This is a genomic window from Streptomyces sp. NPDC052301 (genome assembly GCF_044593395.1).
Classification (GTDB): Bacteria; Actinomycetota; Actinomycetes; order Streptomycetales; family Streptomycetaceae; genus Streptomyces.
In genome coordinates this window covers 526,434-751,226 of sequence record NZ_JBIUBE010000002.1, presented here as the reverse complement: position 1 = coordinate 751,226, position 224,793 = coordinate 526,434, and the positions used below count along the sequence as shown (strand labels likewise).

At 72.5% G+C, this 224,793-nt stretch carries 206 protein-coding genes, 7 pseudogenes and 1 riboswitch (2 of these 214 running past the window's edge); of the genes and pseudogenes, 82 read left to right on the top strand and 131 right to left on the bottom strand.

The window, feature by feature from the left end:
* The 5 genes in view from ACIHEJ_RS07130 to ACIHEJ_RS07110 are tightly spaced (at most 3 nt apart) and all read left to right on the top strand, a layout consistent with a single transcriptional unit that may run on beyond the window.
* Positions 1–3,421 carry the 3' portion of a beta-ketoacyl synthase N-terminal-like domain-containing protein gene (locus ACIHEJ_RS07130; protein ID WP_400132697.1) on the top strand. The gene continues 1,454 nt to the left of window position 1, outside the view, so 3,421 of the gene's 4,875 nt are visible here — the last part of the coding sequence; the start codon falls outside the window, past its left edge; the stop codon is at positions 3,419–3,421.
* Entirely contained in the window at positions 3,418–3,738 is a 321-nt protein-coding gene (locus ACIHEJ_RS07125; RefSeq protein WP_400132696.1) for an acyl carrier protein, read from the top strand. Before ACIHEJ_RS07130 ends, ACIHEJ_RS07125 begins: the two co-directional genes overlap by 4 nt.
* A gap of 3 nt (positions 3,739–3,741) precedes the next feature.
* A complete protein-coding gene (locus tag ACIHEJ_RS07120) occupies positions 3,742–4,542 on the top strand; it encodes an alpha/beta fold hydrolase (protein ID WP_400132695.1) in 801 nt (266 codons plus the stop codon).
* Positions 4,539–5,720, top strand: a complete 1,182-nt coding sequence (locus ACIHEJ_RS07115) for a glycosyltransferase (RefSeq protein WP_400132694.1) — start codon at positions 4,539–4,541, stop codon at positions 5,718–5,720. The genes ACIHEJ_RS07120 and ACIHEJ_RS07115 overlap by 4 nt, the downstream gene beginning before the upstream one ends.
* Positions 5,717–6,784 carry a class I SAM-dependent methyltransferase gene (locus ACIHEJ_RS07110; protein ID WP_400132692.1) on the top strand — a complete coding sequence of 356 codons (1,068 nt, stop codon included), beginning with the start codon at positions 5,717–5,719 and terminating at the stop codon, positions 6,782–6,784. Before ACIHEJ_RS07115 ends, ACIHEJ_RS07110 begins: the two co-directional genes overlap by 4 nt.
* Positions 6,785–6,898: 114 nt before the next feature.
* Here the strand turns inward: ACIHEJ_RS07110 and ACIHEJ_RS07105 are convergent, their stop codons facing one another.
* A complete protein-coding gene (locus tag ACIHEJ_RS07105) occupies positions 6,899–7,975 on the bottom strand; it encodes a YbhN family protein (protein WP_400132690.1) in 1,077 nt (358 codons plus the stop codon).
* A gap of 251 nt (positions 7,976–8,226) precedes the next feature.
* Here ACIHEJ_RS07105 and ACIHEJ_RS07100 point away from each other — a divergent pair, with 251 nt between their 5' ends.
* Positions 8,227–8,871 carry a DedA family protein gene (locus ACIHEJ_RS07100; protein ID WP_400132688.1) on the top strand — a complete coding sequence of 215 codons (645 nt, stop codon included), beginning with the start codon at positions 8,227–8,229 and terminating at the stop codon, positions 8,869–8,871.
* Positions 8,872–8,885: 14 nt separating this feature from the next.
* Here the strand turns inward: ACIHEJ_RS07100 and ACIHEJ_RS07095 are convergent, their stop codons facing one another.
* On the bottom strand, positions 8,886–9,413 hold the full coding sequence (locus tag ACIHEJ_RS07095; protein WP_400132686.1) for a gamma carbonic anhydrase family protein: 528 nt from the start codon (positions 9,411–9,413) through the stop codon (positions 8,886–8,888).
* 108 nt (positions 9,414–9,521) lie between these two features.
* On the opposite strand from ACIHEJ_RS07095, the gene ACIHEJ_RS07090 reads away from it, so the two are divergent.
* Complete coding sequence (locus ACIHEJ_RS07090; protein WP_400132685.1) at positions 9,522–10,286, top strand: acyltransferase; 765 nt, start codon at positions 9,522–9,524, stop codon at positions 10,284–10,286.
* Position 10,287: 1 nt separating this feature from the next.
* On the opposite strand, the gene ACIHEJ_RS07085 is transcribed toward ACIHEJ_RS07090, so the two are convergent.
* Entirely contained in the window at positions 10,288–11,145 is an 858-nt protein-coding gene (locus tag ACIHEJ_RS07085; protein ID WP_400132683.1) for an EamA family transporter, read from the bottom strand.
* Between the two features lie 107 nt (positions 11,146–11,252).
* Between ACIHEJ_RS07085 and ACIHEJ_RS07080 the strand changes: the two genes are divergently transcribed.
* Together ACIHEJ_RS07080 and ACIHEJ_RS07075 are read left to right on the top strand one after the other, a co-directional pair.
* Complete coding sequence (locus ACIHEJ_RS07080; RefSeq protein WP_400132681.1) at positions 11,253–11,825, top strand: XRE family transcriptional regulator; 573 nt, start codon at positions 11,253–11,255, stop codon at positions 11,823–11,825.
* A gap of 43 nt (positions 11,826–11,868) precedes the next feature.
* A pseudogene (locus tag ACIHEJ_RS07075) lies at positions 11,869–12,418 on the top strand (YbaK/EbsC family protein); the annotation flags it as partial.
* A gap of 101 nt (positions 12,419–12,519) precedes the next feature.
* Here the strand turns inward: ACIHEJ_RS07075 and ACIHEJ_RS07070 are convergent.
* Complete coding sequence (locus ACIHEJ_RS07070) at positions 12,520–13,674, bottom strand: cation diffusion facilitator family transporter (protein WP_400132679.1); 1,155 nt, start codon at positions 13,672–13,674, stop codon at positions 12,520–12,522.
* 61 nt (positions 13,675–13,735) lie between these two features.
* Here ACIHEJ_RS07070 and ACIHEJ_RS07065 point away from each other — a divergent pair, with 61 nt between their 5' ends.
* Positions 13,736–14,089, top strand: coding sequence for an ArsR/SmtB family transcription factor (locus ACIHEJ_RS07065; protein WP_400132677.1), 354 nt, complete (start codon positions 13,736–13,738; stop codon positions 14,087–14,089).
* Here the strand turns inward: ACIHEJ_RS07065 and ACIHEJ_RS07060 are convergent, their stop codons facing one another.
* From ACIHEJ_RS07060 to ACIHEJ_RS07050, 3 genes are all read right to left on the bottom strand, one after another.
* Entirely contained in the window at positions 14,090–15,313 is a 1,224-nt protein-coding gene (locus tag ACIHEJ_RS07060; protein WP_400132675.1) for a 4-hydroxybenzoate 3-monooxygenase, read from the bottom strand.
* 68 nt (positions 15,314–15,381) lie between these two features.
* Positions 15,382–17,022, bottom strand: a complete 1,641-nt coding sequence (locus ACIHEJ_RS07055; RefSeq protein WP_400132673.1) for an APC family permease — start codon at positions 17,020–17,022, stop codon at positions 15,382–15,384.
* 213 nt (positions 17,023–17,235) lie between these two features.
* Positions 17,236–17,643, bottom strand: a complete 408-nt coding sequence (locus ACIHEJ_RS07050; RefSeq protein ID WP_400132671.1) for a CoA-binding protein — start codon at positions 17,641–17,643, stop codon at positions 17,236–17,238.
* A gap of 143 nt (positions 17,644–17,786) precedes the next feature.
* Here ACIHEJ_RS07050 and ACIHEJ_RS07045 point away from each other — a divergent pair, with 143 nt between their 5' ends.
* From ACIHEJ_RS07045 to ACIHEJ_RS07025, 5 genes are all read left to right on the top strand, one after another.
* The gene (locus ACIHEJ_RS07045) at positions 17,787–18,602 is read left to right on the top strand and encodes a hypothetical protein (RefSeq protein WP_400132669.1); all 816 of its coding nucleotides are present in this window, start codon (positions 17,787–17,789) and stop codon (positions 18,600–18,602) included.
* Entirely contained in the window at positions 18,599–19,141 is a 543-nt protein-coding gene (locus ACIHEJ_RS07040; protein WP_400132667.1) for a SixA phosphatase family protein, read from the top strand. Before ACIHEJ_RS07045 ends, ACIHEJ_RS07040 begins: the two co-directional genes overlap by 4 nt.
* 49 nt (positions 19,142–19,190) lie before the next feature.
* Positions 19,191–19,817, top strand: a complete 627-nt coding sequence (locus tag ACIHEJ_RS07035; protein ID WP_400132665.1) for a YigZ family protein — start codon at positions 19,191–19,193, stop codon at positions 19,815–19,817.
* A 107-nt stretch (positions 19,818–19,924) separates the two neighbouring features.
* A complete protein-coding gene (locus tag ACIHEJ_RS07030) occupies positions 19,925–21,088 on the top strand; it encodes an exonuclease SbcCD subunit D (protein ID WP_400132663.1) in 1,164 nt (387 codons plus the stop codon).
* Positions 21,085–24,075 (top strand): AAA family ATPase, encoded by a 2,991-nt coding sequence (locus ACIHEJ_RS07025; protein ID WP_400132662.1) that lies wholly within the window; start codon positions 21,085–21,087, stop codon positions 24,073–24,075. The genes ACIHEJ_RS07030 and ACIHEJ_RS07025 overlap by 4 nt, the downstream gene beginning before the upstream one ends.
* Before the next feature lie 40 nt (positions 24,076–24,115).
* On the opposite strand, the gene ACIHEJ_RS07020 is transcribed toward ACIHEJ_RS07025, so the two are convergent.
* Positions 24,116–25,072, bottom strand: a complete 957-nt coding sequence (locus ACIHEJ_RS07020; protein ID WP_400132661.1) for a GNAT family N-acetyltransferase — start codon at positions 25,070–25,072, stop codon at positions 24,116–24,118.
* A gap of 59 nt (positions 25,073–25,131) precedes the next feature.
* Positions 25,132–25,578, bottom strand: coding sequence for an Lrp/AsnC family transcriptional regulator (locus ACIHEJ_RS07015; RefSeq protein ID WP_400132659.1), 447 nt, complete (start codon positions 25,576–25,578; stop codon positions 25,132–25,134).
* A 94-nt stretch (positions 25,579–25,672) separates the two neighbouring features.
* Here ACIHEJ_RS07015 and ACIHEJ_RS07010 point away from each other — a divergent pair, with 94 nt between their 5' ends.
* Together ACIHEJ_RS07010 and ACIHEJ_RS07005 are read left to right on the top strand one after the other, a co-directional pair.
* Positions 25,673–26,149 carry a rhodanese-like domain-containing protein gene (locus tag ACIHEJ_RS07010; protein WP_400132657.1) on the top strand — a complete coding sequence of 159 codons (477 nt, stop codon included), beginning with the start codon at positions 25,673–25,675 and terminating at the stop codon, positions 26,147–26,149.
* Between the two features lie 26 nt (positions 26,150–26,175).
* Positions 26,176–26,691 (top strand): immunity 21 family protein, encoded by a 516-nt coding sequence (locus ACIHEJ_RS07005; RefSeq protein WP_400132656.1) that lies wholly within the window; start codon positions 26,176–26,178, stop codon positions 26,689–26,691.
* Between the two features lie 7 nt (positions 26,692–26,698).
* Here the strand turns inward: ACIHEJ_RS07005 and ACIHEJ_RS07000 are convergent, their stop codons facing one another.
* From ACIHEJ_RS07000 to ACIHEJ_RS06975, 6 genes are all read right to left on the bottom strand, one after another.
* Positions 26,699–27,928: a cytochrome P450 gene (locus ACIHEJ_RS07000; RefSeq protein WP_400132654.1), complete on the bottom strand. Its 1,230-nt coding sequence runs from the start codon at positions 27,926–27,928 to the stop codon at positions 26,699–26,701.
* A gap of 31 nt (positions 27,929–27,959) precedes the next feature.
* Positions 27,960–29,351, bottom strand: coding sequence for an NAD(P)/FAD-dependent oxidoreductase (locus ACIHEJ_RS06995; protein ID WP_400132652.1), 1,392 nt, complete (start codon positions 29,349–29,351; stop codon positions 27,960–27,962).
* Positions 29,341–29,589, bottom strand: coding sequence for a ferredoxin (locus ACIHEJ_RS06990; RefSeq protein WP_400132650.1), 249 nt, complete (start codon positions 29,587–29,589; stop codon positions 29,341–29,343). The genes ACIHEJ_RS06995 and ACIHEJ_RS06990 overlap by 11 nt, the downstream gene beginning before the upstream one ends.
* Before the next feature lie 149 nt (positions 29,590–29,738).
* Complete coding sequence (locus tag ACIHEJ_RS06985; RefSeq protein ID WP_400132648.1) at positions 29,739–30,398, bottom strand: hypothetical protein; 660 nt, start codon at positions 30,396–30,398, stop codon at positions 29,739–29,741.
* Between the two features lie 462 nt (positions 30,399–30,860).
* Positions 30,861–32,549: a DUF885 domain-containing protein gene (locus ACIHEJ_RS06980; RefSeq protein WP_400132646.1), complete on the bottom strand. Its 1,689-nt coding sequence runs from the start codon at positions 32,547–32,549 to the stop codon at positions 30,861–30,863.
* A gap of 53 nt (positions 32,550–32,602) precedes the next feature.
* On the bottom strand, positions 32,603–33,088 hold the full coding sequence (locus tag ACIHEJ_RS06975) for an Lrp/AsnC family transcriptional regulator (protein WP_400132644.1): 486 nt from the start codon (positions 33,086–33,088) through the stop codon (positions 32,603–32,605).
* A gap of 60 nt (positions 33,089–33,148) precedes the next feature.
* Here ACIHEJ_RS06975 and ACIHEJ_RS06970 point away from each other — a divergent pair, with 60 nt between their 5' ends.
* Positions 33,149–34,348: a trans-sulfuration enzyme family protein gene (locus ACIHEJ_RS06970; protein WP_400132642.1), complete on the top strand. Its 1,200-nt coding sequence runs from the start codon at positions 33,149–33,151 to the stop codon at positions 34,346–34,348.
* Positions 34,349–34,411: 63 nt separating this feature from the next.
* Here the strand turns inward: ACIHEJ_RS06970 and ACIHEJ_RS06965 are convergent, their stop codons facing one another.
* From ACIHEJ_RS06965 to ACIHEJ_RS06950, 4 genes and pseudogenes are all read right to left on the bottom strand, one after another.
* Positions 34,412–35,860, bottom strand: coding sequence for a GNAT family N-acetyltransferase (locus ACIHEJ_RS06965; RefSeq protein ID WP_400132640.1), 1,449 nt, complete (start codon positions 35,858–35,860; stop codon positions 34,412–34,414).
* A gap of 221 nt (positions 35,861–36,081) precedes the next feature.
* A pseudogene (locus tag ACIHEJ_RS06960) lies at positions 36,082–37,651 on the bottom strand (alkaline phosphatase D family protein).
* A gap of 214 nt (positions 37,652–37,865) precedes the next feature.
* Positions 37,866–38,696, bottom strand: a complete 831-nt coding sequence (locus ACIHEJ_RS06955; RefSeq protein WP_400132638.1) for an alpha/beta fold hydrolase — start codon at positions 38,694–38,696, stop codon at positions 37,866–37,868.
* Between the two features lie 100 nt (positions 38,697–38,796).
* Positions 38,797–39,450, bottom strand: a complete 654-nt coding sequence (locus ACIHEJ_RS06950; protein WP_400132887.1) for an NADPH-dependent F420 reductase — start codon at positions 39,448–39,450, stop codon at positions 38,797–38,799.
* A 122-nt stretch (positions 39,451–39,572) separates the two neighbouring features.
* Here ACIHEJ_RS06950 and ACIHEJ_RS06945 point away from each other — a divergent pair, with 122 nt between their 5' ends.
* Together ACIHEJ_RS06945 and ACIHEJ_RS06940 are read left to right on the top strand one after the other, a co-directional pair.
* Complete coding sequence (locus tag ACIHEJ_RS06945; RefSeq protein WP_400132885.1) at positions 39,573–40,457, top strand: RNA polymerase sigma-70 factor; 885 nt, start codon at positions 39,573–39,575, stop codon at positions 40,455–40,457.
* Between the two features lie 249 nt (positions 40,458–40,706).
* Entirely contained in the window at positions 40,707–41,468 is a 762-nt protein-coding gene (locus ACIHEJ_RS06940; protein ID WP_400132636.1) for a GntR family transcriptional regulator, read from the top strand.
* A 199-nt stretch (positions 41,469–41,667) separates the two neighbouring features.
* Here the strand turns inward: ACIHEJ_RS06940 and ACIHEJ_RS06935 are convergent, their stop codons facing one another.
* The 3 genes from ACIHEJ_RS06935 to ACIHEJ_RS06925 form a co-directional block, all read right to left on the bottom strand.
* Positions 41,668–42,822: an ROK family transcriptional regulator gene (locus ACIHEJ_RS06935; RefSeq protein ID WP_400132634.1), complete on the bottom strand. Its 1,155-nt coding sequence runs from the start codon at positions 42,820–42,822 to the stop codon at positions 41,668–41,670.
* 100 nt (positions 42,823–42,922) lie between these two features.
* Positions 42,923–43,579 carry a response regulator gene (locus tag ACIHEJ_RS06930; protein WP_400132632.1) on the bottom strand — a complete coding sequence of 219 codons (657 nt, stop codon included), beginning with the start codon at positions 43,577–43,579 and terminating at the stop codon, positions 42,923–42,925.
* Positions 43,580–43,593: 14 nt separating this feature from the next.
* The gene (locus ACIHEJ_RS06925) at positions 43,594–44,748 is read right to left on the bottom strand and encodes a sensor histidine kinase (protein ID WP_400132631.1); all 1,155 of its coding nucleotides are present in this window, start codon (positions 44,746–44,748) and stop codon (positions 43,594–43,596) included.
* A gap of 108 nt (positions 44,749–44,856) precedes the next feature.
* Between ACIHEJ_RS06925 and ACIHEJ_RS06920 the strand changes: the two genes are divergently transcribed.
* Genes ACIHEJ_RS06920 through ACIHEJ_RS06910 form a run of 3 tightly spaced genes read left to right on the top strand, consistent with a single transcriptional unit; the run spans position 44,857 to position 46,975 of the window.
* Positions 44,857–45,777, top strand: coding sequence for an ATP-binding cassette domain-containing protein (locus ACIHEJ_RS06920; protein WP_400132630.1), 921 nt, complete (start codon positions 44,857–44,859; stop codon positions 45,775–45,777).
* Positions 45,778–45,779: 2 nt separating this feature from the next.
* Entirely contained in the window at positions 45,780–46,490 is a 711-nt protein-coding gene (locus tag ACIHEJ_RS06915; RefSeq protein ID WP_400132628.1) for an ABC transporter permease, read from the top strand.
* A 41-nt stretch (positions 46,491–46,531) separates the two neighbouring features.
* Positions 46,532–46,975, top strand: a complete 444-nt coding sequence (locus ACIHEJ_RS06910) for a hypothetical protein (RefSeq protein WP_400132626.1) — start codon at positions 46,532–46,534, stop codon at positions 46,973–46,975.
* 26 nt (positions 46,976–47,001) lie between these two features.
* Here the strand turns inward: ACIHEJ_RS06910 and ACIHEJ_RS06905 are convergent, their stop codons facing one another.
* The 3 genes from ACIHEJ_RS06905 to ACIHEJ_RS06895 all read right to left on the bottom strand — a co-directional run bounded on the left by ACIHEJ_RS06905 (position 47,002) and on the right by ACIHEJ_RS06895 (position 50,533).
* A complete protein-coding gene (locus tag ACIHEJ_RS06905) occupies positions 47,002–48,255 on the bottom strand; it encodes an MFS transporter (RefSeq protein ID WP_400132624.1) in 1,254 nt (417 codons plus the stop codon).
* A 213-nt stretch (positions 48,256–48,468) separates the two neighbouring features.
* Positions 48,469–49,647 carry a hypothetical protein gene (locus tag ACIHEJ_RS06900; RefSeq protein ID WP_400132622.1) on the bottom strand — a complete coding sequence of 393 codons (1,179 nt, stop codon included), beginning with the start codon at positions 49,645–49,647 and terminating at the stop codon, positions 48,469–48,471.
* A gap of 295 nt (positions 49,648–49,942) precedes the next feature.
* Positions 49,943–50,533, bottom strand: coding sequence for an isochorismatase family protein (locus ACIHEJ_RS06895; RefSeq protein WP_400132620.1), 591 nt, complete (start codon positions 50,531–50,533; stop codon positions 49,943–49,945).
* Positions 50,534–50,722: 189 nt separating this feature from the next.
* Here ACIHEJ_RS06895 and ACIHEJ_RS06890 point away from each other — a divergent pair, with 189 nt between their 5' ends.
* Positions 50,723–51,700, top strand: coding sequence for a GlxA family transcriptional regulator (locus ACIHEJ_RS06890; RefSeq protein WP_400132618.1), 978 nt, complete (start codon positions 50,723–50,725; stop codon positions 51,698–51,700).
* A 19-nt stretch (positions 51,701–51,719) separates the two neighbouring features.
* Here the strand turns inward: ACIHEJ_RS06890 and mug are convergent, their stop codons facing one another.
* The 9 genes and pseudogenes from mug to ACIHEJ_RS06845 all read right to left on the bottom strand — a co-directional run bounded on the left by mug (position 51,720) and on the right by ACIHEJ_RS06845 (position 61,446).
* Complete coding sequence (mug, locus tag ACIHEJ_RS06885) at positions 51,720–52,208, bottom strand: G/U mismatch-specific DNA glycosylase (RefSeq protein ID WP_400132616.1); 489 nt, start codon at positions 52,206–52,208, stop codon at positions 51,720–51,722.
* A gap of 53 nt (positions 52,209–52,261) precedes the next feature.
* A complete protein-coding gene (gene purB, locus ACIHEJ_RS06880; RefSeq protein WP_400132614.1) occupies positions 52,262–53,704 on the bottom strand; it encodes an adenylosuccinate lyase in 1,443 nt (480 codons plus the stop codon).
* A 73-nt stretch (positions 53,705–53,777) separates the two neighbouring features.
* Positions 53,778–54,163: pseudogene (locus ACIHEJ_RS06875) on the bottom strand (DUF4326 domain-containing protein).
* Positions 54,164–54,173: 10 nt separating this feature from the next.
* The gene (locus ACIHEJ_RS06870; protein ID WP_400132612.1) at positions 54,174–54,962 is read right to left on the bottom strand and encodes an SGNH/GDSL hydrolase family protein; all 789 of its coding nucleotides are present in this window, start codon (positions 54,960–54,962) and stop codon (positions 54,174–54,176) included.
* Positions 54,963–55,024: 62 nt separating this feature from the next.
* Positions 55,025–56,044, bottom strand: a complete 1,020-nt coding sequence (locus ACIHEJ_RS06865; protein ID WP_400132610.1) for a hemolysin family protein — start codon at positions 56,042–56,044, stop codon at positions 55,025–55,027.
* Entirely contained in the window at positions 56,041–57,384 is a 1,344-nt protein-coding gene (locus tag ACIHEJ_RS06860) for a hemolysin family protein (protein WP_400132609.1), read from the bottom strand. Before ACIHEJ_RS06860 ends, ACIHEJ_RS06865 begins: the two co-directional genes overlap by 4 nt.
* Before the next feature lie 155 nt (positions 57,385–57,539).
* Positions 57,540–57,965: a GNAT family N-acetyltransferase gene (locus ACIHEJ_RS06855; RefSeq protein ID WP_400132607.1), complete on the bottom strand. Its 426-nt coding sequence runs from the start codon at positions 57,963–57,965 to the stop codon at positions 57,540–57,542.
* A gap of 78 nt (positions 57,966–58,043) precedes the next feature.
* A complete protein-coding gene (locus tag ACIHEJ_RS06850; protein ID WP_400132605.1) occupies positions 58,044–60,611 on the bottom strand; it encodes an ABC transporter permease in 2,568 nt (855 codons plus the stop codon).
* A 4-nt stretch (positions 60,612–60,615) separates the two neighbouring features.
* The gene (locus ACIHEJ_RS06845; protein WP_400132603.1) at positions 60,616–61,446 is read right to left on the bottom strand and encodes an ABC transporter ATP-binding protein; all 831 of its coding nucleotides are present in this window, start codon (positions 61,444–61,446) and stop codon (positions 60,616–60,618) included.
* Between the two features lie 117 nt (positions 61,447–61,563).
* On the opposite strand from ACIHEJ_RS06845, the gene ACIHEJ_RS06840 reads away from it, so the two are divergent.
* Positions 61,564–61,821, top strand: a complete 258-nt coding sequence (locus ACIHEJ_RS06840) for a toxin-antitoxin system HicB family antitoxin (protein ID WP_400132601.1) — start codon at positions 61,564–61,566, stop codon at positions 61,819–61,821.
* Positions 61,822–61,825: 4 nt separating this feature from the next.
* Positions 61,826–62,200 (top strand): fic family toxin-antitoxin system, toxin component, encoded by a 375-nt coding sequence (locus ACIHEJ_RS06835; protein ID WP_400132600.1) that lies wholly within the window; start codon positions 61,826–61,828, stop codon positions 62,198–62,200.
* Positions 62,201–62,239: 39 nt separating this feature from the next.
* Here the strand turns inward: ACIHEJ_RS06835 and ACIHEJ_RS06830 are convergent, their stop codons facing one another.
* The 4 genes from ACIHEJ_RS06830 to bioB form a co-directional block, all read right to left on the bottom strand.
* On the bottom strand, positions 62,240–62,932 hold the full coding sequence (locus ACIHEJ_RS06830; RefSeq protein WP_400132598.1) for a class I SAM-dependent methyltransferase: 693 nt from the start codon (positions 62,930–62,932) through the stop codon (positions 62,240–62,242).
* A 141-nt stretch (positions 62,933–63,073) separates the two neighbouring features.
* Positions 63,074–63,790 carry a dethiobiotin synthase gene (gene bioD / locus ACIHEJ_RS06825; protein WP_400132596.1) on the bottom strand — a complete coding sequence of 239 codons (717 nt, stop codon included), beginning with the start codon at positions 63,788–63,790 and terminating at the stop codon, positions 63,074–63,076.
* A gap of 1 nt (position 63,791) precedes the next feature.
* On the bottom strand, positions 63,792–65,081 hold the full coding sequence (locus ACIHEJ_RS06820) for an adenosylmethionine--8-amino-7-oxononanoate transaminase (RefSeq protein WP_400132594.1): 1,290 nt from the start codon (positions 65,079–65,081) through the stop codon (positions 63,792–63,794).
* Positions 65,074–66,279 (bottom strand): biotin synthase BioB, encoded by a 1,206-nt coding sequence (gene bioB / locus ACIHEJ_RS06815; protein ID WP_400132593.1) that lies wholly within the window; start codon positions 66,277–66,279, stop codon positions 65,074–65,076. Before bioB ends, ACIHEJ_RS06820 begins: the two co-directional genes overlap by 8 nt.
* A 147-nt stretch (positions 66,280–66,426) precedes the next feature.
* On the opposite strand from bioB, the gene ACIHEJ_RS06810 reads away from it, so the two are divergent.
* Positions 66,427–67,554, top strand: a complete 1,128-nt coding sequence (locus ACIHEJ_RS06810) for an 8-amino-7-oxononanoate synthase (RefSeq protein WP_400132591.1) — start codon at positions 66,427–66,429, stop codon at positions 67,552–67,554.
* A gap of 36 nt (positions 67,555–67,590) precedes the next feature.
* Here ACIHEJ_RS06810 and ACIHEJ_RS06805 read toward each other — a convergent pair whose 3' ends face one another.
* Positions 67,591–67,815, bottom strand: a complete 225-nt coding sequence (locus tag ACIHEJ_RS06805; protein ID WP_400132589.1) for a DUF397 domain-containing protein — start codon at positions 67,813–67,815, stop codon at positions 67,591–67,593.
* A gap of 9 nt (positions 67,816–67,824) precedes the next feature.
* Positions 67,825–68,685 carry a helix-turn-helix domain-containing protein gene (locus tag ACIHEJ_RS06800; protein WP_400132587.1) on the bottom strand — a complete coding sequence of 287 codons (861 nt, stop codon included), beginning with the start codon at positions 68,683–68,685 and terminating at the stop codon, positions 67,825–67,827.
* A 211-nt stretch (positions 68,686–68,896) separates the two neighbouring features.
* Here ACIHEJ_RS06800 and ACIHEJ_RS06795 point away from each other — a divergent pair, with 211 nt between their 5' ends.
* Positions 68,897–69,376, top strand: coding sequence for an ATP-binding protein (locus ACIHEJ_RS06795; protein WP_400132585.1), 480 nt, complete (start codon positions 68,897–68,899; stop codon positions 69,374–69,376).
* A 46-nt stretch (positions 69,377–69,422) separates the two neighbouring features.
* Here the strand turns inward: ACIHEJ_RS06795 and ACIHEJ_RS06790 are convergent, their stop codons facing one another.
* Positions 69,423–70,340, bottom strand: a complete 918-nt coding sequence (locus ACIHEJ_RS06790) for a LysR family transcriptional regulator (protein WP_400132583.1) — start codon at positions 70,338–70,340, stop codon at positions 69,423–69,425.
* Positions 70,341–70,423: 83 nt separating this feature from the next.
* On the opposite strand from ACIHEJ_RS06790, the gene ACIHEJ_RS06785 reads away from it, so the two are divergent.
* Positions 70,424–71,041, top strand: a complete 618-nt coding sequence (locus ACIHEJ_RS06785; RefSeq protein WP_400132581.1) for a LysE family translocator — start codon at positions 70,424–70,426, stop codon at positions 71,039–71,041.
* A gap of 7 nt (positions 71,042–71,048) precedes the next feature.
* On the opposite strand, the gene ACIHEJ_RS06780 is transcribed toward ACIHEJ_RS06785, so the two are convergent.
* The 3 genes from ACIHEJ_RS06780 to ACIHEJ_RS06770 all read right to left on the bottom strand — a co-directional run bounded on the left by ACIHEJ_RS06780 (position 71,049) and on the right by ACIHEJ_RS06770 (position 73,050).
* Complete coding sequence (locus ACIHEJ_RS06780) at positions 71,049–71,522, bottom strand: C40 family peptidase (RefSeq protein WP_366009395.1); 474 nt, start codon at positions 71,520–71,522, stop codon at positions 71,049–71,051.
* Between the two features lie 2 nt (positions 71,523–71,524).
* Positions 71,525–71,663, bottom strand: a riboswitch (cyclic di-AMP (ydaO/yuaA leader).
* A gap of 435 nt (positions 71,664–72,098) precedes the next feature.
* Complete coding sequence (locus ACIHEJ_RS06775) at positions 72,099–72,407, bottom strand: hypothetical protein (RefSeq protein WP_400132579.1); 309 nt, start codon at positions 72,405–72,407, stop codon at positions 72,099–72,101.
* Between the two features lie 7 nt (positions 72,408–72,414).
* Positions 72,415–73,050 carry an ATP-dependent Clp protease proteolytic subunit gene (locus tag ACIHEJ_RS06770; RefSeq protein ID WP_400132577.1) on the bottom strand — a complete coding sequence of 212 codons (636 nt, stop codon included), beginning with the start codon at positions 73,048–73,050 and terminating at the stop codon, positions 72,415–72,417.
* 88 nt (positions 73,051–73,138) lie between these two features.
* Between ACIHEJ_RS06770 and ACIHEJ_RS06765 the strand changes: the two genes are divergently transcribed.
* The 8 genes from ACIHEJ_RS06765 to ACIHEJ_RS06730 all read left to right on the top strand — a co-directional run bounded on the left by ACIHEJ_RS06765 (position 73,139) and on the right by ACIHEJ_RS06730 (position 79,936).
* On the top strand, positions 73,139–73,417 hold the full coding sequence (locus ACIHEJ_RS06765; protein ID WP_366009270.1) for a type II toxin-antitoxin system Phd/YefM family antitoxin: 279 nt from the start codon (positions 73,139–73,141) through the stop codon (positions 73,415–73,417).
* Between the two features lie 228 nt (positions 73,418–73,645).
* Positions 73,646–73,948: an urease subunit gamma gene (locus tag ACIHEJ_RS06760; RefSeq protein WP_400132574.1), complete on the top strand. Its 303-nt coding sequence runs from the start codon at positions 73,646–73,648 to the stop codon at positions 73,946–73,948.
* Positions 73,949–73,958: 10 nt separating this feature from the next.
* Positions 73,959–74,270, top strand: a complete 312-nt coding sequence (locus tag ACIHEJ_RS06755; RefSeq protein WP_400132572.1) for an urease subunit beta — start codon at positions 73,959–73,961, stop codon at positions 74,268–74,270.
* Positions 74,263–75,984 carry an urease subunit alpha gene (locus ACIHEJ_RS06750; RefSeq protein ID WP_400132570.1) on the top strand — a complete coding sequence of 574 codons (1,722 nt, stop codon included), beginning with the start codon at positions 74,263–74,265 and terminating at the stop codon, positions 75,982–75,984. The genes ACIHEJ_RS06755 and ACIHEJ_RS06750 overlap by 8 nt, the downstream gene beginning before the upstream one ends.
* A 10-nt stretch (positions 75,985–75,994) precedes the next feature.
* On the top strand, positions 75,995–76,669 hold the full coding sequence (locus ACIHEJ_RS06745; protein ID WP_400132884.1) for an urease accessory protein UreF: 675 nt from the start codon (positions 75,995–75,997) through the stop codon (positions 76,667–76,669).
* 83 nt (positions 76,670–76,752) lie between these two features.
* Positions 76,753–77,430, top strand: a complete 678-nt coding sequence (gene ureG, locus ACIHEJ_RS06740; RefSeq protein ID WP_400132569.1) for an urease accessory protein UreG — start codon at positions 76,753–76,755, stop codon at positions 77,428–77,430.
* A complete protein-coding gene (locus ACIHEJ_RS06735) occupies positions 77,427–78,185 on the top strand; it encodes an urease accessory protein UreD (protein WP_400132882.1) in 759 nt (252 codons plus the stop codon). Before ureG ends, ACIHEJ_RS06735 begins: the two co-directional genes overlap by 4 nt.
* A gap of 152 nt (positions 78,186–78,337) precedes the next feature.
* Positions 78,338–79,936, top strand: coding sequence for an alpha/beta hydrolase (locus tag ACIHEJ_RS06730; protein ID WP_400132567.1), 1,599 nt, complete (start codon positions 78,338–78,340; stop codon positions 79,934–79,936).
* Between the two features lie 51 nt (positions 79,937–79,987).
* Here ACIHEJ_RS06730 and ACIHEJ_RS06725 read toward each other — a convergent pair whose 3' ends face one another.
* Together ACIHEJ_RS06725 and ACIHEJ_RS06720 are read right to left on the bottom strand one after the other, a co-directional pair.
* On the bottom strand, positions 79,988–81,010 hold the full coding sequence (locus ACIHEJ_RS06725; protein ID WP_400132565.1) for an NAD-dependent epimerase/dehydratase family protein: 1,023 nt from the start codon (positions 81,008–81,010) through the stop codon (positions 79,988–79,990).
* A gap of 59 nt (positions 81,011–81,069) precedes the next feature.
* Positions 81,070–81,789, bottom strand: coding sequence for a lysophospholipid acyltransferase family protein (locus ACIHEJ_RS06720; protein WP_400132563.1), 720 nt, complete (start codon positions 81,787–81,789; stop codon positions 81,070–81,072).
* Positions 81,790–82,002: 213 nt separating this feature from the next.
* Between ACIHEJ_RS06720 and ACIHEJ_RS06715 the strand changes: the two genes are divergently transcribed.
* Positions 82,003–83,505 (top strand): MFS transporter, encoded by a 1,503-nt coding sequence (locus ACIHEJ_RS06715; RefSeq protein WP_400132561.1) that lies wholly within the window; start codon positions 82,003–82,005, stop codon positions 83,503–83,505.
* Between the two features lie 35 nt (positions 83,506–83,540).
* On the opposite strand, the gene ACIHEJ_RS06710 is transcribed toward ACIHEJ_RS06715, so the two are convergent.
* Positions 83,541–83,798: a hypothetical protein gene (locus ACIHEJ_RS06710; protein WP_400132560.1), complete on the bottom strand. Its 258-nt coding sequence runs from the start codon at positions 83,796–83,798 to the stop codon at positions 83,541–83,543.
* A 181-nt stretch (positions 83,799–83,979) separates the two neighbouring features.
* Here ACIHEJ_RS06710 and ACIHEJ_RS06705 point away from each other — a divergent pair, with 181 nt between their 5' ends.
* Positions 83,980–85,080, top strand: a complete 1,101-nt coding sequence (locus tag ACIHEJ_RS06705; protein ID WP_400132558.1) for a nitrous oxide reductase family maturation protein NosD — start codon at positions 83,980–83,982, stop codon at positions 85,078–85,080.
* Positions 85,081–85,155: 75 nt separating this feature from the next.
* On the opposite strand, the gene ACIHEJ_RS06700 is transcribed toward ACIHEJ_RS06705, so the two are convergent.
* Both ACIHEJ_RS06700 and ACIHEJ_RS06695 read right to left on the bottom strand, forming a co-directional pair.
* Complete coding sequence (locus tag ACIHEJ_RS06700) at positions 85,156–86,184, bottom strand: amidohydrolase family protein (protein ID WP_400132556.1); 1,029 nt, start codon at positions 86,182–86,184, stop codon at positions 85,156–85,158.
* A gap of 48 nt (positions 86,185–86,232) precedes the next feature.
* Entirely contained in the window at positions 86,233–87,858 is a 1,626-nt protein-coding gene (locus ACIHEJ_RS06695; RefSeq protein ID WP_400132880.1) for an FAD-dependent oxidoreductase, read from the bottom strand.
* Between the two features lie 292 nt (positions 87,859–88,150).
* Between ACIHEJ_RS06695 and ACIHEJ_RS06690 the strand changes: the two genes are divergently transcribed.
* The 4 genes from ACIHEJ_RS06690 to ACIHEJ_RS06675 all read left to right on the top strand — a co-directional run bounded on the left by ACIHEJ_RS06690 (position 88,151) and on the right by ACIHEJ_RS06675 (position 91,302).
* Positions 88,151–89,455, top strand: a complete 1,305-nt coding sequence (locus ACIHEJ_RS06690) for a cytochrome P450 (RefSeq protein ID WP_400132555.1) — start codon at positions 88,151–88,153, stop codon at positions 89,453–89,455.
* Positions 89,456–89,611: 156 nt separating this feature from the next.
* On the top strand, positions 89,612–90,112 hold the full coding sequence (locus ACIHEJ_RS06685; RefSeq protein ID WP_400132878.1) for a DUF4396 domain-containing protein: 501 nt from the start codon (positions 89,612–89,614) through the stop codon (positions 90,110–90,112).
* Between the two features lie 67 nt (positions 90,113–90,179).
* Complete coding sequence (locus ACIHEJ_RS06680) at positions 90,180–90,581, top strand: DUF6153 family protein (RefSeq protein WP_400132553.1); 402 nt, start codon at positions 90,180–90,182, stop codon at positions 90,579–90,581.
* Between the two features lie 91 nt (positions 90,582–90,672).
* Positions 90,673–91,302 carry a DUF305 domain-containing protein gene (locus ACIHEJ_RS06675; RefSeq protein ID WP_400132551.1) on the top strand — a complete coding sequence of 210 codons (630 nt, stop codon included), beginning with the start codon at positions 90,673–90,675 and terminating at the stop codon, positions 91,300–91,302.
* Positions 91,303–91,355: 53 nt separating this feature from the next.
* On the opposite strand, the gene rocD is transcribed toward ACIHEJ_RS06675, so the two are convergent.
* The 8 genes from rocD to ACIHEJ_RS06635 form a co-directional block, all read right to left on the bottom strand.
* Positions 91,356–92,573, bottom strand: a complete 1,218-nt coding sequence (gene rocD, locus ACIHEJ_RS06670; RefSeq protein ID WP_400132549.1) for an ornithine--oxo-acid transaminase — start codon at positions 92,571–92,573, stop codon at positions 91,356–91,358.
* A complete protein-coding gene (gene ddaH, locus ACIHEJ_RS06665) occupies positions 92,573–93,382 on the bottom strand; it encodes a dimethylargininase (RefSeq protein ID WP_400132547.1) in 810 nt (269 codons plus the stop codon). The genes rocD and ddaH overlap by 1 nt, the downstream gene beginning before the upstream one ends.
* 152 nt (positions 93,383–93,534) lie before the next feature.
* Complete coding sequence (locus ACIHEJ_RS06660) at positions 93,535–94,020, bottom strand: Lrp/AsnC family transcriptional regulator (protein WP_400132545.1); 486 nt, start codon at positions 94,018–94,020, stop codon at positions 93,535–93,537.
* Between the two features lie 39 nt (positions 94,021–94,059).
* Entirely contained in the window at positions 94,060–94,227 is a 168-nt protein-coding gene (locus ACIHEJ_RS06655) for a hypothetical protein (protein ID WP_400132543.1), read from the bottom strand.
* A gap of 126 nt (positions 94,228–94,353) precedes the next feature.
* The gene (locus ACIHEJ_RS06650) at positions 94,354–95,304 is read right to left on the bottom strand and encodes a cytochrome c oxidase assembly protein (protein ID WP_400132541.1); all 951 of its coding nucleotides are present in this window, start codon (positions 95,302–95,304) and stop codon (positions 94,354–94,356) included.
* A 102-nt stretch (positions 95,305–95,406) separates the two neighbouring features.
* Positions 95,407–96,432: a 6-phosphofructokinase gene (locus ACIHEJ_RS06645; protein ID WP_400132539.1), complete on the bottom strand. Its 1,026-nt coding sequence runs from the start codon at positions 96,430–96,432 to the stop codon at positions 95,407–95,409.
* A gap of 200 nt (positions 96,433–96,632) precedes the next feature.
* Positions 96,633–97,361 carry a glutamine amidotransferase gene (locus ACIHEJ_RS06640; RefSeq protein WP_366009249.1) on the bottom strand — a complete coding sequence of 243 codons (729 nt, stop codon included), beginning with the start codon at positions 97,359–97,361 and terminating at the stop codon, positions 96,633–96,635.
* Between the two features lie 21 nt (positions 97,362–97,382).
* Positions 97,383–98,621: a MurT ligase domain-containing protein gene (locus tag ACIHEJ_RS06635; protein WP_400132537.1), complete on the bottom strand. Its 1,239-nt coding sequence runs from the start codon at positions 98,619–98,621 to the stop codon at positions 97,383–97,385.
* Between the two features lie 152 nt (positions 98,622–98,773).
* Here ACIHEJ_RS06635 and def point away from each other — a divergent pair, with 152 nt between their 5' ends.
* Positions 98,774–99,313 carry a peptide deformylase gene (def, locus tag ACIHEJ_RS06630; protein WP_400132535.1) on the top strand — a complete coding sequence of 180 codons (540 nt, stop codon included), beginning with the start codon at positions 98,774–98,776 and terminating at the stop codon, positions 99,311–99,313.
* A gap of 26 nt (positions 99,314–99,339) precedes the next feature.
* Here the strand turns inward: def and ACIHEJ_RS06625 are convergent, their stop codons facing one another.
* Positions 99,340–99,984, bottom strand: a complete 645-nt coding sequence (locus ACIHEJ_RS06625) for a TetR family transcriptional regulator (protein WP_400132533.1) — start codon at positions 99,982–99,984, stop codon at positions 99,340–99,342.
* Between the two features lie 169 nt (positions 99,985–100,153).
* On the opposite strand from ACIHEJ_RS06625, the gene ACIHEJ_RS06620 reads away from it, so the two are divergent.
* Positions 100,154–101,380: an acyl-CoA dehydrogenase family protein gene (locus tag ACIHEJ_RS06620; protein ID WP_400132531.1), complete on the top strand. Its 1,227-nt coding sequence runs from the start codon at positions 100,154–100,156 to the stop codon at positions 101,378–101,380.
* 60 nt (positions 101,381–101,440) lie between these two features.
* Here ACIHEJ_RS06620 and ACIHEJ_RS06615 read toward each other — a convergent pair whose 3' ends face one another.
* From ACIHEJ_RS06615 to ACIHEJ_RS06605, 3 genes are read right to left on the bottom strand one after another with little or no spacing between them, the layout of a single operon-like run.
* A complete protein-coding gene (locus ACIHEJ_RS06615) occupies positions 101,441–102,049 on the bottom strand; it encodes a cupin domain-containing protein (protein WP_400132529.1) in 609 nt (202 codons plus the stop codon).
* Between the two features lie 7 nt (positions 102,050–102,056).
* Positions 102,057–103,292 (bottom strand): cytochrome P450, encoded by a 1,236-nt coding sequence (locus ACIHEJ_RS06610; protein WP_400132527.1) that lies wholly within the window; start codon positions 103,290–103,292, stop codon positions 102,057–102,059.
* Positions 103,289–104,347 carry a type III polyketide synthase gene (locus tag ACIHEJ_RS06605; RefSeq protein ID WP_400132525.1) on the bottom strand — a complete coding sequence of 353 codons (1,059 nt, stop codon included), beginning with the start codon at positions 104,345–104,347 and terminating at the stop codon, positions 103,289–103,291. The genes ACIHEJ_RS06610 and ACIHEJ_RS06605 overlap by 4 nt, the downstream gene beginning before the upstream one ends.
* Before the next feature lie 184 nt (positions 104,348–104,531).
* Between ACIHEJ_RS06605 and ACIHEJ_RS06600 the strand changes: the two genes are divergently transcribed.
* Complete coding sequence (locus ACIHEJ_RS06600) at positions 104,532–104,693, top strand: hypothetical protein (RefSeq protein ID WP_400132523.1); 162 nt, start codon at positions 104,532–104,534, stop codon at positions 104,691–104,693.
* 170 nt (positions 104,694–104,863) lie between these two features.
* Here the strand turns inward: ACIHEJ_RS06600 and ACIHEJ_RS06595 are convergent, their stop codons facing one another.
* The 6 genes from ACIHEJ_RS06595 to ACIHEJ_RS06570 form a co-directional block, all read right to left on the bottom strand.
* A complete protein-coding gene (locus ACIHEJ_RS06595; protein WP_400132521.1) occupies positions 104,864–105,022 on the bottom strand; it encodes a hypothetical protein in 159 nt (52 codons plus the stop codon).
* A 100-nt stretch (positions 105,023–105,122) separates the two neighbouring features.
* Positions 105,123–105,356 (bottom strand): DUF6213 family protein, encoded by a 234-nt coding sequence (locus ACIHEJ_RS06590; protein ID WP_400132519.1) that lies wholly within the window; start codon positions 105,354–105,356, stop codon positions 105,123–105,125.
* 26 nt (positions 105,357–105,382) lie between these two features.
* Positions 105,383–106,768: an NADP-dependent succinic semialdehyde dehydrogenase gene (locus ACIHEJ_RS06585; RefSeq protein WP_400132517.1), complete on the bottom strand. Its 1,386-nt coding sequence runs from the start codon at positions 106,766–106,768 to the stop codon at positions 105,383–105,385.
* A gap of 76 nt (positions 106,769–106,844) precedes the next feature.
* On the bottom strand, positions 106,845–107,318 hold the full coding sequence (locus tag ACIHEJ_RS06580) for an NUDIX domain-containing protein (protein WP_400132515.1): 474 nt from the start codon (positions 107,316–107,318) through the stop codon (positions 106,845–106,847).
* Positions 107,315–108,853, bottom strand: coding sequence for an ATP-dependent DNA ligase (locus tag ACIHEJ_RS06575; RefSeq protein WP_400132513.1), 1,539 nt, complete (start codon positions 108,851–108,853; stop codon positions 107,315–107,317). The genes ACIHEJ_RS06580 and ACIHEJ_RS06575 overlap by 4 nt, the downstream gene beginning before the upstream one ends.
* Before the next feature lie 29 nt (positions 108,854–108,882).
* Positions 108,883–109,821 carry an NAD(P)/FAD-dependent oxidoreductase gene (locus ACIHEJ_RS06570; protein ID WP_400132511.1) on the bottom strand — a complete coding sequence of 313 codons (939 nt, stop codon included), beginning with the start codon at positions 109,819–109,821 and terminating at the stop codon, positions 108,883–108,885.
* Positions 109,822–109,887: 66 nt separating this feature from the next.
* Here ACIHEJ_RS06570 and ACIHEJ_RS06565 point away from each other — a divergent pair, with 66 nt between their 5' ends.
* The 6 genes from ACIHEJ_RS06565 to ACIHEJ_RS06540 all read left to right on the top strand — a co-directional run bounded on the left by ACIHEJ_RS06565 (position 109,888) and on the right by ACIHEJ_RS06540 (position 115,109).
* Positions 109,888–110,460: a helix-turn-helix domain-containing protein gene (locus ACIHEJ_RS06565; RefSeq protein ID WP_400132510.1), complete on the top strand. Its 573-nt coding sequence runs from the start codon at positions 109,888–109,890 to the stop codon at positions 110,458–110,460.
* An 86-nt stretch (positions 110,461–110,546) separates the two neighbouring features.
* Positions 110,547–111,512 (top strand): NADPH:quinone oxidoreductase family protein, encoded by a 966-nt coding sequence (locus ACIHEJ_RS06560; RefSeq protein ID WP_400132509.1) that lies wholly within the window; start codon positions 110,547–110,549, stop codon positions 111,510–111,512.
* The gene (locus ACIHEJ_RS06555; RefSeq protein WP_400132508.1) at positions 111,509–112,690 is read left to right on the top strand and encodes an acyl-CoA dehydrogenase family protein; all 1,182 of its coding nucleotides are present in this window, start codon (positions 111,509–111,511) and stop codon (positions 112,688–112,690) included. Before ACIHEJ_RS06560 ends, ACIHEJ_RS06555 begins: the two co-directional genes overlap by 4 nt.
* Positions 112,687–113,769 (top strand): acyl-CoA dehydrogenase family protein, encoded by a 1,083-nt coding sequence (locus ACIHEJ_RS06550; protein WP_400132507.1) that lies wholly within the window; start codon positions 112,687–112,689, stop codon positions 113,767–113,769. Before ACIHEJ_RS06555 ends, ACIHEJ_RS06550 begins: the two co-directional genes overlap by 4 nt.
* Positions 113,770–113,947: 178 nt before the next feature.
* Positions 113,948–114,811: a phosphatidylinositol-specific phospholipase C/glycerophosphodiester phosphodiesterase family protein gene (locus tag ACIHEJ_RS06545; protein ID WP_400132506.1), complete on the top strand. Its 864-nt coding sequence runs from the start codon at positions 113,948–113,950 to the stop codon at positions 114,809–114,811.
* A 103-nt stretch (positions 114,812–114,914) separates the two neighbouring features.
* Positions 114,915–115,109, top strand: coding sequence for a hypothetical protein (locus ACIHEJ_RS06540; protein ID WP_366009231.1), 195 nt, complete (start codon positions 114,915–114,917; stop codon positions 115,107–115,109).
* A gap of 15 nt (positions 115,110–115,124) precedes the next feature.
* On the opposite strand, the gene ACIHEJ_RS06535 is transcribed toward ACIHEJ_RS06540, so the two are convergent.
* The 3 genes from ACIHEJ_RS06535 to ACIHEJ_RS06525 all read right to left on the bottom strand — a co-directional run bounded on the left by ACIHEJ_RS06535 (position 115,125) and on the right by ACIHEJ_RS06525 (position 117,240).
* Positions 115,125–116,363, bottom strand: a complete 1,239-nt coding sequence (locus tag ACIHEJ_RS06535) for a phosphodiester glycosidase family protein (RefSeq protein WP_400132505.1) — start codon at positions 116,361–116,363, stop codon at positions 115,125–115,127.
* 75 nt (positions 116,364–116,438) lie between these two features.
* Positions 116,439–116,798, bottom strand: a complete 360-nt coding sequence (locus ACIHEJ_RS06530; protein ID WP_400132504.1) for a DUF779 domain-containing protein — start codon at positions 116,796–116,798, stop codon at positions 116,439–116,441.
* A 94-nt stretch (positions 116,799–116,892) separates the two neighbouring features.
* Positions 116,893–117,240 (bottom strand): VOC family protein, encoded by a 348-nt coding sequence (locus tag ACIHEJ_RS06525; RefSeq protein ID WP_400132877.1) that lies wholly within the window; start codon positions 117,238–117,240, stop codon positions 116,893–116,895.
* A 76-nt stretch (positions 117,241–117,316) separates the two neighbouring features.
* Between ACIHEJ_RS06525 and ACIHEJ_RS06520 the strand changes: the two genes are divergently transcribed.
* Together ACIHEJ_RS06520 and ACIHEJ_RS06515 are read left to right on the top strand one after the other, a co-directional pair.
* Complete coding sequence (locus ACIHEJ_RS06520; RefSeq protein ID WP_400132503.1) at positions 117,317–117,802, top strand: hypothetical protein; 486 nt, start codon at positions 117,317–117,319, stop codon at positions 117,800–117,802.
* Between the two features lie 42 nt (positions 117,803–117,844).
* Complete coding sequence (locus ACIHEJ_RS06515; RefSeq protein ID WP_400132502.1) at positions 117,845–118,567, top strand: DUF2625 domain-containing protein; 723 nt, start codon at positions 117,845–117,847, stop codon at positions 118,565–118,567.
* Positions 118,568–118,582: 15 nt separating this feature from the next.
* On the opposite strand, the pseudogene ACIHEJ_RS06510 reads toward ACIHEJ_RS06515, so the two are convergent.
* A pseudogene (locus ACIHEJ_RS06510) lies at positions 118,583–119,590 on the bottom strand (cytosine permease); the annotation flags it as partial.
* On the opposite strand from ACIHEJ_RS06510, the pseudogene ACIHEJ_RS06505 reads away from it, so the two are divergent.
* Positions 119,575–120,621: pseudogene (locus tag ACIHEJ_RS06505) on the top strand (amidohydrolase); the annotation flags it as partial. The pseudogenes ACIHEJ_RS06510 and ACIHEJ_RS06505 overlap by 16 nt on opposite strands.
* Here the strand turns inward: ACIHEJ_RS06505 and ACIHEJ_RS06500 are convergent.
* The 3 genes from ACIHEJ_RS06500 to ACIHEJ_RS06490 all read right to left on the bottom strand — a co-directional run bounded on the left by ACIHEJ_RS06500 (position 120,596) and on the right by ACIHEJ_RS06490 (position 125,048).
* Positions 120,596–121,342 (bottom strand): DedA family protein, encoded by a 747-nt coding sequence (locus ACIHEJ_RS06500; protein ID WP_400132501.1) that lies wholly within the window; start codon positions 121,340–121,342, stop codon positions 120,596–120,598. The pseudogene ACIHEJ_RS06505 and the gene ACIHEJ_RS06500 sit on opposite strands and share 26 nt — an antisense overlap.
* Before the next feature lie 155 nt (positions 121,343–121,497).
* Positions 121,498–122,844 carry a chloride channel protein gene (locus tag ACIHEJ_RS06495; RefSeq protein ID WP_400132500.1) on the bottom strand — a complete coding sequence of 449 codons (1,347 nt, stop codon included), beginning with the start codon at positions 122,842–122,844 and terminating at the stop codon, positions 121,498–121,500.
* 173 nt (positions 122,845–123,017) lie between these two features.
* Positions 123,018–125,048 (bottom strand): SpoIIE family protein phosphatase, encoded by a 2,031-nt coding sequence (locus ACIHEJ_RS06490; RefSeq protein WP_400132499.1) that lies wholly within the window; start codon positions 125,046–125,048, stop codon positions 123,018–123,020.
* Positions 125,049–125,492: 444 nt separating this feature from the next.
* On the opposite strand from ACIHEJ_RS06490, the gene ACIHEJ_RS06485 reads away from it, so the two are divergent.
* Complete coding sequence (locus tag ACIHEJ_RS06485; RefSeq protein ID WP_400132498.1) at positions 125,493–126,380, top strand: aquaporin; 888 nt, start codon at positions 125,493–125,495, stop codon at positions 126,378–126,380.
* Positions 126,381–126,529: 149 nt separating this feature from the next.
* On the opposite strand, the gene ACIHEJ_RS06480 is transcribed toward ACIHEJ_RS06485, so the two are convergent.
* From ACIHEJ_RS06480 to ACIHEJ_RS06455, 6 genes are all read right to left on the bottom strand, one after another.
* Positions 126,530–127,750 carry a metallophosphoesterase gene (locus tag ACIHEJ_RS06480; protein WP_400132497.1) on the bottom strand — a complete coding sequence of 407 codons (1,221 nt, stop codon included), beginning with the start codon at positions 127,748–127,750 and terminating at the stop codon, positions 126,530–126,532.
* A gap of 495 nt (positions 127,751–128,245) precedes the next feature.
* Entirely contained in the window at positions 128,246–130,096 is a 1,851-nt protein-coding gene (locus ACIHEJ_RS06475) for an ABC transporter ATP-binding protein (protein WP_400132496.1), read from the bottom strand.
* Complete coding sequence (locus tag ACIHEJ_RS06470; RefSeq protein ID WP_362686284.1) at positions 130,093–130,530, bottom strand: lasso peptide biosynthesis B2 protein; 438 nt, start codon at positions 130,528–130,530, stop codon at positions 130,093–130,095. Before ACIHEJ_RS06470 ends, ACIHEJ_RS06475 begins: the two co-directional genes overlap by 4 nt.
* Positions 130,527–130,781, bottom strand: a complete 255-nt coding sequence (locus tag ACIHEJ_RS06465; RefSeq protein ID WP_400132495.1) for a lasso peptide biosynthesis PqqD family chaperone — start codon at positions 130,779–130,781, stop codon at positions 130,527–130,529. Before ACIHEJ_RS06465 ends, ACIHEJ_RS06470 begins: the two co-directional genes overlap by 4 nt.
* A 30-nt stretch (positions 130,782–130,811) precedes the next feature.
* Positions 130,812–132,662 (bottom strand): lasso peptide isopeptide bond-forming cyclase, encoded by a 1,851-nt coding sequence (locus ACIHEJ_RS06460; protein WP_400132494.1) that lies wholly within the window; start codon positions 132,660–132,662, stop codon positions 130,812–130,814.
* A gap of 26 nt (positions 132,663–132,688) precedes the next feature.
* Positions 132,689–132,799 (bottom strand): keywimysin-related RiPP, encoded by a 111-nt coding sequence (locus ACIHEJ_RS06455; RefSeq protein ID WP_107047813.1) that lies wholly within the window; start codon positions 132,797–132,799, stop codon positions 132,689–132,691.
* Positions 132,800–132,974: 175 nt separating this feature from the next.
* Here ACIHEJ_RS06455 and ACIHEJ_RS06450 point away from each other — a divergent pair, with 175 nt between their 5' ends.
* Entirely contained in the window at positions 132,975–133,772 is a 798-nt protein-coding gene (locus ACIHEJ_RS06450; protein ID WP_400132493.1) for a winged helix-turn-helix domain-containing protein, read from the top strand.
* Here ACIHEJ_RS06450 and ACIHEJ_RS06445 read toward each other — a convergent pair.
* From ACIHEJ_RS06445 to xylB, 8 genes are all read right to left on the bottom strand, one after another.
* A complete protein-coding gene (locus tag ACIHEJ_RS06445; protein WP_400132492.1) occupies positions 133,753–133,896 on the bottom strand; it encodes a LuxR C-terminal-related transcriptional regulator in 144 nt (47 codons plus the stop codon). The two genes, ACIHEJ_RS06450 and ACIHEJ_RS06445, sit on opposite strands and share 20 nt — an antisense overlap.
* A 361-nt stretch (positions 133,897–134,257) precedes the next feature.
* Positions 134,258–135,781: an aldehyde dehydrogenase family protein gene (locus ACIHEJ_RS06440; RefSeq protein WP_400132491.1), complete on the bottom strand. Its 1,524-nt coding sequence runs from the start codon at positions 135,779–135,781 to the stop codon at positions 134,258–134,260.
* Positions 135,782–135,838: 57 nt separating this feature from the next.
* Positions 135,839–137,146, bottom strand: coding sequence for a GAF domain-containing protein (locus ACIHEJ_RS06435; protein ID WP_400132490.1), 1,308 nt, complete (start codon positions 137,144–137,146; stop codon positions 135,839–135,841).
* A gap of 113 nt (positions 137,147–137,259) precedes the next feature.
* Positions 137,260–137,895, bottom strand: a complete 636-nt coding sequence (locus ACIHEJ_RS06430; protein WP_400132875.1) for an N-acetylmuramoyl-L-alanine amidase — start codon at positions 137,893–137,895, stop codon at positions 137,260–137,262.
* A gap of 114 nt (positions 137,896–138,009) precedes the next feature.
* Positions 138,010–139,023, bottom strand: coding sequence for an acetamidase/formamidase family protein (locus tag ACIHEJ_RS06425; RefSeq protein WP_400132489.1), 1,014 nt, complete (start codon positions 139,021–139,023; stop codon positions 138,010–138,012).
* 204 nt (positions 139,024–139,227) lie between these two features.
* The gene (locus tag ACIHEJ_RS06420) at positions 139,228–140,715 is read right to left on the bottom strand and encodes an APC family permease (RefSeq protein ID WP_400132488.1); all 1,488 of its coding nucleotides are present in this window, start codon (positions 140,713–140,715) and stop codon (positions 139,228–139,230) included.
* Positions 140,716–141,187: 472 nt separating this feature from the next.
* Positions 141,188–142,396: an ROK family protein gene (locus ACIHEJ_RS06415; protein WP_400132487.1), complete on the bottom strand. Its 1,209-nt coding sequence runs from the start codon at positions 142,394–142,396 to the stop codon at positions 141,188–141,190.
* Positions 142,397–142,424: 28 nt separating this feature from the next.
* Complete coding sequence (xylB, locus tag ACIHEJ_RS06410) at positions 142,425–143,885, bottom strand: xylulokinase (RefSeq protein ID WP_400132486.1); 1,461 nt, start codon at positions 143,883–143,885, stop codon at positions 142,425–142,427.
* Positions 143,886–144,085: 200 nt separating this feature from the next.
* Between xylB and xylA the strand changes: the two genes are divergently transcribed.
* Entirely contained in the window at positions 144,086–145,252 is a 1,167-nt protein-coding gene (gene xylA, locus ACIHEJ_RS06405; RefSeq protein WP_400132485.1) for a xylose isomerase, read from the top strand.
* Between the two features lie 171 nt (positions 145,253–145,423).
* Here the strand turns inward: xylA and ACIHEJ_RS06400 are convergent, their stop codons facing one another.
* The 16 genes from ACIHEJ_RS06400 to ACIHEJ_RS06325 form a co-directional block, all read right to left on the bottom strand.
* Positions 145,424–146,764: an esterase-like activity of phytase family protein gene (locus ACIHEJ_RS06400; protein WP_400132484.1), complete on the bottom strand. Its 1,341-nt coding sequence runs from the start codon at positions 146,762–146,764 to the stop codon at positions 145,424–145,426.
* Positions 146,765–146,992: 228 nt separating this feature from the next.
* Entirely contained in the window at positions 146,993–148,405 is a 1,413-nt protein-coding gene (locus ACIHEJ_RS06395) for an ABC1 kinase family protein (RefSeq protein WP_400132483.1), read from the bottom strand.
* Positions 148,402–150,642, bottom strand: a complete 2,241-nt coding sequence (locus tag ACIHEJ_RS06390) for an anthranilate synthase component I (protein WP_400132482.1) — start codon at positions 150,640–150,642, stop codon at positions 148,402–148,404. The genes ACIHEJ_RS06395 and ACIHEJ_RS06390 overlap by 4 nt, the downstream gene beginning before the upstream one ends.
* A 50-nt stretch (positions 150,643–150,692) precedes the next feature.
* Positions 150,693–152,156 (bottom strand): 3-carboxy-cis,cis-muconate cycloisomerase, encoded by a 1,464-nt coding sequence (gene pcaB, locus ACIHEJ_RS06385; protein WP_400132481.1) that lies wholly within the window; start codon positions 152,154–152,156, stop codon positions 150,693–150,695.
* Positions 152,153–154,168: an FAD/NAD(P)-binding protein gene (locus ACIHEJ_RS06380; protein WP_400132480.1), complete on the bottom strand. Its 2,016-nt coding sequence runs from the start codon at positions 154,166–154,168 to the stop codon at positions 152,153–152,155. The genes pcaB and ACIHEJ_RS06380 overlap by 4 nt, the downstream gene beginning before the upstream one ends.
* Before the next feature lie 145 nt (positions 154,169–154,313).
* Entirely contained in the window at positions 154,314–155,456 is a 1,143-nt protein-coding gene (locus ACIHEJ_RS06375) for an acyl-CoA dehydrogenase family protein (protein ID WP_400132479.1), read from the bottom strand.
* 5 nt (positions 155,457–155,461) lie between these two features.
* Positions 155,462–155,977, bottom strand: a complete 516-nt coding sequence (locus ACIHEJ_RS06370; RefSeq protein WP_400132478.1) for a PaaI family thioesterase — start codon at positions 155,975–155,977, stop codon at positions 155,462–155,464.
* Between the two features lie 527 nt (positions 155,978–156,504).
* Positions 156,505–157,635 (bottom strand): ferritin-like domain-containing protein, encoded by a 1,131-nt coding sequence (locus tag ACIHEJ_RS06365; protein ID WP_400132477.1) that lies wholly within the window; start codon positions 157,633–157,635, stop codon positions 156,505–156,507.
* Positions 157,632–159,149, bottom strand: coding sequence for a class I adenylate-forming enzyme family protein (locus tag ACIHEJ_RS06360; RefSeq protein WP_400132476.1), 1,518 nt, complete (start codon positions 159,147–159,149; stop codon positions 157,632–157,634). Before ACIHEJ_RS06360 ends, ACIHEJ_RS06365 begins: the two co-directional genes overlap by 4 nt.
* A gap of 1 nt (position 159,150) precedes the next feature.
* Positions 159,151–159,399 carry a phosphopantetheine-binding protein gene (locus ACIHEJ_RS06355; RefSeq protein ID WP_400132475.1) on the bottom strand — a complete coding sequence of 83 codons (249 nt, stop codon included), beginning with the start codon at positions 159,397–159,399 and terminating at the stop codon, positions 159,151–159,153.
* Positions 159,396–160,415: a hypothetical protein gene (locus ACIHEJ_RS06350; protein WP_400132474.1), complete on the bottom strand. Its 1,020-nt coding sequence runs from the start codon at positions 160,413–160,415 to the stop codon at positions 159,396–159,398. The genes ACIHEJ_RS06355 and ACIHEJ_RS06350 overlap by 4 nt, the downstream gene beginning before the upstream one ends.
* Positions 160,412–160,669, bottom strand: a complete 258-nt coding sequence (locus tag ACIHEJ_RS06345; RefSeq protein WP_400132473.1) for an acyl carrier protein — start codon at positions 160,667–160,669, stop codon at positions 160,412–160,414. The genes ACIHEJ_RS06350 and ACIHEJ_RS06345 overlap by 4 nt, the downstream gene beginning before the upstream one ends.
* Positions 160,666–162,336, bottom strand: coding sequence for an AMP-binding protein (locus ACIHEJ_RS06340; RefSeq protein ID WP_400132472.1), 1,671 nt, complete (start codon positions 162,334–162,336; stop codon positions 160,666–160,668). Before ACIHEJ_RS06340 ends, ACIHEJ_RS06345 begins: the two co-directional genes overlap by 4 nt.
* Positions 162,337–162,341: 5 nt before the next feature.
* On the bottom strand, positions 162,342–163,940 hold the full coding sequence (locus ACIHEJ_RS06335) for a class I adenylate-forming enzyme family protein (protein ID WP_400132471.1): 1,599 nt from the start codon (positions 163,938–163,940) through the stop codon (positions 162,342–162,344).
* A 425-nt stretch (positions 163,941–164,365) separates the two neighbouring features.
* Positions 164,366–164,854: a hypothetical protein gene (locus ACIHEJ_RS06330; protein ID WP_400132470.1), complete on the bottom strand. Its 489-nt coding sequence runs from the start codon at positions 164,852–164,854 to the stop codon at positions 164,366–164,368.
* A complete protein-coding gene (locus ACIHEJ_RS06325; RefSeq protein ID WP_400132469.1) occupies positions 164,851–165,417 on the bottom strand; it encodes an RNA polymerase sigma factor in 567 nt (188 codons plus the stop codon). The genes ACIHEJ_RS06330 and ACIHEJ_RS06325 overlap by 4 nt, the downstream gene beginning before the upstream one ends.
* 306 nt (positions 165,418–165,723) lie before the next feature.
* On the opposite strand from ACIHEJ_RS06325, the pseudogene ACIHEJ_RS06320 reads away from it, so the two are divergent.
* The 3 genes and pseudogenes from ACIHEJ_RS06320 to ACIHEJ_RS06310 form a co-directional block, all read left to right on the top strand.
* Positions 165,724–165,978: pseudogene (locus tag ACIHEJ_RS06320) on the top strand (carboxylesterase family protein); the annotation flags it as partial.
* Between the two features lie 119 nt (positions 165,979–166,097).
* Complete coding sequence (locus tag ACIHEJ_RS06315) at positions 166,098–166,514, top strand: hypothetical protein (protein ID WP_400132891.1); 417 nt, start codon at positions 166,098–166,100, stop codon at positions 166,512–166,514.
* 327 nt (positions 166,515–166,841) lie between these two features.
* A complete protein-coding gene (locus ACIHEJ_RS06310; RefSeq protein ID WP_400132468.1) occupies positions 166,842–167,375 on the top strand; it encodes an RNA polymerase sigma factor in 534 nt (177 codons plus the stop codon).
* On the opposite strand, the gene ACIHEJ_RS06305 is transcribed toward ACIHEJ_RS06310, so the two are convergent.
* Positions 167,352–167,855: a hypothetical protein gene (locus tag ACIHEJ_RS06305; protein ID WP_400132467.1), complete on the bottom strand. Its 504-nt coding sequence runs from the start codon at positions 167,853–167,855 to the stop codon at positions 167,352–167,354. The two genes, ACIHEJ_RS06310 and ACIHEJ_RS06305, sit on opposite strands and share 24 nt — an antisense overlap.
* Positions 167,856–168,225: 370 nt before the next feature.
* Between ACIHEJ_RS06305 and ACIHEJ_RS06300 the strand changes: the two genes are divergently transcribed.
* Together ACIHEJ_RS06300 and ACIHEJ_RS06295 are read left to right on the top strand one after the other, a co-directional pair.
* On the top strand, positions 168,226–168,822 hold the full coding sequence (locus ACIHEJ_RS06300; RefSeq protein WP_400132466.1) for a 4'-phosphopantetheinyl transferase: 597 nt from the start codon (positions 168,226–168,228) through the stop codon (positions 168,820–168,822).
* A 161-nt stretch (positions 168,823–168,983) separates the two neighbouring features.
* A complete protein-coding gene (locus ACIHEJ_RS06295) occupies positions 168,984–170,234 on the top strand; it encodes a 3-deoxy-7-phosphoheptulonate synthase (RefSeq protein WP_400132465.1) in 1,251 nt (416 codons plus the stop codon).
* Between the two features lie 68 nt (positions 170,235–170,302).
* Here the strand turns inward: ACIHEJ_RS06295 and ACIHEJ_RS06290 are convergent, their stop codons facing one another.
* Positions 170,303–172,585, bottom strand: a complete 2,283-nt coding sequence (locus ACIHEJ_RS06290; RefSeq protein ID WP_400132464.1) for an MMPL family transporter — start codon at positions 172,583–172,585, stop codon at positions 170,303–170,305.
* 232 nt (positions 172,586–172,817) lie between these two features.
* Between ACIHEJ_RS06290 and ACIHEJ_RS06285 the strand changes: the two genes are divergently transcribed.
* The 3 genes from ACIHEJ_RS06285 to ACIHEJ_RS06275 all read left to right on the top strand — a co-directional run bounded on the left by ACIHEJ_RS06285 (position 172,818) and on the right by ACIHEJ_RS06275 (position 175,537).
* A complete protein-coding gene (locus ACIHEJ_RS06285) occupies positions 172,818–173,714 on the top strand; it encodes an alpha/beta fold hydrolase (RefSeq protein ID WP_400132463.1) in 897 nt (298 codons plus the stop codon).
* 653 nt (positions 173,715–174,367) lie between these two features.
* Positions 174,368–175,213, top strand: a complete 846-nt coding sequence (locus ACIHEJ_RS06280; RefSeq protein ID WP_400132462.1) for a hypothetical protein — start codon at positions 174,368–174,370, stop codon at positions 175,211–175,213.
* 141 nt (positions 175,214–175,354) lie between these two features.
* Positions 175,355–175,537, top strand: coding sequence for a hypothetical protein (locus tag ACIHEJ_RS06275; protein ID WP_366015482.1), 183 nt, complete (start codon positions 175,355–175,357; stop codon positions 175,535–175,537).
* 96 nt (positions 175,538–175,633) lie between these two features.
* Here the strand turns inward: ACIHEJ_RS06275 and ACIHEJ_RS06270 are convergent, their stop codons facing one another.
* Positions 175,634–176,488 carry a hypothetical protein gene (locus ACIHEJ_RS06270; RefSeq protein ID WP_400132461.1) on the bottom strand — a complete coding sequence of 285 codons (855 nt, stop codon included), beginning with the start codon at positions 176,486–176,488 and terminating at the stop codon, positions 175,634–175,636.
* A 141-nt stretch (positions 176,489–176,629) separates the two neighbouring features.
* A complete protein-coding gene (locus tag ACIHEJ_RS06265; protein ID WP_400132460.1) occupies positions 176,630–176,926 on the bottom strand; it encodes a hypothetical protein in 297 nt (98 codons plus the stop codon).
* A 97-nt stretch (positions 176,927–177,023) separates the two neighbouring features.
* Here ACIHEJ_RS06265 and ACIHEJ_RS06260 point away from each other — a divergent pair, with 97 nt between their 5' ends.
* Positions 177,024–177,929 carry an oxygenase MpaB family protein gene (locus ACIHEJ_RS06260; RefSeq protein ID WP_400132873.1) on the top strand — a complete coding sequence of 302 codons (906 nt, stop codon included), beginning with the start codon at positions 177,024–177,026 and terminating at the stop codon, positions 177,927–177,929.
* Here ACIHEJ_RS06260 and ACIHEJ_RS06255 read toward each other — a convergent pair.
* The gene (locus ACIHEJ_RS06255; RefSeq protein WP_400132871.1) at positions 177,906–178,439 is read right to left on the bottom strand and encodes a PadR family transcriptional regulator; all 534 of its coding nucleotides are present in this window, start codon (positions 178,437–178,439) and stop codon (positions 177,906–177,908) included. The two genes, ACIHEJ_RS06260 and ACIHEJ_RS06255, sit on opposite strands and share 24 nt — an antisense overlap.
* A gap of 117 nt (positions 178,440–178,556) precedes the next feature.
* On the opposite strand from ACIHEJ_RS06255, the gene ACIHEJ_RS06250 reads away from it, so the two are divergent.
* Positions 178,557–179,309 (top strand): alpha/beta fold hydrolase, encoded by a 753-nt coding sequence (locus ACIHEJ_RS06250; RefSeq protein ID WP_400132459.1) that lies wholly within the window; start codon positions 178,557–178,559, stop codon positions 179,307–179,309.
* Positions 179,310–179,321: 12 nt separating this feature from the next.
* Here ACIHEJ_RS06250 and ACIHEJ_RS06245 read toward each other — a convergent pair whose 3' ends face one another.
* The gene (locus ACIHEJ_RS06245; protein ID WP_400132458.1) at positions 179,322–179,921 is read right to left on the bottom strand and encodes a class I SAM-dependent methyltransferase; all 600 of its coding nucleotides are present in this window, start codon (positions 179,919–179,921) and stop codon (positions 179,322–179,324) included.
* 150 nt (positions 179,922–180,071) lie between these two features.
* Between ACIHEJ_RS06245 and ACIHEJ_RS06240 the strand changes: the two genes are divergently transcribed.
* The 5 genes from ACIHEJ_RS06240 (at position 180,072) to ACIHEJ_RS06220 (ending at position 185,129) form a co-directional block, all read left to right on the top strand.
* A complete protein-coding gene (locus tag ACIHEJ_RS06240) occupies positions 180,072–180,845 on the top strand; it encodes an MHYT domain-containing protein (protein WP_400132457.1) in 774 nt (257 codons plus the stop codon).
* Between the two features lie 48 nt (positions 180,846–180,893).
* On the top strand, positions 180,894–183,473 hold the full coding sequence (locus ACIHEJ_RS06235; RefSeq protein WP_400132456.1) for a nitrate- and nitrite sensing domain-containing protein: 2,580 nt from the start codon (positions 180,894–180,896) through the stop codon (positions 183,471–183,473).
* Entirely contained in the window at positions 183,470–183,907 is a 438-nt protein-coding gene (locus tag ACIHEJ_RS06230) for a roadblock/LC7 domain-containing protein (protein ID WP_400132455.1), read from the top strand. The genes ACIHEJ_RS06235 and ACIHEJ_RS06230 overlap by 4 nt, the downstream gene beginning before the upstream one ends.
* A 10-nt stretch (positions 183,908–183,917) precedes the next feature.
* Complete coding sequence (locus tag ACIHEJ_RS06225; RefSeq protein WP_400132454.1) at positions 183,918–184,328, top strand: DUF742 domain-containing protein; 411 nt, start codon at positions 183,918–183,920, stop codon at positions 184,326–184,328.
* A gap of 198 nt (positions 184,329–184,526) precedes the next feature.
* A complete protein-coding gene (locus ACIHEJ_RS06220) occupies positions 184,527–185,129 on the top strand; it encodes a GTP-binding protein (RefSeq protein ID WP_400132453.1) in 603 nt (200 codons plus the stop codon).
* 6 nt (positions 185,130–185,135) lie between these two features.
* Here the strand turns inward: ACIHEJ_RS06220 and ACIHEJ_RS06215 are convergent, their stop codons facing one another.
* Positions 185,136–185,564, bottom strand: a complete 429-nt coding sequence (locus ACIHEJ_RS06215) for a PPOX class F420-dependent oxidoreductase (RefSeq protein WP_400132452.1) — start codon at positions 185,562–185,564, stop codon at positions 185,136–185,138.
* 94 nt (positions 185,565–185,658) lie between these two features.
* On the opposite strand from ACIHEJ_RS06215, the gene ACIHEJ_RS06210 reads away from it, so the two are divergent.
* Both ACIHEJ_RS06210 and ACIHEJ_RS06205 read left to right on the top strand, forming a co-directional pair.
* Positions 185,659–186,072, top strand: a complete 414-nt coding sequence (locus ACIHEJ_RS06210) for a roadblock/LC7 domain-containing protein (protein WP_400132451.1) — start codon at positions 185,659–185,661, stop codon at positions 186,070–186,072.
* A gap of 125 nt (positions 186,073–186,197) precedes the next feature.
* Positions 186,198–187,043: pseudogene (locus ACIHEJ_RS06205) on the top strand (DUF6397 family protein); the annotation flags it as partial.
* A gap of 522 nt (positions 187,044–187,565) precedes the next feature.
* On the opposite strand, the gene ACIHEJ_RS06200 reads toward ACIHEJ_RS06205, so the two are convergent.
* Both ACIHEJ_RS06200 and ACIHEJ_RS06195 read right to left on the bottom strand, forming a co-directional pair.
* Entirely contained in the window at positions 187,566–188,435 is an 870-nt protein-coding gene (locus ACIHEJ_RS06200) for an acyl-CoA thioesterase (protein WP_400132450.1), read from the bottom strand.
* Between the two features lie 19 nt (positions 188,436–188,454).
* Complete coding sequence (locus ACIHEJ_RS06195; RefSeq protein ID WP_400132449.1) at positions 188,455–190,968, bottom strand: DEAD/DEAH box helicase; 2,514 nt, start codon at positions 190,966–190,968, stop codon at positions 188,455–188,457.
* Between the two features lie 145 nt (positions 190,969–191,113).
* Here ACIHEJ_RS06195 and ACIHEJ_RS06190 point away from each other — a divergent pair, with 145 nt between their 5' ends.
* Positions 191,114–191,908 (top strand): metal-dependent hydrolase, encoded by a 795-nt coding sequence (locus ACIHEJ_RS06190; RefSeq protein WP_400132448.1) that lies wholly within the window; start codon positions 191,114–191,116, stop codon positions 191,906–191,908.
* Between the two features lie 14 nt (positions 191,909–191,922).
* Here ACIHEJ_RS06190 and ACIHEJ_RS06185 read toward each other — a convergent pair whose 3' ends face one another.
* The 6 genes from ACIHEJ_RS06185 to ACIHEJ_RS06160 all read right to left on the bottom strand — a co-directional run bounded on the left by ACIHEJ_RS06185 (position 191,923) and on the right by ACIHEJ_RS06160 (position 202,075).
* On the bottom strand, positions 191,923–192,177 hold the full coding sequence (locus tag ACIHEJ_RS06185; protein ID WP_400132447.1) for a type B 50S ribosomal protein L31: 255 nt from the start codon (positions 192,175–192,177) through the stop codon (positions 191,923–191,925).
* Between the two features lie 60 nt (positions 192,178–192,237).
* Complete coding sequence (locus tag ACIHEJ_RS06180) at positions 192,238–192,708, bottom strand: DUF5709 domain-containing protein (protein WP_400132446.1); 471 nt, start codon at positions 192,706–192,708, stop codon at positions 192,238–192,240.
* Positions 192,709–193,731: 1,023 nt separating this feature from the next.
* Positions 193,732–195,513 (bottom strand): ABC transporter ATP-binding protein, encoded by a 1,782-nt coding sequence (locus ACIHEJ_RS06175; RefSeq protein ID WP_400132445.1) that lies wholly within the window; start codon positions 195,511–195,513, stop codon positions 193,732–193,734.
* On the bottom strand, positions 195,510–197,315 hold the full coding sequence (locus ACIHEJ_RS06170; protein WP_400132444.1) for an ABC transporter transmembrane domain-containing protein: 1,806 nt from the start codon (positions 197,313–197,315) through the stop codon (positions 195,510–195,512). Before ACIHEJ_RS06170 ends, ACIHEJ_RS06175 begins: the two co-directional genes overlap by 4 nt.
* A gap of 1,019 nt (positions 197,316–198,334) precedes the next feature.
* Positions 198,335–200,323: an N-acetylmuramoyl-L-alanine amidase gene (locus ACIHEJ_RS06165; protein ID WP_400132443.1), complete on the bottom strand. Its 1,989-nt coding sequence runs from the start codon at positions 200,321–200,323 to the stop codon at positions 198,335–198,337.
* Positions 200,324–200,494: 171 nt separating this feature from the next.
* Positions 200,495–202,075 carry a M1 family metallopeptidase gene (locus ACIHEJ_RS06160; protein WP_400132442.1) on the bottom strand — a complete coding sequence of 527 codons (1,581 nt, stop codon included), beginning with the start codon at positions 202,073–202,075 and terminating at the stop codon, positions 200,495–200,497.
* 151 nt (positions 202,076–202,226) lie between these two features.
* Between ACIHEJ_RS06160 and ACIHEJ_RS06155 the strand changes: the two genes are divergently transcribed.
* Positions 202,227–203,837 (top strand): peptide-N4-asparagine amidase, encoded by a 1,611-nt coding sequence (locus ACIHEJ_RS06155; protein WP_400132441.1) that lies wholly within the window; start codon positions 202,227–202,229, stop codon positions 203,835–203,837.
* 371 nt (positions 203,838–204,208) lie between these two features.
* Here ACIHEJ_RS06155 and ACIHEJ_RS06150 read toward each other — a convergent pair whose 3' ends face one another.
* Complete coding sequence (locus ACIHEJ_RS06150; protein ID WP_400132440.1) at positions 204,209–204,658, bottom strand: MarR family winged helix-turn-helix transcriptional regulator; 450 nt, start codon at positions 204,656–204,658, stop codon at positions 204,209–204,211.
* A gap of 114 nt (positions 204,659–204,772) precedes the next feature.
* Here ACIHEJ_RS06150 and ACIHEJ_RS06145 point away from each other — a divergent pair, with 114 nt between their 5' ends.
* Together ACIHEJ_RS06145 and mltG are read left to right on the top strand one after the other, a co-directional pair.
* A complete protein-coding gene (locus ACIHEJ_RS06145; protein ID WP_400132439.1) occupies positions 204,773–206,575 on the top strand; it encodes an ABC transporter ATP-binding protein in 1,803 nt (600 codons plus the stop codon).
* A 54-nt stretch (positions 206,576–206,629) separates the two neighbouring features.
* Positions 206,630–207,550, top strand: coding sequence for an endolytic transglycosylase MltG (gene mltG, locus ACIHEJ_RS06140; protein ID WP_400132438.1), 921 nt, complete (start codon positions 206,630–206,632; stop codon positions 207,548–207,550).
* A 12-nt stretch (positions 207,551–207,562) separates the two neighbouring features.
* Here mltG and ACIHEJ_RS06135 read toward each other — a convergent pair whose 3' ends face one another.
* Both ACIHEJ_RS06135 and ACIHEJ_RS06130 read right to left on the bottom strand, forming a co-directional pair.
* On the bottom strand, positions 207,563–208,639 hold the full coding sequence (locus tag ACIHEJ_RS06135; protein WP_400132437.1) for an NAD(P)-binding domain-containing protein: 1,077 nt from the start codon (positions 208,637–208,639) through the stop codon (positions 207,563–207,565).
* Positions 208,640–208,778: 139 nt separating this feature from the next.
* Positions 208,779–209,888: an FAD-dependent oxidoreductase gene (locus tag ACIHEJ_RS06130; RefSeq protein ID WP_400132869.1), complete on the bottom strand. Its 1,110-nt coding sequence runs from the start codon at positions 209,886–209,888 to the stop codon at positions 208,779–208,781.
* A gap of 70 nt (positions 209,889–209,958) precedes the next feature.
* On the opposite strand from ACIHEJ_RS06130, the gene ACIHEJ_RS06125 reads away from it, so the two are divergent.
* The 3 genes from ACIHEJ_RS06125 to ACIHEJ_RS06115 all read left to right on the top strand — a co-directional run bounded on the left by ACIHEJ_RS06125 (position 209,959) and on the right by ACIHEJ_RS06115 (position 212,215).
* A complete protein-coding gene (locus tag ACIHEJ_RS06125) occupies positions 209,959–210,639 on the top strand; it encodes a TetR/AcrR family transcriptional regulator (RefSeq protein WP_400132436.1) in 681 nt (226 codons plus the stop codon).
* 222 nt (positions 210,640–210,861) lie between these two features.
* On the top strand, positions 210,862–211,284 hold the full coding sequence (locus ACIHEJ_RS06120) for a YjbQ family protein (RefSeq protein ID WP_400132435.1): 423 nt from the start codon (positions 210,862–210,864) through the stop codon (positions 211,282–211,284).
* A gap of 145 nt (positions 211,285–211,429) precedes the next feature.
* Positions 211,430–212,215, top strand: coding sequence for a thioesterase II family protein (locus ACIHEJ_RS06115; protein ID WP_400132434.1), 786 nt, complete (start codon positions 211,430–211,432; stop codon positions 212,213–212,215).
* A gap of 17 nt (positions 212,216–212,232) precedes the next feature.
* Here ACIHEJ_RS06115 and ACIHEJ_RS06110 read toward each other — a convergent pair whose 3' ends face one another.
* The 9 genes from ACIHEJ_RS06110 to ACIHEJ_RS06070 all read right to left on the bottom strand — a co-directional run.
* Positions 212,233–214,074, bottom strand: a complete 1,842-nt coding sequence (locus ACIHEJ_RS06110) for an acyl-CoA dehydrogenase (RefSeq protein WP_400132433.1) — start codon at positions 214,072–214,074, stop codon at positions 212,233–212,235.
* A gap of 95 nt (positions 214,075–214,169) precedes the next feature.
* Positions 214,170–215,795 carry an AMP-binding protein gene (locus ACIHEJ_RS06105; protein WP_400132432.1) on the bottom strand — a complete coding sequence of 542 codons (1,626 nt, stop codon included), beginning with the start codon at positions 215,793–215,795 and terminating at the stop codon, positions 214,170–214,172.
* 44 nt (positions 215,796–215,839) lie between these two features.
* On the bottom strand, positions 215,840–216,856 hold the full coding sequence (locus tag ACIHEJ_RS06100; RefSeq protein WP_400132431.1) for an acyl-CoA desaturase: 1,017 nt from the start codon (positions 216,854–216,856) through the stop codon (positions 215,840–215,842).
* A gap of 17 nt (positions 216,857–216,873) precedes the next feature.
* Complete coding sequence (locus ACIHEJ_RS06095; RefSeq protein ID WP_400132430.1) at positions 216,874–217,716, bottom strand: SDR family NAD(P)-dependent oxidoreductase; 843 nt, start codon at positions 217,714–217,716, stop codon at positions 216,874–216,876.
* Positions 217,713–219,029 (bottom strand): FAD-dependent oxidoreductase, encoded by a 1,317-nt coding sequence (locus ACIHEJ_RS06090; RefSeq protein ID WP_400132429.1) that lies wholly within the window; start codon positions 219,027–219,029, stop codon positions 217,713–217,715. The genes ACIHEJ_RS06095 and ACIHEJ_RS06090 overlap by 4 nt, the downstream gene beginning before the upstream one ends.
* A gap of 48 nt (positions 219,030–219,077) precedes the next feature.
* Complete coding sequence (locus ACIHEJ_RS06085) at positions 219,078–220,136, bottom strand: AfsA-related hotdog domain-containing protein (protein WP_400132428.1); 1,059 nt, start codon at positions 220,134–220,136, stop codon at positions 219,078–219,080.
* Positions 220,133–221,608 carry an FAD-dependent oxidoreductase gene (locus ACIHEJ_RS06080; RefSeq protein ID WP_400132427.1) on the bottom strand — a complete coding sequence of 492 codons (1,476 nt, stop codon included), beginning with the start codon at positions 221,606–221,608 and terminating at the stop codon, positions 220,133–220,135. Before ACIHEJ_RS06080 ends, ACIHEJ_RS06085 begins: the two co-directional genes overlap by 4 nt.
* Positions 221,605–222,621, bottom strand: a complete 1,017-nt coding sequence (locus ACIHEJ_RS06075) for a 3-oxoacyl-ACP synthase III family protein (protein ID WP_400132426.1) — start codon at positions 222,619–222,621, stop codon at positions 221,605–221,607. The genes ACIHEJ_RS06080 and ACIHEJ_RS06075 overlap by 4 nt, the downstream gene beginning before the upstream one ends.
* A protein-coding gene (locus tag ACIHEJ_RS06070; protein WP_400132425.1) for a type I polyketide synthase crosses the window boundary here: on the bottom strand, positions 222,603–224,793 show its 3' portion. Its footprint extends 1,763 nt past the window's final position; the window shows 2,191 of its 3,954 coding nt (coding positions 1,764–3,954); its start codon lies beyond the right edge, outside the window; the stop codon is at positions 222,603–222,605. Before ACIHEJ_RS06070 ends, ACIHEJ_RS06075 begins: the two co-directional genes overlap by 19 nt.

Below are 224,793 nucleotides of genomic sequence, written 5' to 3'. Positions count from 1 at the left end.
GGTGTCAGCGAGCACCCGCGCACCGGACCGGCACCTTCCGGAGGACACCCCCCGCCCCCGCATCACCGAACCCGAGCGCATCCTGCTGCTGGCGGCCGACCGCCCGGACGACCTCACCGCACTCCTCGGCGCCGCCGATCCGGCCGTCCTCGCCGCCGGACTCGACCCCACCAGGCCGCACCCCGGCGCCGGGCCCGTCCGGCTCGGGGTCGTGGACCCGACGGCCAAGCGGCTCGCGCTGGCCCGGCGTGCGGTCGGCAAGGGCCGCGCCTGGCACGGACGCAACGACGTGTGGTTCCGGACCGCCCCGCTGCTCGGCCCGGACGGCGGCGGCAGGCTGGCGTTCGTCTTCCCCGGCCTCGAGGGCGACTTCGCCCCGCGCACGGACGACATCGCCGCCCACTTCGGCCTGTCCCCGGTCGCCGGAACCGGTGCGGCCGCCCCGGTCGGGGACGTCGGCCGGCACGGCTTCGGCGTCGTCGGCGTGGGCCGGCTGCTGGACCGGGCGCTGCGCCGGATGGGCGTCGTACCGGACGCGGTCGCCGGGCACAGCGTCGGCGAGTGGACCGCCATGGTCGCGGCCGGGCTGTACGCGGCCGACCAAGTGGACGCGTTCATGGCCGGGTTCGACCCGGACGCGGTGACCGTACCCGGTCTCGTCTTCGCCGCCGTCGGCACCTGCGCCGCCCGCGTCCGCACCGCGCTCGCGGCCGACTGGTCCGGCTCGGGGATCGTGCTCTCGCACGACAACGCGCCCCACCAGTCCATGGTGTGCGGACCCGGCACGGCGGTCGAGGAGCTCGTCCGGTCCCTCCGCGCCCAGGGCGTGCTCTGCCAGGTGCTGCCGTTCCGCTCCGGCTTCCACACCCCGATGCTCCGGCCCTACCTCGCCCCCATCGAGGACGCCGCCGGCACCTTCCGGCTCCACCCGCCGACCGTGCCGGTCTGGTCCGGGACGACCGCCGCCCCCTTCCCGCAGGCCGAGGCCGCGGTGCGCGAGCTGTTCGTACGGCACCTGCTGGAACCCGTCCGCTTCCGCGAACTGACCGAGGCGCTGTACGCCGCCGGGCACCGCGTCTTCGTCCAGACCGGCCCCGGCCGGCTCACCTCCCTGATCGACGACACCCTCGGCGACCGCGACCATCTGGCGGTCGCCGCCAACGCGTCCCGGCACAGCGGTATGGCCCAACTCCGCCGCGCGGCGACGGCGTTGTGGGTCGCCGGGGCGTCCGTGGCACCGGCACCGCCACCCGTACCGGCTCGCGAGGGAACCGGGCGGCCACCGGTCCGCCTCGACCTCGACGGCGCCCTGGTCTCCCTGGACGGCCCGGTCCTCGAGGCGCTGCGCGCCGAACTGCGCCCCCGGCAGCGGACGGGGGCGCCCGCGTCACCCGCGTTCGGTTCCGCCCCGCTCGACGACCTCACCACCCGTTTCCCGGCCGCCGCCGAGCTGACCGCGCTCCTGCGGGACACCGCGGACACGGCGGCGCGGCTGATCGCGGCGAGCGGCGGACACCACCCCCCGACAGCCGCCCCCTCCACCGCCTCAGCCGCCCCCGCCGTCGCCTCAGCCACCCCCGCCGGCACCTCGGCCGCGCCCGTTGTCCCCCCGACCGTCCCCGCCGGCACCTCGGCCGCGCCCGTTGTCCCTCCGACCGTCCCCGCCGGCACCTCGGCCGCCCCCGTTGTCCCCCCGACCGTCCCCGCCGGCACCTCGGCCGCGCCCGTTGTCCCCCCGACCGTCCCCGCCGGCACCTCGGCCGCGCCCGTTGTCCCCCCGACCGCCCCCGCCGTCACGGAGACGGGCACGACGACCGGGACCCCCCGCACCACCGCGACCGTTCGGGTGTCCGCCGCGACCATGCCCCATCTCCTGGACCACTGCTTCTTCCCGCAGCGCTCCGACTGGCCGGACCTGGAGGACCGTTGGCCGGTGGTCCCCGCCACTACGATCGTCCGGCACATGATGGACGCGGCCGAGGCGGCGGCCCCCGGGCTACGGGCGGTCGCCGTCCACGGGGCCCGGTTCGACCGCTGGCTCACCGCCACACCCCCGGTCGACGTACCGGTCACCGTCACCCCGGCCCCCGGCCACCCCCACCGCGTCACCGTCACCTTCGGCCCCACGGCCCGCGCCGTCGTCGAACTGGCCCCGCATCACCCGGCCCCGCCCCCGCCCAGCGCCCTCCCGGGCCACCCGCACCCCGCCGAGCGGCTCCCCGAGCACACCGCGGCCCAGCTCTACCGCGACCGCTGGATGTTCCACGGACCCGCGTACCAGGGGCTCACGGAACTCACCGCGATCGGCGAGCGGCACATCCGCGCAGTGATCACCGCACCCGCCGCCCCCGGTGCCCTGCTGGACAACGTGGGCCAGCTGCTCGGTTACTGGATCATGGCGACCCGCACCGAGCGGACCGTCGTCTTCCCCGTGCAGATGCGGCACCTGCGCTTCCACGGGCCGGATCCGGCCCCCGGCGCCGAGGTCGGCTGCCTGGTGCGGATCACCTCGCTCACGGACACCGTCCTGGAGGCGGACGCGGAGCTCGCCGTCGGCGGCCGGGTGTGGGCCGTGCTCGGCGGCTGGCAGGACCGCCGCTTCGACAACGACCCGACGACCCGCCCCGCCGAACGCTTCCCCGAGCGTCACACCCTCTCCCGGGCCATGCCCGGTGAATGGACGCTGCTGCACGAGCGCTGGCCGGACCTCGCCTCCCGCGAGCTGATCATGCGCAACTCGCTGGGCCGCGCCGAGCGCGCCGAGTACGCCGGACGCCCGCCACGCGGCCGGCGGCAGTGGCTGCTCGGCCGGATCGCGGTCAAGGACGCCGTACGCCAGTGGCTGTGGCGGCACGGCGAAGGACCCGTCTTCCCGGCGGAACTCCAGGTCCACAACGACGGGTTGGGCCGCCCGTACGTCACCGGCGTGCACGGCCGCGCCCTGCCCCCGCTGGACGTCTCGCTCGCCCACCGGGCCGAGGCGGGCGTGGCGATCGTACGGCCGCACAGCCCGCGACCCGGCCCCGGCATCGACATCGAGGAGGTCACCGACCGCGCGCCGGCGACCCTCGCCACCACGCTCGGCCCGGCCGAACTGCGGCTCCTGCACGCCCGCACGGCGGACGGGACCGACTCCGAGGCGGTGTGGTTCACCCGCTTCTGGGCCGCCAAGGAGGCCGTCGCCAAGGCGGAGGGCGTCGGATTCGACGGCCGGCCGCGGGACTTCGCGGTGCTGGAGGCCGCCCCCGACGGCGGCCGGCTGCTGGTCTCCGGCCGTCTGGAACGCGCCTACACCGTGCACTGCGCCCCGGTGACCAACCCGCCCGCGCTGCCGGAGCGCGCCTACGTGGTGGCCCGGACGACCGGGCCCGGCACCGACGACGAACCACACAGGACACCAGCCGAGGAGTTCCCACGATGAACCCCACCCAGCCGGCCCCGGCGCAGCCCAGCGCCGACACCGTGCTCGCCGACGTCACCGGCATGCTCCGTACGGTGCTGGCGGAGTACGGCGACGACGACGTGCCGATCGGCATGTCCACCACCTTCAACCGTGACCTGGAACTGGAGAGCATCGACCTCGTCACCCTGGCCGGACTGCTGGAGGAGCGGTACGGGCAACGGGTCAACCTCGCCGAGTTCCTCGCCGGCATGGAGTTCGACGAGATCATCGAGCTGACCGTCGGCCGACTCGTGGAGCACGTGACGGGGAGCCTCACGACCGCGCAGGCGGACTGAGCGATGGCGATGGTCGACGCCGGCGGCATCCGGCTGCACGTCCAGCGCACCGGGCCCACCGGCGGCCGCGTCCCGCACGCCACCGTGGTCCTGGTGCACGGGCTGCTCACGGACAGCCTGGCCAGCTACTACTTCACCGTCGCCCCCGCCTTCGCCGCGGCCGGACTCGACGTGGTCATGTACGACCTGCGCGGACACGGCCGCAGCGAACGCCCGCCGCGCGGCTACACCCTGGACCACAACATCGACGACCTCACGGCGCTCCTCGCCCGCCTGGACATCACCGGCCCCGTCCACCTCGTCGGCAACTCCTACGGCGGCACCATCGCCTTCGGCTACGCGGCCCGCCACCCCGACCGCACGGCCGGCCTGACGCTGATCGAGTCCGAGCCCGCGACCCCCGCCTGGGCGGCGAAACTGGGCCGCATCCTGCGCCGGGTGACGACCGAACTCGCGCACAACGAACCCGACGCGATTCGCTGGATCACCGCGCACCGCGGCCACAACACCGCCCGCCTCGCCAAGGGCGCGGCCCGGCTCGCCCGCGAGACCAGCCTCGCCCGGGACATCCCGGCGAGCCGGGTGCTGACCGAGGACGAGATCAGGGCCGTACGCTGCCCGGTCCTCGGCGTGTACGGCGGCGACTCGGACCTGGCCGGCCTGGTACCGCTGCAGCGGGCGCTGCTGCCGGACTTCCGCGCGGTCGTCCTGCCGGGGCACGAGCACTCGGTCCTGGTCGAGGCGCCCGCCGCCGTCGGCCGGCACATCCTGGAGCTGATCCGTGCGCGGGCGACCGTCCGGTGAGCGCCTTCCTCTTCGTCGTCCCGCCGCTGACCGGGCACATCAACCCCGCCGTCGGCATCGCCGCCCGGCTGGCCGCGCGCGGGCACCGGGTGGCCTGGGCGTGCGCCGACCCGGCGCTGGTGCGGCGGCTCGCCGGCCCGGACGCGGTGGTGTTCCGGTGCGCGGGACCGGTACCGGGCGCCGAAGGCGCCGTACGACCGCCGGACCTGCGGGGCGTCGAGGCGCTGAAGTTCCTGTGGGAGGGATATCTGCTCCCGCTCGCCGACGCGATGGCACCCGGCGTCCGCGCGGCCGTCGCGGGGTTCCGCCCCGATGTGGTGGTCGCCGACCAGCAGGCGTTCGCCGGCGCGCTGGTGGCCGAGCACCTCGGACTGCCCTGGGCCACCTCCGCCACCACCTCGGCGGAGTTCACCGGCGCCTACGACGGCCTGCCCAAGGTCGCCGACTGGCTGCACCGGCGCCTGGCCGGGCTGCGCACCCGCATCGGCGACCCGTCCGGCACCACCGACCCGCGCTCCTCACCGCACCTGCTGCTGATCTTCAGCACACCCGAACTGATCGGCCCCCAGGCGCCGTCGGCCCCGCACATCCACTACGTCGGCCCCTCGCTCGCCGGCCGCCCGGCAGGGCCCGGCTTCCCCTGGGAACGGCTGGACCCGGGGCGGGCCAAGGTCCTGGTGACCCTCGGCACGGCGAACGCCGACGCCGGCGGCCGCTTCCTCACCGTGTGTCTGGCCGCGCTGCGCGCCCGCGCCGACCGGGTCCAGGCGGTGATCGCCGACCCGGCCCGCACCCTCCCGGTGACCCCGGGCGACAAGGACGCCCTGATCCTGCCGTCCGTGCCCCAACTCCCCCTCCTGGAACGGATGGACGCCGTCGTCTGCCACGCCGGGCACAACACCGTCTGCGAGGCCCTGTGGCACGGCGTCCCGCTCGTCGTCGCCCCCATCAGGGACGACCAGCCGGTGGTGGCGGGGCAGGTCGTGGACTCCGGAGCGGGCCTGCGGGTCAGGTTCGGCCGGGTCACCGCCGCACGGCTGGGCGAGGCCCTCGACACCGTCCTGCACGACCCCGCCCACCGGGCCGCCGCCGCCCGGATCCGCGCCGCGTTCCGCACGGCGGGCGGCGCCCGGGCCGCGGCGGCCCACCTCGAACGAATGGGAGCGGAGAGCCGATGAGCGACGCCCGAGAGAAGACAGCCCGCATCGCCTCCCTGCGCCCCACCTACCGAACCGACCTGGACGCGGGCACCGACCGCTTCTTCCACCCCCGGGACACCTCCTGCCCCTGGTGCTCCTCCCCCCGGCTCACCCCCCGGCTGAGCACCACCGACCTGCTCCAGCACAAGCCCGGCCGCTTCACCCTCGACCACTGCGCCGACTGCGGCCACACCTTCCAGAACCCCCGACTGAACGACGAAGGCCTGGAGTTCTACTACCGGGACTTCTACGACGGCCTCGGCGAGCAGCGGATGAGCGGCACCCTCGGCGGCCGCACCGCGATGTACCGGAGCCGGGCCGAGGCGATGCTGCCGCACGACCCGGCCCCGAAGACCTGGCTGGACGTCGGCACCGGCCACGGACACTTCTGCGAGGCCGCCCGCGCCGTCCTGCCCGACACCGCCTTCGACGGGCTCGACTTCACCGACGGCGTCGAACTCGCCGCCCGCGAGGGCCGCGTGGACCACGCCCACCGGGGCGCGTTCCCCGCCCTCGCCCCGGAACTGGCCGCCCGCTACGACGTGGTCAGCATGTTCCACTACCTGGAGCACAGCACCGACCCCGACCGTGAACTCCGCGCCGCTCACGAGACCGTACGCCCCGGCGGCCACCTGCTCGTCGAGGTACCAGACCCGGAGAGCCGCTACGCCCGTCTCCTCGGCCGCTGGTGGCTGCCCTGGCTCCAGCCGCAGCACCTGCACTTCATGCCGGTCGCCAACCTGCGGCGGCGGCTCACCGAGCGGGGCTTCACGGTGGTCGCCGAGCAGCACGCCGAACCGCACGATCCGGTCGACCTGCTCGCCGCCGTCTGGCTGGCCCTCGACCACACCGCCCCGCGCGAGGACGCACCCTGGCTGCCCGGGCGACCCGGCCCCCTCACACGCGCCGCACGCACCGCACTCCTCCTCACCGGAGTGCCCGCGCTGCTCGCGGCGACGGCACTGGACCGATGGGCGCTGCGACCGGTGTCCCACCGGCTGGGCCTCTGCAACGCGTACCGCCTGGTGGCCCGCCGGGAATGACCGCGCGCACGGCACCCGGGTCGCTCGCTGCACCCGGGCTGCCCGCCGCGTCGACGCCTCTCACCGCAACCTTGCCCCTCACCGCACCTCGACCCGGCAGGGCACTTCGGCCCGTCACAGCACTTTGGTGCGGATCAGTGCCGACAGCACCAGCGCGCCCGGCAGCAGCGGCAGCCAGTCGGTCAGCACCCGGTAGCCGATCACCGTGGCGGTGGCCACCGCCGGCGTGGCCCCGAACGTGACCAGCGTCCACACCAGCGCGGCGTCCACCGCCAGGCCGCCCGGCGCCGGGACCGCCCCGACGGCCGTGCCCGCCGCGAGGTGGGCGAGCACCACCTGCTCCCACGGCACCCCCAGCCCGAGCGAGTCCCCGACGCACACGAGGGTGCCCGCCTGCACCAGCGGCATCGCGACCGCCCCGCCCCACAGGGCGCACACCCGGCAGGGCCGCGTGTGCACCTCCCGCACGTCGGCCAGGGCCGCGCGGACCAGTCCGGTCACCGGCCGCCTGAGCGGCCGTACGACCGCCAGCACTGCCCCCGCCACCGCGGCGACCCCGCCGGCGACGGCGGCGAACGGCAGCAGCAGCCGCCCGTCCGGGACCAGCTCGCCCAGCCGCCGCCAGGCCGGTGACACCGCGAGGAACACCAGCAGTACGAGTGTCTTCGCGCCGGACTTCGCCAGCGAGTACAGCCCGATCGACGCGGCGGCCCGGGCCGGCGGCACCCCCTGCGCCCGCAGGAAGCGCAAGGTCACGGCGTGCGCGCCGAGCCCACCGGGCAACGCGTGGTTGGCGGCGCCCGCGGCGAACTGCGAGGCCAGCAGCAACCGTGCCGGCAGCCGGTCCGGCACGGCGCCCTGCCGGACACAGGAGGCCGCCACCCAGCTCAGACAGGTGAAGCCGATGCCGGCCGGCAACCAGGCCGGATCGGCCGCGGCCAGCCGCCGGGCCCCCTCGTACACGACGGGCCGGTTGGCCGTCGCCCAGCCGCCGGCGAGCAGCAGCGGAGCCAGACAGAGGGCCAGCCGTACGCTCCGGGCCCCTGTGAGCGACGCCGGGCGGGCCGGGACCACGGGCCCGGGGCAGGGGGTGAGCGCGGGCGAGGCGGAGAGCGGGGAGGGGAGCGCCGGGGCCGGAGACGGCGACGCGGAGGGGGACGGGGACGGGGGCGGTGGGGAGAGTGGGGACACGGGGACGTCGTCCTTCCGCAGCGGGCCCCGCGGTGGGGACCTGGGGGAAGCGAGCCGGGCGGAACCGCGGAGAGCCTTCCCCTCCCGCGTGACGCCGGGATGTCCGAAAACCCAAGGAGCGAGGGCGGGACGGTGCCGCCGGGCGGGTGCGCGCAGGCCGCCGTTCACCGCCGACCAGGTAGCCTTCCCTTGGGACGCGCTTTACATGCGGCGACCCGCACGACAGGGACGGCTACAGGGGAGGACCGGCGGTGCACGTCCAGGAATGGCTCGACACGGTGCCCGCGGCCGCCGTCTACGCCGTGGTGGCCCTGGTGATCGGTCTGGAGAGCCTGGGCATCCCGCTTCCCGGCGAGATCATCCTGGTCTCGGCGGCACTGATGTCCTCCCAGCACTCCGGCGTCAACCCGATCGTCCTCGGCGCGTGCGCGACCGCCGGCGCCGTGATCGGCGACTCCATCGGCTACGCGATCGGACGCAAGGGCGGCCGCCCGTTGCTGGCCTGGCTCGGCAGAAAGTTCCCGAAGCACTTCAGCGCGGGGCATGTGGCCACCGCGGAGGGGTCCTTCGAGAAGTGGGGCATGTGGGCCGTCTTCTTCGGCCGCTTCGTCGCCCTCCTGCGCATCTTCGCCGGCCCCCTCGCGGGTGTCCTGCACATGCCGTACTGGAAGTTCCTGATCGCCAACGTCCTCGGCGGCATCTGCTGGGCGGGCGGCACGACGGCCGTCATCTACTACGTGGGCGTGGTCGCCGAGGGCTGGCTGAAGAAGTTCTCGTACCTGGGCCTGGGGGTGGCGGTACTGATCGGCCTGGCCTCCCTGCTGCTCGTCAAGCGCAAGGCGAAGAAGGCCCAGCAGCAGGAGCGAGACGCAGAACCCGTGACCGCCGGGGAGTAGGGCGCGCCCCGCGCCTACTCGTGCACCTGCCGATGCGCCGCGGCCAGCTCCGCGTACAGGGTGCCGTTGAGGGTCACACCCTGCCTCTCCTCCTCACTCAGCTCCCGCCGCACCTTCGCCGGCACCCCCGCCACCAGCGACCCCGGCGGCACCACCATCCCCTGCGGCACCAGCGCCTGCGCGGCGACCAGCGACCCGGCCCCGATCACGGCGCCGTTCAGCACGGTGGCCCCCATCCCGATCAGACAGTCGTCCTCCACCGTCGCCCCGTGCACGACGGCGTTGTGCCCGATGGACACCCGCTCACCCACGCTGACGGGGAACCCGGGGTCCGCGTGCAGCGTCACGTTGTCCTGCACGTTCGCCCGTGCGCCCACGGTGATCTTCTCGACGTCCCCGCGGACCACAGCGCCGTACCAGACGCTCGTCCCCGCCGCCAGCGTGACATCGCCGATCACGGAGGCCGTGGGCGCCACGAACGCCTCCGGGTCGATCTGCGGCTCCCGTCCCCCGATACCCACGATCAGCGCCTGCTGCGTCATCACCGTCTCCTCGCATCCGTACGTACCCGCACGGTACGACACGGCGTGGGGCAAAGATCACAGCAGCCCGGCCTCTCGTCGAGGACAACCGCTGAGTAACGTGAGCCCGTGCCGAAGCGCAAGAACACGTTCTCATCCTGGCGACGCAGCCTCGCCCAGCGTGCCGTCCACAAGGCCTGGTCGTGGGCGCAGCGCACCGGCTCCGTGACGGCCGAGCATCCGGCAGGGCTCCGCTTCGGCTCGATCGGCGAAGCCACCCGCCTCGCCTTCCCGCTCGGCACGGTCTTCGGTGAACCCTGGATCCACCTCGGTTCCTACTGCATCGTCGGCGAGCAGGTCACCCTCACCGCGGGCCTGATGCCGGACCTGGACCTCGGCCCGGACCCGATCCTGCGCATCGGCGACGGCGTGGTCCTCGGCCGGGGCAGCCATGTCATCGCCGACACGACGGTCACCATCGGCAGCGACTGCTACTTCGGGCCGTACGTCTACGTCACCTCCACCAACCACTCCTACGACGACCCGCACCAGCCCATCGGCAAGCAGTGGCCGCGGATGGAGCCGGTCGAGATCGGCCCGGGCTGCTGGATAGGAACCGGCGCCGTGATCCTGCCGGGCGCGCGGATCGGCCGGAACGTGGTCGTGGCGGCCGGTGCGGTGGTCCGCGGCACGGTGCCCGACCACGCGGTGGTGGCCGGGGCGCCGGCCCGGGTCGTCCGGCGCTGGACAACCGACGACGGCTGGCAGCCGCCGCTGCGGACCCCGGCCCCGGTCCCGATCCCGGAGGGGATGACCCCGGGGCAGCTGCGGGCGCTGGCCGCGCTGGACGACGACGGGATCGCCCGGCTCGCGGAACTCGAGACCGAGGGCTGACTCAGCCGGTCGCCAGCAGCAGCGTGCCCACCAGGGCCAGCCCCGCTCCCGCCGCCTGGATCGCGCGCAGCCGCTCGCTGAGGAAGCCGCGTGCGGCCAGGGCGGTCACCACCGGGTACAGCGAGGCGAGGACGGCGGCCACGGTGACCGGGCCGAGCCGGGCGGCGACCGCGTAGGTGCCGTTGGCCGCCACGTCGGCGAGCCCGACGAAGGCCAGCGCGGGCAGCGAGGCCCACGGGAAGCCGCCCTCCGGTACGGCGGTCCCGCCCCGCCGGAGCGAGGCGGCGAGCGCGGCCCCGCCCACCGCGACGTTGGTCAGCCGCTGCACGAACAGGGCGAGGAACAGGCCGGTGACGTCGGTGGAGGCCTCGGTGATCAGGGCGAACACCGTGCCGAAGCCCAGCGCGGCGACCAGCGTGAGCAGGATCGTCCGGCGCTGCACGGGCGCGCCCCGCAGTTGCGGACCGCCCGCGAGCACGATTCCGCTGACGGCGACCGCGATGCCCGCGACCTGGAGCAGCCCCGGGCGTTCGCCGAGGACCAGGCCGACCCCGACGGGCACGGCCACGCTGAGCGTGGCGAGCGGCGAGACGACGCCCATGGGGCCCAGCGCGAGGGCCTTGTAGAAGGAGAGCAGCGCCACCGGTCCGACCAGGCCCGCGGCGAACGCGAACCACAGCCGCGGCCCGGCCTCGCTCCAGCCGCCCGTGCCCACCACGATCGCACCCAGCACGACCGCCGCGATGCCCTGGGAGACCACCACGACCGTCAGCGCGGGCGTCCGCCGTGTCAGCAGCCCGCCGCCGAAGTCGGCCAGTCCCCAGAGCAGACTGGTGGTGAGGGCGAAGAAGGCGGTCACGAGGCCTCGCAGTACAGTTCGTTGGACAAGCGGGTGTACTCACCGTAGTTCATCGCATTGAACTGCGTCAGCCATAATATTGAACCATCCCGAATATTGGACGGCACGTGTCGGATCTCGAACTCCTGACCCAGTCCCTGGCGCGCAACGTCAAGCACTGGCGCTCCGTGCGGGGCTTCACCCTGGACGTGCTCGCCGCCCGGGCCGGTGTCAGCCGCGGGATGCTCATCCAGATCGAGCAGGCCCGCACCAACCCGAGCATCGGCACGGTCGTCAAGATCGGCGACGCGCTCGGGATCAGCGTCACCACCCTGCTGGACTACGAGCGGGGCCCGAAGGTGCGGATCGTCCCCGCCGAACGGGCCGTACGGCTGTGGCACACCGAAGCGGGCAGCTACAACCGGCTGCTCGCCGGCACGGAGGCGCCCGGCCCGCTGGAGATCTGGGACTGGCGTCTGATGCCGGGCGAGAGCAGCCCCTCCGAGCCCCACCCCGTCGGCACCGTCGAGCTGGTCCACGTCACCGCGGGCGAGCTGACCCTCACCGTGGACGGCGAGGAGCACCGCGTGCCGACCGGCGCGAGCGCCTCCTTCGAGGCCCACCTCCCGCACGTCTACGGCAACCGGGGCGACGTCCCGATGGAGATGATGATGGCCGTGTCGGTGCCGCCCGTGCAGTGAGACGCGGGTACGGCGGCGGGGCGCCCCTTGTCAGCGTGCGGCCCTGCACGCACCCCTCGCAGACTTCGACTTCGCGACGCCCGCGCCCGACTGCCTGCGCGAACCGACCGCCCCGGTCGCCGATGCCGTACGCACCTGGCAGGGCGCGGTCCCCGCCGACCGCGTCCTGTACGTCGACACCGACCCGCGGTGGGCCGACACGGCGGTCTTCGTGGAGCACCACGGCCGCGACCTGCTGGAGCAGTCGGCAAAGCTGTGTGGTGGTCGCGGGCCGGCGCGGCGGGGAGGCCACGCCTGCCGCATGCCTGGTGCTCTCCACCACCCGGGTCGACGTCAACGGTGTCGTGCGCCGCCGACTCGGCTCCCGGAAAGCGTCCTTCGCCTCGATGGAGACGGCGACCGGCGAGACCGGCATGGTGTACGGCGGCATCACCCCGATCGGACTCCCCGCCGGCTGGCCCGTGCTGGTGGACTCGGCCGTCGTCGACCTGCCGTACGTCCTGATCGGCAGCGGCCGCCGGCGCGGCAAGCTCCTGGTACCGGGCGAGGCACTCGCGGAACTGCCGGGCGCCGAGGTGCTGGAGGGCCTCGGGGCCTGCTGGGACCGGCGATCGGCTGGTCTGTTCCACGGACGCCGGCGAACTCCGCGGATCAGGTGGGGTGGGATCCGCCCGAGCCGGAACGGATCCGCCCCTCACACCGGCAGATGATGGGCCAGCACCACGTGCGGGTCGGTCTCGCCCGGGACCGGCGCCGGGTCGGCGTGGACCAGGGCCGCCGTCAGCCTCGGTACGGCGTGCAGCAGGGCGTGTTCGGCCTCGACGGCGATCGCGTGCGCCTGTCGCACCGTGGCGTCCCCGTCCACCACCAGCGCCAGTTCGGCCCGCAGCCGGTGCCCGATCCAGCGCAGCCGCAGCTCACCCACCGCCCGCACCCCGGGAACCGTCCGCACCGTGCGCTCGGCCAGGTCCACCAGCGCCGGGTCGACGGCGTCCAGCATCCGCCGGAAGACCTCCCGCGCCGCGTCGCGCAGCACCAGGACGATCGCGGCCGTGATCGCCAACCCGACGACCGGGTCGGCCAGTTGCCGGCCCAGCGCCGATCCGCCGGCGCCCACCAGGACGGCCAGCGAGGTGAACCCGTCGGTGCGGGCGTGCAGCCCGTCGGCGACCAGCGCCGCCGAGCCGATCTCCCGGCCCACCCGGATCCGGTACCGCGCCACCCACTCGTTCCCCACGAAACCCACCAGTGCCGCCGCCGCGACCGCCGGGAGGTGGGCGACCGGGCGCGGGTCGAGCAGCCGCCCGACGGCCGCCCACGCCGCGAAGGCCGCCGACGCGGCGATGGTCAGCACGATCACCAGACCCGCGAGATCCTCGGCGCGGCCGTACCCGTAGGTGAACCGGCGCGTCGCCGCCCGCCGTCCCAGCGCGAAGGCGATGCCGAGCGGTACGGCGGTCAGCGCGTCCGCGGCGTTGTGCACCGTGTCCCCGAGCAGCGCCACCGACCCGGAGACGGCCACCACGGCACCCTGGATCAGCGCGGTCGTCCCGAGCGCGGCCAGTGACACCCACAGCGCCCGCATCCCGCGCGCCGACGACTCCAGCGCGGGGTCCAGCTTGTCGGCGGTCTCGTGGGAGTGCGGGGTGAGGAGATGGGCGAGACGGTGGCGCAGGCCGGGGGAGGCGTGCGGGTGGCCGTGGCCGTGGCCGTGGTCGTGGCCGTGGGGCCCGTGCTCGTGGTCGTGGGACCCGTGCTCGTGAGATCCGTGGTGGTGCTCGTGAGGTCCGTGGCCGTGGCCGTGGGGCTCGTGGCCGTGGGGTGCCTGCTCGTGGTGAGGGGTGCTCACGTCGATCCCCTTCCGGTGTGCGGGAGTGGACGCGCGGCGCCCACGGAGCCATTATGTGCGTATGAGCGCACGCATGCACCTATCACCTGCGCATCATGCGCACCCGCGCAGCCCCGGCGAGGAACAGTTCGCGCTCGCCGCCGATCTGCTGTCTCTGCTCGGCGACCGCACCCGCCTCACCCTGCTGCACGCCCTGACCGCGGGGGAGGCCGACGTCACGACGCTCACCGAGGCGTGCGGCGCGGCCCGGCCCGCGGTGAGCCAGCACCTGGCCCGGCTGCGGCTCGCGGGCCTGGTGCGGACCCGCAAGGAGGGCCGCCGGGTGATCTACTCGCTCCCGCACGGGCATGTGCTCCGACTGGTCGAGGAGGCGCTGAAGACGGCCGACCACCGGCTCACCGAGGACGACCGCTGATCAGAACGCGGGGGCCGTCCCCAGATACTGCTCGGCGAAGGCCGCCGCGGCGGCGGGCGAGGTGAACAGCCGGCGCACCCGGGCCAGCGTGGTGCCCGCGCGGAACGGGTCGCCCGAGGCGAGGCCGTGGTAGATGTCCGACAGCCACTGCGAGAACTCCTGGTAGTCCCACACCCGGCGCAGACACGCCTGCGAATAGCCCTCCAGACCGCTGCCGTCGCCCCGCGTCACGTACGCCGCGAGCGCGTCGCCGAGGAGAAAGGCGTCGTGCAGGGCGAGGTTCATGCCCTTCGCGGCGATGGGCGCGACCAGGTGACCGGCGTCCCCGGCCAGGAACAGCCGCCCGTGGGCCAGCGGTTCGACGACGTAGTGGTGCATGTCCAGGACGCGCTTCTCCAGCAGCCGTCCCTCGGTGAGCGGGGGCGCTCCGGCCGCGCCGAGCCGCTCGCGCAGCTCGGTCCAGACCCGGTCGTGCGACCAGTTCTCCGGGTCGTCGCCGGGCGGACACTGGAGGTAGAACCGGGTCACCTCGGGACTGCGGGGCATCTCCCCGGCGAAACCGCGCGGGTGGACACCGAACAGGACGCAGTCCGTCGACGGCGGGACCTCCGCGAGCAGCGCCAGCCAGCCGATGCCGTCGTCCCGCCGGGCGATCCGTGTCCGCTCCGCGGGGATCGCGTCCCGCGTCACCCCGCGCGCGCCGTCGCAGCCCGCGACGAAGTCGCAGCGCAACAGCCTCCGTTCACCCGTGTCGGGGCACCGGTACGACACCGCAGGGCGGTCCGAGTCCAGGTCGTGCAGCCGTACGTCGCGCACGCCGAAGCGGATGTCCCCGCCGCGCACGTCGGCGTACTCCCGCACCAGGTCCGTCACCAGCAGCGGCTGCGGATAGACGTAGTGGTGACTGCCGGTCAGGTCGGCGTAGGGAAAGCGGTACCGCTCGCCTTCGAAGCGGAACTCGCAGGCACTGTGCGCCTCGGCGCGCTCCGGGAGCCGTTCGGACAGTCCGCGCCGGTCGAGTTCACGCACCGCCCGTTCCTCGATGACACCGGCCCTGGGCCGGGTCTCTATGAACCGCCTGCTCTCGGTCTCCAGGACCACGCAGTCGACGGAGGCGGCCCGCAGGATGTTGCCGACGGTGAGCCCGGCGGGCCCGGCGCCCACGATGACGACCGTACGGCGTTCCCCGGGCGCGGAGCCGGGGTGGGGGGAAGGGAAGATCATCCCCGCATTATGACGGTGTCCCGTCAGCCGGGTTCGGCCGACGGGACACCGTCACGGGAGCGGGGTGATCAGTGCGCCGGAGCGTCGGTGACCACGACCTCCTCGATGTCGCGCTCGATCTGCTCGGGCGTGGAGGCGGTCGCCTTGGCCCAGTAGTAGATACCGAGCGAGAACGCCGCGACGACCAGGATGTCCCACCACAGCGGCAGGTCACCGGTACCGCCGAAGGTGCTCAGGTAGGACATCACGCCGATGCCCGCCAGGTAGGGCAGCAGCCACTGAGCGGCCTTGAAGTCCAGCCGCGGCGCGTTGGGCAGGTTCTTGCGGATCGCGTACCAGGCGTAGGAGCCGAGCAGCACGTAGCCGATCAGGATCGCGAAGCCCAGGCGCCACAGGGTGTCCCAGCCGGACCAGAAGATGATCAGGTTGGCGACCACGAAGGACAGCGGCGAGACGAACTTGCCGAAGGGCAGCCGGTACGGACGCTCGTGGTTCGGCAGGCGGTCGGCGAAGACGCCGTAGGCCAGCGGGGCGCCCGCGTACATCAGCACGCTCGCCGAGGTGATGAAGCTGACCAGCGTCTGCCAGCTCGGGAACGGCAGGAAGCAGATCACGCCGGTCACGAACGAGATGGCGAGACCGAACCACGGCACACCGCGCGAGTCCGTCTTGGCGAAGACCTTCGGCGCGTAGCCGTTCTTGGCCAGGCCGTAGGAGATGCGGGAGGTGGCGGTGGTGTAGATCAGGCCGGTGCCGCCGGGGGAGATGATCGCGTCGGCGTACAGGACCCAGGCCAGCCAGCCCAGGCCGAGCAGCGAGGCGAGACCCGCCCAGGGGCCGCTGATGCCGGCGTAGGCCAGGTGCGCCCAGCCCTTCGCGAAGGAGGCGTGCGGCAGGGCGCCGATGAACACGATCTGCAGCAGGAGGTAGATCACGGCGCCGATGGCGACGGAGCCGAGCGTGGCGCGCGGCAGGTCACGCTTCGGGTTGCGGCTCTCGCCGGCCAGCTGGATCGCCTGCTCGAAGCCGAGCAGCGCGAAGATGATGCCGCTGGAGCTGATCGCGGTGAGGACGCCCTTGGCGCCGAACGGCGCGAAGCCCTCGGAGGTGAAGTTGCCCGGGTGGAAGTTGCCGATCGCGATGATGAAGATCGCCGCGAGCGGGACGGCGATCTTCCACCAGGTGGCGGCGCTGTTGGTGTGCGCCAGGATGCGGACACCGAGGAAGTTGACCGCGACGAACACGGCCATGAGGAGCACCGCGACGATGATGCCGCTGGTGGTGAGGGTGCCGTTGGTGTTCTGCAGGCCGTCGGCGAAGTGCCAGTGCTTGGCGTAGCCGATCATGGCCTCGACCTCGATCGGGGCCACCGTCGCCGCCTGCAGCCAGGAGAACCAGCCGAAGCTCATGCCGGCCAGGCCGCCGAAGGCGTAGTGCGGGTAGCGAGCGGTACCGCCCGCCACCGGGAACATGCCGCCGAGTTCGGCGTGCACCAGGGCGAGCAGCACGATCGCCACCGCACCGATCACCCACGAGATGATCGCTGCAGGGCCGGCCGCCACGACCGCCTTCTCGGCGCCGAAGAGCCATCCGGAGCCGATGATGGAGCCCACGGAGGCCCACATCAGACCGATCAGTCCGACGTCTCGGCGCAGACCGCCGCCGGTGTCGCTTGTGGCTACCGGCGCAGCCTGGTCGACTTTCGCCATGTGAAGTGGCCTCTCAGATCTATACGCAGTCTTAACGAGCAAGGAGGCCACAGGCTAGGGAGGATTTCCGACTGAGCAAAAGAGTGTTAACCAAATTTTGACCCGGGATCTTAGTTGTCTTGGGCGCACACTCAGTCACCGTCTTGTCACAGGTCAGACGCTCATCCGAATGTCAATATTCAGCGACCAATTGTGAGTAGAAGGAGAGATTCGCTAGTCCAGGAGGGGAATTTCGATGGCCGGGCAGCGATCCATGACCATGTCCAGGCCTGCCCCCCGGGTGCGTGCGTAGGCGGCCTCGTCCACGACACCGAGCTGGAACCACACGGCCCGTGCGCCCTTCGCCACCGCCTCGTCGGCCACGGCGCCGGCCAGCTCGCTGTTGACGAAGACGTCGACCACGTCCACGCCGAAGGGGATGTCCGCGAGGGAGGCGTAGCCCTGCTCGCCGTGGACCGTCTCCGCCTTCGGGTGCACCGGCACGATCCGCTTGCCGAACCGCTGCAGTACCCGCGCCACGCCGTACGCGGCCCGTCCCTGGTTGGCGGAGAGGCCGACCACGGCCCAGGTGTCACCCGTCCCGGTCAGGATCCTGCGGATCGTCGCTTCGTCGCCGTACACGGCTGCCTCCTGAGGCGTCGGGAGCTGTTCGACGGGGCAACACCACCCCGATGGGTGCGGATTCCCGCCCCGTGACGCGCCATCCTGCCCGGAATCGGCGCAAGGTGCCTGCGTACGGCCGCCCGCCCGCCTACGCTCGCCCCGTGCTGCGCATCCTCGACGCCCGAACCGGTGAGCCCACCGCCGCCGCGCCCGCCCGCCGCGGCCTGACCCGCATCGAGGCGTACGCCTCCGGCCTCGACCCGACGGCCCTGCGGGTGCTGCTCACCGCGGATCTCCTGGTCCGCGCCCTGGAGCTGGTCGGCACCCCGGTCTGGACGACCCTGTCCGCCCCCTGCGACCGGCCCGAGCTGCACACGGCCGCCACCACCCTGTCGATCCGCCCCTTCGAGGACGCCCGGGGCCTCGCATCGGGGCTGGGGGAGGCCCAGGCGCTCCGTGTGCAGGCGCAGACGCACGGGCACGGGGCCGATGCCGGACGGGGCCCGGTGGTGAACGTGGCGCCGGTGGTGTGGGAGGGAACGCACTCGCAGGGCGGCGGAACGTCCGGCGAGGTTCCGGCGGCCCAGGCGCGCGAAGGCGCGCCGAGCGCCCGCCCGCCGCTCTCCGCCCTCCTGTCCGACCCCGCCGCGCTCCGGCTGGCCCTTCTCTCGGTGCCCCGGAACGAAGCCGTGCGCCTGGACGGCGCGGTGCTGGACGAAGCCGCCCGGCGGCTCGCCCACTGGCGGCGGGCCGTGGCCGGATGGGCGTGGCAGCCCTCGCGGCCGGTGCCCGAGGAGGTGCGGGGGCGGTTGCGGGCCGCCTGGGAGGACGATCTCGACCTGCCCGCGGTGCTGGAGGTGCTGCGCGCCGTGGAGAGCGCCCCCGACCTGCCCGACGGCGCCCGCTTCGAGACGTACGCCTACGCCGACCGGCTGCTCGCCCTGGACCTCACCCGCGACCTCGGGACCTTCGGGTGATCGCGCGGGCGGGTGCCGGCCCGCTGCGCCGTCTGGTGGTGCTGCGGCACGCCAAATCCGCCTGGCCGGAAGGAGTGGAGGACCACCGTCGACCGCTCGCACCGCGCGGCCTCAAGGACGCCCCCGCGGCCGGACGCGCCCTCGCCGAGGCCGACTCCCTGCCCGACCTCGCCCTGTGCTCCACCGCCGTACGCGCCCGCCAGACCTGGCAGCTGGCCTCCGCCGAGTGGGGCACCCCGCCCTCGGTGCGCTACGACCACCGCCTGTACGCGGCCGGTGTGCCGGCCCTGCTGGAGGTCGTACGCGAGACGCCGCCCGAGGTGGAGACGCTGCTGCTCGTCGGGCACAATCCGGGGCTGCAGGAACTGGTCCTCGAGCTGGCCGGGGACGGCCTGGACGACACGCTGGACCGGGTGCGCGCCAAGTTCCCGACGTCCGCCGTCGCCGTCCTGACCTGGCGCGGCACCGGCTGGCCGGCCCTCGCCCCGGGCACGGCCCTGCTGACGTCGTTCACGGTGCCGCGCGGGAGGAAGAAGTAGCGCCACGCGCGCGTGAAGGGCGTTCCCGCCCAGCGCATAGGGTGGCGGGATGCAGGACGAGTACCGCACAGTCGCCCGCGCGGGCGTGCACGAGACCGAGATCAACCGCTCCCGCTTCCTGTGCGCCCTCGCCCCGGCGGCCACCGAGCAGGAGGCGCAGGACTTCATCGCCTCCGTCCGCAAGGAGCACGCCGACGCCACCCACAACTGCTGGGCGTACGTCGTCGGCGCCGACGCCTCCGTGCAGAAGGCCAGCGACGACGGCGAACCGGGCGGCACCGCCGGAGTCCCGATGCTCCAGATGCTGCTGCGCCGTGACATGCGTTACGTCGTCGCCGTCGTCACGCGGTACTACGGCGGGGTCAAGCTCGGCGCCGGAGGGCTCATCCGCGCCTACGGCGGTGCCGTCGGCGAGGCCCTGGACACGCTCGGCACGCTCACCCGGCGCCGGTTCCGGCTGGCCACGGTGACCGTCGACCACCAGCGCGCGGGCAAGGTCCAGAACGACCTGCGGTCCACCGGGCGCGAGGTGCGGGACGTGCGCTACGGCGAGTCCGTCACCCTCGAGATCGGCCTGCCGGACGCGGACGTGGACGCCTTCCGCGCCTGGCTCGCCGATGCGACGGCGGGTACGGCGGGCTTCGAACTGGGCGGCGAAGCCTACGGAGATGCGTGATGTACGTAGCTAATCAGACATAACGGGCACTTGGTCGACCGGTCATGACGGGCTGATACGGGAGTAACCGCCCGTGATGTCAGACCCGGCCGTTAGTCTCGGGGATCATGAGACTCCTGCACACGTCCGACTGGCACCTCGGCCGGGCCTTCCACCGGGTGAACATGCTCGGGGCCCAGGCCGGGTTCATCGGTCACCTCGTCACCGCCGTGCGCGAGCACGCGGTGGACGCGGTGGTCGTGTCCGGTGACGTGTACGACCGCGCGGTGCCCCCGCTCGCCGCGGTGGAGCTCTTCGACGACGCCCTGCACCGCCTCGCGGATCTCGGCGTGCCCACGGTCATGATCTCCGGCAACCACGACTCGGCCCGCCGCCTCGGTGTCGGCGCCGGGCTCATCGACCGCGCGGGCATCCACCTGCGCACCGAGCCCTCCGCCGTCGGCACGCCGGTCGTGCTGACCGACGCCCACGGCGATGTCGCCTTCTACGGCCTGCCCTACCTCGAACCGGCCCTGGTGAAGGACGAGTTCGCGGTGGACAAGGCCGGTCACGAGGCCGTGCTGGGTGCCGCGATGGACCGCGTCCGCGCCGACCTCGCCACGCGCGCGCCCGGCACCCGTTCCGTCGTCCTCGCCCACGCCTTCGTCACCGGCGGCCGGGCCAGCGACAGCGAGCGGGACATCACCGTCGGCGGGGTCGCCGCCGTACCGGCAGGGATCTTCGACGGCGTCGACTATGTGGCGCTCGGGCATCTGCACGGCTGCCAGACCCTCACCGAGCGCGTGCGCTACTCGGGCTCCCCGCTCGCCTACTCGTTCTCCGAGACCGACCACCGCAAGAGCATGTGGCTGATCGACCTCGGCGCCGACGGCACGGTCACCGCCGAGCGCCTCGACTGCCCGGTGCCGCGCCCGCTGGCCCGGCTGCGCGGCACTCTGGACGACCTCCTCGCCGACCCGGAGCTGGCGCGCCACGAGGACGCCTGGGTCGAGGCCACCCTCACCGACGCGGTCCGCCCCGCCGACCCGATGGCCCGGCTCACCGAGCGCTTCCCGCACACCCTCAGCCTGGTCTTCGCGCCCGAGCGGGCCCCCGGCGACCCCGAGGCGTCCTACGCCCGGCGCCTCGCGGGCCGCAGCGACCAGCAGATCGCCCAGGACTTCGTCGCCCACGTGCGCGGCGCCGGCCCCGACGAGCAGGAGGCGGCCGTGCTCCGCGAGGCCTTCGACGCCGTCCGCGCCGACGACGCCGTGCGGGAGGTGGCGCGGTGAGGCTCCACCGGCTCGACATCACCGCCTTCGGGCCCTTCGGCGGCTCCCAGAGCGTCGACTTCGACGCCCTGTCCACCGCCGGACTCTTCCTGCTGCACGGCCCCACCGGCGCCGGCAAGACCTCCGTCCTGGACGCCGTCTGCTACGCCCTCTACGGCGCCGTCCCCGGCGCCCGGCAGAGCGGCCAGGGCATGTCCCTGCGCAGCGACCACGCCGAGCCCCGCACCCGCACCGAGGTCCGCCTCGACCTCACCGTCGCCGGACGGCGGCTGGAGATCACCCGTCAGCCGCCGTGGGAGCGGCCCAAGCTGCGCGGCAAGGGCACGACGGTCGACAAGGCCCAGACCTGGCTGCGCGAGTACGACAGCGTGGCCGGCGCCTGGAAGGACCGCAGCCGCTCCCACCAGGAGGTCGGCGAGGAGATCACCCAGCTGCTCGGCATGAGCCGCGAGCAGTTCTGCCAGGTCGTGCTGCTGCCCCAGGGAGACTTCGCCCGCTTCCTGCGCGCCGACGCCGAGGCCCGGGGCCGGCTGCTGGGGCGCCTCTTCGACACCCAGCGCTTCGCCGACGTCGAGAAACGGCTCGCCGAGCGCAGGCGCGGCACCGAGGCACGCGTGCGCGAGGGGGACACGGCGCTGCTCGCCGACGCCCACCGCATGCAGCAGGAGGCCGGCGACGCCATGGAGCTGCCCGAGCTGGCGCCCGGTGACCCGGGCCTGGCCGAGGCCGTCCTCGCCGCCGCCGCCGTCGCCCGCAGCACCGCCCGCGAACGCCTCACCGTCGCCGACTGCCGCCTGACCGCCGCCGAGTCCGCCCACGCGGCCGCCCGCCGTGCCCTGGACGACGTACGCGAACTGGCCCGGCTGCAGAGCCGGTTCACTCAGGCGCGGCAGCGCGCCGAACGCCTCCAGGAACGGGCCGGCGCCCACCGCGAGGCCCAGGAGCGCATGGAGCGGTCCAGGAAGGCGGAAGCCGTCGCGCCCGCGCTGGAGCTGCGCGAGCACGCCGAGGAGGAGCACGGCAGGGCCGCCCGCGCCGAGGCACGTGCACGCGGCATGCTCCCCGCCGCCCAGGCCGACGCCGACGCGACCGGACTCGCCACCGCCGCCCGTCGGGCCGCCGAGGAGCTGGGCGGCCTGGACTCCGCCCGGCGCGCCGAGCAGCGGCTCGCCGCACTCGGCGAGGAGCGGGCCGGGCTGGACCGACAGGAACGCGCCGACGAGGACGTGCTGCGCGAGGCCGACGCCTGGCTCGACGGCTGGGACACCACCCGCGCGGCCCTGCAGACCCGCGTCGACTCCGCCCAGGAGGCCGCGACCCGCGCCGAGCAGCTCGCCGTCCAGCGGGACCCGATGCGCAGGCGGCTCACCGCGGCCCGTACCCGGGACGCGCTCGCCGCCGACCTGGAACAGGCACAGCAGCGCGCGCTCGCCTCCGAACAGCGCGCCCTCGACGCCCGCGCCCACTGGCTCGACCTCAAGGAACAGCGGCTGAACGGCATCGCCGCCGAGCTGGCCGCCCACCTCACCGACGGCGAGCCCTGCGCGGTCTGCGGCGCCACCGAACACCCCGCACCCGCCCGCAAGATCGCCGGGCACGTCGGCCGCGAGGCCGAGGAGCAGGCCCACCGCACCTCCCAGCAGGCCGACCGGCAGCACGCCGAGGACGAGCGGCGTCTCGGCACCGTCCGCGAGGCCCTGGCCGCCGCCACCGCCGAAGCGGGCGACGCCCCCACCGCCCGCCTCGCCGCCGAGGCCGACCGGCTGGAGCAGGAGTACACGCGCGCCCGCCGCGAGGCCTCCGCGCTGCACGCCGCCCACGAGGAGCTGCGGCGCGCCGAGCAGGAGCGTGAGCAGCGGCTCGCCGACCGTCAGCAGACCGCGGTACGGGCCGCCTCCCGGCTCACCCGCCGCGAGACCCTGGAGCGCGAACAGGGCCAACTGGAAGCGGAGTTGACGCAGGCGCGCGGGGAGGCCGACAGTGTGGCCGCGCGGGCCGCCCAGCTGGAGCGGCAGGTGGCGCTGTGCACCGACGCCGCCGACGCCGCGCGCGCCGCCGACGACGCCGCCCAGCGTCTGAAGGACGCCGACGCCCGGCTCGCGGACGCCGCATACCGGGCCGGCTTCGACACTCCGCAGGCAGCGGCCGCCGCCCTCCTGGACGCCACCGCCCACCGCGAGCTGCAACTCCGCCTGGACGCCTGGCAGTCGGAGGAGTCCGCCGTACGCGCCATGCTGGCCGAGGCCGACACCGCGGCCGCCGCCCAGCAGCCGCCCGCCGACCTGGCCACCGCAGAGCGCACGGCGGCCACGGCGGACCGCCGGTTGCGCGAGGCGGCCTCCGCGCGCGATGCCGCCGACCGCTGCCGCGCCGAGCTGGACCGCCTCTCCGCGCGGGCCACCGAGGCCGTACGACGACTCGCCCCGCTGCGCGAGGAGTACGACCGCGTCGCCCGGCTCGCCGCCCTCACCGCGGGCACCTCCGCCGACAACGAGCGCAAGATGCGCCTGGAGTCCTACGTGCTCGCCGCCCGCCTGGAGCAGGTCGCCGCCGCCGCGACCGTACGGCTGCGGCGCATGTCGTCGGGGCGCTACACCCTCGTCCACTCGGACGACCGCTCCGGACGCGGACGCAGCGGGCTCGGGCTGCACGTGGTCGACGCCTGGACCGGCCGCGAACGCGACACCGCCACCCTGTCCGGCGGCGAGACCTTCTTCGCCTCCCTCGCCCTCGCCCTGGGCCTCGCCGACGTCGTCACCGACGAGGCCGGCGGGGTCCGGCTCGACACCCTCTTCATCGACGAGGGCTTCGGCAGCCTCGACGACCAGACCCTCGACGAGGTCCTGGACGTCCTCGACTCCCTGCGTGAACGCGACCGCAGCGTCGGCATCGTCAGTCACGTCGCCGACCTGCGCCGCCGCATCCATGCCCAACTGGAGGTGGTGAAGGGCAGATCGGGGTCGGCGCTGCGGCAGCGGGGGGTGTGACCGCGATCAGGCGCCGTCTCGCCTCATGCGTCCCGGCCCCTCATGTGTCCCGGCCTCCGGACTTGATCAGCGGTGCGTCCCGGCTGAGCTCCCGGAATCCGACGCTGTAGTACAGTCCCCGCGCCTCGGGATGTCCCGGTGCGCCCAGACAGGCGACCGTCATGTGACGGGCCCCGGCCTCGCGCGCCAGGTGCATCCCGTGCAGCAGCATCGCTCTGCCCAGCCCGCGCCGCCGGTGGTCCGGATGCGTTCCGACCGGCTCGAACTCGGCGGTCCTGTTCGCCTCGTCGAGCCACATGATGGTCGACGCGGCCATCGTCCCGTCCGGCGCCTCCACCAGGACGTGCAGGTCACCGCGGTACGGCGGTGTCCGTCGGACGCCCTCGTAGGCCTCGGCCGTGTAGGTCGACGGAGCCCAGGCGTCCACGTGGGCCCGGACCGCCGCCCGCGGGCCGGCCTCGTCGGCGGTGCGGAACCGGAATCCGTCCGGCAGCACCGGCTGTTCCAGGTCGGTGAGGTCCCGCTCGTTGAGCTGCGTCCAGGAGCCGGTGTCGCCCAGCGCGGCCGGATCGCTCTCGTAGCCGTGCGCCGCCCATCGCCGCAGGGCGAACTCGTCGGCGGCGCTCGGCATCACGGTGCGCTCGACGCCGACCGTCACACCGTCGTACCACTCGATCACCTCGTCGACCAGCTCGCTGTGGCCGGGATGGACCTGATATCCCAGGTAGGCGCTGGTGACGTCCTTCACCGACCCGTCGCTGAGCCGCACCCGGTGCGGCAGCCGGGCCCAGCCCCACGCGACGAGGTCGGTGCCGGAGAACCACAGCCGACGCAGCCAGCTCTCACCCTCGCACCCGTGCCCCTTGCCCCAGTTCCAGGCCAGCTCTCCGTACGACGCGTCACTGTTGACCAGGTCGGGACGGACGGCGGTGACCCGCTGCGCCAGGGCCTGCATGAGCCGCACGTCCGCCGCGGTGACGAGCTCGGAGTCGTCCATGGTCCGCCACTGTGCCAGGGCTCCGGGAAGCCATCGAACCATTTTCCCGGAGGCGGGATTCAGTGTCCGAGCGGGCGCCGGCGGAGCGGTGAGGAGTACACGACGCTGGTCGTCACCGAGCCCAGCGCGCCGATCTTCCCGGAGATCTCCTCCAGGTGGGACATGGACCGCGCGGCGACCTTGATGACGAAGCAGTCGTCGCCCGTCACGTGGTGCGCCTCCAGGACCTCGGGGGTCGCGGCCACCAGATCGTGGAACGGCTTGTAGTTGCCGTTCGGGTAGCGCAGCCGCACGAACGCGAGGATCGGCAGGCCGAGCCGCTCGGGGTCCACGACCGCCGCGTACCCCTGGATCACACCGGCCTCCTCCAGCCGCCGGACCCGTTCGGTCACGGCACTGGGCGACATGGAGACGGCACGCGCCAGCTCGGCGTAGCTGGCCCGTCCGTCCCGCTGGAGGACCTCGAGAATGCGCCAGTCGGTGGCGTCCGGGGAATACACGGTCATCCCGGAGAAATAGCAGGGGATTCGCCGCCTGGGCAAGGGAAGGCCCGTGGATTCGCACTTCAGACCCGGAGTCCGAGGTCATAGATTTCCCGTCATGATCACGCAGACCTCCGAGAACCCCGTCCTGCGCGTCGCCCCCGCCGCGCCCGCCGAAGCCGCCGCCCACTTCCGGGCGAGCCTGGCCTTCCACGCCGACGTCTCCGACGTCGCCGCCGCACTCGCGGCCGGCGGCGATCCCGGCTTCGTCGTCGTGGACACCCGCTCGACCGAGTCCTGGGACCAGGGCCACGTCCCCGGCGCCGTCCACCTGCCGACCGCCCTCGTCCCCGAGCAGGCCGAGCACCTCCTCGACCGGTCCGTACCGGTGGTGACGTACTGCTGGGGCCCCGGCTGCAACGGCGCCACCCGCGCCGCCCTCGCCCTCGCCGAACTCGGCTACCAGGTCAAGGAGATGCTCGGCGGCTTCGAGTACTGGGCGCGCGAGGGATTCGCCTACGACACCTGGGAGGGTCCTCGGGAGCGTGCCGCCGATCCGCTGACCGCACCCGTGGCAGGCGAGTGCGGCTGCTGACGTCCGCCCGTGTAGGTTCTTCGCCCATGGCTCGGTATGCGGATCCAGGTGCGCTGGAGTGGGTGGAGTCGGGCGGCGGCCCCCTGATCGCCGTCCCGGAGGCGGTTCTGCCCTTCTGGGCGGGCGCCGACAGCGAGGAACTCGACACGGACTACGACCGGGCGTGCGAGGTCCCCGGGTACGCGGGTCTGCTCCCGGTCGGCGACAGCGCGGCCCTCGTCCTCGGGGACGAGCCGGCCGCCACCTCCTACCTGCCCGAGCACGGCACCTTCGTACGGTGGTCCGCCGCGAACTCGGAGAGCGAGCTGCTGGCCCGGATACCCGCGGCCCTCGACACGGCCGCGTGGGACCACGAGCTGCGCTGGGACGTGCCCGGCCCCGTGCTGCTGTTCGACTCGGCCTGGCCGGGCGGCGCCGCGGACCGCGAGGAGCACCTGCGCATCCCCCTCGCGGCGGGTTCGTACGCGGTGCGCGCCGCCTACACCCAGCCCGGCCCGGAGACCTGGGTCGGCCTGGTGCAGCTCAGGCGGCTCGCACCCTGACCGCGCGTCACCTCAGGTCGTCGAAAGCGATCTCGAGGTGCCGGGGGCCGCGCAGCACCGCGTTCTGCCGGTACGGCGGCGGGTCCTCGACCAGGCGGGGATTCTCCAGTCGCCGGGCCAGTTCGGACAGGGCGATCTGGGCCTCCAGCCGGGCCAGCGGAGCGCCGAAGCAGCTGTGGATGCCGCTGCCGAAGCCGAGGTGCTGGATGTCCCCGCGATCGGGGTCGAACCGGTCGGGGTCCTTGAACCGCTCGGGGTCACGGTTTCCCGCGCCCAGCACGAGCCAGATGCGCGAGCCCTTCGGGATGGTGATCCCGTGCACCTCGATGTCGGTGATGCAGGTGCGCTGCGGGAGGAGCTGCACCGGGGGCTCGTAGCGCAGGAGTTCCTCGACGATCTTGACGGACAGGCCGGGGTCCTCGCGCAGCCGCCGGAGGTACTCGGGGTGGCGCAGCAGGGTGAGCATGCCGTTCGTGATCAGGTTGACCGTCGTCTCGTGGCCCGCGATGAGCAGCAGCACCGATGTGCTGAGCACTTCCATCGTCGTCATGGCGCCGTCCGGACCGTGACTGTTCACCAGGTCGGAGAGCATGTCCTCGCGGGGTTCCCGCACGCGCTGCTCCACCAACCCGTTCAGGTACATGCCGAGTTGCAGCCGTGCCTCCTGCGCGGTCCGCTCGGAGTCGGCGCTGGTGCGGCTGTCGGGGTCCAGGCCGGCGACGATCGGGTCGACCCAGGCGCGGAAGCGGGGCTCGTCCTCCCGCGGCACGCCGAGCAGCCGGCAGATCACGGTGACCGGGAAGGGGTAGGCGAACTGGTCGACCACGTCGACCTGCCGGGCGTCGCCGAACCCGTCGATCAGACCGGTGACGATCTCGGCCAGTTCGCCCCGCATGTTCTCGATCCGGTGCGGCCGGTGCGGCGGCCCGAAGGAGCTGTTGGCGATCCTCCGCAGCCGGTCGTGCTCCGGCGGGTCGAGCCGGATGAAACTCGGCGGCAGGCCCGTCGACTCGGGCCCGGACACCTCGTCGTCCCCCGGGGCGGTCAGGTTCGCGGCGTCGGAGCTGATCCGGGGATCGTGGAGCAGTGCCTCGATGTCGTAGTACGAGCTGATGAGGTAGGGGCCGCCCTCCTCCTCGTGGAGCACCGGTGTCCTGCGGAGTTCCTCGTACACCGGATAGGGGTTGGCGCGGTTGGCGAAGTCGGTGATCTGGCGCAACAGGGAGGTTTGCGTCATGGCAGGTCCTTGGTGCATCGGAGGGCCGGGCTCAGTGGCGGGCGGGGTGGAAGACCATCTGCTGGTCGGCCGGTGAGTAACCGCTGAGGGTCACCATGGGTCCGTGCGTCGGCAGTGACGGGTCGGGGAAGTCGGCATCCACCGGCTGCCGGCCCTCGGGACGCCGGTCCACCGTCGGGTACTCCACCGGGAACGGCGCGCCCCGCTCGATCTGCCGCGCGTAGAACTCCAGCCACCGGGTGTTGTCGAAGCTCACGGCGGCCACGATCCGGCCCTGGTGGCCGTAGACCCCGACGAACCGGCGCTCGGCCAGCGAACCCTGGGTGATCATGAGCTGGTCGCCCATCGGCGGGACCCCGACCGACTTGATGTTCACCCCGAACATCGAGGACCAGAACGCCGGCATCCACAGGTGCGGGCGCCGATCGACACCGTGGCAGAGCATGTTGTGCGCGGCGGTCTCCGCCTGCGCCACGGCGTTGCCCCAGTGCTCCAGCGAGAGGAACTGGTAGCCGAACAGCGCGTGCGGGGAACGCGCGACGTCACCCGCGACGAAGACGTCGTCGGTGACGATGCCCCGGAAGTCGAAGGCCCGGCAGCCCGCGTCACAGGCGATGCCCCGCGGTCCCGCGCCCAGCCCCGACCCGTTCAGCCACTCGGTGTTGCGCAGCGAGCCCAGCGAGACGACCACGACATCCGTCTCGACGATGCTCTCGTCGGAGAGATGGACGGCCCGCACCCGGCCGACCGAGTCCCCCTCCAGCGAAGTCACCGTGACCCGCGTCCGCAGGTCCACCCCGTTCTCGATCTGCAGGTCGGCCGCCACCGCGCCGACCACCCCGCCGAGGGCGCCGACCAGGGGGGCGCCGGCGCGCTCCGCCACGGTGACGGGAATGCCCTGTTCCCGGCAGGCCGAGGCGACCTCGGAGCCGGCGAATCCGGCGCCGATGACGAACACCCGGCGGGGGCCTGCCTTCAGCCGCTGGTACAACCCGACCGCGTCGTCCCGGGTGCGCAGCAGGCAGACACCGTCCAGCCGGGCCTCGTCCTCCTTCAGCCAGGGCCGGGCCCGCACGCCGGTCGCGATGAGCAGCCGGTCGTACTCCACCTCGTCGCCGTCGGCGAGCCGTACCCGCTTGGCCGTCAGGTCGAGACCGGACGCGGGGACGCCGAGCCGCCACTTCGCGTCGATCTCCCGGCGGTGGGGCAGCTCCGTGTGATGCGGCGACGCCTTGTCCAGCAGGACCGCCTTGGACAGCGGCGGCCGGTCGTACGGCTCGTACGGCTCGTCACCGATCATGGTGAGCGAACCGGTGAAGCCTTCCGCGCGCAGGGTCTCGGCGGCCCGCAGGCCCGCCAGCGAGGCGCCCACGATCACGATCCGGCCCTCACGCCTCAGCCAGTCCACGTAGTCAGCGACCATCGGACGCCCCCCGGACGGATCCGCCACCCGGCGCACCCGCGGCGCCGTCCAGCCCGTCCGCCGAGATCGCCTGCACCGGACAGGCGGCGACGGCCCGGGCCAGCCGCTCCCGCTGCTCCTCGGGTGCGTGCGGGTTGTAGATCAGTGACTCCTCGCCGTGCATGGTGAAGACGTCGGGAGCGAGGAACGCGCACTGGGCGTACCCCTGGCATTTGTTGAGATCGACGACGAGCCTCATCGACGCTCCGCCCTTCCGCTGGCCAGGTCCGGTCCCGTCACCCCGTGGTGCGCGGCTTCTCCGGACGGCGGTCATGTCCCGCTCGCCAGCATGGGAGCCCCGGCGGGATCTCGCCCGTCGGCAGCCACGATCGGGTCAACGGCTGCCGGTCAACGGCCGGTTTGGCCGGCCGCCAGCAGGATGTGCACACTGAGCACCAGGGACCAGGCGGGGAACACCAGTTCCATCCAGGGCACGTATGGTGCGACGAACAGCAGAATCAGGGCGGCGAGGAAGCCCAGGCCCGTCAGCGGGCGGGGCAGGACGCCCAGGCGCCGGCCCATCACAGACATGGAGCACACGAAGACGGCCGCCATCCGCATCGCGTACTCCTTCAGCAGTGTGTGCGCGAAGTGGCGGCCGAAGTCCCAGGCGGCCGGTGACGGGACAGCGCCGTCGCTGTGCGTGATCGCGAGGACGGCGCTCGCCGCCGCGGCGGCGCCGAACATCATGGCGGTGAAGACCAGCCCGCTGCCGAGGAAGACGGTGGCGAGGAACCTGTCCTCGACGTCACCGACATGGGCCCGTACGGCGCCGACGAACCACAGGAAGAAGATGCCGGCGAACGGCACCAGGGCGAGGGCCGTGAGGATCGCGCTGCGCTGCCCGGAGTTGGTGAACGCCTGTGCCGTGGTGGCGCCGGCCGCTTCGGGAATGCCCAGCCGCACCAGGACGATCGCCGCCGCCAGCAGCAGCGCGAAGACGACTCCCGCCAGCCCGGCGGCTCGCGGTGTCTCCAGCACCTCCCGCCCCCGACTCTCCTCCCGCATGCAGGTCCGCCTCCTCCGCGCCGGCCCCCGCCACCAGCTAGCCGCCTCCCGACCGCCCGCGCCACCGCTGACGGCCGGACGGCCGAGCCGAAGTGCGTGCGACGCCGCGCCCTGCCTCAGCCCCTCCCGCACGGTCGCCCTTCGCTCCGCACACCCCTGCCGTGGCCGGGCCGACGGGCGGGGATCGGGCATGCGGCGGCCCGGCAGCCGGCCGCGTACGGCGCGCGTGAGTACGTGCACCACCACGTGCCGCACGACACCGCGATGCCCGCCCGGCTGTTCGACACCGCCGTCCGGGAGCCCGGATGTCCGGACATCCTCGTCGCCATCGGCCCGGGACCGTGGTGAACGCCGCCGATCCCGGCCCGGTCGACACCGGTCACACCATCGGCGAGGCCCACGCGGCCGTCGCCGCGCGGTTTCCCGCCGGGCACGGGGACGCCCCTGACCCGCTGGAGGCGGTCAGAGCTGTGACAGCTCGTCCACCAGGTCGTCCAGGCCCAGCGACCCCTGCGACAGCGCCGCCATGTGCCACGCCTTCAGGTCGAAGGCGTCGCCGTGCCGCTCGCGCGCCTTCTCCCGTCCCAGCAGCCAGGCCCGCTCACCGAGCTTGTAGCCGATCGCCTGGCCCGGAATCGTCAGGTACCGGGTCAGCTCGCTCTCCACGAAGTCCGCCGGCCGGCTGCTGTGCGCGCCGAAGAACTCCTGCGCCAGCTCCGGCGTCCAGCGCTCACCGGGGTGGAACGGCGAGTCCGCGGGGATCTCCAGCTCCAGGTGCATGCCGATGTCCACGATCACCCGGGCCGCCCGCATCATCTGTGCGTCCAGGTAGCCGAGCCGCTGCTCCGGGTCGGTGAGATAACCCAGCTCGTCCATCAGCCGCTCCGCGTACAGCGCCCATCCTTCCGCGTTGGCGCTGACCCCGCCGATCGTCGCCTGGTAGCGGGACAGGTTCTCCGCCACGTGCGCCCACTGCGCGAGCTGCAGGTGGTGGCCGGGCACACCCTCGTGGTACCAGGTGGAGACGAGGTCGTAGACCGGGAAGCGGGTCTGTCCCATCGTGGGCAGCCAGGTGCGGCCGGGCCGCGAGAAGTCCTCCGACGGCGCCGTGTAGTAGGGGGCCGCCGCGCCACCGGGCGGGGCGATGCACGACTCGACCCTCCGCACCCGCTCGGCGAGTTCGAAGTGCGTGCCGTCCAGGTCCTCGACGGCCTTGTCCATCAGGCCCTGCAGCCAGTCGCGGACCTCGTCCACGCCCTCGATGTGCCGGCCGTGCTCGTCGAGGTGGGCCAGCGCCACCCACGGCGTCCCGGCACCGGGCAGGATCTTCTCCGCCTCCTGCTGCATCTCGCCGAGGATCCGGTGGAACTCCGCCCAGCCGTACGCGTAGGCCTCGTCCAGGTCCAGCTCGGTGCCGTTGTAGTAGCGGGACCAGCGCGCGTACCGCTCGCGGCCGACCACGTCCGGCGCGCCCTCGATCGCCGGCGCGTACACGTCCCGCAGCCAGTCCCGCAGCTCCACCAGCGCCCCGGTCGCCGCCCGGGCCGCCGCGTCCAGTTCCGTGCGCAGCGCCTCCGGTCCGGCGGCGGCGAAGTCCTCGAACCAGCCGCGGCCCTCGCCGGTGTCGATCCACTCGGTGAGCTGTTCGACGAAGGTCGCGGTCGGCCGCGGGGCCGCGAACAGCTTGCGTTCCAGGCCGAGTTCGAGCGACTCGCGGTAGCCCGCGAGCGCGCCCGGCACCGCGCGCAGCCGCCCCGCGATCGCCGCCCAGTCCTCCTCGGTCTCCGCCGGGGTGACCGTGAAGATGTCCCGCACCGAGTGGCCGGGCGTGTCCATGTTGCCGACCCGGCGCAGGTGCTCCTCGGCGTCGTGGACGGCGAGTTCGGCCGTCAGCCGCTCCCGCAGCAGCCGCGCGCAGCGCCGCTCCACAGCACTCTCCGCACCGGGCTGCCGCTCCGCCTCGTCCAGCTTCACGAGGGTGGTCCGGGCCAGTTCGGCGAGGGCCTCCTGACCCGCGGGCGAGTAGTCGGGGAGCCGGCTCGAGCTCTCCTTCACGCCGAGGTAGGTGCCGGTGACCGGGTCGAGGGCGATGAGGTCGTCCACGTACGCGTCGGCGACCTGACGGGGCAGCGGGCTCTGGGTCTCAGACATGGCGCCCATCCTCGTACGAGGAGGATCGCCGCGTCACCCACGTATGCGGGGATTCAGCTCTGGGCGTGGCCGGGCGGCAGCAGCGGACCGCACCCCCACTGCTGGAAGATCAACCGGGTCTCCACCCGGGCCACCTCCCGCCGCGCCGTGAACTCGTCGAGCACCAGCCGCTGCAGATCGGCCATGTCCGCCACGGCCACATGCACCAGATAGTCGTCGGGGCCGGTCAGATGGAACACCGTCCGCGCCTCCGGCAGCGCGCGGATCCGCTCCACGAACGGCCCCACCAGCTCCCGCCGGTGCGGTCTGACCTGCACCGACAGCAGTGCCTGGAGGCCGCGTCCGAGCTTGGCCGGGTCCAGCCGCAGCTCATGGCCGAGGATCACCCCGGAGCGGCGCAGCCGGGTCACCCGGTCCAGACAGGTCGACGGCGCCACGCCCACCTGCGCGGCGAGGTCGCGGTAGGTGGTCCGGGCGTCGTTCTGCAGCAGCCGCAGCAGCTGGAGGTCCACCGGATCCAGTACGACAGATTCGGCCATTGGCCGAACGTAGCACGGTGTTCGATTCCAGTGAACCGTTCGATGTTCACCCTTCCGCCCATGGACACAGCCAGCAACGGTGCCTACGACGACGTACGCACCGCACCCCGAGCCCTGGCCACGGAGGCCGTGCACGCCGGCCGCGACGATCTCGCCCGCCAGGGCCTGCACGCCCCGCCGATCGACCTGTCCACCACCTACCCCTCCTACGACAGCCGCGCCGAGGCCGCCCGCATCGACGCCTTCGCCACCGACGGCGCCGACCCGGCCGGGCCGCCGATCTACGGCCGCCTCGGCAACCCGACCGTCGCCCGCTTCGAGACCGCCCTGGCCCGCCTGGAAGGCACCGAGTCCGCGGTCGCCTTCGCCAGCGGCATGGCCGCGCTCAGCGCGGTCCTGCTCGCCCGGTCCGCCATGGGGCTGCGGCACGTGGTGGCGGTACGGCCCCTGTACGGCTGCAGCGACCACCTGCTGACCGCCGGGCTGCTCGGTACGGAGGTCACCTGGACCGACCCGGCCGGCATCACGGACGCGCTCCGGGCGGACACGGGTCTGGTGATGGTGGAGTCACCGGCCAACCCGACCCTGGCCGAACTCGACCTGCGGGCCATCGCCCACGCCTGCGGTTCGGTCCCGCTGCTCGCCGACAACACCTTCGCCACGCCCGTGCTGCAACGCCCGGCCGAGCACGGCGCACGGCTGGTGCTGCACAGCGCCACGAAGTACCTCGGCGGTCACGGCGACGTGCTGGCCGGTGTGGTCGCCTGTGACGAGGAGTTCGCGGGCCGGCTGCGGCAGATACGCTTCGCCACCGGTGGTGTGCTGCACCCGCTGGCCGGCTATCTCTTGCTGCGGGGCCTGTCCACGCTCCCCGTCCGGGTCCGGGCCGCCTCCGCGAACGCCGCCGAGCTGGCCCGCCGGCTCGCCGCCGATCCGCGCGTGGCCCGCGTCCGCTATCCGCGGCTCGGCGGCGCGATGGTCGCCTTCGAGGTGCACGGCGATCCGCACGAGGTCATCTCCCGGGTCCGGCTCGTCACCCCGGCCGTCAGCCTGGGCAGCGTGGACACCCTCATCCAGCACCCCGCGTCCATCAGCCACCGGATCGTCGACGCGGACGACCGGCGCGGGGCCGGGGTGAGCGACCGGCTGCTGCGGATGTCCGTGGGGCTGGAGGACGTGGACGACCTGTGGGGGGATCTGGACCAGGCCCTGGGAGAGCGGACCCGGACACCGGTGCCGCTGCGGGAAGCCGTGCGCTGACGGGGGTGCGCACGACGACGGCCCGGCGGGTGACCGCCGGGCCGTCCGTCCCGTCGAGCCGGCTCAGTCGCGGCGCGCCGCACCGCCGAGCCGCTGCCCGCCCGTGTCGTACGTCGGCCGTGAGGCGGCCGGCGCGGCGTCCAGCCGGGCCGTGATGACCAGCGTCCCCTCCTCGATCTGGTAGTCGAGGGGCAGCCCGAGGCCGCGCATCGCGGCGACCATGCCGGTGTTGGAGGCCTGGGTCACCGCGTACACGCTCTCGCAGCCGGCCTCCACCGCCATCGCCACCAGCCGGCCGAGCAGCTCGGCGCCGATGCCGCGCCGCTGCCAGTCGTCCTCGACCAGCAGCGCGACCTCCGTCTCGTCGCCGTCCCACAGCAGATGGCCGAGGCCGACGATGCGGCCGGAGGTGGTCTGGACGGCCAGGGTGCGTCCGAAGCGGGGGCTGAGCAGGTGCCTCAGATAGCGGTCCGCGTCGCCGACCGGGCCGTGGTAGCGCATGCCGAGGGTGCGCGGCGAGCACCGCTCGTGCATCTCCTTCGCCGCCGCCAGATCACCGGTGTCGACCCGGCGCACGGTGATGTCACTGCCCTCGGGCAGCGTCAGTACGTCCCGGCCGTGCGGGATCCGCGGGCCCAGCCGGCTGTCCAGCTCCACCAGTGCCCGGGCCCGGGCGAACTCGGTCGGGGTGAACGGCAGGTACGGCCGCTCCACGGTGAGCACACCGCCCTCCGGCGTCGGCAGCCGCATGACGGTGTCCTCGAGCACGCCCTCGACCGGCACGGGCTTCGGTCCGGGGCCCCCGCCGACCGGCGTGCCGGGCAGCGAGCGGATCGTGCAGCGGCCCAGCAACTGGCGCAGGGCCAGCGGGAGTTCGGCGGCGTCCAGCGCGGTGCGCGCCGCCAGGCCGAGCACCCGGGTGGGGGCGTCGACCAGGTCGTGCGCGTCGGCCCGCTCGATCCAGGTGGACGCGCCCCCGGCCCGCGAGACCGCCCGGGTGATGTCGGCCGCGGGCAGCGCGGCCGGTGCCCGCAGCAGGAACTCGTCCACGGTGCCGTCGGCCAGCGGGTGCGCCTGGAGGCTGAGGATGTCGACCTGCCGTGCGGCCAGCGCCGAGCACAGCGCGGCCAGGGAGCCGGGCTCGTCCTTCACCGTGGTCCGCATCCGCCACAGCGTGCAGGTGCCGGCCACCTCGTCGGCGCCGGCGCCGGGCTCCTCGACGGGCCCGGCCGACCGCGTCCCGGCGGCCGGCCGGGCACCGGTATGGTCGGCCGGCGGTGCGTGCCCGTGGCGCCGTGCCCACCAGGTGTGGAAGCCGGCCGTCGCGGCGAGCGCGATCGCCGAGATCACGAGCAGGGCGGGGCCGTCCGGCCCGTGCCCGATCAGGTTCGCCACACCGTCCGCCACGGCGACGGCGGTGAAGACGGCGGCGAGCTCGACGACGTCCCGCCGCCAGTGGTGCACGGGGCGTCCGTGCCGGGCTCGGGTCACATCACACATGTCTGGAGTCATGCAGCCACTGTGAAGGAAAGGTGTTGCGTGATCACGAACGCTTTGTGACCGATGGGTAAAGCATGCTCCGTCCGATTTATTGCATTTTCTATTGCCGGGTGGGGCGGAGCGCCGGCAGCGCCGCTCCGGTGGGGCCGGGCGGCTCGGAGCCGCGCGTCGGGGGATGACGCCGACGCGCGGCAGGGCTCCGAGGGTACGGGAGTCGGTGCTCCTGGCGACGACTACTGGCCGACGCGGCCCGGCTGGAGCGTCCGGGTGAACAGCACCGTGCCGTCGTACTCCCGCAGCCGGACCGTCAGTTCGCCGCTGTCTCCGTCGATGTCGACCTCGCCGAAGAACTGGTAGCCCTCGGCCGGCGACATGTTGGCGGTGGTCGGCGCCTTGACGAACACCCGGTCGGGGCCGAACGTGCCGTCCAGTGCGCTGGCCGGGAAGGCACCGGCGTTGAGCGGCCCGGAGACGAACTCCCAGAACGGCTCGAAGTCCTTGAACGCGGCCCGCGACGGGTCGTAGTGCTGGGCGGAGGTGTGGTGCACGTCGGCCGTCAGCCACACCGTGCCGGTGATCCGCCGGTGCTTGATGAAGCGCAGCAGTTCGGCGATCTGCAGCTCACGCCCGAGCGGGGCACCGGGATCGCCCTGGGCGACCGCCTCGAAGTTCGCCTTGCCCTCGACCGGGTCGGGCACGACGAGGCCGAGCGGCATGTCGTTGGCGATGACCTTCCACACCGCTCGGGACCTCGCCAGCTCCCGCTTGAGCCACTCGAGCTGCTCGCGGCCGAGGATGCCCTGCGGGTCCACGGCCTGGTCGTCGGGGGAGTTCGCGTTGCGGTACGTGCGCATGTCGAGCACGAACACGTCCAGCAGCGGACCGTGGTGGACGGTGCGGTAGATCCGGCCGTCCGGGCGGCCGCTGACGGTGGAGACCGGGAAGTACTCGGAGAAGGCCTGCCGCGAACGCAGCGCCAGGTCGTCGAGCCTGGTGCCGGCCGGGTAGGGGGTACCGGTGCCGATGACCTCGCCCGGGTACCAGTTGTTGCGGACCTCGTGGTCGTCCCACTGGATGATGTTCGGCACCTGGGCGTTGAACCGGCGCAGCGCCGAGTCCAGCAGGTTGTAGCGGAAGTTGCCCCGGTAGTCGTCCAGGGTGACCGCGACGTGGGACTTCTCCTCGGTGGTGACGTTCCGGTAGACGCCGCCGCCGGGCAGCGCGGCGGTGGCCGCGATCGGGCCGTCGGCGTAGACGTTGTCGCCGCTGCACAGGAAGAAGTCCGGGTCGGTCTTCGCCATCGCGTCGAAGATGCGGTAACCGCCGATGGATTCGTTGATGCCCCAGCCTTGTCCGGCCAGGTCGCCCGACCACACGAACCGCACGCCCTGGCGCGGTGCGGAAGGTGCCGGTCACCGGCTCGCCGGTGCGGCGCGGGTCGTCCGGGTCGGCGAGCAGCACGCGGTAGTGGATCTGCTCGCCGGACGGCAGGCCGTGCAGCCGGGTGGTGCCGGTGAAGTCCGTGCCGGACCCCAGCAGCGGCCCGTGCCATCTGCGCGGGTTGCGGAACGACTCGGTGGCCGCGGTCTCCACGATCATCCGGGCGGGCCGGTCCGAACGCACCCACACCAGGCCGGAGTCTGCGGTCACGTCGCCCGCCTGCACGCCCCAACCCGCCTGGGGCCTCCCGGAGCGGGCGAACGCCGGGGCCGCGCCGAGCCCCACGGGCAGGGTCAGGGCCGCCGACGCGACGAGGGAGCCGCGCAGAACGCTGCGGCGACCGGGAAACGGACGGTGTGACATGGCTGCGCCTCCAGGAACGGGATCCCGCCAGTGTGCAGAGCCACACCTACTGGGACGCTGCGGCGCGCACGGAAACCCGAAGTGAACAACCGGGCTTGGGAGGCGAGCGGGACACCGGCCGCCCTCCGGCACGCGCGTGCGTGCGCGGCCCGCCGAGGGGTGGGCCGCGGCGGACGGCGGGAGCGGCGCACGGGTGTCGAGACGAGGCGCCGGCTCAGCGGCTGCCGTCCAGGATGACCCGGGCGACCAGGGCCGGGTCGTCGTTCATCGGGCAGTGGCCGCAGCCGGGGAGGCGGACCAGCCGGGCGTGCGGGATCAACTGCTTGGCGCGGATGCCCTGGCGGCGGAGGAGCAGCCGGTCCCGGGAGCCCCAGGCCACGGTGACCGGCAGGCCCGGCAGGGCGTCGGTGAACTGCACCGCGGCGCCCGTCCGCAGGGTCGCGTCGAACCCGGTCGCGCCCACCAGCGCCAGCGTCTCGGCGACCACGGCCTCGGGAGCGCGGCGGGCGGGACGGGCGTAGATCGTGCTCGTCAGCGCCGTACGGCCGGCCGCGGACCGCGACAGCTGCTCGACCAGCGGCAGCGGCAGCCGCTGCGCTATGCCCCGCATCGCGAGCAGCACCGCGAAGGCGTACCGCCGCTCCGCCTGCGTCCAGAAACCGGCCGGGGAGAGGGCGGTGACGGACCGTACGCGCTTCTCCCGGCCCAGTTCCAGGGCGAGCAGACCGCCCAGCGAGTTGCCGGCCACGTGCGGGCGGTCCAGGTCCAGCGCCTCGAACAGGGCGCCCAGCACGGCGTCGGTGGAGGACAGGTCGTAGGCGAGGCCGTCCGGCAGGCCCGGGGAGGCGCCGAAGCCCGGCAGGTCCACGGCGATCACGTCGCGCTCGGTGGCGAGGATGTCCACGACCGGGTCCCAGGCCTGCCGGTGATGGCCGATGCCGTGCAGCAGCACCAGCGGTTCACCGCGCCCCACGCGCGCGTAGGACACGGTCACGTCCTGCGGGCCGTGCGGGGCGGGGACGGTGAAGGAGACGGTGGCGGACATGGGTGCTCCTCGTGGGCTGCTGACGGACGTCGTAGACAGTTTGTCAGCAGTTGCTACCCGCCGGTAGCCCCCGGAGCGGGACGTTCGCGCCCGACGACGGCTACTGCGCCCGTCGCACCTGGATGTTGAAGTCCGGGCTGCCGAACTTCCGGAACAGGGTGAGCCACAGCGGCAGATACATCTCCACCGTGCGTGCCGACCGGATGCCGCCCAGGTCCAGCACCCGATCGGCCGGCCACCCCAGCTCCCCGAGCAGCGTCGTCACCCGCTCCTTGGCCGCTGCGTCGTCGCCGCACACGAACAGGTGGTGCTCGCCCGGCACCCGTCCGGGATCGACCATCACCCGGCAGTCGACGGTGTTCAGCGTCTTCACCACCCGTGCGCGCGGGAAGGCCCGCTGAATCTGCTCGCCCACGCTGTCCGACTCCGCCGGATCCAGCCGCGGCAGGCCGTCCTCGAACGCCAGGGGATTGCAGACGTCCACCAGGATCTTGCCGTCGATGTGCTCCGTGCCGGCCGCGCGCAGCGCGTCGAGCGCCACGCGTCCGCCCACCGCGTTGACGACCACCTCACCCGCCTCGGCCGCCTCCGCGAACGTCCCCGCGCGGGCCCGGCCCGCCGCCGCGGTGGCCCACTCCTGCGCCACCGGGTTGTCCTTGGTGCGCGACCCCAGGGTCACCTCGTGCCCCAGCTCCACCAGCCTGCCACCCAGCGAGCGGCCCACCTCGCCCGTGCCCAGCACCCCGTACCGCATCGGTTCCTCCAGGTCACCGGCCGCCGCCCGCCGACGGTCCGGGGTCATTGTGATCCGGACGGGCCGTGGACGCGCTCATTGCGGGTGGACACCCGGCAGGCGTGTCGGGTGGGATGGAACGCGTGACCGCCGACCTCGCCACCGACGTCTTCGAAGAGCACCGGCCCCTGCTCATGGGGGTCGCCTACCGCATGCTCGGCCGCGTCGCCGACGCCGAGGACGTCGTCCAGGACGCCTGGCTGCGCTGGTCCGGCGCCGACCGCGCGGAGGTCCGCGAACCGCGCGCCTACCTGGTGCGCGTCACCACCCGGCTGGCCATCGACCGGCTCCGCCAGGTACAGGGGCGCGGCGAGGCGTACATCGGGCCGTGGCTGCCGGAGCCGTACCTCACCGAGTTCGGCGAGACGGCCCCGGACACCGCCGACCGCGCCGTGCTCGCCGACACGGTCTCCCTCGCCGTCCTGGTCGTCCTGGAGTCGCTGTCGCCGCTGGAGCGGGCCGTGTTCGTGCTCAGGGAGGCGTTCGGCTACCCGTTCGCCGAGATCGCCGCGCTGCTCGACCGCGGTGAGCCGGCGGTACGGCAACTCGCCGGGCGGGCACGGCGGCACGTGGCGGAGCGGCGGCCGCGCTACGACGTCGACCCCGCGCGGCGGCGGGAACTGACCGAACGTTTCCTCGCAGCCGCGACGGACGGCGACCTGGACGGCCTCATGTCGCTGCTCGCCCCGGACGTCCGCCTGGTCGGCGACAGCGGCGGCAAGGCCAAGGCGCCGGTGCGGATCCTGCACACCGCCGACAAGATCGCCCGCTTCCTGGCCGGTGTCGGGCCTGCCGCGCTTCCGGTCATGTCCTTCCGCCCTCTGGAGGCCAACGGCGGTCCGGCGGTCCTCGGCCTCGTCGGCGACAAGCCCGACACCCTGCTCCAGCTCGACATCGCCGACGGCCGGATCGTGGCCGTGTACCTCGTCCGCAACCCGGACAAGCTGCGCCACCTCGCCGAACGCTGATCCGCGCGCCCTCGCGGGCCCCCGTCGTACGACGCCGTACGACGGTGGCTTTGCCGTGACGTCATCCGCGCCGCCGCGTACGAACGCCTCGTGAACGCTCCGCGGCAGGGCGCCCGTGCGCTGCCCAGGGGAACGAGGATTGGTCTTGACCAAGGGTGACGGCCGCCCTATGGTCGCAGAGAAGTGCAACAACCTTTAATAAACAAGGGCGCGAAAAACCGCCGGACCACGGCTCTTGCGGAGGACAGGGTGGGGACCACGCAGCTGGAATCGGTGCCGGAACCGAAGTACTGGCATCTCAAGACCGTGCTCAGTGAGGCACTCGACTCCGAGTTCTCCGTCGGCGAGATCCTGCCCAACGAGCGCGACCTCGCCGCTCGCTTCGGCGTGGCCCGCGCCACGCTCCGCCAGGCCCTCGAACAGCTCGAGCTGGAGGGCCGGCTGCAGCGCCGCCGCGGTGTGGGTACGACGGTGGCGCCCCCGCGCGTGGGCGTGGCGGTCGGCACCGCACAGCACGTCTGGCCGGGGGCCGCCGACGACGCCTGGCAGCCCGTCGACTGCGCGCGTGCCGTGCCGCCCGCGGCCGTCGCCGCCGCGCTGGAGACCGGCGCCGACGAGACCGTGCACACCGTGCGCCGCTCCCGTACCTCCCACGGTCAGCTCGTCGCCACCGAGTTGCTCCACATCCCCGCGGCCTCGGTGCCCGACCTCAGCGCGATCGACGCCCCCTCCGGTCCGGCACGCGCGCGTGCGGTCCTGCGCGAGCTGCAGCGCCTGGAGCTGGAGGGCCAGGACCGCGCCGTGGAACTGGGCTCGGCCCGCGCGGACGACGCGCGGGAACTCGACCGGCTCCCGGGCGCACCGGTGCTGGTGGTCACCACCCGCTTCTTCGCCCAGGGCCGCACCGCCGCCCTCTCGGTGGCGACCTACCGGGCCGACACCTGCCGGCTGACCTTCGGCGACACGGCAGGGGTGGAGATACACCACGACCCGGAACGCCAGGCCTCCTGACGACGAAAGGCCGCGTGCGCGCGATCAGCCACACGCGGCGGCGATCGCACAGCTCCGGTCCCTGGGAACGCCGGGCGCGCCGGCCGACCCAGGGGCGCGGAGCTGCGCCTCGTGTGCGGCTCCGCCGCGTGGGCGCGACAAGCCACCACGCGCCCGCACCCGCACGACGTCCCGCGCCCCGGCACAGCACCGCCGAAGCTCAGCGCCGCGTCACCGTGCCGTCGACCGCGAACAGTTGCTCCTCGACATGGTCCAGAGCCAGGCGCAGCGCCCCCGTGGCCACGGCCGCCTCACCCAGCATCGACAGGGTGACCTGCGGCGGGCGCAGACAGTACCGGGCCAGTTCACGGCGCAGCGGCTCCAGCACGCCGTCGAGACCGGCCGCCCAGCCGCCGATCACGACCAGCTCCGGATCGAGCGCCAGCACCAGCGCGGCCACGTCGTGCACGAGCCGCTGGATGAACCGCTCGACGGCTGCCCGCGCCCGCTGGTCGCCCTCCCGGGCCAGCGCGAACACCTCGGCCACCGCCTGCTCGTCCAGCGGGTGCAGCGGCTGGTCGGTGGTGGACAGCAGCGTTTCCGGCGTCACCTCCCGGCCCAGCAGATGCAGCGCACCGATCTCCCCGGCCGCCCCGCCGTAGCCGCGGTGCAGCCGCCCGCCGATCAGCGAGCCCGCCCCCGGACTCAGCCCGGCCAGCACGAACACCACGTCGTCGGTCTCGGTCGCCGCGCCCTTCCAGTGCTCGGCGACGGCCGCCGCGTTGGCGTCGTTCTCCACCAGCACCGGGCACTTGAAGGACCGCCTCAGCCGCTCGCCGAGGCTCAGGCCCGTCCACTGCGGCAGCGCCGTGCCCAGCCGCACCGTGCCGTCGGCCTCCACGATCCCCGGCGTGCCCACGCCCACCGCCCGCAGCGAGCCGCGCGCGACCCCGGCCCGCCGCAGCAACTCGGCGACCGCGCCGCGCAGCCGCTCCAGCCGCTCGTCCGCCGGGGCCGTCTCGTCGACCTCCTTGGCCTGCGCGCCCAGCACCCGCCCGTCCAGGTCCGACAGCAGCGCGGCGACCCGGTGCGCCCCGATCTCCAGGCCCAGCAGATGCCCGGCCTCGGCCCGGAACCGGAACCGGCGCGCGGGCCGCCCCTGGCGGCGTGCGGTGCCCTCCTCGGCCGCCTTCTCGACCACGAGCCCGGCCTCGATGAGCCCCTCCACGACCCCCTCGACGGTGGGCCGGGACAGTCCGGTGACCCGGGTGATCTCGGTGAGCGTCGCGCAGTCCGTGGCGCGCAGCGCGTGCAGCACCACCGCGGAATTGATCCTCCGCAGCAGCGAGGGATCGCCGCCGGTCAGCTGCCCCACCGTCCGTCCTCCCAGCTCGCGGGCGTGTTGGCCGGATCGTACTCGGCCCGGCGCAGCCCGGCGAGTGCCGGGCCCCGCCCGCGCCCGCAGCCCGCGTGCGTCAGCCCGGAGCGACGAAGCCCGACTCGTAGGCGGCGATCACCGCCTGCGTGCGGTCGCGTGCGCCGAGCTTGGCCAGCACGCCGCTCACGTGCGACTTCACCGTCTCCGTACCGACCACCAGCCGCTCGGCGATCTCCGCGTTCGACAAACCCCGCGCCATCAGCCGCAGCACCTCCGCCTCCCGCTCGGTCAGCCGCGCCCGCTCCAGCACGGCCCGCGCCGGGCGGTCACCGTCGCCGTACCGGGCGGCCAGCCTGCGCACGGAGGCCGGGAACAGCAGCGACTCGCCCTCGGCCACCAGCCGCACCGCGTGCACGATCTCGGCAGGCCGGGCCCGCTTCAGCAGGAAGCCGTCGGCGCCCGCGCGCAGTGCCTCGTACACGAACTCGTCGTCCTCGAACGTCGTCACCACGAGGATCTTCGGCGGCTCGGCCACCGTGCGCAGCACCGCACGCGTGGCCTCGATCCCGTCCAGCAGCGGCATCCGCACGTCCATGGCGACCACGTCCGGCCGCAGCTGACGCACCATCGGGACGACCGCGGCCCCGTCGGCCGCCTCCCCCACCACCTCGATGTCGGGCTGCGCCTCCAGCACGGCCCGCAGACCCGCGCGGACCAGGGGTTCGTCGTCTACGAGCAGTACGGTGACCGGCATCCGGCCAGCGTAGATCAGCCGAGCGGCAGCTCCGCGCGCACCCGCCAGTCGCCCTCGTCCGGACCGGTCAGGGCACTGCCCCCGAGCAGCGCGGCCCGCTCCCGTATGCCCCGCAGACCGCTGCCCCGCCCGGGGCCCGGTATCGCGCCCGGCAGGGGATTGCGCACCTCCAGGGCGAGCCTGCCGTCGCCGACCGCGACCCGGACGCGCACCGGGACCGCGCCCGCGTGCCGCAGCACATTGGTGAGCGCCTCCTGCAGGATCCGGTACCCCTCGCGGGACACCGGCCCCGGCACGGCCTCGACCGGCCCCGTCACCTCGGCGTCGACCTTCGCGCCGGAGGCCCGCGCCGACTCCAGCAGCCGGCCGGCGTCGGCCAGCGTGGGCCGGGCGCTCACCGGCCGCTCGGTCTCCCGCAGCACACCCAGCACCCGCTCCAGGTCCTCCAGGGCGGCCCGCCCGGTCTCCTCGATGGCGCCCAGTGCCCGGTCGGTGAACTCCGGGTCGTCCGCCGCCCGCGCCGCACCGGCCTGCACCACCGCCACCGTCAGGGCATGCCCGATCGAGTCGTGCAACTCCCGTGCGATACGCGTGCGTTCCAGCAGTTGTTCGGTGCGCTCCTCCAGCGCGGCCAGCCGCTCGGCCGCCGAGGGGCCCAGAAGACGCCGCGCGCCGGAGGTGACCAGCTCGCCCAGCCCGACGACCACGCCGTACAGGACGAGCAGCGGGAGCGGCGCCAGCAGGGCCCAGGCCGGGTTCGGGGGCAGCCGGTCCAGCAGCGGCACGCCGGACGGCGCGCGTCCCCCGGCACACCGGGCCAGTTCGAAGGAGGTGACGGGCAGCCACACCATGCCGAAGACGGTCGCCCCGCCGAGGAGCATCCTCAGCTCGAGCCACAGCACCGTGCGCAGCCGGTCCCGCCAGGTCGCCGACGGCGTCTCGGAGATGCCCGGCGCCGCCTCGCCCGGTGTGAGCAGCAGCCGCGCCTGCACACCCTCGCCCCTGCGGACCGCGGGAACGAACCCGAGCGGTATCAGGAACAGCGCCGGCACCCAGGGAGCCCCCGGGAGGATGTAGAGCCAGACGCTGACCACCAGCATCGGCACCCACAGATGCAGCAGGCGCGTGTACGTGGTCCCGCTCAACAGCGGGCGCAGAAAGCGGGCCATGAACACATCGTCGCAGGCAGCACCGACAACGGGCCTCCCCCGCACGGGGGAGACGATCTCCACCGGCGGGGGAGGCCCCGACGCCCGGAAAGGACCAGGGTGTTGGCCATGACCAGCATCGACGTAACCGACCTCAGCAAGGAGTACGGCGGCCGGCGGGCCGTGGACCGGCTCACCTTCCGGATCCTCCCCGGCCGCGTCACCGGCTTCCTCGGCCCCAACGGCGCCGGCAAGTCCACCACCATGCGCCTCGTCCTCGGCCTCGACCGGCCCACCTCCGGCACCGCCACGATCGGCGGCCGGCCCTACGCCGAACTCCGCACGCCGCTGTGCCGGGTGGGCGCTCTGCTCGACGCCGACGCCGCGCACGGCTCCCGCACCGCCCGCGACCACCTGCGCGCCCTCGCCGCCAGCAACCGCATCCCCCAGCGCCGGGTCGACACCGTCCTCGCGGAGGCCGGACTCGCCGCGGTGGCACGGCGCCGGGTGCGGACGTACTCCCTCGGCATGCGCCAGCGCCTCGGCATCGCGGCCGCCCTGCTCGGCGACCCCGAGGTGGTCCTGCTCGACGAACCCGCCAACGGCCTCGACCCCGAAGGCATCGTGTGGATCCGCACCCTGATGCGCCGGCTCGCGGCGGAAGGCCGTACGGTCCTCGTCTCCAGCCATCTGATGAGCGAGACCGCGGCCTGCGCCGATCACCTCGTGATCCTGGGCCGGGGCCGCCTGCTGGCCGACACCCCGGTCCAGGAGTTCATCCACGCGCGCGTGCGACCGCACGTCAGGATCCGCACCACCGAGCCCGCCGCGCTGGACGACCTGCTCGCCCGCCATGGCCTCGACAGCGTCCCGGAGCCGGACGGAGCCCGGACCGTGCGGCACGCGCGCGTGGACGACATCGGCCGGCTCATGTCCGAGGCGGCCCTGCCCGTACTGGAACTCGCCTCGAGGGAGCCCACCCTGGAAGAGGCCTATTTCGATCTGACCGCGGCCGAGGCCGAGTTCACCGCACCGCTCCAGGAGGCCTGACCATGGAATTCGCACCCGTTCTGCACGCCGAGTGGATCAAGATCCGTACCCTGCGCTCCCAACTGGGCGCCCTCGCCGCGGTCCTCGTGGCCACCACCGCGTTCTCGGCGCTCGCGGCCACCGACGCCGACGGTTCCGACCCGCTGTTCTCCGTGTTCTTCGGCATCAGCTTCGGGCAGGTCGCCGCGGTCGCCTTCGGTACGACGGCCATGTCGTCCGAGTTCCGCGGCGGCGCACTGCGGCTGACGCTGTCGGCGGTGCCCGACCGGCGGCGCTGGTTCGCGGCCAAGGCGACGGCGATCGCCCTGCCGATGCTGGCCGTCGGGTTGCTCACCGGGCTGTCCACCCTGGTGGTCGGCAAGTCGGTTCTCGGCACCGACGGTCCGGCCTGGAGCGAGGGACTGCGCGGCGCCGTCGGCTGCGCGCTGCACCTGACCCTGATGGCGCTGTTCGCGGCCGGGCTCGCGGCCGTGCTGCGCAGCGGGGTCGCCACCCTTTCCGTGCTGATCCCGTTCCTGCTGATCGTGTCCTTCGTCATCGGCGATCTCTCGGGCGGCGTCGCCGACCTCCTGCCCGACCGGGCCGGCCAAGTCGCCCTGCACAGCACCTGGGACGGCGCGCTCGGCCCGTGGAGCGGGCTCGCGGTGACCGGGCTGTGGTCGGCGGCGGCCGTCCTGGCCGGGGGGTGGCGCCTGCGACGCAGGGACGCCTGACGACCGGCCAAGTGTCAGTGCCGCCCGCTTTACTGGATCACATGGACATCGCGAAGTGTCTGACGGTCGTCGACCTGCTGTGCGCCCGGGAGTTCCCCACGGCCCACGGCTGGACGGACCACGGCGAGAGCGGGCCCGGCTATCACATGGCCGCCTTACAGACGAGTGGTGACTTCTGGGAGGGCGACGGCACGGAGTGGGAGGAGACGGCGGCGCAGTACGAGGCCGACCGGGACGGTCTCACGGAGCGGCTCACCGAACGGTGGGGGCCACCGCAGCGCTTCAGCCTGCGCAGCGTCCTCGCGCGGACGATGGAGGGCGAGGAGACAGCGGAACCCTGGGCCGGGCTGAGCGAGCACGTGCCGGACGTCCACCTGTGGCAGGCCCCCGCATCGGACCGGTGGGTCGCCCTCGGTGTGTCCCACGGGTACAAGGAGCTTCCCTTCCGGCTCCTCGGCATAGTGACCGAGATCGACCCGCCCTGACCGCCACTCCCTCCGCAGGGCAGCCCTCAGCCGACCGCGGCCTTCTCGTGGACCGGTTGCGGCGCGGCCGGCGCGGGGGCCGGGACGAAACCGGGCCGGGACGAGATCAGTCCGGCTGCTGTCTCCGGTACCACGAGGGCGAGGAGCAGCAGGAGCGGGATCTGCCATGTGCCGGTGAGGGCGTGGAGGAGGCCGAGCAGACCGGGGCCGACTCCGGCGAGGAGGTAGCCGACGGTCTGTGCCATGCCCGAAAGGCGTGCCGCCACGGCCGGGTCGGGTGAGCGCAGGGCGAGAACGGTCATGGCGAGAGGAAAGGCGCTGCCCGTGGCCAGGCCGAGGATGCACACCCACAGCCAGCCGGCGGAGGGCGCCGTGAGGATGCCGACCAGTCCGATGACCTTGACGACGGTGACGGCGAGGATCAGCGGCTGCTGGTTCGGCAGACGCGCGGCGACGACCGGGACCGCGAAACCCAGCGGGATTCCGATGGTCAGCAGCACGGACACCATGGCCCCCGCGGTGGCCTGCGAGACGCCGTGGGACCGCATGATCCCGGGCAGCCACGCCACCAGGGCGTAGAACATGAGCGAGACGGCACCGAGGAACACGGCGACGGACCACGCCAGCGGGGAGCGCAGCAGAGACTCGGGCGGGGCACCGGACCCGCCGTGTGCGGTGTGACGGCCTGCCGGGGGCCCGCCGGAGCGCGTGCGCTGCCGTACGGCCAGGGTCGCCCACAGCGCCGCGCCGGCCGCCGCGGGGAGCGACCACACGGCCAGTGCGACACGCCATCCCGCCGCATGGTCGAGCGGCACGGCGAGCCCGGCCGCCACGGCTCCGCTGCACGCCGTCAGCGTCATCGCGAGACCGGTGAACGCACCCACACGGTGGGCGAAGTGCTGCTTGATCACGGCGGGCAGGAGCACGTTGCCGATGGCGATTCCCGCCCCGGCGAGCGCGGTCCCGGTGAACAGGCAGGCGGGGGAGGGGAACAGGCGCAGGGCGACGCCTGCGGTGATGAGCAGCAGGGCACCGGTGATCGCGGACTCCGTGCCGACCCTCCGGGCGATCACCGGGGCCAGGGCGGCGAAGGCGCCGAGGCACAGCACCGGCAGCGTGGTGAGGACCGAGACGGCGGTGTCGGTGAGGTGGACCGCGTGCTGGAGGTCGTCGAGCACGGGGCTGATCCCGGTGATGGCCGCGCGGAGGTTCACGGTCAGGATGACGAGCCCGGAGAGCGCCCATGTGCGGGCGGTCCGGGGTGCGGTGGTCGAAGGCATGGGTGAGGTCCCCCCGTTGAAGCAGTGACGCCCCGGCTGAGCCGAGGTGGGTGGGGTCGCCCGGCGATGGGGGAGACGGCGCCTTCCCGGGACGTCCGGCCTGGGGCGGGGCGGACAGGGGGAGGACGCCGTCTCGAGGCCGGTACGCCCCGGCCTCCCCAGGGCGTACGGGGGTTCACCGCCGATGCGGGTGTGGTCGTCTGTTCGCGGGGGTCAGGCGCGGACGGCCGGGGTCTTGGACGAGCGGTTGTGGAACGGGCACACCAGCTGGTTGACCTGGCCCTTGGTGACCGACGACGCGGTGTTCGCACCCGTGCCGGCCTCGCCGAGGAGCTTGAGGATCTCGGTGGACAGCAGGTCGGGGCGGCCCTTCAGCGCGTCGGCGGTGGACTGGTCGGTGGAGAACACCATCTCGGCGGCGATGTTGTCCATGACGATGCGGGCCAGGTTGTCCAGGCCGACCGCGACCGGGTCGCCGACCGTCTGCGCGGTCATCAGGTCGATCAGATGGCTGTCGACCTTCGACTGGTCCATGAAGTTCTTCAGGATGATCGAGTTCTGGTTCAGTTCGAACGTCGTCCAGAGGCTGAACACCAGCACGTACAGGTTGGACCAGGCGGGATCTCCGACCTGCTTGCGCCAGCGGATCATCAGCGCGCTGACGCCGTCGATCTGGTAGCGGCTGCTGTAGTACATGTTGGTGCGGATGCTCGGGTAGACGTCGGCGGAGAACGCCTCGAACGCGTCCATGGAGAACTCGCCGCGCTTGAGGGTGTCGGCGATGAACGCCTGGCCACGGTCGATGAGGTAGGCGCAGGAGGTGGTCAGGTCCGCCGGCAGCTTGGCGTCGGCGAGGGTCTTCCGGGCGGTGTCCAGGGTCTTGGAGAAGTCCTGGAGCGGGGTGACCCAGCTCGTGTTCTTCGGCCCGTTGTAGGCGACCATCTCCAGGTCGTGCGGGTCCGTGTACGGGGCCTGCGCCGGGACGATGTACTTCGGGTCCAGCGACGGGGCGCAGATGCTGTAGATGCCGAGCGGCGTGTGGGCGATGGACTTGGCCATCTCGAACACCTCGTCGACCGGCTTCACGGTCTCGACGACCGCGCCGTTCTGCACCAGGTAGTAGGTGCCGCCGACCATGTCGTTGTTCACGATGATGATCGGGTCGAGGTGCTTGGTCAGATTGCCACGCATGGCGTCGTAGTTGGTGCGCATGGCGGTGTCGACGGCGCGGATGTTGTCCCGGGCCAGCTTCTTCCTGGCGGCCTGGGCGGTGCTGGTGTCCGGTACCGGCGTGGTGTCGGCCGCGAAGGAGGCCGGGACGGTGGTGCCGGTGAGGACGGCGCCGGCGCCGACTGCGGTGGCGGTGCCGATGAAAGTGCGTCGCGTGGTCATTTCCCCTGTGCTTCCTGGGTCCTGTGATGGTGAGGGACGGGTGCACGCCGGGCTGCCTGGCTGGTGGGGGCCGGGCGGGGCAGGGGACGCGTGCGGCGTGGGGGGAAGTCGGGGGTGGGTGGCCGCCGGGGCGGCCGGCTGTCTGCCGTGGGGTGGCGGACACGGTGGTGCGGACCGTTGCCGGGCGGGGGCACGTCGGGGTGACGCACCCCTCGGGGTGGGAGCGCCCGGGCAGCGGCGTGGCGGGGGTGGTGCCGGGGTGCCGGCGGGGGTGGTGCCGGTGGTGCCGGGACGGTCAGCCGAGGTCGGAGGCCGTCGCGACGACGACGCCGTAGAGGTCGTCGATCGTGGCGAGCGCACTGTGGTGCAGCTGCTCGGCCGGCACTTCGGCGACGGCGGTCTTCAGGGTACGGGTCGCGGAGGCGTCGGCCACGACGGTGGGGCGGTTGCCGCGCAGGAAGGCGCCCTGCGCCGTGAACGCCACGCACATGTGCGTCATGAACCCGGCCAGGACCAGGTCCGTGCTCCCGGCGGCGTCGACCAGAGCACCGAGGTCGGTGCCGTGGAAGGCGTTCGGGACACTCTTCACCACGGTGGCCTCGCCCTCGATCGGGGCGACGGCGGGGTGGATCCGGCCGATCTCGGCGCGGATGTCGTAGGGGGTGCCCTCGCCTCCGTCGTTGATGACGTGGATGACGGTGGCGCCGGCCGCGCGCGCCCTGGCGAGAAGGGTGGCTCCGGCCTCGAGCGCGGCCTGCCAGCCCTCCAGCTCCATCACACCCTGCGTGTAGGTGTTCTGGTAGTCGATCAGGACCACCGTGGAGTCGGCGAGGGTGGCGGGGGTGTTGTCGAACTCGTTCAGCTCACGGAGCGTGGTGGACGGCATGGCTGTGCTCTCTCCCCTGGGAAGGTGACGAAATAGGAGGTTCAAGTCGCCGACGTGTGCGCGGCGAGTTACCTGCCTCACCGTAGGGGCTGGCTGATTCTCAGCTGGGTCGGATAGTTTGCAGATTCCGACATCATCCGGACCGGAGGGGGGAATTCCGGCATGCTTGGGCCCAGGCTTGTCGTGATCATGTTGTTCGACGGGGTGGATCTCCTGGACGTCACCGGACCTCCGGAAGTCTTTGCGCTCCTGGGGCGTGACCTGCGACGGGACCCCGGATACCGGGTGCTGCTGGCGGCCGAGACCATCGACCCCGTCACCACGGGGGCGGGCGTCAAGGTGATTCCCGACGTGTCGTTCTCCGACATCGCCGACCGGCGCATCGACACCCTGATCGTGCCCGGAAGCGTCACCATCGACCGGGACCACCGCGTACACCCCGTGATCGACCCCGCCGTGGTCGCCTGGGTGCGGAAGTTGGCCTACCGTTCACGCCGCGTCACATCCGTGTGTGTGGGGGCGCATCTGCTGGCCGAGGCCGGACTCCTCGACGGCAAGCGCGCGACGACGCACTGGTCGACCGCCCGGCAGCTGGCCGCCCGCTATCCGGCCGTGGACGTCGACCCCGACCCGATCTTCATCCGTGAAGGCAACGTGTGGACCGGCGCCGGCATCACCGCCTGCCTCGACCTCGCCCTGGCCCTGGTCGCCGAGGACTTCGGTGAGGCCGCGGCCATGGGGGTCGCCCGCCAGCTCGTGATGTACCTCAAGAGACCCAGCGGGCAGAGCCAGTTCAGCGTGCCGGTCGAACCCGCCTACACCACGCGCCGCATGGACGATCTGCGGCACTACGTCACCGCCAACCTGCGCCGGAAGATCACCGTCGCCGAACTCGCCGCGTACGCCCACATCAGCGACCGCCAGCTCACCCGGATCTTCCAGGAGGAGACCGGCATGACCCCGGCGGTGTACATCGACCACGCCCGCGTCGAGCGGGCCCGCAACGGCCTGGAGGAGACCGAGGAAACCCTGGACCGGATCGCCGACGCCTGCGGATTCGGCAGCGTGGCCACCCTGATCCGGGCCTTCCGCCGGCGACTGGGGATCACTCCCAGCGAGTACCGGCGCCGCTTCCGCCCCACGCTCCAGGAGAGCCCGGCCGGTTGACGACCCCCGTCGCCAAGACCTAGGCCGACGCGGCGTCCCGCAGCCGGGCGAACTCCTCCGCCATGGTCGCCGCCGTCCAGTGCGCGTTCAGCCCGCTGGGGTTGGGCAGCACCCACACCCGGCTGTCCCCGACGGTCCGCTGCTGCGGCCCCACCTTCGCGGTGCGGTCACCGAAGGCGGCCCGGTAGGCGGTCACGCCGACCACGGCCAGCCACCCGGGCCGCAGCCGTGTCACCTTCTCGGTCAGCAACCGCCCGCCCTCGACGTACTCCGCGGCGGTCAGTTCGTCCGCCCGCGCGGTCGCCCGCGCCACGACGTTGGTGATGCCCAGCCCGTACGACAGCAGCTCGTGCTGCTCGGCCGGCTTCAGCAGCCGGGGGGTGAAGCCGGACAGGTGCAGCACCGGCCAGAAGCGGTTCCCCGGGCGGGCGAAGTGATGGCCCGTCGCCGCCGTCATCAGCCCCGGGTTGATGCCGCAGAACAGCACCTGGAGGCCGTCCGCGACCACGTCCGGGACGAGACGGTCGCGGGCGGCCTCCAGGTCCGCCTTCGTCAGACGGGTCAGAGGATCGCTCCGGGGGTGTAGCCGGCGGCCTCCGGGTGCTGCTTGGCGATCTCCTCGATCCGGCCGACGACCACACCGACCTGGTCGGCGGCGGCACCGGTGAACGACAGCTTGTCGGCCATCAGGGCGGCCAGCTCGTCACGGTCGAGGGGCAGGCGCTCGTCGGCGGCGAGCTTGTCGAGCAGATCGTTGCGCTCGGCGCCCTGCTCACGCATCGCGAGCGCGGTGGCGACGGCGTTCTCCTTGATCGCCTCGTGCGCCACCTCACGGCCGACCCCGGCGCGGACGGCGCCCATGAGCACCTTGGTGGTGGCCAGGAACGGCAGGTAGCGGTCCAGCTCGCGGGCGACGACGGCCGGGAAGGCGCCGAACTCGTCGAGGACCGTGAGGAAGGTCTCCAGCAGGCCGTCCAGGGCGAAGAACGCGTCCGGCAGCGCGACCCGGCGCACCACCGAGCAGGACACGTCGCCCTCGTTCCACTGGTCGCCCGCCAGCTCGCCGGTCATCGAGGCGTAGCCGCGCAGGATGACCATGAGGCCGTTGACGCGCTCGCAGGAGCGGGTGTTCATCTTGTGCGGCATCGCCGAGGAGCCGACCTGGCCCGGCTTGAAGCCCTCGGTGACCAGCTCGTGCCCGGCCATCAGCCGGATCGTCTTGGCCAGCGAGGACGGGGCCGCCGCCAGCTGCACCAGCGCGGTGACGACCTCGTAGTCCAGGGAGCGCGGGTAGACCTGGCCGACCGAGGTGAAGGCCTGCGAGAAGCCGAGGTGCCGCGCGATGCGGTTCTCCAGGTCGGCCAGCTTGGCCGCGTCACCGCCGAGCAGGTCCAGCATGTCCTGCGCGGTGCCGACCGGGCCCTTGATGCCGCGCAGCGGGTAGCGGCCCAGCAGCTCCTCGATGCGGCCGTACGCCACGAGCAGCTCGTCGGCGGCCGTCGCGAACCGCTTGCCGAGGGTCGTGGCCTGCGCGGCCACGTTGTGCGAGCGGCCGGCCATGACCAGCTCGGCGTACTCGCCGGACAGCTTGCCGAGACGCGCCAGCACGGCCACCGTACGGTCGCGCATCAGCTCCAGCGACAGCCGGATCTGCAGCTGCTCCACGTTCTCGGTGAGGTCGCGGGAGGTCATGCCCTTGTGCACGTGCTCGTGCCCGGCGAGGTCGTTGAACTCCTCGATCCGCGCCTTCACGTCGTGCCGGGTGACCTTCTCGCGCTCGGCGATCGAGGCCAGGTCGACGGTGTCCAGGACACGCTCGTAGTCGGCGATCGCCTCGTCCGGCACGTCGATGCCGAGGTCCTTCTGGGCCCGCAGCACGGCGAGCCAGAGCTGCCGCTCCAGCTTCACCTTCTGCTCGGGGGACCAGAGCGTGGCGAGCTCGGCGGAGGCGTAGCGTCCGGCGAGGACGTTCGGGATGCGGGGCTTGGCGGGCGCAGAAGTCACGTGTCCAGATTCTACTGGCGATTCGTGCAGGCCAGCGCCATGGGGTGGTTCGGCGGAAACTACGAGACGTCCGTCACCCCGGCCTGGCCGGAGGGGCGTCCGCGGCTTCCCCCTCCGCGATCGTCCCGGTCTCGGCCGGCTCCGCCAGCACGTCCGCGTGGCACGGCTGCGGCCCGCACCAGCAGGCGAGCGTCCGCCCGCGCAGCTCGGCGACCAGCTCGAGCAGATCCGGCGCTCCAGCAGGTACGCCCGGTACATCGCCATGACCTCGGCCCGCGTGCCGTCCCGCTTCTTCGCCGGGGTGTCGTACGCGAAGGGGTTGTACAGCGGGTGCCGGGGCAGGTCCCAGCCTCCCATCGTCCAGCGGCGGCCGACGTAGACCACGTCGGCGGGCGCGTCCTCGAGCCGGGGACCGAACTCGTGGATCCGGCCCCGGACGCTGATCACGCGGGTGGCCATGACGGCGAGGCTACGCCTGCCCCTCGTACGGCAGCAGCTCCGGCCGCTTCGGCGGGCGGCCGTCGCCCGAGGAGCGGCCGGTCAGGCGGCGGCCTATCCACGGCAGGAGGTGCTGCCGGGCGAAGCGGGCGTCCGCGACCCGGCGGGCGAGCCAGCCCGGCGGCAGCGTGGCCGGCATCGGCACGTGCCACTCGGCGTCCTCCGCCTCGTACCCGAGCGTCTGCCACACCGCCTCGGCGACCCGGCGGTGCCCATCCGCCGTCAGATGCAGCCGGTCCACGTCCCACAGCCGCGGGTCGCTCAGCGAGGGCGCGCCGTACAGGTCGACCACCAGCGCGCCGTGCTTCCCGGCCAGCTCGTCGATGCAGGCGTACAGCTCCTCCATGCGCGGCCGGAACCGCTCCAGCACCGGGCCCTGCCGGCCGGGGCTGCGCATGAGCACCAGCTGCTCGCAGGACGGGGCGAGGCGCTCCACCGCCTCGGTCAGCAGCCCGCGCACCCGGCCCATGTCGCACTTGGGGCGCAGGGTGTCGTTCAGACCGCCGACCAGTGTGATCACGTCGGCGTTCATGGCCGCCGCCACGTCCACCTGCTCGTCGACGATCTGCCCGATCAGCTTGCCGCGCACGGCGAGGTTGGCGTACCGGAAGTCCGGGGCCCGGGTGGCCATCCGCGCGGCGAGCAGGTCGGCCCAGCCCCGGTAGGAGCCGTCGGGCAGCAGGTCCGACATGCCCTCGGTGAAGGAGTCGCCGACCGCGACCAGGCTGGTGTACGGAGGAGGTGTGGGATTCGTCTGCATGGCGTGAGCGATGGTATCCCGGCTCCATACCCGTCGGTCGGTCGCCCCTGGATCGCCCGGCGTCACCCCGGGGCGGGCTGTCCGAACAGCTGCCGCAGCACGTCCTCCATCGTCACCAGCCCGGCCAGCCGGCCGTCGTCGCCGAGCACGGCCGCGAGGTGCGTACGGCTGCCGCGCATCGCGGTGAGGACGTCGTCCAGCGGGGTCTTCTCGCGCACGCGCGCGATGGGCCGCATGTCACGCAGCCGGAACGGCATCTCCCGCGGCGAGGCGTCCAGCGCGTCCTTGACGTGCAGATAGCCCACGATCCGGCGGCCCTCGTCGACCACCGGGAACCGGGAGAAGCCCGATTCGGCCGACAGCCGTTCCAGCTGTTCCGGGGTGACGCCCACGCGCGCGTACACGACCCGTTGCAGCGGCACCACCACGTCCCGCACCGGCCGGCTGCCCAGCTCCAGCGCGTCGTGCAGCCGCTCCTGGGCCCGGTCGTCGATCAGGCCGGCCTGGCTGGCGTCCTTCACGATCTCGGCGAGCTCGGTGTCGGTGAAGGTCGCCGAGACCTCGTCCTTGGCCTCCACCCGGAGCAGCTTCAGCAGGCCGTTCGCGAACGCGTTGACGGTGAAGATCACCGGGCGCAGCGCCCGGGAGAGCGTGACCAGCGGCGGGCCGAGGAGCAGTGCGCTGCGCACCGGCTCGGCGAGCGCGATGTTCTTCGGGACCATCTCGCCCAGCAGCATGTGCAGATACGTCGCCAGGGTCAGCGCGATCACGAACGACACTGCGTGCCCCGCGCCCATAGGCACCCCGAGCGCGTGGAACACCGGCTCCAGCAGATGCGCGATCGCCGGCTCGGCGACCACACCGAGGACCAGGGTGCACAGCGTGATGCCGAGCTGGGCGGCGGCCAGCAGCGCGGACACGTGCTCCAGGCCCCACAGCACGCTCCTGGCGCGCCGGTCGCCCTCCTGGGCGAGCGGCTCCACCTGCGAGCGGCGCACGGAGATCAGCGCGAACTCGGCGCCGACGAAGAAGGCGTTGACGACGAGGGTCGCGAGACCGATCAGCAGCTGTACGGCGGTCATCGGGCACTCTCCGGCGTCTCGTCGGCCTTCTCGTCGTCCAGCGGCGCGTGCAGCAGCACCCGGGCCGCCCGGCGGCCCGAGGCGTCCACCACCTCCAGCCGCCAGCCGGCGACCTCGACGCTGTCACCGATCGCGGGTATCCGGCCCAGCTCGGTGGCGACCAGGCCGGCCAGCGTCTCGTACGGCCCCTCGGGCACCCGCAGGCCCACCCGGGCGAGCTGGTCGGTGCGGGCGGCGCCGTCCGCGGAGTACAGGGCCCGGCCCTCGGTGTCCGCGCCGGCGGGGGCGAGGTCGGGCGTCTCGTGCGGGTCGTGCTCGTCCCGCACCTCGCCGACGACCTCCTCGACGATGTCCTCCAGGGTCGCCACGCCCGCCGTGCCGCCGTACTCGTCGATGACGACGGCCATGGTGCGCCGGCCGCCGAGGCGGTCCAGCAGCCGGTCGACGGTCAGGGACTCGGGCACCAGCAGCGGCTGGCGCATGATCTGGGCGACCGTGCGGTGCCGGCGCTGGTCGGCGGCGACGGCGAGGACGTCCTTGATGTGGGCGGTGCCGACGACCGAGTCCAGGCTGCCCCGGAAGACCGGGAACCGGGACAGGCCGGTGGCCCGGGTCGCGTTCGCCACGTCCTCGCAGGTCGCCTGGGCGTCCAGGGCGATGACCTGGACGCGGGGGGTCATCACGTTCTCCGCGGTCAGGTCGGCCAGGTTCAGCGTGCGCACGAACAGCTCGGCGGTGTCCGGCTCCAGCGCGCCCTTCTTGGCGGAGTGCCGGGCGAGGGCGGCCAGTTCCTGCGGGCCGCGCGCGGAGGCCAGCTCCTCGGCGGGCTCGATGCCGAACCGGCGTACGACATGGTTGGCCGTGTTGTTCAGGTGGGTGATGAAGGGCCCGAAGGCCGCGCTGAACAAGCGCTGCGGATTGCCCACCCGCCGGGCCACGGCCAGCGGCGAGGAGATCGCCCAGTTCTTCGGCACCAGCTCGCCGACGACCATCAGGAACACCGTCGACAGGGCCGTACCGAGCACCAGCGCGGCCGAGCTCGCCGCGCCGGCCGACAGACCCATCGCCCGGAACGGACCGGCGAGCAGCTTGGCGATCGACGGTTCGGCGAGCATGCCGACCACCAGGTTGGTCACGGTGATGCCGAGCTGGGCACCGGAGAGCTGGAAGGTCAGATTCCGTACGGCCTTCAGGGCGCCGGCGGCACCGCGCTCACCGCGCTCGGCGGCCCGCTCCAGCTCGCCGCGCTCCACCGTGGTCAGCGAGAACTCGGCCGCCACGAAGGCGCCGCAGGCGATCGACAGCAGGATCGCCACCAGAAGGAGCAGCACTTCGGTCATCGGGTCACCCCCGTCCTCCCATGATCGGACAGGGCCGGACGGAACGCGCGGTGTCGCGGACGGGGAGGCTCGCCCATCGGCGGACGCTCACAACCTTTCATAGAGGGCCGAGTGCTCCCTTAATGGTAAAGGATGAGCAAAGTAAGGCGCGAAGGTCAGTCGGTGAGCGGCTTCACCCAGCGCCGCCAGTGCTCCTGCGAGCCGTATCCGGCCGCACTCCAGGCGTGCTGCGCGGTCTCGTTGCGGACCAGCACCATCGCGTCCGCGCGCCGCCCGCCGAGCCGTACGAACCGTTCCTCGGCGGCGGCCAGCAGCGCCGAGGCGACGCCCTGCCGCCGCCGCTCCGGATGCACCGCGAGCCGGTACAGATGGCACCGCCAGCCGTCGAAGCCCGCGATCACCGTGCCGAGCAGGTCGCCCGCCGACTCGGCGAGCAGGAGAGCCCCGGGGTCGCGGTCGACCAGCCGCTCGACCCCGGCGCGGTCGTCGCTGATGCTGGTTCCCTCGGCGGCCGTCTTCCAGAAGGCGAGGACGGCGTCGAGGTCGTCGTGGACGGCGGGACGTACAGACAGGTCGGTCATGTGATCATCGGATCACGAAGGGCGGCTCCGGTCCCGGGATTCCGGCATGCGGACGTCCCTCACGTCGGGCCGGTCCCGTCACTCGTGCGCGATCGCCGCCAGCACGTTCATCCGTGACGCCCGCAGCGCCGGCAGCAGGGCCGCGACGACACCCACCACCGCCGAGCCGACCACGACCGCGGCGATCGTGCCCCAGGGGATCGCGAGCGCCGTCAGCCCACGCAGGGCCAGCACCCGCTGCATGCACACGCCCCACACCAGACCCAGTCCCAGCCCCAGGACCGCGCCGAACACGGCGATCACCACCGACTCCAGGCGGATCATCCGGCGCAACTGCCGCCGCCCCAGCCCGATCGCGCGCAGCAGCCCGATCTCCCGGGTGCGCTCCACCACCGAGAGCGCGAGCGTGTTGACCACGCCGAGCACCGCGATGACGATCGCCAGCCCCAGCAGCGCGTACACCAGGTAGAGCAGGACGGCGATCTGGCCGTGGACCAGCTCCTTGTAGTCGGTCTGGTTGCGCACCTGGACCTGCGGATAGGGCTCCAGGGCCCGCTCCAGGCGGGGCCGCAGGTCCGCAGGTCTCGTGCCGGGGGCCGCGTCGACGTAGAGCACGGAGTCCTGGGCGTCCGGCACGTACCGGCCGAGCGTGGCGAGGCCGAAGTACAGGCCGCCCGGGGCGCCGTAGCCCTGCGTCGTGTCCTGGTCGGTGAGCGCTCCGACGGTCAGCTCGGTGCGCCGTCCGCCCGGGAACTCGACCGGCAGGACGCTGCCGACCCGCACGCCGTGGTCGCGGGCGAAACCGGCGTCCATGGCGAGATGGCCGTCCGCCAGCGCGTCCGCCGAACCGCCCTGCGCGTAGGCGAGGTGCACGACGTCGTCGAGCCCCGGGCCGTACGCGACGGCGGACGTCTCGGTCCGGTCGCCGTCCGGCAGCCGTACGGCGACCGGGGTGAGCCGCTGGCGTACGACGAGCCCGACACCGCGCGTCGCGGCCACGGCGTCCCGCACCTGCCGGGTGAACGGGGTGAAGTTGGCGTTCTGGACGATGAAGTCGGCGCCGAGGGTCTCGTCGATCTGCCGGTCGAACGACGCGGACATCGAGGCGCTCGCCACCGACATCCCGCCGACCAGCGCCAGGCCCACCATGAGCGCGGCGGCCGTGGCGCCCGTACGGCGCGGGTTGCGCAGGGCGTTGCGCCGGCTCATTTGGCCGACCGGGCCGAACAGCGCGGGGAAGGCCGCGCCCAGGACCCGGATCACCGGCCGCACCAGTAGCGGGCCGGCGACCACGGTGGCGACCAGCGTCAGCACCACGCCGAGCCCCAGCAGCGAGGCGGCCTGCGCGGTCCTCGTCGCCGTCGCGCACCCGGTGAGCGCCGCCGCGCCGGCCACGCCGAGCACCGCACCGGCGATCGCCCGCGCCTTCAACGGCTTGCCCACACCGGCGACCTCGGCGTCGGCGAGCGCCGCCATCGGCGAGACGGCCGCAGCGCGCCGCGCGGGCAGGTAGGCGGCCACGAAGGTGACGCCGAGACCGACGGCGTACGCCGCGACGGGCGTGCCCCAGCCGAGGACCATCTCCGTGGCCCTCAGGTGCATTCCGAACGCGCTCATCAGCCGGATCAGGCCCAGCGCCAGCCCGATCCCGGCGGCCAGCCCGAGCGTGGAACCGACCAGCCCGAGCAGCAGCGCCTCCGTGAGCACCGAGCGCCGTACCTGCCGCCGGTCCGCGCCGAGGGCGCGCAGCAGACCCAGCTCGCGGGTGCGCTGGGCGATCAGCATGGAGAACGTGTTGACGATGAGGAACACGCCGACGAGCAGCGCGACGCCGGCGAAGCCCAGCATCACGTACTTGATCACGTCCAGGAACGTGCCGAGGCTCGCCGCCGCCGACTCGGCCTGCTCGTCGGCGGTCCTCAGGTCGTAGGTGCCGGTGCCGATCGTCCGGCCGACGTGCTGTTTGAGCTGCTCGTCGGAGACCCCCTCGGCCGCGTCCACCGTGATGCCGGTGGCCTTCGCGGCCGACCCGAGCAGTTCTCGGCCGGCCACCGCAGGGTCCAGGAAGACCAGGGCGGCGCCGGGGTTGGTGGTGGTGAACGTGGCGATGCCGACGACCCGGACCCGGAACGAGCCCGGCTGCGCCTGCACGGTCAGCGAGTCGCCGATCCGAACGTGCCTCTTGCCGGCCGTGTCGGCGTCCAGCAGCGCCTCGCCCGCACCGTGCGGCGCATGACCGGAGGTCAGCTTCACCGCGCTGCGGGGGGTGACGTACCAGGCCGTCGCGACGGTCGGGGCGCCCGTGGTCGGGCCGACGGGCTTGTTGCGTGCATCGACCACGACGACGTTCCGCACCGACACCTCGGCGCGGGCCGCCGCGACCCCGTCGGCCTTCGCCACCCGGTCCCGCAGCGCGGCCGGCAGGGTCGCCACCGACCCGCTCAGCCGGGCCGACCTCAGATCCTGCTTCGGCTGGACCGTCACATCGGCGGCGGTGGAGGCGAACAGCCGGTCGAAGGTACGGGTGACGGTGTCGGAGAAGATCAGGCTGCCCGCGACGAACGCCACGGACAGGATCACGGCCAGCGCGGACAGGGCCAGCCGCCCCTTGTGCGCGAGGAAACTCCTCAGGGTCGCCTTGAGCACCGGGTCAGTCCTCCCGCGCGGTGGAGTCGTCGCCGGGCCGGCCGGGACCGGGGGACGGGGGCGCCGCGCCGGTGAAGAGGCGCATGCGTTCCAGTACCGCCTCCGCCGTCGGCTCTGCCATCTCGTCCACGATCCGCCCGTCGGCGAGGAAGACGACGAGGTCGGAGTGGGCAGCGGCGCCCGGGTCGTGCGTGACCATGACGACGGTCTGCCCGAGCTCGTCCACCGCCCCGCGCAGGAAGCCCAGCACCTCCAGCCCGGACCGCGAGTCCAGGTTGCCGGTCGGCTCGTCCGCGAAGATCAGCTCCGGCCGGGACGCCAGCGCCCGCGCGCACGCCACCCGTTGCTGCTGGCCGCCGGACAGCTGCGCCGGCCGGTGCGTCAGACGCCCGCGCAGCCCCAGCCGGTCGACGACCTGGTCCAGCCACCGCTGGTCGGGCCTGCGGCCCGCGATGTCCATGGGCAGGGTGATGTTCTCGGCGGCCGTCAGCGTCGGGATCAGGTTGAACGACTGGAACATGAACCCGACCCGGTCCCGCCGCAGCCGGGTCAGCTCCCGGTCCTTCAACCCGGTGATCTCGGTGTCGCCCAGCCACACCTGACCTGCCGACACGGTGTCGAGCCCCGCCAGACAGTGCATGAGCGTGGACTTCCCGGAGCCCGAGGGGCCCATCACGGCGGTGAAGCGGCCGGACGCGATGTCCACGTCCACCGAGTCGAGGGCGACGACGGCCGTCTCACCCGAGCCGTAGGCCTTGGTCAGTCCACGGGCACGGGCCGCGATTCCGCTGTCCGGCGCGCGGTTCGGGGCGTGCTGCGCAGCTGGTGTGGACAAGACCGCCTCCCGGTCGCTCGAACCGTTCGTCCCGGGCGAGCGTAGGGGACAGCCGGACCCGGCGCACCGCTTCCGTGCGCCCTTGCCTTGATAGCACCCCGGCGCTAGCGTCGAAGCATGGCGAAGACCCAGCTGAACGTGCGCGTGGACGAGGGCACCGCCCGCGCGGCCCGCGAACGCGCCCTGGCCCGCGGCATCAGCGTCAACCGCTACATCGAGGAGCTGGTCAGACAGGACACCGGGGAGGCCGGCCGTACGTTCGTCGAGGCCGCGGCCGACTTCATGAAGCAGTACGAGTCGGTGTTCGCCGAGGAGTTCACCGAGACCCGCGGCACCGGCAAGGGAGCCGGCACCGGCGCCGAGGACGGCCGCTGATCCCTTGAACGAGATCAGCATCGACCTCGCCTGGCTCCTCATGCTCGCCGAACAGAAGACGCCCGGGGACCCGCAGGTCATCGACTGGGGCGCGCTGGTCGCCGCCGTCGCCCGGCACCGCGCGGAGATATTCGGCGTGCCCGTCTACGACACCCCGCACGCCCGTGCCGCATCGCTGCTCCAGCTGCTCATCCACCTGCCGGCGCTCGAACGCGCCAACGCGCTGTTCGCGTCGGCCGTCGCGTACGCCTACCTCGTCGCCAGCGGCGTGAAGGTCGTCACCACGCCGGAACGGGTGCGGGACCTCGCCCGGATGGTCAAGGACGGCGAGGCGAGCGTCGACGACATCGCGCGCGAGCTGCGCCGCTGGAGCGACTGACCGACGCGCATCGGATCGGCGGGACCGGTGTGCGTCCGGTCAGCGCGCGTCCGGTTCCTCCGGCCGCCAGGCGGTGCCCAGCACACAGTACGAGGTCGGCAGCGCCGGACCGGTCTCCGGCAGCAGAAGCCGTCGGTGCGGGCCCAGCCCGAACCCGGCCTGGCGCAGCGCGGCCACCGGGTCCCGGGACAGATGGCAGCCGCCGAACAGGGCCGGCCACACGGTGCGGTCCAGCGCCTGCTGGGTCAGCGTCATCACCCGGCCGCCGCCCCGCCCGTGCTCGAAGAACCGCACCTCGCCACCCGGCCGCAGCACCCGCCGTACCTCGCTCAGCGCCCGCGCGAGGTCGCGGACGCTGCACAGCACCAGCGACAGCACGGCCGCGTCGAAGGCCTCGCTCTTGACCGGCAGCGCCTCCGCCGCGCCCGGCACCACGTCGACCGGCACCTGGGCGCGCACCGCGGACTCCAGCGCCAACTGCCTGAGCAGCGCCTCCGGTTCGATCGCCACGACCTCCGCCACGGCACCCGGATAGTGCGCGAAGTTCAGCCCGTTTCCCGCGCCGATCTCGATCACCCGCCCGGACAGCCCGGCGAGCAGCCGCTGCCGCACCCCGGCCATGCCCAGCCGGGTCTCGGCGCCGACGCTGAGCCGGGCGTAGCAGCGGGCGAACAGCGGATGGTGGACGGGACTCCGCGCCACCTTGCCGGAGCCGGTGGACAGCAACCGCATGGCAACCTCCCGGAACAGGGGGACGGGCCTAGGGAGAGTGTCCCCCGCGAAACGCCGAGGCACCCGTGCCGGGTGACGTGCGTGCGAGAGGCGCTCCGCCCGGGTGGCCGACGGCCCGTCGCTTTCGGTCCCAGCAGCCCGTCAGGGCGCCTCCCGCACCTGGAACGCCTCCGCGTCCCAGGTGCCGTCCAGCCGCGGGGCGAGCCAACCCGGGGCCGCGGTACGGAAGTCGGCCGGCGCCAGGCTCCCTGCCCCGGCGGGCAGTGCGCCGAGCAGCGGGGCGTCGGCGACCTCCGGCAGGTCGGCCACGTTGCAGCGGGCGGCCAGGTCGGGGGAGTCGGGCCAGCTGCCGATCACCACGCCCGCCGGCTCCAGCCCACGCCGCCGCAGTTCGAGCGCCGTCAGTTCGGTGGTGTTGAGCGTGCCCAGCCCGGCCTGCGCGACGACCAGCACCGGCGCGCCCAGCAGGACGGCCGCGTCCGCCAGCGTGCCGCCCGCCGCGTCGAACCGCACCAGCAGCCCGCCCGCGCCCTCGACCAGCACCAGATCGTGCTCGGTGGCCAGCTTGGCGGCCCGGTCGGCCACCTCCTGCGGGTGCACCGGAGCCATCCGGGCCCGCCGGGCCGCCGTACCCGGCGCCAACGGCTCGGGATAGCGGGCCAGTTCCTCGGCCGTCACCGGACCCGCGAGCCGAGCGACCTCGTCGGCGTCCCCGCGCTCGTCCGGCCGGACCCCGGTCTGCGCGGCCTTCAGCACGGCCACCGAACGCCCGGCCGCGAGCGCCGCGGCGGCGACGGCGGCGGTGGTGACGGTCTTGCCGACCTCCGTGCCCGTCCCCGTGATCACCAGTACCGGCATGTCATCCCTCCCGCGCCGCGGCGCACACCGCGCGCGTGATCCGGGCCACGTCCTCGTCGGAGGTGACGTAGGGCGGCATCGTGTAGAGCAGATCGCGGAACGGGCGCAGCCACACGCCTTCCCGCACGGCGGCGTCCGTGGCGGCCTTCATGTCGACGGCGTGGTCGAGCTGTACCACACCGATGGCTCCGAGGACCCGGACGTCCTGCACCCCGGGCAGCCCGGCGGCCGCCGACAGCCCCTCGCGCAGACCCGCCTCGATGCGCTTGACCTCGGCCTGCCAGTCCTGCCCGAGCAGCAGCCCGAGCGAGGCACAGGCCACGGCCGCCGCGAGCGGGTTGCCCATGAAGGTGGGGCCGTGCGCGAGCACCGGCACCTCGCCGCGCGAGATGCCGTCGGCCACCCGTGCGGTGCACAGCGTCGCCGCCAGCGTCAGATAACCACCGGTCAGCGCCTTGCCCACGCACATCACATCGGGGGTGACGGCCGCGTGGTCCGCCGCGAACAGCGCGCCCGTGCGGCCGAAGCCGGTGGCGATCTCGTCGAACACCAGCAGCACGTCGTGCGCGTCGCACGCCTCGCGCAGCACCCGCAGGTAGGCGGGGGAGTGGAAGCGCATCCCGCCCGCGCCCTGCACCACCGGCTCCACGATGACCGCGGCCAGCTCGTCCGCGTGCCGCGCGATCAGCTCACGCAGATGGTCCGCGTACGACTCCTCGTACTCCGTCGGCGGGGCGTCCGCGAAGACCTGGCGCGGCAGCACGCCCGACCACAGCTCGTGCATCCCGCCCTCGGGATCGCACACCGACATCGGGTTCCACGTGTCGCCGTGGTAGCCGCCCCGCCAGGTCAGCAGCCGCCGCTTGCCGCTCCGGCCGAGCGAGCGCCAGTACTGCAGGCACATCTTCACCGCGACCTCGACCGACACCGAGCCGGAGTCCGCCAGGAAGACGTGCTCCAGGCCATCGGGCGAGATGTCGACAAGGAGCTTCGCGAGCCGTACGGCGGGCTCGTGCGTGAGCCCGCCGAACATGACATGGCTCATCCGGCCCACCTGCTCGCGCACCGCCTCGTCGAGGACCGGGTGGCGGTAGCCGTGGATGGCCGACCACCACGACGACATCCCGTCGACCAGCTCGCCGGAGCCGTCCGCGAGCCGCAGCCGGACCCCGCTCGCCGACTCCACGACGAGCGGGTCCACGCGTCCGGGCATCGGGCCGTACGGATGCCACACGTGCCGCCGGTCCAGGTCCAGCAGCTCGGGCACGCTCAGGAAGGACCGGTCAGGCATTGGGCGCGAGGTCCGTTCCGGCGCCCCGGCGGCGGACCGCGACGAGATCGGTGCGCGGTTCCTGCGTCGCCGCGACGGTCGCCGTGCCGCAGACACCGGCGCCCTCGTGCGAGCCGCAGCCCGCCTCGGCGTGCGACCCGCAGCCCGCGTCCTCGTGCGAGCCGCAGACCGATCCGCAGCCGCCCGCGGCCGCGACCCGGTGCTCCGGCAGCGTCACCTCGCCGGCGCCCTCCACCTCGAAACCGGCGTCCGCGATCATCTCCAGGTCGGCCTTGCCGGCCTGGCCCTCGCTGGTCAGGTAGTCGCCGAGGAAGATGGAGTTGGCCAGGTGCAGCGCGAGCGGCTGCATCGTGCGCAGATGGACCTCACGGCCGCCTGCGATGCGCACCTCCACGTCCGGGCAGACGAACCGGGTCATCGCGAGGATCCGCAGACAGCGCTGCGGGGTGAGGTTCCACTCCTTGGCCAGCGGGGTGCCCTCGAACGGGATCAGGAAGTTCACCGGAACGGAGTCCGGGTCCAGCTCGCGCAGCGAGAAGACCACGTCCACCAGGTCCTCGTCGCTCTCGCCCATGCCCGCGATCAGCCCGGAGCAGGCCGACAGACCGGCCGCGTGCGCCTTGTGCACCGTGTCCACCCGGTCGGCGTACGTGTGGGTGGTGGTGATGTCCGCGTACGTCCCCTCGGACGTGTTCAGGTTGTGGTTGTAGGCGTCCGCGCCCGCCTCGCGCAGCCGCTCGGCCTGGCCGTCGGAGAGCAGGCCCAGGCAGGCGCACACCTCGACGCCCTCGTTCTGCTCCTTGATGGTCTTGATGGTGTCCGAGACCCGGTCCACGTCCCGGTCCGTCGGGCCGCGCCCGCTGGCCACCAGGCAGACCCGCTTGGCGCCGCCCGCCAGGCCGGCGGCGGCCGCCCGGGAGGCCTCGTCCGGCTTGAGCCAGGTGTACTTCAGGATGTCGGCCTTGGAGCCGAGCCGCTGGGAGCAGTAGGAGCAGTCCTCCGGGCACAGGCCCGACTTGAGGTTCACCAGGTAGTTGAGTTTCACCCGTCGCCCGAACCAGTGACGGCGCACCTTCCCGGCCGCGGCCACCATATCGAGCAGGTCGTCGTCGGAGGTGGCCAGTACGGCGAGCGCTTCCTCGCGGGTCGGCAGCTCGCGCCGAAGCCCCTTGTCCACCAGCGTGTTCAGCAGGTCCATGAAGCCTGATCCTGTCCTACGGGACCGCCCCGGGCCAAGGAGAGTTTGCACAACGGAGACGGTTCACCGTGTGGGTATTGCCACACCTCGGGTGGCCGGTCGTCCCGCTAGTGTCTGTCCGCTACCTACAAAAGCCCCGGAGGACACATGGCGTTCGGCTGGATCGACGAGCAGGCCGAGGCGCGCCGCCGCGCCGGACTCGTGCGGACCCTGCGCCCACGCCCCGCCGACTCCGCCCTGCTGGACCTGGCGAGCAACGACTACCTCGGGCTGGCCCATCACCCCGAGGTCACCGAGGGCGCGGCCCGGGCCGCCCGGACCTGGGGCGGCGGTTCCACCGGCTCCCGGCTGGTCACCGGCACCACCGAGCTGCACACCGAGCTGGAGCGCGAGCTGGCCGCCTTCTGCGGCTTCGAGGCGGCCCTGGTCTTCTCCTCCGGGTACGCCGCCAACCTGGCCGCGGTCACCGCGCTCGCCCCCCACGGCTCGCTGATCGTCTCCGACGCGGGCAACCACGCCTCGCTGATCGACGGCTGCCGGCTCGCCCGGGCCGAGCGGCAGGTCGTCGGGCACACCGACCCGGAGGCCGTGCGCAAGGCCCTCGCCACGCACGACGGGGAGGCGATCGTCGTCTCCGACACGGTGTTCTCGGTGGACGGGGACCGGGCGCCGCTCGCCGCGCTGGCCGAGGTGTGCCGGGAGCACGGCGCGGGCCTGGTCGTGGACGACGCCCACGGTCTCGGCGTGCTCGGCGACGGCGGCCGGGGCGCGCCGCAGGCGGCCGGGCTCGCGGGCGCGGCGGACGTGGTCGTCACGGCCACCCTGTCCAAGTCGCTGGGCAGCCAGGGTGGGGTGGTGCTCGGGCCGGCGCGGGTCGTCGACCACCTGGTCAACGCGGCCCGGACGTTCATCTTCGACACGGGCCTGGCCCCGGCGGCGGCCGGTGCCGCGCTGGCGGCGCTGCGGCTGCTGGCGAGGGAGCCGCAGCGGGCGGCACGGGCCCGCGAGGTGGCCGCGGACCTGCACGCACGGCTGACCGCCGCGGGTCTGGAGGCGGTACGTCCGGACGCCGCGGTGGTCTCCGTGCGGGCTCCGTCCCCGGAGCAGGCGGTGCGCTGGGCGGCGGACTGCCGTACGGCAGGCCTGGCCGTGGGCTGCTTCCGTCCTCCTTCCGTGCCCGATGGCATCTCACGGCTGCGACTGACCGCCCGGGCGGACCTGACCGGGGCCGAGATCGAACGCGCTGTACGGGTGATCGGCGAAACACGACCATGAGTCGGCGTGACACGGCCGGATTTCGCGCGTGAACGGCTACTGGACGGTGGTCACGAACTCAGCCCAGCTCCGGGCGGAGAAGAGCAGTGCGGGTCCGGCCGGGTTCTTCGAGTCGCGCACGGCGAGCAGTCCGGCCCACGGGCCGGAGCGCGGCCGGGCCGTCTCCACGCAGTTGTTGGCTCCCGTGCTGTAACTGCTGCGCAGCCAGCGCACGTCGTGCAGGTCGGTACTGGCAAGGACGTTCCGAGGCAGTGCTGACATGGTGCCTCCTTACGCGCCGTCACCTATTCCGGCGATGTAGTCCAACGAGTCCTCGGGGGAAAGGGCGTGGAACTGAAGGATGTCGAAGGCCTCCGAGTAGGCCATGAGGTCTTCTTTCCGTTCCAGATAGAGGCTACTCGTCAACTGGTCGAGAACAACAACATCCAGATCAGAAGTGCTCGGAAATGAGAAGATAACGAAAGGCCCGGTGAGGCCGACATGCGCTCCCGCCGCGAACGGCAGCACCTGCAGCCGCACCTGGGGCAGCAGGGCCGCCTCCCGTAGCCGCGCCAGCTGACGGGCCATCACCTCCGGGCCGCCGACCTCCCGCCGCAGCACCGCCTCGTCCAGCACGGCGCTCAGCCGCAACGGCGGGCTGACGCGCAGCACGTCCTGCCGGGCCAGACGCACCTCCACCAGCGCGTCCAGGCGCTCCTCGTCCAGGTCCTTCACGGCCGCCCGGGTCACGGCGCGGGCGTACTCGGCCGTCTGCAGCAGGCCGGGAACCACCGTGGTCTCCAGGGTGCGCATCGCGCTCGCCTGCGACTCCAGGCTGATGAAGTCCCGGTACGTCGGCGGCAGCACCCCGCGGTAGGCGTGCCACCAGCCGCGCCGGCCGTCCCCGTCCTCGGAGCCCGCCAGCATCAGCAGCAACTCGCGCAGATGTCCGTCCCGCACCTGGTACGCGTCCAGCAGTAACCTCAGGTCGGCCGGTTTCACCCCGCTGGCGCCGGTCTCGATGCGGCTCACCTTCGACTGGTGCCAGCCGACCAGCCGGGCCGCCTCACCGCTCGTGAAGCCCGCTCCGGTGCGCAGCGTGCGCAGTTCGGCGCCCAGTTTCCGACGGCGCACCGCCGGCCCGTTCTGCATGGGCTCCTCCTTACTCCTCCCGGGCCGCCCAAACAGGGTCTCGCGTCGCAGAGTTCACCGCTTCGAGCGACAGATATATGCACATCTTGGTGGATCGCTCCCCGTGACCGCCCGGTGATGGCAGTCTGGCGACGAAGCACCAGTCCGGGACCGTACTCGAACCATCCGCTCCATGTCGGACTGCGGTCCCGCGGGAAAGGGACGACCTCGCATGGCAGACCATTTGGAAGCATCCGTCACTCTGCCGAGCGATCCCGCCTCGGTCTCCGCCGCCCGCTCCTACGTCGTCGGCACCCTCGCGGAGTGGGGCCTGCCGTCCGACACCGACGTGGCCGACACTGTACGGCTCATCGTCTCCGAACTCGCCACGAACGCCGTACAGCACACCTTCGGTCAGTCCCCCACCTTCACGGTCGACCTCGCGCTGGAGCGCGACGAACAGCTGCGCATCGGCGTGACGGACAGCCACCCCCGCTTTCCCAAGCGGCTGCCCGCCGCGGTCCAGCAGGACAACGGCCGCGGGATGGTCATCATCCGCTGGCTGACCGCGGAGTGCGGTGGCAGACTCCGCGTCCGTCCTACCCGCGAGGGCGGCAAGACGGTCTCCATCGAACTGCCCTGGACGCCGGCCCAGGACCCGGAAGCCGGGCGCCCGGCCACGAAGGCGCCGCAGCCGACCGACACCCTCTGAAATTCGTCCGACATCTCGCGTCCGCCCGCGTCACCAGCCTGTCCGGTCAGCACCCCTGGCGCCCCGCCCGCCCGAAGGCCCCCCGCAGCAGAGCCCGGAACGCATCCGCCGCCGGGGCCGCCTCGTCCGCGCGGTGGGCCACCGAGATCGTCCGGCGCAGGTCCGCGTCCAACGGCCGCACAGCGACCGGGGTGGCCGCCGTCCGCGCCACCATCTCCGGTACGACCGCCACCCCGAGGCCCGCGCTGACGAGCGCGCACACCACCGCGTACCCGGGAGTCGGCACCAGCAGCGCCGGTGTGGCGCCCGACGCGGCGAGCAGCGCCTCGATCTCCCGCCGGGCCGGATGCCGCGGCGCCATGCTGATCAGCGGCTGCCCGGCCAGCTCCGCCGGCGGCAGCCGGGACGACGACGTGCTCAGCGCGTGCCCGGGAGCGGTCACCAGCACCAGCTCCTCCACCAGCACCGGCTCCAGACGCACGGAGGACGGCACCGGGACGGGCTCGGCCGGGTGGTAGGTGTGCGTCAGCGCCAGGTCCACCTCGCCTGCCGCCACCGCGGTGACCCCGGACGGCGGGTCGTAGTCCGCCACCGACAGCGTCACGTCCGGATGTGCCCGGCGGAACGCGCTCAGCGCCGGCGGCAGCAGATGCACCCCCGCCGTCGGAAAGGTCCCGAGCCGCAGCGCGCCGCCGCTGAGTCCGGTGAGCCGGGACAGCTCGTGCCGGGCCTGCGCCAGTTCGTCGAGCACCCGGCGGGCCCGCGCCACCAGCACCTCGCCCGCCTCGGTCAGCCGGGCCCCGCGGTGGTGGCGGACGAGCAGCGCGGTGCCCGCCTCCCGCTCCAGCTTCGCCAACTGCTGGGAGAGCGCGGGCGGGGTGTAGCCGAGCCGGTCGGCGGCCCGGGTGATGGAGCCGGCCTCCGCGACGGCCACCAGTGCGGCCAGCCGGGTGGGGTCGTACATGGCATCAGCCTAAAGCAATGCTTAAGGCTCACGTAGATGATTCGAAATACCTGGTGAAGGCTCCCTCGCGGCAGGCTGGTCGCATGGACGGACAGCTCATCGCCTTCACCGGGATCGCCGCAGGACTCGTCGCCATGCCGGGCGCCGACTTCACCGTCGTGGTCCGCAACGCGCTGGTCTCCCGGCGGGCCGGCGCGGTCTGCGGGCTCGGGATCGCGGGCGGCCTCCTGGTGCACACCACCCTGGCGGTGGCCGGGGTCGCGGCCGTGCTGGTGGCCGTGCCCGCGCTGTTCCGGGCGCTGCAGCTGCTGGGCGGCGCCTATGTGCTGCAGCTCGGGGTGCGCACCCTGTGGGCGCTGCGGCGGCCCGCCCGGACGCCCGAGGAGAGCGCGGCCGCGACCGCGCACCCGCTGCGGCAGGGCTTCGTCACCAACGTACTCAACCCCAAGGCCTCGCTGACCTTCCTCAGCCTGCTGCCGCAGTTCGTGCCCGCGGGGAGCCATGCGCTGCCCCGGACGCTGCTGCTCGCGCTGATCGTGTGCGCGCTGGCCCTGGCGTGGTTCCAGGCGGTCGCCCTGCTGGTGGACCGGCTCGGCGGATGGCTGCGCCGGCCCCGGGCCGCCCGTGGGCTCCAGGCGGGCACCGGGGTGGCGCTGACGGCGCTGGGCGCGGCCCTGCTGCTGGAGCCGCTCCTGGCCTGACGCCGGGTCAGCTGACCCGGCCGTACCAGACGCTCTTGGTCCAGATCTTCTCGAGCCTGACCACGGAACCGGTCCTCGGGGCGTGCCAGATCTTGTTGTGGCCGGCGTAGATGCCGACGTGGTAGACGCTGGAACCCGAGTGGAAGAAGACCAGGTCACCGGCCTTGCGGTGGCCGGAGGAGATGTGGTGCGTCTTGTTGTACTGCTGGGCTGCGGTACGCGGCAGGGTCTTGCCCGCCTTCTTGAACGAGTAGAGCGTCAGTCCCGAGCAGTCGAACCGGCGCGGTCCGGTGGCTCCGTACTGGTACGGCGACCCCTTCTTGGAGGCCGCGACCTGGAGTGCTTTCGTCGCGAGCGTCGCGGCCGAGGCGTCGGTGGCGAGGCCCGGGACCGCGATGGAGCCGCCCACGGCGGCCAGGGTGAGGGCCGAGGCCGTACCGGCCCGGGCCATGAGCGACGGGACACGATTGAGCGCAGTCATGCGCAACCCTTCGTCAGCCGCCTGTGAAGGATGACCTGTCGGATTCGGGCTGGCGAAGTTGCCCGGCCGCGTTGCCGCGGCTTCACCCCAAGGATCGCTCGGAACCTCCGCCCGTCTGCCACGAGCAGACGAACATCCGTGCCGGCGACCCGTCTTGCCTGGGTCCTCCACTCCTGCCGATCCACTCCTGTCGACCGGTTATCCGAGCGGCGGCAGGACTCGGCGTCCGCCCGGATCGCCCCGCCGTTGTGGCGGGGGCTTGTCGTCAGACAGGGATCTTCACCTACAGCTGTCCGAAAATCCCAACGGAACCGGGGATTTGTGGCGTTACTCACCACTCACCCGTTCGGGTGGACAGGGCTGTGTTCGAGTCGCCGTCAGATGCCGGTCGTAGCCCCGGACCTGGGGCGGAACCACGATTCGCGGATCTCGGAACGGCGCGGAGCGCAACTCGGGAGGCCCGGAAAACGATCTGGAAGTACACCGGTCGGCGGTACGCCGTTCGGGCCGTTTCGTGTCCGGCCCGAACGGTTCGTGTCGACGCGGCGGACCCCCCGGGCCGGAGCGGCGTCCGGATCAGCCGACGCAGTCCGGCGGGAGCGCGACGCGCGCGGTCCGGCGTTCCCCGTCCAGCACCCGCAACGCCCGTGCCAGCGTGTCGCCGTGCAGCTCCGTCTCGCCCCGACGGTGCATCAGCGCGAGCGCGTCACGCAGCTCTGCCGCCTTGCGCACCAGGGCCTGGGCCGCGCGCAGGCCGGCATAGGTGTCCCCGTGCCGGGCCGGATTGATGCGGCCCAGCAGGTCGGCGGCCTCCAGGTAACGGTCGATCAGTTCCCCCTCGGCACGGGTCAGAGCGGGCAGCGGGGGCAGCTCGGGTGGCAGCATCGGCGGCTCACCTCGCGTCCCGCGCGCCGGGCACGCTCCGGCGGCTGGGCACGACGCCGTCCACCAGGCCGTAGGACAGCGCGCCGGACGCGTCCAGGACCAGGTCACGCTCCAGATCGCCGTGCACCTGGTCCGCCGTGCGCCCGGTGTGCCGCACCAGCATCTCCTCGGTCAGGGTGCGGGTGCGGACCAACTCCGCGGCCTGGATGACCAGGTCGCTGGGCTGGCCCTCCACCGGCTCCGGCAGCTGGGGCTGTTCGATCACCATGCGTGCGCCGGGCAGGGCGAACCGCTTGCCCGGTGTGCCGGCCGCGAGCAGCACCGCGGCCTGGGAGACGGCCTGGCCCAGGCAGTAGGTCTGCACGTCGCAGGTGACGTAGCGCATCGTGTCGTAGACGGCGGTGAGCGCGCTGAACGAGCCGCCCGGGCAGTTGATGTACAGCGTGATGTCCCGGTCCGGGGCCGCGTGTTCGAGATACATGAACTGGGCCGCGACGTCGTTCGCCGCCGCTTCGTCGAGCGGGGTGCCGAGGAAGACGATCCGGTCCTCGAAGAGCTTGCCGTACGGATCGAGCGTGCGGGTGACGCCACCGGTGCGCTCGGTGAACTCGGGCAGGACGTGGCGGGCGAACGATCGGGTCATGGACACACCCCTCCTCGGTGCACGGGCCTCCGACGGGCCCGTGTTCTGTACAGAATGTACAGGACGTACGTGACGTTAGAATGGGGTCATGGCCTACGAGATTCCGGTGACGCAAGCCAGGGCTGAGCTCGCCGACCTGATCAACCGCGTGGTGTACGGCGGTGAGCGCGTCGTCGTGACCCGGCACGGCAAGCCGCTGGTCGCGCTCGTCTCGGCCGCCGACCTGGAGCGCCTCGACGCGCTCGACGAGCCGGCCGAGGAGCAGGTCATCAGCTCCGTTTCAGGCGTCCACGAGGTCGGTTCCGCCGTGCGGGAACAGCAGCGCTTCGGCATCGCGGCCGAGCACCGGAGGCCGGGCATGCGGTGAGCCGCCACCCGTAAGAGTGAGACCATCGCGCGGTCATGTGCTGATCAAGGTCTGGTTAACGTCGTTGAAACTCCGGCGAACTAGCCTGCCAATCCACGCCACCAGGGCTTTTTCTGCCCGGATTGACGGCGATCCCGGGGATATGTCTGTGTGTTACACCTGTCCCCGTCGCGGTGGCTGCGGCAGCCGGACCCCGCACGGTCCGGAGCGAGGACTGTGAGGTGGGACGTGCAACTGACCCCGCACGAACAAGAGAGGCTGCTCCTTCACGTGGCGGCCGACGTCGCCGAGAAGCGCAGGGCCCGCGGCCTCAAGCTCAACCACCCCGAAGCGGTCGCCCTCATCACGTCGCACGTCCTGGAAGGCGCGCGTGACGGACGTACGGTCGCCGAACTGATGTCCTCCGGCCGCAAGTTGCTCAGCCGGGACGACGTCATGGACGGCGTCGCGGAGATGATCCACGACGTCCAGGTGGAAGCCACCTTCCCGGACGGCACCAAGCTCGTCACCGTGCACGAGCCGATCATCTGAGGGGGCCGCGATGATTCCCGGAGAGATCCTGTTCGCGGACGGCCCCGTCCCCTTCAACGCCGACCGCGCGGTCACCCGGCTGACCGTGCTCAACGCCGCCGACCGGCCCGTCCAGGTCGGCTCCCACTACCACTTCGCCGAGGCCAACCCCGGCCTGGAGTTCGACCGCGGGGCCGCCCGCGGCAAGCGGCTGAACGTCGCCGCGGGCACCGCCGTGCGCTTCGAGCCCGGCATCCCCGTCGAGGTCGAACTCGTGCCCCTCGCCGGCGCCCGGATCGTGCCGGGGCTGCGCGGGGAGACCGGAGGCGCCCTCGATGCCTGAGATCTCCCGCGGCGCCTACGCCGACCTGTTCGGGCCCACCACCGGTGACCGCATCCGCCTCGCCGACACCGACCTGCTGATCGAGATCGAGGAGGACCGCTCCGGCGGCCCCGGCGCGTCCGGCGACGAGGCGGTCTTCGGCGGCGGCAAGGTCATCCGCGAGTCCATGGGGCAGTCCCGCGCCACCCGGGCCGAGGGCACTCCCGACACCGTGATCACCGGCGTCGTGGTCGTCGACCACTGGGGCGTCGTCAAGGCCGACGTCGGCATCCGGGACGGCCGGATCACCGCGCTCGGCAAGGCCGGCAACCCCGACACCATGGACGGCGTCCACCCCGGCCTGGTCATCGGCCCCGAGACCGAGATCATCGCGGGCAACGGGCGGATCCTCACGGCCGGCGCCATCGACGCGCACGTCCACTTCATCTGCCCGCAGATCGCCGACGAGGCGCTGGCCTCCGGCATCACCACGCTGGTCGGCGGCGGTACCGGCCCCGCCGAGGGCTCCAAGGCCACCACCGTGACACCCGGTCCCTGGCACCTCGCGCGGATGTTCGAGGCGATGGAGGCCTACCCCGTCAACGTCGGCTTCCTCGGCAAGGGCAACACCGTCTCGCACGAGGCGATGCTCTCGCAGATCCGCGGCGGCGCCGTCGGCCTGAAGCTGCACGAGGACTGGGGTTCCACCCCGGCCGTCATCGACGCCGCGCTGAGCGTGGCGGACCGGACGGGCATTCAGGTCGCCATCCACACCGACACGCTGAACGAGGCCGGCTTCGTCGGCGACACCCTCGCCGCGATCGCGGGCCGGGGCATCCACTCGTACCACACCGAGGGTGCCGGCGGCGGGCACGCGCCGGACATCATGAGCGTGGTCTCGCAGCCGAACGTGCTGCCCAGCTCCACCAACCCGACCCGGCCCTTCACCGTCAACACGACCGAGGAACACCTCGACATGCTGATGGTGTGCCACCACCTCAACCCGGCGGTACCCGAGGACCTCGCCTTCGCCGAGTCCCGGATCCGGCCGTCCACCATCGGCGCGGAGGACATCCTCCACGACCTCGGCGCGATCTCGATCATCTCCTCCGACTCCCAGGCCATGGGGCGCGTCGGCGAGGTGATCCTGCGCACCTGGCAGACCGCGCACGTCATGAAGCGCCGGCGGGGCGCGCTGCCGGGCGACGGCCGCGCGGACAACCACCGGGTCCGGCGCTATGTCGCCAAGTACACGATCAACCCGGCACTCGCCCAGGGCCTCGCCGCCGAGATCGGCTCGGTCGAGACCGGCAAGCTCGCCGACCTGGTGCTGTGGGAGCCCGCGTTCTTCGGGGTCAAGCCGCTGCTCGTGCTCAAGGGCGGCCAGATCGCCTACGCACAGATGGGCGACGCCAACGCCTCCATCCCCACCCCGCAGCCGATCCTGCCCCGCCCGATGTACGGCGCGATCGGCCGCGCCCCGGCCGCCAACTCGGTCAATTTCGTGGCCGGGTCGGCGATCGAGGACGGGCTGCCGGAGCGGCTGGGGATCGGCAAGCGGTTCGTGGCGATCGAGTCGACCCGCGGTGTCACCAAGGCCGACCTGCGCGAGAACGACGCCCTGCCGGACGTACGGATCGACCCGGACAGCTTCGCCGTGCACATCGACGGCGAGCTGGTCGAGGCGACACCGGCCGCCGAACTGCCCATGGCCCAGCGCTACTTCCTCTTCTGATGGCGGCGTGATGTCACGAGCGGCACTTCTCGTCCTGGCCGACGGCCGCTTCCCGGCCGGAGGGCACGCGCACTCCGGCGGGGCGGAGGCCGCCGTCACGGCGGGCCGGATCACCTCCGCCGCGAGCCTGGAGGACTTCTGCCGGGGCCGGCTGCACACCGCCGGACTGGTCGCGGGCGCGCTCGCGGCAGCCGCCGTACTCGGCGTGGACCCCGCGGAGCTGGACGCGGCGGCGGACGCCCGCACCCCCTCCGTGGCCCTGCGGACGTCCGCGCGCCGGCTCGGGCGGCAGATGCTGCGCGCCGCGCGCGCGACCTGGCCGTCGGCCGAACTCGAGGCCCTGGCGCGGGCGTTCCCCAAGGGGGCGCACCAGCCGGTGGTGCTCGGGATCGCGGCGCGGGCGGCCGGTCTCGCGCCCGAGGACGCGGCGCACTGCGCGGCGTACGAGAGCGTGAGCGGGCCTGCGACGGCGACGGTACGCCTGCTGAGCCTCGACCCGTTCGACGCGACCGGCGTACTGGCCCGGCTGGCGCCGGAGCTGGACCGGGTCGCGGACGCGGCGGTGGAGGCGGCGCGGAGGGCGCTCGACGACGGTGTCGACGCGCTGCCGGTGTCGTCCGGGCCCTTGCTGGAGATCGGCGCGGAGTGGCACGCGGCCTGGCCCGTGCGGCTGTTCGCGTCATAGACACCGTCCCCCATGTCCTGACCGGCCCCGCCCTCGAGCCCGTACGGGCCGAGCGGGCCGGGCCGGCCACCTAGGAGCCGTACATGCACCTCGACCACCCCCACCACGGTCCCGCCGCCCTCAGCGCGGACGCCCACCGGCCGGACGGCAGCCGCCGTGCCCTGCGCATCGGGCTCGGCGGGCCCGTCGGATCCGGCAAGACCGCCACCGTCGCCGCGCTCTGCCGGGCCCTGCGCGAGGAGCTGTCCCTGGCGGTCGTCACCAACGACATCTACACCCGCGAGGACGCCGAGTTCCTGCTCCGGGAGGCCGTGCTGCCGCCCGAGCGGATCACGGCCGTCGAGACGGGCGCCTGCCCGCACACCGCGATCCGCGACGACATCTCCGCCAACCTCGAAGCCGTCGAGGACCTGGAGGACGCGGTCGGGCCACTGGACCTGATCCTCGTCGAGTCCGGCGGCGACAACCTCACCGCCACCTTCTCCAAGGGGCTCGTGGACGCGCAGATCTTCGTCATCGACGTGGCCGGCGGTGACGACATCCCACGCAAGGGCGGCCCCGGCGTCACCACCGCCGACCTGCTCGTCGTCAACAAGACCGACCTCGCCCCGTACGTCGGCTCCGACCTCGCCCGGATGGCCGCCGACGCCAAGGCCCGGCGGGCCGAACTCCCGGTGGTGCTCCAGTCGTTGCGCAGCGAGACCGGTGTCGCCGATGTGGCCGCCTGGGTGCGCGGGCGGCTCGCCGCGTGGACGGCGTGACGGCCACCGGGGTCCGGGCGGACGCGCGGATCGTCGCCCGCACCGACGGCCGGGGCGGTACGGCGCTGCCCGTGCTGGACGGCGAGGGCCCGCTGGCCCTGCGCCGCACCCGGTCGGCCGGTGCCGAGGCGAAGGTCATGGTGGTCGGCGCGATGAGCGGCCCGCTCGGCGGCGACCGCTTCACCCTCACCGCCCGCGTGGAGGAGGGCGCCCGGCTGCACGTCGGGTCGGCCGCCGCCACCCTCGCGCTGCCCGGCCAGGCCAAGGGCGAGGCCCGCTACGACGTACGGCTCGACGTGGCCGACGGCGCCGAACTGCGCTGGCTGCCCGAACAGTTGATCTCGGCCAGGGGCAGCGACCTGTACGTCACCACGCGGGCCGAACTCGGCGCCGGGGCCCGGCTCGTGCTGCGCGAGGAGCAGGTGCTCGGGCGGGCCGGGGAGGAACCCGGGCGGCTGACGAGCCGGTTGACCGTCCGGGTCGCGGGCCGGACCGTGCTGGACCAGGAGCTGGCCTGCGGGCCCGGCGCGCCGGGTGGCTGGGACGGCCCCGCAGTGCTGTCCGGGCATCGGGCGGTGGGACAACTCGTGGTCGTACGCCCCGAGTTCGCGATGCATCCGGTCGAGCCCGAGGTGGTGGGCGAGAGCGCCAGCCTGACACCGCTGGCCGGGCCGGCAATCCTGGTCAGCGCCGTGGCACCGGACGCACTGCGCCTGCGCCGAGTCCTGGACCAGGTCTCGGCCCGGTGGAGCTGAAGCGCGGAGCAACGCCTCGCGGCACGAACATGATCGTCCGGTTATCGGATTGGTAAAGATGGGCGGCGCCCCCTGTTCCCAGGCGACTCACAGCCGAGAGGATCCCCGGACTGACCACTCGCAGCGATCCTGATGTAGGGGGAGGGGCCCACGTGAGGGAGAACAGACCGAAGAGCCGCCTTGTGGCGCTCGGTTCGGCCGGAGCGCTCGTCACCGCCACGCTGATCGCCGGCGCCGTCTCGGCGCCCGCGGCCAGTGCCGCCGGCCGGCCGAGCCAGGACCGGGAGGCCAAGGGCGCCGAGATTGCCGCCGCCCGCGCCGCCGAGGCCGGCATCGACTGGCAGGACTGCCCGGCCGACTGGGGGCTGGCCAAGCCCATCCAGTGCGGCTGGGTCACCGTGCCGGTCGACTACGCCCACCCGTACGGCAAGCAGATCAAGCTCGCCGTCGACCGTATCGGCAACACCGGCACCAAGAGCGAGCGCCAGGGCTCGCTCGTCTACAACCCGGGCGGCCCCGGCGGTTCGGGGCTGCGCTTCCCCGCCCGGGTCACCAGCAAGAACCCCGTCTGGGCGAACGTCGCCAAGGCCTACGACTTCATCGGCTTCGACCCGCGCGGCGTCGGCCACTCGGCGCCCATCTCCTGCGAGGACCCGCAGGAGTTCGTGAAGGCGCCGAAGATGGACCCGGTGCCGGACACCGAGGCCGACAAGACCGCGCAGCGCAAGCTGGCCCGCCAGTACGCGGACGGCTGCCTGGACCGCACCGGCCGGACGATGCTCCAGCAGATGACCACGCCGAACACCGCACGCGACCTGGACGTCATCCGCGCCGCGCTCGGCGAGAAGAAGCTGAACTACCTGGGCGTCTCCTACGGCACCTACCTCGGCGCCGTCTACGGCACCCTCTTCCCGGGCCACCTGCGCCGCATGATCGTGGACAGCGTGGTCAACCCCGCCCGCGACAACATCTGGTACCAGGCCAACCTGGGCCAGGACATCGCGTTCGAGGGCCGCTGGAAGGACTGGGAGGACTGGGTCGCCGCCAACGACGCCTCCTTCCACCTCGGTACCACCCGCGCGGCCGTCCAGGCCAAGTGGCTGGAGCTGCGCGCCAAGGCCAAGAAGAGCCCCCTCGGTGGGGTCGTCGGCCCGGCCGAGCTGATCTCCTTCTTCCAGAGCGCGCCGTACTACGACTCCTCGTGGGTGCCGGTCGCCACGGTGTTCAGCAAGTACGTCGCGGGTGACACCCAGGCGCTGGTCGACGCCGCCGCCCCGGACCTGTCGGACACCGCGGGCAACATCTCCTCGGAGAACGGCAACGCCGTCTACACGGCCGTCGAGTGCACCGACGCCAAGTGGCCCACCAGCTGGCACAAGTGGGACCGGGACAACACCCGGCTCAACAAGGACTACCCGTTCATGACCTGGGCCAACGCCTGGATGAACCTGCCCTGCGCCACCTGGCCGGTCAAGCAGCAGAACCCGGTCGACGTCACGACCCACAAGGGCCTGCCCCAGGTGCTGATCGTGCAGTCCACCCGGGACGCCGCCACCCCGTACGAGGGCGCCGTCGAGCTGCACAAGCGCTTCCACGGCTCCCGTCTGATCACCGAGAAGGACGCGGGCTCGCACGGTGTGACCGGCCTGGTCAACCCGTGCATCAACCAGCGCGTCGACGCCTACCTGATCGACGGGAAGCTGGACGGTTCGGACGTGACCTGCACCCCGCACGCCACGCCCAAGCCGTAACCGTCCCGGTGCGGTGACGAGGGGCGGCCGGAGCCTTCGGCCGCCCCTCGTTCATGCCGTGCGCCAGGCGTCCTCCGCCGGGTAGTCGAAGAGATCGGGATACACCTGGGCGAGGAGCGGGAAGCGCTCCCGCCACTCCCGCCCGCCGAGCACACCGGTCAGCCACTCGACCGTCGCCGGCAGGCTCTCGGCGTAGGACACCACCGGGTGGTAGCCCAACTCCCGCTCGGCGGCGGCCATGTCGAAGACGACAGGCAGCGGCACCGACCACGGAGTCCGGCCGACGGAGCCGGCGGGCGGACCGTCGAGGAGGGTCGTCCGCGTGCTCACCCCCATGACCGCGTCGACCGCCGCGCCGATCTCCGCGACCGTCGGCGCCTCGCCGTCACAGGCGTTCAGCACCCGGGATCCGGGCCGGGCCGCAGCCAGCCGCACCAGCTCGGCGATGTTCCGGGCGCTCGACGGATGGAACCGGCTCTCGCCCCGGTACGCCAGCACCCGCTCGCGCCGCCCGTCGAGATTCCGCTTCACGAAGTACAGCTCGCGGGGCAGCGGGCTGTACGGCCCGTGCACCGCGCCCGCCCGTAGCACGGTCACCGGCAACTTCGCGCCCGCCGCGAGCAGTTCGCGCTCCAGGGCGACCTTGCGGGTGCCGTACGACGTCTCGCCCGCAGCGGTCGTCCGCTGCGTCTCGGGGACCGGCACCGGATAGACCGGGAAACCGTCCGGCTCGCCCTGGGTGTCGAACCCGCGTCCCCGGTCGTCCTCGTACACGGCCACACTGGAGACGACGACCGCCGAGCCGACCCGCGCCGCGAGGTCCGTCAACTGCCGTGCGTGGACGGCGTCGTAGGCCACCATGTCGACCAGCAGGTCGCAGCCGTCGCCGACCACCGCGGCCAGTGCCGCGTCGTCGGAGCGGTCCAGCCGGACCGCTCGTACCCCGTCGTCCCACGCTCGGTCCCGGCCGCCGCGCCGCGAGGCGGCCGTCACCTGCCAGCCGTCCCGCACCAGCGCGTCCACCGTGGGACGCCCGATCTGCCCCGTCGCCCCGATCACCACAGCCGTTCTCATACGGGAAGGCTAGGCGCGCGGGCGCCGCCCGCGACGCTTCTTCTGCCCACGGCAGAGCGTCAACCCAGCGGTGCCCTCGGGAACTTGCGCTCCTTCGTCTCGGCCGCCCGATCCGCCTTGGCCACGGCCGCGTACTGGTCGACGTACTCCTGCTCGGACAAGGTCAGGATGGCGTACATGATCTCGTCGGTGACGGCCCGCAGGACCGCCTTCTCGTGCTCCATGCCGGCGTAGCGGGAGAAGTCGAGGGGCTTGCCGAACCGGATGGTGACGGGGTGGATCCTGGGTACCACCTTGCCGGGCGGCTGGGCCTCGAAGGTGCCGATCATGGCGCAGGGCACGACCGGGACACCGGCCGTCAGCGCCATCACCGCGACACCCACCTTGCCCTTGTAGAGCCTGCCGTCGTGCGACCGCGTCCCTTCCGGGTAGATGCCGAGCAGCTCGTCCTTGTGCAGCACTCCGAGGCCCTCCCGGATCGCGGCCTGCCCGGCCTCCTTGCCCGAGCGGTCCACCGGGATCTGCCCGGCGCTGCGGAAGAAGAACGCCGTGAGCCGGCCCTTCAGCCCGGGCCCGGTGAAGTACTCGGCCTTGGCGAGGAAGGTGATACGGCGCTTCAGTATCGCCGGCATCAGGAAGTGGTCCGAGAAGGAGAGGTGGTTGCCGGCGACGATGGCCGGCCCCTCCGCCGGCACGTTCTCCAGACCCTCGATCCGGGGCCGGAACACCAGCCGGAGCAGGGGACCCAGCAGCACGTACTTGAGCAGGTAGTAGAACACGGCTCGCTCCTCACTTCACCGGCCACCCGCCGGGCCGGTGTTCCCCGGGTCAGCGCAGGGATCACGGGCAGGGGCTCATGTGCGCCTGTGGTCATCTCTAGCCACGTTCAGCCGGTCTCATGCTGTCACTGCGTGAGCCTGCCGTTGCGGCGTCGTCGCCCCGGCTTCCCTTCCCCGCTGGTGCGACCGGCCATGCATGCATAGCGTGATCGCATGACCACAGAAACGCCCCCGCCCGCTCTCGACGACCGGCGGTGGAAGGCGCTCGGGGTCTGCCTGACCGCGGGCTTCATCTCGCTGCTCGACGTCTCGATCGTGAACGTGGCGCTGCCTTCCATGGAGCGTGGGCTCGGTGCCTCCGAAGCCACCCAGTCCTGGGTGGTGTCCGGGTACGCCCTCGCCTTCGGACTCGCGCTGGCGCCCGCGGGACGACTGGGTGACCTGCGTGGGCGCCGCCAGGCGCTGTTGTTCGGCCTCGGCGTGTTCACGGCCGCGTCGGTGGGGTGCGGTCTCGCTGCCGGCCCCACCTGGCTGGTGGTGTTCCGGCTGGTCCAGGGTGCGGCCGCCGGTGTGGTCGCACCGCAGACCTCCGGGCTGATCCAGCAGATGTTCCAGGGCGCCGAGCGGGCCCGGGCCTTCGGTTTCCACGGCAGCGTCGTCGCCGTGTCCACCGCGGTGGGCCCGCTCGCGGGCGGGCTGCTGATCCAGGCGTTCGGCACGGACGACGGCTGGCGCTGGGTGTTCTTCGTCAATGTGCCCATCGGGGTGGCCGCCCTCGTCGCGGGCCACCGTCTGGTGCCCCGCCTCCCGGTGCCGAGCGACAGACGGGAGAAGTTCGATCCGGTCGGCGTACTGCTCCTCGGCGCGGGCGTGCTCGCGTTGCTGCTTCCCCTGGTCCAGGAACAGCAGTGGCAGGGGCGGGCGAAGTGGGTGCTGCTCCCGGTGGGCGCACTGCTGCTGGGGGCCTTCTGGATGTGGGAGAGGCACCGAGGCCGCCTGGGGGAGGCGCCGCTGGTCGACCTCGAGCTCTTCTCCCTGCGCTCCTTCACGCTCGGCGCCCTGATCAGCCTCACGTTCTTCGGCGGGCTCACCACCATCTTCTTCGTCCTGTCACTGTTCCTGCAGAACTCCGCGGGATACAGCCCCCTTGCCGCCGGTGTGACGATCCTGCCGTTCGCGGCCGCCTCGGCGGCCGGTGCGGCCGTAGGGGGCCGGCTGGTGACGCGTCACGGCCGCAGCCTGGTCGTCATCGGCCTGAGCGGGGTGGTCCTCGGGCTGCTCGGCGTCGTGTCGGCCGTTCAACTGGTGCCCGGTGGGGGCGTGGGCTGGGCCATGGCGCTGCCGCTGGTCGTCGCCGGGCTCGGGGCCGGTCTCACGGTCTCACCGAATACGACCCTCACTCTCACGCTCGTGCCGGTAGGACGGGCCGGTGCGGCCGGCGGGGTGATGCAGACCGGCCAGCGCATCGGTTCGGCCGTGGGTGTCGCCGTGGTCGGCGCCGTGTATTTCGCGCACCTCGCCCAGCACGGCCGCGCCACGACGGCCCTCCAGGTCGGGCTGCTCACCGCCGTGGCCATCATCCTCGTCGCCCTCGTGCTGGCCGTGGCCGATCTGCGCGAACGCCGGGCGCGTCCGGGCCGTGACCTTCTCTCGGCGACGCTGCGCCGGGGCGTGGGGGAGAGCGGGGCCGACGAGAAGGCGGGCCGCGGGGCCTGAGGCCGGACCGTCGGAACAGAGAGGCTCGCCGCGCGTCAGCCCTTCGAGGCGCTGGGCCGACGCGCTGCGAGAAGAGCCATGGAAATCTTCACCGCGGTCGAAATGGTCAAAGCCTGCAGGAACGGCATTCCCATGAGCCACAGTGCCACCATCATGGCCGTGAGGACCAGGAAAACCGGGAGCAGATTGGTCTGCTCGGCCGCACAGCGCAGAACACCCGTGAGCGTTCGAGGCTGAGCCGGCGTATCGACCGCGTCAACGCGGATCTCTTCTTCTTCGTCGACGTGCGGCATTCCCATTCCTTCCCACGGGCTCGTTCCCGCCAGCGAGCCTAGGGACGGCCCGAGCGGCCTGCCACCGCTGCTGCTCCGACGTCATCCGTACGCGGCTGGTGATGTGAACCTTTACGCCCGTTGGGAGGCATGCGGGCGAGTGTCGCGCGGACGTCCGCCGATTCGGTCCTACGTTCCGGACATGAAACGCAACCACGTTCGGTACGCCGCGTTCGTCGCCGTACTTCTCGGTGCGGCCCCGGGTGCCTTCCCGGCCTCGGCGATCTCCTTCCCGGCCGCGGCGGCCCCGCGGACCCTGACCGTGCACCCGGGTCAGTCGATCCAGAAGGCGGTGGATGCCGCCCGTGCCGGTGACACGGTCCTGGTGCAGGCGGGCACCTACCACGAGAGTGTCACGGTCAAGACCTCCGGACTGACCCTCCGCGGCGTCGGTCCGCGCACGGTGATCGTGCCTCCCCGGAAGAAGGCCGTCCCCGGGCCCAGGGCAGCGATCGGCTGTGTGGAGGGAGGCAAGGGCATCTGCGTGGTCGGGCTCAGGAACAAGCCCGTCGCGCGCGTGACCGTCTCCGACCTGAAGCTGACGGGCTTCTCCAGTGTCGGTCTGTGGTCCCTGGCCACCGACCGCCTGACGGTGCAGCGGGTGAGGGCCGAGAAGAACGGCAAGTGGGGCATCTCGCAGGAACACTCCACGCGCGGTGTGTTCAGGAACAACATCGCCCTCGGCAACGGTGACGCCGGCCTGTACCTCGCCAACACGACGATGTCGGAGAAGGGCGCCACGGACAGCCGGGGCCTGGTCGTGGAGGGGAACGCCCTGGAGGGCAACCGGAACGGCCTGTCGGTCGTGCGCCTGCGCAACCTCACGGTCCGGCGGAACTACCTGACCGGGAACTGCGCCGGGATGCTCGTCATCGGTGACGAGAACAAGCCCCGCGCCGGCGCGCTCACCGTCAGCGAGAACCACGTGCTGCGCAACAACAAGTACTGCGCCAAGACGGCCCGGCTGCCGTTCGTGCAGGGCTCCGGGATCGTCCTGTCCGGTGCGGAGAGCGTGCTGCTGACGCACAACGTGGTCTCGGGCAACAGCGGCCGGTCGCCGCTGTCGGGCGGGGTCGTGCTGTTCAAGGGCATGGTCGGCGTGGCCAACGACAAGAACCGCGTCGACGAGAACTGGATCACCGGCAACGCCCCGGCCGACCTGGTCAACCAGAACGCCTCGAAGGGCAGCAACCTCTTCCGCGGCAACCTCTGCCGGGTCTCGGTCCCGGCAGGACTGTGCTGAGCTGAGCCGGACGGTGTCCCTTCGCAGCGCCGCTCCCTCGCGAGCGCTGCGGAGGGACACTGCCGTTGCACGCGGTCAGGCGGGAGCGAGGGCGGGCAGCAGACGCAGGGCGTTCGCGCGGTTGATGTGGCCGCGTTCCCGCTCGCCGAGGGCGGGATCCCCGTCCAGAGCGGGAACGGTCACCTCGGTGACCACGCGCGTGGGGGTGGGCGGCCAGTCGCTTCCGTAGAGGATCCGGGAGGCACCCGCGGTGGCCAGCAGAGTGGGGGTGGCCGACGGGGACATGGGCGCGGCCGTGTCGTAGTAGAAGCGGTGCAGGTAGTCGCGGACGCGGCCGGGGTCGACGGCGGGGACGAGCTGGCGGCCGAAGACCTCGATACGGCTCGCGATGTAGGGGAGGTACCCGCCGCCGTGGGGGAGGATGAAAGTGAGCCGCGGGAAGCGGTCCAGGGTGCCGTTCATGATCAGGCTCAGGGCCGCGCGCGTGGTGTCCATCAGGAAGTCGCACACGAACGGCGGTACGCCCTGGGGGGCGCCGGAGGTGTTCACCTGCATGGGGTGCGTGCTGATCACCGCGGCGCGTTCGTCCAGTTCCGCCATGATCGGATCGAGTGCGGGATCGCCCAGGTACATGTCCCCCATGCTGGTGCGCGCGCTGACGCCTACGGCCCCGAGCCGGTCCATTCCGTGGGAGACGGACCAGCGGGAGAGTTCGGCGTCGTCGAGGAAGAGAGGCGTGAAGAAGGCGAAGCGGCCGGCGTGCCTGGTGGTCAGGGCGCCGGCGGCGTCCAGGGCGACCCGCGTGCTCTCCTTGCGTGCCGCCGCCTCCTTGAAGCGTCCCAGCATGGCGACGGTGAGGACGCTGGTGCGCGTGCCGGTCCGGTCCATCAGGTCCAGGGCGGCGGTTTCGTCCCAACGGGTCCACGGCGGCAGGCTGTCACGGTTCGCGATCCCGTTCTTCTCGGCCCACCGCACCCATTCGGGCGCGGTGTAGTGGTGGTGGACGTCTATTCGTTCGTGCTGGGCGTCGTCGCCGCTCAGGGCGGTGCGATGGCCTATGTCGCCCGGAGCTTGCAGGTCGGTCGTCTCTGCGGCGTGCGGCATGGAAGGGCTCCCTAGGGTGGAAGGGTCCGGGGGCGTGGGCGAGCGGGATCAGCGGCTGAGGAGGCCTTCGAGGACGTGCGTCAGCTCGGCCTCGGGGTTCGCGGGGAGGTCTGCGGAGCGCCAGGCGACGATTCCGTCGGGGCGCACGAGCACCGCGCCCCGAGGGGTGACGCCGTGGACGGCGGCCCAGTCCCCGCCACCGCCGTCGGTGCCGTGGGCGGCCGTGGTGTCGAGGTCGAAGTCCGGGCCGGCGCCGATGCGGTAGGACACCAGGGGGACGCCGAGCTTGGCCGCCGCGGCGTGGGCGGCCGACGGCCACGGCCCGTCCGGGAGGCCGGAGAGCAGGACGAAACACCGCTCGTACAGATCGATGGTCGACTTGCTCTCCCCGTGGTGCACGACCGTCATGTGCGGGGCCCGGGTACCGGGGTCCGCCTGCAGGCGGAGCGTCTCCGGGATGACGGGCGCTTCGGTGTCCGCGCCGGACACGGCGGTGGAGACGTAGCGGTAGCCGAGGGACACGGTCATCAGGTCCGCGCTCTGGCCCGGGCCCTGCGCGGCGGCGTAGCCGGGGTGCTCCTCGCGTGCCGCCTGCTCGATGGCCCGGGCGATCGTGGCCAGGGCGACCGGGCGCCGCTCGTTCTCGTAGGTGTCGAGCAGGCCCTCTCCCGCCCAGCCGTGCAGTACCGCGGTGATCTTCCAGGCCAGGTTGTGGGCGTCCTGGATGCCTGTGTTGGATCCGAACGCGCCGGTGGGGGGCATCTCGTGGGCCGAGTCACCGATGAGGAAGACGCGCCCCTGCCGGTAGCGGTCGGCGACCCGGTCCGCGGCGTGCCATGGCGCACGCCCGGTGACCTCGACGTCCAGGTCCCGTACGCCGGCGGCGGCCCTGATGTGGTCCGCGATGCGCGTGTCGGTGAAGTGGTCGAGCGTCTGGCCGCGCTCGGGGAACCACGGGATGTGGAAGACCCACTTCTCCTCGTTGTCGACCGGCAGCAGGACCCCGTCGCCCTCGGTCCCGTTCAGGTAGCAGACGAGGAAGCGCTGATCGCCCACCACCTCGCGGAGCAGCTTGCTGCGGAAGGTGACGCTGACGTTGTGGAACAGGTCGCCCCCTCCGCTCTGTCCGATGCCCAGGCGCTCACGCACGGGGCTGCGCGGCCCGTCGGCCGCCAGGAGGTAGGCCGTGCGCATGGTGTACGTGCGGCCGCTCTCCCGTTCGCGCAGTTCGCACGTCACGCCGTCCGGGCCCTCGGTGAAGGAGACCAGCTCCGTACCGAAGCGCACGTCCCCGCCCAGTTCGCGGGCGTGGGCGAGCAGGACCGGCTCGAGGTCGTTCTGGCTGCACGCGCACCGCAGGGTGGAGCACACGTCCTTCTCGGGGGCCCCGCCGGTGAGCCGGGCCGAGAGCCATCTGCTCTCACCGCCCGACAGCCTGTCCGTCTGCATGATGCCGTGATTGCCGGACAGGTTGGCCGCGGCCTTCCTGATGTCTGGTTCCAGGCCTGCGGTGCGGAACAACTCCATGGTCCGCATGTTGTTCCCCCGGCCCCGGGGGTGTTCGGAAGTGGCGGCCCGGCGTTCGACGACCGTATGGCTGACGCCCAGTCTTCCCAGAAACACCGACGCGGACAGTCCGACGAGCGAACCGCCCACGACCAATACCGGAACCATTTCTTCGTCGCGCCTGTCCACGGCCCGTCCTCCTCCAGTGACCCAGCGGTAGTTCGGGCAGCAATTCGAACTCTCGGCGGCCCTGGGTTCGAAACTGTCATACGCCGACCGGGTCGGCAATCGAGCATTCCCCCGGACGGCGCACTCGTCATTTACGCGTCCGCACCGTGCCGAAGAGGGCGGTCGGCGACAGGGTGAATCGCGTTTTCCCGTCAGGAGCGGCGTCAATGCATTTCTGCGTTCCGGCGTTCAGCCGCCTCGTACGACTGCGGGAAGAGAAGAAGGGCCGTCGATGACTCAGATGCAGGAGCAGGAGACCGCGGACGAGACAGCCCGGGCAGTGGACGCGGCATCCCGCGGTTGTCCCGAGTACCGGTCCGACCCGCACCCCCTCTATCAGCATCTGCGTGAGAACGCGCCCGTGTGCCGTCTCACCCCGCCGCACGGCGTGGACTCGTACCTCGTCACGCGGTTCGAGGACGCGAAGGCAGCCCTGGCCGACCCGCGGATCAGCAAGGACATGTACGCGGCCATCGACGCCTACCGCTCCATCTTCGGCGACTCCTCCATCGCCCTGGACGACAACATGCTGTTCGCCGACCCGCCGAAGCACACGCGGCTGCGCCGGATCGTCAACCGTGCGTTCGTCCCGCGCCGTATCGAGGCCCTGCGCCCGCGGATCCAGGAGATCACCGACGCGCTGCTCGACCAGTGCTCCACCCTGCAGCCCGTCGACCTCCTGTCGGCCTTCGCCTTCCCGCTGCCCCTCCAGGTCATCTGCGAGCTGATCGGCGTCCCCGAGGACGAGCGGCAGGAGGTCCAGCAGTGGTGCAGCGTCGTCGCGCGGACCGGATTCAGCAAGAAGGACAAGGACCGGCTGGCCGAGGCGGAGACCGCGCTCCGGGAGTACTTCGAGGTCCTGATCGCCCGTAAGCGGAAGGCCCCCGAGGACGACCTGCTGAGCGTCCTCATCCAGACGCGGGACGAGCAGGAGTCGCTGACGGACGGCGAGTTGCTGTCCACGCTGTGGGTGCTGCTGTTCGCCGGCCACAAGACGACCGCCTACCTCATCGGCAACGCCGTCTACACACTGCTCACGCATCCCGAGCAGCTCAAGCAGGTGATCGACTCGCCCGAACTCCTCCCGAACGCCGTCGAGGAGATCATCCGCTTCGAGGGCTCGGTCGAGAACGCGACCTTCCGGCACGCGCTCGAGGACATCACCATCGCGGGGACGCTCATTCCCAAGGGCTCGCTGGTGCAGATCGCGGTCACCTCGGCCAACCGTGACGCCGCCGCGTTCGAGAACCCCGACACCTTCGACATCGCCCGGCCGGGCGTGCAGAGCAACCATCTGGGATTCGGTACGGGCCCGCACTACTGCCTCGGCGCGCCGCTGGCGAGGATGGAGATGCAGATCGCCCTGACCTCGCTCTTCCGCCGCTTCCCCAAGCTCTCCCTGGCCGTGCCGGCCGACGAGGCCAAGTGGCTGACCGTGCCCTTCCCCGCGTTCCGCGGACTGACCGAGCTGCCCGTCGCGCTGGACCCCTCCAGGGTGCTCGACGACTGGGCGTCCGGGACGCTCGACATGGCGTGAGGCGCAGTACGCCGCGGCGGCCCGGGTCACGACCCGGGCCGCCGCGTTGTGTCCGCTCGACCGGCGGAGCGGTCACGGGAACGGCCAGCACCCTGGAATACCCCCCAGGGGTATTCTGTTGACGTGGGAAACCGGATCGCGAAGGGGAGAGCGACGATGGACCACGCGGCGCACGACGACGGACACCACACACCTCACGCCCACCAGCACGAGCAGGAGCCCGGCACGTCCTGGCGCACGGCCGCCCGGGCCACGCTGCACTGCCTCACCGGCTGCGCCATCGGCGAGGTACTCGGCCTGGTGATCGGTACCGCCGCCGGTCTGCACAACGGGACCACCGTGGTCCTCTCCATCGCCCTGGCCTTCGTCTTCGGCTACGCCCTGACCATGCGCGGCGTCCTGCGCGCCGGCGTTCCCGTCCGTCAGGCGCTCAAGGTCGCCCTGGCCGCCGACACGGTGTCCATCGCGGTGATGGAGCTGATCGACAACACCGTCATGGTCGGCGTGCCAGGCGCCATGGACGCGGGCCTGTCCCAGTGGCTGTTCTGGGCCTCCCTCGCGCTGTCCCTGGCCCTGGCGTTCGTACTGACCACGCCCGTGAACCGGTGGATGATCGGTCGCGGCAGGGGACACGCGGTCGTGCACGCCCACCACTGAGCCCGTCCGGACGCACCGACCGCGCCCCCGGGCGTCCGCCGCCCACCGCCCCCGTACGATGTCCCCGATGCCCAGCACCGGACCGCGCACCGCCACCCCGCCCCAGCGGCGGTGGCGTGCGCTGCTCGTGCTGTCGGTGCTGGCCGGGCTGCTGGGCATGCACGCCCTGGCGCCCGGCGGGGCCATGGGCCACGCGGAGCACATGCGCCCCGAGCCCCGAGTCGTCGCGATCTCCGCGTCGGACGACTGTCCGGGCGGCGACGGCCACTGCGGCGGCGGCCATCTGCACCATGCGGACCCCACCTGTGCCTCGGGCGCGGTGAACGGCGGCCCGCAGTTGCCCGCACTCGCCGCCGACCCCGCGGCCGCCCCGGTACCGGACCACTGCCCGCGCTCCCGCGTGGCCGCGGCACCCGAGGGCGCACGGGCCCCGCCCTCCCTGGCCGAACTCCAACTCCTGCGGATCTAGAGGCCGCACCGGCCGCACCCGCACCCGTCGAGGGCGCGGCGGCCGGGTCCACGCGTGCCCGAAAACCTTTCAGAACAGCAGGAGTTCCCGCATGACCATTCGTACCTCCCCGCGCCGTGCCGCCCTGGCGGCGGTCACCGTGACCGCCGCCGTCGTCCTCGCGGCCTGCGGCGGAAACAGCGACAGCGGCGGCCACGCCGGCCCCGGCCACGACGCCTCCGCCACCCCGGGCGCCTCCGCCGGCGCAGGCCGCCACAACGCCCGGGACGTCGCCTTCGCGCAGAGCATGATCCCGCACCACCAGCAGGCCCTGGAGATGGCGAAGCTCGCCGCGGACCGGGCCTCCTCGGACCGGGTGAAGGACCTCGCCGCCCGCATCGAGAAGGCGCAGGACCCGGAGATCCGCACCATGACCGGCTGGCTGAAGGGGTGGGGCGAGCAGGTGCCCATGGCCGGTATGGACCACTCCGGTGGCTCGGGCCACGCCGGCATGTCCGGGATGATGAGCGACGACGACATGGCCGCACTGCGCAAGGCCGACGGCAAGGACTTCGACACGAAGTTCCTGACCATGATGGTCGAACATCACCAGGGCGCCGTCGACATGGCCGGCGCCGAACGGAGCGAGGGCGCCTACGGGCCCGCCAAGGCCATGGCGGGCGACATCGTCACCGGGCAGACCGCGGAGATCAAGGAGATGAAGGAGCTGCTCGGCAGCTGACGCACGTGAGCGGGGGCCGGTGCCCGTCGCACCGGCCCCCGCCTGCCGCTCGCTCAGGCCAGCACCTTCTCCAGCGCCGCCAGCGCGGAACGCAGTTCCTCCTCGGTGATGGTCAGCGGCGGGGCCAGCCGGATCGTGGAGCCGTGGGTGTCCTTGACGAGGATCCCCTCCCGCATCAGCCGCTCGCTGATCTCGCGGCCGGTGCCGATCGCCGGGTCGATGTCGACGCCCGCCCACAGCCCGCGCGAGCGGAAACCGACCACGCCCCTGCCGACCAGCTCGGTCAGTCCGTCCCGCAGGACGCCCCCCAGCTCGGCGGCCCGCCGCTGGAACTCACCGGTCTCCAGCAGCTCGATCACCGCCGTGCCGACGGCCGCCGCGAGCGGGTTGCCGCCGAACGTCGAACCGTGCTCGCCCGGGTGCAGCACCCCCAGCACCTCCCGCCGGCCCACCACCGCCGACACCGGCACGATGCCCCCGCCGAGGGCCTTGCCGAGCAGCAGCACGTCCGGCAGGACGTCCTCGTGCTCGACGGCGAGGGTGCGGCCGGTGCGGCCGAGGCCCGACTGGATCTCGTCCGCGATGAACAGGCAGCCCTTGCGCCGGGTCAGCTCGCGGACCCCGGCGAGATAGCCGTCATCGGGGATGATGACACCCGCCTCACCCTGGATGGGCTCGATCAGCACCGCCGCCGTCGTCTCGTCGACCGCCGCCTCCAGTGCGGCCAGGTCGTTGTACGGCACGATCCGGAAGCCGGGCGTGAACGGCCCGAAGCCCGTCCGGGCCGTCTCGTCCGTGGAGAAGCTGACGATGGTCGTCGTACGGCCGTGGAAGTTCTCCGCCGCGACCACGATCGTCGCCCGGTCGGCGGGGACGCCCTTCACGTCGTACGCCCACTTGCGGGCCACCTTGACGCCGCTCTCCACCGCCTCCGCGCCGGTGTTCATCGGCAGCACCATGTCCAGCCCGCACAGCTGAGCGAGTCGCTCGGCGAACTCGGCGAGCCGGTCGTTGTGGAAGGCCCGCGAGGTCAGCGTCAGCAGGTCCAGCTGACGGTGCGCGGCCTCGGTCAGCGCCGGGTGCCGGTGGCCGAAGTTCAGCGCCGAGTACCCGGCGAGCATGTCGAGGTAGCGGTTGCCCTCGACGTCCTCGACCCAGGTGCCCTCCGCCCGGGCGACGACCACCGGCAGCGGGTGGTAGTTGTGCGCGAGGACCGGCTCCTCGGCACGGATCAGGTCGGCGGACGTACGGGTGCGCGCGGGTGCGGTCATCAGCGGATCTCCTGGGTGCAGCACTTGATGCCCCCGCCGGCCTTGTGGAACTCGGACAGGTCGACGGGGACGGGGACGTAGCCGTGGTCGGCGAGACGATCGGCGAGGGCCTCGGCGCGGGGCGCGATGAAGACGTTGCGGCCGTCGGAGACGGAGTTCAGGCCGAACGCCATCGCGTCGTCGCGGGTGGCGAGCACCGCCTCCGGGTACAGCCGCCGCAGCACCTCCCGGCTGCCCGCCGAGAAGGCCTCCGGGTAGTAGCAGATGTTGTCGTCGTCGAGGACGAACAGCGCCGTGTCCAGGTGGTAAAAGTACGGATCCACCAGGGTCAGGCCGATCACCGGGTGGCCGAGGAACTCCTGCGCCTCCCGGTGCGCCTCGCGGGTGGTGCGGAACCCGGTGCCGGCGAGTACGTACCGGCCCGTCCACACCAGGTCGCCCTCGCCCTCGGACACCGCTTCGGGGCGGTACACGTCGTAGCCCGCCGCCTTGAACCAGGTGTCGTAGTGCAGCGACTCGGGGCGCCGCTCCGGTGCGTGGAAGAGGGAGCCGAAGACCCGGCCGCCGACCACGAACGCGGCGTTCGCGGCGAACACCATGTCGGGCAGGCCGGGCACCGGCTCGACCGCCTCGACGGTGTGCCCGTGGTCCCGGTAGGCGCCGATCAGGGCCTGCCACTGTTCACGGGCGAGGTCGACGTCGACGGGCCGGTCGGGATGCATCCAGGGATTGATCGCGTACTGAACGGCGAAGTGTCTGGGTTCGCAGACGAGAAAGCGCCGAGAGCGCGGCACACGACGTTCGGACACAGAGGGTCTCCTCCGGTTTCCTGTGTGTCACTGGGGGGTGACACCACGGTAGAAAGGGAGGGATACGAGCGACAAGCGAAGAAAGCTGCGTGGTGACGCAGGATCGCTGCGTTTTCTGCGGCAGATGCGCACGGGTGCTGCGCACTTTCCGGTCACTCCGGGGCCGCATGGGTGGCGCCCGCTTCCGGGCTTTCCGGGAGGAGGTGGGACAGCACCATCACACTGATCGTCTTCCGGATGAACGGCTCGGTGCGGATCCGCTCCAGTACCTCCTCGAAGTGCTCCACGTCCCGCGCCCGTACGTGCAGCAGCGCGTCGGCGCCCCCGGTGACCGTCATGGCGGCCGTGATCTCCGGGTGGTTGCGGACCACCTCCGCCAGCCGCCGGGGCGGGGCCGCGCCCTCGCAGTACACCTCGACATAGGCTTCCGTGCGCCAGCCGAGCGCCGAGGGCTTCACCGTCGCGGTGAACCCGGTGATCACGCCGGTCTCCCGCAGCCGGTCCACGCGTCGTTTGACCGCGGTGGCGGACAGCCCGATCACCGCACCGATCTCGGCGAAACTGCTCCTGGCGTTCGCCATCAGCGCGGTGATGATCTTGCGGTCGAGCTCGTCGAACGACGGTGTCCTGCTGTTCATGCGGGCACTGTAATCAGCCCCGCGAGACCCGGTCGTCCGCTACGACTGCGTGACGACCATGGCGAGTGTCAGCAGTCCCAGCACCACCCATCCGAACCACAGCCAGCCGTTGCCGCCGAGCGCGACCGTGTAGGCGGTCACGGCGACGAGCCCGCCGACCGTGAGAGCCCCCATCGCCTTGGTGGAGCCGTTCGTGGAACCGGGCATCGCGACACCCTCCTCGTGGTCCGTCCACGCCCATGGTGCCCCGATTCCCGCCCGGAGGGGATACGGCGGACCGGCCCGTGCGGGGAGCCGGCCCTTGCGCGGTCCGGGGATCCGGCGCTTGCCCGGTCAGCCCTCGCGCGCGTTCAACGAGGCCAGGTAGGCGTTGTACGCCTCCAGCTCCTTGTCGCCGTCCCGGTCGGCGGCCCGGTCCTTGCGCCTGGCCTGCCGCTGCTCGGAGCCGTACCACTGGAACAGCAGCGCGATCAGCACCAGCACGGAGGGGATCTCGCTGAAGGCCCAGGCGATGCCGCCGGCCGCGTTCTGGTCGGACAGCGCGTCGATGCCGAGTGAGGCGGGCGGGTTCTTGAACGTCTCCACCATCGGCGTCGTCGCCATCATCAGCGCGATGCCGAAGAACGCGTGGAACGGCATGCCCGCGAACAGCTCCAGCATCCGCATCAGGTGCCCCGGCCGGTGCGGGCCCGGGTCGACCCCGATGATCGGCCAGAAGAAGACGACACCGACCGCGAGGAAGTGCACCATCATCGCGACGTGCCCGGCCCTCGACCCCATCAGGGAGTCGAAGATGGGGGTGAAGTACAGGGCGTACAGGCTCGCGATGAACAGCGGGATGGTGAACGCCGGGTGGGTGACGACCCGCATGTACCGGCTGTGCAGCAGCGCCAGCAGCAGCTCCCGGGGACCCTTGCGGCCCCGGCCGGCCGTCGGCAGCGCGCGCAGCGCCAGCGTGACCGGGGCGCCGAGCAGGATGAGGATCGGCGACAGCATGCTGATCACCATGTGCTGCACCATGTGCACGCTGAACATGACCATGCCGTAGTCGTTCAGCCGGGTGCACATCATCAGGGCGACGGTCAGCACCCCGACGACGTAGGAGACGGTACGGCCCACCGGCCACGCGTCCCCGCGCCGCCGCAGCCGCAGCACACCCCAGCCGTACAGGACCAGTCCGGCCACACAGGCGACGAGGAAGAAGGGGTCCGCCGACCATTGGAGCCCCCGCCCCAGCGTGAACGGCGGCAGATCCGTCATCATGCCGTGCCCGCTGTGATCCATCCGACGGCTCCTGATTCGTGGGGGTTGTGCGAGTTGTCCGCCCCAAGAGTAGAACCGCCCCCGGTCGCGATCGTGACCGGGGGCAGGTAGTTCTCGGGTGGACTACAGGACGCACTCCGCCTCGTCGTACCGCTCCACGGGGACGGTCTTCAGGGTCTCCACGGCCTCCGCCAGCGACACCATCACGACGTCGGTCCCGCGCAGGGCGGTCATCCGGCCGAACTCACCGCGGTGCACGGCCTCCACCGCGTGCCACCCGAAGCGGGTCGCCAGCACCCGGTCGTAGGCGGTCGGCGTGCCACCGCGCTGGACGTGTCCGAGGATGACCGGCCGCGCCTCCTTGCCGAGCCGGTGCTCCAGCTCGACCGAGAGCTGCCGGGCGATCCCGGCGAACCGCTCGTGGCCGTAGATGTCCTTGCCGCCCTCGTCGAAGTCCATCGTGCCGGCCTTCGGCTTGGCGCCCTCGGCGGCGACGACGATCGCGAACCGCTTGCCCGCCTCGAACCGCTCGCCGACCTGCCTGGTCAACTCGTCGATGTCGAAGGGCCGTTCCGGAACGACGATGGCGTGGGCGCCGGCCGCCATGCCGGAGTGCAGCGCGATCCAGCCGGTGTGCCGGCCCATGACCTCCACGATCAGCACGCGCTGGTGCGACTCGGCGGTGGTCTTCAGCCGGTCGAGCGCCTCCGTCGCCACGGTGACGGCCGTGTCGAAGCCGAAGGTGACGTCGGTGACAGCGATGTCGTTGTCGATGGTCTTGGGCACGCCGACGATGGGCAGGCCGTTGTCCGACAGCAGCCGGGCCGCCTTCAGCGTGCCCTCGCCGCCGATCGGGATGATCGCGTCCAGACCGAGTTCCGCGACATGGCCCTTGGCGCGCTCCACGCCGTCCCGCAGATGCTCCGGGCGGACCCGGGAGGAGCCGAGGATGGTGCCGCCGCGGGCCAGGATGCCGCCCACGGCGTCGAGGTCGAGCTTCAGATAGTCGCACTCCAGGAGGCCCTTCCAGCCGTCCCGGAAGCCGATGACCTCGTCGCCGTGGTCGGCGACGGCACGGTGCACGACGGACCGGATGACGGCGTTCAGGCCGGGGCAGTCGCCGCCTGACGTGAGGACACCAATGCGCATAGCCCGAAATACCTTCTCAACGTGGGCCGGGAACCGGACCACGTCGTCCGGCGGATTCCCGGCCACCCTACCGGCGTGAGGGGGTGGCGCCGTAGCGGGCGTCCGCCTGCTGGACGCGCCCGCACATGTGAGCGGACGGCCCGTCAGGCGGGCCCGCGACGAGCCTGCCGGAAGGCGCTGAGGACTTTCTGGCGTGCGTCTTAAGCAGGCTGCTGAGCAGCGGTGATGCGCTCGTTGCGGAGCGCGTCGTACCAGCGGTCGTCGACCGGCGGCAGCGCGTTGACGTCGAGCGCCAGCTTCAGCAGCAGGTCGGCGATCAGCGGGTTGCGGGCGAGCACCGGGCCGTGCATGTACGTGCCGAACACGGTCCCGTTGTACGCGCCCTCGGTGCCGTCCCCGGTGCCGTTGCCCTTGCCGATCTTCACACGGGCGAAGGGGCGGGCGGTCGGACCGAGGTGGGTGACGCCCTGGTGGTTCTCGAAACCGGTCAGCTGGGGGAGCCCGAGCTGCGGGTCGATGTCGCCCAGCACGTCACCGACGCACCGCTCGCCCTCGCCGCGCACCGAGACCACGTCGAGCAGGCCGAGGCCCGGCTCGCGCTGACCGAGATCGTTGATGAACTCGTGGCCGAGGATCTGGTAGCCGGCGCAGACGGAGAAGACGATCGCGCCGTTCTGCACGGCCTGCTGCAGATGCCCGTCGCGGCGCAGCCGCTCGGCCGCGAGCCGCTGCGGACGGTCCTCGCCGCCGCCGATCAGGTAGATGTCGCCGGAGGTCGGGATCGGCTGGTCGCTGCGCACGTCGAGCCGGGCCACGTCCAGGCCGCGCTGCCGGGCGCGGCGCTCCACGACGAGGGCGTTGCCCTGGTCGCCGTAGGTGCTCAGCAGGTCCGGGTAGATCCACACCAGCCGCAGTTGGTTGTCGCTCATGAGGTGATCGCCCTTCGAAGATCAGTTGCCGACGCGGCGGCGCAGGTCCTGGAACGCGGTGTAGTTCGCGATGACCTCGATCCGGCCCGGCGGGCACATCTGCACGGCCTGGTCGAGGTTCTCGCAGACCTGGAAGTGCTGGTTCGCGACCTCCAGGCGGACGGCGAGGTCCAGCTTGCGGTCGCCGATCACGAAGATCGGGTGGCCGGTCAGCCGGGTGTAGTCGACGTCCCACAGCCAGGAGGTGTCGGTGCCGTCGGCTCCGCGCGCGTTGACGGACAGGATCACCGGGGCGGGCGGCGGGTCGATCAGGGAGAACGTCTCCAGCCAGCCGGCCGGGTTCTTGGCCAGCAGCAGCCGCAGATCACGGTTCTCGAACTGCACGACGTCGTACCGGCCGGCCACGGCCTGGACCTGGTACATCCGCTCCAGGGCGACCTGTGGCGGCACGCCGAAGACGGCGGCGACGGCCGCGGAGCTGGCCGCGTTCGCCTTGTTGGCGCGGCCCGGCAGCTGCAGGTGGATCGGCCAGGCGGACCCGTGCGGGTCGAGGACGTGGTCGCCGGAGAGCGCCCAGGTCGGCGTGGGACGCCGGAACCCGCACTCGCCGCAGAACCAGTCGTCGCCGGGCCGCTGCATCACGCCACCGCAGGACGGGCACGACCAGGCGTCGTCCTTCCACATCTGCCCCGCCGCGACCCAGATCACATTCGGGGAGGAGGAAGCCGCCCACACCACCAGCGGGTCGTCGCAGTTGGCGACGACGACGGCCTTCGAGCCGGCGAGACCCTCGCGCCAGTTCTCGGCGAGCATCCGGGTCTCGGCGGCGCGGTCGAGCTGGTCGCGGGAGAGGTTCAGCAGGGCGATGCACTTCGGGTCGGTGTCCCGGGCCACACCGGCCAGGTACTTCTCGTCGACCTCGATGACGCCGAACTTCGCCTCCGAGCCACCCGCGAGCGCGGAGGTGATGCCGGCCGGCATGTTGGCGCCGAGCGCGTTCGACACGACCGGGCCCGCGGCACGCAGGGCCTCCGCGATGAGCCGGGTGGTCGTGGTCTTGCCGTTGGTGGCGGACACCAGGACGACGTCCAGGTTCTGGGCGAGCCGCCCGAGGAGATCGGGGTCCAGCCTCAGCGCGACCCGGCCACCGATCACCGACCCGCTGCCGCGCCCAGCGGCGCGCGATGCCGCAGCGACCGCCTTGCCCGCGGTCACGGCCAGCTTGGCCCGCGGCGAGAGCGGGTCCGAGTTGCCTGCCATCAGTTCTCGATCCTCCTTGCGTACGCGCCGCGCCTGGGGCCATCCGGCAGCGTGGTGTGGACCTGAAGCCTATCGAGATCCATTCGCACACCCGAATCCCGGCCCACACCTGTGCGGCGGGCATGACCTGAAGGAACCGTACCCTTGCCGCTATGCGACACGGCACGATCCCGGGCGCCCACGGGCGCGTCCGGCCCCTTTCCCTGCTCGGCGACGCCCCGCTGCGCGAGCAATGCCGGGAAGTCACCGACTTCGGCCCCGAGCTGGCGGCCCTCGTGGAGGACTTGTTCGCCACGATGTACGCGGCGCAGGGGGTGGGCCTGGCCGCGAATCAGATCGGGGTGGGTCTGCGGGTGTTCGTGTACGACTGCCCGGACGATGACGATGTGCGTCATCTCGGGCATGTGGTGAACCCGCGGTCGGTGGAGACGGACGGGGTGGTGATCAGGGGCCCCGAGGGCTGCCTGTCCCTGCCGGGGCTGGAGGCGGGGACGGAACGGTACGACCATGCGGTGGTCGAGGGTTTCACGGTGACGGGGGAGCCGGTCACCGTGCACGGCACGGGGTTCTTCGCCAGGTGCCTGCAGCACGAGTGGGACCACCTGGAGGGCCGGGTGTACGCGGATCACCTCACGGGGTGGCGGAAGCGGAAGCTGGCGAGGCAGATCTCCCGGGCTTCTTGGCGCCGGTGAAGCGGTCCGCCCGGGGCGACCGGCCGTCAGAACCCCGGGCCCCCCATCCGGTCCCCGGCGGCCGCGAGCCGCCCCCACAGCAGATCCGCGAGGGAGCGCACCAACTCGGCCCGAGAGCAGGGGCGTTCACCCAGCCACCAGTCCCCGGCGGCATGCATCATCCCGACGATCCCGTGGCCCCACACCCGGGCCAGCTGCTGGCTCTCCGGCCCCAGATCGACCCGCTCCTCGATGACCTGGGCCAGCTCCTCGCCCATCCGCCGAAGCAGCGGAGCACTGTGCTTGCCGACGTCGAAGCCCTGGTCGCCGCCGGTGCTGCCCTCCGCCGGATGCATGAGGAACCGGTACACCTGGGGCCGTGCCTCGATCGCGGCGAGATAGGTGTCCAGCGTCGACTCGACCCGTTCGCGCCGGCCGGCCGGCGCGTCCAGCGCTGCCCGCAGCGAGTCCAGCAGCGCGTCCGTGTGGCGCTTGGCCAAAGCCGCGTAAAGGCCGCCCTTGTCCCCGAAGTGGCGGTACAGGATCGGCTTCGTGATTCCCGCCTCCGCCGCGATCGCGTTCATCGACGCCTGCGGGCCGTCGCGGAGCACCACCCGGTCGGCGGCTTCCAGCAGCTCGCGCCGTCTGCGGTCGGCGGACCGCTGCTGATCGGTCCGCTGTGTGGTGTCCATGTGCTCTCCCCACCCGTGCTGATTCGGTGACGCCTGCGCAAACTAACACTGTCTGTGCCCCTGACATCGAACGGGATGCCGAGCGTCAGCGCCGGTTGACTTTTCCTACCGGTCGGTAACAGACTCGGGTTACCGCTAGTAACATCGTAGTGCCGCCGCTGGAGGGGACATGGCCGAGTTCACCATGGAGCTGAACGACGAACAGAAGGAAGTCCGGGACTGGCTCCATGGCTTCGCCGCGGACGTGATCCGCCCCGCCGCGGCCGAGTGGGACGAGCGCGAGGAAACCCCCTGGCCGGTGATCCAGGAGGCCGCAAAGGTCGGCATCTACTCCCTCGACTTCTACGCGCAGCAGTACTTCGACCCCACCGGCCTCGGCATCCCGATGGCGATGGAGGAGCTGTTCTGGGGTGACGCGGGCATCGCCCTCTCCATCGTGGGCACCGGCCTCGCCGCCGTGGGCGTGCTCGCCAACGGCACCGAGGAGCAGATCGGCACCTGGATCCCGCAGATGTACGGCGACGTCCACGACGTCAAGGTCGCCGCGTTCTGCTCCTCCGAGCCCGACGCCGGCTCCGACGTCGCCTCCATGCGCACGCGTGCCGTGTACGACGAGGCCAAGGACGAGTGGGTGATCAACGGCACGAAGACCTGGGCGACCAACGGCGGCATCGCCAACGTCCATGTCGTCGTCGCCGCCGTCGACCCGGAGCTGGGCTCCAAGGGCCACGCCTCCTTCATCGTCCCGCCGGGCACGCCCGGGCTGTCCCAGGGGCAGAAGTTCAAGAAGCACGGCATCCGCGCGTCGCACACCGCCGAGGTCATCCTCGACAACGTCCGCGTCCCGGGCTCCTGCCTGCTCGGTGGCAAGGAGAAGCTGGACGAGCGGCTGGCCCGGGCCCGGGAGCGGGCCGAGGCGGGCGCCGAGCGCGTGAAGAACGCGGCGATGGCCACCTTCGAGGCCTCGCGGCCGGCCGTGGGCGCGATGGCGGTGGGCACCGCCCGGGCCGCCTACGAGGTCGCCCTCGACTACGCCAAAACCCGTGAGCAGTTCGGGCGGCCGATCATCGACAACCAGGGCGTGGCGTTCCAGCTGGCCGACATGCGGACGCAGATCGACGCCGCCCGGCTGCTGGTGTGGCGGGCCTCGTGGATGGCGGTCAACGGCAAGCCCTTCACGGCGGCCGAGGGGTCGATGTCCAAGCTGTTCGCGAGCGAGACCGCGAAGAAGGTGACCGCTCAGGCGATTCAGATCCTGGGCGGCAACGGGTACACCCGTGAGTATCCGGTGGAGCGGATGCACCGGGACTCCGCGATCTACACGATCTTCGAGGGCACGAGCGAGATCCAGCGGCTGGTGATCGCCCGGACACTGGCGGGGATGCCGATCCGGTAGCGCCGTGGGGGCGCGGGTGCGGTGCGGTGGCACCGCCTCGCGCCCCTCACATCGGGCTGCTCACCGGTGTCTCAGCGGGGTGAGCTGCTCGATGTCGTACTTCACCCGCAGGGCCTCGATGGCCTCCTGGTCGGGCGGGCCGCCGTTGCCCAGGATCTCCAGCAGTTCCTCGAAGTAGCGTTCGTGGTCCGGGGGCGGGGACGCCTGGAAGAACATCTTCGCCGGCGTCTCCGTCGGGTTCGCGAACGCGTGCGGGCACCCCGGGGGCACGACGATCACCGTGCCCGGTGTGGCCCGTACCACCCCGCCGCCCGAACGCGACTGCCACTTCCGCCAGTTGTCGGGGGTGCGGACACGGGGCTCGAAGGCCAGGACGTCCAGTTCGCCCTCGAGGACGTAGAACAGCTCCTCGCTGCGCGTGTGCACATGGGCGCCGACGTCGAAGCCGGGCGGGACCTCCACCTCGAAGGTCGAGGCCATCCGCGAGTGCACGCCGGTGACCTTGTACGTCACCCGCTGCGCGGGCGTCTGGACGACCCGGCCCTCGCCCGGCGGGACGAGCAGCCCGTCGACCGGTGTCGCTTCCCGGGACGGCGGATCCACCCGGACCGGTGCCGCACCTCGCGCCGCGGGCCCTTCGGGTACCGACAGTCCCTCGGTCGTCGTCATCGGTCGCTCACCACCTCACCGGCAGGGCCTCGGGACCCCGGATCAACGCGCCCTTCCTGAAGGGCACCTCGTCCGGTGGCACGGCCAGCCTCAAGCCCGGCACCCGGTCCAGCAGGGCGTCCACCAACAGCTCCGACTCCAGCCGGGCCAGCATGCCGCCGGGACAGTAATGCGGGCCGAAGCCGAACGCCACGTGCGGGTTCGGGGTGCGGGAGAGGTCGATGGTCTGCGGGTCAGGAAAGACGTCCGGATCGCGGTTGGCGGCCAGGTAGGAGAGGTAGACCGGCTCGCCCGCGCGGATGCGGACCCCTCCGAGCTGCACGTCCTGCAGGGCGATCCGGGACAGGCCGACCGCGTTGCGGTGGGGGATGTAGCGCAGCAGCTCGTCGATGGCCTTCGGCCGGATGCCGGGTTCCGCGCGCAGCCGTTCCGCCAGCTCCGGGCGGCTCAGCAGCAGATGGAACATCTGCCCGCTGTTGTTGGTGACCGCCTCACCGCCGATCTGCAGCAGGACGGCGAGGCCGACCGCCTCCTCCAGCATGACCTCGCCCCGGCCCACGGCGGCACCGAGCAGCGAGGTGACGTCCTCGGCCGCACTGTCCTCACGCAGCCCGATCAGGTCGGCGAAGTAGGCGCTCATCTCGCCCTTGGCCTGCTCGCTGACCTGCCTGCCGTGCGCGGAGGACAGGATCAGCTGGGTCCAGGCGTGCAGGGTGTGCCGGTCGCCGACCGGGACACCCATCAGCTCGCAGATCACCGCGATGGGGAACGGGCTGAGGACCGTCGCCGTGAGGTCGGCCGGCGGGCCGTCCTGGAGGAGTTCGTCGATCAGCTCGTCCAGCATCGCCCGCGCCTTCTCGCGCACCCGCTCCACGCCCTTGGCGGTGAACGCGGCGGCGACCGAGCGGCGCAGCCTGGTGTGGTCGGGCGGGTCGAGGAAGCCGACCGCGCCCCGGTCCGGGACGAAGTGCGGGGCGAGCCGGGTCACCTGCCGGCCCAGGACCGCCCTGCGGCTGAAACGCGGGTCGTTGGCCACCGTCCGTACGTCGTCGTACCGGGTGACCAGCCACGCCCAGCCCTCGCCGTTGGGCAGCTGGACCCGGGTGACCGGACCGTCGCGCATCAGCTCGGTCAGGACCGGGTCGAACTCCGTCCCGGGCAGGTCGAGCCCCGGCCACTGCCGGACGGGCGGCAGGGTTCCGGCGGGCGCCGTCGGCTCGCTCCGCACGGTCTCCTCCGTCATCGCCCGTCCCCGTTGACCCAGCGGCCCACCGTCATCTCGGCGGTGATGCCGGGCCCGAACCCGGCGAGCAGCCCGCGTGCCCGGTCCTCGGCGCCGCCCTCCTCGAACAGCCGGCGCAGCGCGTCCAGGACGACGGCGCTGGCGATGTTGCCGTACTCGGTGAGCGTGGACCGGCTGAACCGGAAGGCGTGCGGGTCGACATCCAGGAACTTGCTGAGGTCGTCGAGTATTCGGGGACCGCCCGCATGGATGATGTAGAAGTCCAGGTCGGACGCGTCCCAGCCATGCGTGCCGGCCAGGTCCTTCAGGGCCGGGGCGAGCGGCTCCATGGTCGCGGGCACCCGCTTGTCCAGCAGGAAGTGGAAGCCGGTGGCCCGGACGTCGTACGCGATCCAGTCCTCCGTCTTGGGGATCAGGTACGAGCCGTTGCGCTCCAGGCGGACCCCCGTGCCGCCGCTGCCGCGGACCACGGCGGCGGCGATGCCGTCACCGAACAGTCCGTTGGAGAGCAGCGAGCCGACACCGAGGTCGGTGGGCTGGTAGCACAGCGAGCAGAACTCGCAGGCCACGATGAGCGCGTTGGAGTTGGGGTACGCCGAGCAGAAGTCGTGCGCCCGGTTGATCGCCGCGCCGCCGGCCGCGCAGCCCAGCTGGGCGATCGGGAGCTGGCGGGTGGTGGAGTCGAAGTCCATCTCGTTGATCAGCCACGCGGTGAGCGAGGGCATCATGAAGCCCGTGCACGACACGTAGATGATCACGTCGATGTCGCTGGTGAGGAGTTCCGCGTCGTCGAGCGCCCGCTGGATCACCGCCGGGACCCGGGCCTTGGCCTCGGACTCGTAGAGCTTGTTCCGCTCCTCGAAGCCGGGGTGCTTCAAAGTCTCCTCGATGGGCTGCACGATGTGCCGGGTCTTGACGCCCGTGTTCTCGATGAGCCGCAAGGCCAGCGGAAGCTGAGGGTGGTCCGCGTGGCGGGAGCGCGCCAGCTCCAGCGTCTCCTCCATCGTGATCACGTGCTCCGGGACCGACACCGAGGGCCTGCACAAAGTCGCCATGAACCGTCCCTGCTTTCAGCCGTCCGGTGGGTTCTCACCCACCGGTCAGAAGGTGGTTCACCTCAGGAGGTGCTCCAACCACGGTCACCCGGGAGGGCGATGAGTTCGCGTCGGGTTACTCCGAATCGGGGACGCCGTGCCAGGCTCGAAGGACGACTTCTGCGGCCGGACGAGGGAAAACGCCATGAAATCCGTTACGGCGAAGGACCTGGCGAAGGACCTGCTGAGGACGGCCGTCGGGACGCTCGTCCCCGACCCGTCGGCCACCCGCTGGTGCCGCTCGTCGAACGCGGCGAGGCCGCCCGGGAGACCTTGGCGGCGCTGGTCCTGGAGCAGCAGTGGGTGATCCCCGCCGACCGCACCGCCTTCCGGCTCCTGGCGGACCGCTCGGCGGACGCCTGCGGCATCACGGAGAAACGCTCGGGGACGTACACCCCCTGCCGGGCTGCCAGGCCTGTCCGGCGTACGTGGCCTGGCTCGCCGTCCACGCCTCCCCGGCGGACGTCGTCCTCGCGCTCACGGCCGATCGGCGTGGGGCGGCCATTGCTCCCGCATCGCCTCCGGTCTGCGCACCCGGTACGGCTTCCCGGACGAGGCGTGCGCCTCCTTCGGCTTCTTCGCCGAGCCGGCACCGCAGCCGGAGGCGACGGCGGCGGTCCGGGCGGCCCTGGACACCGGCCGCCTCGACCCCGGCCTGGCGCACACTGCGGAAGGCTGCTCCAGGCGTACGAGGCGATGTTCTGGGACGCGCAGGCCGCGACCCCCTGGGCACGTCCTACGGCGCTCCGCTGCTGTGCGCGATGCAGGCCACGTCGATACGGTCCGCGAGCTTGGCCAGCTCGATGGTCAGAGCGGCCACCGTGTTCTCGTCGAGTCCGTGCTCCCCCGCCTCGACGAGATGCAGCCACCGTCCGCCCACGGTCCGCAGCAGCTTGCTCACGTCGGCCGCAGCCACCTGCAAGGTACCGCGGTCGTCGACGATCAGAGGCAGGGTCACTTCGCGGTTCACAAAAGGGGATGGTAGCCGCGCAGCGCTCACGCACCCTGCCAAACCGTGGTGATGTTGCAGAACTCCCGGATTCCGTGCCCGGACAGCTCACGCCCGTACCCCGACCGCTTCACTCCGCCGAACGGGAACGCCGGATGGGAGGCGGTCATCCCGTTGACGAACACGGACCCGGCCTCCAAGTCCCGGGCGAACCGCTCGACCTCGCTCTCCTCCCGCGTCCACACGTTCGAACTCAGTCCGAAAGCGGAGTCGTTGGCGATGAGCACGGCCTCGTCCAGGTCGCCGGCCCGGTACAGCGTGGCCACCGGCCCGAACGCCTCCTCCCGGTGGATGCGCATCTCCCGGGTGATGCCGGCGAGCACGGTCGGCGGATAGAACCAGCCCGGCCCGTCCGGGCGCCGGCCGCCGCACAGCACCTCGGCCCCGGTGCGCCTGGCGTCGTCGACCAGCTCCTCCAGGTCCCTGCGCCCCTGCTCGCTGGAGAGCGGCCCGACCTCGGTGTCCTCCTCCAGCGGGTCGCCGACCTTGAGCGCCTTCATGCCCGCCGTGAACCGCTCGGCGAAGGCGTCGTAGACGTCGGTGTGCACGATGAACCGCTTGGCGGCGATGCAGGACTGCCCGTTGTTCTGCACGCGCGCGGTCACCGCGACCTGGGCCGCCCGGTCGAGGTCGGCGGAGGGCATGACGACGTACGGGTCGCTGCCGCCCAGCTCCAGCACCGTCTTCTTGATCATTTCCCCGGCGGTGGACGCGACCGCCCGGCCGGCCGGCTCGCTGCCGGTCAGCGTCGCCGCCTTGACCCGCTCGTCCCGCAGGACGTCGTCCACCGCGCCGGAGCCGATCAGCAGCGTCTGGAAGCAGCCCTCCGTGAAGCCCGCCCGGTGGAACAGATCCTCCAGGTACAGGGCCGTCTGGGGGACGTTGGAGGCGTGCTTGAGCAGGCCCACGTTGCCCGCCATCAGCGCGGGCGCGGCGAACCGGATCACCTGCCAGAGCGGGAAGTTCCAGGGCATCACCGCGAGCACGGGGCCGAGCGGCCGGTAACGGACCCGGACCCGGGAGGCGCCGGAGTCCTTCACGTCCGCCTCGGCGGGCTCCTCGTCGGCGAGCAGTCCCTCGGCGCGTTCGGCGTACCAGCGCATGGCCTTGGCGCACTTGGCGGCCTCCGCACGGGCCTGCTTGATCGGCTTGCCCATCTCGGTGGTCATGACCCGGGCGATCTCCTGCTGGTCCTCGTCCAGCAGCTCGGCGGCCTTGTTCAGCAAGCGGGTGCGGTCGGCGAACGTGGTCGTCCGGTAGGTGCGGAACGTGGCCTCGGCGAGCTGGAGCCGGCGTTCCAGCTCCTCCTCGCCCATGGGCTCGTACGTCTTGAGCGTCTCGCCGTTCGCCGGGTTCACCGTCGCGATGGGCATGGCTGACCTCCCTGGGAGCGGGCTTGCTTCGACCTTCGCGCGCGGCCGGGCAGGACGCAACGCGAAAGGCCCCTGGTCAGCCCGAGTGCTCCGCCAGCCGGTCGAGAAACGCGGCCTGGGCCGTGATGATCAGCTCACGGGCCCGGCCGAGGGCGAACCACGCCACCCGGTCCAGCTCGGGGAACTCCCGCACCCGGCCCGACCTCGGCGGCCACTCCATGGTGAAGGTGCCGGGGGTGACGGCCTCCGGGTCCAGGTCGCCCTCGACGGCCCACGCCGTGACGATCTTGCCGTTCTTCTGCGTGACCTCGCCCAGCGGTACGGCCTCCCCGTCGGGCGGCGCCAGCCCCAGCTCCTCCTGGAACTCCCGCCGGGCCGCCTCCCAGGCGGGCTCGTCCGGGTCGTACTCGCCCTTCGGTACGGTCCAGGCCTCGGCCTCCTTCTTTGCCCACAGCGGGCCGCCCATATGGCCCAGCAACACCTCGAGACCCTCGCCGGTGTGCCGGAACACCAGCAGTCCGGCACTGCGCTTCGTCGTACGCACCGTCACGGCGTGACCTCCGGGTGAGCCGCCAGCAGGGCCTGAACGGTATCGGCTTCCTCGGGCCGCTTGTCCTCGCGGTAGCGGACCACGCGGGCGAAGCGCAGGGTGACACCGGCCGGGTAGCGGGAGGAGCGCTGCAGGCCGTCGTAGGCGATCTCGACGACGAGTGCGGGACGGACCCGCACTCCCCAGCCCTCGTCCTCGACGGCCAGCTCCTGGAGCCGCTCGGTCTGCCAGGCGAGCATCGCGTCGGTCATGCCCTTGAAGGTCTTGCCGAGCATGGCGAAGCCGCCGTCCGGGGTGCGGGCGCCCAGGTGGAGGTTGGACAGCTTGCCGGTGCGCCGGCCGTGGCCCCACTCGGCGGCCAGCACCACCAGGTCGAGGGTATGGACGGGCTTGACCTTCAGCCAGGCGGCGCCGCGCCGGCCCGCGCTGTAGGGGGCGTCCAGCGCCTTCACCACCACGCCCTCGTGCCCGCGGTCCAGCGTGTCGGTGAGGAACCGCTCCGCCTCCGGGAGGTCCTCGGGACCGGCCGCCACGGTACGGCGCACCCGCATCGGCTCGGGCACCAGCCGGGCCAGCTCCGCGTGCCGCCGCGCGAAGGGCAGGTCGAGCAGGTCGCGGTCGTCGACCGCGAGGGCGTCGAAGAAGACGGGGGAGACCGGCACCTCCGCGGCCGCCCTGGTCACGTCCGTGCGGGAGCCCACCCGGCCCGCCGTCTCCTGGAAGGAACGGGGGCGGCCCGCGGGGTCGAAGGAGATCACCTCGCCGTCCAGGATGAACCGCTCGCCCGCCAACTCCAGGGCGGCAGCGGTCACTTCGGGCAGCCGGTCGGTGATGTCGTCCAGGGTGCGGGTGTGGATGCGGACCGTGCCGCCGTCCCGGTGGACCTGGACCCGGATGCCGTCCAGCTTCTCCTCCACCGCGCAGGCGCCCAGCTTCTCCACCGCCTCCGCGACCGAGGAGGCGCTGTGCGCCAGCATCGGCAGGACGGGACGGCCGACGGTGAGCCGGAACCGGTCCAGCGAGCCCGGTCCGTCGGCCAGCAGCGCCTGGGCGACCGTCTGCAGCGAGCCGGCGAGCATCACCGCCCGCCGTACGTCCGCCGCGTCGGCGCCGGTCGCCCGGGCGAGGCCCTCCACGGCGACCGCGTCCAGCGCGCCCTGCCGGACCTCGCCGGTGAGCAGGCCCAGCAGGAAGCGCTGCTCCTCCTCGGTGGCCGCGCCCATCAGCTCCCCGACGAGCCGGGCCCGTTGCGCCTGGGAACCCGGCCCGGACACCTTGCCGAGCTCGCCGAGGCGGGCGTCGACCTCGCGGACCGTGAGCGCCGGCTCGGAGGACGGCGGCACCCGGCGGCTCAGCACCTTCCAGCCGACGCCGAGCCGCCCTTGCGGGAGGCGTCCCGCCAGGTACGGGATGACGATCGGCACGTCGTCCGCCTCCGCCTCCCGGAACAGCTCCGCGAGCAGCGCCGTCTTGCGGGACCGCGCCGCCGTCGCGGCGACCTCCCGGGACACCTGGGCGAGCCGGATCAGCAGCATGCCCCCAGGGTGCACCGGGAGAGCGGGGCCTACACCCGGGCGGCCGCGTCGAGGTCGGCGAACAGCAGCTCCCCGTTGATCGCCGCCCCCGCCCGGTACCCCCGGCTCGCCGCGTTGACCACCTGTTCCGCGAAGCCGCTCGTGTTGCCCGCCGCCCACAGGCCGGGCACGGTCGTCAGACCCCGCTCGTCGATCACCGGGTAGGCGCCGAACGGCGTCTCGCGCAGCTCGGCACCCAGCCGCACGAGCAGGCCGTTGTTCGGCAGGGCGCGCGGGGCGGCGTACAGCACCTCGCGCTCGTGGACCGTGCCGTCCGCGAGCGCGACCCCGGTGAGCCGGTCGTCGGTGACGACGAGTCCGGCGACCCGGCCGGGCACCACCGCGACCCCGGCCGTGGTCAGCCGGCGCAGGTCCTCGTCCGTCAGCTCCGACTCGCTCGTCCCGTGCAGGAAGAGCCGCACGTCCTGAGACCACTGGGTGACCATCAGCGCCTGGTGCACGCTGAGCGGTGAGGTGGCGAGCACCCCGGTCGGCAGGTCGCGGACCTCCCAGCCGTGGCAGTACGGGCAGTGGACCACGTCCCGGCCGAACCGCTCGGCCAGCCCCGGGACCGCCGGCAGCTCGTCCTTCAGGCCGGTGGCGATCACCAGATGCCGGGCCCGTACCGTCCCACCGCTCGCGAGGTCCACGGTGAAGCCCGCGCCGTCCCTGCGCGCGTCCACGGCCCGGTCCCGGACCAGCTCCACCCCGTACCCCGCGACCTCCTCCCGTCCGACCGCCAGGAACTCGGCCGGGGACATGCCGTCCCGGGTCAGATAGCCCTGCAGGTGCGCGGAGGGCGCGTTGCGCGGCTCGCCCGTGTCCACGACCAGCGTGCGGCGCCGGGCCCGGCCCAGCACCAGTGCGGCGGACAGCCCGGCGGCGCCGCCTCCGACGACGACCGCCTCGTACGCATTGTTCTCGGTCATGCCGGAGACGGTCGCCCGGCGGTCACGGTATTGACAAACAAATTTGCCGATTCTGCAATGGAAGGCATGAGTGCCGACGATGTGCTGGCGGAAGTGGGCGAGCGGCTGCGCCGCATCCGCAAGGAGCGGGAGGTGACCCTGGCCGCGCTGTCGGAGGCGACGGGGATCTCCGTGAGCACCCTCTCCCGGCTGGAGTCCGGGCTGCGCAAGCCCAGCCTCGAGCTGCTGCTGCCGATCGCCCAGGCCCATCAGGTGCCGCTGGACGAACTGGTCGGCGCCCCGCCGGTCGGCGACCCCCGGGTGCGGGCCCGGCCCCTGCAGCGGCACGGCCGTACGTTCTGGCCGCTGACCCGCCAGCCCGGCGGGCTCCAGGCCTTCAAGGTCCTCGTGCCCCAGGGCGGCCAGGAGCCGGAACCGCGCACCCACGAGGGCTACGAGTGGCTGTACGTGCTGTCGGGCAGGCTGCGGCTGGTCCTCGGCGAGCACGACGTGGTGCTGGCGGCGGGCGAGGCCGCCGAGTTCGACACGCGCGTCCCGCACTGGTTCGGTTCGGCGGGGGAGGGACCGGTGGAGTTCCTCAGTCTGTTCGGGCCGCAGGGAGAGCGGATGCACGTACGGGCGCGGCCGACGCGGAAGTGACGAGGCCAACTGTTCCCTGATCGGCAAGCGACCGCTTAGTATGCGATCGGACCCGGTCAGACGAAGCAGTCCCGTGGAGGCCCCGCATGCAGGCATGGCAAGTGCACGAGAACGGCGAGCCGAGCGAGGTGATGCGCCTCGCCGAGGTGGAGCGGCCCGTGCCCGGTGACAACCAGGTGCTGCTGCGGGTGCGTGCCGCCAACGTCAACTTCCCGGACGCGCTGCTGTGCCGGGGCCAGTACCAGGTGCGCCCGCCGCTGCCCTTCACGCCCGGCGTGGAGATCTGCGGCGAGACCGAGGACGGCCGCCGGGTGATCGCCAACCCCGCGCTGCCGTACGGCGGTTTCGCCGAGTACGCCCTCGCCGACGCCCGCGCCCTGCTGCCGGCGCCCGAGTCGCTGGACGACGCGGAGGCCGCCGCGCTGCACATCGGCTACCAGACCGGCTGGTTCGGCCTGCACCGCCGGGCCCGCCTGGAGGCGGGGGAGACCCTGCTCGTGCACGCCGCCGCCGGTGGCGTGGGCAGCGCGGCCGTCCAGCTCGGAAAGGCGGCCGGCGCCACGGTGATCGGTGTGGTCGGTGGCGCCGACAAGGCCGCCGTGGCCCGCGAGCTGGGCTGTGACGTGGTGGTCGACCGTCGCTCCGAGGACGTCGTCGCGGCCGTCAAGGAGGCCACCGGGGGCCGGGGCGCAGACGTGATCTACGACCCGGTCGGCGGCGAGGCCTACGCGCAGTCCGCCAAGCTGGTCGCCTTCGAGGGCCGGATCGTCGTCGTCGGTTTCGCGAGCGGCACCATCCCCAGTCCGGCGCTCAACCACGCCCTGGTGAAGAACTACTCGATCCTCGGCCTGCACTGGGGCCTGTACAACACCAAGAACCCCAAGCTGATCCAGCGCTGCCACGAGGAGCTGACCGAGCTGGCCGCGCGTGGCGCGATCAAGCCGCTGGTGAGCGAGCGGGTGCCGTTGACCGAGGCGGCCGTGGCCGTGCAGAAGGTGGCGGACGGCCGGTCCACCGGCCGGGTCGCCGTGGTGATGGAGGGAACAGCATGACCGACGCCGAAGAACTGCGCCGCCGTACCCGGGAGTTGCTGGCCGCGTATCCGCCCGCGGACACCGACCGCCTCGAGTTCCTGCGCGCCCGTTTCGACGCCGGCCTCGCCTGGGTGCACTACCCCCAGGGCCTGGGCGGACTCGGCGCCCCCCGTTCCCTGCAGGGCGTCGTGGACGCCGAGCTGGAGGCCGCGGGCGCGCCCGACAACGATCCGCGCCGCAACGGCATCGGTCTCGGCATGGCCGCGCCGACCGTCCTGAAGTACGGCACCGAGGAGCAGAAGCAGCGGTTCCTGCGGCCCCTGTGGACCGGGGAGGAGGTCTGGTGCCAGCTCTTCAGCGAGCCCGGCGCCGGGTCCGACCTGGCCGCGCTCGGCACCCGGGCGGTGCGGGAAGGCGACGACTGGGTCGTCAACGGGCAGAAGGTGTGGACGTCCGGCGCGCACAACTCCCGCTGGGCCATCCTCATCGCCCGCACCGACCCGGACGTGCCGAAGCACGCGGGCATCACCTACTTCGTCTGCGACATGACCGACCCCGGCGTCGAGGTCCGGCCGTTGCGCCAGATCACCGGTGAGGCCGAGTTCAACGAGGTCTTCCTCACCGATGTCCGCATCCCCGACTCCCGCCGCCTCGGCGAGGCCGGCGACGGCTGGCGGGTCGCGCAGACCACGCTCAACAACGAGCGCGTCGCCATCGGCGGTATGCGGCTGCCCCGCGAGGGCGGCATGATCGGCCCGGTGTCCAAGACCTGGCGCGAGCGCCCGGAACTGCGCACCCACGACCTGCACCAGCGGCTGCTGAAGCTCTGGGTCGAGGCAGAGGTCGCCCGGTTCACCGGCGAGCGTCTGCGCCAGCAGCTCGTCGCGGGCCAGCCGGGTCCCGAGGGCGCCGGGATGAAGCTCGCCTTCGCCCGGCTCAACCAGGAGATCAGCGGCCTGGAGGTCGAACTCCGCGGCGCGGAGGGCCTGACGTACGACGACTGGACCCTGCGCCGCCCCGAGCTGGTCGACTTCACCGGCCGCGACGCCGGCTACCGCTATCTGCGCTCCAAGGGCAACAGCATCGAGGGCGGGACCAGCGAGGTCCTGCTGAACATCGTCGCCGAGCGCGTCCTGGGCCTGCCCGCCGAGCCGCGCACCGACAAGGACGTCGCATGGAAGGACCTGTCCCGATGAGCACGCAGCCCGACCTGCTGTACTCGGACGAGGAGGAGGCACTGCGGGCCGCGGTCCGGGACCTGCTCGCCGACCACTGCGACGCGCCCGGCGTCATCTCCCGCACCGAGTCCGGCACCCCGCACGACCTCGCGGCCTGGAAAGCGCTCGCCGACGGTATGGGCCTCGCGGGTCTGCTGGTACCCGAGGCGCACGGCGGACAGGGTGCCACGCACCGCGAAGCCGCCGTCGTCCTGGAGGAGCTGGGGCGCGCGGTCGCTCCCGTGCCGTACCTCACCAGCGCGGTCGTCGCCACCGAGGCGCTGCTCGCCTGCGGTGACGAGGAGCTGCTGGGTCGGCTGGCCTCCGGGCGCACCATCGGTGCCCTCGCGGTCGGACTGCACACGGCACCGGGCGTCGCCTTCGCCACCGCACGCGTCGAGAACGGCACCCTCCACGGTGAGTTGACCGGCGTCGCGGACGCTGCCGCCGCCGACGTGCTGCTCGTCCCGGCCGACGACGGCGGCCTGTACGCCGTGGCCGCCGACGCCGTGACCCTCACCCCGCAGGTCTCCCTGGACCTGACCCGGCCGCTGGCGACCGTCCGGCTGGAAGGCGCCCCCGGCCGCCGCGTCGGCGACGCCGAACCCGCCGTACGACGGGCCCTGCGGGCCGCGGCCGGACTGCTCGCCTCCGAACAACTCGGTGTCGCCGACTGGGCGTTGACCGAGACGGTCCGCTACCTGAAGGAGCGCAAGCAGTTCAACCGGCCGGTCGGCGGCTTCCAGGCGCTCAAGCATCGGCTCGCGCAGCTGTGGCTGGAGGTCGTCAACCTCCGTGCCGCCGCCCGCGCCGCCGCCGACGCGCTGGCCACCGGCGAGGACACCGACGTGACGGTCGCCGTCGCGCAGGCCTATGCGGCCCCGGTCGCCGTCCACGCCACCGAGGAGGCGCTGCAGCTGCACGGCGGCATCGGGATGACCTGGGAGCACCCGGTGCACCTGTATCTGAAGCGGGCCAAGGCCGACTCGATCGCCTACGGCACCGCCGGAACCCACCGGGAGGCACTGGCCGGTCTGGTCGACCTCCAGGCGCCCTGACCCACGGCACGTGAAGCCCGCCCCGCCCGGGGCGGGCTTCTCCGTGTGCCCGCGTCGCGGAAGTGCCCGCGCCGGAGAAGTGAACAACGCGCCAACTCCCATCAAGGCCAAGGCACTTGAGGGGTGATCGCACGCATACTCTCCCCGGTCCCATCCGGCACCTCAAGGGAGGCAGCGCATGGCCCTCACCACCCGCCGCAGAGCCCTCACCACCCTCGGCGCCGCCCTCGCGGGTACGTTCGCCGTGCCCGCGAGCCGCGCGCTCGCCGGTGGGCGCGAGCGCCACCCGAACCCGCTGTGGCGAGCCCACGCCCACAACGACTACGAGCACCCGCGGCCCCTGTACGACGCCCTCGACCACCGCTTCGGCAGCGTCGAGGCCGACATCTTCCTCGTCGGCGACCAGCTCCTCATCGGCCACGACGCCTCCGAGCTGGACCCGACCCGCACCCTCGAGTCCCTCTACCTCGACCCGCTCGCCGCCCGCGTCCGGACCGGGCACGGCAGCGTGTACCGCGGCCGGCACCGGCCGCTGCAGCTCCTGATCGACATCAAGACGGAAGGCTCCACGACGTACCTCGAACTCGACCGCCACCTCAGGCGCTACCCGCACCTGTTCACCCGCTACGCGCACGGCCGGGTCCACCCCGGCCCGGTCACCGCCGTCATCTCCGGCGACCGGGCCGCCCGCGTCCCGATGGAGGCGCAGACCGAGCGCCGCGCCTTCTACGACGGACGGCTCACGGACCTCGGCAGCCCCGCCCCCGCCTCCTTCATCTCACTGATCAGCGACAACTGGACGCTCAACTTCACCTGGTCGGGCGAGGGTCCGATCCCGGACGCGGAGCGGCAGAAGCTGCGGAGCATCACGGCCGCCGCGCACGCCCGCGGGCAGCAGGTCCGGTTCTGGGCCACCCCCGACACGGCAGGTCCGGCCCGGGACGCGCTGTGGACGGAACTGCTGGCCGCCGGGGTCGACTACCTCAACACCGACGACCTCGCCGGCCTCCAGGCCTTCCTCGACGCCCACCCCTGCGCGTAACACCACACGATCGGGGGACACGTCAGCCGCCCGGACGAACCCTCCGCTACGCCACACTTGCGGCCGAAACGCCGCACGTGGGGCGTGGCGGAGGAGGTTCCCGATGGCTATTTCCATCTCTGTGGTGCTGCTGCTCCTGATCCTGGCCGTGATCTTCATGCGCAACTGCTCGCTGAAGATCTCCCATGCCCTGGTCTGCATGCTGCTCGGCTTCTTCGTGGCCGGCACGAGCATGGCACCCACCATCCACAGCGGCCTCAGGGCCACCGCGGAGCTGGTGAGCAGTCTGCGGCCCTGAGGTCACACGGCGGCCTCAGCCGGTGGAGAAGACCCCCACGCCGTTCGGCACCGGACGCTCCGTCTCGCCGCTCGGGTGGTTGCGGACCGTCACGGAGCTCGCACCCGCGGCGCGGGTGACCATCTCAGTGGAGCCGCCGCCGTCGAGGTTGAACGCGTCGGACGCGCCCAGCGACCGCATGGTGTCCGCCTCCTCGGCGACGGTCATGCCGCTGCGGTACTCCGCCGCCCCGTCCAGGGCCAGGATGAGCATCTGCCGGCCGCCGCCGCGGAAGCCGACGACCGTGCGCACCGCCGACGTGGCGTCGTCGAGCCCGGACAGCGGCTCGCCGCCCCGCAGCACGGGGAAGCCGCCGATCGCGAACGCGTACGGCACCCCGGAGCCGGCCGCCACGAGTGTGTGGGTGACGCGCACCCGGTCGCCCACCGACAGCTTCCGCAGCCACTGCGCGCCCTTCTCGCGGCCCACCAGGACCGTGGTGCCCGAGGGGATGGAACCGCTCCCCGGGGCGTCGGAGGCGGACACCACCCGGCCGTCCCTCACCTTCACCTCGTAGGTCTCGGTGCTGCACTTCGCGGCCCGGTCGGTGTCGGTGCCGCAGACGGCGCGCTCCCGTGAGGCGGTGCCCCAGCGGGGGGTGAAGGCGCCGACGGAGTTCTGCGGCAGCGCGTACTGGTTCAGGCCCTTGAGGGGCAGCGCGCCGTCGGGCGTGGTGACGGTGCCGGCGAGGGAGAGGCGGTCCAGGCGCGCCCGCCGGTCGGTGCCCACGCCGAAGACGTCCTGTGTGCTGGTCCCCGGGGGCAGCGCGGGCCCGAACCGCTGGCCCTTCGGCACCGCCGCCTTGAGCACCTGCCCGTCCGCGACGGCGGGTCCGACGCTCGCGCCCGTGGCCTCCACGCCCGGGTGCTGGGTCTCGGTGATGTCGAAGAAGTCACCGTTGACCCCCGCGACCGCCCCGGCCGAGTCCGCCAGCCGGGAGACGGTGGCCCGGGCCGCCACGGCGCCCGGGTGGAGCAGATCGACCCGGACATGGGGATTGCCCAGGTCGACCGTGAGCAGATGGGCGTGCGTCGTACCGGCGGCCACGGCGAGGTCGAACTGCCGGTAGGTGACCCCCGGCGCGATCCGCCTGGCCGTCGGTACGGCACCGGCCGGCGCCGCCCCCGCCAGGGCCGCACCGGCCAGCACACCGAACGCCGTGACAACCGTGAGAACCGATCTGCCCGCTGCCGAACGCTCGTGACGTCTCGTCACCGTGCCCCCTGATGTCTCGTCGACCGACCCAGCTATCGGGGGCAGTGCACCAGACGGCGGCGGACGGCGGGCGGACTAGGCGTCGACTACGCGAGAACGGGTGAGAAAACGCACCCCCTCGGGTGCCTCCAGGGAGAAACCGCTGCCCCGTCCGGGAACGACGTCCACGATCAACCGGGTGTGGCTCCAAGCCTCGTACTGGCTGCGCGACATCCAGAAGGTGACGGGCTCCGCCACGCCCTCCACCGTCAATTCCGCCAGCAGCACGTCCGAGCCGCCGGTGCGGAACTCTCCGTCCGGGTAGCACATGGGCGCGCTGCCGTCGCAGCAGCCGCCGGACTGGTGGAACATCAGCGGACCGTGGGCGGCGCGCAGCCGGCGCACCAGCTCGGCGGCCTGCGGGGTGAGTTCGACGCGGGGAGATTCCTCTTCCATGGTTCACCGTCCTGAGAAGCGGGGGCGTCGGATCCGCCCAGTCTCACGGGCCGTCAGGGCCCCGTCCAGAAGGCTCGCGTCCGCGCCCGCCGGGTCAGCGGTGACCGAGCACGTTGACCACACGCCCGTTCGGATCGCGCACGAAGAACCGGCGCACGCCCCAGTCCTCGTCGGTGAGCGGGTGCACGATCTCCGCACCGCGCTCGCGCATCGCCGCGTACGCCGCGTCGACGTCGTCCACCTCGATGCTGAGGTCCGGGGCGACCGGGGCGGTGCGGTCCTCGCTCATGAGGCTCAGCTGCACGGCCGGGTCACCGGTGGAGGCCAGCGTCATGATCCAGCCGTGGTTCATGACCTCCTCGAGACCCAGGACACCGTAGAACTCCGCGCTCCGCGGCAGCGCGGTCGACCGGACGTTGGGCACGACACGGCGTACCTGCATCTCGTGGCTCTCCTGTTCGCCGGGCGGTGGGTCGGCGGCAAGACTAGTCGCGGTGACCGGGTGAGAAGATGGGATCATGCATCCCCACCCCGTCCGACAGCCCGAGCCGCGTTTCGTCGCCGAGGGTGAATTCCCGCTCTGGGACGAGGCGCTGGCGGTGGTCAACCGGGACCTCGCGGCGACCCTGCCCGAGCAGCGGCCGCTGTGCCTGATCGCGTACCCGGGCTGGGAGGAGGGCGAGGACGAGCACGTGCACGTGGCCTTCGAGAGCGGCTACTTCCACGGCAACGCCCTGCCTCCGGAAGCGACGGCGGCCGGGGCGCTCCCAGCCGTCGCCGAGGCCGCCCAGGAGACGGTTGTGGAGTTCCTGTGGCAGGCGTGGCCGGTCTGCACCCTGCACGGGCTGGGGATGCACGTGTCCGAGGACGCGGGCCGCCCGTCCTGGTGGTGCGCCGGCGGATCCCGTCCCGGCGACCCGGCCCACGTCCGCACGGCGATAGGGGAGCTGACCACGGCCCACCGCCCCCACCGACCGAACCGCAAGCGCCGCAAGAAGCGGTGACCCTCTCGGTGCCGGGGCGGGCTCGGCTGCGATCATCCCAGGATGCGAGAGATCGACGAGCTGGTCCAGGTGGACGACCCGGCGTGGCCGCACCTCCAGGAAGCGATCGCCGGTAGCGCCGTGCCGCTGCGGGTTCTGCCCGCCGACCCCGACGAGGGCCGCCGCTGTCTGCTGCAACTGCAGGTCACCGCACGGTCGGTGCTCGGCGCGCTGACCCTCCACTGCGGCGGGCTCGTGCTGGACGACGGGTGGGTGCGGGCGTACGGGGCGGGCTCCGCCATGAGCGGTCTGCCGAGCCTCGGCCGGGTCAACGGATTTCCCGCCGCCTTCGAGCCCGGCTGGCACCCGGCCACCGGACTCGTCGTCGGCCACGACGTGCTCGGCGGGGTGTTCGGCCTGAACGGCCACGACCCCGCCCGGACCGGCCGGCCGGGCGCGCCCGGGCAGATGACGTACTTCGCGCCCGACACCCTGGAGTGGGAGGCGTTGGACATGGGTCATACCGACTGGGTGTGGTGGCTGCTGTCCGGTCGGCTGGAGACGTTCTACGACGGGCTGCGCTGGCCGGGCTGGCGCGAGGAGGCAAGGGCCTGCGACCTCACGCAGGGCATCACCGTCTATCCGTTTTTGTGGTCCGAGCAGGCGCACGAGGATCTGGCCGCCACCAGCCGGCGGGGAGTGGCGATGCGGGAAGTCCTGGGAGTGGCCGCCGACTTCGCCCGGCAGATGGGGACGGCCGATCCCGGGTTCCTCGGGGACGTGTGAGTCCCGGTCCCGTCCTCAGGCGGTCGTGCGGAGCCGGCGCATCAGCAAGGCGTAGACCGCCGAGGCCACCAGCAGGCCGGCCGGCAGCGCCAGGTCGACTCCGCCCAGCGCTGCGGCCAGCGGTCCCGTGTAGACCGTGTCGACGCACAGGGCGGAGGCGGTGACACCCACGGCAAGGGCCGGCGCGCCCGACCAGTTGACGCCGCCCCGGTACCAGGAGGGGCCGGTGGGGGTCTCGTCGGCGAGGGCGAGGCCGTCGTAACGGTTGCGGCGCAGCAGGATGTCGCTGAACGAGCGCCGGACGCGGATGCCCACGGCCTGGAGGGCGAGACCGGCGCTGTAGGCGGTGAGCGCGTTGAGGGCGACCGTGCCGAGGACCAGCGCGAGCAGGAACACCGGGCGGAACCAGTTCGGCAACAGTGGCTGCAGGGCGGACTCCGGGTCGCTCATGTCGACGGCGGTCGCGGCGGCCGCGCCGATGCCGCACACCACGACGCTGGGCAGGAACCCGCCCAACGCCGTCCAGCCTGCCACCGCCCGCGCCGAGGTGGTGCGCGGCAGATACCGCGAGAAGTCCGCGCCGGTGGTGTACGACAGCGGGCCCGAGGCCATGAGGGCGACGCCGGCCGGCATGGTCACCCAGAGGTCGCCGCCGCTCAGTGGCCGGTCCGGCGCGTAGCCGAAGTCGGCGTGCCGGACGACGGCGACGGCCACGACGGCGAAGACGACCATCAGGGCCAGGGTGATGGGCACGTACAGCCGGTCGATCGCGGCATGGCCGTAGACGCTGATGGCGAGGGTGACTGCGGCGATGAGCACCACGACCACCGCCTTCACCGCGTCGTTCACCGGCAGCCCCGTCCGCGCGACCAGCGAGAAGGCCGCGGCGGCCGCGGCGGCCAGGTTCGGCGCGAAGCAGCAGACCGAGATCATCCATCCGGTCACCGCGTTGTTGACCCGGTTCCCGCGCACCCCGTACATCGCCCGCGTGACGACCTCGCTGGGCGCGCCCGCCGCCGGTCCGCACCGAGGCCGAGGTGCGGGCCCGGTCCGCAGAGGTGCTGCGTGCCATGGCCGCCTCCGGCCTCACCGGCGGGCACGCCATGGACGCGAACGGCGACAGTCTCGCCGTCCACGCCGTCCTGGAGGCCGAGGACGCCCTGCCCCTGCGGCTGCGCGTGGCTCCCTGGTGCCGGCCCGAGGCGGACGACGACACCGTCGCCGACCTCGTGCGGCTCCAGGGCACCGGCGGCGCACTGTGGGGCGTGGCGGGCGTGAAGCTCTTCATGGACGGCACGATCGACAACGGCACCGCCTGGCTGGAGGCGCCCGACTGCCACGGCCAGTCCGCGCACGCCTACTGGCCCGACCCGCAGCGCCACACCCAGGTGATCACCGCCCTGCACCGCGCGGGCGTGCCGACGGCCACCCACGCGATCGGCGACGCGGCGGTCCGCCATGTGCTCGACTCCGTCGAGAAGGCGCGCAGCGACACCCTTGGAGCGGCACGCCCGGTACGACACCGGGTCGAGCACATCGAGACCGTGCCCGACGACACGGTACGGCGGTTCGCCCCGCTCGGCGTCGCGGCCTCCATGCAGCCCACCCACTGCTGCGAGTTCACCCGCGCCGACCACACCGACAACTGGTCGCGTCGGCTGGGCGAGGAGCGGGCCGGGCGCGCGTTCCGCTGCCGCGACCTGTGGGAGGCCGGGGCGAAGGTCGTCCTCGGCTCCGACTGGCCCATCGCGCCGTACCCACCGCTCCAGGTCATGGCCGGCGCCCGGCACCGCCGCCCCGCCGACCTCTCCCTGCCCCCGCACGGCCCGGGCCAGGCCCTCACCGCCCTGCAGGCCCTCCAGGGCATGACGGTCAACGCCGCCTGGGCCGCGGGCGAGGAGCACGCCGCCGGTCTGCCGGCCGTCGGCCGCCGCGCCGACCTGACCGTGCTGGCCGACGATCCCTTGCGGGTGGCCGATACCGACCTGGCCGCGCTTCCGGTGGTGCTCACGGTGGTGGCGGGGCGGGTCACGCACCGGGTGGCTGATCTGTAGGGGGCGTCGGGCGGGGCGGGTCCCGATGCTCCGGACGTGAGCGGGGCCCGGGCGGGCCGGCCGGTGATCGGTCGTGGGGCGCGGGATGGGGCGAGGCCCGGCGCTCGTGGCGTGAGCGGCGGGCCTCGAGCAGCAGGGGCAGCAGGGAGAGGGCCACGACCACGCCGACCAGCGGCAGCAGATAGTCGTCGACGTGCGGCACGGACGCGCCGAGGGTGTAGCCGGCCAGGACGAGCGCCTGCGACCAGAGGATTCCGCCCACCGTCTGCCACAGGGTGAACCTCCGCGTGGGCACCCCGAGCGCCCCCGCCACCGGGTGCAGCACCGTCCGCAGCAGCGGCACGAACCGTCCGATCACCAGTGCCTTGCCGTAGCCGTACCGCGCCAGCAGTTCCTCTGCCCGGGCGGCCGCCGTCTTCACCCGCCGGCTGCTCGTGCGCGCCAGCAGGGCCCGTCCGCCGCGCCGCCCGACCAGATATCCCACCTGCCCGCCGGCCACCGCACCCACCGCCGCGCACAACAGCACCTGCCACAACGCCAGCCGCGGCGGCTGGGTCGCACTCCCCGTGCACAGCACACCGGCCGGGAACAGCAGGGTGTCGCCGGGCAGGAAGAAGCCGACGACCAGCAGGCCCGACTCCGCGAAGATCACCGTCAGGACCCCGAGCGCGCCGAAGGCGGCCAGCACCGAGGCGCTGTCCAACGGATCGACGGCGATCACCGGCCGAGCCTCCTGGCGTCCTCGTAGAGTCGCTCGCACCACCCAGCATCGCGTGTCGGCCGGAAAAGCGCCCGCCCCCGGATCCCGGACGACCTTCCGTGTCCTTGGCACGGGCACGGCTCGAAGGCCGGCTCCTCGGACCCGCCGCCCGAGGATCAGGACGGGGCGGCCTGCTGCCCGCGGGTCTCCTCGTCGCGCCGCCCCCGCAGCAGCCGGCCGGTGATGACCGCGACGACGGCGGCGATGACGACGAGGGGCATCTGGTTGTGGGCGTCATGGCCGAGGAGCAGGACGGCCAGGACCGAGCTGGTCAGCGGAAGCCCCGTGACGGTCGTGGCGCCGGCGGCCATGCCGAGGCCGAGGGCGGGGGTGACGCCGAGACCGGGAAGTCCCGCGCAGGCCAGGGCGGTCGCGGAACCCAGCAGTACGGAGGGGAAGATCGGGCCGCCGCGCATGCTGCCCAGACAGATGCCCCAGGCCACCGCCTTGCACAGGACCAGCGCGACGAGGGCCCCGACGGACCAGGCGTGCGGGTCCGCGGCCAGCTCGCTCAGCGCGGCCTGACCCGACAGCGAGGCCTGCGCGGGGGAGCGGCCGGTGATCAGGGCGTAGGCGGCGAGGAACACGCCGGCCGCCACGGCGCACACAACGGTGCGGACGGCCGTGGCGCGCCTCGCCGTCCACCGGTGGGTGCGCTCCCCGAGCCGGTGCCCGAGGGTCATGACCACGGTGACCAGCGCGGCCGCGGGGATGCCCCACAGGAAGTCGCCCGCGTCCGGGAGCACGTTCGGCGGCACGGTGGGCAGACCCAGGGCGCCGACGGACAGACCGGTCCACCGGCCGAACCCGGTGAAGACGAGGGCACCCGCCGCGCTCGCGGTCAGACAGGGCAGCAACAGAACGGCGAGCTCGGGACCGGCGAGGCCGGCCGCCTCCACCACCATGATCGCCGCCACGATCGGCCCCCCGAGGATGGTGGAGATCGCCGCCGTCGACCCGGCGGTGGCCACCACCGTCTTCTCGTGGGGCTCGATCGCCTTCCGGCGCAGCTGCAGCGCGAGCAGCGCGAGTGCGGATCCGACCGCCATCAGCGGCGCCTCGGGACCCAGCACGACACCCAGGGGCAGGGTCAGGACGGCTGCCAGGAAGACTCCCGGCAGCTCACGCGGCCCGACGGGCGCACCGCCCAGTCCCCGCGCCGGGATGTGCCCGCCGTGTCCGGGCACCCGGGTGACGATCGGGGCCAGGATCAGGCCGGCCAGGGCGAGGGCGGGCAGCGGCCACCACCAGGGGACGCGGGCGTAGCCGACGGCCGCGGGGAGTACCTCCCACACCTGGTGCTGGAGCCACTGCTGGAGGCTGACGAAGAAGAAGCAGGCGAGCGCGACGGGCACACCGAACACGAGCGAGAGCAGCAGGAGCCGCAGATAGCCGGCGCTGAGCAGGGAGGGCCGACGCGCGGCCCCTCCGGGAGGCGGCGACGGGTCCACGGTTCCGCTCACGGTCGCTCCTCGGGCCTGTCGTCGCCTCAGTAAACGGCGCACCGGATCACACCCCCGAAGAGGCCGCACTACAGCGGCGGCCCGCAGCACTCCAACGGAGCAGTCCCGATGGCGGACCCGGCCGGCTCCGACGGAGCAGTCCCGCCGTCGGACCCGGTCGGCTCCGACGGCGCTCAGCGACCGTCCGTCGCCTGCTCGCACCAGATGGTCTTGCCGTGCCGCCCGAACCGGGTCCCCCAGCGCTTCGCGAGCTGGGCGACGATCTCCAGCCCCCGCCCGCCCTCGTCGAGGGCGCGGGCATGGCGCAGATGCGGGGCGGTGCTGCTGCCGTCGGAGACCTCGCACACCAGGCTGCGGTCGCGGATCATCCGCAGCCGGATCGGCGGGCTGCCGTAGCGGAGGGCGTTGGTGACCAGTTCGCTGACGACCAGCTCCGTGGTGAACGCCAGATCGTCCAGCTTCCAGGCCGCCAACTGGTGTTCGGCGAGGCGGCGGGCGGTGCCCACGACGGCCGGGTCCTCGGGCAGTGTCCACTCGGCGAGGCTCTCCTCGTCCAGCCCGTGCGTCCGGGCCAGCAGCAGGACCGCGTCGTCCTCCCCCTGTCCGCGCATCAGCGCGTACACCGCGTCGTCGGCGAGCTGCCGCAGCGCCTGACCGGGATGGGACAGGACGCGGTGCAGGGTCCTCCGCGGGTTTGGCGCCGTACGGACCAGACCGCTCGTGTACATCCCCAGCAGGCTGCCCTCGGGGAGTTCGACGCGGGCCGACTCGTACCCGCCGCGGCCGGTGCCGAGCAGCGGGCCGACCGGTGGCTCGAAGAGGATGGGCTCGCCGTCCGCTCCGACGACCACCGGGGCCGTGTGCCCGGCGCCGGCGGCCGTGCAGATGCGGGTCACCGGGTCGTAGACGGCGTACAGACATGACGCGGTGACCGGCTCATGGGCCTCCCGGGGCAGCGCCGCGGTGATGTCGTCCAGGCAGGACAGCAGCTCATCGGGCGCCGGGTCCCGGGCCGCGAGCGTCATCAGGGCCGTACGCAGCTGACCCATGGCGGCGGCGACCTCGATGCCACTGCCGGTGACGTCACCGACGGTCAGGGCGACCCTGCTGCCGGACAGCGGGAGCACGTCGTACCAGTCCCCGCCTCCGCCCCGCAATCCGGGCAGGTGCAGGGACGCGGTGTCGACGGCGGTCAGCTCGGGCGGTGTGCGGGGCAGCAGGTGGCGTTGCAGGGCGGTGGCGACGGCACGTTCGCGGGCGTAGTTGCGGGCGTTGTCCATGCAGAGCGCCGTGTGCCGGGCCAGCTGCTCGGCCAGGGCCAGATCGTCGTTGTCGTACGGCTGTGGAACGCTGTGCCGGTAGTACCCGACGACGCCGAGGACGGCGCCGCGCACGACGAGCGGTGTCACGATCAGCGAGTGCACACCGGCCTCGGTCAGCACTCGGGTCCGCTCCGGATCGGTGGCCAGCCAGGGCTCGTCCGCCGACAGACGGGCGACGAGCCGGGGTACGGCGTCGTGCAGGCTCTGGGTGAACGGCGTCGGGAACGGGAAGGTGGTCAGCCCGCCCTCCCGCACCGGTCCCGGACCGCCGGTCGCCGAGCGGAAGGCGGCCCGGCGCAGCGGTACGTCCGCCTCGACCGGCCCCGCGGACAGGGCGGCGCCGCGTACCGCCTCGTCGAGCACGTCCACGGTCACCGCGTCCGCGAACCGGCCCACCACCACGTCGGCCAGCGCGTTCGCCGTGGCCCGGACGTCCAGGCTGGTACCGATGGCGCGGTGGGCGTCGTGAAGGACCGCCAGCCGGTCCGCCGCGTTCTGGCGTGCGGTGACGTCCTGGACGACGGCGACCCCGAACGCGCGCCCGTCGCCGGGCCGCACCCGGAAGACCGACACCGAGACCACCAGTTCGCGGTCCGGGTCACCGGGAGGCCGGCCGCGGATCAGACGGTCGCGGATCGGTCCCCCGCCCGCGAGCACCCGGCGGGCCAGTGCGGGGAGTTCCGCTTCGTCGAAGCCCTCCGCGACCTCGTCGATCCGCCTTCCCAGCACCGCGTCACGGGGGACCCCGCGCATCCCGCGCGCGGCGGTGTTGTACTGCACGATCCGCAACTGTTCGTCGAAGACGTACAGCCCCAGGGGTGCTTGGGTGAACAGGGCCTCCAGGACGGCGGCGGGCAGGTCCTGGCCGGCGGCTCCGGGCATCCCCGCCCCTACGTCCGTGCGGTCGGGGCGGCGCCGGACGCAACGTCGGGGGCCGGGTCCGCCGGCAGCGTCCGCAGCCGGCGGACGGGCAGGGAAGGGAGAGAGGTGAAGGCGCTCGCCGAGCCGGACCACGGTCGGCAGAGCCGGTCCAGGGCATTTCGGCAGGAGACCGGCGCGCAGGTCTGCTGGTCTCCGACGAGACCGCGTACGTCGCTGGGCGGGTAGCTGCGCATCACGTGCCCTTTCGGCGTGGACCTCGGGCTTCTCCTCACGACCCTCCGGGGTGCGGCGCCCGGCAGCCATCGGGGCGAGCCGAGCGGGTGAAACGCGGCGCCGGGGCCCGAACGGCTGTCGACGCCGCAGTCGCAACCGACGAGCGGGTACGCACAGGATCGGGGATTCCTCCACTGTCCTCGGACGGGGACTCTGCCCAGACTGCCTCTCATGACGAATGACGCGCTGCCCGAGCGGCCGGCCGTCGTCGTGTGCTCGGCGGAGCAGCGGCCGGCCGCGCGACTCGGGAACGCAGACGTGCCGGTGCGCGCGCCCCGGCGCACCGGACGAGCCGGACGCCTGTCCCGCTACGTCGCCGTACACCGTACGGCAGGCTCGCTCGCCGGCCGCGTCGCCGCCGAGGCGGTGGGGACGGGGCTGCTCGTGACCGTGGCCGTCGGCTCCGGGATCCAGGCCGCCGCGCTGTCGCAGGACGCCGGCGTGCAGTTGCTGGCCGGCTCGCTCGCCGCCGTGTTCGGCCTGGGCGTGCTGCTGACCCTGCTGGGGCCGGTGTCCGGCGGACACCTCAACCCGGCGGTCACCCTGTGCGCGTGGTACGTCGGCCGCCGCCACGGCACCGGACCGACCGTGCGGGACGTCGCCGCGTACATACCCGCGCAGGTGGCCGGCGGGATCGGCGGCGCGGTCCTGGCCGACGCCATGTTCGCCAGGCCGGTCCTGCGGCTCTCCACCCACGAACGGTTCGCCGGACACCTGTGGCTGGGCGAGGCCGTCGCCACGGCCGGTCTGATCCTGCTCGTCGTCGGCCTGGAACGCACCGGCCGTGCCGGACTCACCCCGGCCGCCGTGGCCTGCTACCTCGGCAGCGCCTGCTGGTTCACCTCGTCCACCGCCTTCGCCAACCCCGCCATGACCATCGGCCGCGCCCTCACCGACAGCGCCACCGGAATCGCCCCCGCCTCCGTCGCTCCCTTCGTCGGGGCACAACTGATCGGCGCGGCCATCGGACTGGGCACGGTGGCGATCCTGTACGGCCGCGTCCCGCGCACGGCGGACGGCACGGAACCACCGGGCCGACCGGAATCCTCGGGTCACTGACCGGCCACGTGGCCCCGTACGGCTCGTCGGAGCCGTCGGCCCGGGAATGGCGCGGATCTTGTCCTCAGGGAGACGGGCCTGGTCACCCGTCGACGCCGCATCCCTCGGCTCACGGACTGCTCCCAGCCGATGTGCCGGCCCGTCGAGTGCTACATCGAGCTGGGCAGGTGCGGGGAGCGGAGCACGAGCAGGGTGATCTCGCTGGGGGCGAAGACGCGGAACGGCGGGCCCCAGAAGCCGGTGCCGCGGCTGGTGTAGAGGAGGGTGCGGGAGCCGTGGTGGCTGAGGCCGGCGAGGACGGGCTGGTCGATGCGTACCAGGTGGTGGAAGGGCCAGATCTGGCCGCCGTGGGTGTGGCCGGAGAGTTGGAGGTCGATGCCGGCCGCTGCTGCCCGGTCGATGAACTTGGGCTGGTGTGCCAGGAGCAGGACGGGCAGGTCGGGGTCGGCGCCGTCCAGGGCACCGGCGAGGTGGGCTCGGTGGCCTGTCAGGCCGGAGGACTCGGCGGTGACGTCGTCCACCCCGGCCACCACGAGGGTGTCGCCTCCGCGTTCGAGCAGCAGATGGCGGTTGCGCAGCGGCTCCCAGCCCAGCTCGTCCATCAGGTCGACCCAGCCCTGGGCCTCGCTGTAGTACTCGTGGTTGCCGGTGACGTACACACGGGCCCGGGTGGCCCGCACGGTTCCGAGTGGGGCGGCCTGGGCGCGGCGGCGTTCGGCCGTGCCGTCCGCGATGTCGCCGGTGTGGCAGACCAGGTCGGCTTCCAGGGTGTTCACCGTCTCGCAGACCCGTGCCGACCAGCGGGCGCGATCGAGTGGGCCGTAGTGGGTGTCGGTGATGAGGACGACGCGGGTGCCGTCCAATCCGGCCCCCAGTCGGGGGAGTTGTACGTCGAGTCGGCGCACGCGTGGCACGCGGCGGGCCTCGGCGTACCCCCAGGCGAGCAGCACGGCGGTCACACCGAGGACGGCCCACGTGACGAGGCGGGCCCGGTCCTGACTCTCACCGACGCCGGCCACGGTCAGGGCGAGCCGCAAGAAGACGCCGAGCAGAACGGACCAGGTGAACAGGACCCAGCTCGTGCCCAGCAGGGTGTCACCGACGATCGCCGCCCGGTCCTGCTGGCGCCGGCCGTGGCCGCGCACCATCGCGAGCGGCATACCGGCGAGACCGAGGACGGACAAGGCGGTGCCGACCAGCGTGACGGGCAGCGGCCAGTGCTGGCCGGTGTACAGGAGCATCCAGCAGGGCACGGCCCACAGCAGGACGGGGGCGATCAGGGGGATGAAGCGCATCAGGCGGTGCAGTCGGCTCTGCCGCGGCGCTTGCGCTTCACCCTCGGCGGGCCGTGTGTCGCTGGTGTCGGTCACGCTTCCCCTCCCTGACCAGGCTGCCGTCCCGCGCACTGTATCCGGTCGCCCTCGGGCCGGCCTGACCGGCGTCCGTGGGCTCGGCCCCTTGGGGCGAGGGGGTTCCCTGTGGGATGGGGAAGACTCCGCCGCGGACACCTCCCTCGGCATGAGCCGCGATCAGGGCGCTCCTGCCCCGGCCTCGTTTCGCCTCGGCACCGCTCAGCTGCTTCTGTCGTTGCAACAGGTCGGCACGCTTGCGCCGGGCCTCCGTGCGGCTGCCTGCCGTGTCGGTTGCCTGGAGCGCAACGACGCCTCCAGGTAACCGACTTCAGGCTCTAGAAGAAGCCCAGCCTCTTCGGCGAGTACGACACCAGAAGATTCTTCGTTTCATGGCGGTACAGCTACCGCACCAGTGTTGACCGGCAGGAACGCAACTCATGGCGGCGACCGTTGGGCCGTCGGCCCGTGCATGGCCCTGATCCTGGTCGGCTGAGATCCGGGAACGGCACGGTGTCAGCCGGCCGTCCCCGCTCCGGCGCCGCCGGGCCCCCCTCCTGGCCGGAGCATCTGGCTGGCGGCCAGTTCGCGGTAGAGGGCGTTGTCGGCCAGCAACTCCTCGTGGCGTCCGCCGGCGGCGGTGCGGCCGTCGTGCAGGACGATGATGTGGTCGGCGTGCTGCACGGTGGACAGGCGGTGGGCGACAACCAGCAGGGCGCACTCCTGGGCGACGTCTTTCATGACGGTGGTGAGCGCCGATTCATTGATCGCGTCGAGGTGGGAGGTGGGCTCGTCCAGCAGGAGCAACGCGGGGCGGGCCAGCAACGCGCGGGCGAGGGCGATGCGTTGGCGTTCGCCGCCGGAGAGGGTGCTGCCGCGTTCACCGATGACGGCGCTCAGGCCGCCGGGCAGCCGGTCGACGACTTCTTCGAGTCGGGCAAGTTCCGTGACGCGCCGAATCTCCGCTTCCGTGGCGTCGGGCACGGCGTAGGTGATGTTGTCGCGCAGGGTGCCGTGGACGACGTGAGTGTTCTGGTCGACGACGGCGATGCGTCGGCGGCATGCGTCCAGGGTGAGTTCGGTCGCAGGCCGTCCGTCGAAGAGCACGTGGCCCGCGTCCGGCTCGTAGAACCTCGCCACCAGCGCGAACACCGTGCTCTTGCCGGCTCCGGACCGCCCCACCAGGGCGACGTGCTGCCGGTGCTCGACGGCGAACGAGACGTCGCGGAGGACCGGCCTGCCCGGGGCGTAGCCGAAGCGGACGTCGCGCAGGGCGAGGGCGGGCTGCGCGGGGGTTGCGGACGGCACGGCCGGCCGGGGGGTGTGCGTGCGGACTCCCGTGATCCGCGGCGCGGTGGGCTCGACAGGCAGACGGAGCGCCTCGTCGATGCGCTGGTAGGCGCCCATCCCGCGTTGGATGAGGCCCACGGCACGGAAGACGGAGGACAGCGGCAGGACGAGGTACGAGGCGTACAGCAGGAAGGCTACGAGGTCGCCGAGGGAGCCGGCCCGGCCGTTGACGCGCAGGCCGCCGACGACCAGGACGATGAGGAAGGAGCCCTGAACGGCGAGTTCGACAGCGGGGCTCATGACAGAAGCGAGCTTCGCGGTGCGTACCCCCGCGCCGTAGGCCGCCTCGACGCGTGCGCCGATGCAAGCCGCCTCGCGCTCCTCGGCGCGGTGCACCCGGACCATCGGCAGGGCACCGAGGGCGCGTTCCAGGTCGGCGGCGATGGCACCGACCGAGTCCTGCATCTGTTCGGACGCGCCTCTGATGCCGGTGAGTAGCGAGGCCACGACCAGGGCCGCCGCGGCCACAGTGACGGCGACCAGAAGCAGCAGCAGAGGGTCGAGCCACGCCATGAGGACGATCGCCCCGGCGGCGACAAGGCTTCCCGTCACCAGATCGACGAGGGCCTGCGACACGACCTCCCGGAGCAGGGTGGTGTCGGCCGTCACCCGGGAGATGAGGTCGCCGCCCCGGTGGCGTTCGTACTCCCTCATCTCCAGCCGGAGCAGCCGCCCCACCAGCCCGTGTCTGAGCTGCCGTACGACACCTTCTCCCATCCGTTCCAGAAGGAAGCGTCCCGCGGCTCCCGTCACCGCTTCGGTGAGGAACAGTGCGCAGAGGAGTGCCAGCAGCGGCCAGATGACCTGCCCGCGGCCGCTCGCGTCCACGACGTGCTTGGCGACGAGCGGCTGGGCCAGTCCCAGGGCGGAGCCCACGAGGGTCAGTACCGTGGCGACCGCGACGGCGCTCCGGTGCCCGGCGGTGAGCCGGTACATCGTGGCCACCGCCGCCCGGGTGGACTTGTCACCCTCGGTGACCGCGCCCCGGCCGCCGTTCAGAACCGTCGTGCCGGTCATCGGGCGGTCGGCCGTGGCAGCGGATCGACGGCCACGAGCCGGGCGAAGTAGCCGTCCGGCACACCCTCGCCGACGGGACGGCCCTCCGCCTCGATCCAGGCATGTGCAGTGAAGGGCGGGACGACGCGTACGCCGGTGCACCAGGTCGGCCATGTTCCGCCGAGCCGGCACACCAGTGCCGCCCCCAGAGAGCGTGGCAGGCACCCCTTCGGACCGGCGCAGCGCAGGCTGGCGGCGCACATGGCGTCGCGCGCGTTCTGGGCCTGCGCGGCGGTGGCGGGCGCGGCACCGCGCCGCAGGATGCCGAGTACGGTGCGGATGCGGCGGGGCGGCAGAAGAGCGAGGACGACGGCGGGGAGCAGGACGAGGCGGGCGGCCAGGCGCCGGGCCACAGGAACACCGGCGGGTCGTTCCAGCGCGCTGGGCGTCGTCATGAGGCGAGCCCCGAACTCCGCAACTCCCGTACGAGCGTCCCGACGTCCTGCACGGCCTGCGCCTGGTCGATGTCGAACTCCCGGACCAGGGCGGCGGCCGCGTCCGACTCCTCGCCGCCGTCGAGCAGCGTCCGCACGACCAGAGTGGCGGTCGGATTCAACTCCCAATAGGCACCGGCCCGTTCGTCCAGCAGTACCGTGCCGTAGTCGGTCTCGGCCGTGGAGACGTTGTCACCGAACCGCAGGGGCATGTGTGGGGCCTTTCTGACGTGGGGACGTGGTCAGGGGTGTGGGACATGGGTGCGGGTGCGGGCGAGTCCCCGCAGCCACACCTCCGCGGCGATCGTGGAGTAGAGGATGGCGTCGGACAGCCCCGGAGAGGCGGGCCTCCGGGCGAGGCGGCGGAGTTCGGCGCCGTCCACCAGGCCCAGCGCCTCCAGCCGCGAGTCCTCCCACAGGGTCAGCAGGTCGGCGCGGTGTTCCCGCAGTCCGTTGGAGGCGTCCATGGAGGCCGTGGCCTTGTTGGCCCGCCGCAGGCAGGCCTCGGGCACGATCCCGCGCATCGCGGCGCTCAGGACGGGCTTGTACGCCCAGGGCGTGACGCGCTCGCTCGGGCGTACGGCGAGACATGCCTCGATGACGCGGTCGTCGAGGAAGGGAGAAGCCATCGGCAGGCCGGCGCGGGCTGCCATCCGGTCCCACTGCCGGATGACGCGGGTGCACGAGCGGATCTGTTCCAGGTCGGTGTGCAGGCCACGGTCCGGATGCAGTGGCGAGATGGTCTCCGAGGCCGCAAGCAGTGCCTGACGGGCCATCTGTTCGGCGTCGGGAGTCACCCAGTCGAACAGGCGCGGGGCCATGCCCCAGCCGAGACCCGTCGCGACCGACGGGGCCAACGGGCCACGCAGCCGGCCGGCTGCGTCGGCGAGCCATTTCCCGTACGGCCGGGAGTCGGCGAGAGCGCGGACCGTGCCGGCGAGCGGCCACTGCCACAGTGCCCGGAACCCGCGCAACTGGCGCAGGGCGAAGAGCGGACGGCCGCGCAGCAGCCGGTGGTAGTACGCCTCTGAGCACCATGCCACGTGGTCGCCGCCGATGCCGGTCAGGTGCAACCGGCTGCCGCGTGAGGCGAGGCCGGGCAGATGATGCAGGACCCGGGAGCGGTCCATGACGCCGATGGTGGGCTCGTCGAGGAGGTCGTCGATGGCGAGCAGGTCCTCGTAGACCAGCGGCGACGCGTCGGCGTCCCAGACCACGTGCTCGACGTCCGGGAGGTGGCCCATCGCCCGCTCCGCCCAGTACAGGTCGGTGTCCGCCGGATCGCGTCCCGGCCATGTACTGGCCACCACGCGGGCGGGGGAGCGGTCGGCCAGGAAGCAGACGGAGGTGGAGTCCAGGCCGCCGGACAGGTCGCAGCTCACCACGCCGCCCTGCCGGGTACGCGCGCCGACGGCCTCCTCCAGCGCGGTCCGGATCAGCGGCGCCGCTTCGGCGAGCGGCCGGACCGGCTCCGGCGGTGTCCACCACCGGGTATGCCGTACGGTGCGCCCGTCCGCGGCGACAATCACGGCGTCCTGTGGAGGAACGGCGGTGACCGCGCGCCACAGAGACGTCTCGAACAGCGGATACGGGGCGGGCCACAGCAGCCTTACGGCCAGCTCTTCCACGTCGGGGTCGAGGCCCAGGACGGCGGCGAGCGTGTCGGCACGGGTGGCGGCCACCCGCACGCCGTCCGTCTCCGCGTGGAAGACCAGTCGCAGGCCGGAGGCGGTGCCCTGAACCCTGATCTGTCCGTCGAGGGCGCCCACGAGGTGGAAACTGCCGGGGAGGGAACGGGCCAGGGCGTCGAGCTCCGCGAGATCGCGCAACCGTGCGGCCCGCCGCCGCAGTTCACCGGCGTCGATGGGGCAGCAGCCGACGACGGCGACGGCGGCACCGCCGGCGGTCGCCGTGACCATTTCGTCGTCGTGCCAGCGGCCGACCAGCCAGGGCCGGCCCGACGCATGCGCGAGGATCCGGCTTCCGGGGCGGGTGAAGGAGCGGGCCACGGCGGCCGCGTCCGCACGGTCGGTGAAGACCGCGAAATGCGCGTCGCCGGGGCCCGTCCCCGCACTTTCGTGCAGTTCAGTCATGACGTCGGGTCAAGGACCGTCGGTCGTCAGTTCTTGCTCAGGATCAGCCGGTCGTTGCCGGAGCGCTGAAGGAGCCCCGTTTCCTTCCGGAAGGTGCCGAGCCGGACGAGCGTCGGTGCCTCGTATGCCTTCTTCATGACTACTCCTCACGTGCGGTTTCCCGACCGCTTCCCTGACCGACGACCCGGCACTGCCCGGTGTGCCGTCGGTCTGCCCAGGGTTCATCGGGAACCTGGGCCGGAAGTGGGCGCATCACCCAGCTAGCTGCAAAACGTGAGTCGGTGGCAAGGACGTTCATAAAAGTCGCATGATATGCGGAATTCAAAACCCCCGGAATGCGTGCACCTCGCCTGGTGGCTGTTGTTGGCACTGCATTGTCGTGCGGCTCGGGGTGTGCTTGGTGGAAGAAACGATATGGGCTGTGTCCTTGCAGCTACCTGCCGCTCCTCCCGGACGCGCCTGACGACGGCCGTGGGCGGGCGCCGCCGGGCGCACTCCGCGCCCGTAGACACGCGCCGCTTCCTGGCGCTCCACTCCATGCGTTCACCAGATGTCTCACCGACCGCCGAGTGCAGGCGAAACCGCCGGGCCGTGCCGGAACGGACGTACGGCCCCGCCGGACATGAACGGACGGGGTCGGTCGTGACGTCTCGGCCACCAAGCCACACCGCGTTCCCGCCCCTCTGGAGATCTTTGAGGGGGCGGGTTACGTGGGGGCGTGCCGGCTGTCGTGGGCCGCGCTGTGCGGCCCGGCGGTTCAGGGTGACGCGTAGGTCGGCGAACCGCCGGCGTCGGGCGTCGGCTTCGGGCGGTCGGCAGGCCCTGGTCTCCAAGGGCCCCGGCGATGCCCGCTCGACCGCGCTTTCCGCAGGCGGTGTCAGAGGCCGGCCCGCCGCCGCTTGGAGCGACCAGTGCCGGAGCTCGGCCAGGATCACCGAGGTCGTACGTCACAGGTTCGGCGTCGAGTACACCCTTTCCGGGCTGGACCTGATGCTGCACGGCACCGGCTGGAGCGTGCAGATTCCCAAGGCCCGGTTCGAACGGATGCAGTACCGACCGGGTCTGTCCAGTGAACGTGTTTCTGGAGTTGTTACAGAAGGCGGTGGGTGACGACGGCGAGGGAGCAGCGTTCGGGGCAGTGCAGCTTCTTGCGCAGAGAGAGCAGGTGCGCGCGGACCGTGTGGTGCGACAACGTCTCGGCGTCGGCGATCTGGCGTACCGGCAGGCCGTTCACCACGTGCTGGGTCTCTCGGCCGGGGTGAGCGGTGTGGTCGGGGCGGGGGCAGCCATGGTGGTCTTCCTCGTCGGTATCGGTCAGTGGCTCGACATAGGGCGCAGGCGCACGGGGACGGAGGTGTGCCCGTTGCTGATGAGGCTCGGCAGCCTCTTCAGCGCAGTTCGCTGCGTGGCGAGGTGACGTACCCGAGGGCTGAACCGGGGGTTTGGTCCGTGACTGGTCCGGAAGCACTGGTCAGGAGGGGTGCAGTCGTGGGAGGAGTTGGGAGTTAGCGCGCAAGCCGGGCTCGGTCGAGAGCGGGTTGAGCGAAGGGCGCCTGACGGGTGAAAACCCAGGTCAGGCGCCTTTTCGCACGTGTCTAGAAGAAGCCCAGCTTCTTCGGCGAGTACGACACCAGGAGGTTCTTCGTCTGCTGGTAGTGCTCCAGCATCATCTTGTGCGTCTCGCGGCCGATCCCGGACTGCTTGTAGCCTCCGAACGCCGCGTGCGCGGGGTAGGCGTGGTAGCAGTTGGTCCACACGCGGCCCGCCTGGATCGCGCGGCCCGCGCGGTAGGCGGTGTTGGCGTCCCGGGTCCACACGCCCGCGCCGAGGCCGTACAACGTGTCGTTGGCGATCTTGATCGCGTCGTCGAAGTCGTCGAAGGAGGCCACCGAGACGACCGGGCCGAAGATCTCCTCCTGGAAGATCCGCATGCGGTTGTCGCCCTCGAAGACGGTCGGCTGGACGTAGTAGCCGCCCTTGAGCTCGCCGTCGTGCTCGATGCGCTCCCCGCCCGTGAGGACCCTCGCGCCCTCCTGCCGGCCGATGTCCAGGTAGGACAGGATCTTCTCCAACTGGTCGTTGGATGCCTGGGCGCCGATCATCGTGTCGGTGTCCAGCGGGTGGCCCGGCTTGATCTGCCGGGTGCGCTCGACCGCCGCCTCGAGGAACTCCGTGTAGTGGCCCCGCTGGATCAGCGCCCGGGACGGGCAGGTGCACACCTCGCCCTGGTTGAGCGCGAACATGGTGAAGCCCTCGAGTGCCTTGTCACGGAAGTCGTCGTCGTGTGCCCACACGTCGTCGAAGAAGATGTTCGGCGACTTGCCGCCGAGCTCGAGCGTGACCGGCTTGATGTTCTCCGACGCGTACTGCATGATCAGCCGCCCCGTCGTGGTCTCGCCGGTGAACGCCACCTTCGCCACCCGCGGGCTGGACGCCAGCGGCTTGCCCGCCTCGACCCCGAAGCCGTTGACGATGTTCACGACACCCGGCGGCAGCAGGTCCGCGATCAGGCTCATCCAGTAGTGGATGGACGCCGGGGTCTGCTCCGCGGGCTTGAGGACGACCGCGTTCCCCGTGGCGAGCGCCGGCGCCAGCTTCCACGCCGCCATCAGGATCGGGAAGTTCCACGGGATGATCTGCGCGACGACCCCGAGTGGCTCGTGGAAGTGGTACGCCACCGTGTCGTCGTCGATCTCGCCCAACGACCCCTCCTGCGCCCGGATCGCCCCCGCGAAGTAGCGGAAGTGGTCGATCGCCAGCGGGATGTCCGCCGCCAGCGTCTCCCGCACCGGCTTGCCGTTCTCCCAGCTCTCCGCGACCGCGAGGGCTTCGAGATTGGCCTCCATCCGGTCGGCGATCTTCCGCAGGACGTCACTGCGCTCCGTCACCGACGTGCGGCCCCACCCCGGGGCGGCCTGGTGCGCCGCGTCCAGCGCCCGCTCGACGTCCTCCGCGGTACCGCGCGCGATCTCCGTGAACGGCTGCCCGTTGACCGGCGACGGATTCTCGAAGTACTGCCCGCGCATCGGCGGTACGTACGCGCCGCCGATGAAGTGGTCGTAGCGCGCCTGGTAGGAGACGATCGCGCCTTCGGTGCCCGGCGCCGCGTAACGAGTCATGCTGGTCTGCCTCCCGGTGCAGCGCTGCCCGCCGTTGGGCAGCTCTCGCCCGCGAGGCTAGGCAGACGGACGTTGCACCCACGTTGCGCCGCGCATCCGCGCCGGTGCCCGGCCGGCCGGTGCGGTCAGTTCGGCCTCGAGCGCGGTGAGCCGGGCCCGCACCGGCGCGGTGGGCCGCACCGCTGCGAGCGCCCGCCACACCTGGAGGTCGTCCTCCCCCCAGGACGCGTGCGCCCAGTCCGCCAGCAGGTCCGGATCGCGGTGCGCCATCAGTGCCGTGCGCAGCCCGTCGGTGAGACGGTCCCGCAGCCGTACGATCGCCGGGGCCTGCGAACCGGGCAGCAGCGGCCCGGTGTACGCCTCCATGGCCGCGGTGAGCGCCCCTGCCTCCAGCCGTCGCTCCACCATGGTGGCGTCCGACTCGACCGCGACCGCGAGCCGGTACGGCCGGGAAGCGAGCAGCCCCGGACCCAGCAACCTGCGCAGCCGGGCCAGTTCGGCCCGCAGCGTCACCGGGGTCACCGACTCGTCCGCGTACAGCGCGCACAGCAACTCGTCACCGGTGAGCCCCTCGGGATGCACGGACAGCAGCACGAGGAGCTCGCTGTGCCGGCGGCTGAGCCGGATCCGGCGTCCGTCCAGGACGAGTTCCGCCTCGTGCCGGCCCAGCGCGCTCAGCAGCGGCGTGTCCTGCGTGCGGCGCGGCGGGGCGAGCAGGGCCAACTGCGCCTCCGCCGCCCGCGCCACCGCCTGCACGAACCCGAGGCTGTGCGGGTGCGCCAGCCCGTCCCCGCCGGTGATGTCCACCGCGCCCAGGACCCGGCCGGTGCGCGGATCGTGCACCGGCGCCGCCGCGCAGGTCCATGGCTGGACCCGGCGTATGAAGTGTTCCGCGGCGAACACCTGCACCGGCCGGCCCACCGCGACCGCGGTACCCGGCGCGTTGGTGCCCACCGCGTTCTCCGACCAGCGTGCTCCCGGCACGAAGTTCATCCGGTCCGCCCGCCGCCGGGTCGCCGGATGCCCCTCGACCCACAGCAGCCTGCCGTGCGCGTCGCACACCGCCAGCAGATGCTCGCCGTCTGCGGCGAACGTACCCATCAGCTCCCGGAACAGCGGCATCACCGGGGCCAGCGGATGCTCCGCGCGGTAGGCGCCGAGGTCGGCGTCGGTCAGCTCCACGCTGGCGGTGCCGTCCGGCCCGACCCCGGCCCGTGCGCTGCGTCGCCACGACTCCGCCACCACCGACCGGACAGGGCGCGGCACCGTGCCCACACTGGTGAACGTCTCGTGCGCCCGGCGCAGCAGGCGGACGCGCTCGGCGGGGTCGGCCCCCGGCTCCAGGGCCACCCACGGATCGGTCAAGTCGGCCTCCCCGGACGGTGAGAACGGCGGTGTTGTGGCTACGACCATCGTCACGCGCAGTGTTCGCGCCGACAACCGGTTCGACACGGCCGGCCGGACGGCCGTGTCGAAGGCTAGGCGAAGTTGACCAGTCTCAGATAGCGGACCCAGTCCCACTCCGGTCCCGGGTCGGTGTGGTCCGTGCCCGGGACCTGGTAGTGGCCGATGATGTGCTCCCTGTCCTTCGGAATGCCGTACAGGTCGCAGATCGCCGCGGTGAGCCGCGCCGACTGCTCGTAGAGGGCGTTGGTGAAGTAGGCGGGCTGGTCCACCCAGCCCTCGTGTTCGATTCCGATGCTGCGGGTGTTGTAGTCCCAGTTGCCGGCGTGCCAGGCGATGTCGGTGTCGTGCACGCACTGGGCGACATGACCGTCGGCCGAGCGGACGAGATAGTGCGCGGAGACCTTCTTCTGCGGGTCCGCGAAGATCGCCAGCGTGTCGGCGTACGTCTCCTGTGTGACGTGGATGATCACCCGGTCGACGGCGTAGCTGCCGGGGCGGTACGACGAGGTGTAGTTGGCGGCGTTCGCCGGCTGCCACTCGGCGGGCGGATAGTCGACGGTCCCGGTCTGGGCACCGGCGCGGGGGTCGGGGAGCAGCGCGTAGGGGACGGCGGCGAGTGCCGCGCCCTTGAGGAGCCGGCGTCTGTTGAGGCGTGGCCGTGCCGGGCCCGCTGACGTGGTCGGTTCAGCCGGGCCGATCGGGTCCATGTCCATCGGCGGGTGCCTTTCAGGAGTGTGTGGGGGGGAGCGGAGCAAGGCGCCGTGCGGGCACGTCATCGGGGTCGGCCGGACCTCGGCGCCGTGCGGGCACGCCGACGTCCGTCAGCGGCGCAGGGCTGCCGCGGTCTCCCGCAGCCGCGCGTGCACACCGCGGTACGTCTCCCGCGCGGGCAGCCACTCCTTGCGGAGCTTGGCCACGCAGGTGTAGTTCGTGTCGCACACGTTGGCCAACGGTGATTCGACCGCCTGGGTTGCGAACTGATACGCGTCCAGCTCACTGAATCCGTAGTCGCGCACCAACCACTGCACCAGGTCGAGCTGCGATATCCGGAACGCGTCCTCCAGCGGCCGCGCCGAGCCGGTCGAGACGATGTGCGTGTCCGACTCCAGGCGGGGCCACGGTGTCGCGACGTCCTTGAGGAGCTCCACGACCACCACCGTGTGCATCGCGCACTCCACGGCCACCCCGCAGGTCTCGCCCTCGCCCTGCCGGGCGTGTCCGTCGCCCAGGCTGAGCAGAGCGCCCTCGACGTTCACCCCCAGGTAGCAGGTGACGCCGGCCCGCATCTCGGGCGTGTCCATGTTCCCGCCGTGCGCGTCCGGGACCAGGGCGGAGCGCACCTCCAGGTTGGCGGGGGCCACGCCCACCGTCCCGTGCATCGGGTCCAGGGGCAGTTCGATCTCGAAATCACTGTCCTGCGCCCGGAACAGGGCCGTACGCCGTGCGCGGTCGAGCTGCCAGATCCAGACCCGCTCCGGCAGCGGAGGCTGCAGAGTGGCCGTGCTGTATGTGGAGGTGAGCGCGCCGAAGAGGGGTACCGTCGTCGACGCCGCCCAGTCGCGGGCCGGTTCGATCGACACGAAGTGCACGGCCACCGTGTCGCCGGGCTCGGCGCCCTCGATGTGGAAGGGGCCGGTCTGCGGATTGAGGAACGGGAACTCGCAGACCTCGGAGACGAGGTCCTTCTCGGAGCGGACCCGGCCGGCGAAGCAGTCCTCGGTGTACAGGTCGAGAACGGTGCCGGGCGCGATCCGGGCCATCGGCGCCGCGCCACCGAACGTCCAGGCGTACTGGTCCGGCTCCGGGCGCACGGTGAGGATCCGGGGGTCGGTCATCGTGACAGGGGTCCCTTCTGGCAGCGGTGGTCACGGGGCGAGTGGCTCGAGTCTGGGGAGAGGCGGCGGCTCGTGGGCGGGGGGTGGCGGCGGCTCGGGGTCGCGGAGTGGCGGTGGCCCGGGGTCGTCGGGTGGCGGTGGCCCGGGGCCGTGGCGTGGAGGCAGGTCGGGGCGTGGCCGGCTCCGTTCCTCCGGCTCGAGGGGTCAGCGCGCTACGGTGCCGTCCTGCCGAGGGCCGACCGCGGGGTCGTACTCCTCGAGGTGCACGCGTGCGGTCTCGGCTATGCGCTCCGGGTGACGTCGCATCAGTACCAGCAGCACCACCAGTCCCGCCGCCATCCAGGCGCCGACGACCGGCCCCGCATAGGACACCGGAGGCGTCAGCTCGGTCACGAAGTCGAACACCGGGAGTCCGGCGGCGGTCAGCAGCGCCGGGACGAAGGCCGCGATGCCCAGCAGGGGGAAGAGCAGGTGGCGTACCGGCTTCAGGGCGCCCCGGCCGGCACGCAGGAAGTGGCCCGCGCAGGCGAGGTCGACGACGATGTAGACGCCGACGACGACGGTGACGATCACCGTGGCGAGGAGCAGGAACGCGGTCACGGGGTCGTAGGCGAAACCGAGTCCCAGCACCGCGCCGACCGCCACGACGGTCTGCGCGGCCGTACCGGCCACGGGGGAGCGGTGCCGGGGATGGAGCGTGGCCAGCAGACGGGGCAGTACCCGGATGCGGGCCAGGGCGAAGGCCGTACGGGTGGAGACGTTCGCGCACGCGTTGGCGTTGGCGATCGTGGAGTTGACCACCGCGAGGAACACCAGCACCCAGAACAGGCCGAAGGAGGCGCGGGCGACCCCGTCCCAGGACGCCTCGCCCGACGCGCCGAACTTCGCGAAGCGGTCCGGGCCGAAGTAGACGGTCATCGCGTAGGTGGTGATCACGTAGAAGAGTCCGATGCCCAGCGCGGCCCCGAGGACCGCGCGGTGCATCGTGCGGCGGGGGTCGCGGGTCTCCTCGGCGAGCGGCGCCGCCGCCTCGAACCCGGCGAACGCCAGAACCGTGTACACGGATCCGGCGAACACGCCGCCGACTCCCGCGTGAGCGTCGGCGGTGTGGGACGTGCCGAACACCGAGAGGGTGTTGGCGTCGCCCGCCCTGCCGATGAGCAGGAGGGAGAACGCCAGGAAGACGAGGATCTCGAAGACGCCGAGGACGGTGCCGAAGCGGGCCGAGGCGCGGACGCCGAGATAACCGGTGACGGCGATGACACCGGCTCCCGCCAGCGACCAGGGCCACCACAGGTCCGCCGGGTACGAGGACCACTCCTCGTGCAGCGTGCCGGCCGCGGTGAAGCCCAGTTGCAGGAGCAGCAGGGGTGGGACGAGCATCTCCACGAACACGTAGCCCCATCCGACGAGGAAGCCCACGGCTGGGTGCAGCCCGCGCGCCGCATAGGTGGCCACCGAGCCCGCGGCAGGCAGCTCGCGTGCCAGCTCGGCCACGCACGATGCGGTGAACAGGCAGGCCACCAGGGCGATCAGCACCGCCAGCGGCAGGCTGCCGCCCGCGAAGGCGGCGCCCGACGGAATCGACGCGGCCACCGCGGCGGCGGGCGCCATCGCCGTGACGCTCTGGAACAGGACCTCGCGCAGACCGATCGCGTCTCGCCGCAGAGTCCCGGTCGTCTCCCCGCCCATGCGTCCCCCCGATGCGTGTCGGGCCACTGCCGTCCGACGTGTGTGATGTCCCGTCAGTTAACAAGCCCCGACGTGGACTTGACCGTCCGACGGCTGCGGCTCGTGTGCATCACGGTACGGCGCCGGAGGGACGGGCAGAAGGCCGCGGAGCGGTTCCGTGGAGAGCGGGCGGCCTGTGGACAACTCCGTCACCCGATCGGCTGAGCCGGGGGGGGGGAACGGGGCCTGGGCGCTGATGTCACCGCCGTTCCTCGGGCACCGACGGGCCGCCGACGCGCGGCCGTCACATCGGCCCACGCTCCCGCAAGGACACCACCGTGGCGCAGCAGCAGGATGCGCGCCTGCTCGTCGAGCATCAGCGCGCACGAAGCGAGCAGCGCCTGTGGTTGCGTCCTGGTCCGTTCCCCACGTGGCACCCAGTCCGTCACGTCCTCCAGGCAGTACGGTCCCTCGGAGACTGGTCGCGCCCCCGTCAGGACCGTTCCGTGACCACCGCCGGGTCGTCCAGCACGGAACGTACGACCGAGTGCGCCGCACCCAGCAGCGGGCCCTGTGGGCCCAGCCGGGACACCGTCACCGGGCAGGGCAAGCCCGCCGTACGGCCGGCCAGTTCGGCTTCCAGGGAGGGCAGCAGCCAGGGGGAGAGGCCGGCCAGCGCCCCGCCCAGCACCACCGTCTCCGGGTCGAGGAGGTTCACCGCGCCGGTCAGGGCGATGCCGAGCGCCGTGCCGGCGTCCCGCAGAGCCGTTCGCACGGGGGCGTCACCCTTCTCGGCGCGGTCCGCGAGCAGACCCACCAGATCCTCGCGCGGCTCCAGACCGGCCGCACGCAGGACTGCCTCCTCGCCCGCGTACTGCTCCAGACAGCCGCGGCTCCCGCACGGGCAGCGGGGCCCGTCCGGCCGTACCGGGACGTGGCCCAGCTCGCCCGCGAAGCCCCGGGTGCCGCGGAGCAGCCCGCCGTCCACGACGACGGCCGCACCGATGCCGATCTCGGCCGAGACATGCAGGAAGTCGCCCGGCGTGCCGTCGCCGAGCCACAGCTCGGCGAGTGCGCCGAAGTTGGCCTCGTTGTCCACGGTCAGCGGCCATCCGCCGGGCAGCAGTGCGCCGAGATCCGTGCCGTGCCAGTCGAGGTTCGGTGCGCGTACGACCGTCCGTCCGTCCCTGGCCACCAGTCCGGGCACGGCGACCGCGAGCCCGGCGGGCCAGAGTTCCTCCCGTTCGGCCTCCGCGACGACCCGGTGGATCAGCGCGGTCAGCTCCGCGACCACCGGCTCGGGGTCCCGGCCCCGGTTGGCGCCGTGCCGCACGGCACGCGCGCGGACCGCGCCGCGCAGGTCCACCGCGCACACCGCGAGATGGTCGACGCCGATCTCCGCCCCGATCCCGGCCGGACCACGGCCGCTGACCGCGAGTGCCGAGCCGGGCCGGCCCACCCGGCCGGGCCGCTCCGGGCCCAGCTCCTCCAGCAGTCCCCACCGGATCAGCTCGTCCACCAGCGTCGACACGGCCGCCCGGGTCAGACCGATGCGCGAGGCTACGGCAGCCCGGGACAGGGAACCCTCGTCGCTGACGGCGTGCAGCACGCGGGCGAGATTGCGCCGGCGCATGCCCTGCTGGGTGTCCGGAAGAGCGCGGCCGGTGCCGGGCGGGCGGCCCTCGTGCAGCGGTGCGGTCATGCCTGAAGTCGATCCTCTGATCTGCCGCTCAGCTCGGTGTGCGTGGCGGGGTCTGTGCGTCCCGCTCCAGCAGCGGGGCCGCGTCGGAGAGTACCCCGGTGATCCGGTCCAGCGTCTCCTGATCCCGCTCCACGGGCTCCAGCACCGGGCCCGCGGCCGTGTTCCAGCGGCGGGCCACGGCTGCTGGATCCTCGCCGGTCAGCAACCCGGCCGCCTGCGCCGCCGCTCCCAGGGCGACCAGCTCACGGGCCTCCGGCACCTGTACGGGCCGTCCCGACAGCCGGCGCACGGTCTGCTGCCAGGCCGCACCGCGGGCCCCGCCACCGATGAGCAGCAGCGGGGTGCTGCGGTCCGCGTCCTCGTCGAGGACCAGGTCGAGCGCGCCGAGCAGCGCGTGCACCGCGCCGTCGTAGGCCGCCTGCAGCAGCTGGCCCGCGGTCGTGTCGTGCCGCAGCCCGTGCAGCAGACCGGAGGCGGTCGGCAGGTTCGGGGTGCGCTCGCCGTCCAGGTACGGCAGCAGCGTCACGGAGCCGCCCGGCTCCACCGCCTCCCGGTCCCGGCTCAGCAGGGCCGCGACGTGGTCGACGGCGAGCGTGCAGTTCAGGGTGCAGGCCAGCGGCAGCCAGTCCCCGTGCGCGTCGGCGAAGCCCGCCACCGTGCCGGTCGGATCGGTCGGGCGGCGCTTGGAGACGGCGTACACCGTGCCCGACGTACCGAGGCTGAGCACCGGGGCGCCCGGCCGCAGCCCGAGCCCCAGCGCCGCCGCCGCGTTGTCGCCTGTGCCGGGCGCCACCAACGTGCCCTTGGAGAACGGCAGGTCGTGGCTGTCGCGCACGGTGCCGGCCACCTCGCCGGGCCGCACCACCCGGGGCAGCAGAGCCGGATCGAGACCGATGTGCGCGAGGGTCTCCGCGTCGTACGCCTCCGTCCCGGACGCCCACCAGCCGGTGCCGGAGGCGTCGCCCCGGTCGGTCGTACCCTGCCCGGTCAGGCGCTCGGTGAGGTAGTCGTGGGGGAGCCGTACCGCCCTGGTCGCACGCACCGCCTCCGGCTCGTGCTCGGCCAGCCACGCCCACTTCGTGACCGTGAAGGACGCCCCGGGCACGCTGCCGGTGCGCTCCGCCCAGGCCTTCGGGCCGCCCAGCTCCTCCACCAGGCGGCGGGCCTGCGGCGCGGAGCGGACGTCGTTCCACAGCAGCGCCGGACGCACCGGCTCCCCGTGCTCGTCCAGGGTCACCAGACCGTGCTGCTGACCGCCGATCGACACCGCCGCGGCCTCGTGCGCCGCGTCACCGCACTGGCGCAACGCCTCGCACAGGGCCTGCCACCACTGACGCGGATCACTCTCCCGGCCCGCACCCGAGGAGACGGTGTGCGCGGCCTGGCCGCTCGCCACCACCTGCCCGGTCGACGCGTCGACGACCAGCGCCTTCGTGGACTGGGTGGACGTGTCCACGCCGACGACGAGCGGACCCTCGGCTGCTGACATCGGGCTCTCCCTTTTCGCGACGTTCCGTGACGGTCACGACACTCCGTGACGTTGCGCGACGTCCGTGATGTTCCGAGACGCGTGCGTGATGCTCCGCGACTTGCGGGTCAAAGACATCTTGTCTCTTCCCAGAGGTGCGCCCGCATACTAATTTGTAAACGGCCATGACGAAATAGTCGTACGCAGCAAGGAGTCGCGGCATGAGCTACCAGCCCACCCCCGAGGACAGGTTCACGTTCGGCCTGTGGACCGTCGGCTGGCAGGGAAGGGACCCGTTCGGCGACGCCACGCGGCGTGCCCTCGACCCGGTCGAGACCGTGCAGCGCCTGGCTGAGCTGGGCGCCCACGGGGTGACGTTCCACGACGACGACCTGATCCCCTTCGGGTCCACGGACACCGAGCGCGAATCCCACGTCAAGCGGTTCCGGCAGGCCCTGGACGCCACCGGCATGACCGTCCCGATGGCCACCACGAACCTGTTCACGCACCCCGTCTTCAAGGACGGGGCGTTCACCGCCAACGACCGCGACGTGCGGCGTTACGCGCTGCGCAAGACGATCCGCAACATCGATCTGGCGGCCGAGCTGGGCGCGCGGACGTATGTCGCCTGGGGTGGACGCGAGGGCGCGGAGTCCGGCGCCGCCAAGGACGTGCGTGCGGCCCTGGACCGGATGAAGGAGGCCTTCGACCTGCTCGGCGAGTACGTCACCGCCCAGGGCTACGACCTCCGCTTCGCCCTCGAGCCCAAGCCGAACGAGCCGCGCGGCGACATCCTGCTGCCCACCGTCGGTCACGCACTGGCCTTCATCGAGCGTCTGGAACGTCCGGAGCTGTACGGCGTCAACCCGGAGGTCGGGCACGAGCAGATGGCGGGTCTGAACTTCCCGCACGGCATCGCGCAGGCGCTGTGGGCGGGCAAGCTCTTCCACATCGACCTCAACGGCCAGTCCGGCATCAAGTACGACCAGGACCTGCGGTTCGGCGCCGGCGACCTGCGGGCGGCGTTCTGGCTGGTCGACCTCCTGGAGACCGCCGGCTACGAGGGGCCGCGCCACTTCGACTTCAAGCCGCCGCGGACCGAGGACCTGGACGGCGTGTGGGCCTCGGCGGCGGGCTGCATGCGCAACTACCTCATCCTCAAGGAGCGTGCGGCCGCCTTCCGCGCGGACCCGGAGGTCCAGGAGGCGCTGCACGCGTCGCGCCTGGACCAGCTGGCCCAGCCCACCGCGGCCGACGGTCTGCAGGCACTGCTCGCCGACCGCGCCTCCTTCGAGGAATTCGACGTGGAGGCCGCCGCCGCGCGCGGGATGGCGTTCGAACATCTCGACCAGCTGGCGATGGACCACCTGCTGGGGGCGCGGGGCTGAACGGCAGCACGCGCGCGTGCCCACACCCGGGCCCGGCACAGGCCGGGGTGCCCGGGCGTGACGCAGGCCGGGCGACCGGGGCATGACACAGGCCGGGGAACGGCACGAGCAAGAGCCGTTCCCCCGGCCTCGAGCGAGCGAGTCCTCGCGACGGACCGGGCGGGAAACCGGTCACAGCCCCCTGGGCAGCCGGAGGTACGTCACGGTCGTCCTGACGCCGCTGTCGACCAGCCGGCCCTGCGCGTCGAAGGCGCCCGCGCCGTCGGTCATGCCGAAGTCGTTGTCGTTGACGAGGGCGAGCGTGTCGCGGTCCACGCGCGCGATGCCCTCGATCTTCTGCTGCACCCCATGCACCTTCCCGAGGTCGACGACGAGCCGCTTGGCCAGGACCGGCACACCGGCGGCCGCCGGATCGTCCAGCTGCTCCAGGGACGGAGACGTCGTGTCGTCGTCCCAAGGGCCGCCGAGAATGCTCGACCTGCGCCTCAGCTCGACCAGCTGCAGCCGGGCCGCCCTGTCCGTGCGCTCCTCCACGAGCAGCCGGTCACCGCCCACGGCCACCACGGAGGAGATCTTCAGCTCGGACGTGTCGTCCTCGCTCGGGTCGACCTCGTTCACCGGGTCGAACCGGTAGGCGTACTCGGCGGTGACGGCCTTCTTCCGCGGTGAGAACCGCAGCAGTCGGGTCGTGCGCGAGGCGTCCCCGGCGCCGGCGTCCGGCAGCGACAGCGGGCTCTGCAGGGCCATCACCAGGTCGCCGTCGGGCAGCTGCGCGAGCCCCTCGAAGCCCCGGTTGATCTTCCGGTGCAACAGGATCGACGGCAGCGCTTCCACCACCGGGTAGTCCGCGCCGGTCAGGCCGAGCCCCTGGGGCACATAGCGGGTGAGCACCTTCCCGCGCGCGGAGACGTGGACGAGCGAGGGGCCGTACTCGTCCACGAGCCAGAACGTCCCGTCCCCGGCCCGCACGATCCCTTCGGTGTCCAGACCGTCCGGGTCGTACGACAGCGGCGTCCTCGCGTCGTAGGTGTACGGCGCCTCGTCGCGGCTCTGCTGGTCGGGCAGCCCGGTGACGGCCTCGCCGGAGGAGGTGGTCAGCGGGATCGCGTCGACGACCTGTACCGAGTCCCCGACGACCCGGATCTTCACGATCGCAGGGTCGAAACCCGGCACCGGGAAGGTGCGGCGCTTCTTGCCGTCCACGTTGATCTGACCGTTGGGGCCGCGGTCGGTCACCGTCCAGTACTCGCCCTTGCGGCCCGCCGGGTACATGTCGCTGCCGATGCCGCCGAGCTCGATGCCGTGGTCGTCGTCCACGCTGCCGGGCAGGAGCGCGTCGCTGAACGCGCCGAGCGGGATCTCGCCGAGCGTCGCGGTGCGGACGACGCGGGCGTCCTCGGACGGCGCCGCCGTGGCCGTGGCCGCCGCCACCAGGGCGACGGTCAGGGCCAGCGGCAGACCCGTGACGAGGGGACGGTGGACGCGGCGCCGTCCGGCGGCATGCGGGGACATCGGGCCTCCTGGGAACAAGGTCGTTGACAGCGGCCACATTTGGGCCCCGGGAGGAACATGGCACGACCGGGGGATGAACGGTCGGCGACCGCCGTTCATCGGATCGCGGCGATGCCTGCTGCCGGCGCGTCACATCACTGCCTGCTGCTGCCCTTTCCGGGTGGTGCCCGGGTCGAGTCCAGTGCTGTCCCGCCAGGACCGACGCTCCACCGATCCGCACGAAACGGCTCAGGGAGCGGCGGCTTCCGTGGCCGCCACGTCCTCCGTGAACCCCCGGAGCCAGCGGGTGACTTCGGTACGGAAAGGGATTTCGCACTCCAACTGGCACAGCACCGCCGTGGCCGCGCCGACCACGCGGTTGACGAGGACGTAGGACGGCGGAAGGTTGAAGCGGCGCAGCAGACCGCTCTCCCGCAGATCGATGGCCTGCACCACCTCCTCGCGCAGCCATTCGCGGGTGAACCGGTACGTCTCCTCGGCGGCCGGCGTGGACAGGGGCAGCAGGAACGAGCCGAGGGCCGCCGGATCGAGGTGCGCGCCGGGCGTGATGACGCCCTCCCGCACCAGCAGATCCTCGGCTGCCGTCCACTCGCCGTCCTGCGCCAGCCGCAGCAGCGTGCCGAGGGCGGGCGGGAAGCCATCGGGCATCTGCTTGACGGCGCCGAAGTCGATGACGCCGAGGCGACCGTCATCCAGCAGCCGGAAGTTGCCCGGGTGGGGGTCGGCGTGCAGCCGACCCGCCCGCTCGGGACCGGAGAACAGGAAACGGGTGTAGCGCAGCCCGGCGTGGTCGCGCTCCGCCTGTGTGCCCTCCCTGATGACGACGGCGAGCGGGGTGCCGTCCATCCACTCCGTGACGAGCACGCGCTGTGTGAAGGTGACGGTGTCCGGGACGAGGATCTCCTTGTCGCCCCGGTAGGCGTCGGCGAACGCCTGCTGGGCTGCGGCCTCCAGCCGGTAGTCGAGTTCGTCGGCGACCCGCTCCTTCAGCTCCCGCAGCATGGGCTCCACGTCCAGGCCCGGAGTGACCACGGAGAACAGCCTGATCAGCCGCCCGAGTTGGGCGTAGTCACCGAGCAGCGCCTCACCGGCTCCCGGATACTGGATCTTGACGGCCACCGGGCGGCCGTCCTCCCACACGGCACGGTGCACCTGGCCGATGGAGGCGGCCGCGGCGGGCGTGTCGGAGAACTCCCGGAAATGTGCTCGCCACGTGGGGCCCAGCTCCTCCCGCAGTACGGCGTGGACCTGCTCCGCGGGCAGGGCGGGCGCGGCCTCCTGCAGCAAGGTGAGCGCGGCCCGGTAGGGGCCGATGACCTCCGGGGGCAGCGCCGCCTCGAAGACGGACAGCATCTGCCCGAACTTCATGGCACCGCCCTTGAGTTCGCCGAGCACCCGGAACAGGTGCAGGCTCGTGCGGCGCTGCAGTTCCACGGTGATCAGTTCGACGGGCTGGCCCAGCAGCCGTCGCCCGAGCCGCAGCGCGGAGCGGCCGGCGAAGCCGAGCGGCAGGGAAGCGAGACGGGCGTTGCGGGCCCAGGGCGAGCGCGGAATCTCACGCGCGGTGCCGTCGCGAGGGCCGAGGGAGAACGGAGCCTCGTCCTCGTCCCGGTACTCTTCCCCGTACTCGTCCTCCGTCATCGCAGGCTCCCGGCGGTCGTGGCGGTCGCCCGTGACGTCGCGCCGAGTTCCGAGACGGCGTTGGCGATCAGGCGGTGACCCGCCCGCTGGGTCATGGTCATGATCGACTCGGGGTGGAACTGGACGGCCGCGATCGGCAGTGTGCGGTGTTCGACGCCCATCACCGTGCCGTCGGCCGTGCGGGCCGTCACCAGCAGGTCCGCGGGCAGGGTGTGCGGGTCGGCGTAAAGGGAGTGGTAGCGGCCGGCCCGGAAGCGGGCGGGCAGGTGGCGGAAGACCGTGCCGCCGTCGCCGACCACCTCGACGGGCGACGCCTTGCCGTGCCACGGCCGCGGGAGCGTGGTGAGCGTGCCGCCGAAGTACTCCACGATGCCCTGCAGCCCGAGGCACACGCCGAACACCGGCAGCCCGCGCAGCAGCGTCGCGTCCAGCGCGGTGGACATCCCGAAGTCGGCCGGGCGGCCGGGACCGGGCGACAGCAGCACCAGGTCCGGTGCCACGTCGTCCAACAGCTCCGGCGGGAAGCCGGCGCGGTAGGTGACGACCTCCGCACCGGTCTGGCGTACGTAGTCGGCGAGCGTGTGGACGAAGGAGTCCTGGTGGTCGACGATCAGGACGCGCCGGTTCCGGCCGGGATACGAGGCGGCCGGCCACGGGCCCGCCGCGCCCGACCGGTCGAGGACACCGCGCCCGCGCCCCGGACCGTCCGCGTTCTCCACCGCGTCCAGCAGCGCGGACGCCTTCAGCACGGTCTCGTCCTCCTCCGCCTGCGGGTCGGAGTCGAACAGCAGCGTGGCGCCCGCCCGTACGGTGGCGACGCCGCTGCGAATCTGGATGGTACGCAGGGTCAGCGCGGTCTCCAGGCCGCCGTCGAAGCCGATCCGCCCGACAGCGCCGCCGTACCAGCGGCGCGGGCTGCGCTCGTGCTCCTCGACGAAGGCGATGGCGGCGCGCTTGGGCGCCCCGGTGACCGTGACCGCCCACATGTGCGTCAGGAACGCGTCCAGGGCGTCCCGGTCGGGCCGCAGACGGCCGCGGACGTGGTCGACGGTGTGGATCAGACGGGAGTACTGCTCGATCTGCCGGCGGGCCAGCACCTCGATGCTGCCGGGGACACACACGCGGGCCTTGTCGTTGCGGTCCACGTCGGTGCACATCGTCAGCTCCGACTCCTCCTTGACCGAGCCGAGCAGGGTGCGGATCTGCTCGGCGTCCTCCAGGGGGTCCCGGCCACGGGCGATGGTGCCGCTGATCGGGCAGGACTCGACGGTGCGGGCCTGCGCGTCGACCCGCACGAACATCTCCGGGGACGCCCCGACCAGGTGCTCGCCGTCGGCGAGGTTCATCAGCAGTCCGTAGGGGGCCGGGTTGCGTCGGCGCAGCCGCCGGAAGACCCGCGACGGCGGGGTGTCGGCGCGGCGGTGGAAGCTCTGTCCGGGCACGACCTCGAACAGGTCACCGGCCCGGAACCGTTCCTTGGCGTCGCGGACCAACGCCGCGTAGTCCCCGGGCGCGTGGTCGCGGTGGCCGCTCGGCTCGACCGGCGGTCCGCAGGGCGCCTCGGGGGTGGCGCGGTCGAGGCCTTCGGTGGCGCGCCCGGCGTAACGGAACTCGTAGGAGTCGAGGGTGGCGGTGCCGCTGCGGCGGTCGATCCGCAGAATGCGATCGGGTATGTGCAGCACCAGGGTGCGGTCGTGCGGGTCGCGCTCCTGGCGCAGCGGTACGGGATCGAAGCCGAGGACGAGGTCGTAGCCGAACGCCCCGTACAGGCCCCACAGTGCGTCGTCCGGTCCGGACAGCGCGGCGACGAGGGCGCGCAGCGCGGTGAAGGCGGACGGGCGGCGGGTGCGCTCCTCCTCGGCCACGGGCTGGGCGGCACCGGCCGCGCCGATGCGGGCGGTGATCGTGCCCGCGGCCTCGTCGAACTGCGCGCCGTGCGAGTCCAGGGCGGCGGCCAGCGCGGGCAGCAGCACCCGGCCGCGTTCGTTCAGCGCGCGCAGCCGTACGCTCTCGTGGTCGGCGGCCAGTTCCACGGGCGGGTCGACATGGCCCAGGTCGTGCGGCCGGTAGCGGCCGGGCTGGTCGCAGCGCCCCGACAGCAGCAGTCCCCGCCGGGTGTCCAGGGCGCCCTCCAGACGGGTCAGTTCGGCCTCGGCCCGCTCCGGGTCCAGCGCCTCGGTCCGGCGGGTCACCTCCAGACCGATCGGGGTCGTCCACCGGTGTGTAGTTGCCGTCATCGTGAGATCCTTCTGCGTCGGTGCGCCCACAGGTGCTGCGGGGAGGGGAGTCAACGTCGGCCGCCGGGACGGGCGTTGCGGTGGCGGGCGAGGAGGCGGTCCACGAACAGGCCGGCGGCGCCGGTGTAGTGCTCCGGCGCGCACAGGGCGTGCAGCGCGTCCGCGTCGTGCCGGCCGGCCAGTTCGGGGGCCTCGGCCAGGACGTCCGCCAGATGACGGCCCTCGGTCGCGGCCCGTGCGCAGGCCGCGGAGACGACCGACTTGGCACCGGCCCTGCCGAGGCCGGGCGAGAGGACGGCGGCGAGCCGTTCGGAGACCACGAGCCCGCCGGTGAGACCGAGGTTGGCGGACATCCGGCCCGCGTCCACGGTCAGGCCCTCGGCCAGCTCGGCCGCCGTGTGCGCGGCTCCGCCGGCCAGGGCGAGCGCGCTGCGCAACGGCTCCCACTCGGCGTGCCAGGCGCCCGCGGGACGCTCGTCGTCGGTGACCGCCGCATGGGCGAGCGTGCCCGCCAGGCCGGGCAGCCGGTAGGCGGCGGACCGGATCAGGGCGGCCAGGGCGGGATTGCGCTTGTGCGGCATCGCGGAGGACGCTCCACGGCCCTCGGCGCCCGGCTCGGACACCTCGGCGGTCTCGGTGCGCGCCAGCAACTGCACGTCGGCGGCGAAGGTGCCGAGGGCCGCGCCGGTCAGGGTGAGCGCGGACGCCAGGTCGGCCAGAGGGGTGCGTACCGTGTGCCAGGGCACCACCGGTTCGGCGAGACCGAGTTCGGCGGCGTAGGCGGCGGGCAGCCGCCGTGCGTACCGGTCGAGGGCGTCCGGGCCGAGGTCGGCGACGACACGCGCGTACTCCAGGTAGCCGGCCATCGTGCCCGCCGCGCCGCCGAGTTGGACGGGCAGTCCGCCGGCGCGGACCCGGCGCAGCCGCTCGGCGGCGTCCAGGACGCCCTGGAGCCAGCCGGCCGCCTTGAGCCCGAACGTGGTGGGCACGGCGTGTTGGCCGAGAGTGCGTGCGGCCATGGGCGTGTCGCGGTGCCGTTCCGCGAGCGCGGCCAGCGCGTCGGCCGTGCGGTCCAGATCGGCGAGGATCAGATCCGTGGTCCGGGCCGCGACCAGCATCAGACCGGTGTCGAGGACGTCCTGGCTGGTGGAGCCCTGATGCACGAAGTGCGCGGCCTCGGGATCCTTGTCGGCCACGGCCTCGGCGAGCGCCCGCACCAGGGCGACGACGGGATTGGCGGCGGCCCGCGCGGCCAGCGCCAGGGACCGCGCGTCGAACCGCTCCGCTCGCGCGAGGGAGGTGATGACCAGGGCGACCGCCTCGGGCACGGTGCCGAGCCCGGCCTGCGCGCGGGCGAGGCCCGCCTCCGCGTCGAGAAGGGCCTGCAGACAGGCGCTGTCGCTCGTGGCGGCCTCGGCGGGACAGCCGGCGCGGACGGGGGACAGCAGCCCGGTGTCGGCCGTCGCCGGAACGGGGCGCGCGGCCGGGGCCGGCGGCTGGCGGCTGATGCTCACTCTGTCTCCTGAAGGGCCGTACGGGCGGGCCGGTGGCGGGGGAGCGGGTCGTCGACCGCGGGGCGCCCGGTGACGGCCTGGGCCACCGGCGCCGACGCGGGCAGCGCCAGCAGCGCCAGCGCGATCGCGTCGGAGTCGCCGAGCGTCACCGAGTTCACCCCGGGCCGGACTCCGGCGGCCGTCACCCAGTGGACCGACTCCGTCGGGACGCCGTAGGCGAAGCGGCGCGGATGCGGGCGGCCGTCCGCCGCCACCAGGTGGTAGGGGCGGGGCGTGACGGACAGCCCGCCGGTCTCGTAGGGGCCGTGCGCGGGGTCGGGCAGTGTGAAGGGGCGGCACTGGCCGGTGTCGGCCAGGTGGCGCAGCAGTGGGTCGGTGGTGCGTCTGACATCCGGCTCGGGCAGCCGGGCCTCCACCAGGGCCGTCGCCTCGACGCGGGAGCCGGGCACCTCGGCCGAGTCGACGACGAACACGCCCGCCTCCTCGTCGGCGCTCACCCGCATGCCGGGCCCGAGGACGTGCAGCACGCCGGCCTCCATCAGCGCGGTCATCTCCTCGATGCGGCTCGGCGGCGGCCCGATGGACAGGAACGCGTTCAGCGGTGTGTACCAGCGGTCCAGGTGCTCATGGTGCGAGTTGCCGGTCAGGCCGCCGTGGTCGACGACGAGCCGGACCTCGTTGCGCAGGTCCCGCAGCACGTCGAGGGCGGACTTCAACGGGCCGTCCACATTGCCGAGTTGCGACTCGGCCACGTCCCGGCGCAGCGTGTCCAGCAGCCACGACCGCCACTCCCCGGGACCGGAGAAGGACCGCTCACCGTAGGGCCGGGCGATGAGCCGCCAGTCCCAGCGGGCGGCCGGAGCGATCCCGTACGCCGACAACACCGCGGCCTCCTCGGCGGACCGCCATCCGGTCGCAAGGGTCTCGTCGCGGAACCTCCGGGCGGAGCACACGCACTGACGTCGGGTCAGCAGGGCCGAGTAGTAGACGGTCTCGACCTCCTTGGCGATCAGCGGCCACAGGTCCCGTGCGAAGTCCAGCCCGCCCCGCTCCGCGCGCTCGCGCAACTCGGCGACCTTCGGCGGCGTGAGCAGGAACGGCTCATGACGGCCGTGGGCGCCCTTCTGGTTGCGACCGCGCGAGTGGTACGGCACACCACGCCGCGAGCCCGCGTGGAGGACCGGCTCGCGACCCGAGGGGCGGTAGACCAGCCGCCCGTCGGCGCCGCGCTCGAAGGTGCCGCCGCGGCCCACGGTGAGCAGGGCCATGTGGTCGAAGAAGGTCAGCCCGAGGCCGCGCAGCGCGACCTTCTCGCCCGGTGCCAGGCCGGACAGGTCGAGGTCGGCCGGGTTGGCCGGCGGCACATGGGTCAGCGAGTGCCGTCGGGCGAAGGACGCCAGCTGCCGCTCCGCGTCGTCCGGGCGCACCGGCAGATGGCCCTGGGCCATCACCACTGCGTCCAGACCGTCGATGCGGGTGCCGTTGGCCAGCGTGACGCACTGGCGGCCGTCGGGCCGGTCCTGCAGCCGCACCGCGCGCAGCGGATGGACGATCACGGTGACGTGCTCCGGTGCCGTACGCACGACCCGTGCGAACACCCACCGCAGGTAGTGGCCGTAGAAGGCGCGCGTCGGATAGGAATCGGGCGTCAAGTCACGAGCCTCGGCCAGGACCTGATCGCCAAGGGCGCCGCCTTCGGCGGCCGGCTCGCCCACCAGCGCGATGCAGCGCGCCCACTCGTACAGGCTCGGGCCTGCCGCGAGGGTGCCCTGCATCTCCACGCTCGGGTCGGTGAACAGGGTCACCTGCGAGGCGACGGTGTTCATCAGCAGATGGTGCGACTGGCCGGTGCGCCACACCCGGCCGGCGCCGGGCCGGGACGGGTCGACGAGGTGGACCACGACCTCCGTGCCCAGGGCGCGTTCGCGGGCGTTGGCGCACAGTCGCTCCAGGACCGACAGGCCCCGGGGGCCGGCACCGATGACGCAGACTTCGAGCTGCCTTTCGCTCACAGGCGTATCCGTTTCGCTGGGAAGTGGGGCGCGCACGGCTCGTCGCGGAGCCGGGATGCCGGGATGCCGGGATGCGGGGATGCCGGGATGCGGGGGTGCCGGTGCCGGAGGTACCGAGGCGCGGAAAATGGAGGGCCGCCTGCGGTCATACGCCCAGATCGCGGCCGATGATCTCTTTCATGATCTCGTTCGTGCCGCCGTAGATGGGGTGCACCCGGTTGTCGACGAACGCCTTGGCCACCGGGGTCTCGCGCATGTAGCCGTAGCCCCCGTGCAACTGCACGCAGCGGTCGAGGACCCGACGCTGTACGTCGGTGGCCCACCACTTGGCCTTCGCCGCGGCCACCGCGTCGAGCCGGCCGGCGTTGTGCTCGGTGATCGCGCGGTCGACGTAGGTCCGGGCGACGTCCAGCTCCGTCGCCATCTCGGCGAGTTCGAAGCGGACGTGCTGGAAGGCGCCGATCGGCTGCCCGAAGGCGGTACGGCTCCTGCAGTACTCCAGAGTCTGGGCGAACGCGGTCTCCGCCGCGGCCACCGCGTACGCGGCGATGCCGAGGCGTTCCTGCGGCAGGTTGGCCGCGAGGTGGAGGAAGGCCAGACCGGGCCGGCCGAGCACGTTGGCGGCCGGGACGCGCACCTCGTCGAAGAACAGCTCGGCGGTGTCCTGGGCGGCCATGCCGATCTTCTCCAGCTTGCGGCCGCGGGTGAAGCCGGGCATGTCCCGCTCGACCACGAGCAGGCTGAGCCCGCGGCTGCCCCGGCCGGGCTTGGTGCGGGCCACCACGATCACCAGATCCGCGTGGATGCCGTTGGTGATGAACGTCTTCGCGCCGTTGAGGACGTAGTGGTCGCCGTCGGGATACGCGGTGGTGCGGATGGCCTGCAGGTCGCTGCCCGCCTCCGGCTCGGTCATCGCGATCGCGGTGATCAGCTCGCCCGAGCAGAAGCCCGGCAGCCAGCGCCGCTTCTGCTCCTCGGTGGCGAGGCCGAGGAGGTAGGGCGCGACGACGTCGTTGTGCAGCGCGAAGCCGATGCCGGTCGCGCCGACGCGCATGATCTCCTCGCTGACGATGACCTGGTAACGGAAGTCGCGCACGCCTGCGCCGCCGTACTCCTCGGGCACGTCGATGCCGAGCAGGCCGAGCTTGCCGGCGCCGCGCCACACCTCGCGGTCCACGAGCCCCGCGCGCTCCCAGCCGTCGTGGTGCGGGACGATCTCCCGCTCCACGAAGTCGCGCACCATCTTCTGGAAGTCCCGGTGCTCCTGGTCGAGTTCGCTGTCCCGCATGCCGCTCACCCCGCCATCCGGCCGGCCGTGGCCGGTGCCGTACGGTGGATGATCTGTTCCACGGTTCCGGTGCAGGCGCGGGCGCCGTGCTGTACGAAGCGGACCTCGGCGACGGCTCGCCGGGTGGAGCAACTGGTCAGCTCCGTCTCGATGCTGACCGGCCCCGGTACCAGCGGGGCGTGGTAGTTCACGGCCAGGCCGGCGGTGAGGAAGCCCGAGCCGTCCGGGATCGCGGAGAGCATGACCAGCCCGGCGAAGTGGTCGACCAGGCAGGCGATCCAGCCGCCGAAGACCACACCGGGGGTGAGGGTCAGGTCCTCCTCGAACGCTGTCTCACAGGTGATCAGCCCCGGCAGCCACGAGGTCGCCGGCGGCAGGGCGAGGGTGCGGGCCGCGGGCGGGTCGGCCACCGTGCCGTCGGCCAGACCGGCGAGCACACGGCGGCCACTGGTGTCCGAACCGGCCGGCGCGAGCCCCCGCAACCGGGTGGGACGTGTGGGCGGCGGTGTGGTTTCGAGCATGCTGACATCTCCGACATCTGCGCGAGGGACGGTGGACGGGGGCCGGAAGCCCAGGGCTGCGCCGGCCGGGCGCCGAGCCGGGCCCGGGCCTCTGCGGGCGGGTGGGGGCCCCGCCGGGGGCCGGCCGTGGCGGGGCGAGGGCTCTGCGAGGGCCGGGGCCTTCCGGGGTGGGCCGGTGCTCTGTGTGGGCCGGGTGCCCCGCCGGGGGCCGGCTGTGGCGGGGCGAGGGCTGCGCCGGGGGCGGGTGCTCCGCAGGGGGCGGGCCCGGGGTTCTGCGGGTGGGCCGGGGCTCTGCGGGCGGGCCGGCGGATTTCACCGGAGGTCGAGGGCTTCGTGAGGCGGGGGAGAGCTGTGTCGGGGGTAGGGGCGGGGGCTGCGTGGGGTGGCCCTGGGCTCCGCGGGGTGAGGCGAGATGTGCCGGGAGTAGTCCGGGGCGCTGTGGGGTGGGTCGGGGCTCCGCGGAGGCGGGGGTGGGGCCGCCGCCGGGCCCGGAGCGGGGGATTCCTCCGGGGCGGCGGCGGCCCGGCTCACGGGGCGGGCGTGGTGCCGTCGGACGGGGCGGCGCCACCCAGGTCGACCACCTGCTGGATGTCGCTGCGGCGCAGATCCATCTCGTGCCGGGTGAGGGCGTCGACGGCGGCCTTGTCGTCGAGCGCGCGCAGCGCCTCCTCGTCGACGTCCTGGAAGCCGAGGACGCCCATCTTGGCCAGCGCCTCCTGAACGCGCGGCCCGAACATGCCGATCTCCTTCAGGCCGGGCACGATCCGCATGAAGACCAGCCGGCGGAACTCACGCTTGGCGGGCGAGCGCCGGGACGCCTTGATGGCCTCCTCGCCGTACCCGAGCGTGTTCCAGATCTCGTCGTCGACGTACCGGTCGCGCAGCGCCCAGCACCCCTCGACGACGAAGTCCTCGCGTTCCTTCAGCTCCGCCTCGGACAGCTGCGGGTAGTACGCGCGCAGCAGCAGCCGTCCGAACGCCACGTGCCGGGCCTCGTCCCGGGCGACGTACGCGCTGAACGCCCGGGCGAGCGGATCCGTCAGCCGTTCGCGGTGCACCCCGAAGGTGGCCAGACCCATGTTCTCGACCAGGATGTGCGCCGCCAGCACACCGAAGTCCCAGCGAGGTTCGCGCATGGCCTGCTCGAACATCGCCGAGATCGACGGAGAAAGCCCGTAGCGCAGTCCGATCTTGGTGTGCAAGAAGCGGTGGAAGCCTTCGACGTGCCGGGCCTCGTCCATCATCTGGGTGGCCGCGTACAGCTTGGAGTCCAGGTCCTCAACGGTCAGCAGAATCTTGCCGACCGCGATCAGCGCGGCCTGCTCGGAGTGCAGGAACTGCGAGTACAGCCAGCCGCTGCTGTGCCGCCGCACGATGCGCCGCTCACTCTCCGGCAGCCTGTCCCACAGCTTGGACCCCGCGATGGAGATGAAATCGTCGGGCAGGCCCAGCGGGTCGTCGGGGTCCACCTCGTGGTCCCAGTCGAGCCGCTCGTCCATGTCCCACTGACGCTGCTTGCCCTGCTGGTACAGCCGGACGAGCTTGTCGTTGCGCTGGTCGTAATCCCACTGGATCACGGCGTTGCCGTGGATCGGGACGGCCCATTCGCCGGCGAGGTCCGTGAGCACCTCGGGTCGGGTGTAGTCGGTGGTGGTCATGCGGTCTGCTCCGTGTCGGCGGTGAGCGTCTGGCGGGCGATCTCGCGCAGTTCGGTGCGCAGCGCCTTGCCCGCCGGGTTGCGCGGGATGCGCTCCAGGGGCAGGAAATGGGTGGGGCGTTTGTAGGGGGCGAGCCCGTCGACGCACAGCTGGAGCAGCTCCGCAGGGTCGAACCTGTCGGCCGCCACCGGCTGCACGAACGCCACGGGCGTCTGCCCCCACAGGTCCGACGACAGCGGTACGACGACGACGTCGGCGACGTTCCCGGACTGTCGCAGCACGTGCTCGATCTCGGCCGGGTACACGTTCTGCCCGCCGCGCAGGATCAGGTCGTTGCGGCGGTCCACCACCCACACCCGGCCCTCGGCGTCGGCACAGCCCAGGTCGTGGGTGTTGAGCCAGCCGTCACGCAGCACGTCGGCGGTCGCTTCCGGGTTCTTCCAGTAGGTCTGCATCAGGCCGTCGCCACCGACCTGGATCTCCCCGACGACGCCCGCGGGCACCTCGCGGCCCTGGTCGTCGGTGATGCGCAGCTCGGCGCCGAGCATCGGCACCCCGACGCACACGGCTCCGGGCACCGGCGGCGCACCGGCCCGGGTGCCGGGACGCAGGGTGAGGACCGGACCGCCGCCCTCGGTGATACCGAAGATCGTCTGCAGCTCGGCACCGAGCCGCTCCCGGGCCTCTCGGGCCAGGTCCGCCGGCATCGGTGCGGCGCCGTGCAGCAGCAGCCGCAGCCGGGACAGGTCGGTGTCGGCCAGGCTCCTGGTCTGCAGCAGCAGCCGCACCATGGACGGCACGAGGAAGGCGTGCTCGACCTCCCAGCGCTCCAGGGCGGCCAGGCAGCCCTGCGGGGTGAAGCGGTCCAGGACACAGACCGTGCCGCCGGCCGCCAGGTGGTCCAGGGCGATCACGACGCTGCCGTGGAAGAGCGGCCCCGCGTTGAGGAACGTGGTGCCGGGTTCCGGGCGGACGTCGGCGAGCCAGGACAGGGCGTTGATCTGCAGCGAGCGCTGGTCGACCACGACACCCTTGGCCCGCCCGGTGGTCGCCGAGGTGTGCAGGATGAGCACCGGGTCGGCCATGCTGCTGCCCGGCTCTTCCGGGAACTCTCCGTCGGTGTCGGGCAGTTCGGGCAGGGTGGCGATGTCGATGACGGGCAGCCCGGGGTACAGGTCGGCCAGGCGCGCCGCGTAGGCCGCCTCGGCGACCGCCGCGGAGGGCTCGACGGAGTCCATGATCGCCCCGAGCTCCGGGCTGGTCAGCGCCGGGTTGACCGGCACCGCGACCAGGCCGGCGGCGGCGCAGGCGAGGTACGTCTCCAGCACCTCGACGCGGTTGCCGCTGAGCACCAGGACCCGGCTGCCGGGCAGCGTGTCGTTGCGCAGCCGGCGGGCCAGGGCTCGCACATCGCGGTGCAGGACACGCCAGCTGACGTCACGTCGGCCGTCGCGCAGGGCGAGCGCGTCGGGGTCCCGGTCGAGACCGCGGCGCACCACATGGTTGAGCCACATGTCAGTTCGCCTCCGCCCCGATCAGCGCGGCGACGGCGGCCACCGAGGTGAGCCCGAGCAGTTCGTCGTCCAGCAGCGGCCGGCGCAGTTCCTCCTCCAGGCTGAGCGCGATCCGGATCATTTCGCCCGAGCCGATGCCCGCCTGCGCGAAGTCGTCCTCGTCGCCGAGGCGGTCCAGCAGGGCGGGGTGGTCGAGGCTGGCCTTGATCAGGTCGCGAACGTCGTCCAGGGTGCGTACGGCGGCGGTCATGCGGTCCTCCTCGGGCGGGCGCCTACGCCGACCATCGCCCAGTAGGGCGCGGGTTCGCCGTCGAAGTAGACGAGCGGTTCGGCACTGTCCGTGCGGCACGGCAGGAGCCGGTTGAAGCGGCTGCCGAAGCAGGCGGCGGCGAAATCGGGTGACTCGGCGACACCGCGTTCGTCGCCGACGGTGGCGACGAACGCGAACACCGGGTCCAGCGACTTGTGCACGCCGTCCTCGACGACGTCACACCAGGCGTGGTCGCTGCCGAAGAGCCCGAGCAGATAGCCGCGCCGGGCGGTGGCCTGCAGTCCGGCCGCGCGCAGCCGGTCGGCGAGCAGCCGGGAGGCGACCACACAGTCGGCGATCCCGAGGTCCCAGGCCCGGTGAGGGTCGGCGCGCAGCGGTTCGGGCACCGTCTGGTAGATGACGCGGCGGGAGGCGAGCCCGTCCACGACCTCGGCCCACGCCTCGTGGATGCGCGGGTCGCGCACCGTCTGCTCGGCGCCGGTCAGCCGGACGGCCGCCCGGTATCCGTTGGTGCGCAGCGGCTCGTCGAAGGGGCCGCCGTCCAGCGCTTCGACGCCGGGCGCGGACAGGTCGGGGACCCGGACGGTCACCTCCAACCGGCCCGCGTCCGCGGCGGGGGCCTCCGCACCCTCGCCGCCGGCCGTGCGGGCCGGGTGCACGCCGACCTCCCAGTCGCGGGGCTCGAACCAGCTCGCCCGCTGCGAGGCGGCGAAGCGCATCAGGAAGCGCAGGCCCAGTTCGGGCACCGTCTGGCCGGTGCCGCAGAACATGCCGACGTTCATCAGGTCGTCATAGTCGAACAGCGGCCCGCGCGCGGAGTCCACCACGTGCGGCAGCCCCTCGTCGGCGAGCCGGGCCACCTGCTCGGGGGCGGCGCGCAGCGCGCGGGCGGCGGTCGCGGTGTCGGTGTCGTAGCGGGCGACGTCCGGCGGCGCGACCCGGAACCGGTCGAGCGCGCCGAGCAGCGCGTGCGACGCGGCGGTCTCCACGGTCATATGGCGCTGCCCTCCCGCGCCAGCTCGGCCACGAAGTCGGCCAGTTCGCGGACGGTGGCGGACTCGAAGAGGAAGTCGTCGGGGATGACGACGTCGCAGTCGTCCTCGATCTCGGTGATGGCGCGCAGGGCCTTGACGGACTCGATGCCGGGCACGGCCGACAGCGGCTTGTCGGGGTCGATGGACCGTTCGGCGACGCCGGCCTGCGTGGCCAGGGCCCGTACGACGATGTCCAGGGTGGCGGTGACGCTCATGAGTGCTGTCCTTCCGGTGCGGTGGCGGAAACGTTCCTGTGCTGCCGGTACAGGTCGGCCGCGCCGGAGCGCTTGACCTTCCCGGAACTGGTGAAGGGCAGGGTCTGCGGAGAGACCGCGAAGGTCTCGACCGCGGTCAGGCCGAGGTGGTCGGCCAGGCGGGTGCGGATGGCCTCGCCGACGGCGCGGACCGTGTCGGTGTCGAGCTTGGTCTCCCAGACCACGACCATCCGCTCCTCGCCGTCGTCGTCCCAGGCGAAGGCGGCGCAGTGCCGGCGGTCGACTCCGGGGGTGGCCTTGACGATCTCCTCGACGTCCTCGGCGTAGTAGTTCTGGCCGCGCACGACGGCCATGGCCTTCAGCCGGCCCATGACGTACAACTCGCCACCGTGCAGGAAGCCGATGTCACCGGTGCGCAGCAGCCCGTCCGGGGTGAACGGCTGCTCGGCCGCGGGCAGTCCGAGATAGCCGGAGGTGACCGGCTCGCCGCCGATCTGCACCTCTCCGACGACGCCTTCCGGAAGCGGGTTGCCCTCGGCGTCGCCGATGCGCAGCTCGATGCCCGCGACGGGCGTGCCGCAGGAGACGACGGTCCGTGTGGTCGGTCCGGATGCGGCCTGCTCGACCCGCTCGCCGACGGACAGGCTGGAGCGCTCCACGTCGAGGCTGCGGTACGCCGACCCGGGCGCGCCGGTGCTGACGATCAGGGTGGCCTCGGCGAGCCCGTAGTTGGGCTGAACGACGTGGGGGCGCAGCCCGTGAGGGGCGAAGGTCTGCTGGAACGCCTCCAGGCTGGAGCGGCGCACCGGCTCGGAGCCGTTGCCGCCGTAGCGCCAGGCCGACAGGTCCAGGCCGTCGGGGATGCCCTTGGCGGCCGCGGCGACGAGGTAGTCGTAGAAGAAGTTCGGGGCGGGCTGGATGGTGGAGCGGGACGCGGCGAACTCGGCGAGCCACTGCATAGGGCGGCGCACGAAGTCGCCGGGCTGCCACAGGGTGATGACCGAGCCCATGCGCAGACCGGCGAGCAGGGTGAACAGGCCCATGTCGTGGAAGAGCGGCAGCCACTCGCCCAGCCGGTCCTCGGGCGTCCATCGGGTCCCGGCGTCGATGGCGTCGAGTCCGGCCGAGACGTTGTCGTGGCTGACCACGACGCCCTTGGGCGCCGAGGTGCTTCCGGAGGTGTACTGGATGACGGCGGGCGCCGCTCCGCCACCGGCGGGCTCGGCCAACACCGGGCGGGCGGCGGGCGGTTCGGCGATGTCGACGAACGGGAGCGCCGGTACGGCCTCGGCGACGCGGGAGACGATACGGCCGCCGAGGCTGCCGTCGACGAGCATCGCGTCCAGTTCGGCGTCGTCCGCGATGCGCCGGACGTGGGCGGCGTAGGCGTCGGCGCCGCCGAAGGCCACCGGCAGCGCCAGCGGCACGGCCGCCGCGTCGAGGCGGAGTGTGGCGAGCAGCCCGCGTACCCACGGCTCGCCGTTGGCCATGAGCAGCCCGATCCGGCGCGGGGTGCGGCCTTCGCACGCGGTCAGTACGGCGCCGGCGGTGCGTTCGGCGCGGTCGAACAGGGCGGCTCCGGAGACGGGCTCCTCGGAGCGCGAGGGAGTGTGCAGCAGGGTCTCGTCGCGCAGGCCGCGTGCGAGTTCGTACCACAGGTGCGTCATGCGGGTCAGGCCTCCTTCCGGGCGGTGGTGGTGCGCTGGATGCGGCCCGCGAGTTTGCGGCGCAGCACGGATCTGCGGACCTTGTAGGAGCCGGTGACCGGCATGGCCTCCCACTCCCAGAAGCGGACGTCCAGGTCGGGCAGACCGGCCTCGGCGGCCACGGCCCGGAACCGCTCCGGGTCGGGGTTGGTGCCGGGGCGCGGGCAGGCCACGGCGAACACGGAGCTGTCGTCCTCGTCCTTGATCAGCACCAGCTCGACCAGCTCGGGCAGCGCTTCGAGCAGGTGATCCTCCTTCTCCAGGAGGCTGTCGACGCCGTCGACGTGCTCGACGATGCGGTCGAGGAGTTCCAGCGAGCCGTCGTCCAGCAGGCGGCCGATGTCACCCATGGGCCACCAGGCGTCCTGCGGCGGCATGGGGCTGCCGCCGACGTAGCCGCGCATACGGCCGGGGGAGCGGGTCTCGATGAAGCCGGGCGTGTTCGCCGGCTGCTCGACGCCGTTCTCGTCCACGATCCGGATCTCCATGCCGCCACCGCTGTGGCCGACGTTGCGCGGCGAGTAGTCCGCGGACTCCTCGCGGGCGACGATGCGCAGGCATATGGGGCCCGACTCGGTCTGACCGTACGCCTGGAAGTAGTGGGCGCGCGGGTGCTCCGAGGCGTTCAGCAGGGTGCGCACGGTGCGCGGGTGCATCGCGTCGAAAGTGGAGATGAACCGCTCGACGTGCTGGAAGGGGCGGTCCGGGTCGTCCGCGAGGGACTCCCACTGGATGTAGACGTTCGGGTGGGTCTCGAGCGAGGTCGGCCGGTGCTGGAGCATCAGCCGCTTGACATTGACCGGGTCCGGGTCGGCGATGGCCAGCGCGGGCATCGCCGTCTCCAGTGAGGCCAGCGTGCCGGCACAGGTGCGGGCGTGCACGAAGGACAGGTGCTTGGCGTTCAGGTCCTGTGGCGAGTACTGGTCCCGGAAGATCATGATCATCGGGGCGACCATGCCGAACAGCGAACGGGTGGAGTGCGCGGCCATCTTGGGTGCGCCGGTGGTGCCGGAGGAGTGCGTGATGACGAACCACTCGTCCTCGTCCCGCGGTGCGGCGGTGTGCGCGACGCGCTCCTGGAGCGGTACGACCCAGTCCTCGTCCGTCTCCTCCAGGCAGAGCACGCCACGGGTCAGGAGCCGCAGCGCGTGCCGGTGCTCGGCGAGCCGGGACAGCCCGAAGGAGTCGACCAGGAGATACGGGTGGTCCAGCCGGGCGAAGCACTCCAGGAGTTCTCCGGTCTCCATCGCGGAGGACAGCAGGGCCGGCAGGGCGCCGATCTTGCCCAGGGCGCACATCACGCCCTCGACCTCGATGTGGTTGCGCTGCACCACCGCGACGACGTCCCCGTGGCGGATTCCGCCTGCCCAGAGCCGGTCGGCGTAGTCGTCGACGGCCTGGGCGAACTCGGCGAAGTTGGTGACCGGACCGTCGTAGGTACGCCACGGCGTGTCGGAGAGAAAGGGCGTGTCGGGGTACTTCTCGGCCGCGACGGTCGGAAGGATCCCGAGAGCGGCGGTCGGCTCGGGTACGACGTCGAGCTTGAGTGCGGATATGTCGGGCATGGAGGTTCCCTCTGCTCGGCCTGGCGATGACGTGCGGGCAAGCGCAGACGCGCGCCGGATGGGCTGCTGTGCGTGGGGGATGGCCGGGGGTCGCTCACCGTGGGCCGGGAGCGTCCGACACCAGACAAGAGGCGGCATCCAGCCGATGCACTCCACCGGGATTCGCGTTTTTCTCGAGCGGCGCCGGTTTTTTTTCCGGAAGGGCGCGTTCCCGGTGGCCGGGCCGCGTGCGGGCGGGCCGGCCGGGCCGGACGCGCGCAGTGACGTCCGGCCCGGCTCCCGCGGTGGATCGGACGTCACTTCGCGATCCGGTCGCGATCCGGGGGGCGTCGCGACCGGGGTCGTGCCGTGATGCTCCGAGCCGTCGTCGTCCTCGAAGCGTCGACTCGCTCGGAGGGCTCGTCGTGCTTCGGGGCCGTGTGCGCTCAGGCCGGCTTCAGGCTGCGGCGGATCGCCGCCCGCCGGGCCGCCCGCTCCACCATCAGCAGGCCCCGGGAGTGCCCGAGCGGGCGCAGCGCTCGCTGGACGGGGACCGACCAGGGCCGGCGGAGACCGCCGAGCACGGCGAACCGGGTTCCGGAACCCTCCGGGACGGCCGCCATGCCGCCGACCACATGGCGGCTCTGCATCAGACACCAGCCGGTCCGAAGCCGCACGTCGAAGCGCGCCCGGTGACCGAGTGGGCCGTACGCCCACGCCGACTGCCGGTCACCGGAGAGCGGTTGACAGTGGAAAGCGCGCAACGTCGGTACCAGATGGGGCAGTTCGCCCTCCAGGTCGCTCGCCACGGCCCACATGTCCGCCATCGGCAGGTCCACATGGGCTTCCGCGTACATGACGGCATGCAGCCCGGCGGCCATCACGCGCAGGCGGCGCACCGGGTCGAGTTCGGCCGTCGGCCAGTTCGGGTTCATCGCGGCCACGCCTTTCGAAAGCTGTGTCGGGCACGGTGCAGCCGGGACTTCAGCGTGCCGCAGGAGATGTTGAGAACGTCGCTCGCCGTCCGTTCGTCCAGGCCCTCCAGTTCGCGCAGGACCAGGACCGCACGGTGCTCGCTGGTCATGCGCCGCAGGACGTCCCGTACGTCCACGGCGAGTTCGGGACTGCGCGGCCAGGCGATGTCGTCGAACTCGCAGACCGGTGTCTCGCGCTCGGTCCGGCGGGCCACCCGAACCGCCTCGCGTACGGTGATCGTGCGCACCCACGCGTACAGGGAGCGCGGGTCCTTGAGCCGGGGCAGGCCCTGGAAGACGGCGATCAGCGCCTCCTGGACGGCATCGGCGCTGTTGTTCAGGGCGATCGGCCTGCACAGTCGGCTCACATACGGTGTGAGCAGGCCCAGCAGGTCGTTGAGCGCCATGGCGTCACCGGACTGCGCGGCCCGGACGAGCGGGGCCGCCTTGGCCCACGGGTCCTCCGGAGCGGTCTGCCGGGACGGCGGGCCCTGCTGCAGGGTGCCCGCGCGCGCGGTTTTCATCTGTCGTTTCCCTCCCTTGGTCGTCGACGCTCCAGCGGCACCAAGGCGGCGTCGGTGTGGGAGCTTCGGTGGGAAGGAGGGGCCGGAGTGGTCCGGTACTCCCGGTACTTTCCGCTCTGGCGTGAATTCGTGCGGGGTCGGCGGGAGTGCACAGGCCGTCGGCCGCCTCTTCCGTTCGTCGAAGATGCCCGCCGCGGCAGCCGGAATCCCGGCTGCCGCGGCATCCGAGGGCTGGAGGAGGCAGGGCGGGTGCAGAACGACTCGCACTTCGAGGTGCGCACGGAACACGGCCGGGTGTACGGCCGGATGCAGTCGGTCGGCGGACCGGGGGCGAAGCACGGCAGACCGGTGGCCGCCTCCCTCGGTGTCCCGTTCGCCGAGCCGCCGTTCGGGGCCCTGGGGTTCGCCGCGCCCGAGCCGCCCGAGCGATGGGACGGGGGACGGCCCGCGACGGAGTTCGGGCCGCCGGTGCCGCAGCACGACCGGATGAACCCGACGGGACCGGCCGCGCGTGCCACCCGTCCGGCGGACGACTGCCCGACCGTCGACGTCTGGTCGCCGGATCCCGGGGCGGCCGGGCTGCCGGTGATGGTGCGGTCCTACGGCGGCGCCTTCACGCGGCGGGCGGTGAGCGCGCCTACCGCGACGCTGTCGCGTGCTCGGAGGCACTCTGCGAGACCGTGCGCTCCGACTCGCCGTGCCGGGTGCCCGCGCTCGCCCTGCTGGAGGCGCAGGCCGCCGTCGGTGGGCGGGCCTTCGCCTGGCAACTGGACTGCTACGCAACGGTGTTCGGCGGTCGGCTCGGTGCCTGCCACGGCCTCGACGTACCCCTGGTGCTCGGCGCACCGCAGGCCCGCCGGATGCTCGGGCCCGAGCCGTCGCGGGAGGCGAGGGAACTGTCCCGCCGGACGCGCACGGCCTGGTTGCGCTTCGCGGTGACCGGTGACCCGGGCCGGCCCGCGTACCGCGCCCGGGACACAACGGTGCAGGTCCTCGACCGGTACGACACCCTCGTCCAGGACCCCGTGCGGCCGGCTCGTGAATTGTGGATGGGGCCGGGTCTCAAGGTTTTGGGTCTCCACTCCGCGACGGCGTAGGATTGAGTCGCTATTTGTTGGCGAGTGCCGCCCTCCCGTGTTCGCTGCTGCATATTTTGTCACCAGTCGGTTGAGTCATGTTCCGAGATCTTCCGCCTCCCGGACGCCTGTGCCCGATGCTAGAGTTGCCCGCGGTGCGCGTGAGCAGTCCAATTCGCCATCAACGGGGGGTCAATTCATGGTTCTGTGCTGCCTGTTTGCGAGAACGAGAACCGGGCGGTCGGGCGGGAAAGCCGGCCGGCGCGGGAAGGGTCGGTGCGCCACGGTGCCGCCGGTGAACGCATCAACGACGGACCGGTACGTGGCGGAGCCGGAAGCGGTGATGCGGTGACGAGGGACGGCAACACGGCCACGTTGCACGATCCGCACCTGCTGGCCCGTCTGGTGCGTGGGGCGCAGGGGGGCGACGCGCTGGCGATGGACGAACTGCTCGGCATCCTTGCCCCCTATGTCGGTCGGATCTGCGGCCCCGTGGCCCTGCAGGACGGTGCCGACGCGGCACAGGAGACCCTGATCGCGGTCTTCCGCAGCATCCGCCAACTGAAGGAGCCGACCGCCCTGTTCGGCTGGGTGAGGGCGATCGCGGTGCGTGAGGCCCTGAAGTTCGCGGGCCAGCGCCGTCGGCAGCCGACCGTGACCATGGAGTGGGAGGATCCGCCCGCCCGTGGAGAGCTCCACCTGGCCTCCGACATCGCCGACGCCCTGCAGCGGCTGGCGCCCGAGCACCGGGCGGTGTTGATGCTCCGTCATGTCGAGGGACTCAGTGAACAGGAGGTGTCCGACCTCCTGGAAATACCGGTGGGGACCGTGAGATCACGGCTGTTCAGAGCCAGACGGTCATTCCGGTCGGCCTGGGGCTGACCCGGCCGCCACCCGCTCCCCGAGTCGGTCGAGCATGTTCTCGGCCCGCCGTGCGGACCACGGGCCGCGCAGCCGGTCGAGCAGGTGGCCACCGGGCAGCCGCAGGCTGGTGAAGAAGGCGAACCGGCAGCCGTCACCGTCCGCGGTGGCGGCCATGCCGCTGGTCAGCACCTTGCCCTGCATCAGGCACCAGCCGGGACGCAGTACGACGTCGAACTGTTCCCGGAACCCGACGGCACCGACCGCCTCGCCCGACAGTCGCTCACCCGCGGAGTGTGTGATGGTGAAGGAGCGCAGACCACTGACGATGAGCGGGAGTTCGTTCTCCAGATCCGAGGCGACGGACCACAGCCGCTCCAGCGGCACGTCGAAGCGGCGCTCGGCGTACGACGGATGCCCGGCGGCGGACGCCATGACCTTCAGACGGCGCACCGCGTCCAGCTCGGCCGTCGGCCACCCGCTGGTCCCCGAACCGGTCATCACTGTCGCTCCCTCTGTGTCGTAGGGGAGGGCCGCACCACCCCCGACGGTCAAGGCCCGGTAAAGCAGGGAGTGCATCGGTGCCACGCCGCCTCTTTGTCTCCGAGAGGTCAGGATACCGACTGCCCCTGAGTCGTACGAACAGTTCGGCCGGGATCAGGCAGAACCGTACGCCTGGCCGCTCCGTCGCGTGAACCGGCGGAATCCGGCGTACCGGGCAGACGTTCTCCGGAGAAATTCGCCGGAATTCACCGTGCCGTCAATTCCCCGACCCGCCAGCCAGGAACAGGAAAAAAACCTCGTGTATTCGAGTGGGACGCTCCGCATTCTGCCTCGTGTTTTTTCCAGCGCCGGGCCGCGCATTCCGGGAGTGGGCTTCGCTGTCGCCTCCGTCCACGAGGGCCCGCCGGTCGCCGTGACCGACGAGGAACGGCACCTGGCCCAGACGATGCCCAGGCAGCGCCGCAGCGACTTCCTCATCGGACGCAGCGCGCTGCACCGCGCCGTACGAGCGGCCGGACTGAGCGCCGGCCCGGTGCTGTGCGACGGGCCCCGGCCCCGGCTCCCCCAAGGGCTCTCGGCGTCGATCAGCCATTCCGGCGGCATCGCGGTCGCCGTCGCCGGACCCGCCGACCGATTCCCGGCCCTCGGTATCGACCTGGAACTCTCAGAACTTCCGGTCCGTGCGGCCCACTTGGTGCTGCGCGAGCCCGAGCGCCCGCTGCTCGGCCCGCCCCGCACGGCGGCCCAGCGTCTGCTCACCCTCTACTCCGCCAAAGAGGCCGCCTTCAAGGCCCTCAGCCCGCTGGCAGGCCCCGCCCTGCGCGGCCTGCGGGACCTACGGCTCATGCCGGACGGCGCCGGATTCCTCGCTCAGGCCACCGGACACACCGAGCACCGCGTCCGGGTGAGCGTACGGCGGCTGCCTCAGGGCGGGGTGCTCTGCTGGGCACTCCTGGACGACTGACGGCCGAGACCTGACCGTTGACGGCCGAGGTCTGACCACTGACCACTGACGGCTGGTGGCAGGTCGCCCTGCGCGACGCCGCCCACCGTCCGGGCCGTATGCCGCCCCGACACACAACCTCCCTGTACTGCCCTTGACCTGCCGACGGAGGCCGATGCCCCATGTCCTCGCCCGCTGTACTCCTGTCTCCCCGGCCGCCGGTCTGGACGCCGTCCGACTGGCGGCACCGCCCGGCCGCCCAGCAGCCCGACTGGCCCGATCACGCGCTGCTGCGCCGGATCCGTTCCCGGCTCGCCGGAGCAGCGCCGCTCGTCCGGGCGCACGAGATCCTCGACCTGCGACGGTCGCTCGCCGACGCCGCGCGCGGTGATGCCTTCGTGCTGCAACTCGGCGACTGTGCCGAGACGTTCGAGCGTCCCACCTTCGCCGGCATCGCCGCCCGGGTCGGCCAGCTGCACGGCACGGCCCGGACCATCGGCGCCGCCCTGGGCCGGCCCGTGATACCGGTGGGCCGACTGGCCGGCCAGTACGCCAAGCCTCGTTCGTCGCCGACCGAGCGGGTCGGCGACGTGGTCCTGCCCTCGTTCCGCGGCCACCTCGTCAACGACCCGGCGCCAGACCCCGCCGCCCGCGTGCCCGATGCGATGCGGCTGCTGGAGGGCCATGCGCACGCGCGTGAAGTGATCGGCCTGCTGCGCGAGTTGGCGGAGTCCGGTATGTCGATGCCCGGAACCTCGGTGGCCGACGCGCCCGCCGTGTGGACGAGTCACGAGGCGCTGGTGCTCGACTACGAGGAGCCCCAGGTACGACGGGACCCGCTGTCCGGCAGCCTGTACCTGACCTCCACCCACCTGCCCTGGATCGGTGCCCGCACCTGTGATCCCGGCGGGGCGCACGTGCGGTTCCTGTCCGGTGTCGACAACCCGGTGGGGCTCAAGGTCGGCCCGGGCACCGAGCCCGGGGACCTGGCCGCGCTGTGCGCCCGGCTGGACCCGGACCGGGAGCCGGGGCGGCTCGTGCTCATCTCCCGGATGGGTGCGGAGCGGGTGCGCGAGGTGCTGCCGCCGCTGGTGGCGGAGGTCGCCCGGCTCGGTCACCCGGTCGTGTGGCTGTGCGACCCGGTGCACGGCAACACCTATGTCAGCAAATCCGGTCACAAGACTCGGGACGTGGCGACGGTGGCCGCGGAGATCCGCGGCTTCTTCTCAGCCGTGCGCTCGGTGGGAGGCCGGCCCGGCGGTGTCCACCTGGAGGCCACCCCGGCCGAGGTCACCGAGTGCGTCGGCATCGCCACCGGCATCGCCGAGGAGGATCTGCCCCGCCGCTACGAGACCGCCTGCGACCCGCGCCTGAACGGCTCGCAGACCGCGGAGATCGCCGCGCTGACGGCGGAGCTGTGCGCGGCCGGCTGACAACCGGACGCCGACACGCGGATGCCGCCGGACTTCGGTCCGGCGGCATCCGCGTGTTCCGGCAGGTGTCAGGTACCGGACGGGACGGTCTCGCGCTCGGCCGGTCCCTCCGTCCGCGGGGGCGCGGCGGCACCGTCGCCGGCGGCTCCCTCGGCGAGTCCGGCCGGCAGCCGGCCCAGCCACTTCGGCAGGTACCAGTTGGCGTCCCCGAGGAGCTTCATCGTGGCCGGCAGCAGCACGATCCGGATGAACGTCGCGTCGACCAGGACGGCCGTCGCCATGCCCACGCCGGACTCCTTCATCGACAACTGCGGCAGCATGCCGAACACCCCGGCGACCGCGACCATCACCACGGCAGCCCCGGTGACCACGCTCGCCGTTCCCCGGATCCCCTGCTCGATGGCTCGGGGTGTGGACAGCCCACGGTCGTGGCCCTCGCGGATCCGGCTGACGACGAAGACGTGGTAGTCCATCGACAGGCCGAACAGGAAGACGAACATGAACAGCGGCACCCAGGAGGCGATTCCGCCGGTACTGGTGAAGCCGAGCAGTCCCTCGCCCCAGCCCTTCTGGAAGACGAGCACCACGATGCCGTAGGCGGCGCCCACCGACAGCATGTTGAGCACCAGCGTGAACCCGGCGACCACCACGGAGCGGAACGAGACCAGCATCACCGCGAAGGTGAACAGCAGCACGAAGCCCGCGACCCACGGCGCCCTGTCCGACAGGTTCGCGTTGGTGTCGACCGACGCCGCGGTGGTGCCGCCGACGGCCACGTCGGCGCCGGGCAGTTTGCCGAAGGTCGCCGGGACGACCTGGGTGCGCAGGGTGCGCAGCGCCCGTACGGACCGGTCGTCCGTGCCCGAGCCGGCCAGGCCGACGGTGGCCACGGCGACCTTGCCGTTGTCGGAGACCCGGAAGGTCACCGGACCGCTCAGCTGCGGCGACGCGGCGGCGACCGCCTTGGTGAAGCGCTGCAGCGTCGCGTCACCCGCGGACCCGCTCAGGCCGTCGGCCTTGACCACGACCTTGGCCGGGGTCGACGAACCGGGGAAGGCCCGCTGGATCTGCTCATACGTCTGCAGCACCGGCAGGTTCTCGGCCGACAGGTCGCTCACCCCCGGGTCCGAGGTGTGCAGCGAGAACGCCGGGGCGACCAGGGCCAGCAGCGCCCCGCCGCACAGCACCAGGGACACGGCCGGCCGGCGCAGTACGGCACCGAGCACGGCACCCCAGAAGCCGCGCTTCACGCCCTCCGTGTCCGCCGCACCGTCGATGTCCTCGACACGCATGCGCGGCAGCAGCGGCACCCGGCCCTTGTCGATCCGGTGGGCGAGCAGCGACAGCAGCGCGGGCAGCACCGTCACCGAGCCGAGAACGGCGACAGCCACGACGATGATGGTCGCGGTGGCCATGCCGTAGAAGATGCCGTTGCCGGAGAGGAAGAGACCGGCGAGGGAGACCATGACGGTCAGACCCGAGACGATGACGGACCGGCCGGAAGTGGCGGCCGCCGCGCTCACTGCGGCCTCGGTGGAGTTGCCCCGCGCCCGCTCCTCGCGCACCCGGCGGATGTAGAACAGCGAGTAGTCGACGCCGACGGCGATGCCGATCAGCGACATCACGGAGCTGCCGTTCTGGTCGACGTGCACCAGGTGGCTGCCAAGGGTGAGCAGCCCGCCGGCGGCGACCACCGCGGTGATGGCGAGCACGACCGGCAGCAGCGCGGCGACCAGCGCGCCGAAGGCCACCAGCAGGATGCCGAGGGTCACCGGGAAGGAGATGGTCTCGGCGTTCGTGTAGTCGGTGTGCAGCTTCTCCTCGTACTTGTGCGCGAAGGACGCCTCACCGAACTGCTCGACGGTGACCCCGGGACTGGCCTGGGCCGACTTCGCCACGGCGTCCAGGACCGGCTGCACCGTTCCCTTCGCCTTGACCGCGTCACCCGCCATGTCGAACTGCACCAGGGCGCTGTGCCGGTCCTTCGAGACGGCCGAGGCACCGGCCGGGTCCAGCGGCGAGACCACGTCACGCACCTTGCCCGTGCCCCTGATCCGCCCCGTCACATCGGCGACGGCCCTGCGGAACTCGGGTGAGTCGACGGTCACCCGGTCGCTGTGGACGAACACCACCTCGTGCGCGGGCAGGGTCAGTCCGGCGTCGTCCAGGATCTGTTCCGCGTGCCGGGCCGGGCCGTTGGTGAGTTCGGCGGGGGTCGGCTCCTGCTGGGTGACCATCCCGCCCGCCACGGTGGCCACGACGACGAACGCCAGCCAGAGCAGCACCGCCGCCCATCTGTGTGTGGCGCTCCAACGTCCCGCGGCCTGAGCGAGGCCTCGCCTGTTTCTCACGTCGTTCTCCTCCGTCGAGGGCCAGTCGGCTGCATCGAGCCGCGATGGGTCAGGAGGGGGCCGGGCCTGGAAACGTTCCCCACGTGTTTTGCGGAGGGGGCGTCGTTCTCCCGCCGATTCCGCTTCTTCGTCCGTGCGCCGCACATCGATCTCGGGACGGACGGAACCTTTCGCGCAAACGGCGACTCCTGACAGGCCGACCGGTATCCCCCGACACCGAACTGGAGCCCTCATGGCGACTGTCGAGCACAGCACCCTGCCCCTGCCCGAACTCGACGGAGTACGGCATCGCTATGTCAGCGTGCGCGGCGTGCGCCTGCACGTCGCGGAGGCGGGCCAAGGAGAACCCGTCGTCCTGCTGCACGGCTTCCCCCAGCACTGGTACGGCTGGCGGCGGCTGATCCCGCTGCTGTCCGGCCGGTACCGGCTGCTCTGTGTGGACCAGCGCGGCTTCGGCTGGTCCGACACCCCGGGCAAGGGCTACGACACCGACAGCAGGGTCGACGACGTGGTCGGTCTCCTCGACGAACTGGGCCTGGGCCGGGTCCGGCTCATCGGACACGACTGGGGTGCGTGGACCGGGTTCCACCTGTGCCTGCGGGCCCCGGAGCGGATCAGCCACTACCTCGCGCTGAACATGATGCACCCCTGGCCCGAGCACCGGCGGCTGATGCCGCAGTCCTGGCGCTTCTGGTACACGGCGCTGCTGGAACAGCCGTTGCTGGGCCGCTGGATGCTGCGCAACCGGCCCGGCTTCACGCGCTACCTGATGCGCAAGGGTGTGGTCGAGCAGGCGGTGTGGACACCGGACGCCATGGACGAGTTCGTGCGCTCCAGCCAGGAGCCCGGTCGAGCGCGGGCCGGCGAGGCCCTGCACCGCGCGTTCGCCCTGCGGGACATCGCCCGGCTGATTCTCGGCCGCTACAAGAAGCTCCGGCTGACCACGCCCACCGTGATCCTCGCCGGTGAGCGGGACTTCATGCTGCCGCCGAGCGTCATCACCGACGCCGGCCGGCACGCCGACGACCTCCGCGTCGAGGTGATCCCCGGCTGCGGACACTACCTGCACGAGGAGCGCCCCGAGCTGGTGGCCGAGGTGGCCGAGACCCTCTTCTCCGGCCACGCCTGACCCGGGCGCCCCTCGTACCCCCGCTGCCGGCGACGCCGGGGCAGGGCGTCGGTCCTGGGCCCGCGCCCGGATTCCCCCCAACCGGCAGCTCGCCGTCCAGGGCCGTCGCATCGGGAACCTGGACGGCCGCGGAGCGCAGAAAAACCTGACGCGCGGGGGTAGTGTGCCAACCCGGTCGCCACGGCGGCGTCCGTGCGTGCGCCTTCGGCGGCATGGCGGCGGCGAACTGGAGGGACGCGTTCTACGTCGTCCGCGGACAACGGTCCCACCCGCCGGGCGTCGTGGGCGTCCGGAGGGAGCCCGGCAGGCGGAGACCCGGCGTCATGAAACGCAGGGCCGCAGCCGGAAAACGCGACGCTGCCCGCGCGCGGGGGTAGGCCGGCAGGAACGCGGTGCGGCACCGGGCCGGTTCGGGCAGGTCGGAGCGTGGCGCCGTCGGCGTCGTCTGCACAGCTCTGCCCCACCTTTCACATTCGACCACCGGGGCCGGGCCGCCGAAGGCACAGCAGGCGAAGGCGGTCCGCGCATGCGTGGTGATGAACCGGACCACTTCACAATCTGTTCGACAGCGGCGAACGGGTGGCAAACGCCCGTGATGCGCGGACAATGGCCGCTACCGCTGTCGAGTGCTGCGGCCGAGCGAGGGGGAGAGCATGACGGAGGCGCGGCCCACGGAGTCCCCGGAGCCTGGACAGTCCGGTGCGCGGGGACGGGCCGGTGCGCAGGGACGGGACCGGTGGCCGACGACGCGGCGCGAGCGGCTGGCCGAGCTGGAGACGCGTCGAGCGGAACAGTCACGCCGGACACGCCACGAGCCCGCCGGGACGACGCCGGCCGTCCATCGCCCCGGGGGCTTCGGCTTCGACGACTCCTTCCCCAACCGGCACCAGTGCTGGGACATGCTGGAGCCGAGCGCCCGGGACAAGTTGGAGCAGAAGGCCGGAGGCGTCTGGGCGTGGTGGGCGCGGCTCGACCCCGACGGCCGTCCCAAGGCGTTCGTCTTCGGTCCCCGTGGGCTGTGCCAGGCCGGGTTCGTGATCAGGGGCGGGCGGCCGGTCCTTCAGGGCGAGCGCCTGAAACTGGAGCCCGGGTCGGTCCGGCGCCGGTCGTTCAGCACGACAGGGCCCGGCACGGACGCCCCGCCGGCCACCGAAGGCCTGCGGGCGGACGCGGCGCACGGAGCGCTGCAATCCCCTCCTGGGGCCGCGCGCTCGTTGAACCTGGACCAGGCCGCCAGAGGCGCTCTCGGCAACTTCCCCGCCGAGGTGCAGGAATTCCTCCAGCGCCCGTTCCTCGCGGACGATCAGGGGCTCGTCGCGGACTGGTACGGCGACCAGAGCCTCGAGCTCACCCACGAGCGGATCTTCGCCGTGTTCTGCCTGACCGCGGACCGTCATGTGACCGTCGCCGCCGGCACGCGGACCCGGGCCCGGGGCAGATCGGAGGACCGTGCCCGCTGGGACGTCGAGTGCTGGCACGGCCGGATCCACCGGGGGTGAGCCGGGAGGCGTCCCCGGGGCCCCGTCAGGGGCATCTCAGGGCTCCTCCGGTGGAGCTCGGGGCCGGAGTCCGGAACCGTGGGGAACGGGAGGCCGTTCTCACAGCAGGAAGCGGCAGTGGCCGCGGAGGAGGCGAGGCTGATGTCCAACAACGCGAAGATCGCCGTAGGGGGTGTGGCGGTCGGGCTGATCCTGCTGATATGGCTGCCCTGGTGGGTGTCGTTCCTGATCGTGGTGGGAGTTCCGGTGGCCGCCTACCTGGCGCTGGACCCCTCGCAGCGGCGCAGGCTCCGCCGGGTCACCCGTAAGGAACTGGGCCGCTGAGGCCCCGCCGCACGGCCGTGAACGCCCGCTCAGGGGCTTGAGCGGACCCACCGGAGCACCGGGAGCCGCGCACCACCTCGCGCGGCTCCCCGGGCCTCACAGGGGGCGTACGGCCATCTTGTCGAGCGCCTCCAGCAGGCCGGGCAGCTCCGGTCCCCTGCCCACCGGCAGGACCTCGCCGGGCTCCTCGTCGAGCAGCACGAACGCGATGTCGTCCGTGCGGGCCACCATCGACCAGCCGGGGCCGTCGGCGCGCAGCGTTCGGGCGTCACCGGGGGCGAACGACGAGCGCACCCGCCCGAGCGGGGGAGGGGAATCGACGTAGGCGCGCGCCTCCGCCAGTACCCGCCGGATCCCCCGGTGGCCGCCGCGCGGGGCGCTCTCCCCGCCCTCGGCCGAGGATGCGGCCGACTGCGCCTGCTCACCCGCCTGCTCGCCGGACGCGGAGAAGTCGGCGTCGTCGATCTGCTCCCGCCACACCGCCCACTGCAGCGCGATCTCGTCCGCGCCCAGGCGCCGCTGGGCCGGCCCCCAGAAACTGGTGTCCGGCGGGCTCAGCGCAGGCCGGTCGGCCACCTCGGGAGCGGGATCATGCGGCGCGGCCACACCTGGAGCCGCCACGGCGACCGCCAGCGGCCAGCCCGGCAGGGCGGCCACGACCGCGCGCTCGTCCGGCGACAGCTCGTACTCCATGCCGCAGTCCCAGGACGCGATCGCCACGGCGACCAGCGAGACGTCGTCGATCACGACCGTCCAGCGGGCGCCGTCACCGTCCTGCCCCAGCACCAGGCCGTAGCCGTCGGCGCGGGGCGCGAGCCCCAGCGCCGCGCAGGCCTCCGGGTAGTCGTCGCCCAGCACGCTCGGAAACTGCGCCGGCGTCAGCAGTACCGCCGTCAGCACATACAGCGCGTCGTCCGCGGCGGCGACGGCCTCATCGTCCGTCCCGGCCATCCCTGCCTCCCCAGTGGTTCGTCCATCGGCGCGCACCCTAGTGCGAGCGGAAGCCGCTTGTCACGACTCCTCACACCACGCGGAGCTGCAGTTTTCCGCCTGGACGGGGGCGAAACGACCACGACCTGAGCAGGCGGTTCCTCAGGCCGCGGGCAGCCCGAGAAGATCCCGGGCCACCGCCCCCGGCGACTCGTCCCGCTCCCGGGCCAGCGCGACGACCGCCCGGCAGGCCAGTTCGCTCACCCCGAACGACAGCGCCTCCGGAGACACCCAGGCCGCCGCCTCCTCGATCCGGTCCTGATCGTCCTCCACGCGGGCCGCCACATACACGGCCGCCGCTTCGAACAAGTTGTGTGCACGCCTCTCCCCGGCGCCCTGCGGCTGCGCGTGTGCGGAGGTGCGGAGCCTTGCGGTGTACCTGCGGATCGTGTCGAACATGCGGACCACCCTCCCCGGAACGGGCCTGATGTCGATCGGTCAGCTGCCACTGCTCAACGTAGAGTTGGAGTTCCGGCGACAGAAGGGGGACGACACGGTGAAGCGGTTCGAGCAGCTCGCTCGGATCCGCCGCCTGGACCCGGTGGCGGACGCGCTGGAGATCTACCGGATCAGTGCCACGGTCGAGTTCCCCTGGGACTACACCCGCGCCCTGGAACTGGCTCTGTACCGCACGTACGCCGTGCCGAGCATCGGGCGACTGCTCGCCCGGACGGCGGAGCTGACCGAACGCACCCAGAAGCGCTACGACGACACCGTGCTGCTCCTCGACACCGTCGTGGAGCACGGCTTCGCCGCCGAGGAGGGGCGGACCGCCATCCGCCGCATCAACCGGATGCACCGCAGTTACGACATCAGCGACGACGACATGCGGTACGTGCTGAGCACCTTCGTCGTGGTGCCCAGGCGCTGGATCGACGCCTACGGCTGGCGGCGGCTGTCCCGGCACGAGATCGTCGCCACCACGGAGTACTACCGCACCCTCGGCCGCCACATGGGCATCCCCGACATCCCCGAGACCTACGAGGAGTTCGAAGCGCTCCTCGACGCCTACGAGGAGGCCCACTTCGCCTGGGACGAGCAGGCCCGGCGGGTCTCCGACGCCACCCTCGACCTGATGGCGTCCTGGTATCCGCGCCCCCTGGCGCCGCTGCTGCGCACGGCCACGCTCGCCCTGCTCGACGAACCGCTGCTGCGTGCGTTCCGCTACCCGCAGCCCGGCGTGGCCACCTCCGCGCTGGTGCGCCGCGCGGTGCGGACACGCGGCCGGCTCGTCCGGCTGCTGCCGCCCCGCCGCGGCCCGCACTTCGCGCGCCAGAACCGGGAGATCAAGGGTTACCCGAACGGCTACCGCGTGGCCGACCTGGGCACCCGCCCGGTTCCCGGGCTGCGCGGCTGTCCGGTACGGCATCGGGACGCCTCAGCGGGCGACCCCGTCGAGTGACGCGAGGGTCTCGCGCAGCCAGGCCAGTTCCGCCCGGCTCGTGGCACGCGCGATGGTGAGGACCCCGCGCCGGAAGGGGTCGTGCAGTTCCTCGGCGCGCATCGGCCGGTCGCCGTCGTAGAAGAAGCTCGCAGGCTCCTCCAGGAAGGCCAGCCTGCGGCGCAGCACGACCGCCTGCGCGGCGGGGTCCTCCAGGTGCCGCAGGAACGCGAGCAGGGTGAACCAGTGGTTCTCGTCGGTGATCTCGCGCTGCACGGGCTCGGCCAGCCGGCGCTTCAGCTCGCGCCCGCCCTCCTCGGTGAGCGTCAGCACATGGCGCGGGGCGGCCACGGCGCCGGGCTCGGTCGCCCGCACCAGAAAGCCGGCCTTCTCCAGCCGTTTGATCGCCGGGTACAGCGTGCTCTCGGCGACAGGCCGCACATGGCCGGTGAGCGCCGCGATGTGCCGGCGCAGGACGTATCCGTGCAGCGGGGCGTCGTACAGGAAACCGAGGATGGCGAGTTCCAGCATGGCCGCATTCTCCCCCACGCCGTGGTACCTCGGCAGAATTATAGTGCGCTTACGTCATACATCGTTGCCGAGGTATGCTTCCGTGGGTCGCCACGCAGTCGTCACGGGAGGGGAACGGTGCAGCAGGCAACGTTCGACAGTGAGGGAAGCCGTATCCGCTGGACGGAGGTGCCCGGGGCCGAGCCCGTCCGGGTGTACCTGCACGGACTGGGATCGATGTCCGCCGTGTACCACGCGCACATCGCGGCCCGTCCCGAACTCGCGGGCCGGCGCAGCCTCTTCATGGACCTGCCCGGACACGGCATCAGCGACCGGCCCCGGGACTTCGGTTACACGCTGGAGGAGCACGCCGACGCCGTCGCGGCGGGACTGGGCGAAGCCGGGGTGGCCGGCGCCGAGTTGATCGCGCACAGCATGGGCGGTGCCGTGGCCATCGTGCTGGCGCACCGGCGCCCTGACCTCGTCTCACGGCTGGTCCTCACGGAGGCCAATCTCGACGCCTTTCCGCCGCCGACCGCCGGCAGCAGCGGAATCGCCGCCCATGAAGAGGACGCGTTCGTCGAGAAGGAGCACGCGCGCGTGCTGCGGGCCGTGGGGCCGCTGTGGGCGGCCACCATGCGGCTGGCCGACCCGCGTGCCCTGCACCGCAGCGCCGTCGGGCTGCGGCGCGGGTCGGAGCCCGTGATGCGGACGATCCTCGAGGGACTGCCCGTGGACCGCGTCTACCTGCAGGGCGCGCGCAGCGGCGAACTCGCGGGCCGGGCGAGACTGGAAGCCACCGGGGTCCGGGTGGTGACGGTGCCCGGCGCCGGTCACAACGTCATGTTCGACAATCCCGACGCCTTCGTGGCAGCCGTCGCGGCCGACTGAACGTCCGCGTCGTCAGCCCTCGTGCACCGCGAGGGCGAGGAAACGGGCGTCCTCGTCGACGTACGAGGTCATCCGCCATCCCGAACGGGCCAGCAGCGGGCCGAGGTTGGTCTCGGCCCGCAGGTCGTCGGGGGTGATCTGCCGGCCCTGCCGCGCCGCCAGGGCGGCACGGCCGATGGGATGGAACAGTGCGAGCGTGCCGCCCGGCCGCACCACCCGGGCGAGCTCCCGCAGGTTGTCCTCCGGGTCCGGCAGGTGTGCGATCAGACCGGCCGCGAACACGGCGTCCAAGGACTCCGACCGCAGCGGCAGCCGGGCCACGTCCGCGAGCAGCAGCCGCCCGTCCCGGTCCCTGCCCGCCCGCGCGGCAGCCTGGAGCATCGCCGGGGTCAGGTCCGCACCGAGCACCACCCCCGAGGGGCCGACGGCCGCCCGCAGGGGCGGCAGGGCACGCCCCGTGCCACAGCCCGCGTCCAGCACGCGGTCGCCCGGGCGCAGCCCGACATCGGCGACGGCAGCAGCGTAGGCCGGACCGTCGTCGGGGAACCTGCTGTCCCAGTCGGCCGCCCGGGCGCCGAAGAACTCCTGGACATGTGTGTGGTCGTCGCTCATGTTCCGCATGATTCCTCACCGTCGCGGGGGACACCTAGGTGCACATGTTCGGGCTGGACTCGATCGTTCCGTCGCATCTGCCTGTCATATTCCAGCAGGTTTCGAAATGCGCCCCCCTTGTGCACCCGTGCCCCCTAGCGTTCCTGGGCCATGGGACACCTGGACCACGCAGCCTTCGGCTGGCTGACCCCCGTGCTGTCGTACGTGATGGCCTGCATAGGCGCCGCCCTCGGGCTGCGGTGCACCGTCCGCGCGCTCGCCACCACGGGCCGCTCGCGCCGCAACTGGCTCGTCACCGCCGCCTCGGCGATCGGGACGGGCATCTGGACCATGCACTTCGTCGCCATGCTCGGCTTCCGCGTCAGCGGCACCGACATCCGTTACGACGTGCCGCTGACCATCCTCAGCCTCCTCGTCGCCATGGTCGTCGTCTGGGCCGGCATCTTCGCCGTCGGCTACAGCCGTGACCGCACCAGGGCGCTCCTCCTCGGCGGACTCACCACCGGGCTGGGCGTCGCCAGCATGCACTACCTGGGCATGGCGGCCGTCCGGCTGCACGGCCACGTGACGTACGACCCCGTCCTCGTCGGACTGTCGGTGCTGATCGCCGTCGTCGCGGCGACCGCGGCCCTGTGGGCCGGGCTCAACATCAAGTCGCCCCTCGCGGTCACCGTCGCCTCCCTCGTCATGGGGGCGGCCGTCAGCAGCATGCACTACACCGGGATGTTCGCGGTGAGCGTGCGCGTGCACCCCTCCGGCGCATCACTGCCCGGGGCCACGGCGATGCAGTTCATCTTCCCCCTCGCCGTCGGCCTCGGGTCCTACCTGTTCATCACCTCGGCCTTCGTCGCCCTCTCGCCCTCGGCCGACGAGCGCGAGGCGTCCGCCTCCGCCCAGCGGCCGGTCGAGACCGTCGCCCGTTAGCGGGAGCCCCGGCCCGAGCGCCCCGACCCACGACCGAGCGAGGAGGCCATGCGCCCACCCCGTACACCCGAGAAAGCCGCCTCCCCGGCGCATCCCAGGCGTGGCCGACGCGCTCACGCCGGTCCGCCCGCCGACGAGGCCGTCGAGCACCCGCTCGGGACCGCGCCGGGCTCGGCACGCACGCGTGGGAGCCGTCGGTATCTGCGCCCCCGGACGGTGCGTGCCAAGGTGGTGAGCCTCCTGATGGTGCCCGTCGTCTCCCTGCTCGCGCTGTGGGCGTACGCCACCGTCAGTACCGCCCAGGACGTGGCGCGGCTGCGCCAGTCCCAGCGCGTGGACGCCGAACTGCGCACCCCGGTGGCCACGGCCGTCGCCGCCCTGCAGACCGAGCGCACCGCCGCCGTCCGCTATGCGGCCGCGCCCGGCGGGGGAGACAGCGGCGACCTCCAAGGTCTGGCCGCCCGCACCGACCGGGCCGTGGCCAGGCTGCGGCTCGGCGACGACAGCACGGTCGCCGACAGCGAGGAACTGCCCTCCGGTGTCTCAGGACGGCTCACCGCCTTCGTCACGAGGGCCGGGCACCTGCGCACGCTGCGGACGGCCGTACTCGACCACAGAACCGGCTGGGCCGAGGCGTACGCGCAGTACACCAAGTCCATCGAGGACGCCTTCGCCGTGGACGGGGCCCTGACCGGCGTCCAGCAGGCCGACGTCGGCTCCGACGCGCGCGTGCTGCTGGAATTCTCCCGGGCCGCCGAGGGACTGGCCCAGGAGGACGCCGTCCTCGCCGGCGCGCACACCTCCGGGCCCCTCCAGGCGGAGCGGCTACGGCTGTTCGGTAGCGCCGTCGCCACCCGCCGCACCCTCACCGAGGCCGCGGTCGCCGATCTGCCCGCCGCCCAGCGGACCGCCTGGCATGACCTGGCCGACAGCAGTCCCTACACCACTCTCGGTGCCGCCGAGGACAGGATCCTCACCGGCAAGCCCGCCGGTGCGGGATCGCAGGCGGCCTGGAACGACGCCCACGCGCGCGTGCAGGACGGGATGCGGGCCATCGCGGCGGACACGGGCCGCGCCGTCGCGGGCCGCGCCGACCCGGTCACCCGCGGTCTGCTGAGCCCGGCGGGCGCCGCCGTGCTCCTCGGCCTCGCCGCCGTCGCCGCCTCGCTCGTCATCTCCGTGCGCATCGGGCGGGCTCTCGTGGTCGAACTCGTCAGCCTGCGCAACGACGCCCTGGAGATCGCCCGTCGCAAACTCCCGCAGGCCATGCGGAAACTGCGCTCGGGCGAGGAGATCGACATCCAGGCCGAGGCGCCCGCCGGACCGCCCGCCGAGGACGAGACCGGGCAGGTCGCGGAAGCCCTCACCACCGTCCACCGCGCCGCCCTGCGCGCCGCCGTGGAGCGTGCCGAACTCGCCAGCGGCATCTCCGGCGTCTTCGTCAACCTGGCCCGCCGCAGCCAGGTACTGGTCCACCGCCAGCTCAGCCTCCTCGACAGCATGGAGCGGCGCTCCGACGACCCCAACGAGCTGAGCGACCTGTTCCGTCTCGACCACCTCACCACCCGGATGCGGCGCCACGCCGAGAGCCTGATCATCCTTTCCGGGGCCGCACCGGGCCGGGCCTGGCGCCTGCCGGTTTCCCTGACCAACGTCGTACGTGCCGCCGTGTCGGAAGTCGAGGACTACGCGCGCGTGGAGGTCCGTCAGCTCCCCGAGGCGCACGTCATCGGCGGCGCCGTCGCCGACCTGACCCACCTGCTCGCCGAACTCGTCGAGAACGCAGCCCAGTTCTCACCGCCCCACACGCGCGTGCGGGTCATCGGAGAACCCGTGGGCAACGGCTACGCCCTGGAGATCGAGGACCGGGGACTCGGCATGGGGGGCGACACCCTCGCCGAGGCCAACCGGCGCATCGAACAGTCCGAGGCCCTCGACCTGTTCGACAGCGACCGCCTCGGACTCTTCGTGGTCAGCAGGCTCGCCTCCCGCCACGACATCAAGGTGCACCTGCGCACCTCCCCCTACGGAGGCACCACAGCGGTGGTCCTGCTGCCGACCGCGCTGTTGCACAGCGGTACGACGGAACGTTCTGCCCGCCAGGACGGGCAGGGCCGCCCGGAGCAGGAACGTGAGTACGCGCGCGTGCCGGGCACCACCCCACCCCAGGAGGCCGTCGGCGCGCGCTCGGAACGCCCTGCCCTCGCGGCCACCGTTCCCGGCGTGCACGGCATCACCGACGAGCCCGGTCACCACAGCGCCACCGACGGGACCAGCCCCCGCCCCATCGTGCACGGGCAGCATCCTCCTCGCGGTGCGGACGACCCCACGCCTCCCGGAGTCACCGCCTTGAGGCCGCACCGCCCGCAGGACGACTCCGAGCCCTCGGACGACCTCCCGCGCCGTGTGCGCCAGGCGAGCCTCGTCCCCCAACTCCGCCGTCAGCGTCCCGAAGAGCCGACGCCGGAACCGGCACGGCGCGACGACCGGCGCACCCCGGAACTGGTCCGCGACCGTTTGGCGGCCTACCGCGACGGCTGGGCGCGCGGCGGGGGCAGGCCGCCCGGCCGTGGCGCCGCCCCCGACTTCGAAAAGGGCAGACACAGCAGCGAAGGAGACCCGGCATGATCCAGGACCCGAACGTGAGGGCCGGCCAGCGATCCGGCGAACTGGACTGGCTGCTCGACGACCTGGTGATGCGGGTGAGCGAGGTGCGGCACGCCGTCGTCCTGTCCAACGACGGACTGGCCGTCGGCGCCTCCACCGGTTTGGCGCGGGAGGACGCCGAACACCTCGCCGCCGTGGCCTCCGGCTTCAACAGTCTCGCCAAGGGCGCCGGACGGCACTTCGGAGCGGGCGGCGTGCGGCAGACCATGGTGGAGATGGACGACGCGTTCCTCTTCGTAGCCGCCGCCGGCGACGGCTCCTGCCTCGCCGTGCTCACCGCCGTCACCGCCGACATCGGGCTGGTCGCCTACGAGATGGCGCGGCTGGTCAAGCGCGTCGGCGAGCACCTCTACACGGCGCCGCGCCTCTCGGCCCAGCCGCCCTCCGCCGGATGAGCCGGCACCGATGACCGAGAACCAGACCGGCCCGTGGGATCCGGGCACCCAGTGGTACGACGGCGAGGCCGGGCCCCTGGTCCGCCCGTACGCCATGACGGGCGGACGCACCCAGCCCGGGCCGACCGGGGTGCGCTTCGACCTGATCGCGCTCGTCACCCTCGACCCGGCCGCCCCGGCGTTCGACGACGACACCGGGCTGGGGCCCGAACACCGGACCCTGCTCGAGCTGTGCCGTACAGAGACGCAGTCCGTCGCCGAACTCGCCGCGGACGCGGACCTCCCCGTCGGTGTGGTCAGAGTGCTCCTCGGAGACCTGCTGGAGCTCGGCTGTGTCACCGTGAGCCGCCCCGTGCCCCCTGCGCACCTGCCCGACGAGCGCATTCTGCGCGAGGTGATCGAGGGGTTGCGAGCGCTGTAGATGACCGTTCGGACGCCGCCGTACGCCGTGCCGCACCCCGATCCGACCGGGTTGCGGCAGAAACCGGGCGGGATTCGGTCACATCAGGTGCTTTTCGCTCCGAACGCCCGAATGAACACACTCCGTTGTCATGATGCTGACTTCATTCCGCAACCACGTGGACGTCGACCGCAGCCGGCCCTCCCGAGAGAAGTGATCATGGTCTTCGAGCACTCCGACGCCGTCGGCGACTCCTCCGCCCTGGCACTGAAGATACTGGTCGCCGGCGGGTTCGGCGTCGGCAAGACGACCCTGGTCGGGGCCGTCAGCGAGATCCGGCCGCTGCGCACCGAGGAACTGCTCAGTGAGGCCGGTCAACTGGTGGACGACACCGACGGCGTGGACCAGAAGGTCACCACGACCGTAGCGATGGACTTCGGGCGCATCACGATCCGCTCCGGTCTGTCCCTGTACCTCTTCGGCACACCGGGTCAGGACCGCTTCTGGTTCCTGTGGGACGAGTTGTCCCAGGGAGCACTCGGCGCCGTGGTCCTCGCGGACACCCGTCGCCTGGAGGACTGCTTCCCCGCCGTCGACTACTTCGAGCACCGGCGCATCCCGTTCGTGGTCGCCGTCAACTGCTTCGCCGGGGCCCGCGCCTACGGCGTCCCCGACGTCTCCCGGGCCCTCGACCTCGATCGCGGAACCCCTGTGGTGCTGTGCGACGCGCGCAACCGGGACTCCGGCAAGGAGGTGCTGATCCGGCTCGTCGAGTACGCCGGGCGGATGCACGCCGCCCGGCTCCTCGACTCGGTCGGCTGAACGCCCTCAGGCCGCCAGGTCCTTGACGGCCACCACGTTGTCGAGGGTGACGCGGACCAGCAGTTCGCCAGGGACGCCGTTGCGGGCACCGTACTCCTCGGCGCGTTCCTCGCCCATGTACCGGGCGGCGATACGGGTCGCCCAGTGGCGCACCTCGTCCAGGTCCTCCGACAGCCGGGCGCGGCCGTTCAGCACCACGAAGTGGAACGGCGGCCGGTCGTCGTCCACGCACAGGGCGACTCGCCCGTCACGGGCGAGATTGCGCCCTTTCACGGTCTCCTTTCCGGTGTTGAAGACCAGTTCGTCCCCGTCCAGCAGAAACCAGATCGGCGCCACATGAGGGCTCCCATCGGCGCGAACGGTGGACAGCTTCCCCGTACGGGTGCCTGCCGAGACGAACGCCCGCCACTCCTCGTCGGTCATCTTCTGTGCCATGCGCCCATCCTGCTTGCCCGTACGCCGGTCGTGGGGAAGGCTGGCGGGGAAGTTCCTCCAGCCAGGGGGAGACGTCGCACGGGGAGAGACGGACATGGCGCAGAACCAGGGACTCGGCTGGCTCCTGGACGATCTGACCGAGCGAGTGGACCACGTGCGGCACGCGCTGGTCCTGTCCAACGACGGGCTGGTCACCGGAGCGAGCACGGGCCTCCGCCGTGAGGACGCCGAGCACCTGGCCGCAGTGGCGTCCGGGCTGCACAGCCTGGCCAAGGGCTCGGGACGTCACTTCGGCGCGGGCCGAGTGCGCCAGACCATGATCGAGTACGACGACGCCGTGCTGTTCGTGACCGCGGCCGGTGCCGGCAGTTGTCTGTGCGTGCTCAGCGGGGCGGAGGCCGACATCGGTCAGATCGCCTACGAGATGACCCTGCTCGTGAACCGGGTGGGCGAACACCTCGGGGTCGATGCCAGGCAGCCCGAACGGGCTCCGAGCACGGACCTCTGACCTGCGGTTTCCTGATCCCCGGGGAGTTATCCACAGGCTCGCCACGAGCTGCGCCGAATTGGTTACTGTGAGTGCACGGCGCACGCGCAGGGCGTGGGCCGATGAATCCACGGGGGAGTACGACCATGTCGGCAAGCACTTTCGACCAGCCCAGGTCCGTCACCTGCGCACCGAGCCACGCCGCTCGAGAACTGGGCCTCAAGCGATACGAGTTCGAACTCGCCGTGCATCTCGGCCGCATCCGGACCGTGCCCGACGAGGGCGGGGGAGGAGGCCGGAGGGTCGAGCGGGCGGAGATCGACCGCCTTCGTGCGCAGGACGGCTTCCCCGAGACGCTCCGTGAGCGGGTCCGGTTCGTCGGCACCGCCGAGGGCGCCGACCTGATGGACATCCCGGTCGGCCGGTTCACCCGGCTCGCCCGCGTGGGCCTGCTCGTGCCCGTGCGCTTCTACCTGAACCGCTATCGAGCCGTGGTCTGGCTCTATCTCGCGGAAGAGCTGCGGGACTTCATGGCGGGCGCCGAGAACGCACACCTGCTCAGGGGACGTACGCCGGAGAGCCTGCGCGGCCGGCTGGCGGCGGGAGTGGACCTGCGCGCCCGCAACTGGCGAGGGCGCCGTCTCGGTTTCCTCCTGCGGCAAGCGGAGGACCCGTGGGCCCGAGCCGCGGCCGTGGCGGCCTTCCTGCCGCCCCTCGAGATCGCCGACGTCGTCAAGGACCCGTACGAGCGCCGGCACCTGAACCGGTTCCGGCCCGCGCCGACCAGTCACGGCGCTCCGGGATCGCCCGCCGCCGGCCTCGCCGAGCGGATCACGACCGCGCAGGACGCCGACGAGATCGGCTGGCTGCGCAGCGACCTGGCACGCGCGCTCAAGGAGGCCCGGACTCTCGTACCCGCCCCGCGTCCGACGGTGCGCCGCGTCATGCCCTCGACGCGTACGGCCGCACAGCCCGTCCCACCCATGGCGCCCACGGTGACACGGCTCGCGGAGCCGGTGGCGCGGTGGTCCGCGCCGAGCGCAGAACAGGCGGCCCCCACGCCACAGCCGGATGGTGCGTCGACATCCACGGCCGGTTCGCCGGGCCATGGGCAGGTATCACTGGTCTCCGGGGCCGACGGTGCTCCGGCATCGCCGGCCTGCGAGCCGAACGGTGAGCGGAGGCCGCTGGGCCGGGGGCCGGGCGGTGGTCCGGCGTCGTCGGCGTGCGAGCCGGACCGTGGCTCTGCGTCGAGGACGGCTGAGGCGGGCGGTGGGCCGGTGTTGCGGGTGGCCGAGTGGCGCGGTCGGCCGGCGGTGGGGCCGAGCAGGCCACCCACTCGCCGGGACCACGCGTCGAGTCCTGCCCCGCCGGAGGCGGACCGCGGCCTGCGTGCCTGGCTGCGGCGCAGAAACCCACGGCCCGCGAAGGCCGCCCAAGCCTGAACGCCCGGCCGCTGTGCCATGCCGACGCCCCCCGCGAGGCGCTGACCTGCCCGTGCCGACGAGCAGCCCCTACAGGGGCCTGAACAGGCCCTCCTGGACGACCGAGACGAGCAGTCGCCCCTGCAGGTCGTAGATGCGCCCACGTGCCAGACCACGCCCGCCGGTGGCGACCGGCGACTCCTGGTCGTACAGGAACCACTCGTCCGCCCGGAACGGCCGGTGGAACCACATGGCGTGGTCCAGCGAGGCCATGTCGAAGTTCCGCGTCCCCCACAGGGGTTCGACCGGGATACGAACCGCGTCCAGGAGGGTCATGTCACTGGCGTAGGTCAGCGCGCAGGTGTGGACCAGCGGGTCGTCACCGAGCGGTCCGACGGCGCGCATCCACACGGCGCTGCGCGGCTCGGCGCCCTCGATCTCCTCGGCGTGCCAGCGCAGCCGGTCGACGTACCGGATGTCGAAGGGCTGGCGGCGTGCCATCCGCTCCAGCTGTTCCGGCAGCGCGCCCAGGTGCTTGCGGATCTCCTCGGTCACCGTCGGCAGCGAGTCAGGGTGCGGCACCTCACGGGCCGGCGGCAGCTGGTGCTCGAACGGTCCTTCCTCAGCCTTGTGAAAGGAGGCGGTCAGATTGAAGATCGTGCGGCCCTGCTGCACGGCCGTGACCCGGCGCGTGGTGAACGACCGGCCGTCGCGGACCCGCTCCACCTGGTACACGATCGGCACGCCCGGACGGCCGGGCCGCAGGAAGTACGCGTGCAGCGAGTGCACCGGACGGTCGCCGTCGGTGGTGCGGCCGGCGGCGACCAGCGCCTGGCCCGCCACCTGGCCGCCGAAGACCCGTTGCAGGGACTCCTGGGGGCTGCGGCCGCGGAAGATGTTGACCTCGATCTGCTCCAGGTCGAGGAGGTCGACCAGTCTCTCGGCCGGGTTCGTCGTCATCGGTGGGATTCTCCTGTGGTCACAGCTGGCCGACGTCGGTCACGCGGACGACCGCACGGCCCTCGGCGTCGGAGGCCGCGAGGTCGATCTCCGCGCTGATGCCCCAGTCGTGGTCGTCGCGCGGGTCGTCGAAGATCTGGCGGACGCGCCAGAGGCCGTTCGCAGGCTCCTCGTTGATGACCAGCAGCTTGGGGCCGCGGGCGTCGGGACCGGTGCCGAGGTCGTCGTACTCGTCCCAGTACTTGTCCATCGCCTCGCCCCACGCGTCGGCGTCCCAGCCGGACTCGGCGTCCATCTCGCCCAGCTCCTCCACCTGGTCCAGCGCGGCCAGCTCCACGCGGCGGAACAGGGCGTTGCGCACCAGGACCCGGAAGGCGCGTGCGTTGGTGGTGATCGGCTTGACCTCGTCGGCCTTCTCCTGGGCCTCCTCGGCGGTCATCTCCTCCGGGTTGGCGAGCTGCTCCCACTCGTCCAGCAGGCTGGAGTCGACCTGGCGGACCATCTCGCCCAGCCACTCGATCAGGTCCTGCAGGTCCTCGGACTTGAGGTCGTCCGGGATGTTGTGGTCGAGGGTCTTGTAGGCGCCGGCGAGGTAGCGCAGCACGATGCCCTCGGTGCGGGCCAGCTCGTAGAAGGACACCAACTCGGTGAAGGAAAGCGCACGTTCGTACATGTCCCGGATGACGGACTTCGGCGACAGCGGGTGGTCGCCGACCCACGGGTGGCTCTTGCGGTAGGTGTTGTACGCGTGGAAGAGCAGCTCTTCGAGCGGCTTCGGGTACGTGATGTCCTGGAGGCGCTCCATGCGCTCCTCGTACTCGACCCCGTCCGCCTTCATCGCGGCCACGGCCTCGCCGCGCGCCTTGTTCTGCTGGGCGACGAGGATCTGCCGCGGGTCGTCCAGGGTGGACTCGACGACGGACACCATGTCCAGGGCGTAGGAGGGCGACTCGGGGTCGAGGAGTTCGAACGCGGCGAGGGCGAACGTGGACAGCGGCTGGTTGAGCGCGAAGTCCTGCTGGAGGTCGACCGTGAGCCGGACGATGCGGCCCTCGGCGTCGGGCTTCTCCAGCTTCTCCACGATCCCGCCGTCCAGCAGCGAGCGGTAGATCGCGATGGCCCGGCGGATGTGCCGCAACTGCTGCCTGCGCGGCTCGTGGTTGTCCTCCAGCAGGTGGCGCATCGCCTCGAAGGCGTTGCCCGGCCGGGCGATCACCGACAGCAGCATCGTGTGTGTCACCCGGAAGCGCGAGGTCAGGGGCTCCGGCTGCGACTCGATCAGCTTCTGAAAGGTGTTCTCCGTCCAGCCGACGAAGCCCTCCGGCGCCTTCTTGCGCACCACCTTGCGCCGCTTCTTCGGGTCGTCGCCCGCCTTCGCCAGGGCCTTCTCGTTCTCGATGACGTGCTCGGGCGCCTGCGCCACGACCAGCCCCGCGGTGTCGAACCCGGCCCGCCCGGCCCGGCCCGCGATCTGGTGGAACTCACGGGCGCGCAGCGTGCGGACCCGGCTGCCGTCGTACTTGGTCAGGGCGGTGAACAGCACCGTGCGGATGGGCACGTTGACGCCCACGCCGAGCGTGTCCGTGCCGCAGATGACCTTCAGCAGGCCGGCCTGCGCGAGCTTCTCCACCAGCCGCCGGTACTTGGGCAGCATGCCGGCGTGGTGCACGCCGATGCCGTGCCGCACGTAGCGGGAGAGGTTGCGGCCGAACTTCGTGGTGAAGCGGAAGTTGCCGATCAGCTCGGCGATCTGGTCCTTCTCCTCGCGGGTGCACATGTTGATGCTCATCAGCGCCTGCGCCCGCTCCACGGCCTGCGCCTGCGTGAAGTGCACGATGTAGACGGGGGCCTGCCTGCTCTCCAGCAGGTCGGTGAGGGTCTCCGTGAGCGGGGTGAGCTCGTACTCGTAGGAGAGGGGAACCGGTCGGGTGGCCGAGCGGACCACCGAGGTCGGGCGGCCGGTGCGGCGGGTGAGATCCTTCTCGAAGAAGGAGACGTCGCCCAGGGTGGCCGACATCAGGATGAACTGCGCCTGGGGGAGTTCCAGCAGCGGGATCTGCCAGGCCCAGCCGCGGTCGCCCTCGGCGTAGAAGTGGAACTCGTCCATCACGACCTGGCCGACGTCCGCGTTCTTGCCGTCCCGCAGCGCGATGGAGGCCAGCACCTCGGCGGTGCAGCAGATCACGGGTGCGTCGGCGTTCACGGAGGCGTCACCGGTGAGCATGCCGACGTTCTCGGTGCCGAACAGCTTGCACAGCTCGAAGAACTTCTCCGACACCAGCGCCTTGATCGGAGCCGTGTAGAAGGTGACCTCGTCCCGGGCCAGCGCGGCGAAGTGCGCACCCGCGGCGATCATGCTCTTCCCGGACCCGGTGGGCGTCGAGACGATCACGTTCGCCCCGGAGACCACCTCGATCAGTGCCTCCTCCTGGTGGGGATAGAGGGTGAGGCCGCGCTCCTGCGCCCACGACTCGAAGGCTTCGTACAGGGCGTCGGGGTCGGCGGTCGGCGGCAGCTGATCGATGAGGGTCACGCCCCCATCTTGCCTGGCCTCCTCCCCGAGAGGGGAATCGGCTGCGGGTACGAAGATCATGGCCGCTACGCTGTGTCGCCGACGAGGCGTCGGCGCACCAGGTCAACTGGACAGCGGCACACGAGGAATGGGGCGGGAAGCGGCCATGATGGGACCAGCACACTCACTGTCGGGGGCCGCGGCCTGGCTCGGTGTGGGAGCGGCCGCCGCGGCGGCCGGGCATCCCATGCCCTGGCCGGTCCTCCTCGTGGGCGCCCTGCTCTGCGCCGGCGCAGCGCTCGCCCCGGACCTCGACCACAAGGCGGCCACCATCTCGCGCGCCTTCGGGCCGCTCTCCCGCTGGATCTGCGAGATCGTGGACAAGCTGTCGTACGCCGTCTACAAGACGACCAGGAAGCAGGGCGACCCGCGTCGCTCCGGCGGTCACCGCACGCTCACGCACACCTGGGTGTGGGCGGTGCTGATCGGCGGGGGCTGCTCGGCGGCGGCCATCACCGGGGGCCGCTGGGCGGTGCTGGCGATCCTGTTCGCGCACATGGTGCTGGCGATCGAGGGTCTGCTGTGGCGGGCGGCCCGGGGCTCCAGCAGCGATGTCCTGGTGTGGCTGCTGGCGGGGACCAGTGCGTGGATCCTCGCCGGGATCCTGGACAAGCCGGGCAACGGCTCGGACTGGCTGTTCACCGCGCCCGGGCAGGAGTACCTGTGGCTGGGTCTGCCGATCGTGCTGGGGGCGCTGGTGCACGACATCGGGGACGCGCTGACCGTGTCCGGCTGCCCGATCCTGTGGCCGATCCCGGTGGGCCGCAAGCGCTGGTACCCGCTGGGACCGCCGAAGGCGATGCGGTTCCGGGCGGGCAGCTGGGTGGAGCTGAAGGTGCTGATGCCCGTGTTCATGCTGCTCGGAGGAGTGGGCTGCGCGGCGGCCCTCAACGTGATCTGAGCGCCGGCTCCCGGTCAGGTCGCGTCCGCTCCGCCGTAGCGGCGCTCGAAGCGGGCGATGCGGCCCTCGGTGTCGACCGTGCGGGCCTTGCCCGTGTAGAAGGGGTGGCTCTCCGAGGAGATCTCCACGTCGATCACCGGGTAGGTCTGCCCGTCGTCCCACTCGATGGTCTGCTCGCTCTGCGCGGTGGAGCCGGTCAGGAACGCATAGCCGGCGGCGCGGTCGCGGAAGACCACGGGGTGGTAGTCGGGGTGCTTGTCCTGCTGCATGGCGGCTCCTGGTGCGGGGCGGTCGGGCAGGGGGCCGGCGGATCGGTCCGCATACGCGGATCAGCCGGGCAGGGAGTCCTCGTCGACGACGTGCATCGCGGCTTCCTCGGCCGAGGCCGCGGCGCCGTCGATGCCGACGTCGGTTGCGACGAGGGCGGGCTCCTCGTCCTCGTGCGCCCCCTCGTCGGGGGCCACGAGGCGGCCGGAGCGGAGGTGGCCGACCTCGTTGTCCAGGGGCTCCCCGTCGGTTCCGGTGCAGTCCCCGATGTCGTCGCCGTCGGGTACGGCGGGGTCCGGCAGTTCCTCGGCGAGCCGCTGGTCGAGGGTTTCCCCCGCTTTTCTCTCGGCGGCCGTCACACCGACGTGGTCGACCGCCCACGGTCGCTCGGGAGGGGACCAGCCACGGTCGAGGGGGTCGTCGACGCCGTCGAAGTCCAGTGTGTCCTCGACGTCGAGCACCCCCGAGTCCTCCCGGATCTCCGAGGGATCGGGCTGGTAGACGTCGTCCCCCCAGCCGTCGGCGCTGTCCACGAGTACCTCCAGGTGGTGAGGACGGCCGCGTGCCGCCGAGGCGGACGGCCGGCCGTCGGCACGTGCGGCACGGGTGTCGCACGTCGCGAACCGGGTGGTTCCGGGGTGTTTCCCGTGCCGGTGCCGTTTTCCAGCCTTCCACCCCTGCTCGGCACCGCGCAACGGCACGGGCTCCCGCCGGGGCCCGCACAGGCACCCCGCACCCCGAACGAACCTCCCGGGCCCCGGCGCACCACGACCCGGCCGCCTCGCGTCCGGAACACCCGCAGCCGGGACGGCGGCGCCGCCGTGATCATGCTGCCGAGCGCGGGAGCCGATCCTGCCGCTGGAGCCGACCGGGGTGGTCCTGCGGCGGGGATCGACGAGGACGGACCGGCCGCCGCTGTCGACGGAGACCGGCCCGCCGCGAGGACCACCGCAGTCCCTCCCGCGGTCGAGACCGACGGAGACCATCCGGCCGCCGCACCCAGCGCGGATCGTCCCGCCCTCGCACCCAGCGTGGACCGTGCCGCCCTCGCACCCAGCGTGGACCGTGCCGCCCTCGCACCCAGCGTGGACCGTGCCGCGCTCGCACCCAGCGTGGACCGTGCCGCGCTCGCACCCAGCGCGGATCGTGCCGCCCTCGCACCCACCGTGGATCGTGCCGCCCTCGCACCCAGCGCGGATCGTGCCGCCCTCGCACCCACCGTGGACCGTGCCGCCCTCGCACCCACCGTGGACCGTGCCGCCCTCGCACCCACCGTGGACCGTGCCGCCCTCGCACCCAGCGTGGACCGTGCCGCCCTCGCACCCAGCGTGGACCGTCCCGCGCTCGCACCCAGCGTGGACCGTCCCGCGCTCGCACCCAGCGCGGATCGTCCCGCCCCCGGCGCCCTCGCAGAGATCCCTCCCGCCGAGACGACGCCCGAACGGCGTTTCACCACCGAGCCCCCCGGCGACACCGCCGGCACCGGCACCAGGTCCTGCTGCGCCGGCGGCAGTCCGCCGCGCCGGATCACGGCCCCCGACGCCCCCTCACGGCCGTCACCCGTGCCAGGAGCGCCACAGCGCCGCGTACACCCCGTCCTCGGCCACGAGCTCGTCGTGGCTGCCCAGCTCGCTGATGCGGCCGTTCTCCACGACGGCGATCACGTCGGCGTCGTGGGCGGTGTGCAGCCGGTGGGCGATGGCGACCACGGTCCGGCCGTCGAGGACGCGGGCCAGGGAACGCTCCAGATGGCGGGCCGCGCGCGGGTCGAGCAGCGAGGTCGCCTCGTCCAGGACGAGCGTGTGCGGGTCGGCGAGCACCAGCCGGGCCAGCGCGGTCTGCTGGGCCTGCGCCGGGGTCAGCGCCAGCCCGCCGGAGCCGACCTCCGTGTCCAGTCCGTCGTCCAGCGCCCGTGCCCAGCCGTCGGCGTCCACGGCCCCGAGGGCCGCCCACAGCTCGGCGTCCGTGGCGCCGGTGCGGGCCAGCAGCAGGTTGTCGCGCAGGGAGCCGACGAAGACGTGGTGCTCCTGGTTGACGAGGGCGACGTGCGAGCGGACTCGTTCCGCCGGCATCCGGGACAGCTCGGCGCCGCCCAGGGTGATCCGGCCGTCCCGGGGCGCGTAGATCCCGGCGAGCAGCCTGCCCAGCGTGGACTTGCCCGCGCCCGATGGGCCGACCAGGGCCAGCCGGGTGCCCGGCGCGACCTCGAGGGACACCCGGCGCAGCACATCGACGCCCTCGCGGTAGCCGAAGTGCACCCCGTCGGCGCGCACGCCCCGCCCCTCGGGGGCCAGCGTGGCGTCCCCGGCGTCCGGCTCGATGTCCCGCACGCCGACCAGGCGGGCCAGCGACACCTGGGCGACCTGCACCTCGTCGTACCAGCGCAGGATCAGGTTCACCGGATCGACGAGCATCTGCGCGACGAGGGCGCCCGTGGTCAGCTGGCCCACGCCGATCCAGCCCTGCAGGACGAACACACCGCCGACCATCAGGACCGAGCCGAGCACGAGGACATGGACGGCGTTGATGACGGGGAAGAGCACGGACCTGAGCCAGAGGGTGTACCGCTCCCAGGCCGTCCACTCCTTGATCCGCTGCTCCGACAGGGCGATGCGGCGGGCGCCGAGGCGGTGGGCCTCGATGGTGTGGCCCGCGTCCACGGTCTCGGCGAGAGCGGCAGCGACGGCGGCGTACCCGGCGGCCTCGGAGCGGTAGCCGGAGGGCGCCCGCTTGAAGTACCAGCGGCATCCGACGACCAGCACCGGCACGGCGACCAGGACCGCCGCGGCCAGCGGAGGCGCCGTCACGACGAGCCCGCCGAGCAGCAGCAGGGCCCACACGACACCGATGGACAGCTGTGGCACGGCCTCGCGCATGGCGTTGGCCAGGCGGTCGATGTCGGTGGTGATGCGGGAGAGCAGGTCGCCGGTGCCCGCCCGCTCCAGCACGCCCGGCGGCAGTCCGACCGACCGGACGAGGAAGTCCTCGCGCAGGTCGGCCAGCATCCGCTCGCCGAGCATCGCACCCCGCAGCCGCACTTGCCGGACGAACACGGCCTGCACCGCCAGCGCGAGCGCGAACAGGCCGACGGTCAGGCCCAGATGGAGCTCCCGGGCCCCGTCGGAGACCCGCTCGACCAGTCCGCCGAGCAGGTACGGGCCCACCATGGAGGCGACCACCGCCACCGTGTTGACGCCGATGAGCAGCAGGAAGGCGCGGCGGTGCCGGCGGAAGAGTTCGGTGACGTAGGCACGCACGGTCGCGGCGGCGCCGACGGGCAGGGTGGTGGCGGTCGTCGGGGCCGCCGGGTCGTACGCCGGTGGCGCAACGCCGATCATGCGCTCTCCTCGATCTCTTCCAGCTCCTGGAGGGCGCCCAGCAGGGCGCCCTCGTCGGCCGCGGTCAGCTCGTCGTCCGTCTCCCGCGTCACCACGGCCCGGTACCGGGGTTCGCTGTCGACCAGCTCCCGGTGCACGCCGGTCGCCACGACCGCGCCCTCGTGGACCAGGGCGACCCGGTCCGCGCGGTCGAGCAGCAGCGGAGAGGAGGTGAACACCACCGTCGTCCGCCCCGACCGCAGTCGGCGCAGGCCGTCGGCGATCCTGGCCTCGGTGTGCGAGTCGACCGCCGAGGTCGGCTCGTCCAGCACCAGCACCTCGGGGTCGGTGATCAGGGACCGGGCCAGCGCGAGCCGCTGCCGCTGGCCCCCGGACAGGGACCGTCCGCGCTCGGTGATGCGGGCGTCCATCGGGTCGGCTGCGTCCAACGACCCCTGCACGAGCGCGTCGAGTACGTCCGCGCACTGCGCCGCCGCCAGCGCGTCCGCGGCCGGCACGGCTCCGGAGGAGGGGACGTCGAGCAGCTCGCGCAGCGTGCCGGACAGCAGTACCGGGTCCTTGTCCTGCACGAGGACGGCCGTACGGGCGCTGTCCAGGGGGAGTTCGTCCAGCGGCACCCCACCGAGCAGCACCGGGCGGCCCGGTTCGGCCGGGTGGCCGCCCAGCCGCTCCGCGAGCCGCCCGGCCGCGTCCGGGTCACCGCACACCACGGCGGTGAACCGGCCGTTGGCGGCGAGCAGCCCGGTCCCGGGGTCGTACAGATCCCCGCCCGGCACCTCGGCCTCGCGGGTGCCGTCGGTGTCCGTGGCCCGCCGCAGCGACAGCACGCGCGCCGCCCGTTTGGCCGACGGGCGCGAGAAGGAGTACGCCATGGCGATCTCCTGGAAGTGCTGCAGCGGGTAGTTGAGGACCATGACCGCGCTGTAGACGGTGACGAGTTCGCCGACCGCGATCCGGCCCTGGCGGGCCAGGTGGATGCCGTGCCAGACCACCGCGATCAGCAGCAGTCCGGGAAGCAGCACCTGGAGGGCGGAGATGAGCGACCACATCCGGGCGCTGCGCACCGCGGCGTGCCGTACCTCCTGCGAGGCCCGGCGGTAGCGGTCGAGGAACAGCTCCTCGCCGCCGATGCCGCGCAGGACGCGCAGCCCGGCGACGGTGTCGGAGGCCAGCTCGGTGGCGCGGCCCGCCTTCTCCCGCTGGACGTCGGCGCGGTGCGTGGCCCGGGGCAGCAGCGGCAGCACCGCCAGGGCCACGGCGGGCAGGCCGACGGCGACGATCACACCCAGCGCGGGCTGGTAGAGGAGGAGGCCGACACCGACCACGACGACCGTGGACGCCGCAGCGGTGAACCGGGAGACCGCCTCGACGAACCAGCCGATCTTCTCCACGTCACCGGTGGAGACGGCCACCACCTCACCAGCCGCGACCCGCCGGGTCAGCGCGGAACCGAGGTGGGCGGCCTGACGGGCGAGCAGTTGCTGGATGCGGGCGGCTGCCGTGATCCAATTGGTGACGGCTGAGCGGTGCAGGAAGGTGTCGCCGACGGCGATGCCCGTGCCGCACAGCAGCAGCAGACCGCCCGTCAGGGCGAGCCGGCTGCCGGATCGGTCGACGACCGACTGGACGGCGAGGCCGACACAGAAGGGCAGCAACGAGACGGAGACGAAGTGGAGCAGGCCCCAGGCGAGCGATTTCAGCTGCCCGCCCAGCTGACTGCGCCAGAGCCACCACAGGAATCGGGGACCCGAACGCGCGTCGGGCACGCCCGGGTCGGGATACGGAAGGTCTTGAATTCGCATGACGTCCCAGTGGCTCGTGTCAGGGGAGGGGGGAAGCGGCGAGGAGCGGCAACAAGCCGTGACAGAGTCGCGTCGCAGAGTGGTGGATTTCAAACGGTTTTCCTCGGCCGCCCGGGCCGTCCCCGACTTCCGGCCAGGCGCCCGTCGCCGGGTGGACGCCGCCCGGGGCGCCGGTCGCCCGACAGGATGAAGGCCCGGAAGCTCGCACGATCAGCTGGTGTGCGGTGCCACGATGATCCGGCACAGATCGACAGCGTGTGGCGTGCGCGGCTCGCGGCGCGGCCCTCGGGGACGCTCTGCGTCGCCTTCACGGCCTGCCGCCCCCGCGCCCGGTCCCGCTCGCACCGGCGGCGCGCCGGGCCCCGGCGGCCGTCCCCCGCAGACCCCGACCCTGTCCTCGCCCCCTACGGCCTGCCCGACCCGCATTCCGGGCCTGCATCGGTGACCACTTCGCGCGGCGGATCCCCGCGGACTCCCGCCAGGTCGTGGCCGTCCACGGGGAGGGTGCGCAGTCGGCCGGCTCCACCCTGGTGCTGTACTCCCGGCGCGGTGCCGAGTGGCATCCGGTGGCCAGTCGGCCCGCCCACAACGGACGGTACGGCTGGACCACCGACCACCGGGAGGGCGACGGCCGCAGCCTGGTCGGCGTGTTCACCCTCTCCGACGCGGGCGGTGTGCTCTCCGACCCGCGCAGCAGGCCGCCGTACGATCAGGACGCGGCGCCTATGCGCCCCCGGCCGACCGGGACGAGGCGCATCAGCACGATTTCGACTACGTCATCGTCGTCGACCCCAACCGTCTTCCGGGGCACTCCGCCGCGGGATGACGGCCGTCCCTGGGGCGAGGACAGGGGCGGCGGCATCTGGCTGCACCTTGACCACGGCAGCGGCACGTCGGCCTGCGTCAGCGCCCCGGGGCGGGCCATGGAGTCCCTGTTGCGCACGCTCGACCCGGCCGGCCATCCGGTCGTGGTGATGGGGGACCGGGCGGAACTGGACGTCCGGCCGGGGCGGTGTGCGTCAGTGTCCGGCCGGGCGGCCCTGGTGCGCCGCCGGCGGTCCGGCCGCGGCGGGTGTGCTCACCACGTCCACGTCGTTCGCGCGGACGTAGCCGAGCCGGTGGCCGATCTGGATCTCGTAGTACTCCTCCTCCCCCTTCACCACCGGGTTCGGTGTGGTGACGAAGGTCGACTTGGCGACATAGGAACCTCCGATGGTGTCCTGGGTGACGTACCGCTGGCCCGCCAGGACGCGGTAGGGGAGCGGGGATTCGGGCTGCTCCTCCACGTCCTCCGGGTACGCCTCCGGCTCGGGCAGGGCCCGGCCGAACACCGGGACCTCGTCCAGGCCCTCCTTGGGTGTCACCATCCGGCCGCTCGCACCTACGGCCGTCGGGTGGGCCTTGGGGTTCTTGAACCATGCCTTCTGGCCCTGGTACCAGATCGCCGTCCAGTCGCCGCTGCGCCCGGCGACGGCGAAGGTCTGACCGGCGGAGACGCGCGACCCGAGGTCGTTGACGTCCACCGTGGACCTCGCGCCGTCCGGGTGGCGGCCCGGATCCTGGATGAGCGGCGCGTTCTCCTCCGGCCGGGTGTAGAGGCGGACGGCACTGGAACCGTGCTTCGGACACGGCTTGCCCCCGCGGGAGCAGCCGGTGAACAGCGGGGAGTGGGTGGCGTAGTCGGGCAGGATCATCACCATGTCGCTGTCCCGGCCGGCCGTGGCCCGCAGCGGCGCGCCGAGGAGGTCGAAGTAGTGCCGCCAGTCCCAGAAGGGACCGGGGTCGTCGTGCATGTCGGGGATGCTGTCCGTGGTCGGGGCCGGGACGTTGTCATGGCCGTAGATGTGCTGCCGGTCGAGCGGGATGTCGTACTTCTTGGCCAGGAAGCGCACCAGACGGGCCGAGGTCCGGTACATCGTCTCCGTGAACCACGTGCCCGGCTGCCTGAGGAATCCCTCGTGCTCGATGCCGATGGAGCGGGCGTTGACGAACTGGTTGCCGGAGTGCCAGGCCTGGTCCTTCGTCCTGACGTGCTGGGTGACGTGGCCGTCGCTGGAGCGGATCGAGTAGTGCCACGAGGCCTCGGTCGGGTCCTGCACGGTCTGGAACATGCTCTGCAGTGACGCTTCGGTGTCGTGGATGACGATGGAGTCGATCTTCTGGTCCTTGGGCCGGTCGCCGAGATCGTGGTTGCCGTAGTCGCCGTCTTCGTCGATCTCCTGGTACGCCGCGGCGAGCCAGTCGCAGGTCAGCTCGGCGGGGCACTCGACGTTCTTCGAGCGCCGTGCGTCCTTCGCGTGGACGGCTCGGGGGTGGACGCCGGGGCTGGCGGGAAGAGAGACCTTCTGCCCCTCGGCGGTGGTGCGGTGCGCCCCCTTGTGGATCAGCGAGAAGACGTCGTTGGCGTAGGTGGCGGCCGACGTGACGTCAGCTGTTCCGGGGAAACGTTTCACCGCCTCCCACCAGTCCGTTGGGTTGTTGCTGAGGGGCTTGCCGAGCTGCCGCTGTGTCGCCGCCAGGAGGGCCGCGCCACCCCGTACGTTGGCGGCGGCGTCCGTCCGCAGGCGTCCTGCCGGGGCGTCGATCAGGCGTGCGGCACGCTCCAGGTCCGCCGGCTGCACGGCACGGCCGCCCGAGGCGGCGGCCTCCGGCGCCGCGGGCGGGATGCCGGTGCCGTCCTGGGGGCCCGCTGCCAGTGCCGGGGGCTTGGCGCGGCGGGTGTCCACCAGGTGCATCGGCCCGTAGCCGCCCGCGACGCTGGGGGTGCCCGGGTGGGAGTCCCAGCGTGACTGCATGTAGGACACACCCATGAGCACGCTGCTCGGCACGTGGTACTCGCGAGCCGCGTCCGCGAAGGCGTCCTGGAGCAGTCGGTCCTGTGCCTCGTCGTCCGCGGACAGCGGGATGAGCAGCAACGGCGTCAGCACCGCCGCCGACGCGATCACGCAGGCCGTTCGACGGCAGCTGCGCAGACTGTTGGGAACACGTGGGGCGGCGGGTCTTCTCATAGGGCGGTTCTCCAGACATGTTCGTCACCATCAGGACGGCACCCTGGGAAAGGGAGTTGTCCTGCACGCCACCCCCTTCACGTTTCCGTGCCTGACGCGCCACGTCGCGCCAAGGGTCACCGGGGTGGCGGATCGACCGGGCAGGGGCCACTCGGTCGGCGGTGCGCGCACTCAGTCCTCGACCGGGTCCACGCTCCAGTCGGGGTGCCCCGGCATCGGAGGCGTGCGGGGCCCGTACAGCCATGGCGTCAGAAAGGGTTTCAGGTCCTCGCCGGCGACCCGGGACGCGAGCGCGACGAAGTCCCGGGTGCCTGCCGCACGGCCCCGGTACGTCGTCACCCAGGACCGCTCGATCCTGGCGAAGGTCTCCTCGCCGACCTTCTCCCGCAGCGCGAACAGCACCAGTGCCGAGCCGTCGTAGCGCATCACCTTGAACAGCGTCGGCTCCGTGGGCTCGGCGGGTGCCCCCTGGTCGTGACGCCACTGGTCGTGCTGCTCGTAGGCCGCCCGCATCGCGTCCTCCAGGGCGACCCCGCCGTGCTCGTCGGAGTACAGACGTTCGTAGAAACGGGCATGACCCTCGCTCAGCCACAGGTCGGACCAGCGCCGGACGGCGACGCTGTCACCCGTCCAGTGGTGGGTCAGCTCGTGGACGAGATTGCGTTCGGCGTCGACCTGGTCACCCGTCAGGTCGTCCTTCGGCAGGACGGACAGCGACTGTGTCTCCAGCGCCACCGGCAGGTCGGTGTCCCCGACGAGCACGCCGTAGCGGCGGAACGGGTACGGACCGAGCCGCTGTTCCAGCCAGGCGAGATGCTTTGGGGTGAGCGAGCGGACCTCCTGCGTGTCACCGACCAGGCCGTCCGGGACGACGTCCCGGAGGGGCAGTCCGCGCGGGCCGGTGCTGTCGGCGAACGTGAACCTCCCGATCGCCAGCTGGACCAGTTGGGCCGCGATGGGCTGCTCGGAGTCGTAGGTCCAGGTGGTGCGTCCGCCGGGCCTCCGGACGGTGGTGACGAGCCGTCCGTTGGCCACCGCGCTGAGCCCCGGCGGGGTGGTGATGCGGAAGGTGACCGGCGCCCGCAGGCTCGGGTGGTCGTTCGCCGGAAAGATCATTTTTGCGCCGTCGGGCTGAGCGCAGATCACGGTGCCGTCGGCCGTGGGCACCCAGCCGTAGTCCTGGATCGCGTCGGCGCGGTGCCGGTGCTGTGCCGGATCTGCGGTGTAGGCGACGCGGACGGTGAACGTGCCGCCACGGGGGATGGGGTGCGCGGGTGTGACGACGAGTTCGTCGCCGTCGCGTACGGCGGTGGCCGGGGTGCCGTCGACCGTGACGGTGTGCAGTGCGTTGCCGGCGAAGTCGAGGTCGAAGCGGGACAGGGGCTGGGTGGCGGTGGCGCTGATCGTGGCCCCGGCGGGGAAGGGCGTGCGCGGTGCCCGCCAGTCGAAGTCGAGCATGTAGTGGCGGACCGTGTAGCCGCCGTTGCCGGCGAGCGGCATCAGCGGGTCGCCGATGCCCGGCGAGCCGGGTGAGGGGGCCGGACCGGAGGAGGCGACCGGGCCGGGAGCGGGGGAGCCGTGCCCTGCGCGGGGGAGCACATGGGCGAAAACGCCGGCACCGGTGAGGGCGCCGGCACCGGCGAGAGTGAAGGCGAGGGCCGCTCGACGGGTGCGCAGGACGGGGCGGGGGCGCCCGCGTCGGGACTCCTGGTGCGGGGGCTCCGCGGGGCGGCCGGCGGGCATGATCTTCATGCCCGCACTATGTCAGCATGGTGTGCTTATAGCACTGAATGTCCCGCTGGGTGGCCGCATGGCGGAACTCGGTCGTGGGCACGCTCTCGCGGTGGCCGACAACCGGTCTCCTCATTGCGGGCAGTGGTCAATTCCCCGTAGAACAGCGGCCATGAGAAGACGGATGGTCATGTCCATGCTCGCCGGAGCGGCCCTCCTGGCGAGCACGCTCTTCGGCACCGGAGCCGCGGCCGCCCGGGCCGCCGACGTCCCCGCCGAGTTCGGCACCGACTGGCACGACCCGGTCACCGCGACCCCGCCCGTCGACCGGCCGCACACCAGGTCGTGTCAGGTCACACTGGCCGACGCCCAGTTCCGCGACTTCACCCCCTATCGCGGTACGTACACCCCGCCCCAGGGCTGCGGCGACCACTGGAGCAAGGTCGTCCTGCGCCTCGACGGCAAGGTGAAGGGCCGTCAGTACGACAGGCTGGGCTATCTGCATGTGGGCGGGGTGGAGGTCCTGCGCACCTCCACCCCGGAGCCCTCGCCGGACGGCATCGAGTGGCACGTGGAGAAGGACGTCACCCGCTACAGCGACACCTTCCGCAGCGCGCGGGACGTCGAGATGCTGATCGGCAACGTCGTGGACGACACGTACACCGGCGTCATCGACGTGCACGTCACCCTGACCTTCTACGCGGGACGCCCCGCGGAGCGGACCCCCGACCGTGTGCTCACCCTCGCCGACACTCCCGACGGCGCCACCCTCACCACCCCGCGCAACAGCGAGCGGATCGTCGCCGAGGTGTACGCGACCGGGTCCGGCGGTGGGTGCGAGGAGTTCTGGTACCTGACCGTGGCCGACCCGGCGTCGTACTCCTGCAAGGCCGACCACGGGCCCTACCGCGAGGTGCAGATCAAGGTCGACGGCCGACTCGCGGGAATCGCCGCGCCGTTCCCGAACGTGTGGACCGGCGGCTGGTCCAACCCCTTCCTCTGGTACGTGGTACCGGCCCCGCACGCCTTCGACGTGCGGCCGATCGAGTACGACCTCACGCCCTTCGCCGGCCTCCTCGACGACGGCCGCCCGCACCGCGTCGAGGTGTCCGTCGTCGGCGTGCCCGCGGGGCAGACGGGCTGGAGCGCCCCGGTGAACGTGCTCGTCTGGCAGGACGCCCACCGCGCCCGGGTCACCGGCGGGCTCACCGGCGACAGGGCGAGTGACCTCGCGAACTCCTCCACCTACACGCCCGGTTCGGAGAACCGCGTGCACACCGAGGCCGGGCACCGGCTCACCGTCTCCGGATATCTCGACACTTCACACGGACGTGTGACCACGACCGTCACCCGCACCCTCGCCGCCACCTCCGTCCATCGCTGGACCGACGGCGAGAACACCGACGGACTCGACGCGACCTGGACCGACGACGAGACGGTCACCGTCGGCGGTCACGGCCCCGCGAAGACGACGCACACGCACCGGACGTACACGATGAACGGTGCCACGACCGTCGGCGCGGACAACCGCCTGCGCACCGTGCTGACCCTCGGCGACCGGGCGGCGGCCGTGGAACTGCGGGACGGGCGGCGCACCGCGTGGTCGCGGTTCGACGACACCTACAGCGGCGACGCCGCGTACACCGTCGATGTCCCGCGCGACCAGCGGCACGCGATCGGTACGTCGACCGAGCGATACCGCCGCCACGGCTCGGACGGCTGCTACGACCGCTCGCTGACCACGGTTCAGGGGGTGCTGACGGAGGACCGCGACGGCTGCTGACTTCGCCGCGCCGCGCCCCGCCGCGCCGCCCCGCAGTAAGAGGCCGGAGTAAGAGGCCGCGCGGATGAGGCACAGGGCCTGGTGATCACGGAGTTGCGACGCTCTGTGATCACCGGGAGACCTGTGCCTGTACTGCCATCCTGGCCGACTGAACCGCTGTGGGACCGATTCCGGTGATCGACCCCTTCAGTCTGATCCGAACCGTCAGAGCGACAGCAGACCCACCAGGGCCGACTTCGTGGAGCTCTCTCGTGACCACAGTTCGGCGTCGGTTGCGGGATGGGCCGCCGGAATCACCTGTCGCAGCGCGGCTCTCCGCTTTGCGGCGTATTCGGCATCAGACTCACCCGTGCGAGGCCACGCGCCCCCTGTCAGCAGGGCTTGGCCGTGTCCCCGTCGATCAAGCTGTCCAGCAGGACGCCGAGCACCTCGCGCTCCTTCTCCGTGAGCGGGGCGAGGATCTCCTCGGCCGCCGAGCGGCGCGCGCCGCGCAGCTCGCGCAGGGTCGTGCGTCCTTCGTCCGTCAGCTCGATCCGGGTCACGCGCCGGTTCGCCGGGTCCGCCACCCGCCGTACCTTTCCGCTCGCCTCCAACCCGTCGACCAGCGTCGTCACGGCGCGCGGCACCACCTCCAGGCGCTCGGCGAGATCGGCCATGCGCGGCGGTGAGCCGTAGTGCGCAAGGGTGCGCAGCAGCCGGGACTGGGCCGGGGTGACGCCCAGGTCGCGCCGTTCCAGATGGCGCTTCTGGATGCGGTGCACCCGGCGGGTCAGCCGCAGCAACTGCTCGGCGAGCAGGCCGTCGGAATCCGGGGTGGTCATGCGGGAACAATATCAGGATGCCGTTCATTGTGAGTATAGGTAACAATGAGCTACGATCCGTTCCGTCATCGTCGGCCGTTCCTGTCCGGCGCCCGTTCACCTCCGTAGGAGCCCATGCATCCCGACCGTGAACCCTCCTGGACCCCGCCTGCCGACGCCAAGGAACAGCCCCGGCAGGTGCGCCGCATCCTGAAGCTCTTCCGCCCCTACCGCGCGCGGCTGGCGATCGTCGGCCTGCTGGTCGGCGCCTCCTCACTGGTCTCGGTGGCGACACCGTTCCTGCTGAAGGAGACCCTCGACGTCGCGATCCCCCAGGGCCGCACCGGCCTGCTGAGCCTGCTCGCGCTCGGCATGATCCTCAGCGCCGTCCTCTCCAGCGTCTTCGGCGTGCTGCAGACACTGATCTCGACCACCGTCGGCCAGCGCGTCATGCACGACCTGCGCACCGCCGTCTACGGACGCCTGCAGCGCATGTCGCTCGCCTTCTTCACGCGCACGCGCACCGGCGAGGTGCAGTCCCGCATAGCCAACGACATCGGCGGCATGCAGGCGACCGTCACCTCCACCGCCACCTCCCTGGTCTCCAACGCCACCAGCGTGGTCGCCACGATCGTCGCGATGACCGCCCTCGACTGGCGGCTCACGATCGTCTCGATGGTCCTGCTGCCGGTGTTCGTGTGGATCAGCCGCCGCGTGGGCAACGAACGCAAGCGGATCACCACCCAGCGGCAGAAACAGATGGCCGCGATGGCGGCCACCGTCACCGAGTCGCTCTCCGTCAGCGGCATCCTGCTCGGCAGGACGATGGGCCGCTCGGACTCGCTGACCGCGTCCTTCGCCGAGGAGTCCGAGCGCCTGGTCGACCTCGAGGTGCGCTCCAACATGGCCGGTCGCTGGCGCATGGCGGTCATCACCATTGTCATGGCCGCGATGCCCGCCGTCATCTACTGGACCGCGGGGCTGGCGCTCCAGCTCGGCGGCCCGAAGGTCTCCCTCGGCACCATCGTCGCCTTCGTCTCTCTCCAGCAGGGTCTGTTCCGCCCGGCCGTCAGCCTGCTCGCGACCGGCGTCCAGATCCAGACCTCGCTCGCGCTCTTCCAGCGCATCTTCGAATACCTGGACCTGCCCGTCGACATCACCGAGCGCGAGCGGCCGGTCCGTCTCGACCCGGTCAAGGGCGAAGTCCGCTTCGAGGGGGTCGGGTTCCGCTACGACGACAAGGGCGGCCCCGTCCTCGACGGTATCGACGTCACCGTCCCGGCCGGCCGCAGCCTCGCCGTCGTCGGTCCGACCGGCGCGGGCAAGTCCACGCTCGGCTATCTCGTGCCCCGGCTCTACGACGTCACCGCCGGCCGTGTCACCCTGGACGGCACCGACGTCCGCGACCTCGACTTCGACACGCTCGCCCGCGCGGTCGGTGTCGTCTCGCAGGAGACGTACCTCTTCCACGCCTCCGTCGCCGACAACCTGCGCTTCGCCAAGCCGGACGCCACCGACGAGGAGCTGCACGCGGCGGCCAAGGCGGCCCAGATCCACGACCACATAGCCGCCCTGCCCGACGGCTACGACACCGTCGTCGGCGAGCGGGGTCACCGCTTCTCCGGCGGTGAGAAGCAGCGCCTCGCCATAGCCCGCACCATCCTGCGCGATCCGCCGGTCCTCATCCTGGACGAGGCGACCAGCGCGCTCGACACCCGCACGGAAGCCGCCGTCCAGGAAGCCATCGACGCCCTGTCGGCCGACCGGACGACCATCACCATCGCCCACCGTCTGTCCACCGTCCGCGGCTCCGACCAGATCGTGGTCCTGGACGCCGGGCGGGTAGCCGAACGGGGCACGCACGAGGAGCTGCTGGAACTGGACGGGCGATACGCCGCCCTGGTGCGCCGCGACGCCCAGTTGGAGCCGACAAGCTGACGATACGTAGGGTTAATGCCGGGTTTATGACGATATGCGTATTACCGTGCCCGCATGCAGATGAAATTTCCGCCACGGAGCACGATCCAACTGACCCGTCGGGGCAGACTCGCCCTCCTCGTGACCGGCGCCGTCGTGGCCGGTACCGCCGTGGCGGTGCCACTGCTGACGATGGGCGGAAAGCCGGCAAAGGCGCCGACCGCCACGATGGTCGTCCCGGAGGGCTGGCGCGCCAGCCAGGTCTACGACGGGATCGACAGGGCCCTGAAGCTGCGGCCGGGCAGCACCGTCAAATCCATCGGCAAGGCCGGGCTGAAGCTGCCCGGCGACGCCCACGGCAACCCCGAGGGCTTCCTCTTCCCGGCGACGTACCCGCTCCCGAAGGGCACGACGCCCGAGTCCCTGCTGCGGTTCATGGTCGACACCGCCAACAAGAAGTTCGGCGGGGCGCCGGTCGCGGCAGGCGCGCAGCGCAACGCCATGAGCCTGCACCAGATCGTCACCGTCGCCAGCATCGTCCAGGCCGAGGCGGCGACGAAGGAGGACATGGGCAAGGTCGCCCGGGTCGTCTTCAACCGGCTGGAGCACGGGATGCCGTTGCAGATGGACTCCACCATCAACTATGCGCTGAACCGCACCACCCTGCGCACCACCGAGGACGACACCCGCATCGAGAGCCCCTACAACTCGTACCAGCACATGGGCCTGCCGCCCACACCGATCGACAACCCCGGCGAGGACGCGATGCGGGCCGCCATGAACCCGACACCGGGCGACTGGCTGTACTTCGTCACGGTCAAGCCCGGGGACACGCGCTTCACCACCGACTATGCGACGCACCTGCGCAACGTGGCGGAGTTCAACGCCCTGCGCCAGAGCGCGACGGCGTCGCAGAGCCCGGAGCAGTCCCCAAAGCACTCCCCGGAGCAGTCCCCGGAGCAGTCCCCGGCGTCCTCGCCGCCCGCCGTCCGCTGAGCCGACGGGGCGTCACGCGGCGACCGGCTCCTCGGCCGGCAGCCGCCTGATGTCCCGGACTGCGGCGCGTCCGGCCCGGTTGGCGCCGACGGTGCTGGCCGAGGGGCCGTAGCCGACGAGGTGGACACGCGGGTCGGCCACCACCCGGGTGCCCTCGAGCCGGATCCCGCCGCCCGGCTCACGCAGCCGCAGCGGAGTGAGGTGGTCGAGCGCGGCCCGGAACCCGGTGGCCCACAGGATGACATCGGCGGCCACCTGCCGGCCGTCGTCCCACGCCACGCCCTCCGGGGTGATCCGGTCGAACATCGGTTGCCGGTCCAGCACCCCGTCCGCGAGGCCCCGCCGGATCGCGCCGTCGAGGGGCAGCCCGGTGACCGAGACCACACTGCGCGGCGGCAGCCCGTGGCGCACCCGTTCCTCCACCAGCGCGACCGCGGCCCGGCCCGCCTCCTGGTCGAACGGACCTTCGCGGAACACGGGAGGCCGCCGCGTGACCCAGGTGGTGGCAGCCGCATGGGGGGCAAGTTCCAGCAGGTGCTGGGTGCCCGAGGCGCCGCCGCCCACCACCACGACCCGCTGTCCGGCGAACTCCTCCGGCCCGGCGTACTGCGCGGTGTGCAACTGCCGCCCACGGAAGGTCTCCTGGCCGGGGTACCGGGGCCAGAACGGCCGGTCCCAGGTGCCGGTCGCGTTGATCAGCGCCCGGGTGGACCAGGTGCCGGCCGAGGTCTCCACCCGCAGCCGGGTGCCGTCCCCCTCGCGCACCGCCCGTACGTCCACCGGCCGTCGCACCCGCAGGTCGAAGGCGCGCTCGTACCGGTCGAAGTACTCGGCTATCACCTCCGCCGACGGACGCTCCGGGTCCGCGTCCGCCAGTACCATCCCGGGCAGCGCGTGCATCCCGTGCACCCTGCCGTAGGTCAGCGAGGGCCACCGGAACTGCCAGGCGCCGCCCGGCCCGGGGGAGTGGTCGAGGACCACGAAGTCACGGTCCGGCGCGAAGCCGGTGCGCCGCAGATGGTAGGCGCTGGACAGCCCGGCCTGACCGGCGCCGATGACGACGACCTCGACCTCGCGCAGTTCGTTCACGCTTCTACCAACAGGATGCAGGGTGCGGATCTTCCCGGCCGCTCAGTTGCAGGTCCGCATCTGGCCTGTCCCATCCGCCTGCCCCAGCAAGCGCCGCGGCGGCTGCCGCGGCCGGTCGCCTGGCCGTATCCGGTCGACTTCAGCCGGGCCGGAAGAACGCGAGCATCTTCTGGGCGGCGTCCGGCGACGTCAGCAGCTCCTGCATGTCCGCGGACATCCGGGCGGCAGCGCCGGTGCGTCGGAACATCTCGCGTTCGTATTCCTTGACGGCGGCGGGAAAGTCGTCCGGGTGCGCGGCCAGCGCGAGACCGAGCAGGGCGCCGTCGAGCAGCGCCATGTTGGCGCCCTGTCCCACCGGCGGCATCAGGTGCGCGGCATCGCCGAGCAGTGTGACACCTGGCGTCGGCGGCCAGGTCAGGCCGACCGGGAGAGCGGTGATCGACCGCGGCACGATCGTGTCGTCGCAGGCCGCGATCAGCGCGGTGAACCGTGAGTCCCAGCCGGGGAGCAGGTCGATCAGCCGCGCCCGGGCGGCGGCCGGGTCGTCGAACGGGATCCCGCTGGTAGCGAACCAGTCCTCGGCGGTGTTGTAGAAGCTGATGCCGATGCGAACGCGGCCGTCGCCGTTGCGCTGCGCCGCCAGGGACAGTCCGTTGCCGAGCACCCAGTAGTTGCCGCGCCCGACCATCGCCGCGAGGTCGGGGTGCGTGCGGTCGATATCGGGAATGCCGACCTCGACGACGTTCTGCCCGATGTGCGCCGGGCGGGCGTCGGTGAGCAGCGCGCGGACCCGGGACTGCGCGCCGTCCGCGCCGACCAGCAGGTCGTACGTCGCACTGCTGCCGTCGGCGAAGTGCAGCAGACCGTTGTCGGCGGATCGGAACGCGTGCCCCCAGCGCACCACGTCTTCGGGGAGGGAATCCAGCAGCAGGTTGCGCAGATCGGCGCGGTCGACCTCGGGTCGCTCGAGCGGGGCGCCGTCGGGCGTGTCCTCCTGGAGCAGCAGGGTGCCATCCGGTTCGAGAAGACGCATGTCCTGGCCTTCACCGCGGGCGATCGCGAAGAACTGGTCGATCAGGCCGGCCTCGCGCAGCGCCCGCTGGCCGGAGTGGATGTCGAGCATGCCGCCCTGACCGCGCGCACCACGTGACGATTCACGTTCATACACGACGCAATCCATGCCGTTCACGTGCAGCACACGGGCGAGAGCCAGGCCGCCGAGGCCGGCTCCGACGACGGCAATGGTCATGGTGGTCCCCCTTCGATACACCGTACTGACCGATACAGTGTATCGACCGATGCGGTGTATCGTGAGCGCCATGTTGGTGTGGGAGAGGCCGGAGCCACCGAATCGACCCGTGCCGGCCCCGTTGAGCCGGGAACAGATCGTGCGAGCGGCGATCCAGCTGGCCGACGCGGACGGCCTGGACGCGGTGTCGCTGCGCAAGGTCGCCACCGCGCTGGACGTCCGTCCGATGCGGCTGTACGGCTACATCGCCGGCAAGGAGGAGTTGCTCGACCTCATGGTCGACGCGGTCCACGCAGAGATCCGGCCGGCCGGAGACGGCTGGCGGGAGGTGCTCCGGTCTCTTGCCGAAGCCATTCGGCACGCGGCTCACGAGCACGAATGGCTCGCCGATCTCCTGGGTGGCCGACCCCAGCTCGGGCCGCACGCGCTGGCCAGTGGGGAGAGCGTGGTGGCCGCACTGGGCGGCGTCGACGTGGACGCCGTCATGCCGGTGGTCGCGGCGGTCAAGGCGTACGCGATCGGCGCGGTGCGTCGGGAGGTCGCCGAGCGACGTGCCGAGCGGGCCACCGGGCTGGACGAGAAGCGCTGGCAGGCCTCACTCGGGCCCTATCTGGAGCGGACCTTCGCCACCGGCCGGTTCCCCGCGCTGGCCACGGTGGTCCGCGATGCCGCCCACCTGGACGCCGACCACACCTTCCGGATCGGCCTCGACTTCCTGCTCGACGGCATCGAAGCCCGCATCTCACGGTGAGGCGCCCTCGAAGGACCGGAACGGTGCCGCCCCTGGCGCCAGTTCGGCGCTGACGCGTCGAGACGAGGCGACACCACCAGCGGCGCACCTCCCGCGGAGGCCCGGCGCGCTCCAGCCGCCTCCGCACGGCCGGCTCGGGAACGGCCCCTCGCCGAACCGGTAGACCTCCGCCATCGGTCGTGCCGTCGGGTGTGAAATCGTGCGCGGGGTCAGGATGGGGGCATGCCAGACACCTTCACCACCCGCATGCTGCACGTCACCACCGGCTCCCGGGAGCGGGTCGTCGACCTCACCGGTGACTGCGAGGACTTCCTGCGCGAGGCCGCGGCCGACCGGGACGGGCTGCTCAACATCTTCGTCCCGCACGCCACCGCCGGGATCGCCGTCATCGAGACCGGAGCCGGCAGCGACGACGACCTCCTCGCCGCCCTGCACACCCTGCTTCCCGCCGACGACCGCTGGCAGCACCGGCACGGCAGCCCCGGCCACGGCCGCGACCACGTCCTGCCGGCCGTCGTCCCGCCGTACGCCACCCTCCCCGTGATCGCCGGACGCCTGGAACTCGGCACCTGGCAGTCGGTGTGCCTGGTGGACACCAACAAGGACAATCCCGAGCGCAAGGTGCGTCTGAGCTTCCTGGCGTGACGATCACCGGGAGTTCGTCACGACTCTTTGCGATCGGAGGAGACCGGTGATGGTCCACGCCCCGTCGGCGCGTGATGGTAGACCTGGTGATCCCGTGACGGTCCGGTCGGTGGCCGTTGCCGCCCCTCACCGTACCGAGGTACCCATGGATCCCCGTACACGACCGGCGCGTTGGCTGGTCCGCCGCCGTGAGCGCCCCCAAGCACCGCTGAACGTCTACGTCTTCGCACACGCGGGCGGCTCCAGCGCCGAATACCTGATGTGGGCCGAAGAACTGACGGAGGTGCAGCTGTGGGGTGTACAGCTGCCCGGCCGCTCCACGCGTCGCGCGGAGCCCGCGCACACCGCGATCGGCCCCCTCGTCGCCGACCTGGTCTCCCAGTCCGCGTTCACCGTGCCCTATGTGCTGCTCGGCCACAGCTTCGGCGGCCTCGTGGCGTACGAGACGACGAGGGCGCTGCGCCGCGAGGGACGCGATCTGCCCGAGCATCTGATCCTGTCCTCCTGCCCCGCGCCGCACACCTTCGGCACCGGCGGACCGGCCGGGTCGCTGCACACCCTCTCCGACGAGGAACTGATCACGGCGGCCGAGGCGCGCTGGGGCCCGCTGCCCGAGCAGGTGCACGCGGACGCGCGGCTGCGCCGACTGGTCCTCGGCCCGCTCCGCGCCGACATCAGCGTCTTCGAGACGTACGTCCACGAGCCGGAGCCCCCGCTGGACGTCCCGGCGACACTGCTGTGCGGCACCGGGGAGCAGGACCGCCTCGTCGTCGAGAGCGCGGGCTGGGCCCGGCACCTGGACCGCATCACTCGCCGGCTGGCCCTGCCGGGCGGTCACTTCTACTTCCGCGAGGACCGCGCGCCCCTCCTCGACGTCATCCGGACGGTGGCCGAGGAGGCCGGGGCCGCGCGGCGGCACGCGACCGCCTGACGAAACCCCGCGCCGGCCTACCAGGCGTCCTCGTCCAGCGTCATGAGGACGCCGTCCTCGCGGTCGGCGATCTCCCGCTGGGCGGCGACCAGCGGGAGCACCTCCTGGGCGAAGAACACCGCCGTCGCCACCTTCCCCTGGTAGAAGGAGCGTTGGGCCCGACGTGCCCGGACCGTGGGGTCGGCCAGGCGCTCGGCCGCCACTCCCGCCTGCCGCAGCAGCAGCCAGGCCACCAGGACGTCGCCCGCCGCCATCAGCAGCCGGGTCGTACCGCGCCCCACCTGATAGATGGCCGAAGGGTCCGTCAGGGACGCGAGGAGGTGCCCGCCGAGCCCGGTCGCCATTGCCTGCAGGTGGGCCGCGGAACGGCCGAGCAGCGCGTGCGCCTCGGCGAGGTCGCCGCTCTCCGGCGCGTCCGCGGCGGTCTTCTCCACCTCGGTGAGGAGGGCGGTGAGCGCCCCGCCCTGATCCCTCGCGATCTTGCGGAAGAAGAGGTCCATGCCCTGTATCGCGGTGGTGCCCTCGTACAGCGTGTCGATCCGGGTGTCGCGGATGTACTGCTCCAGGGGGAAGTCCTTCGTGTACCCGGATCCGCCGAGGGTTTGCAGGGCGTGTCCCAGCTGCTCGTAGGCTTTCTCGGAGCCGTAGCCCTTGACGATCGGGAGGAGCAGGTCGTTGAGGGCGTGCGCCGCGTCGTCGCGGGTGCCCGTCGCCTCCGCCTCGGCGATCCGGTCCTGCACGGTGGCCGTGTGCAGGACGAGGGCGCGCAGCCCCTCGGCGTACGCCTTCTGCAGCAGCAACGAGCGGCGCACCTCGGGGTGGCGCAGGATGGGCACCCGGGGAGCCGACTTGTCCGCGAGAGCGGTCAGATCGCTGCCCTGGGTGCGGACCTTGGCGTACTCCAGAGCGTTGAGGTAGCCGGTGGAGAGCGTCGCCATCGACTTGGTGCCGATGATCATCCGGGCCTGCTCGATGATGTGGAACATCTGCCGGATGCCGTCGTGCCGCTCGCCGAGCAGCACTCCGACCGCGGGGCTCTCGGCGCCGAAGGTGAGCTCGCAGGTGGCGGAGGCCCTCAGGCCCATCTTGTCCTCCAGCGAAGTGGCGAACACACCGTTGCGCTCGCCGAGTTCCCCGGTCTCCCAGTCGGCCACGCGGTACTTCGGGACCAGGAACAGGGAGAGCCCCTTGGTGCCGGGGCCGTGCCCCTCGGGGCGGGCCAGGACGAAGTGCAGGATGTTCTCGCACAGATCGTGCTCGCCGGAGGTGATGAACCGCTTCACGCCCTCGATGTGCCAGCTGCCGTCCGCCTGCCGGACGGCCCTGGTCCGGCAGGCGCCCACGTCACTGCCCGCCTCCGGCTCGGTGAGGACCATCGTCGCGCCCCATGCCCGCCCCACGAGCAGCCGGGCCAGCCTGCGCTGCTCCTCCGTGCCGAGGCGGTCGAGCACGCTCGCGAAGCCGGCGGTCGCCTGGTACATGTACAGGGCCGGATTGGCCCCCAGCACCAGCTCGGCGACGGCCCAGCGCAGCGACGGCGGCACACCGGCCCCGCCGAGCGACTCGGGCAGGTCGATCAGGTGCCAGCCGGACTCCGTCCAGCGGGCGTACGCCTTCTTGAAGGGATCCGGCAGCGACACCGTGCGCTTCCCGGGGTCGTACATCGGCGGGGTGCGGTCCGCCTCGACGGCGGAGTCCGCGAGCTCGTGGACGGCCAGGCGCTCGACCTCGCCCAGGAGATCGCGGGCGGTTTCGGGCGTGGTGCCCGCGAAGGCGCCGCGGCCGTACGCCTCTGCGCGGCCGAGGACCTCGAAGAGGTTGAACTCCACATCCCTGAGATGCGACTTGTAGTGGCTCATCGCCGGTTGTCTCCTCGCGCGGTCTTCCGGACATGGGCGGACGGGCGGATCGGGGCGGGGCAGGCGGAGCCGGTCCCCTCACCGCCCCGTGCCCGTCAGGCGAACGTCACCCGCGCCACGGGCACGAGCCGACCGTCGTCGAGCAGCGCGCGGCAGCGGAACCGCTGGATCTTCCCGCTGGGCGTCTTGGGGAGCACTCCTCGCGCCAGGAACAGGCACTCCGCGAGCGCGACCCCCGCCTTCTCCAGGGCCAGCGAGGCGGCCTCCTCGGCGATCGGCCGGAAGTCCTTCGGGTTGCCCTGGGGCTCCACCATGAGCACGAGCCGGGACATGCCCGAGTCGCCCGCGTCGACGACGGCGGCGCAGCCCTTGCGGACGTTCTTCAGGGAGTCGACCGCCGACTCGATCTCGGAGGCGTAGACCTTCCGGCCGCCCACCGAGAGCATGTCGTCGACCCGCCCGAGGACGTACAGCTCGTCGTCGCGCACGAAGCCGAGGTCGCCGGTGTGCAGCCAGCCGTCCTGGAACCGCGCGGCGGTGCGCCCGGGGTCCCCGTAGTAGCCCTCGGCCAGGCTCGGTGACGACACCAGGATCTCCGAGATGCCGCCGCCGCTGCCCGCCCGGACCGACACCCCGGGCAGCGTCAGGCCGTTGGAGACCAGCCTGACTGCCTTCGGATGGTCGGGCTCGACCTCGACCACCGAGCCCTCGACGAGCGCGGGACCGTCGAAGCGGAGCGCCTTGGGCGCCTGGTCCCACGGCTTCCCGGTCACCGCGAGCGTCGCCTCGGCCATGCCGTAGGCGGGCTGGAACGCGGTGTCGGACAGACCGAACGGCCGGAACTTCTCCGTCGCCGCCGCCAGCGTGTCCCAGTCGACACGTTCCGCCCCGATCACGGCCGCCCGCAGCTTCAGCTCCTTGGGGAGCGCCCCCCGGCCCTGCGCCCGCGCCGCGAGGTACACGGCGGTGCTCGTGCCCGCCGTCATGGTCGCCCCGTACTCCGACATGTCCCGGAACCAGGTACGCGGCGCCATCCCGAACCGGTCGGGCGACGACAGCACGAAGTCGAAATCGTACGCCCACGAGTACAGCAGACAGCCGAACATGCCCATGTCGTGCGAGAGCGGCAGCCAGGAGGCGACCGTGTCGGCGCCGGGGCGACCGCCGGTCAGGTGCAGGATGATCTCCAACTGCTGCTCGATGGCGCGGGTGGTCAGCGCGCAGCCCTTGGGGGTACTGGTGGACCCCGACGAGTACTGGATGAAGGCCACGTCGTCCCGGCCCGGCGGGCTCGGCTCGATGCGTCCCCCGCCGCGCAGCGCCGTCCAGCCTCGGACCGGCAGCTCCTTGCCGAGCTCCGCGGGGACCATGGCGGTCAGCCAGTCGTCGACCAGGAGCAGCGTCGGGTCCAGCCGCGCGGAGAGCGCCACCAGCTGTTCGCCGTACGCCTCCTGGCTCTGGCCGCGGGTGGGCAGCGGCAGCGAGGCCACCGCGCCGCCGGCCAGCCAGATCGCCAGCAGGCCGCGGACGGTGTCGGGTGTGTTGGTGAGGATGGCGGCGACCCGGGTGCCCGGCCCGACGCCGAGGGTGCGGAGCTCGGCGGCCATGCCGTGAGCGTCCCTGACGACGTCGCGCCAGGGCGTGTGCTCGAACTCCTCGCCCGTCCACTCGTGCAGCACGCCGTGCGAAGCCCCGTTGGTCAGGGCGCGGAAGAACTCCATGTACGTGATCCCCGTCTACTCGTCTGCTCGTCCGGCGGGCCGGGCTATTCCACGTCCACCAGCGAGGCGTCGGCCTCACGGGCCTCGCGGCGGCGCTCCGCCATGGGCGCGATGTTCTGCTGGGTCTCCAGAAGTTCCCTCTTGTCCAGGGAGGCCGCCTGGACGCGGCTGACGCCCGCCTCGCGCATCTCCATGCGTTCGGGGTCGATGCGCACGACCTTCCAGGCGAGGTGGGTCTTCTCCAGGCTCCAGATGAGGATCGCGGAGAGGTCGATCTCGTACCACTTCATGCCGTGGCGGGCGGAGCGCGGGAAGGCGTGGTGGTTGTTGTGCCAGGCCTCGCCGAACGAAGGGATGGCGAGCCAGGCGACGTTGCGTGACTGGTCGGTGGTCTCGTAGCGGCGGCGGCCGAAGACGTGGCCGACGGAGTTGACCGCGTAGGTCATGTGATTGATCAGGAAGATGCGGACCAGGCCGCCCCAGAGCATGCCGGTGAGGCCGGCCTGCCAGTCGCCGCCGGTGATGGCGTAGGCGATGAGGCCGGGCAGTACGACGCTGGAGGCGGTGACCAGGACGAGGTTCTCGCTCAGCCAGCGCAGCGGCTTCTCGCGGACCAGATCCGGGCAGTAGCGCATCGGTTCGGAGCTGAGATCGACGTCGAAGAGCCAGCCCAGGTGGGCGTGCCAGAGACCGGCCATCGTGCCCTTGAAGCCCGGCTCGAAGTCCAGGTGGGGGCTGTGCGGGTCACCGGGCTTGTCGGCGACGCGGTGGTGCTTGCGGTGGTGCGCCGCCCAGATCAGCGGCGGACCCTGCCCGGCCATCACCCCGGCGGTGGCCAGGGCGACGCGGATGGGCTTGTACGTCTCGAACGAGCGGTGGGTGAGCATCCGGTGGTAACCGGCCGAAATACCGAAGCCGGAGACCGCGTACATGATGATCAGGACCACCACGTCCGACCAGCTGAAGATCTCGTTCCACAGCAGGGCCATGGCGCCGAACACCGCGACCAGCGGTATCAGCGACGCCCCGAGGATGAACCACCGGTGTTTTCTGCCGTCCATTTACCTGTGCCTCTCGTTTACGGAAGTGGGGAGTACCGACTGATGGGGCGCCTGCGGGAGCCGCTTCGGGCGTTGCGGAAGACGGGCAGCACCGCCGCGCGCAGCACGGGGAAGAGCACGGGACGCGGCGTGTGACGGCCCGCGAGGTACTGGGCCTTGGCGACCGGCCCCGGGACCACCACGCGGCGCCCCTGCGCCAGACCGCGCAGGCCCGCCTCGGCGACCCGCTCGGGCGTCAGCCAGGCCAGGAACTTCCGCTCCTGGAGCCGTGACATGCCGCCCACCGAGTAGAAGTTGGTGCGTACGGGGCCGGGGGCGAGCAGGGTGCAGCTCACCCCGGTGCCGCGCAGTTCGACGTGCAGCGACTCGGCGAAGGTGTTGGCGAAGGCCTTGCTGGCCGAGTAGGTGGCCGCGGTCGGCACGGGCTGGCAGCCCGCGGTCGAGCCGGTGACCAGGATCCCGCCGCGCCGCCGGGCCAGCATGCCGGGCAGCAGCGCCTGCGTCAGCGCGTGCAGCGAGACGACGTTGACCTGGACCTCGGCGCTCTCCTGGGCGGGGTCGTTCTCGGCCAAGGGCCCGCACGTGGGGAAGCCCGCGTTGGCGCAGAGCACGGAGACCGGCTGCCCGGCCAGCTCCTCTTCGAGTGCCCGACGCGCGGCCGGGTCCGCGAGATCACAGGTCCGCACGCGCACCGGCGCTCCGTGCCGGTCACGCAGCTCCTTGGCGAGTGCTTCGAGGGCGTCGGTGGAGCGGGCGACGAGCCACAGCCCGTACCCGCGCGCGGCCAGGCCCCGGGCGAGGTGCTCGCCGATGCCGGACGAGGCACCGGTGACCACGGCCCAGTCGGCCGGGGCGCTCACGCCGCCACCGGAGCGGGTGCCGAGGGCGAGGTGAGGTGCGCGGCCAGCCGGCCGGCCGCGGCACGGCCCGTCCGGGCGCACGCCTCGATGGATACGCCCTGGATGTAGTCGCCCGCGAGTTCCAGGCCCGCTATGCCCGCGACACTCTCCCGTACCTCGGCGAGGAAGTCGGCGTGGTGCGGGAGGTAGCCGCTGTAGGCCGCTTCCCAGTGCTTGACCAGGAGGTTGACGCGCTCGGCGCGAGGCGCTCCCAGGTACTTCACCAGCCGCTCCTCGGCCTCACCGGTCAGCCGGTCGATGTTCTCCGGGCTGTGGTCGGTCAGGCGCCCCTCGCGCCCGCTGTACGTGTAGCGGACGATGTGCCGCTCCTCCATGCCGTACGAACCGGCGTTGCTGCACGGTCCGTCGTCCATGGCGAGGGCGCGCACGTCGTGGCCGAAGACGGGCCGGTCGTACTCGACGAGCACCACGGTGGAAGGGAAGTAGTTCACGTTCGACAGTCGCCGGGCGAGCGCGGGCCGCACGGAGCGGACGATCTCGGCTGTCGCGTAGGCCGGCGTGGCGAGCACCACGCCGTCGTAGTCGCTGGTCCGCGCGGGCGCCCCGTCCTCGGAGATGCGCAGTCCGGTGACCTTGCCGTCGCGGACCTCCAGGCCTTCCACGGTGGCGCCGAGCCGCACCGGGACCCGTTTGGCGAACGCGTCCAGGACCGGCTGGATGCCACCGGCCAGCTGATCGTAATGGTCCATCAGCATGGCCAGGTTGGTGCCGAACGTGCCGGGGTAGACCTCGTCGGGTTCTGCCCCGTTGTTGCGGATGACCATGGGCCGCACCAGCATGTCCGTCATCTCGGTCCCGAAGAAGGAGCTGAGTGGGGCGTGGTCGTGGCGCCGCGAGATGCCGCTGAAGTAGCGCGAACCGAGGAAGCGGTTGCGCTCGTCGGCGCGGATCCGTGCCGCCATCGCCGCCATCCGCGCGAAGTCGCGGGCCGAGCCCATCCGCCGGATGTTCTTCAGGGTCTGGCCCCGCCGCTCGCTGTCGAGGGTGAGGATCTCGCCGTCCTTGATGCGGGACGCGTTGTAACCGAAGGACTCGTACGCGTCCACGCCGAGTTCCGAGGTGAACCAGCGGAACGTGTGGTAGCGGCGGCCGATGTTCTTGCCGCCCGTCATGACCTGCCGGTCGCCGAGCTTGTCGAGGCCGAAGCGGCCGCCGAGGACCCCGGCCGCCTCGACGAGTTCGACGTCGTACCCGAGGAGGTCGAGGCGGAGCGCAGCGGTGAGGCCGGAGATGCCTGCCCCCACGACTGCCACGCGCCGCCGGTGGCTTGCGCTTCTACCTGTGTGTGCAACTGCCATGGATCAGACTCCGTGCGCTCGCGCGGTCGATTGGGGACGCGGGGCCGCGTCGGGAAGCAGGTCGATGCGGCCCTCGACGATCGGTTTGCCGAACTGCCGCAGGACCACGGCCACGGGGACGCGGCCGTCGGCGCCCTGGGCGCCGGCCTCCGCCTCGTGGACCAGGTCCGCCTCGAACTCGGCGAAGTCCAGGAAGGCCGCTTCGCAGCCGACGGTGAGGGCGTGCGGGGTGGCCATCACCCCGGCCCGGCAGGCCGCGGCCACGGCGGCCTGTCTCATGCCCTCGACCATCAGGGGGCCCGGCACGTGGTCGTACTCGTGGTCGAAGAAGGCGGGGTGGTGCGGGTCGGCCGCCAGCAGGTAGCGGGGCGCGCCGTCGTCGGGCCCGCCGTCCGTCCCCGCCCCCTGTTCCGGCAGTCCGATGACGACGTTGCGCGGGTTCTCGCGCCCCACCAGGCCGGCGTCCAGCCGCCGTGCCGGGGTCAGGCGGGCGTCGGCCACCGGCTTCTGCGCCCGCTGGAAGGCCCGGAAGATGTCGTAGTCCTCCTGCGACATGAAGGCGAGCACCGCGCTCAGGGTCATCGCCGGGCGTCCGCCGATCTCCATGGCGCCTTCGAGGACCATGCTCACCAGGTCGGAGCCCTTGCTCTGGCGTTCGGCGACGCGGTAGTGCACGTATCCCTGGAGCGCCGACGTCCCGTCGCTGGCATACGCCTGCGGGTCCGTCACCCGCAGCCTGATGCGCTGGAGGCTGAAGGGCAGTCCGACGGGAACACCGACATGGCGGTGCAGCAGCACGAAGATGGACTGCCGCGCGGCCTCGGCGGACGCGAACGGGTCGTGGAAGCCCTCGCGTCGGTCCGACCAGAGGCTGTGCGCACGCGGGATCTGGAAGGAGAGGTGGAAGTCGCCGTCGGGTCCCTGTGCGGAGTCGCTGACGAACACCTCCCCGATCTGCCTGCGGTGGGCGAGGGAGCGGGGCACCGTCTGGTCGAAGGCCAGCTCGACGCCAGGGGGCGGCAGTTGGCCGCGCGCGGCGGGGGGCGGGATCAGGCTGGTCATCGGCTCAACTCCGGTTCGGGCGTGTCCTGCTGCGCCGGGGTCGGCGCCGGGCTGCTCTGGAAGACGGGTTTGCGCATCGCGTTCCTGCGCCGGATCTCGGTGGTCGCGAGCCGCCCCAGCTCGCCGAGCGTGGCGCGGCGTTGGCCGGGGGCGCGCAGCAGGTGGCCGCCCGTGGCGCCGAGCACCCGTGCCGGGGTGAGGACCTCCAGGACGGAGGACCGGTGGCTCAGCAGGTTCAGGACGCCGTCGAGCCGGCCGCGCGCGTGCAGCCCGCGCACGACCCGCGGGACGACGCCCGCGATGGGTCCGGTCACGCCGAGGTCCGCGGCCAGGCCGTAGTACTCGGCATAGGTGCGGTCCCGCCATCGGCCGAACTCCGCGACGGCGCGGTCGATCCCGGCGCGCGATCCGATGGCGTCGGCGACCCCGTCGGCGAGTCGTTCCGCCTGGTGGAAGGCGTCACCGATACCGCGCCCGCCCGCCGGGTCCTTGAAGTGCCCGGCGTCTCCGAGCAGCACCCAGCCGGCGCCCGCCGCCTCGCGGAAGTAGCCGAAGAAGCGCCGGATGCCGTAGATCCTGCTCACCCTGGTGGCGCCCGCGAGAGCCTCGGCGATCGGCGCGCAGCGCATCGCGTGGGCGTGCAGGGAGCCGTCGAGGTCGGCGCGGAAGCTCTCCCGCTCGTGCTGCTGCGGGGAGACCCCCACGATGTAGAGACCGTTGTCGGCGGGGCCACCCAGCATGTGCCGGTCGCCCCAGCGGTGGAAGACGAACGTCGGCCGCGGACCGGTGTCCGAGCCCTCGAAGTACGTCCAGTAGTAGCTGCGTTCCCCGGGACTCACGTGGTACATGCGGGACCCGCACGCCTCGGCGACCTTCGAGTTGCGCCCGTCCGCGCCGACCACCAGGCGGGCCCGCAGCCGCGTCTCGACGCCACCCGACACCGCCCGGACTCCCGTGACGCGCCCGCCTTCCCGGATCACCGCGACGACCCGGGTGCCCAGCCGTACCTCGGCGCCGGAGGAGCGGGCCGCGTCCACCAGGACCGGGTCGAGGACCTCGCGGCGGATGCACGCCGCGCCGCCCACGTCGCCGGGCTCCTGCGGGAACGCGGCCCGGCAGCGGAACTCCTCCAGGCGCATGTCGATGTGGCTCATGGTGGTGACTCCGGCCGCGCGCAGCCGCTCCCACACGCCGAGGCGGTTCAGGAACGCCAGGGAGTCGGCCTGGAGGATGTTCGAGGAGAGGGTCGAGCGGATCTCGGTGGCCTGGTCGAGCACGGCGACGCGCAGACCGCGGCGTGCGAGCAGCGCGCCGAGCGTGGCCCCGGCGCAGCGCGCGCCGACCACGATCACGTCGAACTCCTCTTTTCCGCCCAGGTGTTCCGCACCACCGAACCGCTCCTCGATCCCATCTGCCGCCTCGGACCGGTCGCTCTCGCCGGACCGCCCGGCCCGCTGGGACGGCCGGCTCACGAGGCGCCGGTCCAGCGCACCGCCGCGGCGGCCGCGAAGTCACCGGCGTGCGCGAACCCCGACATGACCACGAGGTCGCCGTCGCGCAGGACTCCGTCGCGGGCCGCCTGGTCGAGGGTGACGGGCACGGCTGCGCCGTACAGGTTCCCGTAGCGGTCGAAGGTGTCCAGATGCCGTGCCTCGTCCACTTTCAGGGCCTGCCGCCAGTTCTTCAGGAAGATCCGGTTCGGCTGGTTGGTGACGAGCACGTCGATGTCGGACGGCCGTTCCCCGAGGTCGGAACAGAGCTTCCCGACGAGCTCGGGCACGAGCGTGTTGCCGCGCTGGAGGATCTCGGTCGTCTTGTCGGCGTCGAAACCGATGTCCATCTGGCCCTGCCCCGGCTCCCAGTACTTGCGCCCGTCCGGGGTCTTGATGCCGAGGTCCACGGAGTACGCCGGTATGCTGCGCGTCCGTACTCCGAGGAGCGGCGAGCCGGCACCGGCCTCCAGATAGGCCACCCCGCAGCCGTCGCCCGGGATCGGCGCGTGCGACAGCTTGCGCACCTCGGACTGGGCGAACATCTGGCCCGCGGTGTTCTGCACATTGGCGATCAGCGCGGTGCGTGCCGCTCCGTCGGCCATGATCTTCTGGGCCAGCGCGAGCATGTACGGGAACGAGGCGCAGCCGCCGTTGTGCAGGTCCACGATCCACTCGGGATCGATGCCGAGGGCGTGCGCGGCCTGGGCACCGACGCCCATGAACGGCTCGTCCGGCAGCAGCACGTTCGTCAGCAGCACGTCGACCTGGCCCGCCGGCTCCTTGCCGAGGCGCTCGAAGACCGGCCGGGCCGCCTTGGCGATCATGTCTGCGGCCCGTTCGCCGGGGGCGACGTGGTGCCGGGTGGGAGGCACACGGAACAGCGGTGTGTTGGCGAGCGGGTCCACCGGGGCGCTCCCGTCCTGGAAGAACTCGGGCCCCACCACGTTCTCCGGCAGATAGCTCCCGAAGTCGACTATGCCGACGGGCTGCATGACAGTTCCTTTCGAAGCCAGTCCTCGACGGTGCGTGCCGTGTGAGCGGCGTGCTCCTCGAGGAGCGAGAAGTGGTCGCCGGTGACGGGCGTGACGGTGGCCGCGGCCTGCCAGAGCCGCCAGGCCGCCGCGTCGGGCGCGTCGGGCCCCCGCTCGGCGGTCACGAGCAGCGCGGGCGCCGCCAGCGGGTCGGCGGCCCAGTCGTCGAAGAGCCCCAGATAGCCGCCCATGGCCAGCACGCCGGCGTCGTCGATGTCGGCGGGCGCGCCGTCCCGGTCGAGGATGCGGCCCATCGCCCAGGCGAACACCGCTTGCTGCTGCGCGGGCTCGGGCCAGTACGTGTCGATCAGCACCACCCCTTCGACGCGGTGCCCGGCGCGCTCCAGCGACGCGGCGGCGGCGTGCGCGAGAGCGCCGCCGATGGAGTGCCCCGCCAGGACCAGCGGGGCACCGCCCGCGGTGGACAGCGCGGCGGCGGCCAGGCTGTCGACCGCCGCCCGCCACGAGCCGGGCAGCAGCGGCGAGGTGCCGAAACCCGGCAGGGTGAGCGCGGACATCCGCGGCCGCCGGGTGAATCCGGCGGCGAACCGGGCGAACTGGTGCGGTCCCGACCCGGCCAGGAAGGACGGCACGCAGACCACGGCGGGCGTGGCGGGGCCGTCGGAGACCAGTACGGACTCCACCGGTCCCGCAGGCCGTTCGGCCGTGGCGAAGACGGGCCGGTCCGCGGCGGCGGCTCGCAGCAGCGGCACTGCGTCACCGAGTTGCCCTCGCCGGTGCAGGTCCCTGAGCAGGTCGGCGGGGCCGCTCGGGGGGCTCGGGGCGAGCAGTGGCCGCAGGTGCTCGGCGAGAGCCGAGGGGGTGGGGTGGTCGACCAGGAGGGTCGCCGGAAGGTCGAGGCCGGTGACCGCGACCAGGCGCCGCTGGAAGCGGACGGCGCCGAGCGAATCGATGCCGAGCTCCAGCAGCGTGCGGTCCGGGTCGATCGGTGTGCCGTCGTCGTAGCCGAGGACGATGGCCACCTGCGTGCGGACCATCCCGAGGACGTCCCGCTCCTGGTCCGCCCGCTCCTGGTCCGCTCGCTCCGGTCCGGGCCGCTCCGGCTGTTCCTGTGCGGCCGGTGCCGGGGCCGCCTGGTCCCCGGACGGGCCGGGGTCCGTGCCCCGGACGGGCTGCGGTGCGTCGATCCAGTGGCGGCGCGGCTGGAAGGCGTACGTGGGAAGGGGCACCCGGCGAGCCGCGTCCCGGGGGAGGACGGCCGCCAGATCGCCGCACACCCCGTGGGTGTGCAGCTCGGCGAGCGCGGTCATGAGCGCGGTGGGTTCGGGCGCGCGCCCGTCGAGGGCGGCGGCGAGCACCGCGGACCCCGGGTCGCGCAGGCAGTCCCGGGTCATCGAGGTCAGCACACCGCTCGGCCCGAGCTCCAGGAACGCCGTCGCCCCGGCGCCCTCCAGGCACCGTACCCCGTCGTGGAAGCGGACGGGGCGCTCGGCGTGGCGGACCCAGTAGTCGGGAGTGGCCAGGGCGGCCGCGTCGGCGAACGTCCCCGTCACGTTCGAGACGATCGGCACGGCAGGCGCGTGATAGCTCAAACCGCCGGCCACGGCGGCGAGTTCGTCGAGCATGGGCCGCATCAGGGGCGAGTGGAAGGCATGGCTGACGCGCAGCCGACGGGTGCGGCGGCCCTGCTCCTGCCATGGTCGCAACCAGGCCGTGAGCGTATCGGCGGCGCCTGACACGACGACCGAGCGGGGCCCGTTCACGGCGGCCACGGCCAGCCGGCCGTCGCTGGGCAGGCACTCCAGGACCTCGGCCTCCGTCGCCTCCACGGCGACCATCGCGCCGCCCTCCGGCAGGGCCTGCATGAGCCTGCCGCGCGCGGCGACCAACGCGCTCGCGTCGGCCAGGGACAGCACCCCGGCGACATGCGCGGCGGACAGCTCGCCGATCGAGTGGCCCATCAGGAAGTCCGGCGTGAAACCCCAGGACTCGAAGAGGCGGTAGAGAGCCACCTCCAGGGCGAACAGGGCCGGCTGCGTCCAGTCCGTGCGGTGCAGCAGCTCCGCCTCGGTGGTGCCCTCGGGAGCGTCCGTCACCTGGCGCAGGGGCAGGTCCAGATGCCGGTCGAGCTCGGCGCGGGCCGCGTCCAGGGCGTCGGCGAACACCGGGTGG

Coding starts and splice junctions, on each gene's coding strand:
- mltG (WP_400132438.1), top strand. CDS start 206,630: ATGCAGATGAAATTTCCGCCACGGAGCACGATCCAACTGACCCGTCGG.
- ACIHEJ_RS06485 (WP_400132498.1), top strand. CDS start 125,493: ATGACGAATGACGCGCTGCCCGAGCGGCCGGCCGTCGTCGTGTGCTCG.
- ACIHEJ_RS06905 (WP_400132624.1), bottom strand. CDS start 48,255: ATGCCTTCGACCACCGCACCCCGGACCGCCCGCACATGGGCGCTCTCC.
- ACIHEJ_RS06155 (WP_400132441.1), top strand. CDS start 202,227: ATGAGAAGACGGATGGTCATGTCCATGCTCGCCGGAGCGGCCCTCCTG.
- ACIHEJ_RS06600 (WP_400132523.1), top strand. CDS start 104,532: ATGAAATCCGTTACGGCGAAGGACCTGGCGAAGGACCTGCTGAGGACG.
- ACIHEJ_RS06170 (WP_400132444.1), bottom strand. CDS start 197,315: ATGCGAATTCAAGACCTTCCGTATCCCGACCCGGGCGTGCCCGACGCG.
- ACIHEJ_RS06530 (WP_400132504.1), bottom strand. CDS start 116,798: ATGGAAGAGGAATCTCCCCGCGTCGAACTCACCCCGCAGGCCGCCGAG.
- ACIHEJ_RS06870 (WP_400132612.1), bottom strand. CDS start 54,962: ATGCAGACGAATCCCACACCTCCTCCGTACACCAGCCTGGTCGCGGTC.
- ACIHEJ_RS06330 (WP_400132470.1), bottom strand. CDS start 164,854: ATGAACCCGAACTGGCCGACGGCCGAACTCGACCCGGTGCGCCGCCTG.
- ACIHEJ_RS06460 (WP_400132494.1), bottom strand. CDS start 132,662: ATGACTGAACTGCACGAAAGTGCGGGGACGGGCCCCGGCGACGCGCAT.
- xylB (WP_400132486.1), bottom strand. CDS start 143,885: ATGTCAGCAGCCGAGGGTCCGCTCGTCGTCGGCGTGGACACGTCCACC.
- ACIHEJ_RS06700 (WP_400132556.1), bottom strand. CDS start 86,184: ATGCCGCACGCCGCAGAGACGACCGACCTGCAAGCTCCGGGCGACATA.
- ACIHEJ_RS06705 (WP_400132558.1), top strand. CDS start 83,980: ATGAAACGCAACCACGTTCGGTACGCCGCGTTCGTCGCCGTACTTCTC.
- ACIHEJ_RS06660 (WP_400132545.1), bottom strand. CDS start 94,020: ATGAACAGCAGGACACCGTCGTTCGACGAGCTCGACCGCAAGATCATC.
- ACIHEJ_RS06515 (WP_400132502.1), top strand. CDS start 117,845: ATGCGAGAGATCGACGAGCTGGTCCAGGTGGACGACCCGGCGTGGCCG.
- ACIHEJ_RS06820 (WP_400132594.1), bottom strand. CDS start 65,081: ATGCCTGACCGGTCCTTCCTGAGCGTGCCCGAGCTGCTGGACCTGGAC.
- ACIHEJ_RS06110 (WP_400132433.1), bottom strand. CDS start 214,074: ATGAGCCACTACAAGTCGCATCTCAGGGATGTGGAGTTCAACCTCTTC.
- ACIHEJ_RS06225 (WP_400132454.1), top strand. CDS start 183,918: ATGACCGAGAACCAGACCGGCCCGTGGGATCCGGGCACCCAGTGGTAC.
- ACIHEJ_RS06455 (WP_107047813.1), bottom strand. CDS start 132,799: ATGAAGAAGGCATACGAGGCACCGACGCTCGTCCGGCTCGGCACCTTC.
- ACIHEJ_RS06160 (WP_400132442.1), bottom strand. CDS start 202,075: ATGAAGATCATGCCCGCCGGCCGCCCCGCGGAGCCCCCGCACCAGGAG.
- ACIHEJ_RS06780 (WP_366009395.1), bottom strand. CDS start 71,522: ATGACTGCGCTCAATCGTGTCCCGTCGCTCATGGCCCGGGCCGGTACG.
- ACIHEJ_RS07010 (WP_400132657.1), top strand. CDS start 25,673: ATGATCACGCAGACCTCCGAGAACCCCGTCCTGCGCGTCGCCCCCGCC.
- ACIHEJ_RS06085 (WP_400132428.1), bottom strand. CDS start 220,136: ATGACCAGCCTGATCCCGCCCCCCGCCGCGCGCGGCCAACTGCCGCCC.
- ACIHEJ_RS07030 (WP_400132663.1), top strand. CDS start 19,925: ATGAGACTCCTGCACACGTCCGACTGGCACCTCGGCCGGGCCTTCCAC.
- ACIHEJ_RS07015 (WP_400132659.1), bottom strand. CDS start 25,578: ATGACCGTGTATTCCCCGGACGCCACCGACTGGCGCATTCTCGAGGTC.
- ACIHEJ_RS06965 (WP_400132640.1), bottom strand. CDS start 35,860: ATGACTCCAGACATGTGTGATGTGACCCGAGCCCGGCACGGACGCCCC.
- ACIHEJ_RS06365 (WP_400132477.1), bottom strand. CDS start 157,635: ATGACCACCACCGACTACACCCGACCCGAGGTGCTCACGGACCTCGCC.
- bioB (WP_400132593.1), bottom strand. CDS start 66,279: ATGGACCTGCTGAACACGCTGGTGGACAAGGGGCTTCGGCGCGAGCTG.
- ACIHEJ_RS06805 (WP_400132589.1), bottom strand. CDS start 67,815: ATGTCAGCACTGCCTCGGAACGTCCTTGCCAGTACCGACCTGCACGAC.
- ACIHEJ_RS06765 (WP_366009270.1), top strand. CDS start 73,139: ATGGCCTACGAGATTCCGGTGACGCAAGCCAGGGCTGAGCTCGCCGAC.
- ACIHEJ_RS06715 (WP_400132561.1), top strand. CDS start 82,003: ATGACCACAGAAACGCCCCCGCCCGCTCTCGACGACCGGCGGTGGAAG.
- ACIHEJ_RS06210 (WP_400132451.1), top strand. CDS start 185,659: ATGGCGCAGAACCAGGGACTCGGCTGGCTCCTGGACGATCTGACCGAG.
- ACIHEJ_RS06915 (WP_400132628.1), top strand. CDS start 45,780: ATGGAATTCGCACCCGTTCTGCACGCCGAGTGGATCAAGATCCGTACC.
- ACIHEJ_RS06235 (WP_400132456.1), top strand. CDS start 180,894: ATGCGCCCACCCCGTACACCCGAGAAAGCCGCCTCCCCGGCGCATCCC.
- ureG (WP_400132569.1), top strand. CDS start 76,753: ATGCACCTCGACCACCCCCACCACGGTCCCGCCGCCCTCAGCGCGGAC.
- ACIHEJ_RS06725 (WP_400132565.1), bottom strand. CDS start 81,010: ATGAGAACGGCTGTGGTGATCGGGGCGACGGGGCAGATCGGGCGTCCC.
- ACIHEJ_RS06640 (WP_366009249.1), bottom strand. CDS start 97,361: ATGAGCGACAACCAACTGCGGCTGGTGTGGATCTACCCGGACCTGCTG.
- ACIHEJ_RS06465 (WP_400132495.1), bottom strand. CDS start 130,781: ATGCCCCTGCGGTTCGGTGACAACGTCTCCACGGCCGAGACCGACTAC.
- ACIHEJ_RS06120 (WP_400132435.1), top strand. CDS start 210,862: ATGCCAGACACCTTCACCACCCGCATGCTGCACGTCACCACCGGCTCC.
- ACIHEJ_RS06425 (WP_400132489.1), bottom strand. CDS start 139,023: ATGACCGACCCCCGGATCCTCACCGTGCGCCCGGAGCCGGACCAGTAC.
- ACIHEJ_RS06605 (WP_400132525.1), bottom strand. CDS start 104,347: ATGGCGACTTTGTGCAGGCCCTCGGTGTCGGTCCCGGAGCACGTGATC.
- ACIHEJ_RS06610 (WP_400132527.1), bottom strand. CDS start 103,292: ATGACGGAGGAGACCGTGCGGAGCGAGCCGACGGCGCCCGCCGGAACC.
- ACIHEJ_RS06125 (WP_400132436.1), top strand. CDS start 209,959: ATGTTGGTGTGGGAGAGGCCGGAGCCACCGAATCGACCCGTGCCGGCC.
- ACIHEJ_RS06230 (WP_400132455.1), top strand. CDS start 183,470: ATGATCCAGGACCCGAACGTGAGGGCCGGCCAGCGATCCGGCGAACTG.
- ACIHEJ_RS06395 (WP_400132483.1), bottom strand. CDS start 148,405: ATGACGGAGGACGAGTACGGGGAAGAGTACCGGGACGAGGACGAGGCT.
- ACIHEJ_RS06475 (WP_400132496.1), bottom strand. CDS start 130,096: ATGACCGGCACGACGGTTCTGAACGGCGGCCGGGGCGCGGTCACCGAG.
- ACIHEJ_RS06635 (WP_400132537.1), bottom strand. CDS start 98,621: ATGGCAGGCAACTCGGACCCGCTCTCGCCGCGGGCCAAGCTGGCCGTG.
- ACIHEJ_RS06190 (WP_400132448.1), top strand. CDS start 191,114: ATGATGGGACCAGCACACTCACTGTCGGGGGCCGCGGCCTGGCTCGGT.
- ACIHEJ_RS06680 (WP_400132553.1), top strand. CDS start 90,180: ATGCCCAGCACCGGACCGCGCACCGCCACCCCGCCCCAGCGGCGGTGG.
- ACIHEJ_RS06615 (WP_400132529.1), bottom strand. CDS start 102,049: ATGACGACGACCGAGGGACTGTCGGTACCCGAAGGGCCCGCGGCGCGA.
- ACIHEJ_RS06775 (WP_400132579.1), bottom strand. CDS start 72,407: ATGCTGCCACCCGAGCTGCCCCCGCTGCCCGCTCTGACCCGTGCCGAG.
- ACIHEJ_RS06270 (WP_400132461.1), bottom strand. CDS start 176,488: ATGGCCGGGACGGACGATGAGGCCGTCGCCGCCGCGGACGACGCGCTG.
- ACIHEJ_RS06585 (WP_400132517.1), bottom strand. CDS start 106,768: ATGCCCATCGCGACGGTGAACCCGGCGAACGGCGAGACGCTCAAGACG.
- ACIHEJ_RS06925 (WP_400132631.1), bottom strand. CDS start 44,748: ATGGCCCGCTTTCTGCGCCCGCTGTTGAGCGGGACCACGTACACGCGC.
- ACIHEJ_RS06145 (WP_400132439.1), top strand. CDS start 204,773: ATGCATCCCGACCGTGAACCCTCCTGGACCCCGCCTGCCGACGCCAAG.
- ACIHEJ_RS06470 (WP_362686284.1), bottom strand. CDS start 130,530: ATGACGACGCCCAGCGCGCTGGAACGACCCGCCGGTGTTCCTGTGGCC.
- ACIHEJ_RS07095 (WP_400132686.1), bottom strand. CDS start 9,413: ATGACGCAGCAGGCGCTGATCGTGGGTATCGGGGGACGGGAGCCGCAG.
- ACIHEJ_RS06890 (WP_400132618.1), top strand. CDS start 50,723: ATGTTGTTCGACGGGGTGGATCTCCTGGACGTCACCGGACCTCCGGAA.
- ACIHEJ_RS06150 (WP_400132440.1), bottom strand. CDS start 204,658: ATGACCACCCCGGATTCCGACGGCCTGCTCGCCGAGCAGTTGCTGCGG.
- ACIHEJ_RS06350 (WP_400132474.1), bottom strand. CDS start 160,415: ATGACCGTGGAGACCGCCGCGTCGCACGCGCTGCTCGGCGCGCTCGAC.
- ACIHEJ_RS06370 (WP_400132478.1), bottom strand. CDS start 155,977: ATGCTCGAAACCACACCGCCGCCCACACGTCCCACCCGGTTGCGGGGG.
- ACIHEJ_RS06075 (WP_400132426.1), bottom strand. CDS start 222,621: ATGCAGCCCGTCGGCATAGTCGACTTCGGGAGCTATCTGCCGGAGAAC.
- ACIHEJ_RS06565 (WP_400132510.1), top strand. CDS start 109,888: ATGAGTGCCGACGATGTGCTGGCGGAAGTGGGCGAGCGGCTGCGCCGC.
- ACIHEJ_RS06340 (WP_400132472.1), bottom strand. CDS start 162,336: ATGACGCACCTGTGGTACGAACTCGCACGCGGCCTGCGCGACGAGACC.
- ACIHEJ_RS06105 (WP_400132432.1), bottom strand. CDS start 215,795: ATGGAGTTCTTCCGCGCCCTGACCAACGGGGCTTCGCACGGCGTGCTG.
- ACIHEJ_RS06275 (WP_366015482.1), top strand. CDS start 175,355: ATGTCCAACAACGCGAAGATCGCCGTAGGGGGTGTGGCGGTCGGGCTG.
- ACIHEJ_RS06570 (WP_400132511.1), bottom strand. CDS start 109,821: ATGACCGAGAACAATGCGTACGAGGCGGTCGTCGTCGGAGGCGGCGCC.
- ACIHEJ_RS06185 (WP_400132447.1), bottom strand. CDS start 192,177: ATGCAGCAGGACAAGCACCCCGACTACCACCCCGTGGTCTTCCGCGAC.
- ACIHEJ_RS06900 (WP_400132622.1), bottom strand. CDS start 49,647: ATGACCACGCGACGCACTTTCATCGGCACCGCCACCGCAGTCGGCGCC.
- ACIHEJ_RS06115 (WP_400132434.1), top strand. CDS start 211,430: ATGGATCCCCGTACACGACCGGCGCGTTGGCTGGTCCGCCGCCGTGAG.
- ACIHEJ_RS06920 (WP_400132630.1), top strand. CDS start 44,857: ATGACCAGCATCGACGTAACCGACCTCAGCAAGGAGTACGGCGGCCGG.
- ACIHEJ_RS06770 (WP_400132577.1), bottom strand. CDS start 73,050: ATGACCCGATCGTTCGCCCGCCACGTCCTGCCCGAGTTCACCGAGCGC.
- ACIHEJ_RS06810 (WP_400132591.1), top strand. CDS start 66,427: ATGGCGTTCGGCTGGATCGACGAGCAGGCCGAGGCGCGCCGCCGCGCC.
- ACIHEJ_RS06450 (WP_400132493.1), top strand. CDS start 132,975: ATGCGGAATTCAAAACCCCCGGAATGCGTGCACCTCGCCTGGTGGCTG.
- ACIHEJ_RS06220 (WP_400132453.1), top strand. CDS start 184,527: ATGGTCTTCGAGCACTCCGACGCCGTCGGCGACTCCTCCGCCCTGGCA.
- ACIHEJ_RS07110 (WP_400132692.1), top strand. CDS start 5,717: ATGAGCGACGCCCGAGAGAAGACAGCCCGCATCGCCTCCCTGCGCCCC.
- ACIHEJ_RS06420 (WP_400132488.1), bottom strand. CDS start 140,715: ATGGGCGGGGAGACGACCGGGACTCTGCGGCGAGACGCGATCGGTCTG.
- ACIHEJ_RS06995 (WP_400132652.1), bottom strand. CDS start 29,351: ATGGTCGCTGACTACGTGGACTGGCTGAGGCGTGAGGGCCGGATCGTG.
- ACIHEJ_RS06950 (WP_400132887.1), bottom strand. CDS start 39,450: ATGCGGTACGGGGTGCTGGGCACGGGCGAGGTGGGCCGCTCGCTGGGT.
- ACIHEJ_RS06295 (WP_400132465.1), top strand. CDS start 168,984: ATGTCCTCGCCCGCTGTACTCCTGTCTCCCCGGCCGCCGGTCTGGACG.
- ACIHEJ_RS06990 (WP_400132650.1), bottom strand. CDS start 29,589: ATGAGGCTCGTCGTCGATCTCAACAAATGCCAGGGGTACGCCCAGTGC.
- ACIHEJ_RS06490 (WP_400132499.1), bottom strand. CDS start 125,048: ATGCCCGGAGCCGCCGGCCAGGACCTGCCCGCCGCCGTCCTGGAGGCC.
- ACIHEJ_RS06645 (WP_400132539.1), bottom strand. CDS start 96,432: ATGCGCATTGGTGTCCTCACGTCAGGCGGCGACTGCCCCGGCCTGAAC.
- ACIHEJ_RS06895 (WP_400132620.1), bottom strand. CDS start 50,533: ATGCCGTCCACCACGCTCCGTGAGCTGAACGAGTTCGACAACACCCCC.
- ACIHEJ_RS06415 (WP_400132487.1), bottom strand. CDS start 142,396: ATGACCGCACCGCTGCACGAGGGCCGCCCGCCCGGCACCGGCCGCGCT.
- ACIHEJ_RS06550 (WP_400132507.1), top strand. CDS start 112,687: ATGAGCACGCAGCCCGACCTGCTGTACTCGGACGAGGAGGAGGCACTG.
- ACIHEJ_RS06165 (WP_400132443.1), bottom strand. CDS start 200,323: ATGAGAAGACCCGCCGCCCCACGTGTTCCCAACAGTCTGCGCAGCTGC.
- ACIHEJ_RS06975 (WP_400132644.1), bottom strand. CDS start 33,088: ATGGCCGAATCTGTCGTACTGGATCCGGTGGACCTCCAGCTGCTGCGG.
- ACIHEJ_RS06325 (WP_400132469.1), bottom strand. CDS start 165,417: ATGAAAACCGCGCGCGCGGGCACCCTGCAGCAGGGCCCGCCGTCCCGG.
- ACIHEJ_RS06980 (WP_400132646.1), bottom strand. CDS start 32,549: ATGTCTGAGACCCAGAGCCCGCTGCCCCGTCAGGTCGCCGACGCGTAC.
- ACIHEJ_RS06200 (WP_400132450.1), bottom strand. CDS start 188,435: ATGACGACGAACCCGGCCGAGAGACTGGTCGACCTCCTCGACCTGGAG.
- bioD (WP_400132596.1), bottom strand. CDS start 63,790: ATGCCGGTACTGGTGATCACGGGGACGGGCACGGAGGTCGGCAAGACC.
- ACIHEJ_RS06285 (WP_400132463.1), top strand. CDS start 172,818: ATGGCGACTGTCGAGCACAGCACCCTGCCCCTGCCCGAACTCGACGGA.
- ACIHEJ_RS06695 (WP_400132880.1), bottom strand. CDS start 87,858: ATGGTTCCGGTATTGGTCGTGGGCGGTTCGCTCGTCGGACTGTCCGCG.
- ACIHEJ_RS06540 (WP_366009231.1), top strand. CDS start 114,915: ATGGCTATTTCCATCTCTGTGGTGCTGCTGCTCCTGATCCTGGCCGTG.
- ACIHEJ_RS06655 (WP_400132543.1), bottom strand. CDS start 94,227: ATGCCCGGTTCCACGAACGGCTCCACCAAGGCGATGGGGGCTCTCACG.
- ACIHEJ_RS07055 (WP_400132673.1), bottom strand. CDS start 17,022: ATGGCGAAAGTCGACCAGGCTGCGCCGGTAGCCACAAGCGACACCGGC.
- ACIHEJ_RS06280 (WP_400132462.1), top strand. CDS start 174,368: ATGACGGAGGCGCGGCCCACGGAGTCCCCGGAGCCTGGACAGTCCGGT.
- ACIHEJ_RS06175 (WP_400132445.1), bottom strand. CDS start 195,513: ATGATCGGCGTTGCGCCACCGGCGTACGACCCGGCGGCCCCGACGACC.
- ACIHEJ_RS06575 (WP_400132513.1), bottom strand. CDS start 108,853: ATGCTGCTGATCCGGCTCGCCCAGGTGTCCCGGGAGGTCGCCGCGACG.
- ACIHEJ_RS06620 (WP_400132531.1), top strand. CDS start 100,154: ATGGCCGAGTTCACCATGGAGCTGAACGACGAACAGAAGGAAGTCCGG.
- ACIHEJ_RS06245 (WP_400132458.1), bottom strand. CDS start 179,921: ATGAGCGACGACCACACACATGTCCAGGAGTTCTTCGGCGCCCGGGCG.
- ACIHEJ_RS06335 (WP_400132471.1), bottom strand. CDS start 163,940: ATGCCCGACATATCCGCACTCAAGCTCGACGTCGTACCCGAGCCGACC.
- ACIHEJ_RS07065 (WP_400132677.1), top strand. CDS start 13,736: ATGAGCGCACGCATGCACCTATCACCTGCGCATCATGCGCACCCGCGC.
- ACIHEJ_RS07005 (WP_400132656.1), top strand. CDS start 26,176: ATGGCTCGGTATGCGGATCCAGGTGCGCTGGAGTGGGTGGAGTCGGGC.
- ACIHEJ_RS06400 (WP_400132484.1), bottom strand. CDS start 146,764: ATGTCCCCGCATGCCGCCGGACGGCGCCGCGTCCACCGTCCCCTCGTC.
- ACIHEJ_RS06305 (WP_400132467.1), bottom strand. CDS start 167,855: ATGACCGGTTCGGGGACCAGCGGGTGGCCGACGGCCGAGCTGGACGCG.
- ACIHEJ_RS06785 (WP_400132581.1), top strand. CDS start 70,424: ATGGACGGACAGCTCATCGCCTTCACCGGGATCGCCGCAGGACTCGTC.
- ACIHEJ_RS06830 (WP_400132598.1), bottom strand. CDS start 62,932: ATGCGGTTGCTGTCCACCGGCTCCGGCAAGGTGGCGCGGAGTCCCGTC.
- ACIHEJ_RS06910 (WP_400132626.1), top strand. CDS start 46,532: ATGGACATCGCGAAGTGTCTGACGGTCGTCGACCTGCTGTGCGCCCGG.
- ACIHEJ_RS07000 (WP_400132654.1), bottom strand. CDS start 27,928: ATGACGCAAACCTCCCTGTTGCGCCAGATCACCGACTTCGCCAACCGC.
- ACIHEJ_RS06360 (WP_400132476.1), bottom strand. CDS start 159,149: ATGTGGCTCAACCATGTGGTGCGCCGCGGTCTCGACCGGGACCCCGAC.
- def (WP_400132535.1), top strand. CDS start 98,774: ATGCGACACGGCACGATCCCGGGCGCCCACGGGCGCGTCCGGCCCCTT.
- ACIHEJ_RS06970 (WP_400132642.1), top strand. CDS start 33,149: ATGGACACAGCCAGCAACGGTGCCTACGACGACGTACGCACCGCACCC.
- ACIHEJ_RS06790 (WP_400132583.1), bottom strand. CDS start 70,340: ATGTACGACCCCACCCGGCTGGCCGCACTGGTGGCCGTCGCGGAGGCC.
- ACIHEJ_RS06955 (WP_400132638.1), bottom strand. CDS start 38,696: ATGTCCGCCACCGTCTCCTTCACCGTCCCCGCCCCGCACGGCCCGCAG.
- ACIHEJ_RS06130 (WP_400132869.1), bottom strand. CDS start 209,888: ATGACCATTGCCGTCGTCGGAGCCGGCCTCGGCGGCCTGGCTCTCGCC.
- ACIHEJ_RS06375 (WP_400132479.1), bottom strand. CDS start 155,456: ATGCGGGACAGCGAACTCGACCAGGAGCACCGGGACTTCCAGAAGATG.
- xylA (WP_400132485.1), top strand. CDS start 144,086: ATGAGCTACCAGCCCACCCCCGAGGACAGGTTCACGTTCGGCCTGTGG.
- ACIHEJ_RS06755 (WP_400132572.1), top strand. CDS start 73,959: ATGATTCCCGGAGAGATCCTGTTCGCGGACGGCCCCGTCCCCTTCAAC.
- ACIHEJ_RS06745 (WP_400132884.1), top strand. CDS start 75,995: ATGTCACGAGCGGCACTTCTCGTCCTGGCCGACGGCCGCTTCCCGGCC.
- ACIHEJ_RS06255 (WP_400132871.1), bottom strand. CDS start 178,439: ATGCTGGAACTCGCCATCCTCGGTTTCCTGTACGACGCCCCGCTGCAC.
- ACIHEJ_RS07125 (WP_400132696.1), top strand. CDS start 3,418: ATGAACCCCACCCAGCCGGCCCCGGCGCAGCCCAGCGCCGACACCGTG.
- ACIHEJ_RS06750 (WP_400132570.1), top strand. CDS start 74,263: ATGCCTGAGATCTCCCGCGGCGCCTACGCCGACCTGTTCGGGCCCACC.
- ACIHEJ_RS06650 (WP_400132541.1), bottom strand. CDS start 95,304: ATGGATCACAGCGGGCACGGCATGATGACGGATCTGCCGCCGTTCACG.
- ACIHEJ_RS06555 (WP_400132508.1), top strand. CDS start 111,509: ATGACCGACGCCGAAGAACTGCGCCGCCGTACCCGGGAGTTGCTGGCC.
- ACIHEJ_RS07020 (WP_400132661.1), bottom strand. CDS start 25,072: ATGGACGACTCCGAGCTCGTCACCGCGGCGGACGTGCGGCTCATGCAG.
- ACIHEJ_RS07060 (WP_400132675.1), bottom strand. CDS start 15,313: ATGATCTTCCCTTCCCCCCACCCCGGCTCCGCGCCCGGGGAACGCCGT.
- ACIHEJ_RS06525 (WP_400132877.1), bottom strand. CDS start 117,240: ATGCAGGTACGCCGTGTCGTGCCCAACGTCCGGTCGACCGCGCTGCCG.
- ACIHEJ_RS06240 (WP_400132457.1), top strand. CDS start 180,072: ATGGGACACCTGGACCACGCAGCCTTCGGCTGGCTGACCCCCGTGCTG.
- ACIHEJ_RS06520 (WP_400132503.1), top strand. CDS start 117,317: ATGCATCCCCACCCCGTCCGACAGCCCGAGCCGCGTTTCGTCGCCGAG.
- ACIHEJ_RS07035 (WP_400132665.1), top strand. CDS start 19,191: ATGCAGGACGAGTACCGCACAGTCGCCCGCGCGGGCGTGCACGAGACC.
- ACIHEJ_RS06430 (WP_400132875.1), bottom strand. CDS start 137,895: ATGGACCCGATCGGCCCGGCTGAACCGACCACGTCAGCGGGCCCGGCA.
- ACIHEJ_RS06215 (WP_400132452.1), bottom strand. CDS start 185,564: ATGGCACAGAAGATGACCGACGAGGAGTGGCGGGCGTTCGTCTCGGCA.
- ACIHEJ_RS06800 (WP_400132587.1), bottom strand. CDS start 68,685: ATGCAGAACGGGCCGGCGGTGCGCCGTCGGAAACTGGGCGCCGAACTG.
- ACIHEJ_RS06930 (WP_400132632.1), bottom strand. CDS start 43,579: ATGCCGGTCACCGTACTGCTCGTAGACGACGAACCCCTGGTCCGCGCG.
- ACIHEJ_RS06860 (WP_400132609.1), bottom strand. CDS start 57,384: ATGACCGAAGTGCTGCTCCTTCTGGTGGCGATCCTGCTGTCGATCGCC.
- rocD (WP_400132549.1), bottom strand. CDS start 92,573: ATGACCGCACCCGCGCGCACCCGTACGTCCGCCGACCTGATCCGTGCC.
- ACIHEJ_RS07120 (WP_400132695.1), top strand. CDS start 3,742: ATGGCGATGGTCGACGCCGGCGGCATCCGGCTGCACGTCCAGCGCACC.
- ACIHEJ_RS06355 (WP_400132475.1), bottom strand. CDS start 159,399: ATGACCGCCGCCGTACGCACCCTGGACGACGTTCGCGACCTGATCAAG.
- ACIHEJ_RS06675 (WP_400132551.1), top strand. CDS start 90,673: ATGACCATTCGTACCTCCCCGCGCCGTGCCGCCCTGGCGGCGGTCACC.
- ACIHEJ_RS06345 (WP_400132473.1), bottom strand. CDS start 160,669: ATGAGCGTCACCGCCACCCTGGACATCGTCGTACGGGCCCTGGCCACG.
- ACIHEJ_RS06855 (WP_400132607.1), bottom strand. CDS start 57,965: ATGACCGACCTGTCTGTACGTCCCGCCGTCCACGACGACCTCGACGCC.
- ACIHEJ_RS06265 (WP_400132460.1), bottom strand. CDS start 176,926: ATGTTCGACACGATCCGCAGGTACACCGCAAGGCTCCGCACCTCCGCA.
- ACIHEJ_RS06690 (WP_400132555.1), top strand. CDS start 88,151: ATGACTCAGATGCAGGAGCAGGAGACCGCGGACGAGACAGCCCGGGCA.
- ACIHEJ_RS06840 (WP_400132601.1), top strand. CDS start 61,564: ATGGCGAAGACCCAGCTGAACGTGCGCGTGGACGAGGGCACCGCCCGC.
- ACIHEJ_RS06865 (WP_400132610.1), bottom strand. CDS start 56,044: ATGACCGCCGTACAGCTGCTGATCGGTCTCGCGACCCTCGTCGTCAAC.
- ACIHEJ_RS06560 (WP_400132509.1), top strand. CDS start 110,547: ATGCAGGCATGGCAAGTGCACGAGAACGGCGAGCCGAGCGAGGTGATG.
- ACIHEJ_RS06440 (WP_400132491.1), bottom strand. CDS start 135,781: ATGACTCGTTACGCGGCGCCGGGCACCGAAGGCGCGATCGTCTCCTAC.
- ACIHEJ_RS06710 (WP_400132560.1), bottom strand. CDS start 83,798: ATGCCGCACGTCGACGAAGAAGAAGAGATCCGCGTTGACGCGGTCGAT.
- ACIHEJ_RS06545 (WP_400132506.1), top strand. CDS start 113,948: ATGGCCCTCACCACCCGCCGCAGAGCCCTCACCACCCTCGGCGCCGCC.
- ACIHEJ_RS06685 (WP_400132878.1), top strand. CDS start 89,612: ATGGACCACGCGGCGCACGACGACGGACACCACACACCTCACGCCCAC.
- ACIHEJ_RS06795 (WP_400132585.1), top strand. CDS start 68,897: ATGGCAGACCATTTGGAAGCATCCGTCACTCTGCCGAGCGATCCCGCC.
- ACIHEJ_RS06985 (WP_400132648.1), bottom strand. CDS start 30,398: ATGCGGGAGGAGAGTCGGGGGCGGGAGGTGCTGGAGACACCGCGAGCC.
- ACIHEJ_RS06625 (WP_400132533.1), bottom strand. CDS start 99,984: ATGGACACCACACAGCGGACCGATCAGCAGCGGTCCGCCGACCGCAGA.
- ACIHEJ_RS06390 (WP_400132482.1), bottom strand. CDS start 150,642: ATGACGGCAACTACACACCGGTGGACGACCCCGATCGGTCTGGAGGTG.
- ACIHEJ_RS06100 (WP_400132431.1), bottom strand. CDS start 216,856: ATGGACGGCAGAAAACACCGGTGGTTCATCCTCGGGGCGTCGCTGATA.